This is a genomic window from Paraburkholderia sp., assembly GCF_047605525.1.
Lineage (GTDB): Bacteria > Pseudomonadota > Gammaproteobacteria > Burkholderiales > Burkholderiaceae > Paraburkholderia.
In genome coordinates, this window is sequence record NZ_JASGFN010000012.1 from 1 (window position 1) to 230,686 (window position 230,686).

The window sequence follows — 230,686 nt, forward strand, 5'->3', positions numbered from 1 at the left end:
GTCGGCCGCGCGCGCGGCGCCGCGGCTTGCGCCGGATTTGCTGCCCGAGCGCTTGCCGCGCGCCCGCGTGGTTTCCGCAACCGCGACCCAGCAGCCCGAAATCTCGCTCCATACCGATCGAAATGAGTGATTCACGACATACCCCGCTTTTTTATTTTGAAGTGGCATTCGCCGCCATACGACGAATTCGCATTCCGCAGTGGGGAGATAATCCGAAGGGACGTACGGCGACTACGGCCGGGTTTTGCGCCAATCGTATTTCTTTACACCGAGGATGGAGGGAGTCTACTAATCGCGAGTGAGCGAAATTATCAAGGAATTAAAAATTGTGGCGATAATGACGCATTCGTCCGGTATTTTTGAATTGTGTGGCGAATCGAACTGAAAGCCTTGGTGGGTATGGGTTTGGTGGATTCTATTTGAATCTCGCGCAGTTCGTTGGATCAGTGCGGTAACGCACGGTTCAGGCGAAGATGGTGAGCTATAATGCGGTTTTCGGATTATCCGGATTCGAGACCCGATATTTATTTATTTTGCATATGGGTTATTTTCGCCCGAAAACCAGTTAAATCAAGAGAATGTTTCATGATGCCGGTTCATTGTGCCGGATTGTGGTCTGAATGAGACGGTCTCGGGCGGAACGGAGCGATTTGCGCCGCGGGCGGCGGCCGCCATGCGCAATCGTCATTCGCGCGGGTGGAAGCGGGCGCGGCAGGTGACGCACCGAATTCAGAAATCGATCGCGTCGTCGGAATCGCCGTCGGCGCCGGCCGTGAGCGCTTCGCGCGGTGCGGACGCCGACGCATCCAGCGCCGGATTCCGAAATTTCTCGAGCACGCGCTCGGGCACCGGAATCTGCATGCGCGCGGCGACGTCGCCGCACTGGAACATGATCAGTTCGCCGGGCTCGAACGCGGTCCACACTTCATCGTCGGTGAGCGGCTGCGTCGCGATCACCGCGACGCGATCCTCGGGTGTCGTGTATTTCGCGAAGTCGATCGACAGGTCTTCGTCGACGAGGTGCGCGGTCGAGAACGGCCAGCGCCGCACCAGGTAGCACGGCGGCTGTCGGTTCCTCTCAAGACGTTGGCGAACTGGGTGCGTTCAGCGAGAGTGGGCAAGCTGCAGGTGACCCTGCCTCGTTTCCACGTACAGCAGCTCATGCAGCGGTCAACGCGGCCTCATAGTCGACAGGGGTACGAAAGCCTATCGAGGTGTGCAGGCGCTATCGATTGTAATAGCCCTCGATCCAGTCGACGATATCCAGCCGAGCCTGTGCTCGCGTTTCGTAGTGAGCCTGATAGATTCTCTCGACTTTCAGGGTCTTGAAGAAGCTTTCCATCGGGGCGTTGTCCCACGCATTGGCACGACGACTCATGGAGATCGTTGCCTTGAATCCGGCAGCCAGCTTTCGGTATGCCCGGCTTGCATATTGCGCCCCTCTGTCGGAATGTAACAGCAGTCCCGGTGCCGGTTTGCGTTGCCAGCACGCGCTGCGCAGTGCCTGGCAAACCAGCTCGGCGTCGATGCGTTCAGACATGGACCAGCCCACTACGCGTCGGCTCGCCAGATCGAGTATCGCTGCGAGATACAGCCAGCCTTCCCCGGTCCTGACAAACGTGATGTCGCTGACCCAGGCACGATCAGGCTGCCAGCCGTTGAAACGACGATCGAGCAGGTTCGGCGCTACGGGCATGCTGTGCGCCGAGTCCGTCGTGACCCGCCAGGCACGCCTGTAGACCGGGCGCAAGTCCTGACGCTGCAAACTACGTCGCACACGCTCCTCGCTCGCCGAGCGACCCTGGGCTCGCAATTGCCGCACGATACGCGGGCGGCCATACGTGCCACGATGCTTGCGGTGGATGGCTGCTACTTCTTCATCCAGAGCCGCATTCGCTTGCGCCCTCGCGCTGGGTGGACGAACGCGCCACTAGCAATATCCGCTGCGCGAAACGCCCAGAATCTGGCATAGCCGGGTGACGCTGTACTGGTCGCGGTGATCGTCGATCCAGGCGTACCTCACCGCGACCCCTTCGCGAAGTACGCCGTCGCTTTTCGAAGTATCTCGATATCCAGTTTCGCACTGGCGAGTTCCTTGCGCAGCCGGCTGTTCTCTGCCTCCAGTTCGCTGATCGGGCGCGTCGCACGTGCAGCGATCACCTCTCGACCACTCTTCTCGACATCGTCTTCGGAACTGCGGCTACGCCGACTCCAGTTCCCTAACGTCGCCACCGGCACCCCGAGCCTGCGCGCCGCTTCGTGCTGGCCGACCGTTTCGGCAAGCCTGATAGCCTCAACTTTGAATTCGCTCGTGTATTGCCGTTTCGGCACCGATTTCTCTGACATGCAATCCTCCGTACAAACAGGAAATTAACAAACTTCCTGCTGTACGCGAAATCGAGCCATGGTCATCTATTCCCTGCCCCGCTTACACAGCGGCTCTATCTCGATCGTATCGCTGCTTGACGCGTTCGCCTCCACCGAGTTCGCCCGGCCTCAACCAGGTGCCAACTTCGAAGCTCGTTCGCAGTACAGCGGCGCGCACGATTGATCGCGGTTTCGATCTGCCGGTCGGGCTAGCAGCATGCAGTCCGTCTGAACGACTGCATGCGGTGGGCTGAAGTCGTCAGGAATTGCCTGCCTTATGGGTAGTCGCTGGCGACGAACCACCATCCGGTGCCGCAAATGTTTTAACCTCGCGCAAGCCCCGGAAAATAAAAACCGAAGCTACCGTGACGAGCCCGATACAGAAAAAGGTAATCCGGAAACCCGTCAACGACGTATGCTTGCCGCCCGAGAAAATCCGTACAAGGCTCGAACTGATCGCCACGCCTAAGCCCGTCGCCAGCATCTGAACCATCGAGAAGAGGCTATTGCCACTTGCCGCTTCCCGCCCTTTCAGTCCCATCAGCGTGACGCTGTTCATCACGGCAAACTGCATCGAGTTCGCACCGCCGAACACCAGCACCTGAATCACGTTGACCCAGATCGGCACCTGATGCGAGATCAGGCACAACGAGCCGATGCTTCCACCCACGATCAGCGTATTGATGGAGAGAAAGCGGTAGTAGCCGAGTTTTGCCACGAGCCCTGGAATCCAGCGCTTCGCCAACGTGCCCGCAATCGCCGCAGGCAGCAACACGAGCCCCGACAACAACGGCGACAAGCCGAGTTGCAACTGGAAGACCAGCGGCAGAAGAAACGGCGTGGCATTGCTGCCGATCCGGCAAACGAGATTGCCGAACAGACCCATGCTGAAGCGGTAGTTATCGAAAAGTTTCAGATCGAACAACGGGTCCGTCGCTTTTTTTGCGTGGACATAGTAAGCCAGCGCTGCACCGATACTGATCGCCACGAGGAACAACGACCATTCAAGCCGATGCGACTGGATCGGAAAGTCGAGCGCGATGGAGATCGATACCATGCAGATCGACAGCAAGGCGCAACCGAGCAGATCGAAGGGTTGTCTTTCAGCGGCGCGATCATCCGGGAAATAACGCAGGATCATGGCGATTCCGATTGCGCCTACCGGAATGTTGATCAGAAAGATCCAGTGCCAGCTCAATGCTTCGACCAGCCATCCGCCGGTGACTGGACCGAATATCGGCCCGACCTGCGCAGCAATCGAGATGAACGCAAGCGCCGCGATATATTGCTCGGAAGGCGTCGTACGTAGAACCGTGAGTCGTCCAACCGGAAGCAATATCGATCCGCCGATCCCCTGTATGACCCGCGCAGCGATGATCTGCGGCGCGGACGCCGAACAGGCGCACAGGATCGATCCGATCGTAAAGACGACCACGGCAGCCAGATAAACCCGCCGCGAGCCGAAGCGATCCGTCAGCCATCCGGACGCGGGCGTGAGCGTAGCCATCGTGAGCGTGTAGGCCACGACGACCAGTTGCATCGCGAGTGCAGGTTCGCCAAGGCTTTTTGCAAGACCCGGCAACGCGGTATTCACAATCGTCGTATCCAGCGACTGCATGAAGAAGCCGCCAGCGACAATCCACAACAAGGCACGGTTAGAAGAAGCTGCCTGATTCATTTTATAGTCCGAATATTTTGCGTCTCCGCCGCATCTTCCCGTCAACCGGGCTCTCGCTGTCTCGGCCCGACCTTATCGATCAGAAGCGATGCACGATAGCGACACGCACAGCCACCTGACTGTCTGATCCGTTACCCGACGTGCCGACAAAGCTTGTGCTCGAACCGATCTGTGCCTGCACCGGTACTTCGACGCCATTGATCCGGTTCTCTCCCAACGCCTTCTGATAGCTCACGGCCAGATAAACGTCGGTGCGCTTCGAGAAGTAGTAATCAAGCACGGAATTGGCCTGATGCCATTTGCCGGTCGCGTAGCCATCCAGATGTTCGTAGGTGTAGCCGAGACCCAGAATCAGGTCCGGTGCAAGGAAGTAATTGCCCGACACTTCCAGCGCGTTGAGCGTGGACGAAGCGCCGGTGATCGGCTTGAAGCGCGTATTGGTCCACAATCCCCAACCAGTCAGCGCGCCGACGGTGTAGCGCGCGCCCATGCCGAACGTGCGCAGATCTCGCAGACCGTTCGTGTTCACGTTCGCGACAGCAACCGAATACGAGGTCGGCGAGGCTTGCGCGGGAAAGCTCATATCCGTGTAAGCGGCCGCGGCGGCGAAAGGACCGTGATCGTATTCGACTGCAAAGCTCGATGCGCGTGATGAACCCGCAGTCGTCGTGGTGCCGGTCGTGGTCGAGTTGGCACCGCCGAAGGCACCGGCCTGATTCGAGAACGCGTACATCGCGCCGAATTTCAGACCGCTGAAGCTGCGACTCATGAACTTGACCGAGTTGCTGAGACGGCTGCCCGTCAACTGGTCGAGGTCGTTGATGTGATAGGCGAAGCCACCGGCGATGGTTTGTGCGCCCATCGAAAATCCGTGGCCCAGCACCGAGGTAGACAACGAGTACTGGCGGCCGAAAGTCAGCTCACCGATACCCGTTTTGCTGAAGCCGGCGTAGGCGAGGCGACCGAACATCGCGCTCTGGCCAATCTGTCCCGTTCCGGTATTAAAGCCGTTCTCCAACTGGAAGATCGCCTTCAATCCACCGCCCAGGTCTTCCGAGCCTTTGAAACCCCAACGGCTACCGAGCCCCACGCCATCACCGTACTTCAGTATGCTGGAACTACCGGTTGCCGTGCTCACGTGATTGGCATAAGTAAGACCTGTATCGATAATCCCGTACAGCGTCACGCTGCTTTGCGCGTGCGAAACACTGGCCATGCCGAGGCAAAGCAAACCTGCCGCTCCGATCCAAACCGTTGTCTTCATCGTTTATTCCCCTTTCTAATGTGCCGAATGAAATTGCTCACGTTTTCTTGCTGTCTCCTGATTTGCGTTAATCGTTGTGGTAATCCGTATATCGTCGGCCAAGGCAAAAGCTCGGGCCGCACCACTCCCTTGGCGCCGCGCCAATATGCTGTCGATCGTTCGGAAATAGCCGCCCGGTCTGACTGGCCGGGCGGACTTTGCAGAAAGAGCTAGTTAGAGTGCACGCAAATCAGTTCGCAATCTCAGGCCAACGCTGCGCCCACGGAAAAGCCTTTTCATATTCACCGGCAATATCCAGCAGTAAATCGTCCGCACCAAAATCACCGACCAGTTGAAACCCAATCGGCATGCCCGCGCTGGTCTGTTTAGCCGGCAGCGAAATAGCAGGATGCGCGCAGGCATTCACCCAGTTCGTAAATACCGCGTGTCCGCGCGGACCGACTGGCTTGCCGTCGATCATCGGCGGGAACATCTCCGCCTTCGACCACGGATTGGCTGCCGCCGTCGGCGTCATGATGATGTCGTAGTCGGCGAATGTCTGGCCGACTTCCGAGCGGAAGCGGAATAGCATTTCGATAAAGTCGAGAAACTCCGCGCCGGAAATGCCGTCGCCCAGTTTCGCCTGATCGACAAAAGCCGGCGAAGCCAGCGTGTCGAAGTCCGGTACGCTCCGGCGCAGCATCGAAAGCCCGACGTTGCCGAGGCTCGCCCAGCGTGCGTTGATCGATTCGATCGAAAACGGCAACAAACGTTGTTCGACCGTGTGGCCCATATTGCGCAGAATGTCGGCGGCTTCGCGGCAGCTTGTGGCGATTTCCGGATCGACCGGCGCATCCTCGAAACGCTCGACGAAACAGATCTTCAATGCGCGCGGCGCTTTTGCTTCGACGGAAATCGGCGCGAAATTGCGCGAACGCGAATCGCGGCGATCGGGGGTGGCGAGCACGGACATGGCCAGCCGCACGTCATCGGTGGTGCGGGCAAGCGGGCCAACGACTTCCGCGTCGTAAAGCACTTGAGGCAGGCCAGCCGCACGCGGAATGCGCGACAACGTAGGCTTGAGTCCGACGATACCGCAGTAACCCGCCGGTCGACGGATCGAGCCGCCGCCATCCGTGCCGAGCGACAATGGCACGAGTCCGGCAGCAATCGCCGAGACCGATCCGCCGCTCGAACCGCCCGGCGTGAGATCGGGATTCCATGCATTGCCCGTCACACCATACACCGGATTGCCGGTGAAGCCTCGCAACGTGAATTCCGGCACATTCGTCTTGCCGATCAGCACCGCGCCGGCGTTTCTCAACAACTCGACCGGCAGTTCGTCATGGTTGGACACGTTGTTTTCGTAAGAGCGGCTGCCCCACACGGCCGGCAAACCCTTGACGAGAATATTGTCCTTGATCGCAACCGGAACGCCGTCGAGCGGACCCAGCGGCTCGCCCTTCGCGAATCGCGCGTCGGATTGCGCCGCGGCACTGCGCGCGCCTTCTGCATCCATGAAGATGAACGCATTCAACGCGGGATTGATCCGCCCGATCCGTTCGAGATAGTGATCCAGCAACTGCGAAGGCTTGAGTTTCCCCGAGCGGAAGTGCTCACCCATTTCACGCACAGTCAAACGGTACCAATCCATCATGACGATATCCAGTGACGTAATTCAAGAAGCCTATGAAAGTGAATCTCTGCCTATTCACGGGTCGAAAGCGATTGCTGCAGACCTGCGCCCATCAACGTGATCGCTGAAATCAGCACGAAGATGGCGATCCCAGGAATATTGACGAGCCATGGATCGAAGAACACGAAATCCTTTGCTTCCGCAATCATCAAGCCCCACGACGAGGCGGGCGGACGAATACCCAGCCCGAGAAAGCTGAAGGTCGCTTCGAGCAGAATGGCGTGTGCCATTTCCAGCGTTGCAATCACGACCATCGATGGTGCGAGGTTCGGCAGAACTTCGCCAAACAGGATGCGCAGATTCGAGCAGCCGCTCGCTTTGGCGGCAAGAACGAATTCGGCATCGCGTATGCGGCTCGTCATCGAGCGCGCCACCGAGAGAAAGCGATCCCAGAGAAAACTAGCGAGCACGATCACGAGCAGTCCGAGCGAACTGCCAAGCAATCCCGCAATCGCAATGGCCGCCAGCATGACCGGCATGCTCAGACGAACCGACAGCAGAAACATGACGACCGTATCCACGTAGCTCCCAAAAAATCCCCCGGCAATACCCAGACCAATGCCGACGATGCTCGAAATCAGGATCGCGCCGAATCCGACCATCAGCGAATAGCGCGCGCCGAAAATCAGCCGGCTCAGATAATCGCGGCCCAACTGGTCGGTTCCCAGCGGATGCGCCCACGAGCCGCCCGTCATGAAGACAGGCGGAATCAACCGATGCGCGAGCGATTGCTGCGCAAACGGATAAGGCGCGAGCCACGGCGCAAACACCGCACACACAATCATCACACCGACGATCGCTGCACCGACGAGCAGCTTCCAGTCCCAGTTCTTTTTCGATCTGGCCGGCAGGACCATTCCGCTATTGGGCAAGCGCACTAACTCAAAAGCCATCTCAGCCAACCTTTAGTCGTAACGAATGCGAGGATCGATCCACATGTTCAGAAAATCGCTGAGCAAGGTGAGAACGACGTAAAACATGGATACCGCCAGAACCGATGCCTGCACGACGGGATAATCGTTCTGGGAAATCGCATCCCAAGTCAGATAACCGATGCCGTGCATGGCAAAAATGGTTTCCACCACCACCGATCCGGACAGCACAAAACCGAACTGCACCGAAGCCACGGCCACCAGCGGCACGAGCGTGTTACGCAATGCATGGCCGAAAATCACCTGCCATTCGCGCAGCCCTTTGGCACGCGCGGTCTTCACATAGTCCGAGGTGAGCGCTTCGTCCATGCCGGTACGCACGATGCGGGCAATCGCCGGCATGGCATAGAAAGCGAGTGCCAGGGACGGCATGATGAAATCCGTCCAGTTTCCATCGCCTGAAATCGGCAACCAGGCGAGCTTGATGCCGAACAGCAGCATCAACAGAAACGACAGCCAGAAGATCGGCACCGCCTGCGCAATCACGATCATGAGCAGCACGGTGCGATCGAACCACGAGCCGACCCAGACGCCCGCGCCCACGCCCAGCAGCACGCCGAAGATCAACGCAATGGCGATGGCAAACGCACCGAGCATGAACGTGATCTTCATCGCACCAACGATCAAACTGAACACCGGGCTGTTGTAGTAAAAAGACGTGCCGAGATCGCCTCTGAGCAGACGCCAGAGCCAGTCGATGTACTGCACCGAGAGCGGCCGGTCCCATCCATACATCTTGCGCAGGAAGGCTGCATAATCCGCGCCTGCGCCCTCGCCCGCCAAGGTCACCGACAGATCGCCGGAGGCCTTGAGGAGCAGAAAACTCAGCGTCGAAATGGTCAACAGCACCAGAATCGAAACGAAGACACGACGAATCACGAACTGTCTCATACCACTATTTCCTTCAATGAATTCGGAAGGACGCTTTTCATTGCCACTTCTTGATGCCAGTTCTCAATGCCACTTTGCGCGCCAGAATTCGACGTTCTCATCGCGCGGAATCGGCACCTCGATATTTTTCGACGACACGTAATTGATTGGCATTGTGAACAACGGCACCCAGTACGCCTGCGAAGCGATCAGCTTGATGGCCTTTTCATCGAGCGCCTTGCGTGCGGCAGGATCGGCGGTGGTCGAAGCCTTGTCGATCAGATCCGTGAGCGCCTGATCGCGCGACTGGTCATCCGGCGAATTGTCGAAGAAGAACGGCAGGACGCCTCCCACATCGTTCACACCAGCCGAGCCGAAGTCGTCGATCACGATCGGCGTCTTGTGCGAACGGCGTTGTGCAATGACGGCGGAATACTGCATCCAGTGCAGATTGGCGCGAATGCCGACTGCGTCGAGATAACCGATTATGGCTTCGGCGACCGGACGACTGCGATAAGCGTAGATATCGATAGAAAAGCCCTTCGGATATCCCGCCTCGGCAAGCAGCGACTTCGCTTTAGCCACGTTGTAGTCGTAGTGCGTGACGTCTTCCGTACAACCAAATTGCGACGGCGTACACGCAGCGTCGATCACTTTCGACGAAGGACCGATCAGCATGCTGGCCATTGCAGTCCGGTTCATCGCGTAGGCAATCGCCTGGCGCACGCGCCTGTCTTTCAGCGGACTGTTCGGATCGGAAAGCCCGGCCGCATCCAGCGTCAAGAAGCCAATGCGAAAGGTCTGCGCATTGGTGACATTGAGCGTCGGAATGCGCGCCAGGTTCTGCGCCTGATCGTTGGGAATGTAATACGCCCAGTCGATGCCACCGCTGATCAGATTGGCCACCTGCGTATTGACGTCCGGAATGTTGCGGTAAATAAACGTCTTGATGTACGGCTTGTTCTTGCCGCCGCCGCTGAAATAGTCGTCGTTGCGCTCGAAGATCACGTCACTACCGCGCCGCCCGACGATCTTGTACGGGCCCGTACCAACCGGATGTTCGCCGAAGCCGACATCGCCGACTTTCTCGTGATACTTCTCCGGCATGATCGGCAACTGCATCAGATATTCGAGCGCGAGCGGCGTGACCGCTTTGGCGTGAATACGCACTGTATAGGGATCGACAACGTCCACGCTTTTGATCCAGCCGCCGGTCATGCGGTTGAACACACGATTCTTCGGATCGGCAGCGTAGCGCAGCGTGAATGCCACGTCTTCCGCGGTCATTTCCATGCCGTCGTGGAATTTGACGCCGTGGCGCAGATCGAATTGCCACGTCAGCGGATCGATCTGGTGCCACGACGTGGCGAGCAACGGCTTCACCTCGAAGGTATTCGGATCGCGGTAGATCAGCGCGTCATAAGCGAGCAGGCCGAGCAGGAAGCCCTCACGTCCAGGCGCGTGGTAACGGTCGAGACTTGGCAACTGGGCATCGAAGGCGGCCACCAGCGTATCGTTCGATTTGTTCGCCAGCGCGGCTTGTGTCGCCAGGCCCATGACCAGAGCAAGCGCCAGTTTTCTGCTGAAACCACGTAACATCAATTTCTCTCCTGCCAGGTAGGTGTTGGGTTTGCTTCAGAGTGAGCCTTGTAGCGCCATCGGCGGCGGCACGGTCGGTTTGGTGTGGGAGTTCGTGGTTGCGGCGATGGCTCCGTTAGCACCAATGTGAGCGCCTTGCGTTTGTGCCGCGCCGTTCAGCGGAAAGTGGCAGAGCACGAAGCGGCCTGCGACCGGCGCGCCAATCGGCTCTTCCTTGCGGCAAAGATCGGTCGCGAAGCGGCAGCGTGGCGCGAAAGTGCAGCCTGTGTCCGGCGCGGCGGTGCTCGTGCCAGCCGCTGCGTCCAGATCCGGCAGTTCGGCTTGCGGGTCCAGCGGCAGAACGGCTGACAGCAGCAAGGCGGTGTACGGATGCCCCGGCGCGCGCAACACCTGCGCCATCTCGCCTTCTTCCACGATGCGGCCGCGATACATCACCGCAATCCGATCCGCGATGTACGACACCGCATTGATGTTGTGCGTGACGACCAGATAGGAAGTCGTGCGGTTCGCGCGCAAATCCAGCAGCAGGTTGAGAATCTGCGCCTGCACCGAAACGTCGAGCGCGGAAGTCGGCTCATCGCAGATCAGGACTTTCGGATCGGTAATGAGCGCGCGCGCAATCGCCACGCGTTGCCGTTGCCCGCCGGACAGTTCCGCCGGATAACGCATTGCGAAATCGGCGCCGAGTCCGACTTGCGCGAGCACGTCGTTCACGCGCTTCTGAATCTCTGCCTTGCCATGTTGACCGAGCGCCTTCAACGGCAAAGCGACGATATCGCCAACGCGTTTGGTTGGATTCAGCGAAGCATACGGGTCCTGGAACACGGGCTGCACGAGCCGCGCACGCGCCTTGCGCGAAAGCTTGTTGACCGGCTCTCCGTGGATATAGGCGTCGCCCGAAGAAGGCATCGCGAGCCCCAGCAGCAGGCGCGCCAAAGTGGACTTACCTGAACCCGATTCGCCGACAAGCGCGGTCGTCCTGCCCATCGCCACGCGCAAACTGACGCGATCGACGGCTTTGAGCGTCGCGCGGCCGCGCCGCGACGGATACTGCCGCGTCAATTCCGCGGCTTCGATGGCATAGACCGGCGAATTCATTGCAGGCCCCCATTCAGTTCGTGAGCACGAATGCAACGCGTAGCACGTTGCGCGTCGATTCCGATCATCGGAATGGCCGGCTGCACGCAAGCCGCAGTGGCGTCAACACAGCGCTCACGAAACGAACAGCCCGGAGCGCCCAGTTGATCGAGTGCGGGAACGCGGCCGGGAATCGTGCCGAGACGCGCCGCGCCGTGAGCCGGATCGAGCGAAGGCACACACTGGAATAGCGCACGCGTATAGGGATGAGACGGCGACGCGAAGATCGACTCGACAGGTCCGGTTTCGATCACCTGCCCCGCGTACATGACGGCGACATCGTCGGCCATTGCGGCGACCACGCCCAGATCGTGCGTCACGAAAACAATCGCGATGCCGAGTTCGCGCTGCATCTTCTTGAGCAGCTTGAGCGCCTGGGCCTGAACGGTCACGTCGAGCGCCGTGGTCGGCTCGTCGGCGAGCAGCAGTTTGGGTTCGGCGATCAATGCCATAGCGATCATGGCGCGTTGTCGCAAACCGCCCGACAGTTCGTGCGGATATTGCGCGAGACGCTCGGCGGGCGCGGTCACGCCGATGGTCGCAAGAAGATGGATCGCTTTTTCGCGCGCCTCGGCGCGGTTGCACAGGCCGTGTCGCAGCAGGACTTCCGTGAGCTGGTGACCAATCGTCACAGTCGGGTTGAACGCCGTTAGCGCATCCTGAAACACGAGGCCAATGTCTTTGCCACGCAAGTCCTGCAACTGCTTGCGCGGCAATGTATTCAGGACCTTGCCGTCGAACCCGATCGTTCCACCCGTAATCTTTGCGCCCCTCGGCAGTAGCCCGAGCAAGGCCTGAAGTGTGAGCGATTTACCACAGCCCGACTCCCCGACGACGCATAGCGTTCTACCGGCCTGCGCTGTGAGGTTGACGCCTCGCAACGCTTTCAACGGCACCGCCGACCGCCGGAATTCGACGTCTAAATCTTTGATTTGTAAAAGACTATTCATTCTTTGCACGACTAGGGGATCAGCTAGATGTGAAAAATTGTCTCCGCTCAAAATTAAGTTGAATAATAGAATTGCTGGATATCGTTATAAGTTGAAGGTTATGGCTCTCAGCTGGCGGCAACTCGAAGTTTTCCGCACGTTCGCCTACACGCAGAACGTTTCCGAGGTAGCGCGGCTACTTCATATTTCGCAGCCGGCGGTTAGCCAGATGCTCAAGGACATCGAAGCCGAATTGGGATTTCAGGTGTTCCAGCGCTGGCGCGGGCGCATGAAGGTATCGGACGAAGGCATGCTGCTCGTGCCCGAAGTCGAGCGGCTGATTGCGCAGATGTCCCGTCTGAAAGGGCGCGCCGAGGAGATTAAAGACGCCAACGCCGGCACGCTCTCTATTGCGAGCGTGCCGACGCTGTTCGTCGATCTGTTACCGCGGATTCTGCTGTCGTTCCGCAAGCGGCACGATCTGGTCAAGCTACGCGTGAGCAATCACAGCGCGGACGAAATCGTGAGAATGGTGCGGCAGGATCGCACGGACGTGGGCTTCGCCTTTCTCCCGCTCGATGAATCCAACGTGGCGGTGCTGCCGCTTATCAAGATGCGATTCGTCGTTATCGTTCCCGCCGACGACGAACTGGCCTGCCGTGACGTACTCACCGTTTCCGATCTGAACAACCGGCTGGTCATCGTGCACGGCACGCAGAGTCCGCCGGGTCTCATGCTGCGCGAATCCATCGCACCGCAGGAACACGGCTGGCACGTGCTGGAGACGAACCAGTCAATCCCCGCGCTACATATGGTCCGGCATGGGCTCGGCGTAGCGCTGGTTCATCCCCTCACCCTATCGGACGACATGATGAGGGCGGTCAAATATGTATCGTTCGAGCCCTCCATCTATCTGACGCTGGCGATGGTGTATCCGCGGCATCGATCGGCGACGCGAGTCATCGTGCAGTTCGAAAAGCACGTGCGCGAACAGGTTCATCGGTTCTGCTCGTCGATGAAAGAGAAAGGCCTGGAATGCGAGTCACTGATATGAGTTTGAATTATCGCGAGACGGGTTTCGGGGCATGCCTCTGCCGTCGATCACTATCTGAGCCATGACCGATGTGCTGCAGCGACCTTGAAGGCTTTGGGCTATCCGAGTCGCGGGACGTTTGCCAAATGGATCGAAGAATTGTGCCCCGAGATTGGAAAGCGTATTGTCGGCAGAGCGGCTGGCAGCGTTCCGAAATCGCGCGAGGCCAGGCAGGCGGCGGTCATTGAATTGTGCACCAGAGACGAAAGCGCAAGCATCGTCGCCCAGAGAGCCGGCGTGAGCAGGCCTCTGCTGTACAACTGGAAAAATCAGCTACTCGGTCGAGAGGTCCCAGCATCCATGAGGCGCCAGAAGAAGCCAGCACCGAATCTTGAGCGTGCGGAGCTGGAACAGCAGGTTGAATCACTGCGACGCGACATCCGCAAGCTGGAACTCGAGCGCGACATCCTCAAGAAAGCGAACGAACTGGTAAAAAAAGGGATGGGCATCGACCTGCAGCTCCTGAGCAACCGGGAGAAGACGACGCTGGTTGATGCCCTGAAACAAACCTATCCGTTGCCAGAGCTGTTATCCATTCTGAGGTTGGCCCGCAGCTCCTACTTCTATCACCGTGCACGTCTGCTTGTCGCTGACAGGCATGCTGGCGCGCGCCGCGTTATTGCAGACATCTTCGAATGCAATCACCGCTGCTACGGCTATCGTCGAATCCGGGCGGCATTGGGCAGGCAGCAGGTATTCATCTCGGAGAAGGTCGTGCGACGTTTGATGCGACAGGAGGGTCTGGCCGCTGCCACAATGAGACGACGTCGCTACGGCTCCTATCGGGGAGAAATCAGCCCCGCTCCGGAGAATCTCATCAATCGTGATTTCCGTGCAGCCGCACCGAATCAGAAATGGCTTACCGACATCACCGAATTCCAGATTCCAGCCGGCAAGGTGTATCTGTCGCCGGTAATCGACTGCTTCGACGGTCTCGTTGTGAGCTGGTCAATCGGCACCCGGCCAGATGCTGAACTCGTCAATGCCATGCTGGATTCGGCCATCGAATCAGTGGCTGATAGTGATGTTCGGCCAGTGGTCCACTCCGATCGCGGTGCGCACTATCGTTGGCCGGGATGGCTATCCCGGATGCGCGATGCCGGGCTTGTTCGCTCGATGTCACGCAAAGGATGCTCACCCGATAACGCAGCCTGTGAAGGCTTCTTCGGGCGGCTCAAAACGGAACTGTTCTATCCTCGTGACCGGCGGGCCACGACTGTCGACGAATTCATCGCAACGCTCCACGCTTATATCTGCTGGTACAACGCAACCCGGATCAAGGTCTCGCTCGGCTCTCTCAGCCCACTTGAATACCGGCAAAGTCTTGGAATCGTGGCATAAACCAGTCCAGGATTTTGTCCGCACCCCCTTCGATGAAGCCTGATGCCCAAGATCGACTCTTGTGTCCAACTCACCCAAAACAGAACATCTCTACCTTACGTCAAGTTTTTTGACTAATGTCCCGCATTTCATGTTTCTCCTTGCGTTGAATGCCATCCCTGACCTCTGCCGCTCCGCTCCATGCGTTTATGTTCGGCGTCTCGATCGGCACAATCCACCCATCACGCTCCAGCGTGGGAAACACGCCCCCCCCAACCATCAACGCGAGCAACCGTGGCGGCACCGGTTTGACGGCACACCGCGCGCCCGTATCGAGATTCGTGATGGTCCATGTGTCCAGATCAACGCCCGCCGTATCGCCTTCGGCGAACGCGTCCGTCACGCCGGGACACTCGACAGCGAGCAGCCCGAAGTTCACACAATTGCGCAGGAACAATCCGTTGATCTTCTCCGCTGCCAGACATGCGATACCGAGCCGCACTAGCGAGCGAGCCGCCGGGCGGCTGGACCCCGTGCCGAAGTTCCGCCCAGCGACGATCACATCGCCGGGAGCGACCTGCTTCGAAAAACCAGGGCGCATGTCGGCGAACGTAGCAGCTACCTGGACGGCTTCGGGCTGATCGTAGACACGCCCGGGCATGATCAGGTCGGTGTTAATGTTATCGCCGAAACGCCAGCATTTGCCGGATAAACGTGTCGTCGGTATCGCTGTCATCGGGAACCTCGCAGGAAGTCACGTGGATCGGCAATGCGACCCGCCACTGCCGACGCGGCGACCGTCGCTGGCGACGCCATGTAGATACGCGCGGCAGGATCGCCCATGCGGCCGCGGAAGTTGCGCGTACTTGCGGTGATGCACGTCTCGCCCGCGGCGAGCACACCCATGTGACCACCGAAGCATGCGCCGCAGGTGGCGTTGGTCACGACCGCACCCGCTTCCATCAGCGTTTCGACGTAGCCCGCACGCAGTGCCTCACGATAGACCGCCTGCGAACTGGGTGTGACGATCAGCCGCACGCCGTTGGCCACGCGTCGGCCCCGCAGAATGCGGGCAGCAATCGCCAGGTCCTCGATGCCACCGTTCGCACAAGATCCGATGAACGCCTGGTGCACTGTTTCGCCCGCCACTGCCGCCACGTTCACGACGTTGCCGATGATGGCGTCGGGCCGCGCGACCAGCGGTTCGACCTCATTCAGATCAAGCGTGATTCGCGATATGTAGCGAGCGTCGGCGTCGGGCCAGACCGGCGCGAGCGAATCAGGTATCGCACTGGAGGCGCTCGTACTTTCGGTGCCGGCGGAGAAAAACGCCAGCACCAGTTCGTCGGGCTCGAAGATGGCGAAGTCGGCGCTCAGCTCGGCGGCCATCGTGGATAGCGTTCGGCGCGCCTCTAGGCTGATCTGTGCAAGTCCAGACCCACCGAATTCGACATTCAGATTCGTGTGCGCGCCGAAGCGATCGGCAATCCACAGGAACAGATCCTTCGAAGTAACGCCGCTGGCGAGTGTACCCACCATGTCATAACGCACGGTGCCTGTCACTTCGAACCAGCTGCGACCAGTGGCAACGCTGTAGATCATGTCCGGCTCGCCCACTCCGCGTGCCGCACAATTGAATGCGCCCGCCGCGCAGGTGTGCGAATCGTCGCATACAAGGAGCGAACCGGGACGCGCGTAGCGCTGCTCGGCGACGACCGTGTGCGAGATGCCCATGTCCCGGCCAATGTCGTGCACGCGCCGGATGCCGAAGCGCTCGGCGAAAGCGCGTCCCACGCGGTGGGCGTGGGCGCTGCGCAGATCAGCGGCAGGCGCGCGATGATCAAAGATGATCACAACCCGGTCTGGATCGGCGACTTGCAGGATGTCGCGCCACGCGGCGGGATAAAAATTGGTATCGATCAGCACCGCGGTATCGACCATCACGTCTACGATATCGCCGGGTGCGACGCATGGCAGACCGGCCGCGCGTGCAAGGATTTTCTCTACGATCGTCATACCGCCGTTCGGACTAGCCACGACCAGGGCGCTCGCGTAGGTTGTTGCGGACGGGCTGAGCACCATGAGCGCCGTAACGGGCAATCAGCGCGTCGATCTCATCCAGACCCAGCAACTGGTTAAACGCGCGAAACGGATGCATGCGGCCGCCTTCCGGATAGAAGCCCGTGTCAAGAATCGACCGGTACATATGTGCGCTAGCGGCCGCAGTGCACATCACGATGTCGGGATACGAAACGATCCGGTAGCCAAGCTCGCCAATCTCCGTCAGCGAAGGCAGCGGCGAAAGGCCGTCCCAACTCGCGTTGTAGAAAGTCGGCGCAGCGATGCGCCGGGGGATTTCGCGCATCTGGTAGTCGTCGACCGGAGCCTCAATAAAGATCACGTCCGCGCCCGCCTCGCGGTAGCGCTCGCTGCGCTCGATGGCCGCCTCGAAGCCCTCGACGGCGATCGCATCCGTGCGGGCGATCAACACGAAGTCATCATCAGCGCGTGTGTCGATCATCGCCTTGATCTTGTTCGCCATCTCGCTCGCCGGTACCAGTGACTTGCCTTCCATATGGCCGCAGCGCTTCGGAAAGGTCTGGTCCTCGATATGCACGCCAGCAGCGCCAGCCTTCTCGATCTCGCGCATCAATCGCCGCGCGTTCACGTAGTTACCGTAGCAGGTATCGCCGTCGGCGACTACGGGCACCCGCACCGCGTCGCATACGCGGTTGAGCGTGTCGATCATCTCCGTCTGCGTCAGTAGCCCCACGTCGGGCATTCCGAGTTTCGCCGCGGAAATACCGTATCCCGAGACGTAAACGATCGGAAAGCCCGCGCGTTCAGCGAGCATTGCCGTCAGCGCATCGTAGGTGCCGGCCATCGGCTGCGGCATGTCGCCCTCGATGAGGTGCCGCAAGACAGTGCAAGGTCCAGCGTCAGCGAGTTGATTCATGGTTCATGTCCCTATAAATCAAAGATGCGAGAAGGCGTGCCCAGCCGCTCCCAGATGCCTGCTCACCGGGCACGCATGTAAATACGTTCAGTCCACGGCGTCACGCGTTTCGATAAGTGCTTCGTCGAGTGCCGCGAGAAACGTGTCCGCGTGCGCGCGCGAGAACGGCAACGGTGGACGGATTTTCAACACATGACCGCGCGGACCCGACGCACCGATCAGCACGCGCCGTCTGGCCAACGCATTGACGACACGTGTCGCAAACCCAGGCGCGGGCTCGAGACTGTCACGTGCTTCCACGAGATCCACGCCGATGAAGAACCCGGCGCCCCGCACGGCACCGATCCGCTCGTGCTTGGCAGACATCGATTCGAGAGCATCGCGCATATAACGCCCTACCACGCGTGCATTCTCGACCAGTCCCTCACGTTCGATCACCTCGAGCACCGCCAGTGCGGCAGCGCACGATACCGGATTGCCGCCGAAGGTATTGAAGTAGCGTGACTTCAGGGCAAAGTCGCGCAGCAGTTCGGGCCGGGCGATCAGACCGGCGATAGGCAGGCCGTTTCCCATCGGCTTGCCGAGGATCACCAGATCGGGCACTAGGCCATGCCGCTCGAAACCCCACATCGATTCGCCGAGACGGCCAAAACCGGGCTGTACCTCGTCCGCAATGAACACACCGCCGGCTCGATGAATGATATCGACAGAAGGCGCGAGGAAGCCGGCCGGATCGGCATACACGCCGTCGCTGGAGAAAATGGTGTCGACAAGCAGCGAGGCAACGCCTACGCCATGGCGTTGCAGATCAGCGATCGCCGCTTCGACACTGGCCGCGAACGCCCCCCCGACGTCACCGTCCGGCGAGCGCAACGCGTCGGGCGCGGGCACCGTGCGTACGTGCGCGCCCAGCGGTACGCCCCGGCCGAGCGACGGCGAAACTTCGGAGACGGCGCTGGTGATGCCGTGGTATGCGGTCTCGGTCACGATGACGCCAGTGTTACCCGTAAAGTTTCGCGCGACGCGCAGCGCCAGATCGGACGTCTCGCTGCCGGTACATGTGAACATGATGTTCGACAATGCTGGCGGAAACGTCGCGAGCAACCGCTCGGCATAGGTGAGAATCAGTTCGTGCAGGTAACGTGTATGCGTATTGAGCGTCGCAGCCTGGCGCGCGATAGCCTCGACGACGTGCGGATGACAATGCCCAATCGACGGTACGTTGTTATACACGTCAAGGTACCGATTTCCCTGCGCGTCGTACATATACATGCCCTCCGCTCTCACGAGGTGCAGTGGCACTTCGTAGAAGAGCTTGTACGAAGGCCCGAGCACGCGTTGACGACGCGCCAGCAGCACTTGCGTCGAGGCATCGAGATCTCCTGCCATCGCGGGATCGAACGCGTTGACCATCAGTGGTTGCCGCATGAGTCCCTCTCCATTGGACAGGCTTGATGCAGTCTGGCTTGCGCCTGGGCTCGCGGCAGTTCAAGAAGCAGCGCGAGGCCTTGCCATGATCTGGCATTGTTCCTGAGGATGTATGTGCTGTTCTCCGGATAACGTGCCGCACGCCAGCCTGTGATCACAACAGTGATGACGAAACGCGCCGCGATCAGGTCGTAAAGCAGGTCGATCTCGGCACCCGTCAGCGGTCGCACCGCATGGTAAGCGGCGACGAACTGCACTACGCGCTCCCAGGGGCCGCGCGGCTCTTCGCGTTCGTCGACGAGATGGTACGACGCACCGACCGCAACGTCGCAGACAAGGTAGGTGTCGACCATGTCGCCAAAGTCGAGCACGCCGACGATCGTGTCAGGTGAGTCGGGATGAACGAGGACATTGTGCAAATTCAGATCGTTGTGGACGACCTGCGATCGCAACGTCGGAAAAAAGGGCTGTGCGTGACGTTCGAAGTTGTCGAGAAAATGTCGTGCCAGCGCGCGGCGATCCTCACCATTAACGTGCTCGATTAACGCTGCCATCCTGCTCGCATTCCGGATGTCCCACGCGAGTTCGTGTCGCGCCGCCGGATGCGTGAAGCTCGACAACGCGTCGTCCAGATGCGCGAGCAACGCTCCCAGACGGCCGCGCAGCCGGTCCGTGCGTATCACCGTGCTCATCATCACGCCAGGCAGGAAACGCGTCATCCGCACCGGGCGCGGCGTACCTCCATCGAATGACAGATGCAGCAGCGTTTCGCCGTTCAGCGCATGCACGACGCGTGGTACGGGGAGCGATGGCGCCTCCTTCTCGATGTGGAGCAACGCGCTGGTCTGGAAATCGGCGACGAGCGGATCCTCGGCCGGGTTACCTACCTTCAGCACATAGCCGCGTCCATCATTGGCGACGATCCTGAAGTTCCTGTCGCGCTCGCTTGTCAGCATACTGGCCGTACCGTCAATCCCGTAGTGTTCCGCGACACAGCGCGTCACGTTCTCAAGGCTGATGTCCTCGGCCGCCACACTCAAACTTTCATTGAGCATCCCTATGGCCCTCACCGTGCGGTCACCGCTGCGGATAGCAGTGTTGCCCTGCGTTTGGCACTATTGCTCCCTTTATCGAGCCCGACAAAAATAGTATGGAAGCTCATTCTGGCATGCGCCACGCGTCGGCAAGCCGTTCCAGTGCCTGCAATGCTGTAGTTAGCAGCGTGCTAACGATACAGGCAGACAGCAGCGCGGCAAAAACACCCGAGGCTTCGAACAGGTTGGCCTGATATTTGATCAGATAGCCCAGACCGCGATTGCCCGACAGCATCTCGCCGAAGATCACTGCGGTGAACGCATAACGCCCTGCGATGCGCATTCCAGTCAACGTCCAAGGCGCGGCCGAGCGCAACGTCACGAGAAAAAATACCTGCAGGCGTCCCGCGCCCATTACCCGCATCACATTGACGAGGTCACGATCGACCAGTCGGACACCCGAAACCGCATTCTGGTAGACGATGAAAAACACGGAGATCGACGCGAGAGCGATTTTCGCGCCGAGTCCGATGCCGAACAGAATGATGAACACCGGTGCGATTACTTCTTTCGGCAAGCTGTAGCCGGCCGTCACGAACGGTCGGCTCACCGCGTCAAGTCGATAGGAACTGCCGATCACGACCGCCAGCAGGATTGCCGCAGATGCGCCGATCGAATAGCCCACCGCAGCGGATTCGAGTGTGGCGGCAAGATGCCAGAGCAGATCGCCGTTAGCAATCCAGGCCGCCAATTTCTCGACCACCAGGCTCGGCTGCCCAACCCAGTTCGTGCCGGCCACCGGCGCCAGCACGTACTGCCAGAGCAGCACGATTAGCGCCATCAGCGCAGCCTGCTTGAGCAGCAGAGGCACACGCGCGCTCCAGGTCTGCGAGCGGCGAGTGGCAGACAACGCCAGATCCGATTCCAGCGCGCTCATGCCTCGGTCCCTTTCGCGACTTCGCCTTCGAGCGCTTCCCACAGTTCGCGATGGATGGCTTCGAACTCAGGCTCGAACTGCACGGTCAGCGGATCGCGAGGACGTGAAAACGGAATTCTGCGCTCGTACCGGATCTGCGCGGGACGTGCCGACAACACCACGACGCGGTCCGACAAGGCGATCGCTTCGCGCAGATCGTGGGTGACGAACACGACCGTCTTTCCCGACGATCCAGCCTCCGCTTCCAGAATGCGCGCCAGCTCGCGCTGCAGCATCAGCCTGATCTGTACGTCGAGTGCGCCAAACGGCTCGTCCATCAACAGGCAATCGGGCTGATAGATCAACGTCCGCGCGATCGCCGCTCGCTTGCGCATGCCGCCGGAGAGTTGCGAAGGATAGTGATGTGAGAATTCCGTGAGCCCCATCAGCGACAGATAATGCGCGGTCGTATCACGGATCTCTCCAATACCCGCGCCGCGTATTTTCAGCGGAATCGCGACGTTCTCCGCCGTGGTCTTCCACGGCAGCAGACTGTCCTTCTGCGTCATGTAGCCTACGTCGGAATTGATGCCCACGAGAGGCTTGCCCTTATACGAGATCGTGCCGCGACTCGGCGTGTCGAGACCCGCAGCGATATTGAGCAGAGTCGACTTGCCACAACCGCTTGGACCGACCAGACTCACGAATTCGTTACATTCGATGCTGAGCGTCACACCGTTGACGACGGGCATCAGGCGATGACCGCCGGGCGTCAGGTAGGCCTTGCTGAGTTCGTTCCACTGGATCATCAGGACACTTCCTTTTCAGGTTGCCAACGGCCGAAGTAGCGTTCCACCCACTCGGCAAACGCGTTGAGCAGTACACCCAGTACCATCAACAGAACAACGATGGCGTAAAGCGTATCCATGCGGAGGAACGACGAGGCACGCATGGCCAGATAACCGAGCCCTTCGCTGGAAGCGATCATTTCAGCGACGACAGCGCCCACCAACGAATAGGGAATGCAAAGCCGGATGCCGGAAAAGAACCAGGATGCGATCGATGGCAGGATTACCCAGCACCATTCCTGCTTCCGCGTGCCACCCAGCTGACGTATCGCCGCGATCAGATCGGCATCGACACGCCGCACACCCGACGCGACGTTGAAGAACATCAGCCAGAACACACTGACCGCGACCACAGCGGCCTTCGACATGATGCCCAGACCAAACCACAGGATGAATAGCGGTGTCAGCGCGACGAGCGGGATGCTGTAGATCCCGATCACGAGCGGACCTGCGATTTTTCCGAAGCCCGGCGCCTTGCCGTACGCGAGTCCGGCGAGCGTGCCGAACGGCACGGCCACGCCGAAACCCAGCGCCATTTCGGCGAGCGTGACACCGGTCTGTAGCCAGAAATTCTCCGTCACGAGCACGGCCTGCAGACGCATGAAAACCGCAAGCGGATTGGAAAACCATTGGCTCGGCAACACCGGCCCGGACAAGATCTGCCACGCGCCGACCATGAACACCGCGATGCCCGTCTGCCAGACACGGGTCCTACGCCTTTCGCGCGTTCGCGCGGCACTGATCTCCGCAAACAGGGCATCGACATCGGCCATGCCTGTTTCTCCTGACATTAGGAATCCATCATAAATATCGGAACGGCCACCGCCGGTTTCCGGTGGCGGTGACGGGATGCCGCAACCAATCGGATCAGGCTGAAATCACGGCTGTTGCAATCCGATCGTATCGATCGCGTGAAACGCGAAGCTATTGTCCACGAGCTTGCTGTACGGCACTTTTTCGCGATCCTGCGGTGAGAGCTTCAGCCAGTTCATCACCGTTTGGATTTGCGCCTTCGACGTGATCGGGTACTCGGGAATAGCCGGAATGTTGTTCAGGACCGACTGCCGCAGTACTGTGGGGTCCATATCGGGAAAGCTCTTGCGTGCTACTGCAACAGCTTCCTCGGGATGTTCATGAATGAAAAGTTCGGCGCGATAGATGCCATCGACGAAAGCCTGCACAGCCTCGGGCTTCTCCTTGATCACCTTGCGCGTCGTGAAGTAGCCGGTGTATGGATACCCTGATAGTTGCTTGAGTTCGCCGTTAGCGAGATTGATCATGATTTCGCCCTTGCCCTTTTGCTGCACCAGTTCAGGAAACGGCGAGCTGAATACGAACGCATCGATCTGATTGGTTTCCAGCGCTGCCTGCATCGGTCCGCCGGTGCCGAATGGAATCAGCGTCGCGTCGCGATCGCCGTTCATGCCGTTGAGCGCGAACAGCGCACGCATGATCATGTCGGTACTGCTGCCAGGCGAACTGATACCGATGCGCAAGCCCTTCATCTTGCTGATCACGGTGCTCATCGGATCGCCCTTGTGCATGCCGGTCTTCTTCATCGCCTCGGTCGATACAACCACCATGACAGCGTACTGATCGACCGAGTTCGCCACCAGCACGAAATCGTAGCCCTTCAATTGTCCGCGAATGGCATGGTGGGCGGCGTCAGCAAAATCCGCGCTGCCGCTGACCACTGCAGCCGCGGCTTCCGATCCACCTGGCGTGATAACGAATTTCACGTCGAGGTGCGCGTCCTTGAAGTAACCCTTCTCCCGCGCCACGTATGCGGGAAACCACCCGAGCCCTTCCCCGCCCTGAGCAATCGTGATGCTCATGTTGGTCTGCGCCATGGCAGGCGAGGGCGCCGTATACAAAGCACCGGCCGCGCTCGCAACAATCACAGAACGCACCGCCGTATCTGTCAACCGTTTGATCCACCGATTGAGCATCGAAGCCCTCCAAATAGGGACATTGAAAAAAATGGTGTGCGGCCCGCGGCCCACACACGAGACCAGACAGCTCCTACCGGGGCAACGTGCTACGCCGGTGGCTTACCCTTAAGGACGTTACATGATGCATGTTATAACAAAAAAATATCGCAGAGAACTTTTGACGCGAATTTTTCCAGGATTTGACCGTACAATCACCTTATGTTGGTCTTCGACGCCTACTCGATGCGCTGCCGCATACCAGCTATGTAGGAGTCGATCAGACTTTGGCGTCTTTAGCGCTCCTGATAGGATGTCACATGATGTAACATATTTTCCTAATGCCGATGGATCAGCTATTTTGCCCGCCAGCGCGGGTGGCGCCGCTGGCAAAAGACCACAAAAATGACGATCGCACACAAGACACTTAACGAGCGCGCCTACGACGAGATCCGCCAAGGCTTGGTAACCGGTGACTTCAAGCCAGGCCAGGTGTTGGTGATCCGCACCCTCGCGTCGCTGTACGGTATTTCGATCACGCCAGTACGCGACGCCCTACAGCGGCTTGTTGCAGAACAGCTACTGACGATGCAGTCGAATCGATCAATCGTCGTGCCATTTCTGTCGGACGAGAGCTTGATTGAGCTGGTACGCATTCGCTCCGAACTCGAAGGCTTCGCCGCCGAACTGGCGACGCCGAATATTCGACTGGCAGATCTGGCAAAACTGGAAGATCTCGTCGTCAAAGGCCGGGATGCCATTCAGGCGCGCGATGGTCGCAAGTACGTCGCCATCAACCGGCAATTCCATTTCGCGATTTATGAACGCGCAGGCTCTCCGATGCTGCTGAAAATGATCGTCGATATGTGGACCCGTATCGGTCCTTTTCTGAACCGCCTGTTCGATGATCCGTCCTACGTCGAAATCGCGAACGACGAACACGAGACGATTGTCGCGGCTATCGGCCGAGGAGATGCCGCCGCCGTCCGACGACACATCAGCCTCGACATACAGATTGCAGCGTCCTCACTACGGGATAATCTCCCTTCACTCCGCACGGAGCGAGATAGCTAGGGTCGAATCCGCGTGGAGCTATCGACATCCTGCGCTGCCTCGTCGAGCAGCGCGCACACAACGCGCTGCTCGCGATCCTGCACGACCCGCCAGCCGCGCGTCTCACGCACGAAGCCGGCGTCGGCGCGCGGCTGGCGATCGAGCTGGGCGGCCGCTCGGCGACCGGCGACGACGCGCCCGGCCTGCCGCTTCGCGGCGATTTCGAGGTGCTGTTCCTGAGCGACGGCCGGTTCACCCGCACCGGGCCGATGTGGGGCGGCTCGCCGATCGATCTCGGTCCGGCCGCGCTGCTGCGCGTGGACGGCATGCGCGTGATCGTGAGCTCGCGAAAGATGCAGGCCGCCAACCAGTCGATCATCCATCACGTCGGCATCGATCCGGCTTCGCTCGACATCCTCGTGCTCAAAAGCTCCGTGCACTTTCGCGCCGATTTCGACGCGCTCGCGCGCGAGGTTCTGCTCGTCGAAAGTCCCGGCCGCGTGTACGCGCGGCTCGATGCGCTACATTTCGAGCACGCCGCGCGGATGAATTCCGCCGGCCGCGCGCCGTTTCGCGCTTCCCTGCGTACCGACCACGAAGGCCCTGCCGTGACTGACCGCTACGACGACTACCTCGATGCCGGGCAAGCCTGCTTCATCGACGAACTGACCGGCTTCCTGTCGATCCCAGCGTTTCCTCCGACCCCGAACGCATCGACGATGTCTTCGCCGCGGCGCAATAGGTGCGCGCCCGGCTCTCGTCGGCCGGCGTGCCCGGGGCGCGCGTGCTGCGCGCCGGCCGCTACCCGATGGGTTACAGCGCATGGCTGGAGGCACCCGGCGCGCCGACCGTGCTGATTTACGGCCATTTCGACGTGCAGCCCGCCGAAGGGCAGCCGGGCTGGCTCAGCACGCCGTTCGAGCCCGCCATCCGCGACGGCCGGATCTACGCGCGCGGCGCCACCGACGACAAGGGCAACATGCTCGCGCCGATCATCGCGATCGAAACGCTGCTGCGATGCGACGGCCGGCTGCCGGTCAACGGGAAGTTCCTGTTCGAGGGCGCGGAGGTAATTCTCAGCCCCGATCTGCCGGCGTTCATCGAGACGCACCGCGAGCTGCTCGCGTGCGACTGCGTGCTGAGCGCGGACCGCTGGCAATGGAGCGAATCCGAGGCCGACCTGCGCCTGAGCCTGCGCGGCGTGTGCGCGCTCGATGTGAAGGTGACGGGCGGCGGCCGCGATCTGCATTCCGGTTCCTACGGCGGCGCGGTCGCCAATCCGGTGCGGGGCCTCGTTTCGATTCTCGGCTCGCTTCACGACGCCGATGGCAGGATCGCCGTCCCCGGCTTTCTCGATGCGGTGCGCGAATTTTCCGCCGAGGAGCGGGCGCGGCTCGCGCGAATTCCCGTCGACGATGCCGCGTTCCGGAACCGCGCCGGCGTGCCAGAGTTCGCTGGCGAAGCGCGTTACGGCACGCTCGAACGCATCGGCATGCGGCCGACGGTCGAGTTCAACGGCATTGTCGGCGGACATACGGGTGAAGGCGTGCGCACCATCGTCCCGGCCAGCGCACAGGCAAAACTGACTTGCCGGCTCGTGCCGAATCAGGAACCCGAAGCCATCGCCCGCTTGCTGAAGGGGCACATCGAGGCGCAGTCGTTGCCGGGCCTTACGGTCTGCGCCGAGATTCTGCTTAACGCGGCCTCGCCTTACGCAATCGACTACGATCACCCCGTCAACTTGGCTGCGCGCGGAGTGCTGTGCGAACTATACGGCCGCGAGCCGTACTACACGCGCTCGGGCGGCTCGATTCCCATCCTGTCGCTGTTCAAGCATGCTCGGTATGTCGACCGTCATCCTGGGCTTCGTCTTACCTGACGAAAACATGCACGGGCCGAACGAATATCTTCGCCTGAGCGGTTTTCGTTTGGGCCAACGGGCATACATTGGCGTCCTGCTACGGATTCAAAAGGCATATCGACGTTGTCATGGACGGGATCGAGCTTGACCAAAACTTGACCAAACTCGGCAACAATTGCTCCCAGAAGATCTTAAAGCTCAGTAGATTGATTGATGGCCACCACCACAAGTCATTGATTTAAATGAGCTTATTCTTGATCCATTAGAGGCAGATGGGACTCCCGAGCCGCTCCTTCATGAGCCGAACGAGATAGTCGTCGTGCCACACGGGCTCGGCCACTGCGATCTCGATGTCTGTCGGCTCGATCGCCTGCCGGCCGCGTTCATGTTCGAGACGCAACATGAGGCCGCTCACTGCCAGTTGCCGGGCAGACAGCCAGCCGCACAGCTGCGCCACCAGCCGGCGTGCGGCGAAGAGCACCGCGTCGGCATGCTCGATCCGGTCGGGCAACTCGACACGCGCTGCGAACGTCTCCGGCAGCGCCATCCATTCGTACAGTTCGGGAGCCAGTCCGAATGCGCGGTCCAGCGAATCCAGGACGTCCTGCCCGCACCGGCGCTGCAATCCTGCGCGGGGCAGCCGGCGCACTTCGGCGATCGTCGAACAACCGAGGCCCGTGAACCAGTCGGCGAAGGGACGCAGCTCCGGAACGGCAGCCAGCGACAGCGAAGACAGCGCACGTTCGAGCGACGGCAGCTTGACCAGTCGCCGGTTAAGGTAGCGCGCGAGCAGCCATGCGCCCTGCCCGGTCGGTGCCGTGCTGATCCTAGCCGTGACGCCGATCGTTTCGATCACCGGCGCCAGCGCATGGCACAGTTTCGTCACGCCGCCGAACAGACGCAGGCTCGCGCTGACGTCTACGAGCACGGTCGCTTCACTGCACACGACTACCTCCGGCGAGAAACGCATGAGTGCGACCGCGACGGCCCGCAGGATGTCGTCCTCGCGGGCTGTATCGCGCTCATGAACCGCGATATCCGGCGACAGCGTCAGCACGCCACCTCGTCGCATGCCCGGACGCACGCCAGCCGTCTGCGCCACCCGGTCGGCGAGAATCACGCGGTCTTTCTCCAATACGACACAGCCATGCGTCGGCTCAGGCTGCCACCCCGGACGGAATGCTTCGAGCTGAAGCCGGGGCAGATGGACGGCGAGAAAGACGCGCATGGAAACTGGTCAGAATCGGTGTGGGATGAAGCGCAACGGAGACGGGCTCAGCGCGTAATGGCCCTCGTCGTTTGATGATCTCCACCTCAGCGCCATCGGGCGATGGCCTGAGGGCGAGTCGCAAGACTGCCGGCGATGCGTTCTGTCCAACGGCCATCGGCTGGATAACAAAAAAGAGCGTTTCCGCGCTCTGTGCTGCCAGATGAAGGCGCCGTAGTGACGACGCCTTGACATGCTGCTGCCAGAGCACCAGCGCGCTGCAGGTACCGGCGCGCAGGATCTGCTCCGCTGACCACAGTGCGTCGGCCGTGCGCGGCGCCCGCAGCAGCATCAGCCGGTCATTCGGCAAGCCAATGTGGAACAGGCCGAACGCGTTCGGCGTGAGCGGCGGCTCAAGCAGCGCAACCGGGCGCCTGTCAGGTGTGGCAAGCGCTGGCGCAAGCAACCGCAGTTCGCCAATGCTGGACTGCTGCACCAGCAGGTCGGTCAATGCCCCGAGCGGCCACCCGCCGCCCGGCAATTCGGCGGACAGCGCCGCGTAGCCCGTGTCCACCGCACGCCCGCGCGCTTGCGCGAGCTGAGAGGCGCGCCAAAGGCTTATTCCCCCCGACTCCGAATACATACTTGCCTCGAGGGCAGCGTCAATGGAGCGCGCCCGGTCCTCGGGGGTGCGTAACTGCTGTGCGGTCGCGGCAGTCCGAGTCACGATCTGGCTCCAAAACACTGTATAAATATACAGTTATTGTAGCCCAAGACTTTAAGAAGGTGAGTGGGCAGTGCCGGGAAACGGAATTCGTCGCACTAGCGCACGGTTGGCTATACCTGGAAACACCGAATTGGTTGGACGAGTCGGAAAGGCGGCCCGAAGGATGATCGGGCGGCGTAGCTTGCGTCCGCTCACTTGATGACTAAGGCTTCCAAAGGGCGATGGACGCTTGCCGACCCACAACGGTCCTTCGCCGCCGTCTAAAGCGGACGGTCATGAGCTACGGGCCAGCAGCCACCCCCACCTTGCGACTAAGACCGCAGTGGGACACTTCGAAGAAAAAAGGTCAAAGCGACAGCAACTAGCGAATTAAATACTCAGCAATGACAGTAGCGCCTACGAAGGTTCCCGCATTCGCGCATAGCGATGTAAGTACTATTTTCCAGCCCAAACGTCGAAATGCTGGAAGATCTTTCGCGATCCCAAGGCCTGCGAAAGTCAGCATGGGTGTCGCAACCCCAAGAAAATCAATTTTGCCGCTCCACGCACTTATTTCGCTAGCCCAAGGGCAATATGGCTGCGTTAGCGCCAAGCCAATAAACGATACCCAGCAAACAGCAGGTAAACGTTTTCCAGTGATGTTATAAAGCCAGTTACCCGTTATGACACAAACCAAAATGAAAAAAATTCCGGGAAGCGATGCTAAATAACCCACATGATGCGAAATGAGGTTGCAAATAATAATGAAAACTGCGGTGACTATCCAAGTGCTGAACTTCGCAAACGGTCCAAGCTGGACGACCTCGGGAGATCTTGGCACTGACGAAATCTCATCCGCCTGGTGTTGCGAACGGGCAGATCTTGATAGCCGACCTAGAACTGGTTCCAATAATTCATAAGCTTTGCATGCGATCGGAAGTGAGATGAACAATGTGAAATATGTTCCGATTGTTGTCGTTATTAGATTGCTTGCCGCAGCGAAATCCATAACCTGTTTCGCAATATCCGCGGATTGTAGCGCCGCAATTGAAGATGACGCTGCGGCCATCATGCTGCCAGAACCAACGCCCGCGCCCATTGCTAGAGCCAATGGATTAAAAATCCCAAGACTGGTAATATAGCCAGCAAATAACGTGATAAAAATCGTCCCAAGTATGGTGCCTGTGATGTATTCGGCGAGTACGCCCCTGCCCTCAGCTGAATCCATGCCATATTTCTCTCCAATAATCGCGAGACTGGGCTCCCGTCCTACAGAGAAGGTTGCACCGATCGCTTCGCGCTTGATGCCAAGTAACAGCGCAACCGGGAGAGCGAAAATTATTGTTCCAAGGAAATGACCGACCTCTTGAAAGGCTAAGGCCCAACCGGCATGCGCTAACGATGGAAGCACTCCGCCAACCAATAATCCAAGCTTGGCAACTAGCAGCAATAAGGCCGATTGTAGAACGGCAGATGAAATAGTCTGCGAGGACCGGTCCAACCCCCAAGCGGTGCGCGACTTCCTGCTGATAATTCCAGCCAGGGCCCCCAACAGGAGAGCCCAGACCATTGGCAGCAACACAATTTCTCCCGATCGAAAGTGAAAGCGGATGGGTCCGAGCAACTCGGCAATGGTCAATATTGCGCCCCCATAAATAAAAATCTTTCCGAAAGATCTGGTTTGCTCTTTGGTGCGCGCCACCGAAATTGAATCGCTCATTTGAAATCTCATCAAATTACTACCTGATTAAGTCAAATCAGACTTGTTGCAATGCTTTTGAAGGCATCGACAGACCGATAAAGCTGCGCTAACGCGATATATTCAGTTGGCTTATGAGCACACTCGATGTCACCCGGACCATAAATCAAGCTTGGGGCAAGTTTTGAGTATTCTGACGCCTCTGTTCCCAGCCCGGAAACCTTGGCGCAACATCCGAGAATGCGTTTGGCGGCCGTCACGAGATAATGGTCCTCTTCAAGTTCAGGAGGGGGTGCTTCCATTTTCACGTGAAGGTCAATCCCGTGCGCAATAGAAGATTTTTTAATCTCTTCAACAACGAAACCTGGGTCAAATGATTTCGAATAGCGAAATTTCGCAGTGCACGTTGCCAATCCAACTGTAGTGTTCGGAAAGGCACCGTAATTGTCGATTACGAAGTTCAGGTCGCAAAACGGTGGGTCGTATTGATTGTCCTGAAGTTGCACATCGTCGCGAAGACGGCGATGAAGCGAACTTAAGTCGTTCAGAAAAGGAATGAGCGCGAGATTTGCATTTTTCCCTTTTCCAGTTGAGGAGTGCGCCTGCACGCCTTTTGCATGTGCAACAAATTGAATATCGACCCGATGACCTCGCACCAGATTGAGGCTTGTTGGCTCGGCGACAATAAAACATTGGGGAGTATGCTTTACATTAAGAATTTGACTGCGAGCGACCACTTCGCGGACACCTTGCTTTCCTGCCTCCTCGTCTGCGGTAAAAACCAATGTCGGCCGATCTTCTGGATGAAGGCTCTTAGCGGCAATAATAAATGCTGCAATTGGCCCTTTCATGTCTGATGCCCCGAGACCGTACAGGTTGTCCCCTTCGATTACTGATTCGAACGGTCTACGGACCCAACCGGTGTCCGGAACCGTATCAAGATGCCCCGCAAAAGCTAGTTTCGAGTTGCTCCCTGGGTAGCGGGCAACAATGTTCCTTTTCGCTGTTCCACGATCGTCGATATAATCGATAATTTCCAAATCCCAATCATGCAGCTCACTTTCGATCAAGTCTGCAATGGGCAAGTTGGAAACAAAACTCCGTGAATCGATCGAGATCATGCGTTTTAATAGATCGAGCGTGAGATCGTAATCGGACATTTGCATTTGTATTTTCTCGGTTGAATAAGTACCGCAGTGTTTTTGTGCAAAATTGTTTGGTCAAGCGCAAAAATTAGAACAGAGGAAACTAAAATATGAGATTGTCACAATTCGATGTGTTGTTACTATCTGGCTTTCAGGGAGGCTGCCGTGCAACATATCTCTTCGCGTTTCGCCGATGCTGCAAAGGAGATTCTTTGTAATTTCCAGGCCCGCATGCATCAGTCTGTACAGATGTATGCAGGTTGCAATGTAATGTCCCCTGCGGCGGAGCACGCACTGGCGAATTCGATGGGTATGATCCCTGCGATTGGCGCGCCCCACGCGAAGCTTCAGCCAGGAACTAAGGAAATTTCTGACCTGGAAGAGCTGGTAGAGGGCCAGTTGCAGGACCTTTTTGATGGCGAATGGTCAGAATGCCGCCTGCAAAGCTGCACCTACGCCAATATGGCGGTGTATCTGGCGTTTTCACGGGTTGGTGACAGCATCGCTACCATCTCCGCTCCTGATGGGGGGCACGTCAGTCATCAGGCAACGGGGACGATCGGGATGCTTGGGCGAACTGCTATCCGTTTGCCATTTGACTACTCGAGATGTTCGGTCGACGATCAGGCTGCGGCCGCCCTTATCAAGGTGGCTCGCCCCAGTATCGTCATGCTCGGCGGCAGTGTGATGCTAGCTCCGTATAACACAAGAGAACTTGTAGTAGCGGCGCATGCTGTCGGCGCAGTGGTGGTTTATGATGCGTCGCACGTGGCTGGCCTAATTGCGGGTGGTCGATTTCAGAACCCGATGGCAATGGGTATCGACATCATGACTGCTTCGACCTATAAAACGCTCGGCGGTCCATCGGGTGGCATTCTGGTTGGAAACAAAAAAAGTCAAGGCGACCTGATCAGAAAGCTTGTTACTGGATCAATGGCTTCCAATTACGACGCTGGTCGGCTGCTGGCTTTGTCCACAGCGCTCAGCGAGGCAAAAGCGTTCATGGGAGACTATGCCGACGCTATGCTGAAAAATTCCGCAGTATTGTCTCGGAGTTTGGAGGGTTTTGGCATTCCATTGCATCATGCCCCGATCGACCAGCCAGCACCGACGCATCAGGCGCTAGTACTTTGCAGCAGCCCTGAGTCGGCGAAATCACTGGTCACCCGCGCCGAGGCGATTGGGCTGTTATTTGGCGCAGCCCCCGTACCGGGAAGACCTACGAACGGCGGTGTACGCTTGGGGACGCAAGCGATCACTCGCCTTGGTGTAACAGAAACCGAAATCGCAAAGATTGCTGAGGTCTTCGCTGCCGCGTGGCGAGGGGAAGATGTATATCAGTATCAATCTGATATTGTAAATATCGCTAGTCGCCTTAATCGTGTCTACTATACATATGACAACAATTCCGGAACGTTGTAATTCTTGTATTTTTTCATGTTGAACACAGCCTATCGATATTTTTATGCAATCGCTGAGGAACGCTCTCTTAGGCGAGCGGCGGAGCGCGTACATATCTCTGCGTCAGCACTTAGTCGGCAGGTTCGTCTGCTTGAGGACGAATTCGGGCTGAAACTTATTGAAAATCACGGCCGCTGTATTGTCCTCACAAGTGCCGGTAATATATTGCGCGAGCATATTCGCCAGTTGATGGTGCAGGATGCAAACGTCAAGGAAGAAATCCGAGCTTCCACCGGCGTCCAATTCGGACACGTCAGAGTCGGCTCCGGGTATGGATACGCAAGCGATCTTGCGAATTTGGTAATTCCTGAGTTTTGCAAGTTTCATCCGCAAATGACATTTTCTATAAATATCGGAAATGGTGACTCAATACTGAGAATGGTCATAGACGAAATCGTCGATCTTGGAATAACACTGAATCCGCCACAACATCATCTAATTGATGTTTTACACTCTTCGCCGTCGCCTCTGCTTGTTATTGTTCCCGCTGGGCACCCGTTAGCCGAAATGGAATCTCTTGCCCTTCCGGACTTGCAGCCCTTCCCTATCGCTCTTTTGCCGCCACAACACAGCGTCCGAAGAAGTATCAAACTTGCCGAAGACGCGGAAGGAATCAGACTGCAGGAAAAACTTGAGAGCAATTCATACGAAGTACTCAAATCGTATGTCCGACACGGCTTGGGGATATCGATTCTGCCGGAGTTCGTAGTTAAAGAAGATGGGTGGCAAACAACGTTTGCACTCGTGCCACTGCGACACGTTTTGCTAACTGGTACCCAATCCAGAATTATCGCACGACGCGGAAGAAAATTTCCGGCGGCCGCGTCCGAATTTTTAACTTCCATCCTTGAACGCCATCGCGCATTTTCCAGCGACAGCGGCGAAAACCTGATCTGAGCACGCTACTGATACTATTGGGAAGGCTACGTGGAGCTGAGTGTCTTCGACATTTTTAGAATTGGGATCGGCCCGTCAAGTTCGCACACTGTCGGACCTATGCGAGCGTCCGCAATGTTTATCAATGCGCTTAAAACCAATAATTTGCTTGACTCAACGGTTAGGATGCGTATTGAGCTATATGGCTCGTTAGGCGCAACTGGGAAAGGTCATGGGACTGATAAGGGTGTCACGTTAGGATTGATGGGATACACTCCCGAGACCGTTGCTAGCGACGCGATTGACGACACGATCGAATTGGTTAAGCGTATGAAAAAAATCAGGCTGGCTGACGCGAACTCGATCATTGATTTTTCTTTGGAAAAAGATATTGGTTTTTACAGAAAATCGCTTGGTGACCATCCAAATGGGATCGTTTTCACGGCTTCGGGAATCGACGGTGTCCTGCTGAAACGTACCTATTTTTCGGTTGGTGGTGGTTTTGTTGTAACTCAAGAAAGCGAAGATTCATCTGCATCTGACGATCGTGTCATCCCTACTTTTAAATTCACAACTGGTGCAGAACTGTTGCTGCTCTGTGAACAGGAGAATTTGAATATAGCAGACGTCATGTTTGCTCGGGAGAAAACGTGGCGATCCGAAGATACGATCCGTCAAGACATTCTACAGTTATGGGACGTCATGCGAGCGTGCGTCGAACGGGGATTGTCCGCAGAAGGCGCTTTGCCGGGACCGTACGCGGTCAAACGTCGTGCTGCAGAATTGGTCAGGAAATTGGCAGTCGTATCAGAAAGCAGCAGTTCACAACGCTGTCAGGATTCGACTGACTGGCTGAACATTTTTGCGATGGCGGTAAGTGAAGAAAATGCAAGTGGAGGGCATATCGTCACCGCTCCGACAAATGGCGCGGCAGGCGTTATTCCGGCGGTTTTATACCACTATATGAAGTTCCACCGTGCTGCAACCGACGACGACGCAGTATCATTTATTTTAACCGCCGGTGCTATCGGAATCCTTTACAAAATTAACGCATCGATATCGGGCGCCGAAGTCGGATGCCAGGGAGAGGTAGGCGTTGCGTGTTCAATGGCGGCTGCGGCATTATGTGCCGTAATGGGGGGTAGCCCTGAACAGGTAGAGAATGCTGCCGAGATTGGTATGGAACATAATCTGGGTCTGACTTGTGACCCGGTCGGCGGACAAGTCCAAATACCGTGCATCGAGCGAAACGCCATGGGTGCAGTAAAAGCGGCAAACGCTGCCAAGATAAGTTTGTTGGGAGACGGTAAGCACTATGTGTCTCTTGATGCGGTCATTAAGACCATGATGCAGACCGGATCTGATATGAAAAACAAGTACAAGGAAACTTCTCGGGGAGGCTTAGCCGTGAACATTGTCGAATGCTGATATTTGTTCGCGCCAGGTGAGGTTGGGGAGACCATATCCGGTCGCTATGGGTAAATTTTGAACCGCGTATTCAAGAGCCTTATTATGGCCGATTCTTATTGATTCCCCGCGCCGCATCTGCAACGACGTATCAGTCGTCCCGATCACTTGAAACCCCAGACGTTGGTAAAGGTTTATTGCCCTGTTCCTTTTCAGAACACTTAGCGCGACGGGCCCGCGTGCCCTGTCTGCGTGCGACAAGAGATCTCCGATCACTCGGGTCGCAATGCCTTTGCCTTGATGAGTCGGCGTAATTTGGATTTGCACGGTGGTCCATTCATTTGGAGCGCGCGAAAACTAGAACAATCCGAGTCTTTCGGATCCGTAACAGATAATGTTTGCGTCACCGAAGCGATAGCGGATGAGACGCTCCCAGTGCGCCTGCTCGTCTGCCCGCTCCCCAGCTTGTTCTGGATGTTCGCTCATCGTCGCTATGCGCAGATGAAGAGAAATGTCTCGTCCGCTGACGTCGCCGGGCGTAATGTAAGTTCAATGTGTTTCATCCGTGCCTGACGAGGGTGCAAGTAGCAACGCCCCAATTATTTTAAATCTTGCACACGTTGTCGACCGTCCGCTTTTGGCCGGTCGCGGAAGGTCGCAGGTAAAGTGTCGATCCGGACGCCGCGCCGGGGCGCGAACTTTTCCGTACCCGGACCCACTGGCAACGCTCGCACTGCAGTCTCTCAAGGTTGGCTATCGGAGGCTATGTTCACGCACAAGCCTCAATCAATCGACGAGTGGCAAGCATGAACAGCGCAACAATCGACCACCCGAACATTGTTCTCGACACGCTGCTCGCCAAAGGTGGCCGCGCCCATCGCATCGCCAGACTAACAGCGCTTCACGAGATCTGCCGCAGGCATCAGGAGTCTGGCTCGCGCGATTTTTCTCTCCCGACGATCGGTCGCCTGACTGAGACGGAAGGCATTCTCAAGGGGCGCGTCCTCTACAACATGCAATCGGAGGATTACCGCTTGCTGATACCCGCCTGGGCCACATACGCCGGGCCAGCGACGTCTCAATCAATGAAGCCGCTGGCAAGCCATGAATACCTCATGCGTATTCATGCCCCTCCGATCCGTTCCGTCATGCAGACGATCATCGGGGAGCGAGACAAGCTCCGGGAAGAGGTCAACCTTCTGAAGGCCAGCACGCAAGTCGTCGTGGACGGCGCCCAATCGGTGTCCGTGCACCGGGAGCCGCCATCGTGTTGCCGACAACGACGAGCGGCTTCAACGCGCAGCTCACTCCTTCAGAACGAAAAGCGTTGGAGAAGGCGGTCTCGGCCGACTACCTCGAAAGACATGGCTTACGCGAAGGCAGTCATGGCGAGATCGTGAACGAACGGGGTCGCACTGTGTTCGATGTCGGCTTCGCGCCTGCGATACGCAAGGTCCTTGACCTGAACTGCCAATCAACAAAACGATGTGTTTCGATATATGCATACATCGAAACGAATTATTCCCGGAGACCCCGCCGCAGAACACTTCCGCGCTCTTTGCCCCCCAAACTATGTACTCCGCGGGTATAGGTCCAGAGGCATGGATGGATGCTTTCGGGATGGATGACGGATGCGGACATTGCATTGCGGAGATACCTGTATGGATGTACAGTATCTTACACAGTCATTCGCGGGTGCAAGCTGGCACCTTTTATTTCTCCGAGGAGCGCGCCGTGGACGTGCCCGTGCGCAGGACACATCCGATGCCTAAAGTCGCCGCGTGGGTTTCGAGCCTGCGCGAGGCGTTCGGGGGTGCCGTGATTGACGACGCGATCCGGCGGGGTAGGGCTGGAGAACCGACGTTCTTCGCCAGCGAGAACGGTCGCACAGTGGGTACACCGGCACCCGCGACCACGAACGCCTGGATCGTCGACCGGGCCGTTGCCGATCGCCACTTCTGTGCAGGGTGCGACGGTTCGTGTGTCGGTACCGGGCAGCGCTGCCCGGCACGATAAACTGCCCCGTGTTCGAACGGAGGTTACCTTGTACCGGCTTGCCCTGCCCGTCCTGCTGCTCATTGCTTTGCCGGCGCTCGCCGAAACAGTCGGAGCCGGTTCGAGCCGATATGTCGAGATATGGAACCCGCCCGAGGCCCGGCACAAGCCTAACCCATCAGGTACTGTCGCGCGGAATGTGCACAGACGGGACATGAGTCGATCGCGAGCGAATGCGCGACCGCGGCTGGCGAGAAGTGCGTCGATACCACCCATGGCCAGCGGCGCCGAGGCCGGCGAGGTACCTCGCATTCCGCCAATCATCGGTCCGGACGGTCGGCCGTTCACCGTGTAGGCAAACCGTGGTCAATATCCGGCGGAGATGAGGATGGACATCCTGTGTGGCACGGCCGGCTGGACAGATAAGTCCCTCATCGCCTGCGAGCGTTTTTATCCGCGCGGGTGCAGCACCGCCGAAGCCCGGCTGCGATACTACGCATCACAGTTTCCGCTCGTTGGGGTGGATTCGAGCTTCTACGGGGTGCCATCGGCATCAAACTCTCAGCTATGGGCCGAACGTACACCCGACGGCTTCACGTTCAACATGAAGGCGTTCAGATTGTTGACGGCGCATCAGACGCCACGTGAGTCGCTGTCGATGGACATCGCGGCGGTCATGCCCGACAGCCGCAAGAAGAACCTCTACTACCGTGATGTGCCCGCCGACGTGCTCGATGAACTGTGGCGCCGCTTTCGCGAAGCGCTCGATCCTCTTCGCCGGGCCAACCGGCTTGGCGCCATCCTGTTCCAGTTTCCACCCTGGCTGACCAGCGCACCGGAAGGCATCGCGCATGTCGAAGAGTGCGCACACCGAATGACCGGGTATCTCGTCGCGGTCGAATTCAGGAACAGCTCGTGGCTTGACGAGCGCCATCGCGCATCGACCCTCGATCTGCTCAAGGCGTATGACCTGCTTCACGTCGTCATGAACGCACCTGAAGGCGTCAAGAACCGCGCGCATACCTTATGGGATGTCACCAATCCGGAACTGGCATTGGTGCGACTGCACGGCAGGAACACAGCGACCTGGAATGCCACGGGTGCAACGTCTGCGTCTGTCCGGTTCGACTACGATTACAGTAACGAAGAGCTCGCCGAACTCGCGGGGTCCATCAGCGACATTGCATCGCGTGTCGCCAGAACGCATGTGATTTTCAACAACTGCCTCGAAGATCAGGGACAGCGCAACGCGCGCATGCTCATGAACCTTCTTCTCGGAGATTCCCCAGTAGCAACGACGTAATGAGCGATCAACCCCGGCGAATTGCCCACCTCGACATGGATGCGTTCTACGCGTCCGTCGAGTTGCTACGTTATCCAGAACTTCGCGGCCAGCCGGTGGTAATCGGTGGCGGCCGCAACGCAACGCCGGAAACGCTGCCCGATGGTACGCGACGCTTCAGGCGGCTGCGCGACTATGCGGGCCGTGGCGTCGTGACGACATCCACCTACGAGGCGCGCGCGCTCGGCGTATTCTCGGCGATGGGAATGATGAAGGCGGCGCAACTCGCTCCAGATGCAATCCTGTTGCCGACCGACTTCGACTCTTACCGCCATTACTCGCGGCTCTTCAAGGCAGCGGTCGCGACGTTCACGACGCAGATCCAGGATCGCGGAATTGATGAGATCTACATCGACCTGACCGACGTGCGAGGCGAATCGCGAGAGATCGGCGCAGCGATCAAGCAGGCGGTGCGCGATGCGACCGGGCTAACGTGTTCGATCTGCATCGCACCGAACAAGCTGCTCGCGAAGATCGGCTCAGAGCTCGACAAACCGGACGGACTAACGATCCTGACAGCAGCCGACGTTTCCTCGCGCATCTGGCCGCTGGCCGCGCGCAAAGTGAACGGCATCGGACCGAAAGCCAGCGAGAAGTTCACTTTACTCGGCATTCATACCGTCGGTGACCTTGCAGGCGCGGCACCCGAATTTCTACAGACACACTTCGGGCTGCGCTACGCCACGTGGCTGAAGGAAGTCGCACACGGTATCGACGAGCGGCCAGTCGTCGTGTCGTCGGAACCCAAGTCGATGAGCCGTGAGACCACGTTCGAGCGCGACCTTCACCCGCTCCGTGACCGCCCCTTACTCTCAGAGACCTTCACACGACTCTGCGTCCGCGTCGCAGAGGATCTGCAACGTAAGGGATATATCGGACGCACCGTCGGGATCAAGTTGCGCTTCGATACCTTTGAAACCGTCACACGTGACCTGAGTATCCCGGTAGCAACGGCTGACGCAATCACAATTCGCCGTGCGGCCACTGAATGTCTGAAACGCATCCCCCTGAAGCGCCCCTTGCGGCTACTCGGCGTGCGCGTCAGCGCACTGGAGAGCTCCGCGAATCTTCGTTTCGTTCAGTCCTATCAGCCCGACCTGTTCGAGGCATCGTCAATTGACGAGCCGCCCCTTTAGCCCGCCCAACAAAGCGGTAACAAAGTGTAAATGTGAACTATCACAAGGCACGGTCCATACGATCGGCAAGCTCATTGCTCCACCTGATCCATCACGATGCTGATTCAGTGCGTCCATTGCAGCAAAGCGGCCTCTATGGATAATCGAACATGATCGAAGCATCCCGGAGTCGTGCAAAATGGACCAGGTAATGCGCATGAAGGACGTCGTCAAGAAAATCGGCCTGTGCCGTGCAACCATTTACGCGATGATCAGCCGGGGAGAATTCCCGCGCCCCATCCGCATCGGTGAGCGCGCGACCGGATGGCGTGAGTCCGAACTGGAAGCGTGGCTTGCCAACCGGTCAGCGACGAGAGAGCAAACGGCACGGCCTCTTTCGCAGAGTCACTAATTTTGCTTGCCCGTATCAGGACTCACCCCACTGCCAGCATCGTTCCCCTGCATCCCGCAGCGTCGCACCGGCAGATGTAGCACTGCCTGATCTCATCATCGGCCGGCTCGTCGGTCACTAACTGGTAGTCCAGGAACAGCTCATCGCCAGGCGCGATCGCGACCGACGCATGGATAAAGACGCGATCATCGATTTCGATGGCCTCACAATTTGCATCGCACGAGTGATTGAGCCAGCGCGCGCTGTTTCCCCGTTGCCCGCCGTCAATCACACGTCCATCCGACAGCCCAAAAAAGTAAGTGTGACCCTGCGTGCCTTCATTTTGGTGTTGCCTGACTGCCCTTTGCCATCTGATCAGATCACCCTTGTATTCGAGAATCCGCTCGCCGGGTTCGAGCGCCTGAAGCGCGAATACGCCTTGCCCGTGCACGGGCGAGCGCCGGACCACCACACGTCGCTGCATGACCTGCCTTTCCTCTCGCTCATTGTCGAAGTGAAGTATAGGGTGGCCCTTACTGCCTATGTGTATTTCTTGAAGTACTTGACCATGTTCCATACCGCGAGCAGCATCATCACCGAGACCGGCCAGAAGAGGAGATAGACAGGCAAACGCAGCGGTGCGACGAGCCACACGATGGCCGTCAGCGGTATCACCCCAAATGCAAGCCCATGTTTTGCACGGTGGTAGCGGGTCGCAGATTCGTGGCCGCCCTGCGCCCGCCTGACGTGACGCGCCACCAGCCCATCCGTGAGTGCGACCACAACAGCCAGCACAAACTGCGGGATCGTCATCAGCAACATCGAGACGCGAACGCCGAACAGCTTCATTCCGACCATCGCCACGATCAGCACCTCGCGTGCTGATCCGGTAAATGCGGGCCGGAGCATGGAGCCGAGGCCCTGAGCCGGCAGTGTCCCGGCCTGCCAGGCGCGCGCAGAGGCATCGACGCCCGTCCAGCCAAACCAGCTCCAGTAAGCGAGGTCTGCGGCACGCCTTGCGAGTTCGCGATCTGATGTCTGCTCCAGGTAATAACGGAGCAGCGTCTCAATCCCGCCCACGGGATCGCCCCGCCATAAAAAGTGGGCTGCCGCGATGTCAGCCAGTACCGACAGAAGCGATGCCAGCACCACCCATAGCATCGCATGGATCGCCAGATCGACGATCCAGAAAAACGACTTCACACCGTCCGCGTTGCCATCCCGGCGCGTCGCACTCATGCCCGCTCCTCTCAGAACCCTGCGCCCTTGCCTTCGACCGCCCAGGGTTCGCTGGCCGAGGGCTCGGTGTGACTGACGACTGGCATGAAGCTGCCCACTGCGCCGCCGATAACGTCCGGCGCCACCCCACCTGCATCATCGAACGGCGATACGGCCTGCACATAGGACGTGTATTTCGCGCGCATATCGGCTACCACCTCATCCAGTCCCGGCAGCATGACCGGATCGTTTTTCTCCAGCAGCGGCAGCCGCACCTTCACCAGCTGGCCGCCCTCAATCAGCGCAAAGGCCTGCCCCTTCGGCAACTGCGTGAGCTCGGAGGGCTGCAACATCGGCACCGGGCGTACCGAAATCTGGTCGTGCGTCTGCGCCGTGAAATGTACGCCCTCCCCGCGTCGGACAGCATCCGTCGCCGACGAGGCGAGTGTCAGCGTCTTCACGTCGACCATCGGCAACTGGTCGGTGAGGATCTGCGCGGTCGTCACGTATTTCACACGCAGCATCACGAGCGTGTTGAAGTTGCCGAAGATCTGCTCGGCCTTGGCCCGCGAACCAATCTTCGCTTCCACGTCGGCGCTCGTCTGCGTGTAGGCCGTCACCTGATAACCGGCCCCGCCTGCCTTGTTCACCATCGGCACGAATTCGTCGCCGACCAGTTCGTTGAATTCGTCCGCGTGGATCGATACGCGGCGCCTGCCGCCAGCGGTGCTCTGGCCGTAACCATGCCCGTACTTGTAGATCCGGCCGGCAGTTGACGTGAGATCCGCGAACATCGCGTTGCCGACCACGCCCGCGACCTCGAAGTCGGACAACGCATCGAGCCCGACGTATACGATCCCGCCGCGGTCCATCACCCGGTTCCAGTCGAACACCGGGCGCGGGTCGTCCGGATCGCTGTAGTCGGGCGACAGCAGCTCCGACGTCCGCCCTGTGGTGAGCTTTTCCAGGAGGGGATAGAGGGAGGAGATCAGCTTGTCGAAGTAAGAACGCTCGTTGCTGATCACCGACAGCAAACCGTTCGCGATCGGATCGGTCCAGCCCTGCTGACGGATCAGGTTCGCAACCTGCAGCACTTCCTGGTTGCGCTGCAGGCGCATCGCCTGCTTCGCCTCCTCCTTCTCGAGTGGCTCCAGCCCATCTTCCCAGCCAGGATGGTCACGATCGAGCCAGAAGCGGAAATACCGCAGCGCCAAGCCGTCGATATTCACCGCATTCTGGTAGATCATCTCGTAGGTCGGACGGATACCAAGCGCGCTCATCGCACGGGCCATCACGTTCACGAAGCGCCAGACGAAATCGCGGAACGCTGCCGACTGGCCTTCCTTCGGCAGGTTGCCCGCGATGCGGGTCGCGACTTCCGTGATCCGCGAGTAGGTGCCGATCGGGCTGTAACGTGCGGAGCGGTCCGGGTAGCCCAGATGGAAGAAGGTGAACTCGCCCTCGCGACCGCAACGCTTCGCCTCCGCATACATGCGTAGCAGCAGGTCGACGTCGCCCTTCGGATCGAACACGATCACGACATCGCCACGACGGATATCCTGGGCGACCAGGACCTCGCACAGGCGGGTCTTGCCGACGCGTGTCGTGCCAAGCACCGCCATGTGACCAACACGCTCGCCGAGGTCAAACCAGACATCGCGCTCCTCCGGTTCGACACCGTGCAGGGCGGCATCGCCGCCAACGGGCGGCAGCGGCGCGACCGGATTCCACCAGCCCGTCTGGCACGTGATCCGCGCGAGTCGTGCGTCAGGATGACGCCGCTCATAGTCCCTCGCGTGATCGTAGAGATCGTTACGCGCCAGCAGTCGCCGGTTTTCGGGAAGGTGAACCTGATAGAGGCGCTGCGTGTGAATGCCGCTCCACCGGAAACCACGGCCGAGAAACACCTCCCTGTTCGAGTATGGAATCGTCGCAGCCGGGATCACGTACTGCGGCAGGCGCCGCAGGTTGCGCTGAAAACGGATCAGTTGCCAGCCCTGCCTGGCACGCACCCACGCCAGGGCAAGCAATCCGAGCGTTGTGACACCGTCGGTCGCCGGGGTCACTAAAAACAGTGCGGGATGGGACCAGAGCACGCCCGTTGCGGCGAGTGCGGCAACCGACGACAGCAGTTCGACGGGTCTGCGGAAGCGGTTCTCGACTGGATAGGCCATCGCTCGCCGCCCCGTCCTGGCCCCTACGACTGCGACAGGCCGTCGGCGTCCTGCGCCGGCTTCTGCCTGGACTGGATCATCGCGTTCGGCGACGGAACAGGATTGAAGAACCGCTCGGGCTCGGGCACGAGCATTACCGACAGCTGCCGTCCTCCCGCCCCCTTGATCGTGTAATGAAGCAGGTAGGATCGCGCGGCACCGCCCGAATCCGCCGCCACCGGATAGCCCGACTTCTGGAAATCGCGCTGTAGCTGCTTCCACGGCTCAGGCGCTCTGCCGTTCTCATCGGGCGTCTGTTCGATCGCCTCCAGGTGCGCCTGCGCGAAGTCGCGGAAGACGGCTGGTGTCACGAGCAGCATGCCTTCCGGCACGAAGTGCACCCGCGCCATCGACTCGTTGTATGGCAGTGTGCCGGTTGCAATCCCTTCCTGGACCCAGGCCATGAAACGCTCGGCGTTCGGTCGCGGTTGCCGGCCGCCCGCGTGTGAAGCCACGGACCGTGCCGGCGCCTTCGCTTTCTGCTTCGGGCGCATCGGTGGAGCGACCTGGTCGGGCACAGGTTGGTCTGCCGTATGCGCCTTCCCGTCGCGAACTGCTTCAGCCTGCAACGTCGATGCGCTCTCGAAGTCAGGCAGAAAATCTGGCGAGCCGACGTGGGAAACCGGCTGCGGGACAGTTGCCGTTGGCACCGGGATGGGCTCATCGACTGCTGCGCCAGTCAGATCAGGCATGACGAGCAACATGGGCAACGCTGCGTCGGTTCCCGCCGTGGGCGCGCCCTCATGGACAGCCGTTGCCTCAGCGGGTCCCGGTTGAACCGGCTCGTCCGCGTCCGGCGAAGCGGACTGGACGTCTACCGTATTGCTAGACCCCGGTGATGCATTGTCGGCCGGCGACGCCGCCGCGTCCATTCCAGCCTCGACCACCCGCACCGCACCGGGCGGGAGCGCACGCGGGTACTGACCTGGATCGGCAAACAGCCGGTCAAGCGGAAAACGCAGCACCGTAAAGGTCTGCTTCCAGGTTCCCACCGTCACCTCAACGGTCCAGATCGCGCCGCCTTCCGGTGTGGGAACGAGCGCGCCATACTCCTGCCAGGTGTCGAAGAGCCGGTTGTTGTCAGCCGGGATACCGGCCGCACCAGGCTGCTGCCGTTCGTTTCGGGCCAGCCACGCCCGCACGGCTTCAGCGAGCGTCTTCGCGACACACCACAGGGATTCGCCGTCGCAGTAACCGGTGGCGCCCGCACGGTTCATCGGCAGCTCGCCTTCGGCGAGCAACCGCCGCAACCCGCCCATCAACCGCTCGATCAGCGGAACCGCGCGCGCTGTCGCAAAGCGGGTGCGAGGGCCCGAGAGCAGGTTCAGCGCAACTGAACGCCGGTCCGCTTCCCCCACAATCTTCGCGAGTGCCCCGTCCTTTGCATTGGCGTCGCCGGAGAGATACGCTGCCAGTTCATCGATGACTGGCGGATATTGAGCGAGCCAGGCGAGCGATGCGGAGGGAACGAGGCGCTGGAGCAGCACGATGGACAGCCGCGCGTGCGCGCCGTAGTCGCGCTGTGCCGGTTCCGGGAAATCTACCCGGTACCACTCGCCACCCTGCCCGTTCATGCTGCCCGCCAGCGGCACCCAGGGACGCGCAGTCGCACCAATCACGATTTCAATGTTCAGGTCTGCCAGGGGTTTGCCGATGTCGTGCAGCAGCGCGGCGACCAGCACGGCATAACTATATCGCGCGCCGTGCTGCATCTGGTTTTCGGGACTGGCGCCGAGCGGCAGCCGGTAGCCTTCGCGGAAATGCAGCGCAGACCGTGCCACCTCGAACAGATGGATCAGCAGGCCACCGGGCTGTGCGTGATGATGGGATTCCGATGCGGGCAATAGTTGCACGAATTCGGTGAGTTGCCGGATCAGCGGCTCGACGTCCCTCCGTTCACTTTCCGCCGACAGGCCCAGGCTGCTTCCGATACTGCGCACTGGGCCCTGTATGCCGGTTCGCACAAGGAGCTCACCGGACGCGAGCACTGGCAGATGCTGCGCAGACGGCTGCGAGCGCCGCAGTGTCGGAGCGGCGACGGGTGCAGCAGGCAACGCTGGCTGGGAGAGCCTCGTGGAGGCCGCTGAAGCGCGTCCCAGCCAGGTCAGGGCGGTACTGAGTGCCATGTGGGCTCGCAGGAGATAAGTGCAATTGGGCTGCGCGGCGTGCGCAGTGCCTCGCTCGACTGTCCCCACAGTACGCAGTCGCCCTCACTCCCGGTCCAAAATAACTGCACGGCAAGCAGACGTCGCATGCAGTCATGTCGAACGCGCGGAGACCGGAAATCTCGGTCAGCCAGGCTGTCCCTTCCTAGCCCTTTCCGACCTTTCCCGGCGTGCGCCGTAGCGTTTTTCTCCGTTGCCGCAGCAGCCTTTTTTACCCTTCACCCTTTGCGCCTTTCAGCGGGTGAAGCGACTCATCCCAGGCTTCACCCGTGGCCTTTGGATAAGGCCCTTCCCTTTTGATCGTCCTTTGTTCCCCTTGCCTTTGCAGCCTTCCGCCAACGCCTTTGTATCGCGCTGGACAGTCTGTCCTGGCAACGACCTAGCGACCAGGCAGTCGGCAAAAACCTGCCGGCCCGGGCGCACACACCGGCAGGTATCGGGCCCCTCCGCGCGCCATCGCTGCCTACAGTGAACCCGTCGGTCCGCTCCCCCTGGGCCGACGCGCGCTGTTGGCCTGCCGGGATGCTCCCCGCGTCCGGCAGGCTCTTTTTCTGGTTTTCGTGATCATCGGCGCGACGTGGGGACTGGCAACAACGGATGAGGTCAATGGTGAGGTATGTGTGGATCGTTCTGGTGGGTGCAGTGATGTCCGGACTGGCGCTCCGTTGCCGGGCCGACTGCATCGATGACGCCGCGCGCTTTCATCACGTGAACGTGCGGCTCGTCCGCGCGATTGCCACCGTCGAGTCCGGACAGCACGCGAACGTCGTCCATCTGAATGCTGACGGCAGCACCGATATCGGCCTGATGCAGATCAACAGCCGGTGGCTGGTGACGCTCTCGCGCTTTGGCATCTCGCGTGCCGATCTCCATGACCGCTGCACCAACGCCTATGTCGGCGCATGGATCCTGTCGCAGAACCTTCACCGACTCGGCGTGAACTGGGACGCCGTCGGCGCCTACAACGCCGGGGCGCACGAGAGGCGCATCGCGTACGCACGCCGCGTGTATCGGGCACTCAACACGGCAGCGTCACACCTGCCTTCAGCATCGTCCGATCCGACGGTCGTTCAGCAAGGTGCGCCGGCTTCCGGGCTGATCACAAAGCTGTTCCAGCCTCTCACATGGGGAGGCGTTCGATGAGCCGGCTCACGTACGAATACGCGATCGAGGTACTGAACGACTACCTCGGTCCGCTGCAACCGATGCTCGCGGACCCCGACGTGCAGGAAATCATGGTCAACCGCGCCGACGCGATCTTCGTCGAGCGCAACGGGAGCGTCACATACGTCGCCGGGTGCGAGCTCGATCCCGATGCGCTCGACCGCGCCATCACGATCCTCGCGAACGTCAATGCAAAGGAGCAGACGCCGCTGCTCGACGCGCGCCTGCCTGGCCTGCGCCTCGCTGCTGCCCGGCATCCGGTTGCTGTACACGGCGACATGATGTCGATCAGAAAGCATTCGCGTCGACGTATTGGACTTGCCGACTATGAGCGCAGCGGTGCGTTCGATGTACTTCGAGGTGCGTCACCGCTCACCGCGCGCCGCCGCCATGCCGCGCTGCTGGAGCGTCTGGCTGCGGGTGGCGCTGCGCTGCGCGAGTTCTTCGAATGGGTCATGCGCGAGCGCATCAACGTTGCGTTTTCGGGCGGTACCTCGTCCGGCAAGACCACACTGCTCAACGCGATGATCGATGCCGTACCGCAGGCAGATCGCGTCGTCACCATCGAGGACACGGCCGAGCTGCAGGTGCATACGCCCAATCACGTCGCGTTCGAGACCAGGCTCGGCATTACGATCCGCGACCTCGTGCGCTTCTCGCTGCGGGTACACCCGGACCGGATCATCGTCGGTGAAGTCCGGGGCGCCGAAGCTTTCGACCTGATGGAAGCGCTGAACACCGGACACCCCGGCTCCATCGTCTCGTTCCATGCCGACTCTTCCGACACCGCGCCCGCCCGGCTGGAATCGCTGATCCGGATGAGCGACGAAGGCCGGCTCCTCTCCATCGACGACCTGCGCCAGAAGATCGCCTCCACATTCCGGTTCTTCGTGCACGCCGAGCGCCAGGGTGCAGTGCGTGGCCCGGTCGAAATCCGCGAAGTGCTCGGCGCCGGGAATGGGCGCTACCAGACACGTTGTCTCTTCTCCCGTTTCGCCTCGCATGAGGAGATGGCCCATGCATGATCAGCATCATCGTGCCCGCCTGCCACGCAGCGCCAGCCGGGTCATCTCCGCATGCCGCCAGCACGGCGCGGATCTGCGCGATGCATCGCGCACCCTCGTCGTCCGGCACCCGCGGGCGCTGCGCCTGATTTTCGCGGCCCTCTGGCTCGGCACGATTCCCGCCATCGCGCATGCCGGCATCTGGAACGGTGGCCTGTGCACCGTCTACCAGGACGTGCTCGATAACGAACTGCTGGAGGTCGTCTCGCTCTCCGCGCTCGTCGGCTCGATCGTGCTGTGGCTGCTCGACGACGGCCGCAGCAACATCAAGACGCATGTGCTGCGCGGCGTGCTCGGCACGCTGGCGATCCTGAACATGCCGCTGCTCTGGGCGCAGGTGTTCAACCATGGCGCCGCATGCACGGGCAGCATCTGAGGCGCTGATATGGAAACGCTTCGTTCCCCCGGGCACGACGCATCCGGCGAACCACCCGATCCACAGGATCCGGCGGACCCGCTTGCGACACGCGTCCGCAAGACCATGCTCGAACCCTTCCTGCTGCTCGGGATCGACCGCAAATGGTGCATTGCCGAGTGTGCCATCGTCATCACGTTCGCAGCAGGTCTGCGTAACGGCTGGGTGCTGCTCGCGGTACTGGTCACGCATCCGGTGCTATGGCTCGCTGTACGGCGCGACCCTGACCAGATCCGCTGCTATACGAAATACAGCCGTCAGGGCGACTACTACGAGCCCCGCCAGTTGCTGCGCCAGAAGATCAATGCCCGTCCCAAAGGCTTTGCCCGGGGGATGCCGTGCTGAAGGCATCTGCCGCCCTATCGCCATTCGATGGCGAACGGCTCGCCCGCGTCGCGCAGCGCACGGATGGTGACCGCCGTTCGACCGCCGAGATGGTGCCGTGGCTGTTCCGCTTCAGTGACTCGCTGATCGTCAACAAGGACTCGTCGGTGATGGCGACGTACGAGTTCTCGGGTCCCGATGCCGATGCGCTCTCGACCGGCCACGTGCTCGAACTCATGGACAACCTGATCACGTCGCTGCGTGACATCGCGCGCCGGCCCGTGACGATGTGGTGGACGGTGCACCGCCGCCGCAGTGCCCGGTACCTAAGCGTACCGATGCCCGATCCAGTTTCGCAACGCGTTGACGATGCGCGGCGCGACACGTTCGAGCGCGGTGCGAACTATGCGAACCGCCGCTTCGTCACCTTTGCACTGGCCCCCGAAGTCGGACTCGACCGGTTTGCGGGCAAGGTCACGCACGGCATGACGCATGACAGGCTGTCGATCGCGCAGTCGCTGATTCAGGCGGTGCGCGGCACCTTTTCCGACCAGTACCTGTTTGCCTATACGGCCTCGGAACTGGCTGCCGCCGTCGAGACCTTCGAGAACATCCTGTTCGGCTTCGTCGCCGGCAATCCGCGACTTGCCTGTCACAGGCTTCGGGGTGGCGCACTGGGCGCATTCATGCACGCGTGCTGCTCGCCGCCCAGTGACCACGTCGCTGCCGTGCCGGTACCGGATATTCCCGCACTGGATCTCGCGATGTGCGATACCGAGGTCCGCCCCGGTCACGACTACCTGCACTTCTACTCGCACGGCCGCCAGCGCTTCGCGATCGCGGCCGGCGTCCCGGCCCGGCGTGACTTCTGGCCGGACAGCGTACGACCCACGAGCCTCGACGGCCTGTTGAAGGTGCCCGGGGAACTGACGGTCAGTCACTGCTTCCGGCTCACCACGCCGACGGTCGCGATGCGCTTCATCGACAGCATCCGCCGCTATCACGAAGGGCGACGGCTCGACACGCGCTCGCTGCTGGCCGCTACGCTGCGCGGCGGAGACACCTCGGGCGCCCGCCAGAACCCCTCCCGCTCGACTGCCGCGGACGATGCCAACCGGCGTATCGGCAAGGTCGAGATGGCCGAGGAAATGTATGGGTACTACAACCTGTCAGTCCTTTCCTTCTCGCCCGTTTTCGAGACCACGCCGTTCGATGACGACGTCGCCATCGAAACGGCGTGGACGCAGGCGGTCGCGACGCACAGGGCCGTCGAGGAAGCGCTGCGCGCGGCGCACTTCACGCCGGTACGCGAAACCCTCCATGCCTTCTCCGCCTTCGCAACGACCATCCCGGGCATGTGGCGCGAATGCGCGCGATGGTCGTTCATCGACACAGCGGCATTGGCACGACTGCTGCCACTGCGCGGCGTGTCGGACGGGCACCGGATCAACGCGCATCTGACGAAAGAGACCGGCACCCGCTGTCCCGCGCTGGCCGCCTTTCCGACCGAGTTCGGCACGCCCTACTGGTTCACCGCATTCCTCGCCGACGTCGGGCACATGCTGATTTGCGGGCGCACCGGATTTGGCAAAACGATCTTCATGCTGCTGTGTGCGACGCTGTTCCGCAAGTATCCAGGTGCATGGCTGTACGGGTTCGACAAGGACCTGTCGATGCGTATCCCGACGATCCTCCAGGGCGGACGATACCTGCAGTTCGATCATGACGCAGCCGGCGCTTCCGATGACGAACGTGCACAGATGAACCCGCTCGTGCTGCTCGCGGACCTCCGGCACCGGGAATTCCTCGTCGAATGGATCGTGATGCTCGTCCAGCAGCGCGGCACCTACCGGGTAACGGCGGGAGACCGCCACGAGCTCGAAACCGCGCTCGCCGCGACGCGCAGCCGCAGCGACCAGCGGCTGTGGCGACTGCGTACGGTCCACGCGTCGCTGCCCGCCGGTCCGCTTGCCGACGAACTGGCATTGTGGGTTGGTCCAGCCGTCCACGCGCACTATTTCGACAACGTGCACGACAGCTTCGACCATAGCTCGAACGCCGGCCGCTGGGTGTCGATGGCGACGGACCGGATTCTCGCCAGTCCGGCCATTGCCCGCCCGTTCCTGTCGTACGTGACCTATCGCATCCAGGATTCGCTCGAGCAGCGGCGCGCCGCGGGCGTCATCGGTCCCACGCTCGTGATGCTTCCGGAAATCTGGAACCTGCTGGACGACGATACGTTCGCCGCGCAGATCGGGAACTGGATCGTCACGATGCGCAAGAAGCTCGGCTGCGTATGGATGGATGCCCAGTCGCCCGAGCAGGTCTCGACCTCGAAGATCTGGCCGCAGATCCGCGACAACGTGCTCGTGCGCGTGTTCGTGCCGGTCGAAAATTTCACACCGTCCGCGAAAGCGGCTTACCAGCGCGATTTCGGTCTGTCCGACGCCCAGATCCGCACGATCCAGCAGCTCGTCGCCAAACGCGACTACTTCGTGACCGAACAGGGCGGCGCGTCACGTCGCATCTCGGTGCCACTGGACCCCACGTCGGTCGCCATCCTGCGATCCGAGATGAGCGCCCAGCTCATGTTCGACCGGCACCTGCATTCCGGGCGTCCGGACTGGAAAGATCGCTACATCGAGGAGGCGATGAATCAGTCCAGCGGGAGTGCGATTTCAGCATCGGAACTGGAAGCCCATCATGCTTAAGCCAACGATTCCCGGCGCGGCGCTCGTCGCTGTCCTGTCGATGATGCTGCACGCGGGTGCGGCTCACGCCGGCGGCGGCCTTGACGGGGGCGCCACCGAAATCACGCAGTTGCTGAACCATGCCGAGCTGGCTTCTTCGGTCGCCCAGCAGGCGCAGATGGTCGAGCAGAACGTCCAGGCGCAGATCACCCGCATTCAACAGTACGTGACGATGGTTCAGAACCTGAAGCAGGTTCCCACCTCACTGATCGACCAGACCATCGCTCCCTACCGCACGCAGCTTGCGAGCTTCCAGTCACTGTCCACCGCTGTCACGCAACTGCAGCAGGCGGCCACTGCCACGAACGGGCTCTTCGGTCGCAGCCTCTCCGAGATGAACACGACGGGCATGTCGCCTTCGCAGTGGCTGTCGGCCTACACGTCGCTTGCCTCGACACGTGGCGGTCTGTATCAGCAACAAATGACACAGGACATGCAGAACCTGGACACGCTCGCGCAGCGCGCGCAGAACCTGCAACAGATCCAGTCGCAGATCCCCGGTGTCACGGGCAATGTGCAGGGCCTGCAGATGCTGAACCAGCAGTCGAATGTGCTCGCTGGCGAAATGGTCGACCTGCATGCACTCGTGCAGCGCCAGGTCATGCAGCAGATGCAGGACCGCATCGCGCAATCGCAGGCCCAGGGCAACGCGGCACAGCTTGCTGCCGCCCGTGCGGCCGCGCTCGGCCAGACCAACCAGCAGGAGCAGCAGACGACGCAGGGCGCGCCCGACTTCGATCTGCTGCAGGACCAGTAGGAGAACCAGGGATGCTGCTGCGCTGGCTGATCCGCCATCTCTGTGCGACGCCCGCCGAGTTGCGCGTGGTGCTGCACGCCCTACAGCAGTACCGCCTGCACAGCCGCGTGCCGTTCGAGGAGCGTGATCCGCACTGGTCGTTCGACCGGCGCATCACCCGCAGCGTACGTCTGTCGCTGCTCGTCGGACTGCTGGTCGTGCATATCGAAAGCCCGCAGGTATTCGCGGCAGCCTGGATCGCACTGCCGCTGGCCCTGCTGATCGCGTTGTTGCGGCTCGGCGGCGCCCTGCGGTAGCGAACCGCTCACCACGGTGCAAACAGGTCACAACAGGTCACGACCATGAACGACGTCATTTCCGTGCTCAACGCACTCTTCGCGGCGATGCAGGCAAAGGGGACGAGCCTGCAGACGCTCTTCCTGTCGGACGGCATGGATCTGCTGGCCGCGCTCGGCCTCGTCATGGCGACGTGGCATGTGTTCCTGTGGCTGCTCGAAGGTGACTTCCCCGGCTTCTTCGCGAACATGTTCCGGCATCTGATCCGGTGCGCGGTGATTCTCGTGCTGCTCACGGCCTGGTCCAGCACCGTGCACAGCTACTTCGTCGACAACATGCAGACGATGGCGTCACGCGTATCCGGCGGCGAAGGAAATCCCGGTGACCTTCTGCGCGCGCTCGTCAATGCCGCGTCGACGATCATGCAGGGCGTGCGCACGGAAGCGGCCCAGGTGTGCGAACAGGTGCCCGACATCACGCCCGATGGCGTGGTGATCCCGAACACCGACCATCAGGTGTGCGGGGCCGCGAACGATGCCGGGGCGAACTCCGCAGGACTGGACTCCATCTGGACCCTGGTCAAAAACCTGCCGCTGATCCTGCTCGCATTTCTCGCGAAGGCGCTCGCGGTCATCGCGATCGCATTGATGACGGTGATCTTCGTGGTGGTCGTGCAGTTCGGCTCGTTTCTGCTCGACATTGCCTTCTGTCTTGGACCGGTGCTGATTCCCTGGTATGTCCTGCCGGCGGGCGAATTTCTTTTCAACGGATGGCTTCGCTTCACGATTTCCGCAGGGCTCTTCAAGGTCGTCGCGTGGCTGATGATGGCGATCGTCAACAGCGGTGTACTGCCTGGCATCCAGAGCCTCGTACAGCAGGCTGCCGCACAGAACGGTACGAACAGTGATGCCTACTACGCGACGAACTACCTCGCGATGCTCGCGCTCGCGCTGGTCTGCGGTGTCGGGGCCTTCATGATGTGGCAGGTACCGGATATCGCCAAAGGCCTCGTTTCAGGCGGGGGCGCCGGCAACTTGGGGGGCTTCGGGAAAGGGGCTATCGGAAAACGGATAACCCCGCGCTCCCTGCAATGAGATCAATGGTGGTGACGATGTTTGTCGATCTGGCGAATCGAGTAGTAGGTATTCCAGTCGGAATCTGCCTGCCGTCTACGATTCTCTGCATCGCGCAGAGATTCCGCCATTTCCTTCGGCGTAGTTTTGATCCAAGACCAGCCGATAAAGGCCACTGCCGCCGCGATCATCATAGCGACGCCGAAATGCTGCGCGCCGACCTGATACAGGACGAATGCCGCGAACAGCAGGACCGGCAGCACGAAATAGAGCAGGATGATCTTGAGCTTTGCCATGGCTGCACCTTCGCAGCAGGTGAACTGGATCCCAGTGTAGCACCGCGGGCGTACCCGTGCCGGAGGGGTTAGGCCATGCGCAGACGCGTGCACACCTCTTCCGGCACCAAAATATCGGGCGCCGATCTCGCGCCACCACCGAACACGGGTGAGGCGGTCTCCGCCTGGTTCGCGGCATTCCAGCGTCCCATCTGGGAAAAGCGGCTCGCCATCAAGGTGGCCGTCGCGTTCGCGCTGATTGCCGCCGGTGAATGCGCGGCGCTGATCGTGCAGAGCGCACACAGCGGTCCCCGCCCCTATTTTGTCGAGAACGACGAGAAAAGCGGCGCAGTGTGGGTTTCGGACCGTTATGCGGAAACGTATTCGGTCACCGCGGCGAACAAACGTTACTTTCTCGTGAAGTGGGCCTCGCGCGTGTTCACGATCGAGGCGGACAGCCAGGACACCCTCACCCGTCAGATACCGGCAGCGTTCGGCTGGACGTCGGGTGCCGCGACGCAGGAACTCGAAACGTACATCACCGCAACCGATCCGGTCGCGCAGCGCGTCGTGCAAACGCCGGGTCTCACCCGAGAATTCGTCGAGAACTCGACGTCGTTCTCGCCGGACGGTCAGGTCGCTTACCTGATCTTCACGCTGATCGAGAGCCTTAACGGCAAACCATCCCGACCGAAACAGATGCTGCTCACGGCCAGCTTCCTGCTCGCGCCCGAAACGCTGAAACCCCGCGAAGAAAAGGACAACCCGATCGGGCTGCGCATCACCCACTTCAGCCTCACGCCCTATGCGGGCGTCAATCCGGGAGCCACGCAATGAATCCTGTTGTCTATGCTGCGTTCGCCGCAGCGTTGTTCACCGCAGGTATCTGCCCAGCCTCGGCGCAGGGCACAGCGTCAGAACCAACACCGCTCGCGCCGCTTCCCGCGAGCGCGGTGACGGCGATCGCACCGCAGCCGACTTTGGATACGGGGCACGCGCCGGCGCCGCGTCTACGAGCATCGAGTCCGTCGACTTCCCGCGCGTCCGCGTCCCGAGCCCATATCAACGGCCCGTACCCTGCACCCGACGATTCGTCGCTGGTGGTCTATGATTATGATCCGGATTACCGGTATCCGGTCCTCGTACGAACGAACGAAGAGACCCATCTGGTTTTCGGTCCCGACGAAGAAGTCGTTGGTGTCTACCTGTCCGACACCGGCAAGCGCTGGCTCGAACATACCGCCCTCACGAAGCGTGACGTATTCATCGAGGCGCGCCTGCCCGCACTCGACAACGCAGCGACGGTCATCACGACGCGTCGGCGCTACGAGCTGGACCTCCGTTCGTCGGACCATGACGCCGCGTATCAACGTGTCTCCTGGCATTACCTGGATACCGGCTCGCAGATGACCGCGGGACAGGTCTCGCCCTTCGGCATCGAATACCCGGGCAACGTTCCTGACGCGAATAACGCGGCGCGGCCAGATGTAGGCACACCGACCAACTCATCCGCGTCAGGCGACGCGCGCGCGGCCGGCCCGCGCATCCCCCTCGATCGCGCGAACTTCGACTATCGGGTCGAGGGTAGCGCGCCGTTTGCGCCGGTGACCGTGTTCGACGACGGACGTTTCACGTACCTGCAGTTTCCTCACCACGCCGAACTGCCCGCCATCCTCGTCATGGATGAAAAAGGCCAGGCCGGGATCGCGAGCTTCATCCCGCTCGGGGACGACTTCTTCGAAGTGCAGCAGATCACGACGTACGGTCTGCTGCTCAGACGCGGCAAGGAGGAGGTCCGGGTCTTTAACGGTCGCGGTCACGGGTGTGGCCTGTTCGGCTGTGACTCGCCCCACATAAAGAACGTCTACGGGAAGTCGTGACCATGGCCGCTCCCGAAAACAGCAGCGCCCCGCTCACGCTGGAACCGGCAAAGCTCACGCGCATTCGCCGCAATCTCGCGAAAACGCTGCTGGTTGTCCTGTGCTCGGCGCTGCTCGCAATCGTGCTCGTCCATGCGCTGTCCCATCCCCACGAGACCGCGGCCGAACGGCGCGAGCGTGAACAGATCGAGGCGGACGCCCGGCAGCCCAAGGCTTCGCCCGATGCGATCCGCAAGCGCCTCGAGGACCAGCGCAAGCTGGCACTGGCTCGTGCGGGTGATGCGGCATCGGGCGCGAGCGCCCCGCTGGGCGGCACGCCACTCGACGGCATCCCCAAAGGCGCGCCCGGAGACGATAGCGGTCCACTCCCCCGCAACTACCGGAATGGTGGGGAAGCATCGGGAACGGGCGACGCCGATCGTCTCGCCTTGCAGCGGCAGATCGAAGCCATGCAGAGCCAGTCGCTCGTCGCCTACGAAGACACTGGCAGCGGCTCCGCCAACGCGCCCGCCGGCAACGTCTCGCCGCTCGATCGCGTCGCGGACGACCTGTCGCAACACCTGGACCAGCAGACGGCGGCGGGCCGCGCCGCTACGAGCGGCGGCGAATCGCCCTCATCGGGACCGTCCTCCGTGAGCGTATCCAGTGCGACCGATCATCGGAACGCCGACTGGATCAGGCAGCAGGGCGAAGGAAACGACGACAGTGTCCCGCTGGTCCCGGTTCCTGTCAGTTCGCCCTACATGGTGATGGGGGGCACACCGATCCCCACCGTGATCCTGCAAGGCGCGAAGAGCGACATGCCCGGTACTTTCCGCACGATGGTCGATCGCGACATCTACGACAGCATCGACGGAAGCTGCCTGCTGATTCCGAAGGGCACGCGGATCCTGGGTCGCACGAATAACGATGTGGCGATCGGTCAGGACCTGATGCTGATGGCCGCCACGCGGATGATTTTCCGCCACGCCTCGATGCGGCTCGACGGCCTGACCGGCAACGACCCCGATGGTGATGCCGGTGTCAGCGCCGACGTCAACAATCACTTCTTCAGGATCTTCGGATCGACGTTCCTGATTGCAGGCGTCGCGGCCTGGATCGGCCACAACCAGAGCCAGTCGAACGGCACGACGATCAACATCAACGGCAGCATGTCGACCGATCTGTCGGAGGCAGCCGCGCAATCGCTATCCCAGACCACGCAGACGATCCTTCAACGCAACATGAACATCCAGCCCACGCTGCGGCTGGAGCCGGGTCAGCGCATCACGTTCATCACGCAGCGCGACATGCTGCTGCCGCCCGGTACCACTGACGGGAGTTGCCATCGATGAAACCCTTCACCGCCCTGCTTTCTCCAACCGTGCTGCTCACGGCCTGTCTGCTTCAGTCAGCCTGCGCCGAGCCACCGACCGCAATCGCTCCTGTCTACGATTTCGACTGGGATCTGGGCGGTGACGCCGCAGTCCGGCCATATCAGGTCTTCGACGACGGCCAGCGGATCTATCTGCAGTTTGACGATCCGAAACGCGTGCCCGCCATCTTCGCGGATACGCCGGGTGGCCTTGTCCTGTTACGGTGGCGTCCGGACCCGCCCTATGTGGTTGTCGACCGGCTGGATCCCGCTCTTGTCTTCCGCGCTGCAGGCCTGGAAGCACGTGCGGTGCGGACAACACCCGGCGGTCCGCCCCGGATGGCGCGCTTCGGTCGATAGCCGGACGCTGGTGGTGAGGCGTCGTCGAGCGTCGGCGTCGCGCGCAAGTCCTGTTGGATTCCGGGTTCGAGATGCCCCGGCTCGATCACAAACGGCGGGTTGATGGGCCAACTGAATCAACGAGTCGAGCAGATGCGCTCCTGCCGCGCTCCGCGTAGAATCGACGCAGCTTCCTCAGATCAATGCCTCGTTCGGCCAATGCGACAATCCACCTCCGCCTGCGCAGCATCCAAAGCGATTGTTTCGACGCAAAGGATGGATACGGACGCCTTGCGCGTTCGGGGTGAGCACCGGCCGGCCATAGCACTGGCCTCTCTGTGCCGCCCCCCCAAGATGCTGGGAACCCGGGTCGCCAAGAATCCGCGCCCGTGAGTTCTCCAAGGCCTTCACCGACCCATGCACCTCTGGTAGGCGACCCCGCACGCCAAGCAATCGATTCCCTGCGTGGATACGACTATCAGATCTGGCGCTCGGTCGAGGCCTGGATGCGGCTAACCGACGGACAGACCTTGTATCTCGAATGCGCCGAGGACTTCGACCTGGTTGAGGAACGAGGCGCGGAGACCAGCCAAATCAAGAATTCGCCGAAGGACATCTCGCTGGGGTCGTCGGATGTTCGGGAGGCGATCGAGAATTTCTGGCTTTTGTGCGAACGCAATCGGGACCGTTTCGCGCTTTCGATGCGCTTTTTGACGCGTGGGGGCATCCGATTCGAGAAGTCGAAGCCATTCGGCAAGGAAAAAGGCCTCGAAGTTTGGAGACAGGCCGCCGCGGGCGACGATGACGCAGCGCTAGCCGTCGGCCGATTTTTCAAGTCACCTTTCAAGACGCCTTCGCTCAACACTTTCCTCGCGACGGCAAGCGGCGCCCAACTGCGGGAGCAGTTGTTGGCGCACATTCACTGGATCACCGACGAACCCGACACCGATGCCGTTCGTTTGAGCGTCGAACGGCTTGCTGTCCAGTTGGGAGCCGTTCGAGATATCACAGCCACAGCATCCGTTGCGGCGGTGGATGGCCTATTGGCTCGCTGTCGCGAGACGGCCGCCCAACCGACGCCTGCTCTGCGCAGCCTGACGATCGAAGACAAGCTTGTGGCCTTCGAGGCGAAAACCAGCGTGAGCGTCCCCATGACGCACCTTGCGTTGGCGCAGTTCGGCAATGCGCTGCTTTCACCAACCGGCGTCGCGCCCGCAGGCGACGCCATGACATTCGAGCCCGCAAGTCTCGGAATCGGGCCGCCCCCGCTGCCGGATTCGGCTCTGCCTCGGTCACCGCTCGTCAAAGCCATCGTGCAGTCGTCCCGCGCCGTGTTGATTGTGGGATCTGAAGGCCGGGGGAAGACGACCCTCGCAAACCTTGCGTCCCGAGCTCTGGGCGGAGCCGATTATTGGTTGGATTTGTCATCGCTCGATCGATCTTCTTTGTCCGCTACGTTGGAGCGACTGCTCGTTCAACTTCGAGGCGTCGCCACACGGCAGGTCATCGTTCTTGACGACGTCCCGGTCGCCACCTCTATGGACCAAGCGATCTGGACGCGCCTGAACGCAATCGTAGGCGAGTGTTCAGCCCGCGGTCATGCGCTCCTGCTCACCGCCAAGGGCGTTCACCCCGAGGTGGTTGATCCACGGGTGAGGACGGCGTCGATTGCCTTGCATGCCGTGCCCGATTTGTCGCAAGATGAAACTGAGGAGTTTGTGGCGTCGCTCGGATGCCCAGAACCATTGCGCAAGGGTTGGGCCACGATGATCTTGGCGCAAACTGGGGGTGGGCATCCCAAATTGGTTCATCTTCGCGGTCTTGAACTTCGCGACGAGAGTTGGCCGCCTCTCACGGCGTCGGTATTGGCCACGCCGCCACAAAGTATCGAAGAGGCCAAGCAATACGCACGACAAGAGGCCGCGAGAACGGTGCCTGAGGCCGACCGAGAGTTGCTCTATGCTCTGAGCCTCGCCCTCACCCCACTCGATCGCGAGGCCGTGCTCACCGTTGGCTCTGAACTGGCGGATCTCGCCACGCCCGGTGACGCGTTAGATCGCCTTGCTGGCCGGTGGATTGAACGCCAAGGCTCCCGTGGCTACCGCGTGACGGCGCTGTTGGCCGGGCAAGCGGCTTCCGCGTGGCCGCCCGCGAGAGTCGAACAAGCTCACGCCTGTCTTTTCGACGCGATCATCCGCAGGCGCTCGATCAGCGTGGACCAAGCTTTTCCGATGCTCATGCACGCTTTCCAAAGCGCCGACGACTACCGATTCTCTCACTGTCTGACCGGCCTGGCCATGGAGGACGGCAAGTCGCGCGACATTGTGTATGAACGAATCGCGCCAATTATGTTCGTCGCGCGAGGCAAGGCCGCAGTTGCAGAGTCTCGTTTTAGCGGGAAAAGTCTCGTCCTTCTGAAACTGCTGCAATTTCGCGTCGCTCAACATCAAGATCCCAGCCAAGCGGCCGATATCGCGCGCGAGTGGGGCGAAGAAATTGCCCGACTACCGGATGGGCTGATGCGCGATGGCAGTCGGCTACTGAGGGCGTTCGCGATCGCCTCGGCAACCGAGGGCTATTTCCCGGCGTCGATGCTGATTCAGGCGCTCGACGAGCTGGTCCGCGTTGAACACTTGATTCCGCCGGAGGCCATGTCCCAAGGGCTTCCCGCCGATCTATCCGCGGGAGGCCACGAAGGCGCGGGAGACCTTGTCGCCGCGCTTTTCATGTTCATGCAAGCGCGTTGCGACAGCATTGACTTCCAAGATGAGCTGCTGAGCGCGTTGGAACGCGCCGATCCGATGGCGCGCAGTCGCATGTTGAAGGCCTTCGACATTCCATTCGTCCGCCAGAACCATCTCTTCGTGGATCGGCCATGGCTTGCAGAGGCAAACCGCGACACACCACGTTGGGATTTCGCCATAGCGACGTTGCGAAGAATGATCGAGCTCGCCACCGAATGGAATTGTGCGGGCCTTGGCGCTCCCGCCGCTCGTGTGCTCGCGCTCATTTATGATGAGCACCTGGACAACCACGACGAGGCGATCGCCTGCCTTCGTGATGCTGCCATTCGGTTCGGCCAATCGCCTCTGCTGATCGCGCAGGAGGGGAACGCGCTATTTCAGCGCCAACGCTATAAAGACGCGCTCGAACTTTGGAAAAAGTCGCTTGGGCGCCCCAGCGCTCCCATCGAGAACGGCGTCCGAGATCCCTACTCGCTGCGCAAGGCGGGGATTGCTGCCGGCCTCACTGGTGACTATGAGAGCGCGTCCGCATGGTTCGAAGACGCCGGCAACTTGGCCCGCGAAATGAAAATGCCGGCCACGGCGGGCGGTGCTTGGTTCGACGCGGCTTACTGCGCGTTTAAAAACGGCGCGTGGCCCAGGACCGTGGCGCTGGCGTATGCCGGGCTCGACGCTCTGCGGAACGATTTTGACCCGCGCGATGAATTCGCGCTGTTCGCCGCAAAAAAGCTCGGCGGCCACATTGTGTTCTGGATGCTCGGCCAGCTGCGGCCAGACTTCGGCGAAAACGCAGCCCAGCCGGTGCTCGGTCAGTGCAGTAATCCCGACCGTGACAAAGGGATTGCAGACCTGCCGAGCATTTCGTTCGACCTTTCCGGCGCCATGCTCGCCGAAATCGCAGCGCTGCTCGGGGTGTCCAGCGACGAAACTATCGCCTTACGCGCGCAACTCGAAGCGAGCAGGATTCCGGCGGCGGGGTTTCAATATTGGTCGTTCAGGTGCAACGAGGTGGTCGCGAGCGGGAGGTTCGAGGAACTCGCCGAGACGCTGATGGGTTTGTGCCACGCACATTGGACCACACTTGCCCAACGGCAAAGCGGCGCAAGCGCTCTTGCGCCCTACACCGGCTCGATGGCTGATCTCGACCGGACCACCCCACTGAACCTGGAGGCCGTGTTTGTCGCGGCGCTGTGGCTGCGTGAGCTTAACGGAGGATCGCCTCAATCGCTGGCTGCAGAGTGGGGCGAGAGATTCTCCCAGAGCCCAGACGGGCGGCACTTGCAAGCGGAGTCGGCGCGCGCCCTCCACGCATTCCTGGTCGACGCGCCAAGCGCGCGAGCCGTTTTCTTTGATGTGAACGCGGCGTTTCTGGCCAGGCTTGGCGCCGTGTGCCGCCTACTCGCAGGATCGAGTCGAGAGCCCAGCTTGACGGCACGCGCCCAAAGTGTCGCGTCGCTATGGCTCCTCAAAACCGCCGGGCGGTTGATATTCGACGCAATGCTCGCGCCGATCGCTCGACACTTTGCCGCCATGTGGCGCCAGCATCTGTCCGCACCTGCGTTTCTGATTTCGCCACGCATCTCCATGCCTTCACTCCGGGAGGCGATCGAGAGCCCGGCGAGCGCACCAGAGCAACTGCTCAACCTGTTCGCCGCTGCCGAGGTCGCAACCGGCGTTCGCGTGAACCAGGAGGTTCGCGAAGAGCTGCAAAAAGCCGTAACCACCCATTCGGCTCGCATTCCTTGGTAGCGATCGCATCGAACAATGCGCTGCGCAGTCGCGGCGTCGCCGCGCCATTCGAGTCGCGCTCGACTCCCGAAAGTCGCCAAGCTATGTGTTCGCAGCGTAGAAACTACTCTTTTAGTCCTCGACCGGCGCTGGCAACGCCAGTAGAGCTTGGGATGCCATCTGCATCACCTTCGCCGACAAATCCGCCCCCGAAACGTCTTCGTACCGAGCTGGGATGCGCTCCCTCAGGCGAAACAGTCGCTGGTGCGCTGACCGGGTAATCTGGCCGTAGGTGACCGCCTGAATCCGACCGCGCAAAATACCCTCTTCTTTGAGCTCTTTCTCGCGCGTCGTCTTCGCGGCGATCTCATGCCCCACGACGAAGGCTCTGAACATCGGCGTCCCATCGAGCGCGCCGCTCCCGAGGAAATCCTGCACATAGCCGTCGGCCTGAGTCATCTCCTCGCGGCCGATCGCAAACTTGCCCTTCTTGAGTTCAATGATCAGCACGTTCTGGATGCGCGTAAGCGATGGATCCGCCGGGTCGAATCCTTCGGTGCCAACGATTGAGCAGGTCGCATCGCCCAGCACCACGATGTCTGGGCGCTGTTTGTGGTTGACGAAGGCATTGGTGGACAATCGTTTCTTGAATATCTTCTCGGCGGCTGTGCGCAAGCTGACGTTCGAGGAATATTCGCTGCTGTCAAACTCCGGCCCGAAAAGCCAGCGCGCTTGCGTGACCAACGGGTGCAGCGTGTGCAGCTCGTCAGTGGTCTCGTCGCCGCACAGCTTCTCAATCGCCGCAAGCACGGCCAGGCGATGATCGATCTCATCGAGCACCGACAACGCGTCGCGGACCGTCCACTGACCCAGCAGCCGGTCAAGCCCGTCGATGTCCGACTCGTCGAGCTTGGTGAGTTTTTCAAGCAAAGCGGCCCCGCCGCGTGCCTTCTCCAAATTGATCAAGGCCTGAACCGCAGCAGAGAGCACATCCTGCGAGACCGTCGGCGTGCTCTTCACCAGCTCGCGCGCGAAGGTGGCCACCTCGGCGCGGCCGAGCTGCGAGAGCTCTTTAAACTGCTCGCGATTTCGGACCAGCGCCTCTTCCGAGCTCTCCTCGACCAAGGTGGACGACAACGACGCAAACACGCGTTGCGCGTATTGCCGAACCGCCGCGAACAGCTTCTCCACGTTGGGCCCTTTCGTGAATCGGGACCAGTCCGGCTCGACCTCCGCCATCCAGCCATCGCTGGTCTTGACCACGATCGAGTAGCGCTTGGCAAATCGTGCGCGGCCGTCGAGAACTGCCTCGGAGCCGACCACCCAACCGGGTGTGCCGACTAGACGAGCATTGACCCAGAAGGCAATACCTTGATAGATCGTCGATTTGCCCACCCGCGTGGAGTCCACGACGTACGCCTCCGCCGGCGGGCACCCTTCAATTGAGAGGTCGATGCGCTCGATGAGCCCCGTTTGGTCCGCCAACGCGACGGACTGACCGTTGACGCGCACAACGAACTGCGGGTCGTGCAAGAAACGGGTGGAGAGGATTTCGCGGATCCGGTCCGGGTTGGGCAGATGCCTCTCGATCATCACTGAAAGCCGCGTGCCGTGGCCCACTCGCAAGAAAGAGCCTTCCTTCTCGATCTTAAAGGGCGTCTCCTGGCCCCGGGTGCCGATCTCAAAGCTCGCGCCCTTGTCGTTCCGCCAGGTTTCGACCGAATATTGGTCCGCGAAGCACAACAAGCCATGGCGCCCAACGCCATTGTGCCCATAGGCCCGCCGCCGCCACCCCTCCCGCTCGGGCGGGAACTCCACGGTTGAGCCCTGATGCTTGGTCCGGTCGTAGCCGAGTTTCATCCACCGGCCCTTAAACTGCGCAGCCGTCATGCCATGGCCATCGTCTTGAACGGTCAAAACTAGGCTGCGCGTTGGTGGAATGGTGAGATCGACCAGAGAGGCTCCCGCATCCCAAGCGTTCGCCACCAGCTCGGTGAGCGCCGTCTCAGAATCGTGGGCGATGGGCCCCAGGGTGCGAACAAGATAGTTTTCTTCGAAAAGCGACCCCATCGAGTCGTTGACTTTCCGTTTTGGCCTTGCCATAACGCCCCCGAAGTTGCAAGTTGCTCTTGTGCCTGTGCTCAGAGACCGAACCGCTCCGCCTCTTGCGAAAGCGTGATTATCGCGCAAATTCCAGCGACTCCCGCCCACGCCGGCCCTGCATTGATGGGCGCCCAAGGGCGGACCGTGAGTCGCCCAGAAACAGCCGAGTGCACGCCCTCTCGGCCCGCTAAAATGTGCCACTGCGTAAACCGATAAACCAAGGCCCCGCCGAGGAGAAAACGCGCATGGAACGCCAAGCGCCCAAGCGCTACCGGATCGTCGAAGCCACGCCCGACGGTGGCGTGCAAGTCCATGAGATGAAGAAATGGTGTCGCCTTCACCCGGAGCAGACCCCACCCGGCATGTCCGCCGAGTCGGGCGGCGACAACTCGCAGCGGTTGCGCCGCGGGTTTGAGAAAATGGGGTGGAGCGTCGTCGAGACACCCACAGAAGTGCGCATACAGCGGCCGGGCGCGGCGGGCCAAGCGCAGGAGCTGTTGGGCGACGCAGGGGAAGAAGGTGACGCGTCGCTCGAGTCCAATGAAGATACCGAATCGCTCGCCGACACAGTCTTTCATCTGGAACGGCAACTGCAAGAGTTCATCGCGAGCAACCTCGAATCGATTCGTGTGAACGGAAAGCACTTGCGCCTGTATTCCGACGCGAGCTCGTCCGGTCTCGAATACCCCACCAGCGGCGGCCGGCGCATCGACATTCTCGCGGTCGACGACGAGGGACACTGAGGGACACTTCGTCGTCTTCGAGTTGAAGCGTGGCGAGGCGCCCGACAAGGCCATTGGCCAGATCGCGAGCTACATGGGCTGGGTCTCCCTCAACCTCGCGCGCGGCAAGTCGGTGAGCGGCGTGATCGTCGCTCGCTCGATTAGCGAGACGCTGCGCGAAGCGATAGCCGTCGTGCCGAATGTCTCGCTCTTCGAATATCGGTGGAAATTTGACTTGAACCCAATCGCCGCCGCGCAGCCAGACGTGGCCTGAACGCCCAGCGGATGGCCACGCCGCCCGGCACCACCCAAGTTGGACGAGGTGGCGATCGGGGTGGTGAATCCTTTACTCGTGAGCAGTCTCAGTAGCCTCCTCCATCGCGATCTCCTTCTGCACGCGTCGGCGCTTACGCGTCGCCTTTGGCTTCGCTTTGTCGAAGAGCGTATCGCGATGAAACGCGAGAAACGCCTTCTCCTGGCGCGTGAGTACGCGACGCAACGTCCGCTCGTACCCAATCATCGCCAAGGCATCAGGCGGCACCTCGCGCGCGGCGCGTAGCGACTCGTCGTCATCGAACGTAATAAAACCTCGGTCGACCGGCCACACACCCATCGGAGACCGGCAACGCCATGGTCAAAATCATCGCCTGGCAGGACCGCCACGCGGTCGATCGCAAGGACGCGACCGACCTGCTTTTCCTACTGGCGTGGTACGGCGAGGCAGGAAACCTCGAGAGGCTGTATGCCGATGATGGCTTCGATCTGATTGAACGGCACGATCACGACCCTGACGTGGCTGCGGCCGCCCTCCTGGGCCGGGACATGGCCGCGATCGTCACACCGGAAGTCCGCGACCAGATCCTTGCGGTTCTCGCCCCGGGCGATCCTTCACCGCTGATACTCACACACATGATGGCAAGCCGCACGTGGGTTCCCGGAGGCGACTCGACCGGGCGTGCCGGTCAGCTCTTCGACGTGTTCCGCCAGGAATTTGTCGCTGCTGCTCGACATGAGAGGTGAAGCGCGCGAGAGCACACCTCTTCAATCTTCGGCGCTCATCCCGCGGCAGCCTGCGCCGCCCTTGCCTGGAGTCCAGCCAGTTGGGCAAGTGCGTCCGCCGCACGCTCGACCGGCACAAAAATGTGATCGTGAAACGCGGCGGCCACGACATTGCAACTGATGCTGGCGCGGGTCAGCGCCTCGGCGACCGCCGCGGTGAGCCCAACGGCCTCCAGATCGGAGTGGACCGTCAACGTGATCCAGGCTGCGCGAAAAAGCACCGGCAGGCCTTCACGCAATGCTGTCTGCTCGTCAACGATGACCGTCAACCCCTCTCGCTCGCGGAATGTTGCAACGGGGGCAAGACGCGATACATCCGTATCGGCCTGAACTGACGAAAAGACGTAGGCACCCTCATTCAACTCCGGCTGCATCGACGCCAGCAGCTGCTCAAGATTGGTAACCGGTTGGCTCACCGCGCTCCCCGTCGGGCAAGAAGTTTTGTCGGACTGGAATACCGGCTGTCACGGTCGGTATCCAGCACTCGCTAACACGATATTGTGAACGAATCAGAAAGATACCCGACATTCTGATGAGCTCACGTGACATTACACTGCAGGTTCCCGCCAAAGCCCCCAATCTCACGGATACAAGCCAAAACAGTCCACTCGAACAGACCTCTGACTCAATCCGGAATCCGGCCGGAAGCCACACTCCAGTCTGGCCGGCATTTCAGAATATAACGTATTACACATATTATTATTTTTCAAGTCCTTCTTTGCTTTCGCCTGTCCACGCACACTTGGCGCATTTTCAGGGCGGGAGCGGCAGTGACAAGGCAGCAAGGCGAGCATGAACAACTGGTCAAGGCAATCGGCAAGGCGATTTCAACCCGACGCAAGGCGCTCGGCCTGACCCAGGAACAGCTGTCCGAAGCGGCTGGCCTCGCTCAGGCATCGCTCTCTCACATCGAACGCGGGGTGACGTCCCCCAGCCTCGAACGCCTTGCCCAGCTCGCCGGCATTCTTGAGTGCCGGCTGTCGGATTTTCTGGGGGAAACCGCCACCGGCCCGGCCGACCGCGCAATGCGCATCCATCAGAAGCTCTCGGTACTCACCCCGCTCCAGCAGGATGCACTGGAGCATCTCATGGATGAAGCCATCACCCTGACCACGAATGTCCGGGCCGCGGGCAAGCGTCGCCCGCGCAAACAGAATCCATAACCACACCGACGGTCCAGCGGTGCCCCGTCTCCCTATACGTTCACCGCGCGGGGCAGATCTGGGCATGCACTGAGATCTGCGCGCTGCCCGCGGTACTCGCGTTCACCTGATCTATCGTCTGGATAGATGACCCGCGACGAGCCCGGTACGAATCTGGCGGTGACACAGCGTGGCCTATCGTGAGATTGAATTGAGCTCTGGTATATTCATATGGACTACGAATAATTTTAAATAGAGTTGCCTTGACTTTTTTGCACCGGTGACTAGGATTCACGATTGAAGTTGCCCACTGGAGGCCGTCCAGCATCCTTTGCAGTACCGTCGCTCGCGCGACACCTTTTGCGGTTTATGCTTCGTCCCGTCGTCTGGACCGCCGCAGGTCTTCTGACCGGAAGCTTCCTTGCTGACCCGTCCGGGGAATTGTCACTCCCCGACCCGGGTACTGGCGATTCCCCTTTTTTCGTTCCGGAGAATCGTCATGAACCAGCCTGTCGAATCCCGCAAGTATTTCGATCTTCACCTGCGTGGTCTCGGGTATCTGTCCCGCGTCCGCGATGTCACCGCCCGTGGCAATGGCCGCAGCAAGGCCAGGCCCTTCCTCGCCTGTGCCATCTCGGCATTTCACGGCGATCCGAATGTCGAAAACGGCATCGTCTACCTGCCTCTTGACCTGATCGTCTCCGGCGAGAAGGCGAAGGAGGCAGTCCGCTCCGTCATGGACGACGCCAACGATCCGGACGCGAAGGTGCTCGTTGCCTTCCGCTCCGGTGATCACTACATCCGTACGTTCGAGCGCACCGGCAACCGTGCCGGCGAAACGGGCGCCGTCCTGAAGGGACGTCTTCTCAAGCTCTTCTGGATCAAGGTCGACGGCCAGGAAGTCTGGCGCGACGAAGGCGACGACACCGAAGCGGGTGCCGATACCTCTCGCGAAATCGTCGACGGGCGTGAGCCATCGATGGAACATCGCGATGACCGCGGCGCCCCTGGGGCCGGAGAACCGGTCGACGGGCGCGAGGATGAAGACTCCGATGAAGGCGCACCGGCAACCGACGCAACCGCCAGACGCGCCGCGCAGCGCACCAACCGCTACCCGCCGCTGCGCCGTCAGGGCGGTGGCAACGTCCGTCAGCCTGCTGCCGGCAACCGGTAAGCGGCAACCTCATGGTCCCCGGTCCGCACGGGGACTCCTCTCCACGCCGGGCTGTTCAGCCGGCTTTCCGGAACGACATATTCCGAGCCGCTCCGGAAAGCCGGTATCGTCCCGTCGATTCCCGCCCGGGTCCGCGGCGGCCCCGTCACGCCGCGCCGTTTGTACCGGACAGCTCGTGCCGGTCCAGACAGATGCCTGGCAGCTCACGACCTGCCAGGCGTTATCCGTGATTCACCGCTCCGGTCAATGACGGATAACCACTTCACTGCCGGCCTGCCAGTTGCAGGCCCGTCCGTCGTCACGTGAGGCGACACGTTTCGCAGTCCTGTCCGGCGCCATTGTCTGCGCGGCTGCGTCTGGCGAACCCGCCAGATCCGGATTTTCTTCCCCGTTGGGGCGTTCGCGCCCGACGGGCCGGATGCCCCTTTTTCTTCAAGGAGCATCCGATGTGCATCCTGCAATCCGTCGTTCCATGTCCGGCACGGACACACCTGGCCGTCCACTCCAACCCTTTGGGAGCATGACCATGGGTATGGACGTCATTGGCCGCTCGCCCGTCTCGGAAACGGGCAGATATTTCCGCAACAACATCTGGTGGTGGCGCCCGCTCTGGCAGTACTGCGAACTCGTCGCTCCCGATCTCATCCCCAGGGGGAACCTGGGACACTCGAACGACGGCTGGGGACTCGGTGACCGCGCCTCGGTCGCACTCGCAGCACGCCTCGAATCCGTAATCAGGACACAACACACGGCCGCCTACGAAGAGGTGCGCCAGGAACATCTGTCCTCTCTCCCTCCCGAGCCCTGCGCCATCTGCGGCGCCACGGGCAAGCGGGCAACACCGCCCGCCACTGGACCCGGCGAATTGCCCTGCAATGCCTGCGGCGGAGCGGGCAGCCGGCCCAACTTCGAAACGAATTATCCGTTCAGCGTGGAAAACGTCCGCAACTTCGCGGCATTCCTGCGCGACTGCGGAGGCTTCCGCATCTGCTAGCCATCGCACGACCTGCCTTACCCTCTTCACCCTCGCGGGAACCTTCCCGCGGAAGGCTCCCGCCTCTTACACCGGGAGTTCTCATGGACCTCAATCCCCATCTTGCCCATCTCTCGACGGTCCTGCGCGCCGCTGGTGCAGTGTCCGCCACGGCGGCCTATGCCGGCTACGGCGATTCGGGAGACCATTTTGAAATCACGATACAGTGGCCTGCCAGTCCGCAGGAGAGCATGGACGCCACGACCGGACTGAACCCGACCACCTCCGACTGCCTGGGTGACCCCGACTTCGACCCCCGGTTCGAAAGCCTCGTCTGGAACGCTGTCAGCGCTACCGGTCATGATGGCTGGGAAAACAACGAAGGCGGTGGCGGCACGTTCACGCTACTCCCCGACGGCACCGCCACCCTCGAACACTACGACAACATCGAGGACTCAAACGAGTCCACGCACGAATTCGGCCCGGACAGCGAACTGGCCACCTCACTCGACGCTGTCGGCACCGTCCTGCGCTCCGTCGGCGCCCGTTCCGTGACCGTCGAATACGCGGGATATGGCGATTCAGGTCATGTCGAAACCATCACGCTGCAATGGCCCGGCGTACCGGGCATGCCACCCGCCTCGATCGCGATACCCTGCGCCGGCACAAGGCCCGCCGCATCCGCCACGTCTGGCGGAGAATTGACGACAGACATCGAGGAACGCCCCTTCGACGATGCCATCGAGGACCTGCTTTACGACGCCATCGAACTTGCCGGCCACAGCGGTTGGGAAAACAACGAGGGTGGCAGCGGAACGTTCATCGTTTACGCCGACGCCTGTGCCTGCCTGGTGCATTGCGACAACTTCACCAGAACCATCGACAGTTCGTACACCTTCGGTAGCTGCGCTCACCCTGCGTCCGACGGAGGTACGTCATGAACCCGTCCCATCTTCGGCGGGCCAACGTATCGTTGGCCGCATGGCCTGGACTACGTTTCGAGGAAGCCCTGGAGGCAGCAATCCGCAGGCCGTCACGCGAACCGCTACTGGGTACGCTGGCCCTCGATCACGTTCAACTCTGTCCGCAGAACCAGGGCGTCCTCACGCAGGAACTCGCTGAAAACCTGTGCCGCCAGTTCCCGCAGATCCGCTTCCGCCTTCACGCCAATGTGCGCGTGATGCCTGCACGACGTATTGCGGACTGGGCTGACTGGAGCGAACCCGACCCGTACTGGCAGACACTCGCGGCACGCAGCCGGTCGCTACGCGCGCCGGCCTATACCGCGCATGCGGGACGACGCGACCGCTGCACCCTGTCGAAACTCTTTGAAAACGCACGGCGAGCCACCGCGCTGTTCGGCTGTGTTACCGGCATTGAAGGCCATTATCCGACCCGCAACAACCAGAACCTGATCTCGGACTGGCACGAATACCGGACCCTCTTCGACTCCGGCATCCCCTACGCGCTGGATCTGTCGCACCTGAACATCGTGGCCGCCCGTACACGCCGCTGCGAACTGCCGATGGTCCGCGAGATGCTGGCGTGCGAGCGCTGTATCGAAGTGCATCTGTCCGGCAACAACGGAACAGGCGACGAGCATCGTGTGCTGGAACAGGAACCGTGGTGGTGGTCACTACTCGATTTCATCCATGACCGTGCGGTCATCTTCAGCGAGGGTAACCAGCGACGGTATCTGCGCGAAACGGAATGCAGGGTCGACGCATGACGACGGCCGGATGACGTGGCAGTCCAGTTTAGCTCCCCCCACCTCGCCGATGCACGCAACGCATCGAACCATTTCAACCCTTCAAGGAAGCAGACGATGACACATCCAGTACCGCCCTGCGAACCCTTTCCGGATCGCCGTGACGAGATCCAGCAGGAGCTCGCCCGATACGGCTACCGCATGGAGTACGACGCCGGAGCCATACCGGGCGAAGGCCACAACCTGGTCAGCCTCGACACGGGAGAAGCCGTCAACGACGTGCCCGAATCGATTCTGGAACTGGCCGAGGAGTGGTCGCGGCTAACCGACGATCTCGAAAACCCTTGATAGCGGCGACGTGCCGCGGTCGTTATCACCTCACGAGCCGGTCGACTGCCGACCGACCACCGCACTATTGCAATCGCGCTGTTCAACCCACGCGGGGAATGCTTTCCCCGCCCGGGAAACCGTCCTCCGCATTTTTTCTGGAGGACGTGATGAATCAGACTGCTGAAACCCGTTCCATCGTCGCCACGCTGGTGCCCGAGGAGCGTCGCATGGAAATCCTGCCTCGCTTTTTCGGCAGGTACATGATCTGGGGCGAGAACGCCGTGTACGCTGCGATGGACACCCTGTGTGATACCTACCGCGGCGGATCCTGGGACTATGTCGAGCTCTCCAACGGCGCGTTCTACATGGCGCCGCGCACGGATGGTCCGCTGCCGATCAGTTGCGACGGCAACGGCTATACGGGCGAGATGAGCCCCGATGCGGCGGGCATCGTCGCGACGCTCTTCGCATTCAATGCAATGGCATGATCAACCGAAGACGAGACCTTCACGCGGCTCTATTACGGGCTACTCGATTTCGTATCGACTCACCCGGAGTCGAGCGAGATCTTCGCCGCCATCGACTGACCCCGTCCACTCCTCAACCCTTGCGGAGCGCAGCCCGCAGGGGCGCGTCTCCGCGTTTCTTCCCGGAGACAACCATGTCAACCTGTGCGCTCCTCGCTCCCCGGCCATCCGGCGCGCGATACGCCCTGCCCGAGCCAGGCATTCTGGGCCATGCCGTGAGCTGGTCCGATGAGGATAGCGATTCGCCGCAGCCGGTCTTTGCGTGTCGCGACGGTCGATCGCTGCCGCACTATACGGACCAGAACGTCAATCTTCCCGACGGCCTCTATCTCGGCCTCTTCAATGGACGCGACGAACCGTTCAGCACGTCGCTCGCACCGGGCTTCGACGGTCCCCTGATGGCCGGCTGCGCTACTGCCATGTGGTCGAGGCGCGCGAATTGAAACTCGAATTCCTCGACCCATTCGAAGGCCGCCTGTTCTTTCCCGACATGGAAGTCATCGCAGGGCCTGGCGGTCACGTGCCCACGGGCAGGTTCGCACTACCGGTCCAGCTCGGACTCACATCCGGCGCGCTCTTATTCGATGACCGGTATTTCGCCGACTGGACGGTTTTCATCATCAGCTCGGTACGCACCGTCATCGGTCGCGACCTTCGCTCGCAGCAACGGGTGTAACCGCGCCCCTGCCGCGGCATCGCCGACTCACATCACTCCTTTACCCGCACCGGCACAACGGTGCATTCTCCGCGGGGTATCGCCCCGCTTGGGAACGATGCGCCGCTTCACTTCATGAGGTGCATCATGGGATGGCTCTTTGGTCATGGGCAGACCCGCTCACAACTGATCGAACGTCTGACCCGCTACGAAGAACACAGCGGTACGGCACGCCGCTGCCTGCGGCACTGTACCAGTGGCAACGTGCTCTGGACCGTATGGGAAATTGCGTGGCCGGATGAACCGCCGTTCCGCTACATCGGCTGCGATCTGCTCGCGTGGGATAAAGGCTGCGCAGGCTGGGGCTACAAGGATATGTGCGAGGAAATGGAGCCCTTCTATTACTCGTGTCCTCTGGCCTATCTCGACTTGGTTCCACCTGCCTCACCCGGATGGCGTGATCAGGTCCGTGCATGGCATGCCGCGCGCTCGCGCTCGCTCACTCCGGGCGACGTCCTGACGCTCAGCGGACTGTCGATCGACCAGGCCGTCGTCGTCCGCCGGCAGCGCCGCACGTGGATCGTCGAAAGCGGCGGCCGGCTCTTCCGTTTTCCGCCGCAGCTCTTCCGACACATCACCGGACAGCGGCATGCAGACGGACCTGCTCCGCAAGCCGCCGGGTAGTCATCTTTGCCGTTCCGTTGCGCCTGGCCCCCATGCCAGGCGTCATTCCAGGCGCGTGCGACGCTCGCCCGCCCGGAATGACCGTTTCCTGCTGATCTGCCCGATGCAGATCCGTGCGTCGCCACGTCAGGCGACACCCGCAGCCAACTTCCGGCGCCACTGTCTGCGCGGCAGCCTGCCCACCATCGACATCCGACAGCGGGCAGACGGAATTCGTCCGTACCCCATCTTTCCCAACCGGTGGGACGCCATGCCCGCCAGGGACGCTCCCGCCTCACCTCGTGGAGGCATCATGATTTCCCTTTCCGGCACGCTCGACGTGCGCACCATCAGGGGCAGCAACGGCCCGTTCCAGGTCGGCGAACTCACGACGTCCGTCGGCGAGTTCAAGGTCAAGGACAAGCTCCTCGAACAGTTCGAGCCCGGTGCGTACACCGGCACGTTTCTCATCGACAGGATCTACCCGCACAGCTACGTCTGGTACGGCAAGGTCACCGTCGAGATCCGCGCAAGACTCGCCGACGTCCAGCTCGACAACGACGAACCGTTCAGCGAGACCGGGCAGGTACCCGCCTCGACCGAACCGGATCCGGTGGACGAGGAACGCGTGCCAGACACGGTAGCCAAACCGCGCGCGGATGAAGCAGCCGTCACCGCTCAGGCTGGAAGCGAGTCCGGTGAACTGTATCTGCCCGACTTCTTCGGCACCGAACTGGCCGACGCCATCGTCGCGGGCGACCCTGTGAAGCTCGACCCTACCGTCGACCGGGGCGTGTTCCGTCAGCAGCGCGACCAGCTTCGCGCGTTCGGCTATGCGTTGCAGGCCTCCACCCAGACCTGGCTGAAAACCTGATTTCCCGATTGCGGGCGTACTGCGACTTCCGTCGCAGGCCACACCCATCCGTCTGCACTCCCAAGGAGATTCACATGGCCCTGATCTTTCCCCGCCTCGCCAGAAATTTCATCAGGAACGGCTATTTTCCGACTGACGCCGTCACGCTCGGGCGGATCATTCCCGCCCTTGCACTGGCCGATCCTGATCGTCCGGTGCGGTTACTCGATCCTTGCTGCGGCGAAGGGGCTGCGCTGCATGATCTGAAAGACGCGCTCGGTGCGCTTTCGGATACTCCCGATGCCATCCGGGCGTTCGGCGTCGAATACGACCGCGAGCGGGCCTGGTATGCGAAGGGCGTGCTGGATACCGTGGCGCATACCGACGTCCACGACATGTTCATCACGGCGCGCAGCATGGGCCTGCTGTTCCTCAATCCGCCCTACGGCGACGTCGTGTCCGACAAGGCGCAGACCGGCGAGCGTCAGCCGAACCGGCTCGAGAAGCTCTTCTACCTGAAAACGGTCCCGTGGCTCGCATTCGGTGGCGTGCTCGTGCTGATCGTGCCGTACTACGTCATGGATCGCGAGTTCGCGACCATGATCGCTCGCAACTTCACGCATGTCGAGGTCTTCCTCGCGCCCGACCAGACGTTCAAACAGATCGTCCTCTTCGGTGTCAAACGGCGCGCCGATGGCGTGGACAGCGCGCTGGCGACACGCCTCGCCCGTATCACCGAAGGCGAGTTGCCACCGGAACTACCCGGGCACTGGACGGCAGCCCCGTATTGCATTCCTTCGACCGCCGGCGAGCACGCGTTCATGTCTACCCGGATCGATGCGCCGCAGCTTGAGCACGAACTGGAACGCCTGCAGGGCGCCACACTCTGGCCGCAGTTCGCCACGATGTTCGCTTCTAAGGCAGTCGTGCCGCGCCGGCCGCTACGCGATCTGTCCGACTGGCATCTGGCTCTCGCGCTTGCGGCCGGTCAGATCACCGGTGTGGTGACCGGCACCGACGGCACGCGCCTGCTGATCCGGGGCGACACCATCAAGCAGAAGGAGCAGGAGGTCCAGGTCGAGGAAACCGACAAGGGCGACATCCGGACCACGATCCTGATGCGCGACCGGTTCGTTCCAACGATCGCTGGCATCGACTTCACACCCGGCCCGAATCTTGGGCGCATCGTCACGATCCGCTAGACCGGATCCCTTCTTCAACCCTGCGGGGCCTTGCCCCGCAGGGGCGGGTTCCGTGATGACAGGACATGCACCATGACTGACACACCGCTTACCGCCTTCATGGTGGGCTACAGCCTCGATCGCACCCACCGGATTGTCGTCGGCATCCGGGCGGCGAACTCCGGCGCTGCGTGTGCGATAGCACATGCGGCATACAAGGCCGGTACGCTCTGGGACGACACCCCCGACAGACCGCTGCTCTATGACGACGATGAAGAGATCGACGGGCAAAGCGTGCAGTTCGATGCCACGCCGGTCAACACCTGGCCGCCCGCCCATCAATCGGTCGCCCCCTCGAAGCTGCGGAGCGCTGCTCCATGCCTGCTCGCACTGGCCCGCCTTGTCGACAGCCGCCTGCCTCTCGCAACGTCGATCGGGACGTGGCATCCCGATGCCCTGCTGACGTTGACCCTCACGGTTGGCCAGGCGCGTGAGCTTCGCGCGCTGCTGGAAACGCTGACAGCCTGCTGACCGGCCGGCGCCATTTCAATCCCGCATTTCAATCTCTTCTGCGCCTGTCCAGGGCGCTTTCCCGGGGCGTCACGAGCGACGTTCGGGGAAAGCGATTTCCGTGGTCCTACTCACAGCATGAATACACCGCTGGTCTGCCGGTAGCTGACCCGTCGTCGCCCGTTACGCGACACCTTCCGTTGTCCCTCCGCAGCTTCTTTCCGGCGCCTCCGTCTGCGCGGCTGCGGCTTCTTTCGGGAAGCCCCGGAATTTCCCCTCAACCCGTCCGGGCCAGCACCCGGCAGGTGCTCCGGACATTCATGCTGGAGCACCCCATGCTGTATCCAGTCAAGGAACTGCAGGACATCTTCGTCGATGCCTGCGTGCGTGCCCCCGATGGCGAACTCGCCTTCATTTCCGTATTCGGCCGTGATGGCGCCGTCCAGCAACTCTACGCGTCGCTGCATCTGGGTATCCAGGAAGGCGGTATCCGCCAGCTCACCCTGCTCGATCCCGACACCGGTCAGACACTGGCCACGGTTCCCGTCGGCGATCCACGGCGGCTCGACAAGTACAGCGGCCGCCTGCCGAAGGACAACCTGTTCGGCAATCTCGTTCACACGTGGATCTATGACGAAGCGCTTCTCAACCCGTCGAAGGCCACCGGCTCAGCGTGGTTGCTGATCGACTGCGAAACCCAGGCGCACGACGTCGAGTCACTCGAAGCCCGCACATGGTCCCTGATCGAACAGCTCAGTCCGCTACCGCTACTGCCGCACTGGCGTGCACTGGTCCTCGGCACACTCGGAGAACGGTTGGTCAACAGCCTTGACCAGACACCCCACGCGCCCATCGGGCGTATCCACGCATCCTGGATCGCACTTCCGGACTCGTTTGCCGAAGCGATTTCCGGCTTCGTTCGCAACGGTTCGCTCGGGCTTGACTGACTCGCTCGGGCGTGATCCCAGTGGCCTTCGCCGGCCGATCTTTTTTCTCAACCTGCGAGACGTGCGCGTCTCCAGGGCGAGACGCGTCGCCCGCGCCTTATGGAGCACATCACGGGCCAACAACTATTACGACGGCACGGGCGTCCTCATGCTGGATCATGTCACCCCTGTCATCTCCGCGCTCTTCGGTACCTTCCTGCTCGACCCCGACTGGCCTGGCAACGGCCACGCTTACATCGCCCGGATCTCGGAAACCAGTGATCCGACATGGAGCGACATTCGCAACGGGCTGATGGGTCTCGCTGCGCAGCTCGACCTCCCCTGCCCGGAGGAAGATGACGTCCCCCTGGCCACCCTGCTGCATCTGCTGGCTAGGCATTTCCGCATCGATAACGATGGCGGCCTCAACAACCTCGTCGACCATCATCCATTCGAAGACACAGCAGACCTCGAAGCGCTATTCACGATAGCGCTCTGTTTCGACGATGGCCACGGCCTGCGCGCTATCCAGTTCGAAGGCTGCTGGCACTGCAGCAAGCCTCGCCTGTTCGAATTCGGCGGCGATGGTGCCTTCATCAGCCGGGAGGTCATCCACTACGGCGACAGCCACCAGCCGATCGAATTCGGAAGTGGACTTCGCGAAGCACTGGTTGCCGATGACATCGACGGCGCCACGGCGATGCTCGCCACGATGGTGAGAAAAACGCTTGCCGGTATCAGCGATGGCACAGCGCGAGAAACGCTCACCATCCAGCTGGCCACGTTGCTTCAGGATACCAGTAGCAATCCTGAGTAACTACCACCCAACTTGAGCTTCGCCCTCCATTCCTATCTCAACCCGCGCGGGCAGACATCGCCCCCTCGGGGCGATGTCTGCCCGTGCCTCTTCACCTGATGAGGTCTTCCATGGAAACCCTCCAGTTAGTAACCGAACCGGCCAGCGATTCCGCTGGGACCGATGATGCAGTATCGACCGGTGAAGCATCAACCGGCGAAACGTCCATCATCGCGTTGCCGGATTTCATCTCGAACTTTGGTGCCGGCCTGCTTGACGCTGTACGTCAGCAGAATCCCTCCATCTACGACGGCCAACGCCCCGCACACTGGGACGTCCTGCTCGATGGCCTCTCACGCCAGCCGTTTCCGGCGCAACGCGAGGTCATTCATGCGATCACGACACTGCTCACGCAGCACGCACCGGGTGGTGTCATCAATGCGGAAATGGGAACCGGCAAAACGCTGATGGGTATCGGCGTAGCCGTCCTGCTGCATCACTGCGGCTTTCCGCGCACCCTTGTCATCGCGCCCCCTCATCTTGTCTACAAGTGGCGGCGTGAAATCAGGACCACAGTGCCGGGCGCGCGCGTCTGGATCCTTAACGGCCCGGATACGTTGCGCAAGCTCCTGCAGTTGCGCGTGATGCGTTCGAAACCTTCGGTGCCGGAGTTCTTTATCCTCGGCCGCGTGCGCATGCGTATGGGATTCGACTGGAAGCCTGCCTGCGCGCGCCGTGTTGCCACACTCGATATGGAAACCGACGCGATCACGCGCGTCTTTGCATGCTGCCCTTCATGCGGCGAGTTCGTCTGCGATGAAGACGGCAATCCGCTGACACCCAGCCTCGCCCGTACCGCGCTCAACGAAAAGCGCCGCGCATGCAGTTGCGGCGAGCGACTGTGGACCCTGGCGCCCAAAGGCCAGGGCACACGATCGATGCGCGAGCTCGTGAAAGGCGCCCTGCTGCAGATGCCCACCGTTGGTGAGAGAACCGCCGAACGCCTGCTCTCGCGTTTCGGCGAATCGATGCTCGCTGACATGCTTCAGGACAATGTGTTCGAGTTCATCAACCTGATGGACGACAGCGGAGAACTCGTCTTCTCCGACCGGCAGGCCAGACGCATGGAGCGCGCGCTGGCCCACACTGAAATCTCGTTCGGGCAGGGTGGCTATCAGGCGTCGGAGTTCGTCAAACGCTATCTCCCGCAGGGTTACTTTGGCCTGCTCATCGCCGACGAAGGTCACGAGTACAAGAATGAGAATTCCGCCCAGGGTCAGGCAATGGGCGTCCTCGCCCGCAAGGCATCGAAAACCCTGCTGCTCACCGGCACGCTGATGGGCGGCTACGCTGATGATCTTTTTCATCTTTTGTACCGCCTGAATCCGTCGATGCTGATCGAGGACGGCTTCAACTACAACAGCAATGGCTCGATGGCGGCCGCTACGATGGCTTTCATGCGTGAACATGGCGTGCTTATCGATATTCACAAGCAGGTCGACGAAGGTTCGCACCGCACCGCGAAGGGCGATCGCAAGAGTGTCTCGACGGTCAAGGGCCCCGGCTTCGGACCCAAGGGCATCATGCGGTACGTCGTGCCCTACACGGCATTCCTGAAGCTCTCGCAGATCGGCCAGAATGTCCTGCCGCCTTATGACGAGTCCCTGCTGCCGGTCGCGTTGTCGGAAGAGATGGCCGCAGCGTATCGATCGCTCGAATCGACGCTTACGACGGAACTGCGTGCCGCACTGCGCTGCGGCGACAAGAGCCTGCTCGGTGTCGTGCTCAACGCGCTGCTCGCGTGGCCGGAATGCTGTTTCCGTCCGGAGCTGGTGCGACACCCACGCACGAAGCGGATTCTCGCCAGCGTCCCTGCCCTGCTGCGTGACGATCAACCCGGACCGAAGGAAGCCGAACTGCTGCGGCTCGTTCGCGGCGAACTGCTGAACCGCCGGCGTACGCTGGTCTACACCACCTATACCGGCACCCGCGATACGTCGGTACGGCTGAAGAACCTGCTCGATGCGATCGGTGTCAGGGCTTCGGTGCTTCGCGCGAGCGTTCCCGCCGAGAAACGTGAGGACTGGGTCGCCGATCAGCTCGAGCGTGGTGCAGAGGTCATCATCACGAACCCCGAGCTGGTCAAGACCGGACTCGATCTGCTCGAATTTCCGACCATCGCCTTTCTCCAGTCGAGCTACAACGTCTACACGTTGCAACAGGCGGCACGGCGAAGCTGGCGAATTGGCCAGACCCTCGACGTGACGGTGCGTTTCCTCGGCTACGAAGGCACGGCGCAGATGCGCTGCCTGAAGCTGATGGGCCAGAAGATCGCGGTCTCGCAGTCGACCTCCGGCGACATGCCGGAATCCGGTCTCGACATCCTCAACCAGGGTGGTGAAAGCATTGAAGTCGCCCTCGCCCGTCAGCTCATCAATCAGGAATAGCCGACACCACAGGCTCCGCGGGCTCTCATCGTTCCATATGGCGCGGTGACCCGGCAGCCCTCCCTTTGTCTGCACGCGGGTCCGACGACCCGCTTCGACTTCACCAACTTCTGGAGGTCATCATCATGATCTGTTTCAACGCTTCCGATCTGCGTCCTGTGCTCATCGAAGCCAGATCCCACGGTTGTCGCGTGGTTCTCATCAAGAATCAGGGCGTATGCATGCTGTCTAAAAACAGTAAGGCTTCTGGTAACGTGATGCCGCGACCGATCGCGTATGCCGTTGGATGCAACCCCGACACGGTGCCGTTTCGTGAGTGGCGGTGCCGTGCTCACGAGGGATTCGGCGGTGACGATTTCGCGGAGTACCTTGGTCAGGACGACGCGGTCTTTGACCGGGTGATCCATGACGGGTGCACTCTGGAGATTCGCGTCGACGTTAAGCACCTTTATCTGTATGCGGTCAAACCGGGAGCATGACGACCTTGTTCCCTGCTGCCGTCAAACAATCTACGCTGCCCCTGTTCTCGAAAGAGACAGGGGCATTACTTTTTCCATGCGTGACGCAAGCACGCTCAGGCTGATTGCGGATGTCATAAGATGGGGTTGCAAACTACAACGATATGGGATGCTGACGATCGCTTCAGCTGATCGGTCACGCCAGCAGCGCGACTCGGGACTGCGGCAGCACCTGTCGCCGCTTCATCACGCCGCGAGCTGACCGTCATGCAGAAGATTCCGTTGTTGTCACGGGTTCAGGCCGTAGTCGTACAGCAAGCCGGAATCCCGCTTTCGCATTGCGGGTTCGCCGCCGCCATTGGAGTCATCGTTGCGGTATTCGCCTGGTATCCAGGGCATGATGCCCTCGTGCTGCTCGCACTGCCCGCCGCCTGGACGAAGTTGCGCGGCCGTCTTGCCTGCTTCACGCTCTGGGCCGCCTACTACCTCACAGGCGCGCGTGATATTCCGGTTGTATGCGAGCGATTCTTCGGGGGCTACCAGGAGCTCACAGCGCCCGTTGCGTTCACACTCGGCATCGCCTGCTGGTTACTGCAGGCCCTCGTGCTGGCACTTCCGTGGACCATACTGAAACCCGGTCCGGCCGCTTCAGCAATGAACCATGCGTGGCGCGTGGCGCTCGCAGCACTGGCGGTCACCGTCCCCCCCATTGGCATCATCGGGTGGCTCTCTCCGCTCCATGTGGCGAGTACGCTGTATCCAGGCTGGCGGCTCACTGGAATGGTCCTCGGTATGGCTGCGCTCGGCGTAGCAGGCATACCGCGATGGACCCGCAAAGTGTGGCTCGCAGGCGCGCTGCTCGCTGCGCTGTCCATGTGTGCCCACTGGCAGTGGACGTCACCCGACTCACCTGTCCGATGGACCGCTGTGAATACAGCGCTCGGTCGCTTCGACCAGTCCACCTTTCCGTCTCTCTACGCGCGAACGCTGCGGTTGCGGGCCGTCGTTGAGCGTGCATTCGCGGACGGCGCCCGCGTGGTGATCCTGCCCGAAGAAATCGCAGGCCTGTGGCGTCCGGCCATGACGTTATGGTGGCGCCCAGATATCGAACGCATGCGCGCGGCCGGGCAGACGCTCGTGATCGGAATGGATATTGGCGTGAACACGACGCCCTTCCGTTACACCGACAGCGCGGTGGTCACGGGTGCTGGACGCGGCCGGAGGGACAGCCGGCAACCTGTCCCGGTCGCGTTATGGCGGCCCGGCGGACAGATCAGCGCAATCAGAGGCGACATCACCCAGCCCTTTCTGACGATCGCGGGCCGGCGTGCTGCGATGTCGCTCTGCTATGAGGACCTGCTCTGGTGGCCACACTGGCGAACGCTGCTGGACCGGCCCGACATCGTGATCAGCCAGTCGAACGGATGGTTCGACGCCGGTCTGGCGCTCCCGGAAATCCAGCAGCAGGGTATCGCGTCGGTGGCGCGTCTCGCAGGCGCCCCACTCCTGCGCGCCACGAACCGGTGAACGATCCGCTAAAGGGATCGCCAGGCGCACCGCTTATTTGCGGGCGCCGTTCACCGCATCCTTGAACGCCTTGCCCGCGGTGAACTTCACAGTCTTCGCGGCGGCGATGCTGATCTCCTCGCCAGTCGACGGATTGCGCCCCGTGCGTGCTGCGCGGCTGCCCTGGCTGAACGAGCCGAAACCAACCAGTTGTACGGTGTCGCCCTTGACCACTGCGTTCGTGATCGCCCCGATCACCGCATCGATCGCCTCGCCCGTGACGGCCTTGCTCGCGCCCGTCGACGACGCGACGGCATCAATGAGTTCCTGCTTGTTCATGTCCTGCTTCCTCTGACGATGAATAATGACCGGTCGTGATCCCACGGACGGTTACCTGAAGGGTGACGGGTTTTCCTGCAAGCGCGTACCGTACCGCGAAGCGGGCTGGCTGCGCAAGCCCCGGTCGAACGCTGTGAGGCGAACCGGAATGGCGCCTGTCCGGCGCGGGCTCGCTTCGGCTTTCAGGAACGGCAATATCGGACTGGCGTAAAATTGCACATGCCGCGAAGCACATTACGCTCCCAGTCCCTCTCGCATGTCCCGCGCGTCCAGATCCATTCCCCATCGAAACGGCAGTCGGCGTCGCCATTCGCGCGCGTTGCTGCTTCCTCTGCCGGGTGAAGCGGCGCGTGCCCGTTCGCTGAGGTTTCACGCCGCCCTGGCGGCGGTCCGTCTCGGCGTGGGACGCCGGGAGAACCTTGTCGATCTGGCGCGTGCGATGTACGTCACGTGGTTTCTTCGGCGTGCCGGATATGGCGAGCTGCCGCTGGCACAGTTTCATGCGGCCGAGCAGCACATGGAAGCCGCAAATCGCCGCGGCGTCGATACCGACGCCTGGCATCTTGATGAAAATGGGTATCCGTTCTTCGAGCGGATTCTCGTGCTGCACGACCGGCAACTGGATACCGCGCCCGCCCACGCCATCATTGAGGCCGACGATGCGCTGATGCGCTTCGTCCGCGGTACGAAGCCGTCGCCATTACCACCACGCCCGCCGTCTGAAAACGAGCAGACCGATAGTCTGCAGGTGGCTGCAGGGTAGCAGGCAAAAGCCATTGCTCAGGCCTTGCCACCGTTAATCTCCCGTACCCATGTCTTTGTGTCCCGTGCTACCGGCACACCATCCGCATCGGGCAACACGGGACGGCATCCCGCACGAAACGTCGTGTCCCCTAAATAGCCGCACGGGCTCTTGATCCGGCGCATGGGCGCGCCACGGGCAGAACACACCACATCAGGGCTTGATGTCCCGACCGGAACGCCGTCGACGATGGGGCTGCGCTGTTCGCGGATATGCCCAACGAGTTGCTTTCGGAGGACCGACAGCAGTCGTGAATGAAATCCCGCCAAATAACCCATACATTTTCCCTGCTGCAACAGGGAAAATGTCTGAAGCAAGTTCATTCATGAGCGCTGTTTATACCGGCTTTCACGATTCATCACCTACTCAACGGTACGTAAATTAACGAAGATTCAGATTTCGTCCAGGAAGTGTCGGACGGCAATGTGGAGTGACCGCAACGCGCCGCCTGCCGAAGGAGCCTGACCAGGCCCCCGCGCGGTTTACCACTTTGCAACCAGGAAAGGAGAGATTTTTCATGCGCCCGTCCCTGACACTCGCGCTGCTCGCCGCCACCCTGCAGGCGTCCTTGGCCTTCTCTACCGAGCCGCAGACCGGCAAGCGCGCTGACGCGCAGCAAATCACACGCGCCGGGGAACAGCCATCGGCCCCCGGCCCGGCCGACTACTTCACCAGCCGCGTGCGGATCGATCCGGTCTGGCCCGCCGACCAGCACATCAACGCCTCCGGCGGCCTGGTGACCTTCGAGCCCGGCGCTCGGTCCGCATGGCACACGCATCCGGCAGGCCAGCGGCTGGTGGTGATCTCCGGCGTGGGCCTGACGCAGGAATGGGGCAAGCCCGTACAGGTCATCCGCCCCGGCGACGTGGTCTGGTGCCCGCCTGGTGTCAAGCACTGGCACGGCGCCGCGCCCGGCACCGCCATGACGCATCTGGCCGTGACCGGCACGGTGGATGGCAAGAACGTCACCTGGATGGAGAAAGTGACCGATGAGCAATACAACGCCCGCTAAGACCCGCTGCACGCAGCTTCATGCCGGTGCACTGGCCGTGGCCCTGAGCCTGGTCACAGCACTGGGACACGCAGCCAACGACAAGGAAACCCAGCCCATGACCCAATCCCAATCGACGCCCAGCGCTTCCGAAACCCTGAACGCCCGCCAGCAGGCCATCGTGCCTGTCGCGGCTTTTGCCGCTGCGGGCGACATCGCCAAGCTGAACCCCGCGCTGAACCAGGGGCTGGATGCCGGTCTGACGATAAGCGACGCCAAGGAAGTCCTGATCCAGCTCTACGCCTACGCGGGCTTTCCGCGCAGCCTCAACGCCCTGGGCGAGCTGATGAAGGTCGTGGAGGCGCGCAAGCAGCGTGGCATCCAGGACGCCCCCGGCAGCGCGCCCAGCCGCCCGATCCCGAAGGGTGACGCGCTGATGGCAGCCGGAACGGCCAACCAGACCAGGCTGTCGGGCGGCCCGGTGGGTGGTCCACTGTTCGATTTCGCGCCGACCGCCAACGAATACCTCCGGGCGCACCTGTTCGGCGACATCTTCGAGCGCGACAACCTCGATTGGCAAAACCGCGAACTGGCCACCGTGAGCATGCTCTCGGCGCTGCCGGGCGCGGAACCGCAGTTGCTCGCACACATGCGCATCAGCATGAACGTGGGCCTCACCGAAGGCCAGTTGCGCCAGCTCACCCAGGTATTGGCCGACCGCGTGGACGCGAGCATGGCCGCCCGTGCACGTGAAGCGCTGGCCCGGCAAGTGGCAAGCCTGTCTGGCAAGAAACAGTAATCCACTACGATGGACGCCGCCGCACCGGCTCGCGTCTGCGTGAACAAGGCTGGCGTGTGCGCCGGCCCTTACAAACTCCACCGCGATGCCCAATCCCCCGGATTCGCCGGGCGACCGCACGCTGCTGTCCTTGATGTCCTGCGTCTTCGCCGTGTTTCTCGTCACCGGCGCAGCACTGCCGGCGCTGCCGCTGCACATCCATGACGATCTGGGCTTCGGCACCTTCGCGGTCGGGCTGGTTTCCGGCGCACAGTTCGCCGCCGCGCTGCTGTGCCGCCTGTGGTCGGGGACGGTTTCCGACCGGCATGGGCCGAAGTTCGCCGTGACGACGGGCCTCCTGCTGGCGGCGCTCGCCGGGGGTGCTTTATCTCGTCTCGCTGCTGGCGGTCGGCCAGCCCTTGCTGTCGATCTCCATCCTGATCGTTGGGCGCGTGCTCCTCGGAGGTGCGGAGAGCTTCATCATGATCGGCGCGCAGAGCTGGTGCCTGTCGCTCGGCGGCGCCGGCAACGTCGGCAAGATGATCGCCTGGATCGGCACGGCCATGTTCATGGCACTCGCCCTGGGCGCACCCCTGGGGAGTGCTCTGCTCGTCCATTTTGGCTTTGCGTCGATTGGCTGGGCAACGCTGATCGGCGCGGTGGGCACGTGGCTGCTCGTCGTGTCCATTCCAGCCACCCACCCCGCACCGCAAAGCCGCAAGGCGACCGGGCACGTCCTCAAAGCGGTCTGGATACCTGGCCTCGCGATGGCTTTTTCCAGTGTGGGCTACGGCATCATGACGGCGTTTGGCGTGCTGCTCTTCGTTGAGCAGGGCTGGCAACCCGCGTGGCTGTCGTTCACCGCATTCGCCGTGGCGCTGATGACGGCACGGGTGTTCTTCGGCCCATTGCCGGACCGCCTCGGGGGTGCGCGCACCGCGATGGTTTTCGTCGTCATCCAGAGTGCAGGCCTGGCCCTGATCTGGCTGTCTCCCTACGCATGGCTTGCCTTTGCAGGCTCGGCCATGGCGGGCTTCGGCTATGCGCTCGTGTACCCGGGTCTGGGCATCGAAGCGGTGGCACGGGCACCCGCGGATGCGCGAGGGCTTGCCATGGGGGTCTATACCGCCTTCATCGATCTTGCGCTCGGCCTGCTTGCACCTCTGCTGGGACTGCTGGCCAGCGGGATCGGGCTGTCCCGGATCTTCCTCATCACGGCGCTTCTCGCGCTTTGCACCGTGCCCATCGCGACGTGGTTGCGGACCCATCCCGCACGCGCACTGGCGACCGCCCAGTGAGGCAGTGCCGGGCTTGCCCGGTCATTCAACAGGCACGCCGTTTTTAGACGTGTGCTTTGAGATCGAATATTGATGAGCTGATTTTATATGGGCTTGTACCATTCATTAGCTACTCAATGGGACTGAAATTGACGAACATATCGGCTTTGAATCAGTCAATCCCACTGCCGCCGCCCATTGGGCGCATCTGGGAGCCGCCGCGGTCATGACGCACGGAGCGCGTATCTCCTGAAGCAGTGGACATCGTTCCGAACACTCAGGAAAGGTCACACACATGAATCCAACATATGACTTCAAGGGGCAAGTTGCCTTTGTAACCGGCGCCGCGATGGGGATGGGCCTGGCCGCTGCCCGTGCCTTTGCACAAAGCGGTGCGTCCGTGATGCTGGCCGATCTCGATGGAGCGCTGGCGGCCAGGGAAGCGCAGAAGATCGTCGATGAAGGCGGCATCGCAATCGGCGTGGCCTGCGATGTCACCGACGAAGCGCAGATTAAAGCCGCGGTCGACCGGACCGTTGCCGAATACGGCCGGCTCGACATGGCCTTCAACAACGCCGGCATCCAGGTGCCGCCGAGCGACGCAGCAGACGAGCCGGTCGAGAGCTTCCAGCGCGTGGTCGCGGTCAACCAGTTCGGCGTATGGGCCTGCATGAAGCACGAATTGCGCGTGATGCGCGCCCAAGGCTCCGGCGCGATCGTCAACAACTCCTCGCTGGGCGGCCTGGTCGGCCTTCCCGAGCGCGCGGCCTATCACGGATCGAAACACGCCGTACTTGGCATGACCAAGAGTGCGGGCGTGGAGTACGCGCCCCGTGGCATCCGCATCAACGCCATCTGCCCCGGCACCATCGACACCCCGATGGTGCAGGACATGCTCAAGGGTCAGGCGGACGCGATGAAGGTGATCCTGAAGGAGCAGTCCATTGGCCGCCTGGGGCGGGCCGATGAAGCGGCCGCCGCCGTGCTGTGGCTGTGCAGCCCGGGCGCGAGCTTCGTGGTCGGCGTCGGCCTGCCAGTCGACGGCGGGTTCACGGCGCACTGATCCTCGGCACGCCCCAGTGGGCAGCGTTTGCCTGCCTCTGGGCCGACAGACTTCAATCAGACAAGGACACCTGCCATGCCTCACCTCATCGTCAAGATGGCCGCAGGCCGCAGTGAAGCCACCAAGCGGGAACTGGCCGACCGCCTGACCGCCGCCATGATGGATGTCCTGGCACTTGACGCTGGCGCCGTCTCCGTCGCGGTGGAGGACGTGCCAGCGCAGCAGTGGATGCAGCAGGTCTATGGCCCCGATATTGAAGGCGCCGGTCAGCGCCTCGTTAAGCGGCCGGGCTATGGCCCGCTCGCCGAGTCGACGACCGGCGACGACCAATGAAGCGGCCCAGGGCGGGACGATCCCGCCCTGGGCTATTCAGGAGTACCACGCAATGAACTACAGCCACCTGGGCCGCACCGGCCTCAAAGTCAGCCCGATCGCGCTGGGCGCCCTGAACTTCGGCGAACTGACCGACGAGGCAACCAGCTTCGCGATCGTGAACGAAGCCCTGGACGCGGGCGTCAACTTCTTCGACACCGCCGACGTGTACGGCGGGCCGCAGTCGCCGGACATGGAGAAGGGCTTCGGCATCTCCGAGGAAATCGTCGGCCGCTGGCTGGCCCAGGACCGCAGCCGACGCGACAGGATCGTGCTGGCGACCAAGGTCTATCAGCCGATGGGCACCGGGCCGAACGACAAATACCTGTCGGCGTATCACATTCGCCGCGCCTGCGAGGCCAGCCTCAAGCGCCTGCAGACCGACCATATCGACCTCTACCAGATGCACCACGTCGACCGGGCCACGCCCTGGGAGGAAATCTGGCAGGCGATGGAGCAACTGATCCGTGAAGGCAAGATCACCTACGTCGGCTCCAGCAACTTCGCCGGCTGGGACATCGCCACGGCACAGAGCGCGGCGACCTCCCGCCACCTGCTGGGGTTGGCGTCCGAGCAGAGCCTGTACAACCTCGCCCAGCGCACCATCGAGCTGGAGGTGATTCCGGCCCTGCGCCACTTCGGCATCGGCCTGATCCCCTGGAGCCCGGTCGGCAAGGGGCTGCTGGGCGGCGTGCTGAACCAGACTTTCACGGAAGGACGCCGTGCCAGCCCGCGGCTAAAAGCGCAGATCGAGAAGTTCCGCCCGCAACTGGAGGCCTATGAGGCGTTGTGCGCCGAGTTGGGCGAGGCGCCTGCCGTCGTGGCGCTCGCCTGGCTGCTGCACAACCCGGTCGTGACCGCTGCGATCAATGGCCCGCGCACGCTGGAACAGTGGCGCCTGAGCCTCAAGGCACCGTCGGTGAAGCTCCCGGCCGAGACGCTGGCCCGGCTCGACGAGATCTGGCCGGGGCCAGGTGGCGAAGCCCCCCAGGCCTACGCCTGGTAGGCCCGCCACCCGGAGTTGGCCCCGCGGCCGCCCAAGGACACCCGGTTCGAGAACCTGTTGCTGGCCGAACTCGCGGGTGCCAACAGTACAAGACTGGCGTGATAGCCACAAGGTTGGCGTCGGCGTTGCCGTTCTGGACGGTAGCGGCGACGTTGCAGCATGCAGTTATAGTCCCTCCGACTCTCCTGGCGAACCAGGAACGGTTACCTTTCCATCCGCAATCAGCGCCTGGATCGCCTCGTACACCGCCTCCAGGCTTGTATAACGGGGGGTGTAGCCGAGACGCTGGCGGCTCTTTTCGATCGAATGGCATGAACTGCGGATGATGTGCCCACGAGTGTTTTCCGCGTATTCTCCAAGCCCTGAAATCCACTCATCGAAAGGCTGATAAGCGATGCGCGGCTCCTTGCCGAACCACTGATAAACAGCTTCCGCATAGCCCCGCAACGTCACAGCCTGGTTAGACACGGTATTGAACACTTCACCGATTGAAGCCGTCCGATTGTCGATGGCGCAGATAATCCACTGTGCGACATCGCTCGCGTGGACATGGTGAACCATCTCAAGTCCGAGATTTGGCAACACCAGCTCATCGCCACGAGCTATGCGCGAGAAAGTCTCCGGGTTCGCATTGCCTTGGGGAGTGATGGGATTCCAGCCCTCGCCGACGATATGGCCGGGGCGAAAGCATGTTGAGGGGAACCCCGAAATGCGCGCCTCGCGCATAAGCCAGGCTTCGCTTTCGGCTTTCCCCTTTCCGTAAGCATCGATGGGATTGGGTGGATCAATCTCGGTCGACGGGATCGTGACGAGACCGCCATAAACCCAGATCGAACTGCAAAACAGGTAGTGCTCTATCTTTCCACGAAGGGACTCAACGATTTGCTGCGTGCTGGGACGGTCGAAAGAAATCATGTCCACGACAATATCGGGTCGTAGATCGGCAACCCTTCTCCCAAACCTCCCGCTTCTCTCTTCGGCCGCACGATCAAGCAACACGTTCTCGACTTCGTTCCACGCCGAATGCGGACGATACGGCTTCGCCAGCCCCCGGCTTACATTCACCACATTATGGCCACGCTGAACGAGCGCAGGAACCAGGTAGCTCCCGACATGGCCGCTCCCGCCGATTACTATTACTCGTGCCATATATTTCCCTGAATATTTTCACGGGACAGGGGTTGCCCCCTGCGGTATCAGAACTCCTGCCGCGTAGGCCGCAGGGTGATCTCGTTGACGGATAGGTCCGCCGGTTGCTCGATCGCGTAGGCCACCGCACGGGCCACCGAGTCGGACGGGATTTCGTTGGCTTCATAGAACGCCTTCATCCCGGCAGCGGCATCGGCGTCGCTGCTGCCGTTCACGAGTTCACTGGCAACCGCGCCAGGATACAGCGTGGTCACGCGGATGCCCTCGGGGCCGACCTCGGCACGCAGGCCTTCGCTGATGGCTTTCACCGCGAACTTGGTGGCGCTGTACACCGTGCCCACGCCCGCCGACACGCGCAAACCCGCCACGGACGACAGGTTGATGATGTGCCCGCTCCCGTTGGCACGCATGCCCGGCAGCGCCGCGGCGATGCCGTAGAGCACACCCTTGATGTTCACGTCGATCATGCGATCCCATTCATCGACCTTGAGCTTCGACATCGCCGCCATGGGCATGATGCCGGCGTTGTTGACCAGCACATCGACGCGGCCAAACCTGTCCTGTCCCGCCTTGATCAGGTTCTCCACGTCGGCACGCCTGGCAACGTCGGTAGCAACCGCAATGGCTTCACCACCTGCGGCAATGATGTCGGCGGCGAGTTTTTCCAGCCGGTCCAGACGGCGCGCGCCCAGCACGAGCTTCGCGCCGCGCCCGGCAAGCAGACGCGCCGTGGCTTCGCCGAGGCCGCTGGATGCGCCCGTGATGACAACGACTTTATTGGCAATGGCATTCATCTCAGTACTCCTGTGATTGCATGGATGGATAAACGCAAGCGTCCATCAAGCGCTTGCCCCCGGTCCAGGGGCTCAGACAGAGCTTGCCGTGCGCCACGCGGCTTTCCATGTCGCGGTGGGCATGCTCAACGATGAGACGCCTGTCATCGGCTTCAAGAGAGTCTACGGCCCTCCACGGGATAGCCCGGATCGGTGTAGCCTGGCGTCGAGGCGTGTCCGGGCGGCACGAGCGCGTCGATGAACTGTTCGTCTTCCGGCGTGAGCGACAGCGACAGCGCATCGAGGTAGCTGTCCCATTGCGCTTCCGTGCGGGGTCCGGCGATCGTGGAACTGATCAGGCGGTTGTTGAGCACCCAGGCCAGTGCGAAGGCGATGGATGTGGTGCCGCGCTCGGCGGCGCGCTGGGCAATGGCCTGGGCGATTTTCAGCGACTCGGGCCGCCATTCGGTCTGCTGCAGGCGTTTGTCGCCACGGCCCGCCCGGCTGTCGACAGGTGGCGGCGCATCCACCGCGTACTTGCCCGACAGCACACCGCGCGCAAGCGGACTATAGGAGACGACGCCGAGGCCGTAGTGCGCAGCGGCGGGTAACTGCTCGACCTCCGCGGTGCGGTCCACGATGTTGTAGAGCGGCTCGCTGGCCACCGGCCGGTCGATGCCGAGCTGGTCGGCGATGCGGGACACCTCCGCGATCCGCCAGCCCTTGAAGTTCGACACACCGAAGTAGCGCACCTTGCCCTGCCGGATCAGGTCGCCGACGGCGCGCACGCCCTCTTCGAGCGGCAGGCCGGCAATCGCGCGGTGGAAATAAAGCAGATCGATGTAGTCCGTGCCGAGCCGTTTCAGGCTGGCCTCCACCGACTGGGTGATCCACTTGCGCGACTGCCCCTGCTGGTTCGGTCCCGCATCGGCCGTCGCGGGAAAGCCGAACTTCGTCGCCACTACCCAGCGGTCCCGGTCTGCCGCGATCTCCCGGCCGACGATCTCTTCGGAGCGGCCCGCGTGATAGACGTCGGCCGTGTCGATGAAGTTGACGCCCTGACCAGCGGCCTTGGCGATGATGCGCTGCGAGGTGGCTTCGTCTGCCTCGCCGCCGAACATCATCGCGCCCAGACACAAGGGCGACACCTGCAGGGCGCTACGGCCGAGATAACGATGGTTCATGGAATGTCTCTCCTTTGCGGGAGCTTGGGACGCCCCCGCGGTTGATGGTTTATGGCCGGCGCCTCGTTTACCTCGCGGTGGATGAACGAAGCGCCTGGTGATCCCGGCAGCGTGCTGGCCGGGACGTGCAGCAGTCTTCGGGGCGCTTTGCCGCCTCGACGACAACATTCAAACGCGCAGGCCCAGGCGGTGCGTCGCGGTAACGATTTAGCGCTCTCGAGCGCAGTGTCCACCGTCTCGAACAGCTGCCCGATCGAAGCGGCCAGTTGTTCCCCCGCGGCAGTCAGCGTGACGCTCCTGGTGGTTCGGTTCAACAGGCGAACCCCGAGGCGGGATTTCAATCCTTGAGAGCATGGCTCAGAGCCGATGCGCTGACACCTAGATCGACTGCGGCACGGCTGAAGCTTCTGTGGCGTGCAATAGCAAGAAAGTAGATCAGATCGGCTACCGCGGTGCGGGGGATTTGCATGTCACGACTCCATGATGTTCCTGTGCCTGCCCTCGATGGCCGCCTCCCAGCCGCCTGCTACATCACAAAATGGCGCCGCCGGTCTGGCGGCACGAAACCCACCAGGCACCAGCCCTCCAGCCAAAGGCTGGCGGGGCACGTTCAGTCGCGAGGCGGCGTAATCGTCGGCGGCTGCGCTGGCAGCGGCGGCACGATTCCGTCCACCGGATGCGGGACATACGGCGCTTCGAGCGCGGCGATTTCATCGGCCGTCAGCGAAAAGTCGAGCGCGCTGATGGCAGTGGCAAGATGCTCCGGCCTGGTCGCCCCGACGATCGGCGCCGTGACGCCGGGCTTCGATAGCAGCCACGCCAGCGCGACGTGCGCGCGCGGCACGTGGCGTTCTTCGGCGATGCGCGCCACGACCTCGACCACCTTCTGGTCCTCGATTTCCGCGTTCTGGTACATCTTGAGCGCGAAGGCATCGTTCTGCGTGCGGTTGGTGGTTTCGCTCCAATCGCGCGTCAGCCTGCCACGGGCCATCGGACTCCACGGGATGACCCCGACGCCCTGATCGGCGCAAAGGGGCAGCATCTCGCGCTCCTCTTCCCGATACAGCAGGTTGTATTGCGGCTGCATGGAGACGAAACGTGTCCATCCGTTGCGCTCGGCGATGTGCTGCATCTTGGCAAAGCGCCAGGCCTCCATCGACGACGCGCCGATGTAGCGGGCCTTCCCCGCTTTCACGATGTCGTGCAGCGCCTCCATGGTTTCCTCGATCGGCGTGCCGTGGTCGAAGCGGTGAATCTGGTAGAGATCGACGTAATCCATGCCGAGCCGGGTCAGGCTGTCGTCGATCGACTGCAGCAGCGCCTTGCGCGAGAGAAAGCCCGTATTGGGCGAGTTGCGCCAGGGGAAGAAGGCCTTGGTGGCGACGACGATCTCTTCGCGCCGCGCCATGTCGTTGAGCGCCCGGCCGGTGATTTCCTCGGAACTTCCCCCCGAATAGATATTGGCGGTGTCGAAGAAATTGATGCCTGCTTCAAGCGCCTGACGAAAGAACGGACGGGACGCTTCTTCATCCAAGGACCATGGCTGAGGCAGGCGGCTCGGCTCGCCATAGCTCATGCAGCCCAGGCAAAGGCGCGACACTTTCAGGCCAGTTCGGCCAAGGTTGACATATTCCATATTTCATCTCCTGATGAGGCGCGACGATAAGACGCCAGATAAAAAGCGGCTGGGCGCGGAGAGCTTCTACTGCCCGAATTGAGCATGCCCAACCTCACCAGCCTGGATCATGATTCACTCGACGCTGGACAAAGGGTCAAGCCGCGCCTTGTCAGCAATGCGATAGACCTTGGCTGCGGTGCCATGGAAGAGCTTCGCCTTGTCCTCGGCCGAGGCCGACCGGACGATGTACTTGAGCGCATTCCAGAGCGGGACAAAGCCCGCTGACCGACCATCGGGGGGATAGTTGCTTTCCATCATGCTGCGATCGACGCCGAAAGCCTCGATAGTCGTTTCCACATAGGGGCGCCAGGCCACGGCCAGTTCGCGGTACCCGATCGGGTCCTTGCGCTCCTCGAACCTGAAGCCCCAGAACGGCATCCCCAGTCCGCCCACCTTGCAGTAGATGTTCGGCCGCCGCCCCGCTTCGATCATCAGTTCGCGGTACCGGCGAAACATCTGTTCGCGCTGCGCCTCGTCCATGTCCATGGCCATGGGCTGGCCGCAGTGATTCAGCACGATGGTCGTGTCGGGAAACGCATCCGCCAGCTCGATCACCTCCGGCAACTGCTCGTGGAAGACGGCGGCATCGAAGCTCAACCGCCGCTTGGCAAGGTGTGCAAACGCGGGGCGAAAGCCGGGGCTTTTCATCACGCCGCTGGGCGGCCGGGTGGCGATGAAGCGGTAGGGAGCTTCCGACGGGTGCTCCAGCGTGACCTGCCGCACCCCACGGAACCGCTCTGGCGCGCGCTCCATGGCCTGATCCAGCAACCCCGCCACCTCGTCACCCAGTCGCAGGTCGGCGTGGCCAACAATCGCGGCGCAGGCGCGGCAGCCATATCGGCCGCTGTCGCACATCGCGCCGACGCCGTTGGCGAACTCGATTTCGCCGAGCGGCCGCAGCACCTCCGGCCCCTGCGTCCACGCAAAAGCCATCGTTTCCACGTATACCGATGCAACCACCCGATGCCCCGCATGGGTATCGGCCAGATAGTCCTCGATCATGTAGCGCACGTCCGCCCGGTCAACCAGGTGATGGTGTGTATCGATGATGGGAAGCTCGGGGTCCAGAATAGGCTCATCGCGGCCGACGTCCATCTGGCTGTAGCGCCGTGGTTGTTGTGCCTGACTGTGCGCTGTAGAGAGTGCCATAGGTGTACCTCGTGCGAGCGAGAGCATGTCTCTTCGTTTCATGCTTTAGGCACCGATGAAGGCCGCTCCGAATATTGAAGAAACTGCCAAACGCTCATGGCCTGGGTTCGAGCGGAACGACCCTCACTGTCGCGGCACGCGATCGCTCGCTGATCATCGGCTGCAGATAGGCGCTACCGGCATACCTGGCGCGATAGGCGTCATCGATGCGTTCGTTGATCGGCTCTTCGACCGGTTCGAACGTGACTTCCCTCGTCATGCCGGCAGCGGTGATCCGGCCTGCTTTCTGTCGCATGGCGGCTTGATGCCAGCGGGACTTGCGGCCGTAGTAGGCGCGCACATACAGTTCACCATCGACAGCAACGCACCAGATCCAGGTCGGGGTGCCGGTGGTCACGCCGTCATCACGGAACGGTGCAATATGCAGATCGTCGGCTTCGACGATCCTGGTCAGTTCTTCATTCGCCCACTTCATCTTCGTTCCTCCTGAAACCTGCTCTACGGCGGCGCTTGAAAGGCGAGACTCTTCCATCCTCAGCTTTCGACCTGCTTTTGCAACGAAGCCGGATACCGATCACCCACGATCCGAATCCGGGAGACGGCGGCCTCCAGCTCCTGAATGTCGGCCGGAGTCAGCGTCACGTCAGCGGCGCGCAGGTTCTCGTCCAGGTGAGCCAGCTTGGTGGTGCCAGGAATAGGCACGATCCATGGGGCCTTCGCCATCATCCAGGCCAGCGCAACCTGTGCGGAAGTGAGGCCTCGGGTCTTGCCGAACGAGTTCAGCACCTCGACTATCGTCAGATTCGCCCGAATGGCGTCCGGCGCAAAACGCGGCAACGTGGCCCGGTTGTCGTTGCCGGCATCGAAGCGGGTGTATTCGGTGATCCCGCCGCCAAGGAAGCCACGGTTGAGCGGGCTATAGGGCACGAAGCCGATACCGAGTTCCTGGAGCACCGGGAACACTTCCTTTTCCTGCTCGCGCCACATCAGGTGGTACTCGCTCTGCACTGCCGTCACCGGCTGAACGGCATGCGCGCGCCGGATCGTCCGGGCACTGACCTCGCACAAGCCGAAGCGCCTGACCTTGCCTTCGCGGATCAGGTCCTTGACCGTGCCCGCCACGTCTTCAATCGGCACGGCCGGGTCGAGGCGATGCAGATAGAACAGCTCGATGGCTTCGACCCGCAGGCGCCTGAGCGATTCTTCCGCCATCCGACGGATATTCTGCGGGGTGCTGTCCAGCTCGCCGTCAATGTATTTGCCATTGACGATGCGGTGACCGAACTTTGTCGTGATGTTGACCGTGTGCCGGTAGGGGTGCAGGGCCTCGCCCGCCAGTTCTTCGTTGATGAGCGGCCCATAGACCTGGGCGGTATCGAACAGCGTAACGCCACGCTCCGCTGCCTGGTGGAGCAGCTCGATCATGGCCTTGCGATCGGGGTGAACGCCACGGTTGTAGCTCATGCCCATGACGCCGAAGCCCAGCGCCGACACCTCCATGCGAAGGCTTCCCGAACCCAGGACCCGCTGCCTGGTGACGACGGGCAGGTTCATCGCACTACTCGAGGTTGAGGTTGACGGCGTGAATGCCGACTGCGCTTGCACTGGTGCAGACATGGCACTCGCCAGCGGCGCGGCGGCCAGGCTGGCTCCTGTCATTCGCAGAACTTTCCTGCGACCCGGCTCGGTGAGCCCACGTTCGCTGTTCTCATCGCTGCTTTGCTCGTGCACTTGAACCTCCATGGCTAAAACAGAGGGACAAGTACGCCGACAGGTGACCGTATTGCCGGGCAGTTCTACGTGGAACACGGATACGCCCCAGGTTCAACGCGCCAAGGCCGGCGACCATCCTTCTGATACTGGATATAAGAAATCTAAGGTGCCGCCGCGATTTCAACTAGACGGCTAGCTTTGGATGCTGATATAAGTGAAATTCATGAATCGTGCTCGTGATCGTGTCGAATCCCCCAGGGTTGGTAAAATGCATGCAGTCGCATAAAGATCACTCATTAATGCCACGAGACAGTTTTGGCGACCTGCACGCCTTCATCGCCGTCGCGAGAGCCCGCAGCTTCACACGTGCGGCGGCCCAGCTTCGCGTGTCTCAGCCGGCACTGAGCTACACCATCCGCGAACTGGAGGAAAAGCTCGGTGTGCGCCTGCTCATGCGCAGCACGCGCGGCGTCTCTCCTACCGAGGCCGGACAGCGCCTGCTGGATCGCCTCGCCCCTGAGTTCGATGGAATCGAGGAGGAAATCCAGGCACTGAGCGAATTACGCGATGAGCCGATGGGAACCATCCGGATCACGGCCATCGACTATGCGATCAGGAGCACGCTCTGGCCGAAGCTGGCGAAGTTCCTTCCCCAATACCCGGACATCAAGGTCGAACTGATCAACGAATATGCGAGCGTGGACATTGTGGCAAGCGGCTATGACGCGGGCGTGCGTTTCGGCCAGGAGTTGGCACAGGACATGATCTCGGTGCGAATCGGTCCCGATATTCGCATCATGGTTGTTGGCGCGAAGTCTTATTTCGCGAGTCGCAGCTTCCCCAGGACGCCGCGGGACCTGATGGAACACGCCTGCATCAACCTGCGCACTACGACCTACGGCAACCTTTACGAGTGGGAGTTCGTCAAGGGCAACAGGGCGTTGAGCGCGCGCGTGGATGGCCCTCTCGCGTTCAACAACGCATACGACATCTTCGAGGCGGCGAAGGCGGGCTTCGGGCTGGCCTACCTGCCGGAAGACCTCGTTCGCCCGCTCATTACGAAGGGGCATCTGGTTTCAGTGCTCGAAGACTGGTGCCCCACGTGGTCCGGACTCCACCTTTACTACCCGAATCGTCGGCAGCCCTCCCGGGCCATGACCTTACTGGTGGATGCGCTTCGCTACAACCCCTAGAGATTCCAGTACACCCATGTCAGGTGAAAACCTCCGGGACATCTACGCGTTTCTTATCGTGGCACGCGAACGCAGCTTCACGCGCGCTGCAGTCCAGCTTGGTGTTTCGCAGTCCGCCCTGAGCCATACCATTCGCGGCCTGGAAACGAGACTTGGATTGCGGCTGCTGACCCGTACGACGCGCAGTGTCGCGCCGACGGAGGCCGGCGAGCGCCTGATCCAGAACGTCGCCTCCCGGTTCGACGTGATCCAGCAAGAGCTGGCCGCGTTCGACGAACTTCGCGACAAGCCCGCCGGGACAGTCCGCATCACGACCTCGGACTTTGCCGCCAACACGGTGCTGTGGCCAAAGCTGTCGAAGCTCCAACCCCAATACCCGGACGTGAAGATCGAGATCGCGATCGATCCCGGCCTGACCGACATCGTGGCCGAGCGCTATGACGCAGGTGTGCGCTTCGGCGACCAGATTGCCAGGGACATGACTGCCGTCCGGATTTCGCCGGATATTCGCATGGCCATCGTCGGCGCGCCGTCATACCTGGAAAAACGCCCTTTACCGAAGACGCCTGCAGATCTGACCCAGCATGACTGCATCAACATGCGTTTCTCGATTCGGGGCGGAGTGTATGCGTGGGAGCTGAAGAAGGGCAAGCGCAACCTGCAGGTACGGGTCGATGGGCCATGGACCTTCAACTGTATCTACCCCGCGCTCGATGCGGCCCTGGCCGGTTTTGGCCTGGCGTATATGCCGGAAGAACTGGCCTGGCCTCACATCGAAAGCGGGCGCCTGCTACCCGTCCTCAAGGACTGGTGCCCCACCTTCCCCGGCCTGCACATCTTTTATGCCAGTCGCCGGCAATCCTCGCCCGCGCTGTCGTTGATCGTGGAAACGCTGCGCTATCGCCGCCAGCGCAGTAGTTGAGGCCCGGACGTTAGAATTCTGCTCGTGTTTTAACTCCCCTCCCGGCATGCTGTGTAGATTCACAGGGCAAAATCCGGCACATCTGGAGAAGCTCGGACAAGAGGCAGCGTCCCGCTCGCTTCATCATGTCTTAGACGCTTCGAGCAGATCCCGGCGTGGTTGTAGGCCGAACTCCCTTTGAATTCGTTCCACGTGCATGATGGAAAACCATATAACTTAACCACGATGCTGTTGGGCGTTGATCGGTATCAGTGCGTTGTCCGCGGCTTCGGCAAAGTTCGCCGCAGCGGCGACGAAGTGCGCCAACACCTCGCCGTCACGGGAACGAATGTCGACATGGACCGCATTCTGGACAGCGTCGTTACACCGCCAGACCCGTATGCGCCAGCCATGAAACTGAACCGCATACGGCCCGTGCCGGGCCGCAGCCATACGGGCTACGCCCTCGCGCACCAGCGCCCGCAACATCCTGACTTCCTGCGCGTCCGGCCAGACCGGCCACGCCACGTTCGTGTGCTCCACGTCATCCTCCTGCGGGGTAGCCGCGCACGCAGCGTTTAGCCGCCGTGCGCGCAATGACAACGAATAGCCACGTGGACTACCGCGTCGAGGCACTGGACGCGCGACGCGACCGCCGGCCAGCAGACTGGCCGGATGCGTTCGCTTCTTCGCCTGTTGCATCGCCCTGTGAAGGATCGGGTTCCGGGGGGTGGGCGTTTTCGGCGGAATCGTCGTCCTGGTTGCCCGATGCATCACCATCATGAGACTGCTCGCCAGTTTCCCGGGGTTGACGCGCCCGGTACACCACCTGATCGATGCGTACGAGGTTCAGCGAGATGGATTCCGCGTCGATATGAGCGCCGGCATCGGCCTCATTCTCACGGTTGACCCACGGGCTCACATAGAAATCGCCACGCACGACGACACTCGCGCCGGTGCGGATATGCTGCAGGACGCGCTCGGTGAGACGTTCGTTCCAGATTGTTACGTCGACAGGAAAGGTGCGCCCGTCACGCTGTTCCAGCGTGCCATCCTCGAGGCGCCGGTAGCTCGCCGACATGACGCGCAACTCGACGATGCGCTTTGCGCCGCCAGCGGTGTTAACCTGTTTCATCGTCGGCGATGCGAGTACGTTGCCGACCAGTTCTGCGTAGATGCCCATTGCGGACTCCGTTCATCATGGGTAGCCCCAGTGAATCGAACGCGCTGTCCACTGCCTGCTGTTGTCAACGGCTGCTCTGCGTCAGCCTGAACGTCCTGCGGTTATTCCATCGGCGAATGCCGCCGTACGGGTCAGGTGTCATCCGTCCTGCGAACCTTGACCGTGCCGTGCTCCAGATACATTGCGAGCTGGCTGGCCGCATAACGGAACACCGATTCGAGCGCATTGAGTTCCTTTGCGCGCGAATGGCACCGCTGCAGGTAGGCGCGCAGCGGCGCCGGTATCCGGTTGAAACAGGACTGCACTCGCGAATACGCCACCGCATGCGGCTCGCCGCGCATGAACCAGTCGAGACGATGACGCGTCGCTCCGCTCGGCAGTGCTACGCGAACGCAGCGCAGCGACACATCAAGCCCCGCCATCACGCTTTCCTGCGCGAGCGCATCCATCTCGGTCACCGTCTCGTCGAGCCAGTGTTCGTACGAGCGCAGCAGCACGCGAAAACCGGTTCGCCCGGCAACGCGCGAGACGTGGGATGGAGGCAGCTCGGCCAGCGGGTCCCCCTTACCCTTAAAGGCCTTTGTACGTCGATCCAGATGGGAAAGCCGGTATGTCATTGCCGCAGTCCTCCTGTCATTGCACCAGGGTATCTGCCGCAGCTTTCGCGTCGGCACTGTCACCGGACAGCGGCACGCTGTCGAGCAGGCGCAGCTCCGCTTCCGACAGCCGGCTCACACGCCGACGGCTGTGGCGGGGTTCGCGCTCGCCCGTGAAGACGTCCCGGGGCATCACGCCGAGCAGCACTCTTGCCGCTTCAACCCGCCGGGTTGCGGCAGCATCCGCATTGGGCAGGAAATCGACGCGCGAAAGCGGCAGCAGCTCGGGGCGCGTGAGCACGCGCTGGCAGTGCACCGCGAAATGAAACACCGACAGGCAGCGGTGTTTCGCAGACCCGACCCGCCGCACGCCCTCACTGGAGGCCATCAGGTCCCGCAGCACGGCCGATCGCACAAGCCGCACCAGCCAGTCGATCTCGACCAGCAGCATGACGACCATGTAACCGTAGGGGGAGCCAAACCCCAGCGACACCTGGGCGGGTTCGCGCGACTGCAACACCGCGAAATCGAGCCCCTTCTCGCGCGCGGCATCCAGCAGTTGTCGTGCGTGCTGCTGTTCCAGCTCGTTGGCGCGCCGGATGCCGGTGATCCGTTCGGCAATCTCGACGAGCTTCCAGTCGGCATAGGGATTGTCGTTGCCCGAGAGAGACCAGAGCGCGCGCAGCGCCGCCGCCACGCGCCGCCCGCCTGCCATGGCATGACCGGACTCACCCGGAGCGACGGCGCGCCCCAGGAACAGGCGCATCGCATCGCGCGTATGCAGATGCATCCGGTCGCCGCCCTCGCTCGTGAGCTGACCGATCCGGTTGATCTCGCTGGCCTCGTGTGGCCTCACAAGGGGATCGCCACCCTGACGCAGCGCATGCACCTGCTGCTGGTGATCGAGTGACTCCTCGCGTTCGAAGAAGAGCTGGTAGCGCCCGAAGAGCGGATCGGCCGGGTCAGGGTCATCTGAAGCAATCAGATGGGCGAGCGCGGCGCGCTCGGATTGCAGGTCGTAGCCATCAGCAAACGGCGACGACGGTGAACGGGCAAAGGCGTCAACGGACGGATCGACTGACGGGTCGACGCCGGCTGGCTGCGTGTCCATAAACACACTCCTCATGAGCAGAATCAGGATCGACGGAACAGGTTTCGCCATCGGGCTGTTACCCCGGGTAACAGGCATTCCTCCCGTACGGCAGTCGCGAATCGCACAACGACTGTTACCCGGGGCAACAGCGTCCATTGCCGGGCTCGGCGGGGAACGACGGGGCAATGCGTGCGCTTCGCGCATCCCGGCCGAAAGCCCCCTTTCGCAGGGTCGGCGGATAGAAGGCGGGACTGCGGAGTGTTACCCGGGGTAACAGGGGCACTGGAGGCCGTCCGCGACAGGCGCGAGAGACACACGTCACGCATGGCCGGCTCCGACCTGCCCGAACCGCCCCTGCTTCAGCCCGGCGCGGATCGCGGCCAGATGCAGTCGCGCCGTCTCGGGCGTCGAGGCATGTGGCCGTCCAGGCTCGATCCCGGAACCGTCGTGGTCGAAGCTGGCAGTCACCGCGCCCTCGTCTGCGTGCGCACGCTCACGCGCGGCGCGTTCGAGATGGGCTCGTGCCGGCACGAAGTCGCCTGCCAGACAGCGACGTGCCAGCCCGGCGATGTACGCCACCGGCGATTGCACAGGACGGTGCCGGTGGCAGGCTGCCATTTCGTCGAGAAGCACCTGACGGTCCCGAAGAGGAACGCGTTCGAGGTGCGCTGCAACCAGCGGGCGCTCCGCCGCGTGCAGCATGTTGGGCCAGACGAGGCGGTCGCCGCTGGCGTCGTCCGCAGCAACATGGGCATATCGCTTCGTCCCCACAACGACCGGGCATGCGCAGCCGCGCTCGGAGGCAAACCCAGTGGTTGTCGTAGTCGAATATGTAATCCTCGTATACGCGCGCGCGTTGGAACCGTACGTTTGTCGCCATTGGTAACGCACGAAACTCTCCGACCGTAACGGCATTCCCGATTCGTAACCCGGTTGGAGACTTCCGGTTGGCGGGTTTCGAAACGCGACGACGGGACCGATAACGGGCATGTGCAGTGCCTCCGCCGGGCTGTTACCCGGGGTAACAGCCCCTCCGGATGTCACCGGACAAACCGGACTGCCGCTGTTACCCCGGGTAACAGCAATGAGTGCCTCCGCGCCCGGCGTCGCGCTCTCTTCGAGTCTGCTGCGCGCGATCAGCGCCTTGCGGGTCGCGAGCCGGTCACGGACATCGATGCGGCAGACGAGCCGCTCGAGCTGATGCCGCAGCTCCGTCGCGTTGACCTGCGTGAACACCCGTTTGCCGGTGTGCGGGCGCGTCAGCTCACGGATCAGGCCCTGCCGGACCAGCCGGCGCCTGGCATTCTCCTGCTGCACCCGGTTCAGCCCGAGCGTGCGCTGCCATTCGAGCCCGCTCTGGGTGAACCATGTAGCCTGCTGGTCCGCTTCCCGACGCTGAAGCTGCACCATGCGCGAAAGCAGCAGCGCCGTGTTGACGTTCCCCACGAGATCGACGAAGACCCGCCGGAAGGCCACCGTCGGCCCAAGCAATTCCTGCATCGCCCCCTCGTCCGTACGGATCGCCTCGATCGAGGCGGGCAGCGGTCCGACCATCCGGCAACTGGTCCGCACCGCCATCGACATCGCCTGGACATCCAGGCGGTAATGCAGGCACGCCGGGCGCCCGCCCCGCCATTCCATGACCAGGTTCCTGTCGCGCAGACGGCGCCGCGCATTCTCCTGCTCCTCGCGCGACAGCCCCGTTTCGGCAAACCAGTGTTCCCGCGTCTTGTGGACCCAGCCGCCGTTGCTACCGACGTCACGCCCACGCCGCGTCCAGTAGACGAGCTGCGAGAGCAGCATGGCATCCTTCGGATGACCGGTGATACGCGCAAGACGTGTCCCGAACGCGATGGGCCGGTACGGCTTGAGGGCAAACCACAGGTCCTCGAAGTCCTCGATATAGGGCAACGATCCCTGCATCATGGCTGCACTCCTTCCGGCCGCCGCGGCGGCCATGCGACGTGCGCCGTGCGCTCGGCGGCCTTCTGCCGCAGCAGGGTCATGATGGCCGGCCAGAGCAGGCGGTATTCGTCTGCACGCGTGGGTCCCGCTCTCCGGTGTCCAATGAGGCCCTTCGCACGCAGCACTCGACGCGCAGCCCGCTGCTGACGGTCGGACAGTGCGAGGCGCCGTTCGAGTTCGCCGGGCGTGACGGCCAGCCACTGGTCGCGACAGCCTGTCTCACTCTCGATCGTCGACAGCTCGGTCAGCACGGCTGCTGCTGGCATGTCGCCACAGATCTCGACGAAGCAGCGGTCGATCGTGACGGGCACGTCGAGCATCGACAGCATCAGTTCCGTTTCCTCGGGCGGCGGTCCCGGCGGATCATCCCAGCTTTTGCCCGGCAACAGGTTGCCCTCCGGGTCGAGGCGCATGTCGTACATGGTGAGACTCCCTTGAGTTCGGGAAAGGACGGATGCGGACTGATGAGGCCGCGTCCGGGTTGGTCGCGCTCTCCAGTGCGGCAAAGAGCGAGGCAAGCGACCACGCTCCGTCGCACGCGCGATGCAAGGCCAGATAACGCTCGCGAACATCGGCAATGTCCTGCATGCTGTGCCAGCGCGACAGCAACGTGTCGGTCTCGCGGGCTGCCGGCATGCGTGGTTTGGCGGGTGCAGGTACATTCAGCTCCGTGCGCAGGCGGGAGATGGAGGAACGTGTCGCGGTACGAAAGAACCGCCGGATCATCGGAGCGCTCGCCTGCGCCCGGACAAACGCATGGAGCAGGCGCTCGTCGTGCCACTGCCGCGCAATCAGTTCACAGCGTCGCTGCAGAACATCGAGGTCGACCAATACGCGCAGGGCACCGGAAGCAACCAGTGCATCGATCAGTGCCCCGGTACGTGCGTCGGCAAGCACGCGCCGGATGGAGACAGGCAGACCATTTCCAGCCTTCCTTTCTCCACCGTTCGATGTTTCACATGAAACTTTGCAGTCCATATCAATGCAATGAAATCGATTGCTGTCCATGCGTGACAACCGTATCAGTTCCAGTAACACGATGTGCCCGATGGCGGTATCCGGCACGGGCAAGAACCCCGGCTTCATGCGCCCTCTCCACGCAGGAGCCGCTCGATCGCATCAAGCTCGTTCCATCGAGGTGGGCGGAAGCGCTCGGGACAGGCAACCCGGAACGCACGGGCGGCGTGCACGAGTTCGGACCACCACAGCCCGATGGGTCTGTCAGGGTTGAGCATGGCGGCGAACATCACATCCATGCGGTCACCCAGCAGGGGCTCCCCGACGCTGGCGTCACAGATGCGCGCCCAGTAATCTTCATCTCGCGCCATGCGCGCATACACGCTTTGCTTCGGTACGTGGTCAATACCGGACGCCGTATTCTGCCGCGACAGGCTGACCAGCCACCACCAGCCGAGATACCGGTTCAACCCGTCAGCATCAAGGCGCGCCCGATTATCCAGCGATGGCTGCGGAGGTTCCGGTGCCGGGGGTTCGACCATGAAACCATAAGGCAGGCCGGGCGCATCCCGCACACATCCTTCGAGCCTGCACGTGCGCGCAAATGCGTTCAATGCCTCGCGAAAGGCCGCGGTGGCAAGCCCAGCGCCCCCCGGTGAAGCAGCTGACAAAGACAATGGCTGGTAAATCGATTCGCTGGCCAGCCGTTCATCGTTCAGCGAAGCACGCTGCTCACTGGCCTGAACAACGACACCGGGCGTGGCAATCTGGTCTGCACGCGGCTCAACTGGAATGCGCGGCGAAGACACGGGTTCCGGCTTCGCATTCGCGCACAGCGAATGTTGGGTCGATCGCTCCGCTTCGCCCTTCACCTCGCTGCCGTCAATTGCGGGCTGTTCCCCGGCTCGCCGCAGCTCATCCGCGTCGACATCGGGAGCATGGTCAAGAAGATGGCTCATGCGGGCCAGACCCTCCATAGAAACTCCCAGCGCACCCGCGCACCGCACCCGAAACGCATGAACCAGTTTCGCCGCATCCAGCGACGATGGATGGTGATCCTGCACGGTATCCGCCGTAAAACCTGCCGCAACGCGAAGCAATTCCGGATCGATCACATGCTGCTGGAGCCATGCATCATCGAATTCCAGCCTGCGCGTGAGCCGTATCAGTGCGCCCATCGCCGGCTGGATGAGGTCGACGAGTCCGCGCCGGCTCAGACCTTCCGTCGCCGGGCCGAGCGCGGAAAGTCGATCGACCGCGAACTGGAACAGTGAGAGCAGGACGTGACTGACGGGCGTACCCTCTTCGTCGAGCAATCGCGAAAACTCACGCAATGACAGCGCGGCCCCCCGCTCCTTTTCCATATCGGCCTTGAGCGCCAGATAACCATTCGCCTTGTCCCAGAAACACAGGTCCGCGCGCTGGTCGTTCTCGCGCAGGTGCGCGGCAAGCAGTCTGGCTTCGCCGGGATACGGAACGCAGACGAAATCGTAGTGGAGGAACCGCTCGTCGTTCGTCTCGTCGTAGAGTGCCGTCGCCGCCGTCACCCGTGAGTTCCCTCCTTTCGCGACGACGTACCGGGTTTCGCCGGGTCGGCGCGTCACGGTTACGATCTGCTCGATGCCGTTGGCGCGGATCGACTCCTTCAGCTCAACGATGCGCTCATTAGAAACGCGCCGCGGGTTGCGCTCATAGACCATCACTTCGGTGATCCGCAACCGGATGACCGACGCAAGCTCCGGTTCGCGTGCTTGGGGACCTGGAGCAGGCACATCTAGCCGTCGCGCAGCGGCGAACTCCCGCGCCGGATCGATTGCAGTCCCTGACACGTTCATGCCACCGCCCCGCACGAGTCCCGGGCAATGGCGACACCATCCGCGATCGGTCCCTGTGACCCCGCATAGACATTGGCCAGCGACGGGAACAGTTCCCAGGCCAGACGATGCATGACGTTCCAGGCTGAATTGCCGAACCGCCTGCGACGGTCGAAATCATGAACAGGAACGCGCGCTGTCGCGGCTGCGGCGTACGCTGCAGCCGACGGCACCACCGTGTCCAGCACCCGGACTTTGCGATGGTCCGAGAAGCGTTGCCGCAGCACGCCCGCCAGCACCCTTGCATTGACGGTCCGTTCATGCGCATTGATCAGCGCGAGCAGATTACCTGAGCGGAATGACTCACCGAAATCGGCCAGCCGGTTCAGGTCATCGAGCATAGCGAGCGTGCCGGTGGCGAACTCGCCCGCGCTAAGCGCGTCCGGCTTCACCGGCGACACCATGAAGTCGGCCGCCATCGCTGCGGACTTCTGCAGTTCGCCCACCGCGCCCTGCGTATCGATCAGCACAACATCATAGGTCTCCAGCAGCGGGCTTCGCATCGCGCGACGCATGATCATCAGCCGGTCCTCACGCCGGTTGAGCCACGACTGCAACTCCGCGTCTGGCGTGTCCGAGTAGATGAGGTCGAGATTCGAGAAGATGGTCCGGCTGATACAGTCTGCGGAAGGATTACCGCCTGACGTCACGACAGCACTCAGACCACGTGGTGAACGATAATGGACGGGAAAAAACTTACTTAGACTCGGCTGGACATCTGCGTCGATCTCGAGGACCTTCATGCCGAAGGCTGCGAGCAGGCCGCCCAGGTTGGCGGCAACGGTCGTCTTACCGACGCCGCCCTTGGTGGAGACGAAGCAGATAACAAGCGGCACGATAGAGGTTCCAGTACAACATCATGACGTGAACTCAGGACTCTCGTGTTGAAGTACAGCGTGCTACGGAAATGCCTGGCGCTCGTAGTTCTTCTGCGCGCTGCGTTTCGCCCGCATCCGAGCGGGTCATTTGCGACGCGATCCAACTCTCGAATCCGTCGACCGGAAAGAGGCGCCTCCGTCCGATGCGGATGGACGGAGGCATCGGTTGCCCCAGCGTAAGCCGGTTGCGCACGGTCGCTGGCGCGATATGCAACTCGCGCGCGATCTCCTCCAGCGTATAGAAGCGCGTCACCGTCGATGCCTCCTGGCAGTACAACAGATGCCCAACCTGTCCATTACTTTGCTTGCTGATCCAGGCACGTCCAGACTAGTCCACTACTCAATGATGCCTATAATCAAGGCACGGATTCACTCTAGAAACGCAGGGCGGACATGTCAAGCGCCGTTGAACCCACCGACTACCATCAACGCCTCGCGCACGTGCGCGAGTACCTCGAACTGTCCCAGGAAAAGATGGCCGGACGTCTCGGTATATCACTGCGTGCCTACGCGAACTACGAGCGGGGCGAGCGCGCCATCCCCATCGACGTCGTCCGTACCCTGTACGAAAAGTGTGCCGTCGATCCTGTGTGGCTGCTCACTGGTGAAGGCAACATGCTGCTCGACCGCGACATTCGGTACCGTCTTGACCCGCGGACACTCGAGGCCGTCACCGCGACGGTCGAAAGAATCGAAAAGAAACTCAATTCACCGCTCGCAACCAAAAAGAAGGCCCGCCTTATCGGACTGCTGTACGAACAATGTCAGCTTCTCGGCGAGAACGCCGACGACATTCTCGGTGATGCGCGGATCGACCGACTGACGCGTTCGTCACGTTGACGTGAGCGACGCGCAAAAATACTAAACAGCGGTCAGAAAGCTACCATGGCGGGCTAATCTTCAGACGCGATGGTTCTATTGCATATGCGATGGCTTCGGCCGCATCGCATACCCGCAGTGAGGAAGATCATGGGTCGTCTGAACGAGGTGCGAAAGGAAATCAAACAGCTCTGCGAAGACATCGAGCGGGACGCGCGGCGCGCGCGACACCACCCCGCAATCGGCGCCGAGGTCACGTCTGCTCCGCAAGTCTGTATCCATATGGTCGTGTCCGGAGACCTATCCCGCATGCGCTTCAAGATCTCACTTCAGCGGGACAAAAGCCAAAAGCACCGTTAGCATCACATATCTCATGCACACACGCGGATATCTTGTGACGCAAAACCGACCAGCGAAACTTCGCAAGCAATTCTCGCGCATTGGTGAGTCTCAGGGGACGGTTCGACCGATCCAGACATCGTAGAGCCGCCACATGGATCCCCGGGGCACGATAATTCTGGATTCCAAATTCGGTAGTATGACTGCTCATATATATAGATATACTAATCAATTTATTAAAAACCACGTCGTGCTTGAAGCCAGCGTTTTCGGTCCGCATTGACTACCGGACCTTCAAGTTACAGTTCAAGTTCGACTGACCGAGATGAAAGTCCGCCGCACCGCTGACGTCCCTTCCTGCTTTCCAGTTGCCGAAGTATGAACATCATGCAAATTTTCTGAACATACTGTACGACCGCTCCTGGTTTCCTAAGATGAAAGTCCCGTTGCTGCCAGTGGTGCGGGTGAAAAGACGCACGCTTTAGCTGGGGTTTTCACGATTGATTCTCAGGCGAGGCCATTCATGACGAATCGCGCCATCATCCACGACCAGAACCTCATTCGCTCCGCGTTTCCTGGGTGGGATGCGGTACATCAGGCCATGACCGCCGCGAACCCATTGCGGGTGGTCGCAGATATTGCCTTCGACTGGTTGAGCATAGCTGGTGCGATACTGCTCTTCCATCGCTTCGGATGGTATTCCGCTCCCGCGGCCATCGCGTGGATCGGCAACCGGCAGCGTGCACTCGGCAATCTTCTTCACGACGCCGCGCACCGGAATCTTGCGAGCTCGCGTCAATTCAACGATGCAGTCGCCACGCTCTTAATTGCGCCGCCGCTTTTCAACAGTCTGACCGCCTATCGTGAATCCCACGCTCGTCACCACGCATGGCTCGGTGACCCACAGGCCGACCCCGACTACATTGACGTTCGTCCTGCGCCCGGCGATAGCTGGTGGCACCCCTACCTCGCAGTCCTGGTGACGCCTCGCACATGGGCCGCCTCAATCTTCGGACACCTTCACGCCCGACAGGCCACATTCTCGCGGAAAGCCGCTATCGTCGTCTGGTGGATCGCTGTACTGGGCGCCGTGACGCTTCTCGCAGGACTCCACTTTGCGGCCGCTTTCATCGGCCTGTGGATACTGGCCAGGGCCACCGTGTTCCATGCGATTACCACCTTTCGGGAATTCTGCGACCATTTCGGCCGACAAGCCGGTGGCGTGTTCAATTACACGCGCGACGTTTCCTCGCGCAGCATCTGGCACTGGATCCTTCACCCGCACAACAATGGCTACCACCTCACCCACCATTTGATGCCCTCGGTTCCCTATCACCGCCTGCCCAAGGCACAGGAAAGGCTGCTCGCGCTACCGGACTTCGCCCGCACCGCACGCGTATCCCACGCTTATTTTTCCGGTCCTGATGCGGTGGTGCGGGAATGGGAAATTTTCAAAGGGGAACAGCCATGACGCGTCACAATTTGGGTGCTATTCATGTCGCGGCCCTACTTGTCTCGGCAAGCTGCGGAATCGCATTCCTGCTGGGCTCTGGCGAAATGGCCGTTCGGTCCGGCATGGCGGGCAGCCTCTACGCGATCGTGACCGCGTTTGGCATGTTCGCACTCGGGCTCATCGCACGAAAGCTGTGGCATGTCGGCGAACCAATCTGGGATATCCTTGGAAACCCGTATGGTCCAGCCGTACGAAAGGGCGTCGCGCTTCTCTCGCTTGTATGGATGTCGGGCGTACTCGCAGCGCAGATCCACGGCAGCGTCGCCGTCCTCGCAACTGTGGGATTCAAGACACTTCACTCAGCACTGGCGACTTCCGCTGCCCTGCTGGCACTTTCGTCCGTCGACCTCGGCGTCGCGGCTTTGCTCTTCACGCTTGGCCTGCTCGCGAGCAATCTGATATTGCTGCATGCTCTCGTCCTGTCGGGAGGACTGCCGGTCTACCTTCATTCGTGGCCATCGTTCTTCCGGGAAGTGCAGACCGCACCTCCCGTTGAAACGGTTACCACGGTGGTGACCATCGGATTCCTGGTACTCACTGGATCGGACTATCAGCAGTTCGTCATCGCCGCACGTCGACCGGTCGATGCATGGATCGGCTGCAGCCTCGCGGGCATTTTCCTTATTGTTGCCGGATTTTTGCCAGCCGCTACGGTTGTGGCAGCACTACATGGCGGACAACTGTCTGGCCTGACTGACTACGCCAGTGCAATCCCCTGGATCATGCTCCACACCAGCGGACGTGCAGGCCCGATCTGCCTCGGCATTATCGTGCTGGCTGCGCTCGGGTCGGGAACGGCCATCACGCGCGCGATGAGCAGTGCATTGATGGATTTCCATCCCCTTATCCGCCGCCACGAACTCACCTCGAAATGTCTCATCGTCGCGACCTGCTGTGTTATCGCTGTCGACGGGCAGTCGATCGTCTCAACCATTGTTTCCCTGAATGCTATTTATATTTCTGCAGTCGGAGTACTGTTTGTATTGAATCAGACCGGACACCCTGCTACGCCACGCTGCACTTTCACGATGATAGTCTCTGGAGGCGTGTCTTCCCTGTTCACTACGATACTGTCCTGGGCGCACATCGCCGACTTGCCAGACTGGATGTCCCTGACAACAGGACTGCTCGCATCCATCGCTCCGCTGCTCACCTGGTACTTCACCTCCACCCAACGTGGTGTTCATTCGTGACCATGCTCAGACGTTTCAACTTGCGCGGTGAATTTCCTGGACAAGACTGCGGCGGGCGTAATCCATGATCAGTGCAGTGATCTTCGCAAGCGGCTCAGGCTCCGATTCCCAGTGGTGCCAGTAGAGCTCGAGCAGAAGACTGTGTCCCGGCGTGAGCTCCACAAGCGCACCCGATTCCAGCAGCGCCCCGATCTGCATCTCGGGAACCAGCCCGTAACCAAGTCCGTTTAGGATCGCGTTAAGCAATGCGGTTGGTGACGGAAAATAATGCTTCCGGTACCTGTCAACATTCACCCGGAAGAATGTGGAAAGGAATCTGTCGTGAATCGCATCCTTGCGATCAAACAGAATCGCCGGAACATCCAGTATCGCTGGCAGCGTCATGCCCTTGGGCAAATGCGCTCCAACGAACCCAGGCGTCGCGACACAGCGGTAGCGCATCCCTCCAGCAAAATCGGCCTGGAATCCAAGACTCGGCTCGCGTTGTGTCGAGATGCAACCCTTGACGTCACCACGGACCAGGGAAGTCACCGTATGGTCCTGATCGTCGACGATGATTTCAAGCCCGATGTGCTGCGCTGCAAGTTGCCACGAAGCAGGCTCAAACCAGGTCGCCAGTGAATCAGCATTGACAGCGACAGCAACGTTGACAGGTGGGAATTCGCCCGGCTTGATGACCCGGAACGCCTCCTCCTCAAAAAGGCGCACGGCCATGACGTGTCGTAGAATCACTTCACCCGCGTGAGTCGGCGTTACGGTGGGGTCTCGCAACAGCAGCGTTACGCCGACCGCGGCTTCCAAGCTCTTTACCCGCGCAGTCACGGCTCCAGGCGATATATGTAGTATTTCCGCTGCCTTCCTGAAATGCTGGCACTCCAGGACTGTGGCGAATGTTTCCAATTGCTGTCGGTCCAGCATAACGATTTCCTGAATATTAGCTTATCGAAAACTACAACGCTAAGCCGGCTCATCAGGGATTGAAGCATAACGTCGATCACTCGTCATACGTCCATGACGAGGTATCGTTCATCCGCATCGGAAAGCCGCTGTGCCAGATCGAATACCATGCAGCCCGCCCTCGCGGAAACGCGCAGAGATAAGGGGTCACGGTCGAAGACTACAGCCCGTGCGCAGAAAGGCCCGGCTTCAATGCGTAACGAATTGGACTGCCGCTGTCAAATCAGGTCTAGCTAACGGGAACTGAGCCGAAATGTCAGCACATGTTCATCGCCAGCCGTCTCCTGCGAAAGGTTCGACAGAAGCAGGGTCGCACGTTTTCCCAAGATGGTGCAAGCCGTACAAAGTTAAGATTATTTGGGCTCGCAACATCACGTCTAGTCGATTTTTGTACCGTCGCTGGTAAGTTGCAGCGACCGACAGAGCGGACGGTCCAATGTATTTCAGCTAGCACCAAGTCGCCGATTACAAACTTCACGCACGCATCAGAAGTCTGTCTGTGCAATCACCGGTGGCAGTCTGTTCCACGTGAACTGATTGAAATCCGTCAACGGTGGTAGCTGCGGGGAATGCTACTGACGTAGAGTAGAAACAGCAATAGTTCGGTCCGCAGAAACTGACATCGGGTCCTATAAGGTCATTAGGAACAGCACCAAAACAGGATACGGGTGCTCACCGGGACGTCGGCAGCGTAATGCCCGCAAAATCTTGACGACCGCAGAATCGTACTCGCGTCCGTAGCCGGCACTCGATGCACTCTTGAACATCCGACGCGCGGCAGCCGACAACGGGAGCGGGAAGCGCGTACGGTTTGCCGTATCGAGGACGAGCCCGAGACTCTTCACAAAGACGTCGACTGCGGAAAGCGCCCTGTAGTCGCCATTCAGTATGTGCGGCACGCGGTTCTCGAACATCCACGAGTTGCCAGCGCTGTGGGTAATCACCTCATAAAGCACAGCAGGGTCCGCGCCCTCCCGCAAGCCCAGTGCCACTGCCTCGGCCGCTGCTGCAATATGAACGCCGGCGAGTAGCTGGTTGATGACTTTCACCTTCGAGCCGACGCCATGCGCATCGTCAAGCCGATAGACTTTCGTGGCGATCGCCGCGAGTATGCCCTCACACGTCGCATACGCCGCTGCAGGGCCAGATGTCATCATCGTCAACTCGCCTGACGCCGCCCGCGCTGCACCACCTGAGACCGGCGCATCAAGCATTTGCAGCCCCGCGGCTTCGATCCGCTGTGCCAATGCGACTACGAAGTCAGGCGCAACTGTTGCGCTGGCAATCACCACTCCGCCCGGCTTCATCGTGGCGACCGCGCCCTCCTCTCCAAAGAGTACCGCGTCGGTCTGGGTAGCGTTGACAACCAACGTCGCGACAACGTCGCGCTGCGCACCTACAATGGCGGGCGTAGCGCAAGCCTGCCACCTTCAGCCGAAAAATCCATCAGAGCACTGTCACGCACATCGCAACCGTACACCCGAAAACGCGCCCGCAGCAACGAACTGCGACGCCCCGAGCCATTGCACAGACCGATTACACCTACGTTTTTCAGCATGGCCAGTCCTTTTGATTCCGCCAGACAGCAGCGGAGGGTCGCGTGCCGCCGTGTCGAAAGCGAATCATCACGTATGGTTACTCAGCACAATGGCACCCTCCATTCAATGCTGTAACGCTGACTTTGCACTCCCGATGAATTCAATTCGCGATTCTTCAAAGTCTGACATATGTCTCAACCTTGCCGGGTTGAACATTGTGCCGCAACTCACTGCATAGTATGTGACTGATGCGCTTGTGCAACATATGCCGGTCCGCCGTCCGGCAATGGAACGGTAGCCATCCCGGTAGATGAGTCCTGGCTAAACCAACGCAGATGACCGTCTTTTGCCATCTGGCCCATGCAGCCGGCATCTAGACGGATGGAATACACGCCGTCTGGCCCCCATCGACTGAGACAACTGCGCCCGTCATAAAACTGGCGTCATCCGTAAGCAGAAATGTTGCTACTGCTGCGATCTCCTCCGGCTGACCTTCTCGCCCAATGGCATGGGCGGCACGAATGCGTCTGGCTTTTTCCGGATCCTCAAACATATACGCCGTAAAGGGAGTCCGGACCATCCCGGGCGCAATCGCATTAACACGAATTCCGTAAGGTCCAAGCTCCGCCCCCATCGTCCGGGTGACGCCCGAGACGGCGAACTTCGAAGCTACGTATGGCAGCCGGTTCGGGACACCCATAATGCCAGCGCCAGATGAGATATTGACGATGGCGCGCGATGTCCTGTCATGCTGCACCGCCCGCGCAAACGCCTGGCACATGAGAAAGGTTCCATCGAGATTGACGGACATCACCTTTTTCCAGTTTTCGGGCTCGCAATCGAGCACGTTACCAACGCCCTTTATACCGGCGCAATTGATCAGGCCGTGCAGATGTCCGAACTTGCCCTTCGCTGCGGCAACAAATGATTGCACCTGCGCGCTATCAGACACATCCAACCGGCCACCGAAGATTCGCGGGTTATCGTTCGTTTCGCTGAACTCCGATATCAGCTTTTCCAGGCCAGTCTGATCCTGATCTGCCAGGGCGACCGAAGCCCCTTCTTCCCACAGCCGCCGGACACACGCCGCGCCGATGCCGCTCGCAGCACCGGTAACCAACACCGTCTTTTGTTCGAATCGCTTCATGGAGACTTCCCCTGTCTTGACGAATACATTCACGAGATATCCGGCCCATCCAAGTCATCCGGAACCTGGGGCACTTCATCAGCCCATCCACTACTCCATTTCTGTTACGCAAATGTCTGCAGGAACACGCCCACGTCGTCAAGAGACTCAAGATCGCGCAGCAGTTCTATCGCCCTGTCCGCTTTCTCAATGGACATCGGAACCGCAGCTACTGCCGCGCAATCCCGGAACTTCGCAGCGATCTGTTCCCATGACATGGGAGCTTCTGGGCTACCGGGCACGTTGTTTCCTTCGCGTGCGAAGCTCCGGCCATCCCGGGTTGAGATCTCCATGCGCCCATCCGGGATCTTCACCTTCCAGTCGAGACTGCTGTCCTCCACGGGTACCACCTTTTGCGCAATAGCAAGCACCTGCGGGTCACGTAGCGATTCGGCACTGAAATCGGAGATCCGGATCTGTCCGTGTGTGGCAGCCAGTGCGACACAGAATGGAAGACTGAACTTTGCGTCGAGGAGAGTCGCTGGAGCCCGGCGAATATCCAGCGGATAACACATGCGCTGGTGAAAATCGCCGACGAACACCCTGATCTGCTCGATGTCGCCCGATTTCAGTCCGTGTTCTTTCATTAACCCGATCGTCGCGTGGATGTAGGTGTGTACGTTCCCGACCGCCGGCCACGCCTTGTAGAGCATGGAGGCACCCAGGTAATCCTTCCCCAGCCGGTCAACCATCGTGTCGCGGTCGTATTTCCCCGCGAAGTAAACATTGAAGATGCCCGCCCTGGCCTCGAAGAGGTTTGCAATGCCAGTAATCCCCTTCTGTGCCAGGAGCACAGCCAGTACAGCGCATTGCGCCGTGAACCCGGCATACATCCCCCTAAGATCACTACCGATTCCGAAAATGACCTCCATCGTCCCGCTTGACTGCATGCTGGCAATCCCGAATGCATGTGCAATCTGCTCGTGAGTCAGACCCTGCAGCCGCGCGGCCGCAGCTGTCGCGGAGAATGCCCCAACCACTGACGAGAGATTCCAGTCCTGGCGCCAGCCGACGTTGCAGCGCAACCGGACAAAGAGGTCCTGTCCAATCGCTACGCTGGTGATCAGGTCCCGGCCAGATACCTTTCCCTTACGCTCCGCGAGCGCGAGCACCGCCGGAACGACAGAACTGTCGGGATGTGCCCCCCAAGGTGTCTGATCATCAAAGTCAAGACAGTGCGCCATGACGCCATTTGCAAAGGCCGCCGACTGCGCGGGAACCCTGCCGCCAAATCCCAGTACCGAGGACTCTTCGCGCCCCCCTGCATCCAGTACGACATCGGCCACACCTCGAACCGCCGGCTCCATGCCGCTGCCGGCAAGGGTTACGCCGATGATGTCGAGCAGTGACTTCTTCGCGGCTTCGACTGCTTCTTTCGAAAGCTCTTCGAAGCGCGTCTGCTCAATGTAGTTCGAAAATACATGGCACAGGTCTGGGTTAGAGGACATGGTGAATCCGGATATGGAATTGAGAAATGGTCTTGTGACGCGAGGCTGACGTTCACATCTGAAGGCACTGTCGAGCAGTGTGATAGGACATGTACCGATGAACAAGCGATGATTCGTGAAGTATCGTTAAGAACCGCTTGATAATTCGATCTATCTTTTTCGCCATGGCTTTTCCTCGCTTCACACCAAGACAGCTCTGCGCATTCGTTGCCGTCGCGGACGTAGGAAGCTTCGCGAAAGCAGGTGAGCGGATGAGCCTGTCCGCATCTGCTGTCAGTCAACTTGTCAGCGAACTAGAGGTATCGACCGGATTTCGACTTTTTGACCGGACGACGCGGAGTGTCGCTGTTTCACCAGCCGGTCGGGAATTCTACTCATCCGTCAAAAGCGTTCTGGCACATATGGAACTGGCCGAGGCCACGGCAGATGACATCCGGAATCGGGCGGCCGGAATTGTCCGTGTTGCAGCACCCTTGATCCTGGCCAGTACTGTTCTGCCGGCGGCAATCAGGGCATACCGGGCCTGCCAGCCCAAGGTTCTTGTCCGTATTCGCGATGCCACGGTGGAAAATCTTGTCGATCTGGTGAAGAGTGCTACTGTCGACCTCGCCGTTGGACCAGATCAGGCGGTGATTGCGGACATTGCCCGCTTCGACCTGTTCCAGAGCGCATGGGTACTGTGGTTTCCCCCCAGCAGTCCGCTTGCCGACTATCGCGAGATTTCATGGGTCCAGTTGAGGCAGTACCCTCTCGTGGTGGCTGGACGCGACTACGAACGCACAATATCCCTGACGCAGGCTGAATATGTCGAGACCGGACAGATCACGCCGATCGACATCGTCGACAACATCAGCACAGCCTTCGGCATGGCCGCCGAGGATCTCGCCCTGACGATCGCACCAGCGTATGTCGGAGTTCTCGGTCGGCGTTTCGGCCTGGTGTCGCGGCCAATAGTCAGGCCGGAAGTTCAGCGTCAGGTATGCCTGTACCATTCATCACGTCGCGGTATCTCCCCTGCGGCAGAGGGCTTCCGTGAGCATCTGATCAGGTGGCTGACCCGAAACGGGTTCCCCCCTGAATAAGCAATCCACCGCTACTTTCAATATCCGAGTGCACTTCGGGCGTGCGCGGAAGATGTTCGAGCTAAGCGGTACGTCTTTGATACTCGCATCCCCGAATCCGAGTCATCACGTCGTTAAGCAAAACTTAGGCGGAACTTCAAAAGATTAACCAATCCTGGTTGAATCATCAGATACGCTAACATCTGAAGCGGGACATAGCCGAAGGCCGTACAGGCAGCAGATCTCCTCCGGCTTGCAGCGACAATGAAGTCGAACCGGGACAGGATCGCCTGCCCTCGCCACAGAATTAACACGTCCTGTCCTCCCAGGATCTACCGGTCACCTTCGAATGATTGATTTTCCTGTCGTCGACTCCCACATTCACCTGCTCGACAGGGAGCAATTCAGCTACTCCTGGTCCCATGGTTCCTCGTGGGCGACTGGTGCCACGAAACTCAATCGTAGCTGGCATATCGACGATCTCTCTGGCCGTTCCGCGCCATGCAATGTCGAAGGATTTGTCTTCGTTGAAGCCGATGTAGATATGCCGCAGTACCTCGATGAAGCGGGTTGGGCAGATCGCATCGCGTCGACTGACCCACGAATCCTTGCCTGCGTCGCCTGCCTGCCGCTTGAGACAGGCTATTCCATCGAACCGGAAGTCGCTCGCGTCGCCAGCCTGCCGGCCGTGCGGGGAGTGCGGCGCCTCATCCAGAACATGCCCGATTCGTCAGTCATACTGCGGCGTCCCTTTATAGACGCCATCAATCTGCTGCCCGGACACAACCTCTCCTTCGACCTCTGTATCGATCCACACCAGTTCTTACACACTCTCGAACTGGTAAAACGATGTCCGGGGGTAAACTTTGTACTGGATCATATGGGTAAGCCAGAAGTGAAGGAAAACCGCCTGCCGTTATGGTACGAGCAGATACGGCAGATAGCGGCCTTCCCGAACGTTGTCTGCAAGATCTCTGGTCTGGTGACTCAAGCCGACCATATGAACTGGAAAGCATCACAGATAATTCCGCTAATTGACCACGTCATCGGCTGTTTCGGCATCGACAGGGTCCTTTTTGGCAGTGACTGGCCGGTACTCGAACTGGCCGCATCGTACCGGGAATGGATGGATATCGTCGACCATGCAACACGACATATGTCACAAGCGGACCGGATGAAGATTTTCCGGGAAAACGCAATCAGGACCTATCGCCTCGACCTCTGCGCCAGTCAGTAGCAGGAGCAACGAGCGAGCGCTCATTGAATCGGGAAAGGCATGCGTCAGGCCCCATGCGGTGACGATCGGTGCCTGCCGACACGCCTTACCATTGCGGCACGCAACTCGCAACATTGGACTTTGTGACCGGAGGGGTAACAACCTCGATGAATTGCCCCTTCTGTGTGTCCGACTTCGTTACCGCGGCATACAGGGCCTTGAACGCGAGTTGTCCCATTTTCTCGGGTTCGACACAAACCGTACCATCGACGTCGCCGGCCTTGATCGCGGCTATTCCCAGACGAGAACCGCCCCATCCGACCAGCCTGGCATGTGAACCCGCTGCATGTACGGCCTTCGCACAACCGATGACCAGGTCATCCGCCTGGTTATAGAAGAGATCGACATCCGGATGAGCGGTCAAAATGTTCTGACACACAGACTCCCCCTGCTCCGGTGTCAGGTCCGTCGGCTGCGAAGCAACGATCTGGTATTTCATCCCGGTTTTGTCCAGACCCTCCTTGAATCCCTTTGTTCGTTGCCAGTTCTGAGCCATACCGGGTGCGCCCTCGAGAATCGCGATCCTGGCCACGCGTTTCCTGGGAAGGAGCGTCGCTGCGATTTCACCGGAGATCTCGCCCGTGTGTATTTCGTCACTGGAGACAAGCGCTGTCACGTTCGGATAGACGTCCCTGATTGGTCGCTTTTGCGGGTCACCAATTTCGGTCGCCACGGATACGAACGGCAGACCGTGCGCCGAGACGCGATCGGCCCAACTCTTCGCGACTGCTCCGTCGATCGGAAGGACCGCGACACCATCGACTTTCTGCGCAATCAGGTCATCGATCCCATTACCCTGGGTCTCCACGTTGGATTTCCCGTCAAGCACGATGATGTTCACTCCCACCTTTCTGGCTTCTTCCGTGAATCCCTTCACCACCGACACATTGAAGGGAAACTGCATCCCGGCAGCCACGTAGCCTAACGTGATGGTCCTGGCTTGTACACCCGGAACATACAGCGCACATGCGATGCAGAGCGAGCATCCGAGCTTGAACATTCGCTTCATATCTTCCCTATTCATCTGACTCTGGAAATTATGGACAGAGGATAAAACGCTTTCGGCCGCGCCAAAGCTTCATTGCGGCATCCTTTCTCTTACCAGTGACACTCGTGGGTTGCTTCCCCTTAAGTCTCGACTTCCGGGCACCGTATCAGAGCCGTACGGTCAACGAACAAGCCGAGGTCTCCTTCTTTGTGTTCGAGGCCAGAAACATCCGGTGACCCTGCCAGCGACGCGGCCACAAACGTTGTCGGAGAGCCGGCACATCTCGCAAACATTATCTGGACTCTTCAGCGATGCCGAACTCGCTGCCCGGAGCATCCAAACCCGCGGAGGTACGGAGCCGCACGCCCTTCGTCTCCGGCACAAACTGTGTCAGTACGAGACAGGCAACTGCAACGAATGTCACATAGTACGCAGGCGCGATCGGCGAGCCGGACGCATGTACCAGAAGCGTCGCAACGAGAGGCGTCGTACCCCCGAAGACGGCCACACTCAGTTGATACGAAATGGCGTGACCTGTTGCACGAAACGAAGTGGGAAAGAATTCCGGCGCGGCAACAAAACAGGCTCCGCCATACAAGCCGACGCCGACCACCAGCAGCAACTGGCCCAGGAGTGCACCCATCATCGTACCCGTTGCGGCCAGGTACACGCCGGGATATGCGGCGAAAGCGAGCCACAATGCGCCGAGTGAAAGAATGCGTTTGCGGCCGAATCGATCACTCAGCATCCCCCCCAACGGGATCATGAACGACAGGACAACGATGGCAGCGCCGTTTGCAAGCAGCGCGGATGTCGGGTCCAGTCTCGCCACCCGGACGAGAAACGTATACATGAACCCCAGGACAAGGTACGAACCGACGGTCTGAATCGGCTGGATCATGGCGACATTCAGCATGCCGCGAAGGCCTCCTGCCCGAAGGGCAGCCCCGAGCGGGCTTTTCGCCGACGTCCTGCGCGTGGCCTGCCTGAATTCCTCCGGTTCGTCCAGGTCACGTCGAAGCCAGAACCCGAAGATTCCGATCAGTCCACCGGCCAGGAACGGTACACGCCAGACCCAGGCGGCATATGTACTCGCCCCAGCGGACCATTCAAGAGCAATCAGCAATCCGGCTACCAGCGCATTGGGCAGATGCGAAAAGATCAGGGTGAGACCAATCCACCCGCCCCGGCGGTCGTTGGGCGCCGACTCGAGGATGAAACTGGTGGTCCCCGTCGTCTCCCCACCCAGTGCAAGACCTTGGCCGATCCGGCACACGACAAGCAGCACAGGGGCCGCGATACCAACCTGAGCGTAGGTGGGTAGAAGCCCGATTACGGCCGTGCCCAGCGCCATCAGCCAGACCGTCATTGCCATGACTTTCACGCGTCCGACCTTGTCTGCCATTACCCCGAACAGCAATCCGCCAAGCGGACGAGCGAAGAAGGCGACGGCATAGACGGCGAAAGTGCTGAGCAATGCGGCGGTGCGATCGCTTCCAGGAAAAAAGTGAGTCGAGAGAATCGGAACCGAAAAGCCAAATACAGCAAAGTCGTAGATTTCGCCGAAGTTGCCAATCGAACCGGCCGAAAGCGTCCGGATTGCACTTTGCTTTGCCACACCTCCTCCAAACAAATTGCGCATTTTCGGCGCAACGGGCAATTGGCCCCTGGAACACTGCAGAAGTCAGTATCGATACCGCTTACGTCGCGTAGTCATGTCCGCCGCGCACTACAGGTTGCAGTGGCTCGCACACACGGCACGGCAATCCTCCTGGATCGTGCGGCTCAGACGAAGGATGTCGGGGATGCCAAAGTCAGCGACGTCGGGCCTCGGGACGCCGTGGGAGATCGCAACCCGCTCGGCAATCTCGTAAGCCACCGATCGTTCCCGTAACAGTGCGCCCAGTCCTTCGGAGAGCAACTGCTTTTCCGTAGCGGTGAAATGGTCCGTGAGGCTGAGTTCAGTCGTGTTCACAAATGGCTCCTGAAACGGAACGCGGTCGAATTTGCGCGCGACGGGCTCCCGAACTTCAAAACCATGCCGCTCCCACAAGCCGCCAAAGATCAGACTCCGAACGTCGAGTTGCAGGAACGGGGAAAATCCATGCCGGGATATCTGCACATGCCATAAACGCATGCAGCTTGCAAACCGCCGACGTATAGGCGAGGCCCTATCTCCGCTTTCTGCGGGCACCACCAACGGTGTAGATAGCGGCGGCTGCGACAACCACGGTGCCTTCGATGACGCCCTGGTAATTCGCTCCCAGATTGAGAATGTTGAAGCCGTTTGTCAGTGTGAACAGGAGCAGCGCGCCCGCCAGTGTCTTGATCACCGAGCCCGCTCCGCCGAACAGGGACGTTCCGCCCAGAATCGCCGACGCGATGACAGTCAGTTCAGCCCCCTGCATAGCGGTCGGATTCACCGCGCCAAGCCGGCTGCCGAACAGAACCCCGCCAAAGCCTGCTGCCGCGCTGCACAGGATGAACCCTGCCATCTTGTATCGCTTCACATTGATCCCGGATAAACGCGCTGCCTCGGGATTGCCCCCGACCGCGTAGACGCGGCGCCCGATGGTCGTCAAATTCAGGATGAACCAGACAATCATCGTGAAAACGCCCATGTACACGACAGGTTTGGGCATTGAAAGCGACAGTCCACCCGCCCACACAAGGGCGAGGCAACATACTCCGCCAGCAACCATGCCGAACGATGTGACTGACCGATGGCGCCCGTGACGTCTTGCCTGCACGAGGAACCAGACTCCCGCCAACAGCAGGGCTGCTCCGATAAGAATAAGTGGAATGGCAATCGGAAAGCGACCTGATTCAAATGCCCTCATCGCCTGCAACGCTTCGGGGGTCTGCACCGACAGGGATTGCCCGTCGGTGTAGATCTGGACGACCCCACGGATTGCGGTCAGCGTTCCCAGAGTCACGATGAATGCATTGATGCCTAGATACTGGACGATCGCACCGTTAAGCAGCCCGGCCAGCACTGCGACAAGCATCGCAACGAGCGCCGCCGGCCAGAACCCGAGCGAATCCGCCAGGCTCACCAGCACCGCGGCAGAAAGCGCCGCCACCGACGCGACTGAAAGATCGAAGTTACCCGTGATCAGGATCACAGTCATCGCGACTGCAATGATCGCAACCAGCGACGACTGGTACAGCACGTTCGAAATGTTCGCCAGGCTCAGATAGTTGGGCCTGCCCGTATAGACGGTCACAAACGAGATCGCGGATACCAGCAGGATGAGCGCATAGTAAACGCCCATTTCGCGCAAACTGAACAGCCGACGCCAATCAGTCATTTGTGCATGCACCTTTACAGAACTGCCGTCCAGTTGATTAGCCGGTGTCGCGTTACCGCCGCGAGAGGCGCTGGATTGCGTCGAAGTTGTGAAATTCATGATTGCTCGCTCTACAAAGATTGCGCATTGGCTTGCTGCGCACCATCGGAACTCGCGCTATGGCCGCCAGCCAACAAAACCAGTTCCTGCTCCGAGGTCTCGTGGCCGGTGCGCTCGGCGATGCAACGTCCGTCACGCATGACGAGTATGCGACTGCTGACTGCGAGGATTTCTTCGAATTCGGATGAAACCATGATGACTGCCTTCCCGGCGGCAGCCAGTTCCCTGACGAGCAGCAGGATGTCCGTTTTTGCTCCGATGTCGATCCCTGCGGTGGGCTCGTCCAGGAGAAACACTTTCACGTCGCTGAACAGCCACTTCGCGATAGTCACCTTCTGCGCATTGCCACCGCTGAGTTCGGTCACAACAATGTCGGTCGAGCTTGCCTTGATCGAGAGCCGCTGGATGGCCTCGCTTCCCCGCCGCCGCTCGAGCGCCCTGTCCGGAAACCATCGTCCCCGGGCAACGCTACCGAGTGCCGGAAGGGTCGTATTGCGCCAGATCTCGAACCCGGGGACGAGACCTTGTGCCATACGGTCTTCCGGAACCAGCCCGAGCCCTGCCCTCACTGCCGACGCAGTCGATTTCCGGATCTGCCGGTCTTCGACCAGCACTGCGCCGGTAGCGTCCGGATCTGCACCAAAAATCGCATGCAGCAGTTCGCTGCGCCCTGATCCGAGCAGCCCCGCGATTCCAATCACTTCTCCTGCCCGCACCTTCAGGGAGACCGGCTCAAGCTTGCCTGCAGAGGCAACGTCTTTGAGTTCGAGCAGCACGGGGGCCTCGACATTGACCGGTTGCGGCGCAACTCTCTCAAGCGCAACGATCTGCCGACCCACGATCGCTTCAGCGATGCGAGCTTCATCGAGGTCCCGGGTATCAGCATCAACGACGGCTTGCCCATCGCGCAGGATGGTCACCCTGTCGGTGAGTGCCATTACCTCATCCAGGAAGTGCGACACAAACAGGATGGCCTTGTTTTCGCCCCGCGCAAGTTGCCGTACGATCTGGTACACAACCTCGCGCTCACTCGCCGCGAGTGAAGCCGTCGGCTCGTCCATCACAATGAGATCCGCTCCCGTGCCGAGCGCCTGGAGAATTGCGACCATCTGGCGTTGACCGATGGACAGGTCGCCGACGAGGCCGTCGGGGTCGAGCCAGTATCCAATCCTCTCGCACAAATCGGAGAAGCGTGCCCGTATCGCAGGATTGCGGCGCCACCGCCCTTCCTCGCCAAGGAAAATATTCTCAAGCACCGACAGCGTCGGAACCAGGGGAATATGCTGGTGAATTGTCGCTATCCCCATGTCGTTCGCCGCTTTCGGACTTGCGTACTCGACGGCGGCGCCCTTCCAGACGATCTTCCCCCCCGAGGCCGGCAACGATCCGGAGAGAATCTTGATCAGGGTAGACTTGCCGGCGCCATTGGCGCCGAGTAGCCCGTGAACCGTGCCGCGCGATACCTCCAGGTTCACGCCGCGCAGCGCAACAAGACCGTTCGGGAACGTCTTCGTCACTCCCTGCAACTGCAGGATAGGGGTTTCATCTGCCATTTCGTTGCCTCCTGCTACCTCGATAGACATTGTTCCTGCTTACCACTCAGGCACGCAACTGGAGAGCGTCGCCTTCGTCACCTCGGGGGTATCCACATCGACGAACTTGCCCTTCGGTGCATCCTTTTGGGTCACCGCGGCATAGAGCGTCTTGAAGGCGAGTTCGCCCATCTTTCCGGGTTGAATGCAAACCGTACCGTCCACGTCGCCAATCTTGACGGCATTGATGCCCAGCTTCGATCCACCACGACTGACCAGCTTGGCATGAGAGCCGGCGGCACGCACGGCCCGGGCGCAGCCAATGACCATGTCATCCGCCTGGTTGAAGAAGAGATCGACATCCGGGTGAGCCGTCAGAATGTTCTGGCAGACGGACTCACCCTGCTCGGGCGTCCAGTCGGTGGGCTGCGCAGCGACGATCTGATATTTGATACCAGCCTTGTCAAGACCGTCCTTGAAACCCTTCGTCGTCTGCCACACCGTCGGATAGCCCGGGGCTCCCTCGACGATCGCGATCTTCGCGGTCCGGTTCTTCGGTAGCAACGTGGCCGCGATCTGCGCCGCGTCGTAACCGACGTGCACCTCGTCACTCGCGACCAGCGCCGTCAGCTTCGGATAAACATCGCTGATCGCATGCTTCTGCGGGTCACCAATCTGCGTCGCAACCGCCACAAACGGGATGTTGTGCGATGCGGCCCGGTCGACCCATGACTGGGCAACCACGGCATCAATGGGCAGCACAGCGATACCATCGACTTTCTGGGCGATAAGATCGTCGACTGCGTTTCCCTGTTTTTCGACACTCGTCTTTGCGTCAAGCACAATCGTCTTGACACCCGCTGCCTTTGCGGCCTGTTCGAAACCCCTTGCCGCTGCGACATTGAATGGATACTGCATCCCTGCGGCAACATAGCCCAGCGTGATGTCTTTTGCCATGGCAATATTGGCAAGAAGCGCTGTTGTGCCAGCCAGTCCGACGAAGGCCAACGTCTTTAAACATTTTTTCATTACTGTCTCCACTTGGTTTGTCCTGGGCTACTTACCCCATTACTTCTTCTCTGAATTGCTTTGGCAGTCCTCTATTCGTCAGCCCCGATGCTGCGTCAGACCGCACTGGCAAAGGTTACGCTCACGATTACCTGCCCCGATTACCACTGTGGGATACAACTCGAAACGTTCTCCTTCGTCACGCCAGGGGTCGGAATTTCGATGAACTTCGCCTTTGGCGTATCAGGTTTCGTCACGGCGGCATAAAGCGCCTTGAACGCCTGCTGTCCCATCTCTTCAGGCGATACGCAAACCGTGCCGTCGACTTCACCTGCCTTGATGGCATCGATTCCAAGGCGTGAGCCGCCCCAACCGACGAGTTTCGCTTTCGAACCGGCCGCATGGACCGCGCGCGCGCAACCGATGACCATATCGTCCGCCTGGTTATAGAAAAGATCGACGTCCGGATGCGCGGTCAGGATGTTCTGGCAGACTGATTCGCCCTTTTCAGCCGTCCAGTCGGTAGGCTGCGAGGCGACGATGCGATACTTGACCCCTGCCTTGTCGAGGCCTTCCCTGAAACCTTTGGTGCGTTGCCAGACCTGCGGGTAGCCCGGTGCGCCTTCCACGATAGCGATGTTGGCGACGCGATCCTTCGAGAGTAGCTTCGCGGCGATCTCTCCCGCGTTAAAGCCGGTATGGATCTCGTCGCTCGCTACCAGCGCAGCCAGTTTCGGATAAACGTCCTTGATGGGACGCTTCTGGGGATCGCCCAATTCCGTTGCAACGGCCACCAGTGGAATCCCGTGCGCGGCCACGCGGTCCGCCCAACCTTGAGCGACGACGCCATCCAGCGGGAGAAAAGCAATACCGTCGACCTTCTGCGACACGAGGTCATCGATGGCATTGGCCTGTCTTTCAACGCTGGTCTTGGGGTCCAGGATAATTGCCTTCACGCCAGCAGCTTTCGCAGCGTCTCCGAACCCCTTGGCTACAGCAACATTGAAGGGATACTGCAGACCAGCGGCCACGTAACCCACCGTAATCTGTCTCGACTCCGCCATCGCCGGTGCCGAAGTCAACAGGCAAGTCGCTACCAGACCGAAAACACACTCTCCAAACCTGCTCATCGTTTGTCTCCAATATGAATTATTTTTGTCCAGCAACTGCTACCCGCTTCTGTGCGAATCCGCCTCTTTTTCGCCCTTCCTCAGACCCTAGTGGTCTTCTGCAATACCGTCTTGGTCACCATATACGCGTCCAGCGTCGAGGGACCGCCCTCACGCCCAACACCACTGTCTTTCACCCCGCCAAAGGGTGTATCCGCGTCCGGCGTCCCAAAATGATTGATGGAGAGCACGCCACATTCGAGTTCCCGGCCAATGCGTTCAGCATCCTGTAGCGAATTGGTAAACGCATATGCCGCCAGACCGACCGACAGGCTGTTCGCCAACGTGATGGCTTCGCCAAGGTCATTGACCGATACGCAGGCGCACAAGGGGCCGAACGGCTCGGTGGTCATCGCAGCCGCATCGGCAGGAACATCCGCGAGCACGGTCGGCTCGAAGAAGTACCCGACACTCCCGATACGGTTGCCCCCCGCCGCGATTCGCGCGCCGCGCTGTCTGGCGTCGTCCACGAGGGCCTGCATCGCCGTCAGCCGGCGTGCGCTCGCGACCGGGCCCATCTGGACATCCTTGCGGAAACCATCGCCAACCCGAACGCTATTCACTGCCTCTGCGAACGACGAGACGAAGTCCTGGTACACGCTGCGGTGTACGATGAAACGCGAAGGCGATGCGCAGATCTGACCGCTGGCGTTCGTCTTGCCTCGCGCGGCGAGCCGACCGATAGCCGTACCGTCAACCCCTTCGCAGACAAGCACGGGAGCATGACCACCCAACTCCATCAGCACAGGCTTCATGGCAGCCGCAGCCAGCTGGGTCAGATGCTTGCCCACCTGCACGGACCCGGTAAAGGTCACCAGCCGTATCACCGGCGATGCAATCAGCGTTGACGAGATTTCCGCCGGGTTCCCGAAGACGAGGTTCAGAACACCCGCAGGCAACCCGGCGTCTTCGAATGCCTTCACCACGAGGCACGCCGCTCCAGGCGTTTCCTCGGCAGCTTTCAGGATGACGGAGCAGCCCGCCGATAATGCGGCGCTCACCTTGCGCGCTGCGGAACTGATGGGCACGTTCCATGGGGTAAACGCTGCGACCGGACCAATCGGCTGGCGCAGAATGAACTTCTGCATCTGTGCCTCACCCGGGACGATCAACCCGTAGTCACGCAGCGACTGCGCTGCGTTCCAGTCGAAGAAATTAAGCGAGCGGTCGGCCTCGGCATACGCATCCGAGTACAGCTTGCCGTTTTCCAGCGTGATTGCCGCCGCAATCGAACCAAGCCGTTCCCTCATCAATGCGGCGGCCGCCTGTATGACCTTCACCCGTTGCTGCGGTGGCGTATCGCGCCACGCCGCAAACCCACGGGCAGCAGCCTGCAAGGCACGTGTGAGATCATCCGGAGTCGCCTTTGGAACAGCGCCCAGCACTTCTTCCGTGCTCGGGTTTTTGACTTCGACCGCCGTCTGCCGGTCGTAAATCCACTCGCCGTCGATGTACAGCCCGATCCGCGGATATTCACGTTGTACTTCGTTATCGGTGGTCTGAAGGCTTGCGGTTGACATTACTGAATTCCTCTTTTCAAGATTTGAGGCGCATCCATTTCCCTTTTGCGTACGCCGTCACAACGTCCTCATCGGCTATGAGGTCGAACGCTGCACGCAGAAATCTGGCATTCCGGCCAGATCCCGCTCAAGCGGCAACGACCTCTTTCATAAAACGTCGCGGCACAGCGTCCTTCAGGATCATGTCTGCCGCCTTTACCCCGATCATGATTGAAGGGGCATTCGTATTTCCCGACGTGAGATGCGGCATGATCGACGCGTCGGCCACGCGAAGCCGCTCCACACCGCGCACGCGCAAACGCTCATCCACGACTGCGAGGCGATCACGTCCCATCTTGCAGGTGCCAGCCTGATGGTGTGCCGAGTTTCCTGTTGCCTCCATCCAGTGGAGAATCTGCTCGTCGGTTTTCACCGCGGGTCCTGGAATCTGCTCTTCGATGATGCGCGATGCCATTGGCTCGGTCGACATGATCTCCCGGATCTTCCTGACGCCGAAGATCATGGCCCGGTTGTCGTCTTCGTTCGTCAGGAAGTTCGGCTTGAACACCGCCGGATCGGCAGGACTCGCCGAGCGCAGCGTCACCGTCCCGGTAGCGCGCGGACGTAACAGATATACGGAAACGCCCATACCGGGCTCGCGATCTACCTCGCACTCGCCACCGGCGTGGTAGGTGAACGTCATCGGTCTGAAGCTGATCTGCAGGTCGGCGTACTGCTCTTCAGCGCGGCTCTTCACGAACGCCCCAACCTGCGACGACCCAAGCGCGAGGTAGCCTTTATGCGTGAGCAGGTAACGAGCACCTTCGAGGTATTTTCTCAGCCCTGCGAGGTCGGTGTTGTAAGAGCTGTCGGGCGTCGATCTGTAGCTTCCGTGCACATAAAAGTGATCCTGAAGGTTAAGCCCGACGCCTAGAGAATCGACACACGTGCTGATCCCATGTCGCTGCAGTTCTGCGCCAGGCCCGATACCCGACAGCATGAGTACCTGGGGCGAATTGAGAGAACCCGCCGACAGGATCACTTCCCGCGCTGCGCCGAATGTCCTCTTCTCTCCGTTGCAGAGAACCTCCACGCCGGTAGCGACATTTCCTTCAAGGACAATCCGCTGAACTGCGCAGCCAGTGAGAACGGTCAGGTTCGGTCGACTGCGTACGGGCTCGATGAAAGCCGTGTAGGCCGAATAGCGCTTTCCGTCGCGGATCGTATGCTGCATGAAGCCAACGCCATCGTGCACTGCGCCATTGAAGTCTTCGGTACGGGGAATGCCCAGACGCTCCGCCGACTCAATGAAGTCGTAGGAACTCCCCATTTTCTTGACCGGGTCACTGACCCACAACGGGCCGCCCACCCCGCGGTACTCGTCTGAGCCGCGCTCGTTATGCTCCATCTTCCTGAAGTAAGGAAGCAGATCGTCGTAGCTCCAGCCCGGATTGCCAAGGTCCCGCCAGCTATCGAAATCGCTCCTATGTCCGCGGATGAAAATCATCCCGTTGATCGAACTCGAGCCGCCCAAAGTCTTGCCGCGAGGCCAGTACATCTTCCGGTTACGGAGCGTGGGCATCGGGTCCGTGAAGTAGTTCCAGTTCAATTCCTTGTGGAAGTACAGCTTCGCCATGCCCGCAGGTGTATTCACCCAGAAGCGATCGGCAGGAGGGCCCGCTTCGAGGAGCAGCACCCTGTTGTCCGGATTGTCGCTGAGGCCGCGTGCGAGCGGACAACCTGACGATCCGGCTCCGATGACGATGTAGTCGTATGTATCCATGCCGATGAGCTGCTTTGTGAAGGTGTCTCCGTTTGCTGAAGGTTATTTCCGGCTGGGCGGTTAGGTCTAGTTCGATTTTCTGCGTATCCTGGTAAGCAAGGCTAAACTTGCTTTAGCGCTCTTTTTCCAATCACCCGGAAACGCCCGAGCCGGCGCATTGGGTCCACCAGTAGCGGTTCGGCATACCCATTCCAGCCGTTCCCTGTTAAGGGTAAAACCCGATCCCGACGGGCCACTCTCCTTTGCGCAGCAGGCATATCGAACCTGATAACGGCGCGAGACCGCTTCCTTTGTCCAGTGTGGCCGTATATCCTCGCCTCTCCTTTTTCTTTTATTTAAAGGAGGACGGTATGGCCGAGGTATCCGCAATTGCCATCTCTGTGGCAAAGCCAGGATGCGAGGAAAAGCTGGCAGAGGCTCTTGAAGGGCTGCTCGCACCCACTCATCAGGAGGAGGGGATGCTTCAGTACGAGATGTATCGCGATACACAGGATCCGCGTTGCTTCGTCTTCATCGAGCGATGGGAAAGCAGGGAGACGTTCGATGCGCACTGTAATTCCGCGCACGTCCGTGCATACCTGAAAAAAGTCGATGGCTGGGTCGAAAGCAACAAGATCCATGTTCTGACCAAAGGCCGATAGCCCGGAACAGGTGGGGCCCACGGCTGACAGCCGATATGCGCCCGTGACCGCATGCGCAAAACTGTCGTACGAGTCGCGGGCGCAGCGCCGGACCCTCTTCCGGCGCGTCACACTCTGCTCAAGCCCTGTCCGTCAGACTAGCTTACCGTCGAGGCAATGAAAACGAACTGGACCTGTCGATGTAACGAGCCATAATCTGAATCCAGGGAGACACCGCAGCTTTACTTCCGTCAGAAGAGATATTCATGAAAGAACACCAGGCGACGCTTTTGGCGGACGGCTTCGTTTTTCTTGAGGCGCCACGATGGCATGACAATCGCCTATGGGTATCGGACGTCTTTGATTGCAAGTTATATACAGTTCTGGACGACGGCACACGCCAGATGGTTTGTAAGGTCCCGGGACGCCCGGCCGGAATCGGATTTCTGCCGGACAACACCCCAATCGTTGTGTCCTGCGCCCAGAAAAGGCTGATGCGGGTGTCGGACGGGACCCTGTCTGTCTACGCCGACCTGACGGAGGTGGCAGCGGGCGATCTCAATGATCTCGTTATAGATGAGACAGGACGTATATACGTCGGCAATTTCGGATACGACCTCTTTGGCGGCGCGCCGAAAGAACTCACCGAAATGCACGTCGTCCACCCCGACGGCTCTGTTCGTGTTGCCGCCTCGGAACTCGAATTCCCGAACGGAGCGGTAATCAAGGATCAGGGACGCACGCTCGTTGTAGCCGAGACCTGGCGCGGGAAACTCACGGCCTACGAGCGCTTCGGCAACGGCGAGCTGCACAGCCGGAGGGTGTTCGCAGACCTGGATCACCGGCAACCCGATGGAATCTGCGCGGATGAACAGGGAGCCATTTGGGCGGCTTGCTATAACACCGGCGAGTTCATCCGTGTCCTCGATGGCGGCGAGATCACCGATCGCGTCAAATTTGAAGGCAACGCCGTTTCGTGTGTCATCGGCGGCCTTCAGGCAAACACACTGTACTGCTGCGTGTACCTCGGCACTGACGAACAACTACAGGCCCGACAGCCTCTGAGCGCTATCTACAAGGTTCAGCTTGTTTAACAGGATTCAGCGCACAGCGCAGATACGATACGAACGGCTATGCACTCATCGTGCCATCTGGAGGTACATCGGATCCTGGACATTTACCGGTTTCTCAAAGGTCCCGCTATTGCACCGCTGAACCAGCCGATATGGCGACATCCGCAATCTCTCTCTGGTTCAGCGTAAATATTGCCCGCTTTCGACGCGGGCAGCTTAATGGAGATAGGAATCAATGACGAATCATCGCAAGTGGAATTACGAAGGGAAAGTAGCTTTCGTCACAGGTGCTGCAAACGGCATTGGGCAGACCACGGCGTTAGCGTTTGCCCAGGAGGGTGCAGCCGTGGTCGTGGCGGACCTTCTCGAAGATGGCGCGAAGGCGACCGCACGGATGATTGAGGACCAGGGTGGGCGTGCCCTCGCTGTGCGATGTGACGTCTCCAGGCCGGAAGATGTTCAGGCGGCGCTAACCGCTGCCACGGACAAGTTCGGTCGCCTCGATTTCGCATTCAACAATGCCGGTATCGAACAACCTCTCGCCTACACGGCGGACATCAGCGATGAGACGTTCGAGCGGAATCTGCGCGTGAACCTTGGTGGCATCTTCTATTGCATGAAGTATGAGATTCCGATCATGCTCAAAAATGGCGGCGGCGCAATCGTGAACACGTCCTCCGGCGCTGGGGTCGTGGGAATTCGTGGCCAGGGGGCCTATTGTGCCGCCAAACACGGTGTCATCGGTCTGACGAAGTCAGCAGCTCTCGAATACGCGAAGGACGGCGTACGCATCAATGCGGTGTGTCCCGGCATTATCGATACACCGATGATCGGACGCTTTACCCAAGGTACAGAGGAGAACCGCAAGCGGATGATTGCACAGGAGCCCATCGGTCGTCTCGGAAGGCCCGAAGAGATCGCCAATACGGTTCTCTGGCTTTGCTCCGACGTTGCCGGATTTGCGATTGGTCACGCCGTGGTGGTTGATGGTGGGCAAACTGCCGGCCTTTGATCATCATCGGTCGTACCTGTCCTGCACGGGCGGGCGTCGTGAGTGCCCTCCCGGCCGATATGACAGGGTATTGCCTCACGGCGCGTCATTGAACCGGCGAACGTGTTCCCAGGCTCCTCCTACTACTTTTTGTAGTCCGGCTTGCACGTCAGCCTCGTACCGTCGCCTGTGCTCCTTCATTGACCAGTCCTGCGTCATGACGCAATGCATCGCGCGCCGCCGACCCTTCGTTGGTAAGGCGAGCTTCCCGTTCGACAGGCAAATCCGACGCAACACTCCTGGCGCGCCTGAACAAAATCCCAAAAATGAGGCCCCTCAAGGTTCGTCTCACGTGCGTGCCGCACGAATACACTGAAAGCCCGAATGTGGCCCGGCTCTCGCGCATGCGCACCAACTGACCTTCGAAGGCAAGCAGTGCCCGGGCTCGAACCAGACGCCGCACGGTGCCCTACCCGATAGCAGACCAGTGGAGGTACACGGATGAAGCAATATCAGCTCTGGATCGACGGCGAATTCAAAGCCCCGATCACCGGCCAGTGGATTGACACAGTCAATCCCTATACCGGCGAGGCCTGGGCAAGGATTCCACGCGGCACGAGCGAAGACTCCAGGCTCGCTGTGGAAGCGGCAAAGCGAGCGATGACCGTCGGTCCATGGAGCAGGATGACTGCCACAGAACGCGGCAAGATCATGCGCCGTATCGGCGATCTCGTTGCCGACAGTGCCAAGCATCTGGCCGAAACTGAAACCCGCGACAACGGCAAGGTTCTCTCAGAGATGACGGGACAGTTGAAAACGATCCCCGAGTACTGGTACTACTACGGCGGACTGGCAGACAAGATTGAAGGTTCGGTCATGCCAGTCGAAAAGGCCGACGTTTTCGCTTTTACTACCCATGAGCCCGTCGGGATCGTCGCCGCGCTCACGGCGTGGAATTCACCACTTCAGTTCCTGTCGTTGAAGTGCGCCCCTGCACTGGCGGCCGGGTGCGCGGTCGTGGTCAAACCTTCGGAATTTGCATCTGCCAGCTCTCTGGAATTCGCATCGCTCACGAAGGAGGCCGGCCTGCCCGACGGCGTCCTGAACGTCGTCACGGGCTACGGCAACGAAGTCGGCGCAGCTCTCGTCGAGCATGAGGATGTCGCCAAAATCACCTTTACTGGATCAGACGTCACGGGCGCGCGGATTTATCAGACCGCAGCCCGCGGAATGAAGCGCGTCGCGATGGAACTGGGAGGCAAGTCGCCAAATATCGTTTTCGCAGATGCAGATCTCGATGCGGCGGCCATTGGCGTCGTGTCCGGCATCTTCGGGGCCGCTGGTCAGATGTGTATTGCCGGTTCCAGACTCCTCGTCCAGGAGTCGATCCGACAGAGTTTCACTGAACGATTGATAGCGCTGGCCCGTGACGTCAAACTCGGTGATCCGATGCAGGCGACGACAAACGTTGGACCGATCGCCACGCCCCCACAGTACGCCAAGGTACTGGAGTACATTGAGATCGCCCGGGCAGACGGCGCACGTTGCATCCTCGGGGGAAAACCTGCCGTTGGCCTGGGATTGACAGGCGGCCAGTTTGTCGAACCCACCATTTTCACCGACGTGACCAATGACATGCGCATCGCCCAGGAGGAAGTCTTTGGGCCCGTGCTCTCCATTATTGGCTTTGAAGATGAACAGGACGCAATACAGCTGGGTAACAGCGTCATATACGGACTGGTAGCAGGTGTATGGACGCAGGATATCGGCCGGGCAATGCGCATGACAAAGGCACTTAAGGCGGGCACCGTCTGGGTCAATACGTACCGTGCGTACAGCTTCATGATGCCGTTTGGCGGAATGAAAATGTCCGGGCTCGGGCGCGAGAACGGGATTGAGGCCGTTCACGAGTTTATGGAGACCAAGAGCGTATTCCTCTCCACTTCGTCGAACCCGCCAGCGAATCCCTTCGTTCAGCGCTAGATGAGTGTGCCGGTCGCGGGCGCTCGCAAGCCCCGCGGCCGCATCTTTGCTGCCGCAGAGGTCGAAGCTCATCACGAAGGTTCTCCAGGTTTTGGCCGCATCACCGCGGCCACTTTTTTCTGTGCCTTGCCCTCGTGCCTTCACTCGCGGCAATCAGGGCAGGTCACTGCGCCCGTGTCCGCTGGCATAAATTTGGAGAGGTAAGCGTGGCTTACCTGAAGGCGGAGAAAAAACCACTCGACCTGAACCGCCTCAAAGCGCACGATAACGTCATGCCGCATCGAGCGGCGGTCCGCCGGGGACAGCATCGGCAGTGAAACAGAAGTCAGGAGGAGATAAATGCGCATCGGGTATATCGGGCTAGGCGCCATGGGTGGTGCGCTCGCCCGTCATCTGATCGGCAAGTTTCCATTAAGCGTGTTCGACCTGAATCAGAAGGCCGTGGATTCTTTCGTCGGGCTCGGCGCGACGGCAGCAGCAACGCCTGCAGAACTCGCGCGCAACAGTGACGTAGTGTTACTTTGTCTGCCCCGCAGCTCAGACGTTAAAGCGGTCATCTTCGGCCAGGATGGTCTCGCCGCAGGACTGTCCGCCGAAAAGATTGTCGTCGACCAGACCAGTGGCGTGCCAGCCGAAACGAGAGAGTTTGCCTGCCAGCTCGAGAAAGTGGGCGTCGCCCTGTTTGACGCTCCGGTTTCGGGCGCAATGGCCACGGCCATCGCGGGGACCATCTCGATTATTGCCTCCGGCCCACACGCGGCGTACGAGAAAGCTTTGCCGGTCCTGCGTTCGATCAGTCCAAACGTTTTCCACTGCGGTGAACGCGTCGGTAACGGCCAGACGATGAAGACCGTCAACAACATGATGAATGTCAGTTGCCGTCTCGCCACCCTTGAGGTGGTCGCGATGGGACGCAAGTTCGGCCTTCCCCTTGAAATCATGACGGAGGCGATCAACGCTACGACGGCACGGAATTACACCTCTACGGGCATGCTGCCCGCAATCGCCGCGGGACGCCAGTCAACGAAGTTCTGGCTTGCGCTGCAGGTTAAGGATATCCACCAGGCAATCACCCTCGCGGCGGAGCAGAAAGTTCCGATGCCGATTGGAGGCACAGCACGATCCATCCTGCAGATCGGATTGAATTCGCTGGGTAAGGATGCCGAGCTCGAACAGATGATCGGTGTCATTGAGTCCATGGCCGACACCAGATTTGTCGAGCCGCCGACAAACGCAGAGCACGGAGAACCGAAGTGAGCACGATAGGACTTGCAGGAAGCGGTCAGATTGCTGCATTTGTGGGTCGTCAACTGGCGAACAGACACACCGTTAACTTTTTCGCCGTGGGTGACGGGTCTCTCCACTGTGAAGGTGCAGAAAAGGTCGACAGTGCCGTCAGTCTGGCGAAGAGCACAAAAGTTGTCGTTCTGTGCACTGATTCGGATGTCGCCAGGAACACCCTCCTTCAGCAGGTGGATTGGCTCAATGCCTCCCAGGCAAAAGAGCACGTCGTAATCGACATGAGCCAGGGCGACCCCGATGAAACCAGATCGTTCGCCAAAGAGCTGTGCGCCCGGGGAATCACGTTCGTCGACGCGCCGCTTCATACCGAAGACACTACCGCAATCGAGGAGGCATCCGCTATTTTTTTTGGCGGTCCGGCCGCTGTTTTCGAATCGGTGCGTGGCGTTCTCGAGGCTATCTGTCCAAACGTCATTCACTGTGGCGAAGTCGGATCTGGTCAGGCTACCCGGCTCGTCGTCGCTGCGATTGCCGCGTGCAATCGCCTCATCACCTATGAATGCGTCGCGATGGGTGCCAGAAACGGACTTGCGATGAACGACATGGCGACCGTGCTGAACAGGAGCTCCGGCTTCAACAGCGCATCGGCACGGGTACTTCCCGCTTTGGCAGCCAACAAGCGAACGGCCGACGTTACGCTGGGTCAATGCGCGAACGACCTGAGAAAAGCGTCGGCTCTTGGAATGCGGTATGGGGCGCCGATGCTGATCGCGACGATGGCTCGCTCAACGCTCGATGCAGCTTCGAACCGGTTAGGCGAATCCGGCACTATCGACAGGCTGGCCGAAATCTGGGAGGTTGACTCGGGCTTGCCCGGCCCCGGCGCCGGTTGAGCAGCAATCCAGAAGGCTTGATACGGCATCAGCACGACTACGCCCGCTGGCGGGTTCATCAACGTCTTGCGACCAGTGATGGCGGGCCTCCCGAAGTAACGGTTCGCCAGCCCCCTCACCCGTCGCCCGGTCGGAAACACCATGAGCGGCGACGGGATCTGGCGAGGCCTCGAGTGTGTGGCTGAAGCCGACCGCATCTTGTGAAGTACTGGCTCTTGGGGAAGCGCGACGCCACCTGTCAAGGATCGCCCGCCGTGCAATGCGCGTAGCGTGCCCCGTGGCGGACCGTTGACGCTCCTGATGGGAGCCGCGCTCATCCTGCGGGCGGCAGCTACGCGCTTCCTGCTTCTAACGGTAAAAATAGCGCGAATCACCTGCGGGGGCACACATATGCGGGAATTTCCCAATCATTCAAAAACGGAAGGGAGCGAAGTAATGGCCCACGCACTGCTCGGCTGTATCGCTGATGATTTTACCGGCGCGACCGATCTCGCCAACATGCTTGTACGCGGAGGCATGCGCACAGTGCAGACCATCGGTGTACCTGCCGAAGGAACGCATATCGAAGCGGACGCGATTGTCGTTGCGCTAAAGTCCCGGACGGCGCCACCGGCAGAAGCGGTGCGTCAATCGCTCGAGGCCCTCGCCTGGCTCCGCTCACAAGGCTGTGGCCAGTTCTACTTCAAATACTGCTCGACGTTCGATTCCACCGACAAGGGCAATATCGGTCCGGTCGCGGATGCACTACTGGACGCACTTGAGGAGAACTTCACAATCGCGTGTCCCGCCTTCCCCGAGAACGGCCGCACGATCTATCGCGGCAATCTGTTTGTCGGAGACGTCCTGTTGAGCGAGTCCGGGATGGAGAACCATCCGCTCACGCCCATGACGGACCCGAACCTCGTGCGCGTTCTGCAGCGGCAAACCAGATCGAAGGTCGGACTGATCCACTACAACACGGTTGCGAAAGGCGCCGACCCAATCCGCGTACGCATCGACGAGCTGAAGGAGGAAGGCGTTCGACTCGCCATTGCCGATGCGGTGTCTGACGCGGATCTCTACGCGCTCGGAAAAGCATGCCGCCATCTCAGACTGGTCACTGGCGGCTCGGGCATCGCACTCGGTCTGCCGCAGAACTTTCACTCGGCCGATCTGCTCGTCTATTCCGGAGACGCTGCCGATCTGCCGAAAATCGACGGTAAGGCTGTCGTTCTCGCCGGCAGCGCTTCCCGGGCTACCAACGCACAGGTAACCGAGTGGCGCTTATCCAGGCCAAGTTTCCGGCTCGACCCGCTGGCGCTGGCGCGAGGCGAAGCGATCGTTGACAGTGCCGTTGAATTTGCCGAAAGCCACTTTAAGGGTGGCGAAACTGTGCTGATCTACGCTACGTCACCGCCGGAGGAAATCAGGGTGGTACAGAAGGAACTTGGCGTCACAAAGGCCGGGCAACTGGTCGAACACGCACTCGCGTCTATTGCGCGCCGCTTGCGCGATGCCGGCGTGCGCAAGTTCGTCGTCGCGGGAGGTGAAACGTCCGGGGCGGTTGTACAGGCCCTTGATGTGCAATCGCTGCGCATCGGGCCGCAAATCGACCCAGGCGTACCGGCGACACAATCTATCGGCGCCAGCGACGAAGCCCCGATCGCGCTTGCGCTGAAGTCGGGCAACTTCGGCACGACTGACTTCTTCGCAAAGGCATTGAGGGTACTTTAATGGCATCAATCTCAACCAGCGAAAACCGTATCCGTGAGGAAATCTGCGTCAACGGCCAAAGCCTGTACGCGCGTCGATACACGGTGGGGACTGCCGGCAATATCAGCGCCCGTCTCGAAGACGGCTGGCTCATCACGCCAACCGACGCGTGCCTCGGACGCCTTGATCCCAACGACATCGCGAAGGTGGATTTACAGGGTAACCACATTTCCGGTAGTCGGCCATCGAAAACGCTCGCGTTGCATCGCCGGATATACGAGAACAATCCGGACGCGCACGGAGTGGTGCACACACATTCCACGCATCTCGTCGCCTTGACGCTCGCGGGAGTGTGGAATACAAACGACGTCCTGCCGCCTGTCACACCGTACTACGTAATGAAGGTCGGTCATGTGCCTCTGATCCCCTATCGTCGCCCAGGCGATCCGGCTGTCGCCGAAGAAGTAGCAGCGTTGGCGTCCAAAGTACGCGCGGTACTGCTGGAACGCCTCGGACCAGTGGTATGGGACAAGTCCGTTTCCCAGGCAAGCTACGCGCTCGAGGAACTGGAAGAAACGGCAGCACTTTACCTTTCCGCGATGCCGCGCCCCGAGCCGCTCGCGGAATCAGCCGTCGAAGAATTGCGAACGACGTTCGGCGCACGCTGGTAAGCACAGCCCCACACTTCAATCAGGAGATCAGGGACATGCCTAAATTCGCTGCCAATCTGACGATGATGTACACCGAGCACGCATTCCTGGACCGATTCGCCGCCGCAGCCAAAGACGGTTTCGAGGCCGTGGAGTTCCTGTTTCCGTATGAGTTCCCGGCCGCCGAGATCAAGGCACGCCTGACCGACAACGGTTTGACACAAGCGCTCTTCAATGCTCCCCCGGGTGACTGGGCAGCCGGGGAACGAGGGATAGCCTCGCTGCCGGGGCGGGAGGAGGAGTTCAGGCAAAGCGTCCGGAAAGCGCTCGAGTATGCGGCCATCCTAGGGAACAGCAAACTGCATGTGATGGCGGGACTCATTGCCCCCGGTCAGCCGCGCGACAGGCATCTCGCCGTGTATCAGCGGAATCTCGAATACGCTGCGAAAGCGGCGCTGCCACACGACATCACAATTGTGATCGAGCCGATCAACACACGAGATATCCCGGGGTTCTTCCTGAATCGCCAGGATGACGCACAAACCATCTGTGGCGAGATCGGCGCGCCGAACCTGCGGGTTCAGTTCGACATCTACCACTGCCAGATCGTCGAAGGCGACATCTCGACAAAACTCGAACGTGACATGGTGCGCCCAGGTGCAGGCATTGGTCACATCCAAATCGCCGGCGTGCCCGAACGCCACGAACCGGACCTCGGCGAGCTGAACTATCCACACCTTTTCGAGCTGATCGACTCGCTAGGCTATAGCGGTTGGATAGGTTGTGAATATCGCCCGAAAGCCGATACGTCCGAAGGTCTCGACTGGCTCCGCCCATACCTGTAAGCGAGGCCACGCAGCAGACGAACGCCCGAATTCCGCCTGTATGGCGATTGCGCTTCGGGCTTCTGCAAAGTCCCCCACCCCTTCTGCCAATAGATTCCACAGCGACAGATCGTCCGGCCACCGGGTGGCCGGTATCGGCCTATATACCCTTCTCAAAAGGCTGTACACCGCACGTGCTCGCAGCCAGCGCACCGCCCGAACTGCCGCCCCGCCCACGTGAACGCCGCGTTCAACGTCGAGCGGACCGGGTCACGTGTTGCGGGTCAGTGCAAAGGACCAGCTACTAACCGCGAGTTCTAGTCGAACCCGATCATCGCCTTCACCTCGAGATATTCCTCCAGACCGAAAACACCCATTTCACGGCCATTTCCGGAACGTCTGTATCCGCCCATCGGCGCCTCGGTGTTGCTTGTTGCACCGTTCAGGAAAACCCGGCCCGCGCGCAGTTGGCGGCCCACGGCCGTGCCCCGTTGCCGGTCTGACGAAAAAACGTAGCCGCCCAGGCCGTACGGCGTTCCATTTGCGATTTCAATGGCTTCTTCTTCGCTCGCGTAGGGAATGACTGCGAGTACAGGCCCGAAGATTTCCTCCTGCGCGATCCGCATACCCGGTGTCACATTCGAGAAGATCGTGGGCTTCACGAAGTAGCCACGCTCAAGTCCTTCGGGCCGACCAGGACCGCCTACGCGGACTGTGGCCCCCTCTTCAATGCCGATTCTGATGTAGTCCTGCACGCGGTCAAATTGCAGCCTGTTCACGACAGGCCCCATGCTGACCTCAGGATCCAGTGGATTTCCGACCTTGACAGCCCTCGCCTCACTCTCAAGCAAATCGAGCAGGGTCTCCGTCTGGGTCTCGTGCACCAGAATTCTTGCCGGAGCGTGACACGATTGGCCGGTGTTCGAGAAGGCACGGGCCACATTCCATTTCGCTGCCGCCTTAAGGTCACCATCGTCGAGGATGACGTTGGCCGATTTGCCACCAAGTTCCTGGGCAACGCGTTTGACAGAAGGTGCGGCTGCCTCCGCAATCAGCACACCTGCCCGGGTCGACCCGGTGAACGACACCATATCGATGTCCATGTGCTTGCTGATTGCATTACCCACAGTCGGGCCGTCACCGAGGACCAGGTTGAACACGCCCTTCGGCACGCCTGCCTCGTGGAGCACCTCGGTCAGATGGATTGCGCTGAGCGGAGTAAACTCGCTGGGTTTCAGGACCACCGTGCAGCCGACAGCCAAAGCATACGCAAGCTTGGTTGCGAGAAGTTGGAGTGGCCAGTTCCACGCAGTGATCAGTCCGCAGACGCCGATCGGCTCACGTCTGACAGTGTTTGGCCCGAGGCGATATTCGAACTCATAACTCCGTAGCGTCGCCAATGCCTGCCTGAACGACGCGAGGGCTGCAGGGGCATGAATTCTCTGTGAAACCGGGGTGCCGAGCTCGAGCGTCACGACATCCGCAAGCTCCTGCTCATGCCGAATGAAACAACCGATGATCGACTCAAGCAGATCGACGCGCTCGGACCTCGAAGTATTGCTATAAGACGGGAAGGCAGCCCGTGCCGCCCTCACGGCTACGTCAACGTCCTCGGCACCCGCCAGCGCGACAGTCGCGAACGGCTCCTCAGTAGCCGGGTTCACAAGCGTCCAGTCCTTGCTGGTGAGAGGAGAGACCCACTCTCCGTTGATGTAACACTTGCCATACGACCGCATATCAGTCTCCTATTAATTCGACTGCCAATGTTTTACCCGGCAACAGCGTCTAACCGGGAAAACGCGACTCACACTCCCTGGCGAAACTGCGGGATCAGCGATCCTTCGGCATAGCCAGAAAAGTAATACCCCTGTCCGGGCTGCATGCGACATACCGCGGCGCCCAGCTCCCGAATTTGATGAACCACCGCAATGCGGTTTCCCGGGTGCGTATCCCGCAATGCGCACAACAGCTGGAAACGCAACCCATCTGCCTGTCCAGGCTGTCAGTGGTGACTTCAACATGAAGCTTCACGCGTAGCCGTGGATACTCATGGCGGGCCGTCTACCCTCGGGGGGAAAACACACCAGTTGCCGCCAGCGTGACGAAAGAAGACCAGCGCGATACCAGGATTCGATACACCTTCGACACGTACGAACCTGAAATGGCTTTCGAGACCATGGTGAAAGTGGGTAATACGTACCCCGCCCGTCAAGCCGATCCATCTGTCCACAAGAGCACGCAGCGATCTTCCAGAAACACTCACGGACCTACTCCCCGCTCTCATCAGTTGCCCACTTGCTGAGTACCGTCTCTATCCCCTGGAAATCCGTGCACATCCGGCAGGCTTTTCCTCAGGTCGACACGATGCCCCACTCGCGAACCAGTCCGGCCCCTGTTCCAACGCATGGAGCACGTGTTCGTAATGACCATTGTCGAAGTTTGAAATCACACCGACGAAGGGTCAAGTCAGCTATTATGGTGTATTGGTAAGCGGCGCTAACCAGAGGTGGGAGATCAGTGAAAAGGCGCCGTAACAAGCTGGCAACCAGGCGTTTTCGCCTGGATTGCGACAGATACGGAGGAGACACCAGAAAAATGGAACTTCGACATCTTCGTTACTTCATAGCCGCGGCAGAGGAAGAACACTTCGGTCGCGCGGCTGTGCGTCTGCACATCACCCGGCCTGCTGTTTCCCAGATCATTGCGGATCTGGAGAGCGAACTGGGAACACCGCTGTTTGAGCGGATCGCCCACTCCGTCAAACTGACTGCAGCCGGGCGTACACTGCTTGCCCGGCTCGTGAACGTAATCGACGATCTCAACGAAGCGATCGTGCTCACCAAGCGCGTAGGTCAAGGTATGACAGGAACACTTCGGATCGGCTACGGTTCCTTGACGCTGATGCATTCAATCTTCCGTGCGGCTGTCAAACAGTTCCGCGAAACGTACCCGGAGATCAGTCTTTCTCTTGTCGAAATGTCAACGTCGGTGCAGCCAAAGGCTCTTGCGGAAGGAAAGATTGATGCCGGCTTCATGCATCTGGCTCCCGGTCCGCACCCGGGAAAAAGGCGCACCGAAATCAACATGGAGCGTGAGGGAATCGTGCTGGATTCGATCTGCATCCAGACCGGCAACCTCGGCGTTGCGCTGCCGAAGGATCATCGGTTAGCGCGCAGAAAATCGCTTACGCTCGAGGATCTGGCCAACGAATGGTTTGTGGTGGTACCGAGGTCCAGCACCAGCCTGAGCTATGGACAGCTTTACTCCTACTGCCAGGCCGCGGGCTTCGAACCGAACATCGTGCAGGAGGTCAGCACCATCACATCCCAGCTCAATCTGATCTCGGTGGGTATGGGTATTGGCCTGGCCGTCATGGGCAAGAATTTCACATACCCGGCTGACCTGACGATTGTTCCACTGATGAATCTCGACTATTCGACCCGCTTCATCTTTGGATGGGTACGCAGACAGAACGATCCTGTCCTCGAAAGAATGATTGGAATCGTGCAGAAGTTGTCAAAGTAGAACGACGTACAGCCTCTGGGTATCGTTCCACACCCAGAGGCTGCTACCGATACGGGGCATGCCCTGTGTGCGCTATCGCTTCAGCGCTTCTGGGTTCACCATGTTTGCGCTCAGGCTGCCATTTAGCGCATTGATGAGGTTTTCCGCGGCATTTTTGTTCATCGCCTGGCGAGTCTCGTGAGTCGCCGAACCGATATGAGGCAGCGTCACGACGTTATCCAGTTTCAGCAAAGGCGAATCTGCCGGAAGTGGTTCCTCCCAGTACACATCGAGGCCGGCGCCCGCAATGGTGCCATCTTTCAACGCTTCAATGAGTGCCGGCTCATCGACGATCGGCCCACGCGACGCATTGATGAGAAACGCGCTGCGCTTCATCGACCTGAGTTGCGCCGTGCTGATGAGATTACGTGTCTCCTTGGTCAACGGTGCCTGCAGCAGGACGAAGTCCGACGACTTCAGAAGTTCCTCCAGGTCGACTTTCTTCGCTCCGTACACGCGTTCAGCGAGCGCGTTGGGGCCCTGATCAACGTACAGCACGTTCATCCGAAATCCCAGAGCCGCACGGCGGGCCACGGACGTTCCTATGCGTCCCATCCCAACGATCCCCAGCGTCTTGTGGTGAACGTCCACACCAAACCTGTCCTCGCCAATCTTCTTTGTCCATTTGCCGTCCTTCACATACGCCGCGAGCTCGGCCAGGCGACGTGCCGTAAGCAGAACCAGGGAGAACGCGGTGTCGGCAGTGGATTCGGTGAGGACGTCGGGCGTATTGGTCAGCAGGATTCCACGGCGATTCAGATAGTCGACGTCGAAAGCATCAAAGCCAACCGAGACAGTGGACAGCACCTTAAGACGGCTAGCGCCATCAAGTGTCTCCGCATTCATTTTGACGCCCGTTCCAATCGCACCATCAGCGTCCTTGAGTGCTTCAATCAACGCGCCGGGCTGCTTCGGATTCACGATCGTGACCTGCGCGTAAGCGCGCAGGTGCTGAATCGTTTCCTCCGGCAGCGGCTTGTAGACTACGATCTTGTACATTCTGAAAATCCTCCTGGTGTACAGCAACGCCGCTGTTTATCCGGCTGTAACGCAGCTCAGAGGTCACGCATCATCGCTGCCTTGGCACTCGCGCCGCTCAGCAGGAACGAAATGTCCGTCCCCGTGGAAACATACCGGGCGCCCATTTCGACAAATTGGGCAACGAGCTTGGGATGTGCGTTGAGACCGCCGACACCGAGATGCTTGCCATGCTTCCGGCAGGCAGCGATCCCCTTCGCGTAGGCCTCCCGAATCATCTCGTGGTCAAACTGGCCTGCGATGCCAAGCGACGCACACAGATCGTTGGTGCCGATGAAAAGCAGATCAACGCCTTCGATCGCCGCAATCTCGTCGATTGCAGCAAGCGCTTCCCTGGTCTCGATCATGATGACAACCATGGTCGCATCGTTCACCGCCTCACCGACCTCCGAACCTGGGAGCGAGCGAAAGCCCATATGCGGCAGCACGCCACCGTGAGAACGCTCCCCCAAAGGCGGGAACTTCGCCGCGCGAACGACCTGCCTTGCCTGCTCCGCGGACTCGACATGCGGCGCAATCACACCAAGCGCGCCACCGTCCAGAATCCGTGCAATGACATCCGGAGCAAGATTCGGCAAACGAACGAATGGAGCGATCCCCGCATTCATGGCAGCCATACAGATCTGACCGGTCGTTTCAATCGACAAGGTGCTGTGCTCCAGGTCGATGTAGAAGGTGTCAAAACCTGCCGTCTTTGCGATTGTGACAATCTCTGCTGTGCGTACGAGGCGCACTGTCATCGAGAGTGCTACCTCATCGCGTGCCAGCTTTTCCTTGACGACGTTGCGAACCAGGTCCCGCGCGACTACTTTCATGTTGTCCCCTCAATATCAGACGCGGGAAAAATCGACTGTCAACAGGACGGCTTCAGACTGAACGCAGCCAGAAACTGCGTGGACTAACCGCTACCCTGCCGAACTTCCTCACGTCCGAGAACTTCAATTGCACTTTCTGGCGCCCCAAGCCAACGATGGCATGAAGATCAGTTCCAATAGCCCGTATCGACTGTTAACCGCGAAGTACTGCGGCGCCAGCGGCCTAACGGACGTTCGCGAGCGCGCGCTTGAGCGCGGCAACACCGCTACGCGGGCTGGACAACACCGGAACGCGAATCCCATCGAGTTGCGGAACCAGTCGCGCCATCGAAACCTGTGCCAGCACAACGACATCGACCTCCTGTGCCAGGGCCGAGATGGTGCTTTTCAGGATCTCGTCGTGCTGCGCGGCATTTCCGCCCAGCAACGCCTCAAAGGCACCCTCGGCGATCCGTTCCATGACCTCGATAGTGCGGCCGAGTTCGTCGGCCTTCTTCCTGATCAGTCGGACGGTGGGTTCGAGTGTCGTCGATACCGTCGCGACCACGCCGATGCGCCGGCCGACCGCGCTCGCTTCCTCCGCCATTGCTTCATCGATTTTCAGAATGGGCGTGCTAACAAAGTTGCGCACCGAATCGACGGCTTCGCCCACCGACGAACAGGCGTTCAGAATGATGTCGACGCCCATCGCCTGCGCATTGGCCATATACGACTGGATCCGGCTAGCCACGGCCGGCGTCAGATGGCCGGCCGCACGAACGTCATTGAGCAGACTGTCGTCCATAATGTTGATAACACGCGCATCAGGGATCTGCTCGCTGATTTGCTCCTTGATCGGCTGGACTGTCACCGGCCCAGTGTGAACCACAGCAATAGTAGTCATGACTCGATCCTGCTCCCGCAATATACGGATTGATTGGACACGCCTCGAGGTATTACCAGCTACGCGGCCTCGCCGCGCCGAAAAGCGGCCTTAGAACGTAGGAAGCACCAGGCGGAAGAACTCCGTCTCCTCGACGGCCTTCAGCGGCACCGGGCCCTCGTTCGCCTCGAACTCGAACGCGGTGTGAAGACCGTATTCCTTCCCTTCAAAGCTCACTTTCCCCTTGCTCAGGAACAGGAGTTCGATCGACGACTGCATGCCAGCGGCGAATGTCGCACCCGCCTCGATGTTCACAAAGCCAAGCCGGGTGTTACGCTCCGTAAAGGAACCCAGCCACTTCGAGAAGACGCCCTTCGTTTCTTCGGGAATCCACTGAAAACTGGCCGGATTCATCAGCACGAGGTCCTCGTAGCGAGGCTTCGCATATTCCAGCTTGTGACCCGTCACTTTTTCGAAACAGGCCTCAAAGCCATCCTGATTGTGCTTTTTCCCCGACTCGTCGTACCAGGTAAAGATGCCATCCTTGAATTCACCCTTGCTCTTCAGCTCCTGGTTTGCTGCCTCACGCTCTTCCACGCTTACGAATCCGTAGCCCGAAGCACCGCCAAACTGGACGACCATCATTTCCAGACCTTCGGGGCGAGCCTGCGGTCCGTAGTACACGCTCTCGGGAAAATAGCCAACCCAGCCTTCCGGCATGCTCTTCCCTTCTCCGTACGGAAAGCTGCCCTTGATCACGTAACGAACCTGGTCAAAGTTGTGGCGGTGGCTCGGGGCCGCCCACCCGCCTGCGCCCGTGCGCCCAACGTTGATGAGGTAGTTGTTTGGCGAACCGGTCTTACCCTGCAGCAGGAATTTTTGCTCGAGAACACCTTCCCGCATGTTGCTGCCAATTCTGCCGTAGTCTGTCGTCGAGGCCTCTGAAACTCGCATTTGACCCTCCTTATGGTCTAGATCTGACCGCCTTAATGCGGCTACGCCTGACGGTGCAATTTGAAGCATCCGTAGGCCGATAAGATTCGTTATCCTACATATTTACCAAGATCTTTCAGCGATCTCGCTGGCCGTATCTCACACTTACACCATTTCTCGAGGACGCACGGATCAACCGTCTTTCCGAACTTCTCATTGAATGGCCGGAAACCCTCTATACGAGCGCCTTGATCACCTCGGTAACGTCGTCAACTCCCTCCAGCGCCTGCACCATCTCCGGAACCCTTCTGATCCCGCTTTCCGAGGGCGGAACTGCTGCAACTGAAACGCAGCTTACAAATTTATCCACAAGTCGCGACCAGTCGAGCGGCGCTTCCTGACTACCGGGGATGTTGTTTCCAAGGCGTTCAAAAAACTGCCCATTTCGCGTCACGATTTCGATTCGTCCATCAGGAAGCTTGAACGTCCAGTTCTGGTCAGGGTCCTGAACCGGTACGACCTTCGCTGCCATCGCCAGAACCTCGGGATCCCTTAGCGCTGCCTCGCTGAAATCGGCGATGTCGACCTTGCCTTTGCTTGCCGCGACACCAACAATGAAAGGCAGACTCATCTTTGCGTCGACGAGCGTCTTCGGCGCACGGCGGACTTCCAGCGGCGTGCACATGGTGTACGTGAAATCACCGACAAACGTCCGGATCGTCTCAATATCCTTTGCAGCGATACCCTGTTCCTTCATCAGTTCGATAACTGCATGGATATACGTGTGCGAATTCCCAACCGCGGGCCAGGCCTTGTACAACGTCGTTCCCCCAAGAAATTGCTCGCCCAGTCCGTCGAGCATCTTCTCGCGGTCGTACTTTCCGCCAAAATAGACGTTGAAAATTCCTGCCTTCCCTTCGAACAGGGTGTTGATTCCGGTGATACCCTTTTGCGCAAGCAACGCAGCAATCACGACGCCCTTCGCCGTGAATCCGGCGTACATTCCACGCAAGTCGCTGCCAGTGGCGAAAATCACTTCCATCGTCCCGCAGGATTGCTGGCTCGCAATGCCAAGCGCGTGAGCCGTCTGCCCGGCAGAAAGTCCAAGCACGTGGGCGGCAGATGCAGTTGCCGAGAAGGCGCCCACCATCGACGACAGATTCCAGTTCTGATTCCATCCGACGTTACAACGCAGCCGCGCGAAGAGGTCCTGCCCAATCGCTACCGCGGTAAGCAGTCTTTTCCCAGAAACGCCGCCCATACGCTCGGCGAGCGCAAAAACGGACGGCACAATGGAACTGGCCGCGTGCGCGCCCCATGGAGTCTGGTCATCGAAGTCCAGGCAGTGCGCCATGGCGCCATTCGCAAAAGCCGCTGAAATTGCCGGCAGCTTCCCGCCGAATCCGAGAACCGTACTTTCCGGACTTCCACCGCCCTCCTGCAGCAAATCCACCAGCGACCGCACCGCCGGTTCCATGCCACTCGCAGCTAATGTCACACCCAGAGTATCGAGAATCGTTTTCTTCGCGCCCTCAATGGCATCTGGGGATAAATCTTCGTAGCGAGCGCCGGCTACGAAATCAGCGAAATGATGGCAGAGATCCAGGTCGTCGTTCATGAAGATATTGCTCAGATAATCCGGTACAGCGAATGTATTCGCGACTCAGCGCGCCACCGTCATCGGCCATCACGCATGGGGGTTTCATTTGCGTCCTGTCGAACGACCGAACGCCCGTTTCTGTTGCACACCGTGCTCCCGCTGGCGGTCTGATCGTGCAGTTGATTTTGCGCGTAGGAGTTGTTCAAGTACAGTTCGTTTTCTTCTATGGCCTGGTAAGCTTCGCTAACGCAGACGACCACGAGGAGACGTTCCACCGATCCCTTTGCCTGAACAGTTACTCCGTTCAATGCCCGAGACTGAGTCCCCCCGGGTTGCGAACCTGTCTCGCCTTGAAAGAGGACCTGCGTCGCACACGGACTCGCGGCGTCATCGGAAACGCAAAGCCATCAAGATAGCGATACATACTTGACGTTCTGGAATGCGCGCAGTCCTTCGATGCCGCCCTCGGAGAACATCCCACTTTCCTTGTGTCCGCCAAATGGTGTTTCGGGATAGGTCGCTCTCCACCCATTGCAAATGACATTGCCAGCCTCGAGATCAACTGTAGCCCGATGAAGCGTTTTGAAGTCGCGAGCATGGACGTATGCTCCAAGGCCATATGGCAGGCGGTTAGCCAGAGTTATTGCTTCCTCGTACGTGTCGAATGGTGTCAACGCCGCGATTGGGCCAAACGGTTCGATGTTCGAAAGCTTCGCTTCGATAGTCGCATCGGCCACGATCGTCGGTTCATAGAAGAACCCGGGGCGGTCAAGGCGCCTGCCCCCCGCCGTGACACGAAGGCCGCATCGCCTCGCATCATTAACGAGGTCTTCTACCGCCCTGACACGTCTTTCACTCTTCAGAGGCCCCATCCGGGTCGCAGGGTCAAAGCCACATCCAACCACTACCTTTTTCGCCTCAGCAGTCATCGCCTCAACAACATCTGCGTAGGTGGAACGTTGAATATAGAACCTCGTTGGTGCGAAACAGACCTGCCCGGAATTGGCGAATTTTGCAGCGACCGCCCGCGTGACAACAGTCTGCACGTCAACCCCATCAAAGACCAGGACTGGTGCGTGCCCACCCAGCTCCATGATCGGGCGCTTCATGTGTGCAACGGCTTGCTGTGCCAGCAGCTTACCGACCTGCGTCGAACCCGTGAAAGTCACGGCCCGGGTCACCGGGCTTTCGAGCCACTTGCTCGAAAGCATTACGGGATCGCCTGACAGGACAGAGAGAACGCCAGCGGGGAGCCCGCACTCATACACGATCTGTCCCAGTGCGAACGCGCACGCAGGCACCTCTTCAGACGCTCGGAGCAATATCGAGCAGCCCGCAGCGAGCGCGCCGGACATCTTGCGCGACGGCGTAACCAGTGGTCCGTTCCACGTCACAAAGGCTGCCACAGGCCCGACCGGCTCGACGAGTACCAGTTGTCGCGCATTGCTCTCTCGCGACGGAATCACCCTGCCATACGCGCGCCGCCCCTCCTCAGCTGCCCATTCCCACATTCCCGCGGCCACTTCAATCTCGCCAAGGGCCTCATTCCACGGTTTGCCAAGTTCAAGTACCAGCAGTTCGGCGAGTGCTTCGGCGCTTTCGCGTATCCGGTCCGCGACCCTGCTTAACAGTTTGCTGCGCTCAAACACAGCCATCTTTCGCCAGACATCGAAACCGGCGCTCGCTGCAGCGAGCGCTTCGTCCGCGTCAGCTTCGGTTGCCATCGACACAGGGCCAAGAGTGGTGCCGGTCGTTGGATCAATGACGTCCAGGGTTGATCGACCATCACCGTATTTCATCTCACCGGTAACAAGCTGACCCAGCTTCGGATAGCGTTTGATCGCCTCCGCCCTTGTAGTAGTCATCTGCTTTCCTGTATTCCGTTTCATGAGCAACGATTTTCTGCATGGCTAAAGCATGCTCTACATCAGGAACACGCCCTTGCCCCCGCTTTGACGGTTGAAGGACTGATACGCCTCTTCGGCCTGATCGAGTCTCCATCGATCCGTGAACAGCCTGTCAAGATCGATTCCCCGCTCGACTACAAAATCGGCACAGGCTTGCTGACCCGGGATTGACATCGTCCAGGACGTCAGGATGCGCAGTTGTGTCCGAAGGTACTTTGCCAGTAAAAAGCTGAACTCGGCGCCAATGCCGACAAGGCATACGGTGCCCCATGGGCTTACGGAGTCGAGAGCATCCCGGCTCGCCGCGGCTGCGCCTGAAGTCTCCAGCGCGACACCTGCTCCCTTTCCGTCGGTCAGTTCGTGGATCGCGTCAACAACCCGACCGTCCTGGGGGTTTATCACTGCGTCTGCGCCGAATGTTCTGGACGTGCGGCGTCGACTTTCATCGATGTCGAGTGCGATCACCATGGCACCCTGAGCCTTTGCAAGTAATGTCGCTGAAAGTCCGACGGGGCCCTGACCGAATATCGCCACGGTATCGCGACCGGTTAGCCCAATGCGTTCGAACGCACCCCATGCCGTACCCGTTCCACACGAGATGGCCGCACCGGCCTCAAAACTCAGTCGTTCATCCAGCGGCACCAACGTGCTGGCTGGCACCTTCATATAGGGTGCATGTGCGCCATGTGCATCCGTGCCATATACCGTGACCGGCACTGTTCTGCACATCTGTGGCCAGCCCGAGCGGCAGTCAGGGCAGCCCCTACAGCCACTGTAATGATGGACCATAACGCGTGCACCCACGCGCGCATGAGGTTCAATGACGCCAGGGCCGACCGCAACCACGACTCCGCATGGCTCGTGTCCCGCGATGACAGACCTTCCGGGTATGGTTTGCGGCTGGCGGTAAAAATGCAGATCACTTCCACACATTCCGGAAGCCTTGATTTCCAGAACGACTTCGCCAACGTCCGGCGTCGGGTCCGGGAACGTTGCGAGCTCAAGAGTACAGTTGCCACGAAAGACAATGCCGCGCATATTCCGATTCCCTCCTTTTTCTGGTTCCAAGATGTGCGATTCACCGCAGGCCGACCGGTAGCCGCGTGAGGCCGTTCGTGGAACGCTCGCGACATCCTTGCCTTCCCCGACCTGGCAAGCCGTTTCCTCTACGACTAGCGTCGGTAGGCGCGATGCGTCAGCACATCGGGAGGCTCGGCGTTCTCTTCCTCGGGTTCCAGCGCCTCAAGAGACTGCTGGTTGGTTTCAATTCCCGCAAACAGCATGAGCGCAGCAACGAAGAGATAAGCCCCTGCAATTGCGCCTACTACACCGGTGATGCCGAATCGATTAAAAAGCGCCAGCACAATGAAGGGCGAACCAATCAACCCCAGTCGACCGATCATCTGAGCAACGCCACCGCCACGGAAGCGGTATTCGGTCGGGAACAGTTCCGGTGTCGTACCAAGACCCAGCGTCAGGAAAATTGCAACCGCCGACACGAGCAGAAAGCCGCAAAGTACGATCAGAATGGAGGAACTCAGGAACGGATAGATTGCGCCGAGAACCGCGCAGACAGCACCGAAGAGCATGATTGCAGAACGGCGTCCAATGCGGTCCGAGATGTACGCAAGGAAAAGAGGTCCAGCGATCCAGCCCCCCATCATGGCAGCGTTGAAGCCGAGCGAATGGGTAACGCTCATGCCCTGCTTGACGAAGAAGGTCGGCATCCATCCGGTAAGGCTGTACGAACCAAACAGACAGATGACGTTGACGATAATCGCGAGTATCGTCCGCCGGAGGATCTTCCTGGAGAAAAGCGCAGAAATCGGTACCCAATGTGGTTCTTTCGCCGGCGTCTGCTGGCCGCCGGGCAGCGGTTGGGTGATACCCGCCTCTTTCTCAATGGCGTGCAGGATCTCTTCTGCTTCAGCGTTGCGGCCAACGCGCTCCAGCCAGCGGGGTGACTCAGGCAGGTGGCGACGCATCCACCAGACCCACAGCGTACCAACGCCACCAATCACAAACATCGGGCGCCAACCCAACCAGGGAATCACGATCGCAGCGACTACCGAAGTAATAAACACCCCTGACCCACCAATCAACGCAAGCAGACCCAGATATCTTCCACGGTAAGCAGGAGGCACGAACTCGATGATCAGCCCATATCCCATCACGTACTCGGCGCCCATCCCGAGCCCCATCACAAATCGGCATGCGATGAGCCAGGACATGGATGGCACAAACGCCGAGAGAATCGCCAGTCCGCCGAAGATGGCAAGATTGAACTGATACGCAAACCGCCGCCCGAAGCGGTCACTCAACCATCCGGCAAGTCCCGCACCGATTGTGAGCCCGAAGAAGGTGGCGGACATGAACAATGAATTCATCTGCAGCGTCGACCAGCCACTGTGCAGCATCGACGCCAGGACCGAACTCGACAGCGTATTGTCGAATGAATCAAAAAACATGCCCATGCCGACCAGCCACAGGACACGTGTATGGAAAGATCCGAGCGGGAGCCGGTCAAGTCGTGCGCCGGCGTTCACATTCCAGGACATTGAAAGCTCTCCTCAGAAGCACATTACTTGCGGCATTACCTACGTATTGCGTCGCAACAAAAAGTGCGGCACACTGAACCCATGCAGGCATCCGCTGCATTGAGTCAAAGTGAATGAACCGTGATCTACGGAGATAAGAGCCTGCGGCGATCCCATCTCCGCGTTGCAGAGATGAGCAATCCTGCCGATCCGGACCGTCTGCCTGACACAGTTAGGCAGTAGAGCCGCGGTGAGTCGGATGTGGGTTTGCTGGCAGCTCCAGCGCCCATACTCGAGACCTTGTCGTAGCGCAAGAGTGCGGCGGGCTTCGGGTGCAAATCGTCTCCGTATTGAGGTAACCTAGGGTCGCCAACGTTATATATTTAGTTTGCGCCGTCACCGCCATCGCCGTACAGTTTGTTTTTCTCTGTTCGACGGTAAGCTTTGCTGACCATAAGCGCTGCGGACAGACAGAGCTTCGTAATCTCCTGTGCGTACTGGCTGCCACGTCGGCAACCAGCCACCGCACTGATTTCTCGAAGCAAGGAAGACCACTCTACCTGAGTAGTGCTTCGGTCCTTGGCAGGCACACGTCCGAGGCCCCGGCTGTCGTAAATCGGGCGTACACCCACAATGCCCTTTGCCCTGACCACCCTAATGTGACGCGACTGCGTCGGTACGGGGCTGGCTCGCTCGTCAGCCCCTGGAAGCGCGCTGAATCAGCCCTGAACTTTGCTGACCAGTGCGCAAACGGCGGCAGTTACCTGCGCGGTGGTTGCCTTGCCGCCGAGGTCGCTTGTATGAAGGGATGGATCGGCAGTAACCGCTTCGATCGCTCGCATGACGATCGCCGCGCCCTCAGATTCGCCGAGGTGGTCGAGCAGCATCACGACCGACCAGAATGTCCCGATGGGATTAGCGACTCCCTTGCCCATAATCTCGAAGGCCGATCCATGGATAGGCTCGAACATCGACGGATAGCGCCCTTCGGGATCGATGTTGCCGGTCGGAGCAATGCCCAGACTGCCAGCGAGCGCGGCGGCCAGATCACTCAGAATGTCGGCGTGCAGATTGGTCGCGACGATCGTGTCCAGAGTCTCGGGACGGTTGATCATGCGGGCCGTCGATGCGTCGACGAGTTCCTTGTCCCATTTAACGTCAGGGAACTCTCTTGAGATTTGCAGTGCAATTTCGTCCCACATCACCATCCCATGGCGCTGGGCGTTGCTCTTGGTAACGACAGTCAGCAGCTTTCGCGGGCGTGACTGGGCAAGACGAAATGCGAAGCGCATGATGCGCTCAACGCCGGCACGCGTGAGGATCGATACATCGGTTGCCGTTTCGATCGCGTGTCCCTGGTGAACACGTCCTCCCACGCCGGAGTATTCCCCTTCCGAATTCTCCCGGACGATGACCCAGTCCAGTTCTTCCGGCTTGCATCGCTTCAGAGGAGCATCGATGCCGGGCAGAATGCGTGTCGGGCGCACGTTTGCATACTGGTCAAGCCCCTGACAGATCTTAAGGCGCAAACCCCACAGCGTGATGTGGTCTGGCACGCCGGGATCGCCTGCAGAGCCAAACAGGATCGCATCCTTCTTACGGATTGCGTCAAGGCCATTCTCAGGCATCATTACGCCGTGCTCGCGATAGTAGTCGGCACCCCAGCCGAAATTCTCGAACTCGAAACCGAAGCAGTTCGTAGTGCTTGCTACGGCTTCGAGGACTTGGCGGCCAGCGGGAACCACTTCCTTGCCAATTCCGTCCCCCGGTATCGTCGCGATGCGATAGCTTTTCATATCACCATTCTCAAATTAAAAACGCCGCAAATCATACGCTTCTCCATCTGGAAGAGTGTGCGCTATGCATTGCAGACAGCCTGGACGAAGAAGGCTGCTGACCCAAGGTAGGTCATGGCCCAGAACACACCCGACGCATGGGTGATAATTCTGCCGTCTCACGGTTATACATAAGTCGTCACTCCCGCCCCCCAAGACAGCCCGTGGGATTACGAGGCGGTTACCCGCAATCCCTTGCCTATGCTGGCACTAATATCTCGGTCTACATACCCGGAATACATACTACAGATACTGTCGACATCGTTATCGTGATTTCCGGAGAGATCCGAGCGGTGGTTGAGACGACGCTAGCAATGGTCTTTTTCCCAATGAAGTCTGATACGAGCGGAATGCCGCAGCTCTTACCATGAGCGCTTCTATGAGCAAATTGTGAAAGCGGTGAATCGCTCATTGGCCTCGCTGCGTACCGATATCTTTGATGTCCTACTTCTGCACCGCGCCGATGTACCGGGCGAACCGGACGAGGTCACGCGAGTGTTCGACGAATTCACGGTTACCGCCAAGATACACGCGTTCGATCTTAGTCACCATCGCAGACACCCCATGCATCTGGGCGGCCTTGATCGTCGGTGAGTGTGCCGCGTTCTCGTCAATACCGGCCGCCAACACCTGTACCGTGATGGATTCGCTCGCGTGAAGGTTTCACGCGTCCGCTACCCTTTCACCAGGGCTGGCTGGCTGGTCCAACCGTGAACTCATTGATCGTCGTGTCTTCAGGCTGATCTATTGCGAACGCAACGACGCTGGCGATCCGATCCGGCGAAATTCCGTACATGTCATATATACCCTGCATCTGGCTGAGCGTCTCCTTCTGACTGATCGTCGCCAGGAGCTCCGTATTGACGGCCGCGGGATAAATCGTTGCAGTGCGAATGTTTGTTCCTTCCATTGCAGATTCCATACGGAGAACTTCCATGAAGTCGCGCAGGAACCATTTCGTCCCGCCATAGACGGCGCCACCCGGATAAGCCTTGAGTCCTGCAACCGAAGATGTAGCAATAACATGTCCGGATTTCTGTTTAACGAAGATCGGTAGTACCGCTGCGACACCGTTCAGAACACCCTTGACGTTGACATCAACCATTCGATGCCAGTCATCGGTTTTCAGAGCAGATAGCGGCGAATTTGGCATAAGACCAGCATTGAGAAATATGGCATCAACGCGGCCAAAGGTACTCCTGGCAAGCTCAACGACGTTGTCATTCGCAGATTGCTGAGTGACATCCAGCGCTTGCCAGACCGCGCGACCACCGTCCTGCTCAATCTCGTCCGCGATGCGCTTCAGTTTGTCCTCACGTCGTGCACCGAGCACAACATGGGCTCCTTTGCTGGCCAGCAACTTCGCAGTCGCCTCTCCGATTCCAGATGATGCGCCGGTGATGATTACAACCTTATCCTCGATCATGATTGCCCTCTTCTATTACTGATATGGTTTGAAGGAACGCACTGCCAGGCATCAGTATCCGCGACTGCAACCGATTAATCTGTATTGTGCCTGGCCTCGACGACAGTTCACCGCAGGAAATCCAATGCGATGCAGCAGATCCGGAGCGTTCAGATCGGCAGTACGCGTGGCCACCATTGCTAGGGGCCAATAGTTGGCGCCGGACGTCCAAGAACGATTGAATCGCATCGCATGCGCACAAGCTCCGCCGTCACGTGTATCGCTCAAGCATCAACATTTGCTTGAGGCATGCGAATCCTGTTACGGTTCCGGGTATCTCCCCTCAGGGTCATACAACTTGCGGCTGCAGCGTAGGCCGTCACCTATGCGTAGCGCCGATTGCGTTGCACCTAAACCTGGTCACGAGCCGCTCTCGTAGATGGGCTATTCCAGATTCCTAAGTCTGCTACTCGCTCAATCATGGCTTTCGGCGGAAAAAAATGGTCGCGCACCAACCCTTGGCATGCCGCCACATCTTCAGGTAACGCATCTACGAGCCCGACGGATGCTTCAGTCAGCAGAACATCGGAACACAGTCATCGCCTTTCACTTCAGGCTGACATCGGATGGTGCCAGTTGCTGCTCGTCGACTTCTCCTAGCCGATGATGGTCTCCCACAGGTCAGCACTTTACTACCTGATGAATTCTTAAAGGCCTTATAAGATTTGCTAATCAATGTTCCATGAGATACTCCACCAATGGTTAGACGGAACCTCAATGACCTTCTGTATTTCGTAATGGTCGCGCGCGAGGGCAGCTTCACCCGTGCAGCTGCGATACTGGGCGTGACGCAATCGGCGTTAAGTCAGGCCATTAGCGGCCTTGAAGCACGGCTCGATATCCGGCTGCTCACGCGCACCACCCGCAGCGTCTCGCCCACTGCCGCGGGCGAGCGCCTGTTGAAAACCATCGGCCATCGCCTCGACGAAATCGACGCCGAGCTGGATGAACTAACCGAGATGCGCGATAAGCCCGCCGGCACGGTGCGAATCACCTGCGGCGAGCATGTTCTCCGGACGACGCTCCTACCCAAACTTACGCCGCTGGCACGCGAATATCCCGACATCAAGGTCGAATTCGACGTCAACTACGGCTTCAGGGATATCGTCGCGGACCGCTTCGATGCAGGCGTTCGCCTCGGTGCCACTATCGACAAAGACATGATCGCCGTTCCCGTCGGGCCACCGTTGCGCATGGCGGTCGCGGCCTCGCCAACGTACTTCGAGACCCATCCTGTTCCCAGAAACCCACGTGACCTGCTCAATCACAACTGCATCAATCATCGCATGCAGACGGGGGGAGGACTTTTCGTCTGGGATTTCGAGCGCCGTGGCCAGAAATTGAACGTGCGGGTAGATGGTCAAATCATCTTCAACACATCTCCCAGCATGGTGGATGCAGCACTCGCTGGCCTCGGTATTGCATTTCTTCCGGAGGCGGAGTTCGCGCCGCACATCGAGGACGGCCGCCTTACTCGCGTTCTCGAAGACTGGTGTGCGCCATTCCCCGGGTATCACCTTTATTACCCAAGCCGCAGACAACCTTCGCCTGCGTTCGCACTGGTCGTCGACGCACTGCGCGCGGCTGGCCCGACAGATTCAAAGCGGCGATAACACCTGTTCGGCCTCGTCGAATGATACATCGCCCTCGTCTTATCAAGGTGACCACAGGCGTTGGGTATTGATTTCAGCACCCGTACCGGATGAGGCAACCCCACCGCGCTCTTCCGCAACCATCTCGCGTAAAGGGCAATACCATGCATCGTGTCGCCACGAAACCGATAACGCACAAAGGCATCCTGCTTGTCCTGCTGGTTACCTGCAGCGCGTTCGCCAGTTCCGTACACGCGGCATCGAACGCGACCGAAGCAGGTATTGCCGGCAGCGAAGCCGTGTCCGCACCGGAAGGAGCCCATGACGTGAATATCCGTATCGACATAGGGGCAAAGGTCATGACGGCGACGCTGGACGACAACCCGACTGCACGGGATTTTGCGTCGCTGTTGCCGCTTACCATGACACTGCGGGATTTGAGCGACGCCGAGAAAGTCAGCGGCGCCCTGCCTAGGGGCCTTTCGGAAGCGGGCGCCCCTCCAACCGATGCGGGCACCGTGGGTGACATCGCCTACTACGCGCCGTGGAAGAACATCGCGTTCTATCGCGGCCATGGGCCAGATGCATCGGGTGTCATCAGGATCGCCAGGATTACTTCCGGTATGGAGGCGCTTAACCGGTCAGGTCAGGTCCGCGTGACGATCTCGCGCGCTGGCAAGTAAGGAGCAGCACATGCACGCAGTGGGACTGAACAGCTACGGTGGCCCGGAAGTTCTGCATCTGGTGGCTCTTCCCGACCCGCATCCGGGACCGGGCCAGGTGCGCGTGAAAGTGCGCGCTGCCGGCATCAACCCGGTCGACGTCATGGTGCGCGATGGTTCTCTCGCAGGGTGGTTTGCCGAAGCGCAACCACCTTTTGTGCCAGGCATGGACATCGCCGGCACCATTGACGAGCTGGGTGAAGGCATCGATCCGCAGTCCGGCGTCGCCGTTGGCGATGATGTGGTCGGGGTGGTGGACAATTTCGGCGGCTACGGTGGCTACAGCCAGTATGTATGCCTGCCTGCTGCGTCCGTCATCGCGGTGCCGGCGAGCCTGACCTTTTCTGCCGCCGCATCGTTCCTGATGAATGCGCTGACCGCCCGAAACGCGCTGGACACCCTTCGTCTGCCGCGACGTTCTACGGTGCTGGTCACGGGCGCCGCGGACGCGGTCGGTGCCTATACCCTCGCTCTGGGTAACGACGAGGGGCTACGAATGGTCGCGATCGCGGCGCCGCAAGACGAGGCATTCCTGGGCTCCGCCGGCGCCGCCGATGTCATCGTTCGCGGGGAGAACGTGGCCGCGCGGGTACGTCATGCGTATCCCACAGGCGTCAATGCCGTGGTGGACGCCGCGGGCCTGGGCAAGCAGATTGTATCTGCCATTCTCGACAACGGAACGGTAATCACTCTGCGGCGTGGGACCGACGACAGCTTCGAGCGTGGCATCAAGGGCGTGTTTGTCAATGTGCGTGAGCGCATCACCGATCACGTTGCCATGGCCCGCCTCGGCCAGCAGGTCACCAGCGGTCTGCTGGCCGTGCGGGTCGCTGCGGTCTTTCCGGCAACCGAGGCGGTAGCGGCCCATCGTCGCCTCAACGAAGGTGGCCTGCGCGGACGCATTGTCCTTGATTTCGATGGTCTGGGAGATCGGCGGTGAATAGCAGCACCATCCGTATTCCGCCCGGAAAAACGCAACGCATCGGCCGGCTTTAGCGACGTCCATGCGGCCTTCGCGCCTGTCGCATCGTGTCCGCAGGCCTGCTCTGGCCAGATGCTGCGAGTCCCATCAATGATGGTCTCCCACCGTCATGCCGCATTGGAAAGAGCGGGCCTCGTGGCATTGTGCTTCCGCTCTCCGGGCAGAGGAGGTACGGTAGTCGAGCCATTCCTCAGGATGTCGGAGTTCGCGAACAGGCAGGGTGTTGCTGGCAGCCAGATTGCAACGTCAAGCACAGGATGAGAGAGAGCTATGGAACTTCAGATCAACGGCAAGACCTACGGCGTCGAAGCTGATGCCGATACGCCCCTGTTGTGGGTGATCCGCGACGAACTCGGCCTGACAGGCACGAAATACGGCTGTGGCATCGCGCAATGTGGCGCCTGTTCCGTCCTGGTGGATGGCACGGTCATGCGCTCCTGTGTCACGCCGGTGGAAAGCGTGGCAGGCCGCAAGATCACCACGATCGAGGCAATCGAGACAGACGATCTGGGCAAGCGCGTTGTCGAGGCCTGGGTGAAGCATCAGGTGCCTCAGTGCGGCTACTGTCAATCCGGCCAGGTGATGGCGGCGACTTCGCTGCTCCGGCAAACGCCCCACCCCACTGACGAAGAGATTGCTGCGGCGATGGTCAACCTGTGCCGCTGCGGCACCTACAACGCGATCAATGCTGCCGTGCATGAGCTGGCCGGTGGGCATGGCGGCCAGATCGCCGCGGCCGGATCTGCCAGCGAGTTTCCGGTCCACGTGACACGCGGGACCGTGGTGACAGCAACGACTGCTTTTGCAGGCGTCGGATCATCAGGCATGGTCAGCACAAATTCGCCCGACACAACCGGCAACGGGAGAGACGCATCATGACGAAGGTAACGGACATGTCTGTTCAGGTTAAAGCGTTCCCGACTGCAGAGGTCCCGACGAACGTTTCCCGGCGACGCTTCCTGCAGGCATCGGCAGGTACCGTGGCCGGCGCTTTCGTTCTCGGTTTTGGCTTGCCGGTTGGTACGGCACGGGCCCAGGCCCGCGCGACGCCCGAGGTGCGGGGCACGCGGGTACCAGCTTTCCTCGAGATCCGACCGGACAACACGATCCGCCTGCAGAGCCCCTTTATTGAAGGTGGGCAAGGCACCTTTACCGCGATGGCCCAGATCGTCGGCGAGGAGCTTGATGCCGATCCGGCAACCTTCATCGTCGAGAATGCTCCTCCCGGCCCCGCGTATGTCGTCATGGATAACGGTATGCGGATCACCGGCGGCAGCATGTCGGTCCGTTTTGGCTCGCCGGCGATGCACCGGCTCGGCGCGCTGGCGCGATCGATGTTGTTGCAGGCAGGCTCCCAGCGTCTGGGTGTTCCTGTCGGCGAACTGACCACCCAGCCGGGACGCGTCGTCCACGTGGCCTCGGGCCGTGCGCTAGCCTATGGTCAGCTCGCGCCCCTGGCGATGGATCTGCCGGTACCGGATCCGGCCAGCGTGAAACTCAGAGATCCGGGTCAGTACCGCTGGATTGGAAAGCCAGTCAAGCGGCTCGATGTCTACGAAAAGTCGACTGGCAAGGCCGTGTATACCATCGATATCCGCGTTGACGACATGTTGCACGCGGCCGTGCAGCACGCGCCGCGGCTGGGCATGACGGTCGGCGCCATCCGTAACGAGAACCAGATCAAGGCGATGAAAGGCGTGCATTCCGTCCACCGTCTGCCCGGTGCGGTTGCAGTCGTCGCCGAGCGGTGGTGGAACGCGAAGCGCGCGGCCGAAGCTGCGCAGGTGGACTGGCAGGAACCGGCAGCGGGCTCCACGTTGCGCGCCATGCCAGCTGACTTCTCGACAAAGGCCTTCCGTGAGCGGCTCGCCGGTGAGCCGGGTTCCGGTGAAGACGCGGAGACACATGGCCACGTCGCTGATACGTTAAACAACGCACACACCGTCGTCAGCGCGACCTACTCGAGCCAGTACCTCAACCACGCGCAACTCGAGCCACCTTCGACACTGGCGCGTTTTAACCCGAACGGTACGCTGGACCTTTGGCTGCCCAACCAGGCACCGGACCTGTTTCTGGCAGACATCGCCAAACGCACGGGACTCAACCCGGCAAAAATCAACATTCATTCGCCGCTGCTCGGCGGTTTTTTCGGACGCCACTTCCTCTACAACACCGCGAACCCCTATCCCCAGGCAATTCAACTGGCGAAGGAAACCGGTCGCCCGGTCAAGGTCATCTGGAGCCGCGAAGAAGAATTTCTGCGTGACGTGCTGCGTCCAATGGCAGTAGTGCGCTTTCGCGGCGGGCTCGATGGGAATGGCATGCCCGTGGCCCTGGAAGCCGTGAGCGCCACGGAAGGCCCGACCGAGAACGTCAACAACAAACGGGGCGCGAAACTCGACGACAGCGCCCTGGAGGGGCTGACTGGTAAGTCCTATGCGATTGCCGATCGCCGGATCGCCCAGCTCTACGTGAAGACGCCGGTGATGTGCGGTTACTGGCGCTCAGTAGGCAACTCCATGAACGACTTTCTCTATGAAACGTTCCTCGACGAACTCGCCGATAAGGGCAGCCAGGACCCCTACGAGTTGAGGATGCGACTCCTTGAAGGTAACCCTCGGCTAACCAACCTGCTGCGTGCCGTGGGCGACCTGTCTGGCGGCTGGCAGCGCGGCCCTTTTACGGCGCAGGACGGGACACGCCGGGCGCGCGGTGTCGCCATGGCGTCGCCGTTCGGCTCGCAGACTGCTGTGATCGCGGAAGTGTCGATCAAGGACGGCCGGGTTCAGGTGCATGATGTCTGGGAGGCCATCGACCCAGGCAGTATTGTGAATCCCGCGATTGTCGAGGCACAGGTCAATGGAGCCGTGGCACTCGGACTTTCGCAGGTGCTGCTCGAAGAGGCAGTGTATGAAAACGGCGTGCCAGTGGCGCGCAACTACGATATGTATCCGATCCTGCCGCCAGATCGCATGGCACGTGTGCACGTTCGTATCATCGAGAGCGGCGCAAAAATGGGTGGGGTTGGCGAACCGCCACTGCCAGCTGTCCCTCCCGCTGTCGCCAATGCTGTTTCCCACCTGACTGGCCAGCGCATCCGCTCCATGCCGCTTTCACGCTACAGCTTCGCGTAGGTCAAGCGCCACTTCCAGAGACAGTGACAACACATGACGAAACGCCGTTTCAGAAAAGTCCTGGCCTGCCTCCTGCTGGTCTGCCTCGTCGTAGCAACCTTAGTGGCGTGGTTCGTGAGGCGCACGCCCTCGTCCCCTTTCGACGGCGCGGCGAGCACGGAAGTTCCGTCGGCGGCATTGGTCCAGCGCGGCCAATACCTTGCGCGCCTCAGCGACTGCGTCGCGTGCCACAGCACGCCGTCCAGCAAACCGTTTGCCGGTGGGCTGGAAATGGCCACGCCAATGGGTTCGATCTTCACCACGAACATCACGCCCGACAGGGAAACCGGGATCGGCCTGTACAGCCTGGCGGACTTCGACCGGGCTCTGCGCCATGGCGTGGCACGCGACGGACATCGGCTTTATCCGGCGATGCCCTATCCGTCCTATGCGAAGCTCAGCGACGATGATCTCCGTGCGCTCTATGCCTACTTCATGCACGAGATCAGTCCCGTTCATCAGGAGAACATGCCCGGTGGAATTCCCTGGCCGCCGAACACGCGCTGGCCGCTGGCGCTGTGGAACGCGGTTTTCCTTCAATCCGGTTCCTATGAGTCAAAAGCTGTCAGCGCTGCTGATGTGCAGTTGTGGAACCGCGGTGCCTATATCGTTCAGGGTGCAGGTCACTGCGGCAGTTGCCACACGCCGCGCGGCGCAGCGATGAACGAAAAGGCGCTCGACGAAAGCAGTCCGCTCTATCTTTCGGGTGCGTTGCTGGATGGCTGGTATGCGCCCAGCCTGCGCGGCGATCCGAATACGGGTCTGGGCCGCTGGAGCGAGGCAGACGTCGTCCAGTTCCTCAAAACGGGACGAAACGCGCATGCCGTCGTTTTCGGTTCGATGACGGATGCATTCAACAACTCGACGCAGTTCATGACGGACAACGACCTCAGGGCCATCGCACGCTATCTCAAGTCGCTGCCAGGTGATCCTGGGCGTGACGGCCCCCCCTGGCATTACAACGCAGCTTCCAATACGGCCCTCGCCCTCGACCAGCGAATGAAATTCCCCAGGGCGCAGACCTTCATGGCGAGGTGCAGCTATTGCCACGGAGCGGACGGGCGCGGGCAGGGACAGTGGATTCCTCCGCTCGCAGGGAGCGCATCGTCCATGGCCATGGAGAACGCTTCTTCGATCAATGTAACGTTAAATGGCTCGGGGCGCATTGTCACCAACGGCGTTCCTGATGCTTATCGCATGCCGCCTTTCCGCAACCAGCTCTCCGATCAGGAAATTGCTGATGTCCTTACTTTCGTCAGGACCTCTTGGGGCAACAAGGGCGGTGCGGTCAACCCTGATGAAGTGAAAGCCATCCGTGAGCGAACGAATCCTTCGATCAGCAACGTCATCATCCTGCAGATGCGTTGATCGAGATAACAGGCGAAAGAGTCGAGTGCGCATCGATGACTACGCGCCTGCAATCGCGATCGTGGCGGGCGAATTGAACCTGGTCCGGCAGCATTGTTCGCACATGAACAGGGCCTTTTGTGCCTTGCCGCCCCGCGCTTCACCACATGGGCCGAAGCGCGGGCAATGCATGTTCCACCTCAATAAGTACTGGGAATCAGAGACTTATAGACCAAGGTAGGGGAGACAGAGATATTTGCTCCTTTGCCGGCGGCGCATGGTAACAAGACTTCGCACGCGTGAATGTTGCGTTTCAACGACAATTCGAAAGAAAACAGCACATCTCAACTGAGTACACTAGCGAGTACACCGATGAGACAGCCAGATTGAAATTTCCTTTGTTATCAATGCACTAAATATTAAATGAGAGTTCTCTCCTGCGCTCCACAACTGCGTACTGAGTCTGCCTGCCATCTCATGATGGCATCTTGGCCGACACGCTGCCCCCTGTTTTGCGGGCCTATGGCGCTGCTTATATGCAGTCTGTTGCTGCGCATAGACGAGCCTCGTCAGGTGGAGGCTCGGTATGTACCAAGGTTCGGTTTGGGGGCAGCGAAGCTGAGCGGAGACAAGATTTTCGGTTGTCGAATAGTTGAAGCGCAGAGTAGTACATTTATCGACCTCGAACTTTCAATGTACTCTTGAATGTACTTGCCTATGCCCGGATTGGCTTGTATCTAAATGGGCGGCAGCAGATCAAAAATCTAACGCGCTTCATTGAGTGATCACTTCGCTTGGACTCCTATGTACTTCGCTGCTCAATTGTTCGATGCCCAGCAATTCTCCACTAGTCATCGGCACATCGACGGACAAAGTCCCTTGCGGTGCGGGCGTATTCAGCCATACGCGATCGCTCTGACCTTCCTGGCTTGCTAGCCGGTCCAAATAATCGGCCCAGTCCTGGCTCATCTTTCGTCGCTGATCGAAAAATTGGGCCCGATCGTATGCGTCTCCGAGTTCCTCATCGCTGCCATGCGCCAGATGGCGCTCAACAACTTCCTTGTCGTAGCCCAGGCGCTCGCGAATGAGGGTTCGGCCAGTAGCACGGAAACCATGCCCAGTCATTTCGTGGCCTGAATATCCGATAGTCCGCAGTGCTGCATTGATAGTACCGTCCGACATCGGCAGGCCTGCCTTGCGACTTGGAAACACGTAGCCTTCCGGCCCAGTCAGTGAATACAAATCCCGTAGTACCGCGACGGCTTGGCGCGACAGCGGCACGAGATGAGGCGGCCCACTGCTCTTACGTGCCAGCTTTCCCTTCATCATTGTGGCTGGGCATACCCAGACCGCCTTGTCCAGATCGAACTGCTCCCATCGAGCAGCTCTTATCTGACCGGGCCTCTGAAAGACCAGCGGCACAAACTGCAGGGCGGCTCGAACAATCGGTGTGCCCTTATACGAGCGAATCGCCCGCATCAACTGGCCGAGCGATTCCGGATCAACAATGGCAGCGTAGTGCTGCACCGGAGGCGTTCTGACGCCACCGACCTTTGGATCGATCGCCGGATTTTCGGACGACTTGATAAGCCCGTTCTCGACAGCATGGCGGAACACGCAATTGCAGGTCTCTCTCACCCTTCTCGCCGTGTCGAGGACCCCGCGGTCGCGCGCGCGATGAATGATCTGCTCCACATATTCGGGCGTGGTGATCTCGGCGATCGGCCGCTTGCCGAGCCACGGATAGACGTTTTTGGCAAGCCGCCGTTCAATCTTGTCCAGATAGTCAGCGGACCAGTGTGCTTTCTGCGAGACGATCCACGACTTCGCGACAGCCTCAAAGGTCGCATTCACGCTGAATCTTGAACGACGCTTGTCTTCGCGCCGCCTTTGCATGGGATCAATGCCCTGCCGCAACAGCTCCCGCGCGGCTGCATGGGCGGCGCGCGCTTCCCGCTCCGAGACCTCCGGCCAGCTGCCAAAGGCCATCGTCCTGGTCTTTCCAGAGAAGTCGTAGTTCCAGCGCCACAGCTTGGCGCCGTCGGGCTTGACCAGCACGTAGAGCCGTCCGCCATCCGACAGCGTGTAGGGTTTGACTGCCGGCCTCGCGTTAACAATTTCGAGCCGGGTGAGCTGGTGAAGAGGAGATCGGGCCATCGTTGTATACCGTGCCTAGTGCTGACGACGGATACAACATACATCGGAAAATACAACGATAAAAGTCCGGATTCTAACAGCCGACCGTGGACGTTTCTGGACCGTCCGCAGGCAACAAAAAACCCGCGGAGCCAATAGCTACGCGGGTTTCAGAGACTGCAAGCAACTTTTTCAGACTACTTTGGACAACAGCGAATTTCGAAACTGGTGGGTGCTGAGAGGCTCGAACTCCCGACCTACGCCTTGTAAGGGCGCCGCTCTACCAACTGAGCTAAGCACCCGTTTCGTGATTCGGTGCTTCTGTTGCCGCCATCCCCGGACAAGCCGATTCAAGCAATTCCTCAAGCAGGAAGCTCGCTAGTTTAGCGCATCCTTCAGAGCTTTGCCAGGCCTAAATTTAGGAACTTTCGCCGCCTTGATTTTGATCGCGGCGCCGGTACGCGGATTACGTCCGGTACGTGCGGTGCGCTTGCCAACCGCGAACGTGCCGAAACCGACCAGCGTGACCGAGTCGCCCTTCTTCAGCGTATTTTTGACGCCCGCGATCACTGCATCGAGTGCACGGCCGGCCGCGGCCTTCGAGATATCTGCTTGCTGTGCGATGTGATCGATCAATTCCGTCTTGTTCATTCCAACCCCCGAGAATGTTTATGGCAATTGTGATAGTGCTTTCCAGCGCCTCGCTCCATGCGGCCGGCAGGAATGCCGGGCCGCCTCATTAGATGTGGCCGAAACCCTTGTGTCAAGCGGGGTTGAGCCTGATCCGGGAGATTTTTAGTGGGACTTTTTGATTACCAGATACCTTTTCTCGTCCACTGCGAAGTCTTGCGGGCAATAAAAAACCCGCGGCCGTGACCGCGGGTTTTTCTGGTTCAGAGCAAGCAATAGCGTTGCTGCTCGATGCTTGAGCGCGCCCTTATGGGTCGAGCGCGCTTTCACGCTTCATGCTTCAGTGCTTCACGACCTCCGTTGCACCGTCCTTGCTCGGCTCGGCCGCCACAGGCGCCGCCGGCTTCGGCTCTTCTTCCGGCAATGGCTGCGGCACACGTTCGAGCGCCAGTTCGAGCACCTTGTCGATCCAACGGACCGGCACGATCTCAATAGCGTTCTTCACGTTGTCCGGAATCTCCGTCAGATCCTTGACGTTTTCTTCCGGAATCAGCACGAGCTTGATGCCTCCGCGATGCGCCGCAAGCAGCTTCTCTTTCAGGCCGCCAATCGGCAGGACTTCACCACGCAATGTGATTTCGCCCGTCATCGCAACATCGGCGCGCACCGGAATACCGGTCAACACCGACACCAGCGCGGTCGTCATCGCGATACCGGCCGAAGGACCGTCTTTCGGCGTCGCACCTTCCGGCACGTGGATGTGGATGTCCTGTTTCTCGAACGCTTCGTCCTTGATGCCAAGACGACGCGAACGCGAACGAACGACCGAGCGCGCCGCTTCGACGGATTCCTTCATCACGTCGCCAAGCGAACCGGTGCGGATCACATTGCCCTTGCCCGGCATCACCGCGGCTTCGATGGTCAGCAGATCGCCGCCCACTTCCGTCCACGCGAGACCCGTGACCTGGCCAACCTGATTTTCCTTCGCGGCCAGACCGAAGTCGTACTTGCGCACACCAAGGAACGTGTCGAGGTTGCTGCCGTCCACCTTCACCGCGCCTTCCGCCTTCTTCAGCAGAAGCATCTTCACGACCTTACGGCAGATCTTCGACACTTCACGCTCGAGCGAACGCACACCCGCTTCGCGCGTGTAGTAACGGATGATGTCGCGGATCGCGCTTTCCGTCACATCGACTTCGCCATCCTTGAGACCGTTGTTCTTCTTCTGCTTCGGCAACAGATAACGCTGCGCGATGCTGACCTTTTCGTCTTCCGTATAGCCCGACAGACGGATCACTTCCATCCGGTCGAGCAGCGGCGGCGGAATGTTCAGCGAATTCGACGTCGCGACGAACATCACATCCGACAGGTCGAAGTCGACTTCGACGTAGTGATCGGCGAACGTATGGTTCTGTTCCGGATCGAGCACTTCGAGCAGCGCCGACGACGGATCACCGCGGAAATCCTGACCCATCTTGTCGACTTCGTCGAGCAGGAAGAGCGGATTGCGCACGCCGACCTTGGTCAGGCTCTGCAGGATCTTGCCCGGCATCGAACCGATATACGTACGACGGTGACCGCGAATCTCGGCTTCGTCACGCACACCGCCCAACGCCATACGCACGAACTTGCGGTTCGTCGCGCGCGCGATCGACTGGCCGAGCGAGGTCTTGCCGACACCCGGAGGCCCAACGAGGCACAGGATCGGCGCCTTGACCTTGTCGACACGTTGCTGGACCGCGAGATACTCGAGAATGCGTTCCTTCACCTTCTCGAGACCGAAATGGTCTTCGTCGAGCACGCGCTCGGCATTCGACAGGTCGTTGTTGACCTTGCTCTTCTTGCGCCACGGCAAGCCGATCAGCGTGTCGATGTAGTTGCGCACGACCGTCGCTTCCGCCGACATCGGCGACATCAGCTTGAGCTTCTTCAGCTCGGCGTCGGCCTTCTTCTTCGCTTCCTTCGGCATACGCGCAGCCGTGATGCGCTTCTCGAGCTCCTCGAGGTCCGCACCCTCTTCGCCTTCGCCGAGTTCCTTCTGGATCGCCTTGACCTGTTCGTTCAGGTAGTACTCACGCTGGCTCTTCTCCATCTGACGCTTGACGCGCCCGCGGATTCGCTTTTCGACCTGCAGGATGTCGATCTCGGCCTCGAGTTGCGCGAGCAGATGCTCGAGTCGCTCGATCACCGGGAACATTTCGAGAATGTGCTGCTTCTGGTCGAGCTTGAGCGGCAGATGCGCCGCGATCGTGTCGGCCAGACGCCCGGCTTCGTCGATGCCCGACAGCGACGTCAGGATCTCCGGCGGGATCTTCTTGTTCAGCTTCACATACTGGTCGAACTGCGACACGATCGCGCGACGCAGCGCTTCGGTTTCAGCGCTGTCGGCGTGGTCGGGTTCGAGCGGCATGACTTCGCACGAGAACTGCGTTTCCTGTTCTTCGATGGAAAGCGTCTTCGCGCGCTGCAAGCCCTCGACGAGCACCTTCACGGTGCCGTCGGGCAGCTTCAGCATTTGCAGGATATTGGCAACACACCCTACTTCGTACATGTCCTTTTCGGTCGGCTCATCTTTCGCAGCCGTTTTCTGGGCGACGAGCATGATGTGCTTGCCGCCTTCCATCGCTACTTCGAGAGCCTTGATCGACTTCGGGCGGCCTACGAAGAGCGGAATCACCATGTGCGGGAAAACGACTACGTCGCGCAGCGGGAGCAGCGGCAGCGTAATGCGTTCCGGCGGAAGGAGTTGGGTTCCTGACATTTCATTTCCCCATGAGTGGAATCAGTTCGTTCGATAGGTAAGGCCAGCAGAAAATATTGCAAGCCTTCGCGTGTGGGAAAAGTTCAGTGACTCCGAAGGTTCAGTGACTCCATAGTGAAAACAACCAGCCTGACCACACGATAAACGAAAAAGCCGTTCACGTCGCCATGAACGGCCCTTTTGCAGAATCCGGAAGCCGATCAGTTCGAACCCGCGACCTTCGGCGCGTCTTCGTAGATCAGTAGCGGTTTGCCGTCGCCGTCGATGACGTTGTCGTCGATGATGACCTTGCTAACACCTTTCATTTGCGGCAGGTCGTACATCACATCGAGCAGCGCCTGTTCCAGAATCGAGCGCAAACCTCGCGCGCCCGTCTTGCGGCGAATCGCCTTGCGCGCCACGGCCTGCAACGCGGCCGGACGGATTTCGAGTTCGACACGCTCCATGCTGAACAGTTTGTGATACTGCTTGACGAGCGCATTCTTTGGTTCGACGAGAATCTTCATCAGCGCCGCTTCGTCGAGCTTGCCGAGCGTGGCGACCACCGGCAAACGGCCGATCAGTTCAGGAATCAGGCCGAACTTGATCAGATCTTCCGGCTCCACTTCACGCAGCACTTCGCCCGCGTCGCGGTCCTGCTTGCTCTTTACGCTCGCCCCGAAGCCGATGCCGGTCTTCTCGGTACGATCGACGATGACCTTCTCGAGACCGTCGAACGCGCCGCCGCAGATGAACAGGATGTTCGTCGTGTCGACCTGAATGAAGTCCTGGTTCGGATGCTTACGGCCACCTTGCGGCGGCACCGACGCCATCGTGCCCTCGACCAGCTTCAGCAGAGCCTGCTGCACGCCCTCGCCCGACACATCGCGCGTAATAGACGGGTTGTCGGACTTACGGCTGATCTTGTCGATTTCGTCGATGTAGACAATGCCGCGCTGGGCCTTATCCACTTCGTAATTACAATTCTGGAGCAGCTTCTGAATAATGTTCTCGACGTCTTCACCGACGTAGCCGGCTTCCGTCAACGTGGTTGCATCGGCAATCACGAACGGGACGTTCAAAAGGCGCGCCAGCGTTTGCGCGAGCAGCGTCTTGCCGGAGCCAGTCGGGCCGATCAGCAGAATGTTGCTCTTCGACAGCTCGATCTCGTCTTTCTTGTCGAGATGCTTGAGGCGTTTGTAGTGGTTGTAGACAGCGACGGCGAGGATCTTCTTCGCGCGTTCCTGACCGATCACGTACTGGTCGAGAATTTCGCGGATTTCCTGCGGAGTCGGCAGATCGGACTTGGACAAGCCCGCCTCGATACCCGCACCCGCAGCCTCGTCGCGAATGATTTCGTTGCACAGATCGATACATTCATCGCAGATGAACACCGACGGCCCAGCAATCAGTTTCTTGACCTCATGCTGGCTCTTGCCGCAAAACGAGCAATACAACAGCTTTTCGCTGTTAGAACCTTTTTTGTCCGCCATAAATGTGTGAGCCTCCGGACACCGGATTACATAATACGCCGTTTGCCCCCGCCTCGCAGTTTGGGCACGACAGGACTAGTGAGCAGAATGACGGCGCTTGCCGCAGACGCCCGGACGGATGTTGGATCATTTCACAACCGGCCCGATGACGGTTTTGCCCTGCTTCTGGAAAAAACAGCGAGACAAAACCGTACCAGTTCAAGGACGCTTATGCGCCACCTGGTCGACGAGGCCGTATGCTTGCGCATCATCGCCGGACATGAAATTGTCGCGATCCGTGTCGCGTGCAATACGCTCGACGGGCTGACCGGTGTGGTGTGCGAGCAGATGATTCAGCCGCTCCTTCAGGTACAGAATTTCGCGCGCCTGGATCTCGATGTCCGATGCCTGGCCGCGCGCGCCGCCGAGCGGCTGGTGAATCATCACGCGCGAATTCGGCAACGCGAAACGCTTGCCCTTCGCGCCGGCCGCCAGCAGGAACGCGCCCATGCTCGCCGCGAGCCCCATGCACAGCGTCGAGACGTCCGGCTTGATGAACTGCATCGTATCGTAGATCGCCATACCCGCCGACACCGAGCCACCCGGGCTGTTGATGTAGAAGTAGATATCCTTGTCCGGGTTCTCGCTCTCGAGAAACAGCATCTGCGCGACAACGAGATTGGCCGTCTGATCGTTCACTTCGCCCACGAGGAACACGATGCGCTCCTTCAGCAGACGCGAATAAATATCATACGAACGCTCGCCCCGGCCGCTCGTTTCCACGACGATCGGCACCAGACCGAGTGCCTGCGCTTCGAGATCCCGGGACGACTGGGAGGTCAACGTGTCCAGCATTTGGGCGCGAAAGGTCATGCAATGGATCCTTGTCTGGAAATATTCTGAATATTAGATGCTGGACAAAGGTTGGTGCGGCGAAGCTGTATTCAAGTGCCTTGAGTGCCGTGAAGTACGTCCGCGCTACGCGACCACATGCAGCGCGCAACACATCTTCGTGGCACAAAAAAACGGCGTGCGGGCTGTCGGTCGCTCCGACAGCCGGCACGCCGTTGCAGCGACGCGTTACGCTTGCGCCGTTGCGCTTGCCAGTTCTTCGAAGCTCACTTCCTTGTCCGTCACCTTGGCCTTACTGAGGACGAAATCGACGACGTTGGCTTCAACGACGTACGCTTCCATTTCGGCAAGGCGTTGCTGGTTGGAATAATACCAGCGGACGACTTCCTTCGGGTCTTCGTAGCTTTTCGCGAATTCGTCGACTTCGGCACGAATCTGCTCCGGCTTCGCCTGCAGTTCGTTCGCCTTCACGAGCTCGGCCAGCACGAGGCCCAGCTTGACGCGTCGCTCGGCCTGCTCCTTGAACATCGCGGCCGGAATCGGCGCGTCCTTCGCGTTCGGCACGCCGCGCTGTTCCAGATCCTGGCGCGCCATTGCGACGAGGCGTTCCTGATCCTGTTCGATCAGTGCGTTCGGCACGTCGAGTTCCGAAATCTTCAGCAGCGCGTCCATCACCTGATTCTTGACGATGGCTTGCGTGCGGCGCTTCGCTTCGCGCTCGAGGTTGTCCTTGATTTCGGCGCGCATCTTGGTCAGGTCGCCGTCTTCGATGCCGAGCGATTTCGCGAATTCCGCGTCGACTTCCGGCAGATGCGGCCATTCGATCTTCTTCATCGTGATCGTGAATTGCGCGGTCTTGCCCGCCACTTCCTTGCCGTGGTAGTCGTCCGGGAACTTCAGGTCGAATTCCTTCTTTTCACCGTCCTTCAGACCGCGCGCCGCGTTTTCGAATTCCGGCAGCATGCGGCCTTCGCCGAGCACGAACGCGAAGTCTTCCGCGCTGCCGCCCTGGAATGCTTCACCGTCGATCTTGCCGACGAAGTCGACCGTCACGCGGTCGCCGTCCTTTGCAGCCGTATCCGCGCCGCCGTCACCATGCTCGCCGGCTTCGCCGCGAGCGTGGAAGTGCACGCGCTGCTTGCGCAGGATGTCCAGCGTGCGGTCGATTTCCGCTTCGCTGATGGTGGTCGTGGTGCGCTCGATTTCAGCCGTGGCGACGTCGCCCAGCTTCACTTCCGGATACACCTCGAAGGTCGCGTCGAACGCATAGCTGTCTTCAACGGCGTCGGTCTTCGGCGCGAAGCTCGGCTGACCCGCGACGCGCAGATTTTCGGCGCGGCTGATGTCGAAGAATTCCTTGCCGACCTTGTCACTCAGCACTTCAGCTTCCACCTGACCCGAATACTGTTGCGTCACCATTTTGAGCGGCACCTTGCCCGGGCGGAAACCCGGCATGCGCACGTTCTTCGCGAGTTGACGGATACGCGAATCCACTTCCTTCTGCACGGCATCCTTCGGCAGGGAAATCGTCACGCGGCGTTCGAGCTTGCCGAGGTTTTCAACAACGTTAGCCATGGCTTCAATCGTCCTAAAATTATTCGAGCGAATCAGTTATCTTCTCCGTGCCGCCTTTCGATGTCGCTTCGCACCGATTGCATCGATCATGCGCCTGCGCCGCGGGCTTGCAGGCCGCCGCGAGCACGGTTGAGTCCAAAGAGCCGAATATTTTAGCAAACAATTTGCGCGCCTAACCGGGATTCGATGATTCCATCGACTTTTGCGCGCATTCCGGCCGCTTTGGGGGCCATTTCGAGGCAGTTTTCGCATGTCCGGCGCTGTTTTTCGCCCCGCCGCAACCCATCCCGCAGTGCCGTTTTCTGCCACTTTCCTCATACGACTTGTGCCTCACGCACGCGCTGGCGGCAATCCGTGGCCAGCACGTCTGCTCCGACGATTCCGCCTATGCCGTTCGACATATTCAGCCGACGCGCCCATGCTGATAAGCTAACGAACTCGCTCGGGCCCCGCCCGCGTCCGGTCGCTTCTTCCGCCTTCGGACCCGCTCACAACGACTCAAATTTCTCAGAGACACCATGCCGAATTCGTCGCCCTCGCCTGTCGTCGTCATCGCTCCCGATTCATTCAAAGGCTCGCTCAGCGCAGAACAGGTCGCGCAGGCGATCGCGTCCGGCATCCAGCGCGCCTGCCCCGGCGCCAGCGTGCGTATCTGCCCGATGGCGGATGGCGGTGAAGGCACGCTCGACGCGATGCTCACGAGCGGCGGCGAGCGCCGCACGCTCAGCGTGCGCGGTGCGGCCGGTCCTACGCGCGAAGCGCTTACAGGCCTGCTCGCGGACGGCAGCGCCATCGTCGAGACGGCTGAGATCGTCGGCATCACCGACCCCGTCGGCATGGGCGTGCCGGTCGAGGCGCGCAGTACCCGCGGCATGGGTGAGGCGATTCGCGCGCTGCTCGATGCCGGCGTACGGCGCTTTTTCGTCGCGCTCGGTGGCAGCAGCACGAACGATGGCGGCGCCGGCCTGCTGGCCGGGCTCGGCCTGAAACTGTTCGACGCGCAAGGCAACGAGCTCGAAGGCACGCCCGAACAGCTCGCGCGGGCGGCGCGGGTCGACGCTTCGCAGCTCGATGCGCGGCTCGCCGAAGCGCAATTCGTCGGCATGTCCGACGTCGACAATCCGCTGACCGGCGATCACGGCGCGACCGCGATCTTCGGCCCGCAAAAAGGTGTCAAGCCGGAGCAGGTCGCATCGATCGACGCGGCGCTCGCGCGCTTCGCCGATCTGCTCGAGGCCGCGCTCGGGCGTGCCGCGCGCGACCAGCCGGGCGCCGGGGCGGCCGGTGGTCTCGGCTTCGCGCTGCACATGCTCGGCGCGCAGTTCGAGCCGGGCGCGGAAACGGTCGCAAGGCAAATCGGGCTCGACGCGGCGCTTGCCGGCGCCGACTGGCTGATCACGGGCGAAGGACGCTCGGACGTGCAAACGCTGCATGGCAAGGCGCCCTTTATCGCCTGCGCGCATGCGCGGGCCGCGGGCGTGCCCGCCACGCTGCTGTCCGGCGCGGTCGATCCCGCCGCGTTGCCACGTCTCGCCGAATATTTCAGCGGCTGCTTTTCGCCAGCGCCTGGGCCGATCACGCTCGACGTCGCGATTCGCGACGCCGCGCGCCTGCTCGCCAACGAGGCGGAACAACTGACGCGCCTGAAGTACGGGGTGCGTTGACCGGCAAAACGGCTGCGGCAACAATCACGGCGCCACGACCGCTCCATTACTACAGGATGACCATGAAGGACTCCGTTAAAGCCGGGCTCGAGCAGTTCCTCACGTACCGTCTGCATGTGCTGAACAAACTGGCCGAGCGCGGCATCAGCGAGCGCTATCAGACGAAGCTCGGTGTAACGTTACCTGAGGCGCGCGTGATTGCGGCGGTGGGGTCGTTCGGGCCATTCTCGATCATGGAGCTCGCGCGCCACGCCAATCTCGACAAGAGTCAGGCGAGCCGCGCGGCCGAGGCGCTGATCCGGCAGGGACTCGTGCAGCGCCAGCCGAGCGCCGAAGACGGCCGCGTGGTGCTGGTTTCGCTCACGCCGGAAGGCCGCGCGCTATACCGGAAGGTGATGCCGATCGCGCGCAAATGGAACGGCGATATGTTCGACTGTCTCGACGATGCAGAAAGGGCCGCGTTCGGCGCCGCGCTCGACAAAGTCATCGGCACGATGAGCGAGCGCGAGTAACGAGGCGGACCGGCCGCACATGTTCGAGGTACCGGACAGACCGTTTCGCCGCAACGCGCCGCGCATGTCAGAATCGTGGATCGGCCAACGCGCCTTCATTCTTCTTTTCATCCAGGGAAGTCTCAGTGGACATCAATAAACAGGTCGCGGCACTCACCGCTTCGGAACTCCAGACCGCCGGCGCGAGCCAGGCAACGGCGATCGCGGTCAGCGTCGTGCTGCGTCATCTTCGTTCGCCCGAACTCGCGAAACTACTGTCGTCGGCATTCGAAAACCATCAGGCGGTGATGTTGCAGACGCCGTGGCCCGATCAGATGTTGCAGGCGTTCGAATCCACGCGCCGTTTTCTCGAAGGCGCCGCGCAGGCGGAATTGCCGGGTTCGCAGGAGCAGACGGGAACGCCTGGCGCCTGATCGACGACGGCTCGTGGAACGTGAAGACGTCGACGGCGAGCTGATGTCCGGCAGCAGCGACACGCCCAGCCGCGCCCCGAATGCAAAAAGGGCCGCCCACGTTGCCGTAGGCGGCCCTTTCTTCTTTCATGGTGCGTGAGGCCGGACTCGAACCGGCACACCCTTGCGGGCGTCAGGACCTAAACCTGGTGCGTCTACCAATTTCGCCACTCACGCGAATTCCGTGCGCTCACGATCGCGCAATCAGCATGCGCCCAAAAGCGTAAGCGCGAGATTCTAACCGATTGATTCGCGCTTGTCTGCACCCGCCGGGCTCTGCGCGGCAGCGCCGATGCTACAATTTTCGGCTCGGCGCAAAGGCGCAGAATATGCATCAAATACATGCACATGGCGCCCTCGTCGCCAGTCCTTCCCCACACACCCAATCCCGTGAATTTCGACGAATATTGCCAGCAGAAAGCGGCACCGCCAGGATCGAGCACCTACTATGCGCTGCGCCAGGCGCGCGCGGCCAGCCAGCCATTGTTGACGGCGCTCTTCGCATTGCGTCGCGAGTTCGAGGAAACAGTCAAGGAAACCAGCGACCCGGCTGTCGGCCGCACCAAGCTCGCGTGGTGGCAAAAGGAGATTGCCTCGCTTGCCGCCGGCTCGCCATCGCATCCGGTATCTAAAGCGCTCGCGGCCCATCTTCCCGATGTGCAGGCCGAATATCCGGCATTGCAGGCATTGCTCGGAGGTTTCGAAATGGATCTCGACCAGGCGCGCTATCTCGACTATCCGAATCTGCAGCGCTACGTGCGCGGTGTCGGCGGCAACTTCGCGTCGCTCATTTCACGCGCCGCGGCGCCTCGTGCCGCGAACGGCGCGGCGCAAGCGACGGATTGGGCCGTGCCGCTCGGCGAGGCGCTGATGCTCGCGCAATTCGTCGCCGAGACCGGCAACGACGCGCGCCACGGCCGCATCTATATTCCCATCGACGAGATGCAGCGCTATAACGTCACCGCCGCCGATCTGATCAACCGCAAATACACCGATGCGTTCACCGAGCTGATGCGCTTCGAGACCCGGCGTGCGCGCGACGCGGTGCAGACCGCTCTCGCCGCGGTGCCCGCGAAGGCGCGACGCGCGCAGCGCACGCTGGTCGCGCTCGCGGCGCTCGCGTTGGCGCTGCTCGAGGAAATCGAACGGGACGATTATCACGTGCTGCATCAACGCATCGCGTTGACGCCGATCCGCAAGCTGTGGATCGCGTGGCGCGCGAAATAAACACGAAGAAACACGCAGCAGTCACGACACTATGAATACGCGACGGATCCGCCATGGCTCGCGCGACACACCGAACCGGCACGCACCACGCGCTTGATATAACGCCCGCTCAAGCGCGCAACAACGGCAGCGGCTCGAACCGCTGCCGCAGAATCGCCGGCGCATCGAGCCTCCACCACGGCCCCAGCACCGTCGCATAGAGCTGGCGGAAATCCACGCCGACCGGCAGATTGCCATTCCCATCGAGCCGCGCAAGCACCGGCGGCACACCGTACAAACCGCCTTGCACGCGGCCGCCCGCGACGAAGTGCGGCGCCACGGTGCCGTGATCGGTGCCGTTGCTCTGGTTTTCTCGCGGACGCCGGCCGAACTCGGCGTAGGTCATCACGAGCGTATCGTTCCAGCGGCCCAGTTCGACGAGCGCCGAGCGCATCGCCGCCAGTCCCTGCGCAAACTGTCCGAGCAACGCGGCCTGCTGGCCCGGCTGGTTCTGATGCGTATCGAAACCGTTCAGCGTCAGGCGGATCACCGCCATGCCCTGCCCGCTCACGGGCTGCCCTTGCGGCGTATCGCAGGCGGCCAGCACCTGCATCGCCGTTTTGATCGAGCTGCCGAACGCCCCGCCCGGAAACGCGGTTTTCAGGCGCGGCTGCCCTTGCTTCGGACGCGGATGGTCGGCCGCTTTCACGATGTCGTTCTCGACGTCGAGGATATGCGCGAGCTCCGGATTGCGCTCGTGCAACGACACCGGCATCGCGAGCCGCGACGCCGCGACGAACTGCGCGGGATTGACGAGCGCGATCGCCCGCGCGCCGTTAGCGAGCGGCCCCATTTCGGCGCTGCCGATCACGATGCCATCGGCCGCGAAACCGGCCGGTACCGGATGCGCCGCGAACGCGCGCGTGAGCCAGCCTTCGCGCAAGTACTCATCGGAGCGCGACGCGGTATCCAAGATCTCGATCGAGCGGAAATGCGACAGGTTCGGCTGCGCGTAGCCGAGGCCCTGCACGATTGCCAACTGGCGGTCGCGCCACAGCGGCATCAGCGGCTGCAGCGCAGGATGCAGCGCGGTGCGCTCGTCGAGTGGGATCGCCTGCTCGCGCCTGATACCGATGTTTTTACGCAGCGTGTAATAGGCAGGATCGGCGAACGGGATCACGGTGTTCAAACCGTCGTTGCCGCCCTTCAGTTCGATGAGGATCAGCAGGTTGTCATAGCCGCGGCCCGAAGAAGCAGATCCAGACTCGATCCGCGCATCGGGCGAACCGGGGCTCCACGCGGACGTCCCGTTCCGCGCGCCGAACGCGCGAGGCAACCACAGCGACGCGCCGACGGCCGCGCTCATCGAAAGAAAGCTGCGTCGTTTCATCCTGTACCTCGTCGTGATCGTGCCGGCTCGTAGTTGTTGTTGTGCGCGGCGCGGCGTGCCGTTGTCGACGGCCTCACTTCAACGCTTTCAATTACTTCAACCGATAAGCCGGGTCCATCAGCAGCGCTTCGAGATAGGCGCTATCGAACGCGCGCAGCGTGCCCACGACGAACTCGACAGGCGACTTCACGAGCACGCCGCGGTTGTCGTCGCTCCAGAATGCATCGCTCAGGAAGAGCCCACGCAGCGCAATCTTGATGTCGTAGCCTTGCTCTGCGCAAACTGCACCTTGTCCTGCCCCGAGGTGAAGTGGTTGTGCCAGAAAAGCGTCATGCGCTCAATGAGCGGCGACGGGGTGTTCAGCATCTCGCGCACTCACCACGCTCGTAATAGTTCGTAACGCTGGGATCGACTCGAATACCCAGTCGGGCGGAGGTACGACAGCTTCGGTGCGCGTCGTCGCGAGCATGGTGTCGACCGCCCGCTCGCGCGTGAGTCCCGCATATTGCGCAAGTTCGGCGTTCGCTGGCGCGAAGCCCACATGCGTCAGGAAAAAGCGCGCGTCGTCGAGGCCGAGAATGTTCTGCGCGTTCTCCGGCGCGGCCGCAGCCCGGCAAGACGTTGACGCTGAAGATGCAACAGGAGTTTTCACGCGACGAAAATGCGTGACAACGCACGCAGAGAGACCTAGCGCTTGTACAGTTCACGCACGGCGTCTTCAATGTGCTGGCGCAACAGACGCCGCTCTTCGGGTGTCATATGACCGTCGCGGCGGCGTTGATCGAGATCGGGAGGAACCGCAGTGCGCAGCATCGCGTCAGAAGCAGGGTGATCGGTGCTGGGGTTGTGACGAGTGGCACGGCTACTGCTGGGGTGAGGCGCATGCTCGTTCGCAACTCTGTCGGCGGCCGGCTGCGCATGGGCGGACGTCGGGCTCAGTGAGCCTGCGAGCGTACTGGCAACCGCCAGTGCAATCACGCTCAGGCGCACATTTGGCCAAACCCCTCCCTTCATGTTGTTCCCTTCGTGGCGCGGCAACCGGCTACCTCAGATGCGTGTACAAACCCCGGTAACAGCCGGGTACGAAAGTTTTTTCGAGTGAAGTATCCACCGAACAGCCGCCTTCAGTAAAGGAGTCTAAACGTGCATACTTTACGTCGCGCCACAGCGCGGGTAAATTTTGTAACTGACTGTAACCCCCGAAATGGTGTAACCGCGCACCACTTTCTAATCGCGCTAAGATGCCGACCATGGAAACCAAAAACCCTTCGAAAATCCTCGTCGTCGACGACGATCCCCGCCTGCGCGATCTGCTGCGCCGCTATCTCGGTGAACAGGGCTTCAATGTCTATGTCGCCGAAAATGCACCGTCAATGAACAAGCTGTGGGTGCGCGAGCGCTTCGATCTGCTGGTGCTCGATCTGATGCTGCCCGGCGAGGACGGCCTGTCGATCTGCCGCCGCCTGCGCGGCAGCAACGACCGCACGCCGATCATCATGCTGACGGCCAAGGGTGAGGATGTCGATCGCATCGTCGGCCTCGAAATGGGCGCCGACGACTATCTGCCCAAGCCGTTCAATCCCCGCGAGCTGGTCGCGCGCATTCACGCGGTGCTGCGCCGTCAGTCGCCGTCCGAATTGCCGGGCGCGCCGTCCGAAACCACCGAGGTGTTCGAATTCGGTGAATTCGCGCTGAATCTCGCCACCCGCACGCTGACCAAGGCCGGCCAGGAAATTCCGCTCACCACGGGCGAATTCTCGGTGCTCAAGGTGTTCGCGCGTCATCCGCGCCAGCCGCTGTCGCGCGAAAAGCTGATGGAGCTCGCACGCGGGCGCGAATACGAAGTCTTCGACCGCAGTCTCGACGTGCAGATCTCGCGTCTGCGCAAGCTGATCGAACCCGATCCGGGCAGCCCGCGTTTCATTCAGACCGTGTGGGGTCTGGGCTACGTGTTCATCCCCGACGGTGCAGCCTGAGTTTGTGCCCCACCCCTAGTCCCATGCGATTTATCGCGGTCCACCGGAGTTGGCGCTTTGGCTGTCGATCGGAGTTCGCGCTTCGGCGCGTGACTCCGGTCCATTGCCAGGCACCGGCTCTGGTCCCATGCAAAACAGTTGCTGTCTTTGATTTCTCATAAGAAGGGCCCATGCGGATCGACCGGCGCCTCCTGACGCTCGCGTTCGGCGGCCTTTTCTGGCGGACCTTCCTGCTGATCGCGCTATTGATCGCAGTCAGTCTCGCGGCGTGGTTCCAGAGCTTTCGCGTGATCGAGCGCGAGCCGCGCGCGCAGCGCGTGGCTCTGCAGCTCGTCGCGATCGTCAAGCTCACGCGCACCGCGCTCCTCTATTCCGATCCCGACCTACGGCGCGCGCTGCTGCAGGATCTGGAGAGCAATGAAGGGGTGCGCGTGTATCCGCGCGAAGCCACCGACAAATACAAACTCCAGCCCGACGAATCGCTGAACCGCCTGATCGAGCACGACATCCGCGGACGCCTCGGCGACGATACCGTGATCGCGCAGAGCGTGAACGACATCAACGGCGTGTGGATCAGCTTCAAGATCGACGACGACGATTACTGGGTCGCGCTCGACCGCGATCAGCTCGACAACGCGACCGGCCTGCAATGGGCCGGCTGGGGCGTGTTCGCGCTGGCGCTGTCGCTGTTCGGCGCGGCGTTCATCACGAGTCTCGTGAACCGGCCGTTCGCGCGTCTTGCGATGGCCGCGCGCAAGGTCGGCTCGGGGCAGTCGCCCGAGTCCCTGCCCGAGCGCGGCATGGGCGTCGCCGCCGAAACCAATCGCAGTTTCAACCAGATGGTGCGCGATCTCGAACAGCTCGAGGCCGACCGCGCGCTGATGCTCGCGGGCATCTCGCACGATCTGCGCACCCCGCTCGCGCGGCTGCGGCTCGAAACCGAAATGAGCCCATCCGATCAGGCCACGAAAGACGCGATGGTCGACGACATCGAACAGATGGACATGATCATCGGCCGCTTCCTCGATTACGCGCGGCCGGTGCAGCGCGTGCCGGAGCCGGTCGATCTGTCCGTGATCGCGGGCGAGCTCGCCGCGCGCATGCAAAGCGAGGACAGCATGCGGCTGATTACCCGGCTGGCGCCTTCGGCGGTGATCGAGGCCGACGAAACCGATATGCGCCGCGTGGTCGGCAATCTGCTCGAGAACGCGCGCAAATACGGACTCAGCGACGGCGACGGCGTGCCGCGCGTGATTCTCGAAACGCGCGTATCGCATTCGCGCGTCGAGCTCTCGGTGGTCGACGAAGGCCCCGGCATTCCCGAAGATCAGCTCGCGCTCGTCACGCGGCCGTTCTATCGCGTCAATTCGGCGCGCACCCAGGCCAACGGCACCGGCCTCGGCATGGCGATCGTGCAGCGGCTCGTCGCGCGTTATCGCGGCGCGCTGCGCCTGCGCAACCGCTCGCCGGGACCGGGGCTGGAAGTCACGATCGAGTTTCCGCTTGCTAAAGGCGCGTGAGAATAGAACCACGGTGAATCTGCGCAACGCGCCCGCCACGACGGGCGGCTGGCCCCGACCATGCTGTTTTTCCGACTGATCAAGGAGCACCTGCATGAAAACCGTTGGCGATAAACTCGAAGCGTTCACCGTCACCGCCGCCAAGCCAGGCTTCAATCACCCGGAAGAACACGGTGCCTCGGCGTTCGTCGATATCACCGAGCAGTCGTTTCCGGGCAAGTGGAAAATCATCTACTTCTACCCGAAGGATTTCTCCTTTATCTGCCCGACGGAAATCGTCGAGTTCAGCAGACTCGTCAAGGACTTCGAGGACCGCGAGGCGGTGCTGCTCGGCGGCAGCGTCGACAACGAATTCGTGAAGCTCGCGTGGCGCCGCGAGCACAAGGACCTCGACAGGCTGAACCACTACTCGTTCGGCGACGTGAAAGGCGAACTGATCGACCAGCTCGGCGTGCGCGACAAGGAGGCGGGCGTCGCGCTGCGCGCGACCTACATCATCGATCCGGACAACACGATCCAGCACGTGTCGGTCAACAACCTGAACGTCGGCCGCAATCCGGAGGAAGTGCTGCGTATTCTCGACGCGCTGCAAACGGATGAACTGTGTCCGTCCAACCGTGCAATCGGGGGCGCGACGCTGTAGGCGGCGGCGTCGAACACCCGCGAGCTTGCAGGAGCCGTAGGCAACGGCTCAGTTCCTGACGAGCAGCACCGCGGCCTGCGCCTCGATCCCCTCGCCCCGGCCGAGATAACCAAGCTTCTCGTTCGTCTTCGCCTTGACGTTGACGCGCTCGATCGGCAGACCGAGGTCGGCCGCGATATTCGCGCGCATCCCCTCGATATGCGGCGCGAGCTTCGGCGCCTGCGCGACTATGCTGCTGTCGACGTTGCCAATCGAAAAGCCCGCCGCCTTCACGCGCGCGACGCACTCGCGCAGCAGCACGCGGCTGTCCGCGCCGGCGAACCGCGCGTCGGTGTCGGAGAAGTGGCGGCCGATATCACCCAGCGCGGCGGCGCCGAACAGCGCGTCGGTGATCGCATGCAGCAGCACGTCCGCGTCCGAGTGGCCAAGCAGCCCGCGCTCGTACGGAATCGTCACGCCACCGATGATCAACGCGCGTCCCGGCACCAGCGCATGCACGTCGTAGCCCTGCCCGATTCTGAAATCCATTTGCGTCACGTCCTTAAGTCCTGAAGCCTTTAAAGCCATTAAAGCCTTGAATCAGCACGGCGGATTCGCGCACTGACACCGAAATCGCCAGATTGCCGACTCGCGCGGCCGCGCCCGCGGCATTACGCAACATCACGAAGCCGCCGGCCGGCTCAGAATCGCCTCGGCCAGTTCGAAATCTTCCGGGTACGTCACCTTGAAGTTGCGCAGGCTGCCTTGCACGAGCCTCGGCGCATGACCAGACCATTCGATCGCGCTCGCCTCGTCGGTCAGATCGTGACCGTCGGCCTGCGCGCGCAGGATCGCCTCGCGCAGCATGCCGATGCGGAACATCTGCGGCGTCTGCGCCTGCCACAAGCCATCGCGCGCCTCGGTGCGGGCGATGCGGCCATCGGCGGAAGTCGCGTCGATCCGCTTCAAGGTATCCGCGACCGGCAGCGCCATGATGCCGCCGATCGCGTCGTCCTTGAGCGAGCCGATCAGCGTGCGGATCAGCGCGGGCGTGATGCCGGGGCGCGCCGCGTCGTGCACGAGCACCCAGTCGTCGTCGCGCGCGCCGAACTCGGCGAGCGCATGCAGACCGTTCAACACCGACGCCTGGCGCGACGCGCCGCCGACGCGGCGCACCGCGAAACGCAGGCCGCCGAAGCGGCGCGCGTCGAAGTGCTGGTCATCGGGAGCGATCACGACGAGGGTCTGCGCGAATTCCGAGCAGGCGTCGAACGCGGCGAGCGAGTAATGCAGCATGTCGCGGCCGGCGACAGTGCGATATTGTTTGGGCATCGCGGCGCCGGAACGGCTGCCGGTGCCCGCGCACGGAATCAGGGCGAATAGACGGGAAGTCACGAGTGCGGATGCCGCGAAGTCAAAGTAAAGGACGGATTTTATAATAGGTGCTTCGCCATCCACGCCCGCACCCGCGTAAACTTGGCCGTCACGTGTGAGCTTGAGCCGCTTTTTCTCCTTTATGCCCGATATCGCCGCATCCTCGCAGTCCTCCCCACCCGTCGCGCTCGTCAAGGCCGGCCAGCGTTTCGCCTTCGACGGCACGCGCGGTTCGTCCGACGCGCTGCTGATCGCCCGCTACCACCTTGCCTATCGCGAAAAGATGCCGCTGCTCGCGGTCGTCTGCGAGAACGCGGTCGACGCGCAGCGTCTGTCGCAGGAGATCGGCTACTTTGCGCCCGACGCGCGCGTGCGTCTGCTGCCCGACTGGGAGACGCTGCCTTACGACACGTTCTCGCCGCACCAGGACCTCGTGTCCGAGCGCCTCGCGACGCTGCACGATCTCGGCGAGGGCCGCTGCGACATCCTGCTGGTGCCGGCCACCACCGCGTTGTACCGGATGCCGCCCGCGTCGTTTCTGGCCGCCTATACGTTCTCGTTCTCGCAGGGCGAACGGCTCGACGAAGCGAAGCTCAAGGCGCAACTGACGCTCGCCGGCTACGAGCATGTGAGCCAGGTCGTGCGTCCCGGCGAATACTGCGTGCGCGGCTCGCTGCTCGATCTGTTTCCGATGGGCTCGCCGCTGCCGTACCGGATCGATCTGTTCGACGACCAGGTCGACTCGATCCGCGCGTTCGATCCCGACACGCAGCGCAGCCTCTACCCGGTCAAGGACGTGCGCCTGCTGCCGGGCCGCGAATTCCCGTTCGACGAAGCCGCGCGCACCGCGTTTCGCAGCCGCTGGCGCGAGACCTTCGAGGGCGACCCGAGCCGCGCGTCGATCTACAAGGACATCGGCAACGGCGTGCCGTCGGCGGGCATCGAATACTATCTGCCGCTGTTCTTCGAGGAGACCGCCACCCTCTTCCATTACCTGCCGCAAGGCTCGCAACTCGCGTTCGCCGGCGATCTGGACGCGGCGATCCGGCGCTTCACCAACGACACGAAGCAGCGCTTCAACTTCTTGTCGCACGATCGCGACCGGCCGATTCTCGAACCGCGGCGGCTGTTCCTCTCGGATGAGGATTTCCACGTCCTCGCGAAGCCGTTCGCGCGGCTCGTGTTGCCCAGCGACGGCGGCGGCGCGTGGTCGCTCGCGCTGCCGGACCTCGCGATCGACCGTCACGCCGACGACCCGGTCGCCGCGTTGCGCGCGTATCTCGCGACCACGCCGAACCGCGTGCTGTTCGCCGCCGAATCGGCGGGCCGCCGCGAGACGCTGCTGCAACTGCTCGCCGATAACCACCTGAAACCCGCGTCGGCGGACAGCTTCGCGGACTGGCTGAAGAGCGACGCGCGTTTTTCGCTCGGCGTCGCGCCGCTCGCGAACGGCTTCGCGATACCGGAAGACGGCATCGCGATCGTCACCGAGACCGAGCTGTACGGGCCGCTCGCGCGCCGCGCGGGGCGCCGCCGCCAGGAGCAGGCGAGCAACGTCGACTCGATGGTGCGCGATCTGTCCGAACTGAAGGTAGGCGACCCGGTCGTGCATTCGCAGCACGGCATCGGCCGTTACATGGGTCTCGTGACGATGGATCTCGGCGAAGGCGAAACCGAGTTCCTGCACCTCGAATACGCGGGCGACAGCAAGCTCTACGTGCCGGTCGCGCAACTCCACGTAATCTCGCGCTATAGCGGCGCCGATCCGGACAGCGCGCCGCTGCATTCGCTCGGCTCGGGCCAGTGGGAAAAAGCCAAGCGCAAGGCCGCGCAGCAGATCCGCGACACCGCGGCCGAACTGCTCAATCTGTACGCTCGCCGCGCGGCCCGCTCGGGCCACGCGTTCACGCTCGAACCGAAGGATTACGTGAAGTTCGCCGAGAGCTTCGGCTTCGAGGAAACGCCGGACCAGGCGGCCGCGATCGCGGCCGTGATCGGCGACATGACGAGCGGTAAGCCGATGGACCGGCTCGTATGCGGCGACGTCGGCTTCGGCAAGACCGAGGTCGCATTGCGAGCCGCGTTCATCGCGGTGATGGGCGGCAAGCAGGTCGCGCTGCTCTCTCCCACCACGCTGCTCGCCGAACAGCACACGCAGACCTTCACCGACCGCTTCTCCGACTGGCCGGTGCGCATCGCCGAGCTGTCGCGTTTCAAGTCGACCAAGGAAGTCAACGCGGGCATCCAGCAGATCAACGAAGGCTCGGTCGACATCGTGATCGGCACGCACAAGCTGCTGTCGTCGGACGTGCAGTTCAAGCGGCTCGGGCTCGTGATCATCGACGAGGAACACCGCTTCGGCGTGCGCCAGAAAGAGGCGCTGAAGGCGCTGCGCGCCGAGGTCGACGTGCTCACGCTGACCGCCACGCCGATTCCGCGTACGCTCGGCATGGCGCTCGAAGGCCTGCGCGATTTCTCGGTGATCGCCACCGCGCCGCAGAAGCGCCTCGCGATCAAGACCTTCGTGCGGCGCGAGGAAGACGGCGTGATTCGCGAGGCGATGCTGCGCGAGCTGAAGCGCGGCGGCCAGGTGTACTTTCTGCACAACGAGGTCGAGACGATCGAGAACCGCCGCCAGATGCTCGAGGCGCTGGTGCCCGAGGCGCGCATCGCGGTCGCGCACGGCCAGATGCACGAGCGCGAGCTGGAGCGCGTGATGCGCGACTTCGTCGCGCAGCGCGCGAACGTGCTGCTGTGCACGACGATCATCGAAACCGGTATCGACGTGCCGAGCGCAAACACGATCCTGATCCATCGCGCCGACAAGTTCGGTCTCGCGCAGCTGCACCAGTTGCGCGGCCGGGTCGGACGCTCGCATCACCAGGCGTACTCGTATCTGCTCGTGCACGATCCGCAAGGGCTGACGAAGCAGGCGCAGCGGCGGCTCGAGGCGATCCAGCAGATGGAAGAACTCGGCTCGGGCTTCTATCTGGCGATGCACGACCTCGAAATCCGCGGCACCGGCGAAGTGCTCGGCGACAAGCAGTCGGGCGAGATTCAGGAGATCGGCTTCCAGCTTTACACCGACATGCTCAGCGACGCGGTGACGGCGCTGCGGAACGGCAAGGAGCCGGACCTCACGGCGCCGCTCGCCGCGACCACCGAGATCAACCTGCACACGCCGGCGATCCTGCCGTCCGACTATTGCGGCGACGTGCAGGAGCGTCTGTCGCTGTACAAGCGGCTCGCGAACTGCGAACACAACGATTCGATCGACGGCATTCAGGAAGAGCTGATCGACCGTTTCGGCAAGTTGCCGCCGCAGGCGCATGCGCTGGTGGAAACGCATCGTCTGCGGCTCGCCGCGAAGCCGCTCGGCATTTCGAAGATCGACGCGGGCGAAGCGGTCATCGGCCTGCAGTTCATCCCGAATCCGCCGGTCGACGCGATGCGGATCATCGAGATGGTGCAGAAGCACAAGCACATCAAGCTCGCGGGTCAGGACAGGCTGCGCATCGAAACGCGCAGCCCCGATTTCGCGGTGCGTGTCGCGACCGTCAAGGAGACGCTGCGCGCACTCGGAACGCCCAGCCGCGGCACGGCGGCGACCGCGGCCGCGCGTTGAGCGGCGGGGCGTGCATCGCACTTCCCGCTCCACACATGAAGAAAAACGGAAGACGTCCCCGCGTTTTCCGTGCCGATGCTGCGCCGCGCCAATTCCGGCGCGGCTTACGAACGCCCTTATCGGGCTTCGTTTGGGATATGATCGATAGACTCAATGCAGGAGTCCAGTCATGTCTCACGTCGCTGAAACAGCGCAATCTTCGCAGTCGCCGTCGCCCTCCTCCGCTTCGCCCGCTTCGCCCGCTTCCCCCGTTTCTCTCCCCTGGGTCACCCGCCTCGTGTCGATGGACACGGTGAGCCGCAACCCGAATCTCGGCCTGATCGAAACCGTGCGCGACGAGTTGCGCGCGGCCGGTATCGACGCGACGCTCACGCACGGCAAAGGCGGCAAGTGGGCGAACCTGTTCGCCACGGTCCCCGCGCACGACGGCGAAACGAACGGCGGCGTCGTGCTGTCGGGTCACACGGACGTCGTGCCGGTCGACGGCCAGCAGTGGGACAGCGATCCGTTCAAGCCGGAAATCCGCGGCGACAAGCTGTACGGCCGCGGCACCTGCGACATGAAAGGCTTCATCGGCGCGGCGCTCGCACTGTTGCCGGAGATGCAGCGCACGAAGCTCGCGAAGCCGATCCACTTCGCGCTGTCGTTCGACGAGGAAGTCGGCTGCGTCGGCGCGCCGCTCATGATCGCCGATCTGATGAAGCGCGGCGTGAAGCCGGATGGCTGCATCGTCGGCGAGCCGACCAGCATGCGCCCGATCGTCGCGCACAAGGGAATCAACGCATACCAGTGCTGCGTGCGCGGCCAGGCCGCGCATTCGTCGCTGACGCCGAAGGGCCTGAACGCGATCGAATACGCGGCGCGCCTGATCTGCTACATCCGCGACATGGCCGATCAGTTCCGCGAGCAAGGCCCGTTCGACGAACAGTACGACGTGCCCTTCAGCACCGCGCAAACCAGCACGATCATGGGCGGCAACGCGTTGAACACCGTGCCGGCCGAATGCCAGTTCCAGTTCGAATTCCGCAATCTGCCGACGCTCGATCCCGAGCAGATCTTCGCGCGCATCGAGACCTACGCGCGCGACACGCTGCTGCCGAAAATGTTGCGCGAGCATCCGTCGGCCGCGATCGAGATCACGAAGATCGCCGCGGCGCCCGGACTCGATGCATCGGAGCAGGCCGCGATCACGCAGCTCGTGCGCGCGCTCACCGCCGATCAGGACAAGCGCAAGGTCGCGTACGGCACCGAGGCCGGGCTCTTTTCGAACGCGGGCATTCCGAGCGTCGTCTGCGGTCCCGGCGACATCCAGCAGGCGCACAAGGCGAACGAATTCGTCGAGCTCGGGCAGCTCGCCGCCTGCGAGCGCTTTTTGCGCAAGTTCATCCACAGCATGTCGGTCGAGGCCGCGCAGTAACACCGTTCGCGGCGCGCAGCCGCACTGCAACTGCGCGCCGCGCAACGGGTCTCAACCATATCGACGACTCGGGGGCCATGCCATGTCAACCGCCACCCCGCAGCATACGGACCACACGATCGACGCCGAGCCGATTCCCACGCTCGACGACATCGCCGCGCAGCATTTTGCGTTGACGCCGTGGGTCGTGCGAACGCCGGTGTTCGACCGGCTCGATTTTTCGTCGCTGCACGGCACGGTGGTCAATTTCAAGTTCGAACTGCTGCAGGCGGGCGGCAGCTTCAAGGCGCGCGGCGCGTTCACGAACCTGCTCGCGCTCGACGACACGCAAAAGAGCGCGGGTGTCACCTGCGTATCGGGCGGCAATCACGCGGTGGCGGTTGCGTATGCGGCAATGCGGCTTGGCGCGAGCGCGAAGGTCGTGCTGTTCAGGAAGGCAAACCCGGCACGCGTCGCGCTGTGCCGCGAGTACGGCGCCGATATCGTGTATGCGGAAGATCTCGCCGAAGCGTTCGAGCTGGTGCGCCGCATCGAGGCCGAGGAAGGCCGCTATTTCGTGCATCCGTTCAACGGCTATCGCACGGTGCTCGGCTCGGCCACGCTCGGCTACGAATGGGCGACGCAAACACCGGATCTCGAAGCAGCGATCGTGCCGGTCGGCGGCGGCGGTCTCGCCGCCGGTGTCGCCACCGCGCTGCGGCTCGCGAATCCGAACGTGCACGTGTACGGCGTCGAACCCGAAGGCTCGGATGTGATGAACAGGAGTTTTGCCGCCAACCATACGGTCAGGATGGGCCATATGCACAGCATCGCCGATTCGCTGATGGCGCCGCACACCGAGCAATACAGCTATGAGCTGTGCCGCCGCCATATCGATCAGCTCGTGACCGTTTCCGACGATCAGTTGCGCGCGGCGATGCTGATCCTGTTCGAACAGTTGAAGCTCGCCGTCGAACCGGCTTGCGCGGCCGCCACGGCGGCTCTCCTCGGGCCGTTGCGCGAGCGGTTGAACGGCAAACGCGTGGGTGTCCTGCTGTGCGGCACCAATACCGACCCGGTCAGTTTTGCCACGCATCTCGAGCGCGCGCGCCATAGCGAGTCGCAGTTTCCCCATTAACGAGAGGCGATTACGGCTAAAACACTAGCCTATCCGCCTCAGATTGGTATGATTCGGCTATTCATATCTGGGGAGGTACTTCTATGAGCATGGTCAAGGAATTTAAAGAATTTGCTCTCAAGGGCAACGTGATGGATCTCGCGGTCGGTGTGATTATCGGCGGCGCATTTTCCAGCATTGTCAATTCAGTGGTTAAAGACCTTATCATGCCGATCGTCGGACTCGCGACCGGCGGCCTTGATTTCTCCAATATGTTCATTCGTCTCGGCGAGATTCCGGCCACTTACAAAGGCAGCCCCGGCTCGTACAAAGACCTGCAGACCGCGGGCGTCGCAGTGATCGGCTACGGTTCGTTCATTACCGTGCTGATCAACTTCATCATTCTCGCGTTCATCATTTTCCTGATGGTCAAGTTCATCAACAATCTGCGCAAGCCGGCCGAAGCCGCGCCGGCCGAGCCGCCGCCCACGCCGGAAGACGTGCTGCTGCTGCGCGAGATTCGCGATACGTTGAAGTCGCAGCGTTGAGCATGCATTGTTAAATGTTAAATAAGGCTCCGGTTTTAAGCGGAGCTGCTCAGATAAAAAGGCCTGTTGCGATTGCCGTCGCAACAGGCCTTTATCTTTTCACCCTTTTTTGGTGCACTCACCGGATTCGCCTTCACCAGTGCTGAACGTGCAATCGGCACTGTCGGCACGTTCCGCACTTTCGGCATCGAAGCATGCGAAAAGCGCCACGCCTATAGAAGCATCAGGCGCCCTTGCGCGCCTTCAACTGCGCCGCGCTTTCGATCACCGTTTCCAGCTGGCCGAAATTGACGGGTTTCGTCAGATGCGACGTGAAACCCGCGCTCAGGCAGCGGCGCACGTCCTCGTCGGTGCCGAAGCCGGTCAGCGCGACGGCCGGCGCGTCCGAATGCTCGCGGAACGCCTTGATGAAATCGAGACCGGTGCCGTCCGGCAAACCAACATCGCTCACGACCAGATCGAAGGTCTGCAACTGCGTCGCGGCAAGCGCGTCATCGACGCGGCCGACCGCCGTCACGTCGTGGCCGAGGCTGTGGATCAGTTGCGCCATCACCTCGGCGGTGTCCGCGTGGTCCTCGATCAGCAGCACGGTCAGCGAACTCGCCGGCTGCGCCGCGCTCGGCACGACGACCGGCTGCGCCGCGGCCGGCGCGGCGGCGGTCGACAGCGTGATCGTGAAGGTCGCGCCGCAGTGCGGACCCGGGCTTTGCGCGGTCACCGTGCCGCCATGCACGTCGGTCAGCGCCTTCGTGATCGCAAGACCGAGGCCCAGCCCGCCGAATTGCCGTGTCATGTTCTGGTCGCCCTGCTCGAACGCATTGAACAGCTTGCCGATCTGTTCCGGCTCGATGCCGATGCCGGTGTCTTCGACCGAGATCTGCACCTGCATGCGTTCGTCGCGCGTGCGCACGTAGATATGGCCGCCGTCCGGCGTGAACTTCGCGGCGTTGCGGATCAGGTTCCACAGCATCTGCTGCAGGCGCGCGCGATCGGCCAGCACGTAGTGATGCGTCGCGTGCTTTTCGACGTGCACGTCCTGCTGCTTGACCTGGATCTCGCTGCGAAAGAGTTCGAGCACACTGTCGATCACATCGTGCACGTCGACCGTTTCGAGCGACAGCCGCAGCTTGCCGTTCGCAACGCGCGTCAAGTCGAGCAGATCGTCGATCAGGCGCGCCTCGAGTTCGACGTTGCGGCGAATCATCCGTATGCTCGCGCGTGCCTGATCGGGCAGATCGGGGATCATCTCGAGCACGCTCGCACCGGCCAGCACCGGCGTGAGCGGCGTACGCAATTCGTGCGACAGCATCGCGAGAAAACGGTCCTTCGCACGGTTCGCCTCCTCGGCGGCCTGGCGCGCGGCCTGCTCCGACGCGAGCAGCCGCTCGCGCTCCTCGATCGCCTCGCGCTGCGAATGAATGTCCGTGCAACTGCCGAACCATTTGCTGACGTTGTTTTCGGCGTCGCGCACCGCGACCACGCGCACGTCGAACCAGCGATATTCGCCGTCGCGCCGCCGGATCCGCATCTCGTGCCGGTAGTCGCCGCTCTGGCCCGCCACGGCTTTCAGCCAGCTACGGCGGATCTCCTCGCGGTCGTCGGGATGCACCGCGTCGAGCCACGCGAGACCGTACGAACAATGCTCGGAGAGCCCCGTGTAGTCGCACCACTGCTTCGACAGGAAATCGCAGTCGCCCGCCGCGTTGCAGGTCAGCACGAGGTGCGGCAGCGCCTCGGACAGCGTGCGGTAGTGCAGCTCGCGGTCGCGCAGCAGCAGCGCCTCGTCCGACGCGCGTTGCAGACGCACCTGCGACAGCACGCGCTCGACCGCTTCGGGCAGATAGTCGAGATAGTCGCCGGACTTCGGCACCACGTCCGACACGCCCGCGCGCAACGCTTCGATCACGCGCGATTCGTCGGTGAAGCCGGTCACGAGGATCGCCGGAATCCGGATGCCTTCCGCGCGCAGGCGGCGGAAGAAATCGAGCCCGGTCTCCGGTCCGCTCAACTGATAGTCGAGCACCAGCAGATCGGGGCCGCCACGCGCAAGCCGCTCGCGAGCCGCCTCGATGCTGGCGCAGATCGCCACCCGGCAGCCGGCGCGTTCGAGCGACTTGCGCGCGAGCCGCAGGATGCCTTCGTCGTCGTCGACGACAAGGACATACGCGGCATGCGGCGTGGACACTTCTTCGGTCATGCAGGTGTTCTCTGGCTGGTTCGGTCGTTTATCTTGTCATGCATGGCTTTCGGACAGCTTCATGCGGGCCCGCTCATTGCTTGCGGCGCTTGCCCGCCAACCCGGCGGCCGTCGCCGCGAGCCGCGCGCCGCGCCGTTCAGGGCGGTGCCAACCGATGCCCCGGCGGCAGCTTGACCACTTGCAGGAAAAAGCCGAGCCGGCGCACGGCCTCGATGAACGCATCGTATTCGACCGGTTTGCAGATATAGACGTTGCACCCGAGTTCATAGCAGCGGGTGATTTCGCGCGGATCGTCGGTGGTGGTCAGCACGATCACCGGCACCGCGGCGGTCTCGGGCGCTTCCTTCAGACGCCGCAGCACCTCGAAGCCGTCGACGCGCGGCATCTTCAGATCGAGCAGAACGACGAAATTCTCGAGATTCTCGCGCGACGGATACGGATGGCCGCCAGCATCGGTGAAAGGCTGGGCCGGCGCCGGGCCGAAAAAGTAATCGAGCGCCTGCTGACCGTCGCGAAAGCGCACGAAGCCGTTCGAAATGCCGGCGCGGCGCAGATTACGCTCGACGAGCGTCGCGTGCCCGTCGTCATCCTCGATCAGGACGATGCTGACCGTTTGCGCGTGACTCATATGCTCTCCGTGCTGACAATTCGTCGTATGCGTGCCGCTGGCCGACGCGCGCCCGTGCTTATATCGATTTTAATGTCGATAGCCGCGCCCGCACTCAGAAGCGCACCGGCCGCTCGGGCAGCACCACGAAAAAGGTCGACCCCGCGCCTTCGGCCGATTCGACCCAGATGCGCCCGCCGTGCCGCTCGACCGTGCGCCGCACCACCGCGAGGCCGATGCCGTCGCCTTCCGCGACGTCGCCGTGCAGACGCTGGAACGCGCGAAACACCTTCGACAGATACGCGGCCGGAATCCCGAGACCATTGTCGCGGACATAATACGTGCGCATGCGCACCGCGCGCGGCTCGGTTTCGCTGACGGGTTCCGGATCGAGCGCGCCGACCTCGATGCGTCCGCGGCGCGCCGGATCGAGAAAATTCAGCGCATTGCCGATCAGGTTGCTGAAGATCTGCTCGACGGCCGCCGGGTCGCCCCACGCGGGTGGCAGCTCGCGCACCGTGACGACCGCCGCGCGCTGGCTGATCGCCCCCTGCATCGCGTCGACGACCCGCCCCACGACGCGCCCGACGCTCACGCGCTGCCATTGATATTCGAGCCGGCCCGCGCGCGAGATCCGCAGCAGCGCGTCGATGATCGCCGCCGCCCGCGCGACCGCGGTGCGCAGATAATGCAGCGACTCGCGCACGTCGCCATCGAGAATATGCGTCATGCGGCGGTGCTCGTGATTGGGCAGCCCCGCCTCGCCGACGATGTGATCGAGTTCGTTGCACGACACGTGCAGTTCCTTCGAAAAACCCTGCAGATTCACGAGCGGCGAGCGCAGATCGTGCGACACGCTGTAGATGAACATCTCGTTATCCTGCGTTTCCTGGCGCAATTCCTCATTGACGGCGGCCAGCTCCTGCGCTCGTGCCTCGAGTTGCGTCTTCAACGCGGCCTGCCCGGTTTCCGCCTCGCGCAGACGCGCATCGGTCTGGTGCAGCACGGTGTCGAGCGCGGCGATTTCGTCGCTGCCCGACAGTGGCGCCGCGAGCGGCCTGCCGCTGCCGAGCCGCTCGGCGTTATCGGTCAGCACTTCGAGGCGCCGGCCGATGCTGCGCGCGAACACCACCGCAGTGGCCGCCCAGATCAGCATCGAGCCGACCACGGCGGCGATCAGCGCGTACTGCTGACGCTCGCGCCGCCGCGCGAGCGCGATCGAACGTTCGGCGTCGAGTTGCGACGCGGCGGCGCCGAAGTCAGCGAGTTCGTCGCGAAACACCGCGATCTGTCGCGGCAACGGCCCGGTTTCGAGTGCGATGTAGGGAGTCAGGCTATGGCCTTCATGCAGCGCCTGCGAGATCGCGACGCTCTGCTCCCGATACGCGTCGATCGCGCGTCGCATGTTGCGCACGCGCTCGGCCTGCCGCGGCGTTTCGGCGACGAGCGTATCGAGTTTTGCAAGCCGGTCGTTCAGATCGACCCACACCGTGTGGCGGTCGATCAGCGACGCGTCGCGCGTCACCATGGCCGTGCGCACGCGCGCCGCCTGGCGCAGCAGCGGATCGACGATGGCCGACGACTGATAGAGGATCTGCTGGCTGTTGTCGACCCACTGCGCGGCCTGCGCGGTCTGCTCCTGCGTATCGAAGACGACGCCGAGCAGCGCGAGCTCGACCATGCTCGGCACCGCGATCAGCAGCAGACCCTTGGTGAATAGTTTCATGTTCCCATCAGGGTGTTCAGGCTGTCATTCGCCCAGCGGCTCACGCACCCCGGCGCGCCCTTCGATGCGGGCGCGGCGCGGCCGGACGGGCCATTATCGACGTGAATCGGAGATATTTCAACGTAGCGCCAGCAAGCGCCCGCGCACACAAAAATGACTTTTTTATTGGGAGAGGATGTTTTTTCGGCGCCGCGTGAGTCTATGATGGAGACAAGGTGTGCTGGGATGCGAATGCGCGCGGCGAGGCGGTTCGGCATGATTCGTGCGGGAAGCGGTGGGGTGGCGCAGGCGTCGAATCACCGTGAATCCGGCCTTGTCGTATGCTATAAAAGATCGACGTGCGGCGCGCGAAAGCCGGGAGTGGTCGCATGAGGACGCAGCGTTTCTTGCAATTCTTTTTCAGGCGAATTTTTATGTCCTTCCCGAAAAAGCGTAGACGCGCGAAGGTGGACGGCGACGAGTCGTTCCTCGCGGTTCTGCGGCATTTCAAGCCGTTCGGTCAACTCGACACCAAGATCGCGCGCGCCCGCGCGCAGGACGAGCCGGTGCTCTATGCGCACGTACTGCCCGGACTCGACGTGCTCCTGTGCAGCGTGCGCGGCGCGCAGCCCCCCTATCCCGCGCCGGCCGAATTGCGGCGGCGCTGCATCGAATCGATCACCAACGCATTGGAGCAGCCGCTCGACGGTCTCGAGAACGGCGGCTACTGGTACGAAGCGGATGGTTTCGGCTTCCTCGTGTTCGCGAGCCGCGCGCGCGGCAAGATTCTGACGGAGTTCGGCGCGACGCGCATCGGCACCCGTCGCGGCGTGCGCCGCCAGGACGCGGCTGGAGACGCGACGCCGCGCTCGCTGAGGTAGTCCCGGGCAGGCAAACTATCCAGGCAACGCCGTCGTCCCGACTCGGGCAGCGCGAGCTTTCTCCTTCCTTTCGTCGTCCCCCTGACTTCCCGCGCATGCTCGTGCGTGCCGTGCCTTTCATCCGGCGATCGCATCAGCGACGCGACCGCGCGCGGGCAAATCCGCCAACATCAGCTGCCCTTGTACTCGGCCGCGCTCGCCGGCGACAGCACGGCGGGCTTGCGGCCCGTCGCGGCCGGCGACGCCGCGCCACCCGACGACTTGTTGAGCGGCGCGCCATCGATGGAAAGCGGTGCCTTCGGCGGCTGCCTGACGCCCGGCGGCGGCGCCTTCGGCAACTGCCTGACCTGCGCGAGCAGTTCCGAGCAGGGCAACGACTTGGTGTTGCTCGGCGCGAGCAGCGGCAGCAGCGCCGCGAACGGATTGATCAGCCCGAGCCCGACCGCCGCGCCGCCGCGCAACGCGAGCGCCGCCGCATTCACGCCGACGTGCGGGTCCTTGAACGTGCCCTTCACGTAGAGCGGCGAGCGCAGCGAAAAGACCCGGAAGCCCTTCGTATGCGGATGCACGCCGAGGTCCATCGTCTCGTCGCGCAGATTTACGTGACCATCGATGTTGATCACCGCGTCGTCGGTATCGAGCGCGAACACGCGCGCTTCGAGCAGGCCGTTGGTCGCGACGAAATCAGCGGCCGCGCAGTTGATATTCACGTCGCGATTGCCGAACAGCTTTTCATACACGACGTTCGCGACGTTCAGCCCCGCCGCTTCCATCAGCAGACGGCTCACCGTGCCCTGCGTGACGAGCGCCTTCACCTCGCCGTTCGAAGTCGCCGCCAGCGCGGCCGGCGAATTGCCGGTCGCGGAGAGCGACGCATCGCCGTTGATCTCGCCGAGCGCGTTCTGCATCGTCTTGAAGTTCGGGAACAGTTGCTTCAGCTTCAGGTGCCGCGCCTGCGCCGCGAAGCGTCCCTTCAACGGCGCGCTGGCGCCGTCGAGGTGAATGTCCGACGAGAGCGAGCCGCCCGCGACGCCGAACTTCAGCGGCTCGAGCGACAGCACGCCGTCCGTCATCACGACGTGCGTGTACAGATCGGTGATCGGCAGACTCGAGTTCTTGATGATGCGCCGGCCGGTGAATTTGACGTCGGCGTCGATCGCCTTCCAGCGATCGGTGTGGAACTCCTCGACCGGCAGCACGCGGCCGCTCGGCTGCGCGGTCGCGTCGCCGCGGCGCGCCTTGCTCGCCGTCGAATCGGCACCGATCACCGGTGCGAGATCGGAGAACTGCAGCAGATGCGATACGAGTTCGCCCTGCAGCAGCGGACGCGGCTCGCGCGCGGTATAGGTCAGCGAACCGTTGAGGTCGCTGCCGCCGACCCGGCCTGTAAAATTTTCATACGTGAATACGTTGCCGCCGGACTTGAAATGGCCAATCAGACGGCCTTCGGTCGCATACGGCGGCGTCTCGGGCAAGGTCACGCCGGTCAGCGAATAGAGACGCGCCATGCTGTTGCCTTGCAGCCAGAGCCGCAGATCGAGCGCGGCGAGATGCGCGGGATCGGTGATCGTGCCGACGAACGCGATGTGCAGGTCGCCCGCCTTCACGTCGGCCTGCACCGGGAACGGCCGGTTCGCGTCCTGTAACGCGAGCACGCCGCCCACCTTTCCGCTGCCCGATACCGGCGTGCGGTTGTAGGTGCCCTTGACGGTCCACGCGATCGCGTAGAGCGGCGTCGCGCGCGCGGTGCCCGCGGAGCCGGAGGCGGTGGTGGGCGCGCTAGCGGCCGCGGCACCGCTCGTCGCGGGCGCGCCTGACGTCGCGGAGACACCCGCCGCCGCGGAAGGCACTCCGGACGCATTAGCCCTGGCCGCCGATGCCGCCGCCTCGGACGCCGCCTTCGCCTCCGATGCCGCCTGCGCCTCGGCCTGCGCGGCCAGCCGGTTCGCGCCCGCCTTGCCGATCGCCTGGGCCGACTCGCTGCGCGAGGCCGCTTCCTGCTGCTTCATCGCCTCACCGATCGGAATCGGCTGACCGAGCGTATCGATCGCCATCGTCAGCTCGACCTTTTTCTGCTGATCCGACAGCGCGATGTTGCCCTTCGCGAACGCGATGTCGTGCAGATCGAGTTTCCATTCGGACGGCCCGCTCGAGGACGGCAGCTTGAAGGTCCAGTTGTTGCGCCCGTCGAGCAGGCGCTCGAGATCGACCGACGGGTTCACGAGGTTGATCGCCGGAATCACGATGTCGTGCGCGAGCAGCGGCAGCACCTCGACCTCGAAGTCGATTTCGTCGAGTGTCGCGAACTGCGGCTGTTTGGCCCAGTCGGGATTGCCCACCGTGATATTGGCCGCCGAGAAGCGCGGCCAGGGCACCCAGCCGCGCCAGCCCGTTTCGCCGACCGGATGCCGCCAGCCCACCTTCAGATCGCCGTTGATCGCGAAGGGCCGGCCGATCGCCTGCGTAACCTTGTCGTTGACGTAAGGCCGGGCGCGGTTCCAGTCGAAGGTCAGAATGAAGATCGCGAGCGCGACGATCAGGACGACGAGCGTCCCCAACAGCCATGCGATGATTTTTCCGATCCGTCTTCCGACGCTGTTCGACCCTGCCATTGAGACGCTCCGCATTTTGTTCTACGTTGTGGATCGCGCAGCAGTTATCGTGCCCACGGGTGAGCGACGAGCCGCCGCGCGGGGGTTGTGCCGTTGCCACGCCTTTGTCGCGCTTTTGCCACGCCTTTGTTGCGCCTTTGTCGTTCTATCATGGCGCACGGCCCGGCGGCGAATTGATCCGCGGATTGGCGCATCTTCGCCGGAACGCCTCCCCACGACGACCCAACCATGACCGATGTTCCCCTCGTACTCGCCGAGCACATCGCGCGGCGCGATGCGCTGCGCGGCCAGACGCTGCTGCGGCCGACTACTTTCGCATTGCGCGCCGGCGAGCGCGTCGCGATCACCGGACCGTCCGGCTCGGGCAAAAGCGTGTTTCTGCGCGCGCTCGCGCTGCTCGATCCGATCGATGCTGGACGCATCGTCTGGCAAGGCACGCGCATCGCGCGCGCCACGATTCCGCGCTACCGGCGCAATGTCGCCTATATCCGCCAGCGGCCCGCGTTGATCGACGGCAGCGTCGAGGACAATCTGCGCTATCCGTTCGAGTTGCGCGCGTATCGCGACCTGCGGTTCGATCGCGCGCGAGCCGCCGGACTCGCCGCGCAGGCCGGCCGCGGCAGCGATTTTCTCGGCAGGCGCGCAAGCGAGCTGTCGGGCGGCGAAGCGCAGATCGCCGCGCTGATCCGCGTGTTGCAGCTCGCGCCCGACGTGCTGCTGCTCGACGAGCCGACCGCGTCGCTCGATCCGGCGTCCTCGCGTGCGATCGAAGAGCTGGTGCGGGCGTGGTTCGATGCCGCGCGCGACCGCCGTGCGTCGATATGGGTGTCGCACGATCTGGAGCAGGCCGCGCGGATGAGCGAACGGCATCTGACGATGCACGCGGGCGTGCTCGAAGAGGTTGTGGCTCAGGAAGCCGCCGCGGGCGCAACCAGGGACGCCACCTGCGATGCACGTGAGCTTGCGCCAGAGGATGCAACCCGGGAGTCGCGCCAATGAACCTGCAGAATCTGGGCTTGTGGGACGTCGCGATCGCGGCGCTGCTGATCGTCGTGAACGGCGCGATATCGGTCGCGCTGAAACTCGATCTCGAGCGCAAGCTCGCATGGGCCGCGGCGCGCACGGTCGTGCAATTGCTTGCGATCGGCTACGTGCTCGGCTGGGTGTTCCAGTTCAACCGCTGGTACGTCGTGCTGCCGCTGATGATCGTGATGACGCTGATCGCCGGTTTTGCCGGTGCGCAGCGCGGCAGCCGCGGCTATGCCGGGCAACGCGCCGACAGCGTGCTGTCGATCTGGGTCAGTTCATGGCTCGTCGCCGCGGTGGGGCTGTTCGTCGTGATCCGCATTCACCCGTGGTACGAGCCGCAGTATGCGATTCCGATTCTCGGGATGATTCTCGGCAACACGCTGACCGGCGTCTCGCTCGGCATCGAACGGATGACCGACGAACTGACCGCGCGGCGCGACCGCGTCGACATGGCGCTCGCGCTCGGCGCGACGCGCTGGGAAGCGGCGCAGGCGCCCGCGCGCCAGGCGGTGCGCGCCGGCATGATGCCGACCCTGAACCAGATGGCGGTGGTCGGCGTCGTGAGTCTGCCCGGCATGATGACCGGCCAGGTGCTGGCCGGCCAGTCGCCGTTGCAGGCGGTGCGCTATCAGATCGTCATCATGTTTCTGATCGCCGCGGCGTCGGCGCTCGGGACGGTGGTCGCGGTGCTGCTCACGTATCGGCGGCTCTTTTCGGCGGAGCACCAGTTCTTGCCGGCGCGGCTCGTGGAGCGGGCCGAAAAGGGATGAACCACGGATGAGCTGCGGATGAGCCGCGAGTGGCGTGGCGCATCCGCAAGCAGGCACGTCCACGCGCACGCGTGCGCCCGACGTCATCGCTTCGCGGTGACCGCCACCTCGGTGCCGTCGCTGAGCGTCAGCGTTTTCGTGGTGCCGTTGACCGGCATCGTGAAACGCACGATCTGGCTCATGCTGACGTCATTCGGACACTTGAGCGTCTTGCCGCCGCTCGTCACGGTCTTCACGCCGCGCGGCGTCTGCGCCTGAAAACTCAGTTGCACGTTCGCGGTGCCGTCCTTCGACACGACCGGCGCAAAGCGGATCTGCGTCTGACGGATCATCGCGCCATTGGCGTCGAGCGGCAGCGACGAATAGTTCGGGCACGCGTCCGTGCCGGGGACCGGGCCGCCCGGCGGCACGGTCTTCCACGTGTAGTCGTCCGATTCGCCGGAGCGGATCGTGCGGGTTTCCTGGGAATTGCCGAACTGTTTCGACGTGACGCGAACGGTGTAACGGATGGGACCGTCGAGCGCGGCCTGGGAGGTCACCGTGATCGGCGTGGCTGCATGAGCAGCCGGCACGAGCGCGCAAGCGAGAGAAGCGACAACGGAAACGGCGGAGAGTTTGAAGCGAAAGCCCATACTGTCACCTCGTTGTTGTGCCGCTGCGCGCTTGCGTCCGCGCGACTGCCCGCGCACTGCCGGCTCGGGCCGGTTCGCACCGGCCGGCCTGGCCGCAAGACACGCAACCGTTTTAGCATGCTGCCCTGCCAGTCTAACGCCAAGCAACGCACTGCGCGTGTCCTGCCAGGTTGGGTGTTAACCCGCTTGCGGGAACGCGGTTTCTGCGCACCGGTTTCATCTCGAAACGTCCCGCGAACACATGACCGGCGCCCGGCGTCAACGGCCCCGCTCTACCCGCCATGGGACTAGAAACCCGTCAACACCAGCTTGCCGATCGCGCGGCCCTGCTCGAGCAACCGATGCGCGCGGCGCAGATTCTCCGCGTTGATCCTGCCGAAGTCCTGGCCGAGCGTGGTGCGCAACGTGCCCGCGTCGACGAGGCGCGCGACCTCGGTCAGCAGCTTGTGCTGTTCGATCATGTCGGGCGTGCCGAACATCGAGCGCGTGAACATGAACTCCCAATGAAACGCGGCGCTCTTCGCCTTCAGCAGTTCGACCGGCAACGGAGCGCTGTTTTCGACGATCGTGCAGATACCGCCCTGCGGTTTGACCAGTCGCGCCGCGGCCGGGAAGTTCCTGTCGGTGTCGTTGAAGATCAGCACGTAGTCGACCTGCTCGATGCCGATCTGCTTCAACTGCGCGGGCAAATCGCCGAAATGATTGACGACATGATCCGCGCCGAGCTCCTCGGCCCATTTCGCCGATTCGGGCCGCGACGCGGTCGCGATCACCTTCAGCTTCGCAAGCTGCTTCGCGAGCTGGATGCCGATCGAGCCGACGCCGCCCGCGCCGCCGAAAATCAGCACCGTGCAGCCTTCGTCCGCGCCCTGCGGCGACACGCGAAGGCGGTCGAACAGCGCTTCCCACGCGGTAATCGCGGTGAGCGGCAGCGCGGCCGCGTGCGTGAAATCGAGCGAAGCCGGCTTATGACCGACGATCCGCTCATCGACCAGATGAAACTCGCTGTTCGCGCCCGGCCGCGTGATGCTGCCCGCATAGAACACCGGATCGCCGACCTTGAACAGCGTGACGTCCGGCCCCACCGCGACGACCGTGCCGGCGGCATCCCAGCCGAGCACGCGCGGCGCTTTCTCGACCGTGTCCTTCGGCGCGCGCACCTTGGTATCGACCGGGTTCACGGAAATGGCTTCGACCTTCACCAGCAGATCGCGCCCGGTGGCTTCGGGTTTCGGGATCTCGACGTCGACGAGCGCTTCGGCGTGATCGATCGGCAGATAACGGTAGAGTCCGACGGCTTTCATGGCTGCTCCCTGTTCGTTCAATTGAGATCCGGCTGAGGTTCGGATGCGACTTCAGCGACACGAAAAATCGCCGGCCCGCGCGGCGTTCGTGTCGCGTCGTCCGCGCTCGCGGGCCATAGCATGAACGTCATCGTAGAAGGATGGCTATTCTTTTAAAACAGTCATAATGACTGAAACATTTGTTTGGTTTTCAGAATAATGGCCCTTCAGGATCCTGCCCGCCGCACATGGCCCAGCGAGCGCGAACGCCTCGATCTGCTCGACGTCGCGCTGTTCGTGCGCGCCGCGCTGCTCGCCAATGTGTCCGCGGCCGGGCGCGAGTTCGGTTTGTCGGCGGCGGTCGCGAGTTCGCGGATCGCGCAACTGGAAAAGCGGCTCGGCGCGCGGCTGTTGCATCGGACCACCCGCCGCATCAGCCTCACGCAGGACGGTGAAGTGTTCATGACACGCGCCGAGGCGCTGCTCGACGCGGCCGCCGCCGCGCGCGCGTCGGTCGGCCGCGCGCAAGCCGAACCGCAGGGCCGGCTGCGGGTGTCGATGTCGTCGTCGTTCGGGCGCCAGCATGTGTCGCCGGTGATCAGCGAGTTCCTGCGCCGCTACCCGGGTGTCAGCGTCGATCTGCGGCTGACCGATCAACTGGTCGATCTCGTCGATGCGGGCATCGACGTCGCGATTCGGGTCGGCGCGCTGAAAGATTCGTCGCTGGTCGCGCGGCGCCTCGCGGTGAACCGCCGCGTGCTGTGCGCGGCGCCCGCCTATCTCGCGGCGCACGGCACGCCGCATCATCCGTCGGATCTCGCGCGGCACGAGTGCATCATCCTGTCGGGTCAGCGCGACTGGCGCTTCGTGACGCCGGCTGGCGCACTCGACGTGCGCGTGAGCGGCCGGCTCGTCACCGACAACGGCGAGGTGATCCGCGACGCGCTGCTCGCCGGTTTCGGCATCGCGCTCAAATCGACGTGGGACGTGGCGCCCTACCTGCGCGACGGCGCACTGGTGAGCGTGCTCGACAGCTATCCGCTCGCCGACGACGTCGCGATCTGGGCGGTGTATCCGAGCCGCGCGTTCGTGCCGCCGAAGACGCTCGCGTTCATCGACTTTCTCGCCGCGCATTTCGGCGATCCGCCGTATTGGGATCGGGAGCCGGCTGAGCGGGATTAGCGGAATTAGCAGGCAGCCCCTGAGCGCCGCGCACGCGGTAGGCGTCGATCAGCGCTTGCCGCGCTTCGCTTCCGACTGCTTGCGATCCGAGTTGACGTCGGTGTGCGCATCGTTCTGCGTGCGCTGCTGATACTCGTCTCCGCCGCGGCGGTCGGTGTCCCGCAACCCGCGCTCGAGGTCCTGATGCGCCTGCCTGCCGACGTGGCGCGGATCGTCCTCGTGCTGCGACTCCGGATCCTGATCGGCTTCATGCGGCAGCGGCGCGGCGGCTTCCTGCAACGAGCGCGGCTTCTTTTCCGCGGTCGGATCGCCGTCTGACGATTGCGGCGAGGTCTTCATGGGATGCTCCTTCGTTGATTGAATTCGCTTGCTGAACCGGACGCACGCTCACCGCGCTTCGTCCAGACGTTTCTTCATCGCCGCCGTGATGCGCTGGCGCGTCTTCGCATAGTCCGCCCACGGATCGCCGCTAAGGCCGGCCAGGCGCTCGTGCACGTTGGCGATGTTCCATTGATCGCCGCCCGTGGTGTTCGCGACTTCATCCCACGCGAGCGGCATCGATACGCCGAGCCCCGGCCGCGCGCGCGTCGAGAAAGCGGCCACCGTGCTCGAGCCCCGGTTGTTGCGCAGATAGTCGATGAAAATCTTCTTCTTGCGGTTCTGCGCGCCCATCTTCGCGCTGAACTGCCGCGGCAGCGTCGCCGCCATGTGCTGCGCGACCGCCTGCGAGAAGTCTTTCACTTCGTCCCAACCGGCCTGCTTCGCGAGCGGCACGACCACGTGCAGCCCCTTGCCGCCGCTCGTCTTGCAGAACGACTGGAGACCCAGCTCGTCGAGCAGCGCGCGCGTCAGTTGCGCGGCCTCGATCATGCGCTCCCAGCCGAGCGACGCATCCGGGTCGAGGTCGAACACCATGCGGTCGGGCTTTTCGATATTCGACGCGAGCGCATTCCATGTATGAAATTCGACGGTGCCCATCTGCGCGGCGCCGATCAGCGCGGCGAGCGTTTCGACGGTGATCAGCGGCGGATGACCGGGATCGAGTCCCGGATGCTGCGTGACGTTCGGAATCGACAGCTTCTGGCTGTGCTTCTGGAAAAACAGCTCGCCGCCGATATCCTCGGGCGCGCGCACGAGTGCGAGCGGCCGGTCGCGCAGATGCGGCAGCATCCATTTAGCGACCGATTCGTAGTACCGCACCAGCTCGATCTTGCGCGTGCCGGTGCTGTTGTCGATCACGCGATCCGGGTGCGAGACGCGCACGCCGGCGACCTCGGTCTGCGCGCGCGAGCGCTTCGTGGTGGTTCGGGCGGGCGCGCCATCCGCGGCGGCGGTCTGTTGCGCGGCGCGTTGGCTCGCCGCGTTTTTCTTCGACACGCTTTGGCGCGGCGCGTCCCCGGATACGGTATCGGTTTGCTGTTGCACGTCGGCTCCTTGTCGGGCGGTTTCCCTGACGATCTGGCGCGCCGGTTTATCGTCGCGCAGGCTCACGAACGACGCCTGGCGCACGATGCCGTCGCTCGTCCATTCGGCGAAGTTGCACTCGGCGACGAGCGCCGGCTCGACCCAGTGCACCGGTGTGCGGCTGCGCTCGCGCGGCGCGCTTGCGAACGGCATGCGCCGGCTCGCGTGCGCGTCGAGTGCTTTTTTTACCGAGCGCAGCAACGCGGCGTCGAAGCCGGTGCCGACGCGCCCCGCGTATTGCAGCCGGCCCGCGCCGTCGTACACGCCGAGCAGCAGCGCGCCGAATGCCGCGCGGCTGCCGCTCGGCTCCGAATAGCCGCCGATCACGAACTCCTGACGGCGCCGGCACTTGAGCTTGATCCACGACGACGAGCGGCCCGACACATAGCCGCTGTCGCGCCGTTTGCCGATGATGCCTTCGAGCGCCATGTCGCAGGCGCTTTTCAGCAATTCGTCCGCGCCGAACGCGAAGTCGTTCGAGAAACGCAGCACGTGGTCGTCGACGCCTTCGAGCAGCGCGCGCAGGATCGCGCGGCGCTGTTCGAGCGGCACGCCGCGCAGGTCGTAGCCGTTCAGAAACGGAATGTCGAACAGATAGATCACGATGTCTTGCGGACGGTTCTCGTCGAACGCGTTTTGCAGCGCCTGGAAATCCGGCACGCCGCGTTCGTCGAGCACGACCGCTTCGCCGTCGAGCCACGCGCTTTGCACGTCGAGCCGAGCGAAGGCCTGCACCTGTTTGCTGAACTTCGCGGTCCAGTCGTTGCCGGCGCGCGTGAGCAGCCTGACCGCGCCGCTTCGGGTGCTTTTCGTGCTTCTCGCGCTTTTCGCCTGGGCTGCGTGGTCGATGCGCGTGAGCACCCGGTAGCCGTCGAACTTGATCTCGTAGAGCCAGTCGTCGCCGGGGGGCGCGGCGTTGACGAGCGTCGCCAGTTGCGGTTTGAAGGTCGCGGGCAAGCGGGCTTTGACGGCGCCTTCTATCGATGGCGATGCCGCGAGTTCGCGCAGCGATTGCGTGCTGCGGGTCGCGACGATGTCGGGGCGTTTGGGATCGGCGCGACGCGAGGAAGCGCCTTTTGCGACGGTTTTTGCACTGCTGCCGGTGGTTTCGTCGACGGCGAGTTTCATATCAGCGGCGAGTTTCGTCGACGCTTTGTGCGAGGTCTTGGCCGCCGTTTTAGCTGGTGCTTTATCTGTCGTTCTGCCTGCCGCGCTGCCGCGCGCTCCTTTCGCTCCCCTGCCCGTCGCTGCGCCGTCGCCGAGCACGCTGCCCGGGCGCTTTTGCAGCACGTCGTACTCGCTTGCGTCGCGCGCCGCTTCGTCGCGCTCCTTGATCAGCAGCCATTGCTCCTTGTCGCCGCTGCCGCGCATATGGCTGCGCACGAGCGTCCAGCCGCCGTGCAGCTTCTCGCCGTGCAGCCGGAACTTGAGCTTGCCGGCCGCATAGGCGCGCGCCGCTTCGGCCGCGCCGCCCACCGGCTCCCACGTGCCGCGGTCCCATACGATCACGGTGCCCGCGCCGTAATTGCCGGGCGGAATTTCGCCCTCGAACGAGCCGTATTCGACCGGATGATCTTCGACATGCACCGCGAGCCGTTTGACCGACGGATCGAGGCTCGGCCCCTTCGGCACCGCCCACGACAGCAGCGCGCCGTTCAGTTCGAGCCGGAAGTCGTAATGCAGACGCCGCGCGTCGTGCTCCTGGATCACGTACGAGAGCGTGTCGCGCGCCTCGCGTGCCGCGCTTTTCCGGCCGGCGCGCTTGCGGGCGGTCGCGCCGGCGGGTTCAGGCGTGTCGTCGAAGCGGCGCTTGCGATGATAGAGATCGAGTCGGTCGTTCATGGCAATGAGGTTCGTGCGATGTACGAATGACGTTGCTGTGTTGATGGCCGGTGACGGATGGGTATGAACTCCGGTTGCTTGCGCGCGTGGCCGCGCGTGGCGTTACCGTGTCGAGGAGCGGTGGCGGGTCCTGGCGCGGGCTCAGGCCGCCGCGCGTCGTTTGCGGGCGGTCGATGCAGTTTTGGGCGCGGCGCGGCCACTGCTGCCGCCATTGCCGCTGCGGCTGCGGGTTGGGCTCGCCGCACGCGATTTCCTGCGCGCCGGCGCGGCGGCCTGTTCGTCGGCGTCGGCGTCAGACTGCTCATCGTCCTCGTCGGCCGCGCGCTTGCGGCCCGCCGCCTGCTTGCCCTTGCCGCGGCCAAGGCTGCGCCTGAGCAGATCGGACAGGTCGAGAATGTCGGCGGACTTGCGCGACTCGCGTGGCGTTTCGACCTCGGTGATCTCCTCGGTCTTGCCCGCGCGAATCTTGCGCTCGACGAGCGCCATGATGTCGTCCCGAAACGTATCGTGATATTGCGCCGGGTTCCACGCGTCGCTCATGTCGTCGATGAGCTTCTTCGCCATGTCGAGTTCGCGTGCCGACACGCCGGCGGCTTTCATGCCGTCGGGCGGCAACTTGAATTCGTCGAGGCTGCGCACCTCGTCGGCCCAGCGCAAGGTGTTCAGCGCGAGCACGGGGCCGAGCGGAATCAGCGCGGCCAGATGCTGCTTGTTGTGCAGCACGACGTTCGCCACGCCGATCTTGCCCGATGCCTTCATCGCCTCGCGCAGCAGCGCATACACTTTCTCGCCCTTGCGGTCCGGGGTCAGGAAATACGGCGTGTCGAGATAAAGGAACGAGATGTCGGGGGCATCGACGAACGCGAGGATATCGACCGTCTGAGTCGACTCGGGATTCGCCGAACGGATTTCGTCGTCCGACAGCACGACGTACCGGTCCTTCTCGTACTCGAAGCCGCGCACGATGTTGTCACGGGTCACGTCCTTGCCGGTGCGCTTGTTGATCTGCTTGTAGCCGATCGGATCGATCGTGCGCCTGTCGAGCAGATTGAAGCCGATCTTCTCCGACTGCGTCGCCGGATACAACTGCACCGGGACGTGGACGAGCCCGAAACTGATTGCGCCCTTCCAGATCATGTGTGCCATCGCGCGCTCCCGTGGGCTTGAGATATCACGCGAAGCAGCAAGCGTGCCACGGGTCGGGTGCCGGGAAGCGGCGCGGAACCGGGCACACGGCGCGGCGCGGGGCGTCGCGCGCGGGTGGTGGGTGGCCCGGCGGCGAGCCGTCAGCGGACGGTAAGTCTTGCGATGAAGCGGCAAAAGATGCGGGTGGAAGATGCGGTGGACGTTCAAGGCTCCAGCACGACCGGTACTGCCGCAAACCCTCGAAACCGCACCCGGCCGCCGCGTGTCGGCTCACCATCGAGACGGTATGCCGGAAAGCGCTGCACGAACCGCCCGATCGCAATCCGCGCCTCCAGCCGCGCGAGCGACAGGCCCGCGCACTGATGAATCCCGAAGCCGAAGGCGAGATGCCGGTTCGGATCGCGGCGAATATCGAAGCGGTCCGGCTCCGCAAACTGCTCGGGGTCGCGATTGGCCGCGCCGATGCACAGGGTGACCGGCGTGCCGCGCGCCACCGCGACGCCGTCGATTTCGGTATCGACGGTGGTCATCCGGTTGCCGAGCTGGTTCGAGCTCTCGAAGCGCAGGCACTCCTCGACCGCCGTGCCGATCAGCGCCGGCTCGCGCAGCAGCGCATCGCGTTGCTCGGGCCATTCGGTCAGCGTGACGAGGCCGTTGCCAATCAGATTCGTGGTCGTCTCATGCCCGGCGTTCAGAATGAAAATGCAGTTTTGCAGCAGCTCCGCCTCCGACAACTGTTCGTCCGGCCCCTCGCCCTGAATCAGCCGCGTCAGCACGTCATGCTGCGGATCGCCCGGCTCGCGGCGGCGCCGCGCGACGAGGCCTCGCAGGTAATCGACGAATTCGCTGACCGCGCGATTGCCGCGTTCGAACTGCGCGTCGGTCAGCGACGGCTCGAGCGCGCCGAGTATCGCGAGCGACCAGTCGCGCAGCGGCGCGCGTTCGTCGTGCGGCACATCGAGCAGATTGCCGATGATCTCGACCGGAATCGCCGATGCGAATTCGCCGATCAGATCGATGCGCCCGCGCCGCGCGGCCGCTTCGAGCAGGCTGTCGACGAGCCGGATCAGCCCCGGCTCCATCGCCGCGATCGCGCGCGCGGTCAATGCGCCGGCAATCAGCTTGCGCACCCGCGTGTGGCGCGGCGGATCGTTGAAGACGAGGCTCGTCGTGTGATGCGCATAGAGCGGCGAGTCGCCGTATTTTGGGCGGAATTCGACGGTCTTGTCGGAGCTGAACGTCTTCGGATCGCGGTAGACCGCCTGTACGTCGCGAAAGCGCGTCAGAAAAAGCGAGCCGTCCGCCATGCGCTTGACCGGCTCGTATGTGCGCAGCGCGTGATAGACCGGGTATGGATCGGCATGGAACGCCGGGCTCAGATGACGCAGATCGAAATCGCGGGCAACAGAGGATGCGTCGTTGGCGGTCGCCGGGGTCATGCGTTGTCTCCTTTGGGCGTCTTGTTGCGCCTGGGTTGGTGCGGCTCGTGACGGTGTGGCGATGGATTGCGAGCGGTCGCGGCCTGGGTCTGTCTGTGTTGCCCGGTATTGCGGCGCTCCGCCAATACAAGGGCTGCGATGCATGATTCGATGCATCAGTATGAACCGCGCGTCGCCGGATTGCACGGCAGCCGCGGGACAGCCGCATGCGACGGCGCGGCCCGCGGAACCGATACAATAGCGGGATTTTCCGCGCGCACCGCGCGTTCCTTTCTTCCCGCGTCACCGGTCGTCCATGAACCTCGTCATTCAAAGCATCGCGCCCCTTTCCGCCGACCATCACAAAACGCTCGTCGCGCTCGCGCGCGGCTCGCAAGCCGCCGTCGTCGATGCGAACACGCTTCGCATTGCCGATGCGAACGTCGCGCAGCGTGCCGACGTCGAGGTGTATTGCCACACGCATCAGCTCGACTACGCATTTGTCGAAACCGGCCGCCGGTTGCGCGACTTCGGCCTCGTCGCGATGGACATGGATTCGACGCTGATCACGATCGAGTGCATCGACGAAATCGCCGACTTTTGCGGACTGAAAGCGGAAGTGGCGGCGATCACCGAAGCGTCGATGCGCGGCGAGATCAAGAACTTCAACGAGAGCCTGACGCGCCGCGTCGCGCTGCTGAAGGGGCTCGACGCCGGCGCGCTCGAACGCGTTTACGAAGAGCGGCTGCAACTGTCGCCGGGTGCCGAACGGATGCTCGCCGGCGCAAAACAGGCCGGCCTGAAAACACTGCTCGTGTCAGGCGGCTTCACGTTCTTCACCGAGAAACTGAAGGCGCGCCTCGGCCTCGATTTCACGCGCGCAAATACGCTTGAGATCGTGGACGGCAAGCTGACCGGCAATGTGATCGGCGAGATCGTCAACGCCGATGTGAAAGCGCGTACGCTGCGCGAGACCTGCGCGACGCTGGGCATTGAACCGTCTCGCGCGATTGCGATGGGCGATGGCTCGAACGACCTGAAAATGATGGCCGAAGCGGGACTGTCCGTCGCTTTCCGCGCGAAGCCGGTGGTGCGCGAAGCTGCGAGTGTGTCGTTCAACTACGTTGGACTGGATGGGTTGTTGCGGCTGTTTTGAGCCTGGCGAGCGGCGGCGTTATCTGTTGAAAATGCCGGGCAGAAACATCGCGAACATGCCGATGGATATCAACGTGCTGACGATCATTGCCCCCTTTAGTATGCGGTCGTGATTTTTTGGTGATCCCAAAGACAAAAGAAATTGCTTCATAAGTCCCTCCACAAGAGCGAACCAGTATAAAGGCTGCACTATCTTGAAAAACTAATTCACGTGAATGTGAAGAGCCGCGAATGAAGAGGCCACCAGACAGGTAATGAAAATCGATAGGCCTATCGACACACGCGAGAACGTTCCAACCGCAAATTCTGTCTGTATCTCACCGATAGCTGCGCCTGATTCGCCGTGCCGGACGTTAAGCAGACTTGTTGTAACGACGATGAAGCAGACGAACGCCAGTCCGCAGAATCCGACAATGCCAAACGCGAGCATCGACGCTTCCGGACCACCCTGTTCCAACGCCGTTACCGCTTCATAGATCGCCGCGGCACACAGCCCGATAGCGCACCAGAACAACTGCCCGTCTTTCACCGGATGCCGCAATCAACGTCTTTGCGACACGCCACCCATGCGCGGGTACAACGAGCGCAAGCGTGAAAACCGGACCCGCAATGGGCACACCGAGATTCAGCAACATCCAGAAAAAAGATTCATCGCAGGCCACCCCGCGCGGCAACCTGTAGTCGGAATGCGCACCATCGTAGCGTGGCAGGAAAGCTTCGACCATTCGACCAAATGGTTGGGTTGACTGCCTGAAGCCTGCCTGAATTCAGGCGATCAGCGAACAATAAAAATGCCCGCCGGGAACGTATCCGGGCGGGCTTCTCGAACGCAGCGGCGAATAAGACTGAAGCGCGTCAAGCCAGCGTCGCCAGACTCTGCTCGATATCCGCGCGCAAATCCGCCTCTTCCTCGAGCCCGATATAGAAACGCACCAGCGTGCCGCGATGCGGCCACTGCGCGGCGGTGCGCATCGACGCGACGTCGTACGGCATCGCGAGGCTATGCGCGCCGCCCCAGCTCCAGCCGAGCGAAAAGAGTTCGAGCGATTCGCAGAACGTGTCGATCTGCGCCGCGCTGTAACGCTCGTCGAACACGACCGAGAACAGCCCGCCCGCGCCCGTGAAGTCGCGCTTGAACACCTCATGCCCCGGACAGTCGGCGAACGCCGGATGCAGCACCGCCGCGATTTCCGGCCGGCTCTTCAGCCACATCGCGAGCGAGAACGCCGCGCGGTCGTGCTGCGCGAAGCGCAATTGCATGCTCGGCAGGCTGCGCAGGATCAGCGAGCAGTCGTCCGACGAAACCCCGATCCCCATGCGCATGCGCGCCGCCTTCAGCTTCAGATGCAGTTCGCGGTCGACCGTGATCGTCGCGCCCATCAGCACGTCGCCGCCGCCCGACTGATACTTGGTCAGCGCCTGCACCGAGATGTCGACGCCGTGGTCGAACGGCCGGAACGCAAGGCCCGCGGACCACGTGTTGTCGATCGCGGTGACGACGTTGCGCGCGCGCGCCGCGGCCGTGATGGCCGGCACGTCGGGCACTTCCATCGTCACCGAGCCGGGCGCCTCGAGCCAGATCAGCCGCGTGTTCGGCTGGATCATGGCGGCGATGCCCGCGCCGATCAGCGGATCGTAGTAGCGCACCGTGACGCCGAAATCGCGCGCGAGCCAGTCGCCGTGATCGCGATTCGGCGAGTACACGTTATCGGGAATCAACACGTCGTCGGCCGCCTTCACGAGGCCGAAGTACACATTCGAAATCGACGACAGCCCGGACGGTTGCAGCAACGCATGATTGCCGCCCTCGATCGCGGCGAGGCGCTGTGCGAGCGCGATGGAGGTCGGCGTCGCGTGCAGGCCGTAGCGCCATTGCGCATCGTTTTTCCAGTCGAGCGCGCGCATCGTCGCGAGATCGGGGAACACGACCGTCGAGGCTCGCGTAACCGGCGTCGAGAACGACTCGAAGCCCGGGGTGATCCGGTCCTCGGCACGCACGATGCGGGTTTGCAAACCGCCTTTGAGTTTGGATTGGGTCATGGTGAAGTTCGCTGAAAAACAGGAAGAAGCGTGATGGAAGCAGCGGCCGTGACGATTCGGTGAGTACGCTGCCTGTCCAACAAGCGCGAACAGGCCCGCACGGTTGTCCCGGTGGCGCGGCGCGAGCCGCCCATGCCGCGTGATTGGCGAAGCGCGCTCGACGCCCGCATCAGTCGCCGGTTTGCAGGTTGCTGACGCCGCCGACCGCATGACCGCCGGCAGCGGGCTCCGGTGCCGCGCCGTTCGCGGCGGGCGGCTGCGGGGCCGGAGCGGCCTTCGTCACGCCGGCCGCCGGCACCGCCTGCCCCGCCGCCAGGGGCTTCAGATCGAACGGCTGCGGATCGGAGTCGTCGACGTTCATCCGGTCGCCTGCCAGCGAGCCGTCCGCCGCGAACTTGCCGACCCAGTTGCCGGTGATATGGGTGCCGTCGTTCGATTCCTCGACTTCGAGCGTATCGTCGACGCGATCGCCGGCGATCAGGATTACCTCGCCGGTGTCGGTGTACTGATACTCGCCATGCACACCGGATGGGTCGTCGGTCTTGCGGCCAAGCCGCAGCACGATGGGACGCGTGCCGAGCGTGCCGGTGTAACGCGGGAATTTCGCGAATTCCGGGCTCGGTTTCAGCGGCAACTGGATCGGCGGCGGCGCCGCCAGCTCCTTGACCGCAGCGCTTTCCGCCCATGCCTGCGACGGCATCCACAGCGCCGCGCCGGCGCACAGCAGCGCGGCCGCGCCGGCCACCGCACGAGCATGCAGCCGCAAACCACGTGTTGCCGCGCGCGGTGCCGAACCCTTCATCGCTTTCGATTCCCGCATCCTTTCCATCCTTGTTGCCTGATTCCGCTTTATTCCCGCTCTGCATGCCTGCCCGATACCGGCACCCGGCATCAGATGCGCTCGAACACCGCCGCGATCCCCTGCCCGCCGCCGATGCACATCGTGACGAGCGCATAGCGTCCGCCGATGCGTTGCAATTCGTACAGCGCCTTGACCGTGATCAGTGCGCCGGTCGCACCGATCGGATGGCCGAGCGAAATACCCGAGCCGTTCGGATTGACCCGGGCCGGATCGAACCCGAGCTCCTTGCTGACCGCGCAGGCCTGCGCGGCGAACGCTTCGTTGGCCTCGATCACGTCGAGATCGGCGACCGTCAGGCCAGCCCGCTCGAGCGCCTTGCGGCTCGCCGGCACGGGCCCGATGCCCATGTATGCCGGATCGACGCCCGCATGCGCGTACGACACGAGCCGCGCGAGCGGCTTCACGCCGCGCCGCTCGGCGACGCCGCGTTCCATCAGCACGACCGCCGCGGCCGCGTCGTTGATGCCCGACGCGTTGCCGGCTGTCACCGTGCCGTTCTCCTTCACGAACACCGGCTTCAGTTTCGCGAAGTCTTCCGCCGATGCGTTCATCCGCGCGTGCTCGTCCGTGTCGAACACGACGTCGCCCTTCTTCGACGCAATCGTGATCGGCAGGATCTGCTCCTTGAAGTAGCCGCTCGTGATCGCATGGGCCGCGCGCCGGTGCGATTCGAGCGCGAGCGCATCCTGCGCGTCGCGCGAGATGTCGTACTTGCGCGCGACGTTCTCGGCGGTCACGCCCATATGGATCGACTGGAACGGATCGTTGAGCGCGCCGACCATCATGTCGACGAGCCGCGCATCGCCCATGCGCTGGCCGAAACGCGCGGCAGGCATCGAGTACGGCGCGCGGCTCATGTTTTCCGCGCCGCCGCCGATCGCGATATCGGCGTCGCCGAGCAGCACGCTTTGCGCGGCCGACACGATCGCCTGCAAGCCCGAGCCGCACAGCCGGTTCACGGTCAGCGCGGGCGTGTGCTGCGCGACGCCGCCGTTGATTGCCGCGACGCGCGCGAGATACATGTCCTTCGGTTCGGTATGCACGACATTGCCGAACACGACGTGACCGACTTCATCGCCCGACACGTTCGCGCGCGCAAGCACTTCGCGCACGACACGCGCGCCGAGATCGGTCGGCGCGAAGTCTTTCAGGCTGCCGCCGAACGTACCGATTGCGGTGCGCACACCGCTTACCACCACCACGTCTCGTTGCATCGCTCGCTCCTCTTCTGGTCTCTCTGAATGTCCTGCCGCGTCGCGTCTATCGAATCCCGCGCGTCATGCTCAGCCTGCCAGCACGCGCTCGACGGTCTCGCGCGACGGAATCGGCGCGACCGCGCCGTAACCTTGCGTCGACAACGCCGCGGCGACGTTCGCATAACGCGCCGCGGCAAACGGATCGTCGCCCGCGACGAGCCGCGCGATGAACGCGCCGCCGAAGCAGTCGCCCGCGCCGGTCGCATCGACCGCGTTGACGACGTGGCCCGACACGACGCGCCGCTCGTTCGGCGTCGCGATATACGAGCCGTCCTTGCCGAGCTTCAGCGCGACCACGCTCGGGCCGTGCGACAGCAGAAAATCGACGATCTCGTCGCGGCCGGTCAGCCCCGTGAGATCGGTCACGTCGTCCCAGCTCGGCAGACAGATGTCGGTCTGGCGGATCGCCTCGAGCATCACCGCGCGCGCCCGCGCGAGCGGCCACAGCTTCAGACGCAGATTGGTGTCGAAGCTCACGCGCGCGCCGTTCGCGCGCGCATGCGCGATCGCCTCGAGCGCGGCATCGCAGGCGCTCACGCTGATCGCGAGACTGATGCCGGACAGATGAATTACCTTCGCCGCCGCGAGTGCGTCGCGCGGCAGATCGGCAGGCGCATAGCGGCTCGCGGCCGAACCCGCGCGCAGATAGTCGAACGCGTGGCCGTTGGGACCGTGGGACACGAAATAGACGCCGGTCGACGCAAGCGGATCGATGCGCACGAACGACGTGTCGACCTGCTCGCGCTCCCACAGATCGATCAGCAGACGCCCGAAATGATCGGAGCCGACCGCCGACACGAAGCCGGTCTTCGCGCCCTGGCGCGCGGCCGCGATGCAGAAGTTCGACGTGTCGCCGCCGAAGCCTTGCAGATAGTTCGGCTGATCCTTCGCCGACTGGTTGAATTCGATCATCGCCTCGCCGAGCGCGAGGATCTCCGGTGCTGGATTTTCAGGCCGTGCGGCCGTGCTCTCCGTCATCGCTCAGACCTCGCCCCATAGATCGTGGCCGTCCGCGCCGCTGATTTTCACCGACACGAAATCACCCACCTTGTAGCGCTTCGACGCCTTCGTCGCCGGCGCGATATAGACGACGCCGTCGATCTCCGGCGCATCCGCCGCGGTACGGCCGATGCCGCCGTCGGCGTTGATCTCGTCGACCAGCACCTTCAGCGTCTTGCCGACCTTCTTCGCGATGCGTTTCGCCGATACCTGCTCGGCCACTTCCATGAAGCGCGCGCGACGCTCTTCACGGACTTCGTCGGGCAGCGCGCCGTCGAGTTCGTTGGCGCTCGCGCCTTCGACCGGCGAATACGCGAAGCAACCGACCCGGTCCAGCTCCGCCTCGCGGATGAAATCGAGCAGCGTCTCGAACTGCGCTTCGGTCTCGCCCGGAAAGCCGGCGATGAACGTGCTGCGGATCGTCAGATCCGGGCACATCTCGCGCCATGCCTTCACGCGCTCCATCACCTTCTCCGCGTTAGCCGGACGCTTCATGCGCTTGAGTACGTCCGGATGCGCATGCTGGAACGGCACATCGAGATACGGCAGCACGTGGCCCTTGTACGGACCTTCGGCCATCATCGGAATCACTTCATCGACGCTCGGGTACGGATACACGTAATGCAGACGCACCCACGCGCCATATTGCGCGGCGAGTTCGCCGAGCGCGCCGACCAGATCGGTCATGCGTGTCTTGACCGGCTTGCCGTTCCAGAAACCGGTGCGGTATTTGACGTCGACGCCATACGCGCTCGTGTCCTGCGAAATGACGAGCAGCTCCTTCACACCGGATTTGAACAGGTTCTCCGCTTCGAGCATCACTTCGGCGACCGGGCGCGACACGAGATCGCCGCGCATCGACGGGATGATGCAGAACGTGCAACGGTGATTGCAGCCTTCGGAAATTTTCAGATATGCATAGTGGCGCGGCGTGAGCTTCACGCCCGCGGCGGGTACCAGATCGACGAACGGATCGTGCGGCTTCGGCAGATGATTGTGCACCGCCTGCATCACCTCGCCGACCGCGTGTGGACCGGTCACGGCGAGCACCTTCGGATGTACTTCCTCGATCAGCCCCGAACCGCTCGCGCTCTTCTTCGCGCCGAGGCAACCGGTCACGATCACCTTGCCGTTCTCGTTGAGCGCTTCGCCGATCGCGTCGAGGCTTTCCTGCACGGCTTCGTCGATGAAGCCGCAGGTGTTGACGACCACGAGGTCCGCGCCGTCATAAGTGCCGGAGATTTCGTAACCTTCGGCGCGCAACTGCGTGATGATCTGTTCGGAGTCGACGAGGGCCTTCGGGCACCCGAGGGAAACCATGCCGATTCGCGGGCCCTGACCCGCCTTACTCTTTGATTCTGAAGGATTTTTCACTAAAACATCCGAATGTGGGGTGGAAACGGCACCCTGGGAAACAAAACCGTTGTTTGGCGGCATTTTACCCGTTCCAATCCATGCCAACCCCACGCGTCATCCCGTTAACCTCATCATAAAAAACGGCGCCTTCACGGCGCCGTTGTCAGGTTACAGATCGAGAAACATCCGAATGCCGAATCTGATCGCTTCCCTTTCTTCATTCGTAGCGCGCTCGCCATTGAACTTGAATTCGCGTGCTTTGAACGAGAGAGTCTGGATTTGATCGATGAGTGCCACGCCCGGCCGCGCAAGACTCGAAATCGGAACATTCGCCGGCCTGCCGCATCCGCGCCGCCCCACCACCCGCCAACGCCTGCCCGATCACCGCGAGGATTTCATCCGAGTCCTGCACGCGCCGGATCGCCGCGTGCAGTTCGGCGGCCTGCGGCCAGGTCCGCTGCAGATAGCTGAGCCACTTCTTCACGCGGCCGTGCTCGTGGCTCAACGTGCCGCGCGCCCGCAGCTTCTTCATATAGCCAATGATCGAAAACAGCACCTGCTGCCATTCCCCAGCCGATGGGGACGGATCCAGGAGGCCGCGGATTCGCTGCGCGAGGAACGGGTCCGACACGGCGCCGCGTCCGATCATCACGTCCGTGCAACCGCTGACCGCCCTGCACCGCTCCCAGTCGGCCACGCTCCAGACTTCGCCGTTCGCGATGACGGGCACGTCGACGGCGTCGTCGATGCGCGCGATCCATTCCCAGTGCGCGGGTGGCCGATAGCCGTCGTCGCGCGTGCGCGCATGCACGACGAGCGACGCCGCGCCGCCTTCCGCGAGCGCCTGCGCGCATTCGATCGCCCGTGACGTATCGGAGACACCGAGGCGCATTTTTGCCGTCACGGCGATATCGGCCGGCACCGCGGCGCGCACGGCGGTCACGATCCGGTTCAACTGCTTCGGCTCCTTGAGCAGCATCGCGCCACCGCCATGCTGATTGACGACTTTGGCGGGACAGCCGAAGTTCAGATCGATGCCGTACGGCGACAATGTGGCCGCATGCGCGGCATTACGCGCCATCCATTCCGGATCGCTGCCGAGCAACTGGATCACCATCGGCGTGCCACCCGCGGTCACGTTCTGGTGCAGGATTTCGGGCGCTTCACGCTCGTAGACGCGCGTGGGCAACAACGAACCCGTCACGCGGATGAATTCGGACACGCAGCCGTCGAAACCACCCGCGCTCGTCAATACGTCGCGCAATACGTAGTCCGCAAGCCCTTCCATGGGGGCGAGAAACAGCCGGCTCATGAGGAAATCTTGACGAAACGCGATTCAGTCGAGGCTGACCGCTGCGGCCTTCACAACGGAAGGCACTAACGACGGCGCTGACGCGATGCGGGAAACGATATGAAACATGAGACGGGTGTGGTGAAAAGCGGTGACGAGGGTGGTAGCGGCACGCTGTGGTGCGTACCGTATGCACGACGATTGTATCGTGCCGGCGGCCGCGCGCTCCCACAAGGAGCGGCATCTGCCCCGGTCAATCGCGAGTGATCGTCGGGCAACCGGCATGCCGGGAAACACCCCGCTGCCGCCCGACCCAGTCCCGATTCTTGCGCGATTACTTCGCGCCGTTACTTCTTCTCCGCTTCCGGATTGTCCTGCGGCGTAGCAGGCGTGTTGCTCGCATTCACCCCGCCGGCCGGCGTGAACGGGAAAGTGGCGAACATCGTTTTCGCCTGGTTCTGCATCTGCTCCTGCATCTGCACGAACATGTTCTTCGACTGCTCGATATAGCTGGTCATCATGCCCTGCATCATCGGGGCCTGCATGTTCATGAATTGCGACCAGACTTCGGGGTTCATCGCCTTGCCTTCATAGAGATTCTTCGACTGATCGGCGAGCTTCGCCTGAATGTCGATGAAGGCCTGGATGTTCTTTTCCAGGTAGGTGCCCATCATGCCCTGCATCGCATGACCGTAGAACCGGATGATCTGCGAGAGCATCGACGACGAGAACATCGGCAAGCCGCCGCTCTCCTCCTCGAGAATGATCTGCAACAGGATCGCGCGCGTCAGGTCCTCGTTGCTTTTGGCATCGATGACCTTGAAGTCCTCCTGATCCAGCACGAGTTGCTTTACATCAGTCAGCGTGATGTACGTGCTCGTCTCGGTATCGTAGAGCCGACGATTCGGATATTTCTTTATCAGTCGTTCGGCCGTTTTCTTTGTAGTAGTAGTCATGTAACGCCTTTAAGCTCGAGTTAAGCAAGCGCGGAAACGGCGTTCCGGCCGCGCAATTGGATCCTTGCGCGGCCGGAACGCCGGCGAAAACCATCTGAGCCGAAGCGCGCCGCCTTATGAGCAGCACACCGGGGGCTCAACCCATATGCAAACCGCCGTTCAGCGAAAAATCGGCGCCCGTCGAGAAGCCCGATTCGTCCGATGCGAGCCACGCGACGATCGAGCCGATTTCGTCCGGCCGACCGAGACGGCGCACCGGAATCGTCGCCACGATTTTTTCCAGCACGTCCGGGCGGATCGCCTTGACCATGTCGGTGCCGATATAGCCCGGCGACACCGTGTTGACCGTCACGCCCTTGGTCGCCACTTCCTGCGCGAGCGACATCGTGAAGCCGTGAATGCCGGCCTTCGCGGTCGAATAGTTGGTCTGACCGAACTGGCCCTTCTGGCCGTTCACCGACGAGATGTTGATCACACGACCCCAGCCGCGCTCGACCATGCCGTCGATCACCTGCTTGGTGACGTTGAACAGGCTGGTCAGGTTGGTGTCGATCACCGCCGTCCAGTCTTCGTGCGTCATCTTGCGGAACACGACGTCGCGCGTAATGCCGGCGTTGTTGACCAGCACGTCGATCTCGCCGACTTCGGCCTTGACCTTGTCGAACGCGGCCTTGGTCGACTCCCAGTCGCCGACGTTACCTTCGGACGCGACGAAGTCGTAGCCGAGCGCTTTCTGCTCGTCGAGCCACTTCACGCGGCGCGGCGAATTCGGCCCGCAACCGGCGATCACCTTGAAGCCCTCCTTGTGCAGACGCTGGCAGATGCTCGTGCCGATGCCACCCATGCCGCCTGTTACGTATGCAATTCGCTGTGTCATAAACCATACTCCGTTATCGTTTTCGAGGCGCCGACCGGCGGCCTCTTGCCTCTCTTGCCTCGCCTGACGCGGGTTCAGCAGTGCCGCCGCGCGACCGGACGGCAACGCACTGCCGGCGCGAGCCGGCCGCCACGGCACGCAGCCGTCCGGCGTGCCGCGCGACCAGACGGCCGCCGCCAGCCCAGCTACGTCAGTGAGCGCGCCGCGCGGCGCGGCATACCCCCCAGCTACCTTAAATGCGCTCGACCGCCAGCGCGACACCCATGCCGCCGCCGATGCACAGCGACGCCAGACCCTTCTTCGCATCGCGCTTCTGCATTTCGTGCAGCAGCGTGACGAGAATCCGGCAGCCGGACGCGCCGATCGGATGGCCGATCGCAATCGCGCCGCCGTTCACGTTGATCTTCGACGTGTCCCAGCCCATCTGCTTGTGCACCGCGAGCGCCTGCGCGGCGAACGCTTCGTTGATTTCCATCAGGTCGAGGTCGGCCGGCGTCCAGCCCGCGCGCTCGAGACAGCGGCGCGAGGCCGGCACCGGACCCATGCCCATCACCTTCGGATCGATGCCCGCATTCGCGTACGCCTTGATGCGCGCGAGCGGCGTGAGACCGAGCGCCTCGGCCTTCTTCAGCGACATCACGAGCACCGCGGCCGCGCCGTCGTTCAGGCCCGACGCGTTCGCCGCCGTGACCGTGCCTTCCTTCGAGAACGCCGGCTTCAGGCCCGCGAGCGATTCGGCCGTCACGCCGTGACGCACGAACTCGTCGGTCGCGAAGCGCAGCGGCTCGCCCTTGCGTTGCGGAATCTCCACCGGCACGATTTCATCGTTGAAACGGCCCGCCTTCTGCGCGGCTTCCGCCTTGTTCTGCGACAGCGCCGCGAATGCGTCCTGCTCCTGGCGCGTGATGCCGTATTCCTTCGCGACGTTTTCCGCCGTCACACCCATGTGGTACTGGTTGTACACGTCCCACAGGCCATCGACGATCATCGAGTCGACCAGCTTCGCATCACCCATGCGGAAGCCGTCGCGCGAGCCCGGCAGCACGTGCGGCGCGGCGCTCATGTTCTCCTGGCCGCCGGCGACGACGATGTCCGCGTCGCCCGCGATGATCGCGTTGGCCGCGAGCATCACGGCCTTCAGACCCGAGCCGCACACCTTGTTGATCGTCATGCCCGGCACCGACGACGGCAGACCGGCCTTGATCAGCGACTGACGCGCGGGGTTCTGACCGGAGCCCGCCGTCAGCACCTGGCCGAGAATCACCTCGCTCACCTGTTCCGGCTTCACGCCGGCACGTTCGAGGACAGCGCGCACTGCCACCGCGCCAAGTTCAGGAGCGGCAACCTTGGCCAGCGAACCACCAAATTTGCCCACTCCAGTACGAGCGGCCGATACGATCACAACATCAGTCATTTCCATATCCTCCGGGCACCTCGGCCAACTGCGCCGCAGCCCGTTACGTTAAAAAATTCCGTTGCCCTGGCGCGTTGGCTTGCGCCTTCCGTTGGCCTGCGCCTTCTTTACGCCTTCATCAGCCAGACACTCATTTCCCGCCATACAGCCACGGCGCGCCGTAGCGCGCCGCGTAGTACCGCTTACTCCCGTTGCCGCACATAGCGGCCCGGCGCCGGTTCGATCACCGGGAATTCGTCCGAGCCAGCCGTGGCGCGTGGCTTCACCTTCTTGCCGCCGTACTGATCGAGCCACGTGATCCATTCGGGCCACCAGCTTCCGGGCACTTCGGTCGACGCGTCGAACCATTCGTTCGCGCTTTCCGGCAGCGCTTTCTCTTCGGTGTCGAGCTTCCAGAAGCTGCGCTTCTTTTTCGCCGGCGGATTGATCACACCCGCGATATGGCCCGACGCGCCGAGCACGAACTTCAGTGGCCCGGACAGCAGCGGTACCGACGCATACGCGGTTTGCCACGGCACGATATGGTCTTCGCGCGAACCGTAGATGAAGGTGGGCACGTCGATCTTCGACAGATCGACCGGCTCGCCGCAGGTGGTGAGCGCACCCGGCTCGCGCAGCTTGTTCTCGAGGTACGTGTTGCGCAGATACCAGCAATACATCGGACCCGGCAGGCTGGTCGAGTCGCTGTTCCAGTACAGCAGGTCGAACGGCACCGGCGTGCGGCCCTTCAGGTAGTTGTCGACGACGTAGTTCCACACGAGGTCGTTCGGGCGCAGGAACGAGAACGTGTTCGCGAACTCGATGCCGCGCATCAGCCCCGGCGGCGCGCCGTTCTTGCCGCCGATGGTCTGCTCGCGCATCTGCACGTGCGCTTCGTCGACGAACACGTCGAGCACGCCCGTGTCGGAGAAGTCGAGCATCGCGGTGAGCAGCGTCATCGACGCGGCCGGATGTTCGCCGCGCGCCGCGGCCACCGCCAGCGCGGTGGCGAGCATCGTGCCGCCGACGCAGAAGCCGAGCGTATTGATCTGCTCGCGGCCGCTGATCTTGCGCACGGTGTCGATCGCGGTGAGCACGCCCTCGCCGATGTAGTCGTCCCACGTCTTGTGCGCGATGGATTGATCCGCGTTGCGCCACGAAATCAGGAATACCTGGTGGCCCGAATCGAGCCCGTGCGCGACCAGCGAGTTCTCGGGTTGCAGGTCGAGAATGTAGAACTTGTTGATGCACGGCGGCACGATCAGCAGCGGCCGCTCGCGCACGGTCGGCGTGCGCGGCTTGTACTGGATCAGTTGCAGCAGATCGTTTTCGAACACCACCGAGCCTTCGGTGTTCGCGAGATTTTCGCCGACCGCGAAACGCGATTCGTCGGTCTGGGAAATCTTGCCGCGCTGCATGTCGCCGAGCAGATTCATCACACCCTGACGCAAGCTCTCGCCCTTGCTGTCGAGCAGGGTTTTCTGCGCTTCGGGATTCAGCGCGAAGAAGTTGCTGGGCGATGCCGCCGCGGTCCACTGCTGGACCGCGAAGCGGATGCGCTCGCGCATCTTCGGTTCGGTGTCGAGCGCGTCGACCATCTCCTGCAAATAGCGCGCGTTCAGCAGATACCACGCGGCGGTAAACGCGTAAGCCGGCGTCTCGCTCCATGCTTCCGCGCTAAAGCGCCGGTCCTTGAGCTCGGGCGCCTTGCTGGCCGACGTGGTGGCCTGCTGGATCAGCTCCATCGCCTCGCGCGAGTAGTCGGTTTGCAGCTTCTGCAAACGCTCCGGAGGAATCGCGGCGGCGGGAATGTTCAACGCCGGGAAGGACGGCAGCGACGGTACCGCGCCGGCGGCCAGCTTGCTGAAGTCGGGCATGCCGGGAAACGACGGCATCTGCGGGAATCCCGCCGGTGGCGTGAACGGCATTTGCGCCAGCGGCGGCATGCCGGGTATCTGCGGCATTGAAGGAACCTGGAACGGCGTACCCGCGGGCGGCACGCCGAACGAACGCCATGCGTTCACCCAGGCGTCGAAAAATTGCTGCATGCCTGCGGCTGACGACGCGCCGCTCGTACCGGCCTGCTGCGTTTGCTCCTTCGAGGAGTCCGTGCTGGGGGAAGCTGAGGAATGAGATGCTGACATACCTGCTTTTGACCGGTAAGTCCTTACGGACGGGTTGAGAGGCAGGTTCGTGCGCACGTGGCGATCGCTCACGACTTCGTCACGCCCTGTCCCATGTACGACGAGGAGCTTGGGACGAACATTCTTGCTCCCCATCACAAGGCATGTCAATGCTTGTTCCCGATTTTGCCGCAGTGCGACAGTTTTTTAATTATCGTTTTCCCTGTAGATAAAACGCGATTCAACGAGCCGAATGATCGACGCCGTGGGCAGATGAAAAAAACTCTCGGAACGCATGGTTTTTAAGGATTTTCATACGTGGGCCCCGCACACCTGCGGGCATTAGTTTGCGCGGACGGCGGCCCTCCGGCAGCGCAGCAAAAATGCCCGGCGTGGCCGGCTGAGCGCGCGGGTTCGTGGATGCGCACGCGCGCGCGCTCGTGAAGTCCCGTGAAGTCCCGCAAACGGCGGCGTTTTCGACCGAAACCGCGCACGAAACTTCATGCGCGTTTTTCCATGGAACGGAAAACCCACATCGTTCGATTTGCAATCAATCGTATGAAGATGCGAGCACGCGCTGCGCCCGTCAATCGGCGAGCGTCTGCGCCTGATCGTCGAGCCAGATCAGCGCGGCCATGCGGCCGGTGTCGCGATCGCGGCGATACGAATAGAAACGCTCGCGCAGCGTGACCGTGCACAGATCGCCGCCGCTCACGCGCGTCACGCCGAGCCGTTGCAGGCGCAAGCGCGCGAGTGCCGGCAGATCGGCGAGATATTTACCGGGATTCGACGGGTGCGCGACGAAGGCATGCGCGGTCGCGTCGCGTTGCGCGCCCTCGACGCCGTCCATAAACGCGTCGAGCACGTCAGAGCCGACTTCGAATGCGCCGGGCCCGATCGACGGTCCGAGATACGCATGCAGCGCGCTCGCCTCCACGCCCGCGAGCGCGGCGACACGCTGCGCGGTCTGCTCGACGATGCCCGCCGCAAGGCCCCGCCAACCGGCATGCGCGGCGCCGACCGCGCGGCCCGCTTCGTCGCACAACAGCACCGGCATGCAATCGGCGACCATCACGACGCACGCGATGCCCGCGCGATCGGTGACACTCGCATCGGCGCGCGTCGGCCTGCCCTGTTCGCGCAAATGCGCGAGCGCGTCCTCCGCCCGCACGATGCCGGCGCCGTGAATCTGCTCGAGCCATGCGGCGTCGCGAACGCCGGCCAGCCCGAGCAGCCGCGCGCGGTTGCTCGCGACGACGGCCGGATCGTCACCGGTTTTCATACCCAGATTGAGGCCGCCGGGATGATCCACGCCATCGTGCCAGCGGCCGAACGGCGCGTCGCTGACGCCGCCGTTGCGCGTGGTCACGAGCGCGTGCACGCGCGGCGACACGTTCCATGCGGGTTGCACGACATCGGCAAAATTCAGCTCCGGCAAATTCGTGCTCATGCGTGATCCTCGTCTTCGTGACCGGCGAGGGTGTCGTCGTCGGTGTCGTCGGCTTCATCGTAATCAGCGTCGTCGAGCGATGCGTCGTAGTTCTCGTCTTCGTACTCGTCGTACGCGTCGCCGAACTCGCCCGCATCGTCATGCGCGAGACCGAGCGCCACCGACAGCGCCTCGATATCGGCCGGCACGTCGGCGCGCCATTGCATCGAGCGGCCGGTTTCCGGATGAATCAGCCCGAGCCGCCACGCGTGCAGCGCTTGCCGCGCGAAGCCGCCCGGCAGCGGCGTGACCGAGCGCTTGCCGCGCGCGCGTCCGTAGACAGGGTCGCCGAGCAGCGGATGCCCGATGTGCGCGCAGTGCACGCGAATCTGATGGGTGCGGCCGGTCTCGAGATCGCAGTGGATTGCCGTGACCGGCTGACGCTGCCAGATCGCCGCCCTGACACGCCGGAAATGCGTGCGCGCCGGCTTGCCTGCCGCGCCCGTCACCACCGCCATGCGGGTACGCTCGCGCGGATCGCGGCCGATCGGCGCGTCGATCGTGCCTTCGTCGGGCATATTGCCCCACACGAGCGCGAGATAACGCCGCTTCACCGTACGCGCCTGCAACTGGCGCACGAGATCGGTCTGTGCTTCGAGGGTGCGCGCGACCACCATGAGCCCGGAGGTTTCCTTGTCGAGCCGGTGCACGATGCCCGCGCGCGGCAGCCCTGCCGCGGCCTCGCCATAACGATGCAGCAGACCGTTCAGCACGGTGCCGCTCCAGTTGCCGGCTGCCGGATGCACGACCATGCCGGCCGGCTTGTTGATGACGACGAGCGTGTCGTCTTCGTAGACGACGTCGAGCGGCACCGGCTCGGGCGTAAACGCAAGCTGCTCGGGCAGCAGGTCGGGCACGAGCTCGATGGTCGCGCCGAGCGGCACCGGCTGGCGGATCTTCGCCGGCTTGCCGTCGACGCGCACCCGTTGCGCCTCGATCCAGCTTTGCAGACGGCTGCGCGAGAACTCCGGGAATACCTTCGCAAGCACCTTGTCGAGCCGCTCGCCCGCCAGCTCGTCGGGCACGACGACGCTGCGCGGCGCCTCGTAGGCCGCCCTCCCCGGCACGGTCGCCGGCGTGGCCGCGGCGCGTTGCGCGCCGCTTTCGGCAAGCGCGTCGCCGCCGAAATCGTCGTCGAGGGAATCGACGCCCAACGCGTCGGCGGGCTCGGCGCTTACGCTATAATCTTCGTTGCTATTCCGGGCGCCTGCGGTGCCTGGAGTATTTGAGCGGGTCATTGAGTCTGGGTCACCTGGACGTAAAGCTAGACTGGAAAATGCGAGCCTTGAACACCATCACTGAAGCGGCGATCAATTTGGCGGCCATCAAGAAGGCGGCCCGGAAAGTGGCCGGATACATCGCGTGCGCCGCGGCCATCGTCGCTGTCGCGGCTTGCCACGGCCTGCCGGAGAAGACCGACGAAACGGCAACGTGGAATAACAACAAATTATATACGGAGGCGAACGACGCCCTGAGCGGTGGTGACTTCGGCAAGTGCGCGAAATATTTCGAAATGCTCGAAGGCCGCGACCCGTTCGGCCACTTCGCTCAGCAGGCCCAGATCAACGTCGCGTACTGCAACTGGAAAGACAACGAAAACGCCGCCGCCGACCAGGCAGTCGACCGCTTCATCCAGTTGCATCCGGATCACCCGGACATCGCCTACGCGTACTACCTGAAGGGCATGATCCACTTCAACGACGACCTCGGCCTGTTCGGCCGCTTTTCCGGTCAGGACATGAGCGAGCGCGATCCGAAGTCGCTGCGCGAGTCGTATGACGCGTTCAAGGTCGTGGTGGACCGCTTCCCGAACAGCAAGTACGCGCCGGACGCCGCGCAACGCATGCGCTACATCGTCAACGCGCTCGCGTCGCACGAAGTCCACGCGGCGGACTACTACTATCGCCGCGGCGCCTATGTCGCCGCGATCAACCGCGCCCAACTGGCGTTGCGTGAATACAAGAACGCGCCGGCGATCGAAGACGCGCTGCACATCATGATCCTGTCGTACGAAAAGCTGAACAACCAGCAGCTCGCCGACGACACGCGCCGCGTGCTGGCCGGCACCTTCCCCGACAGCCCGTACGTCACTGGCCACGCACGGCCCGGCACGGCCAAATCCTGGTGGCAGTTCTGATGCACCGCTGCTCATCGGCTGAGCGCTGAGACAACCCGCTGAAAACGAAAACGCCACGACCCCGGTCGTGGCGTTTTCGTTTGTGCGCAATTTGTCAGCCGCGCACCGGACTCAATCCCGCTCGAACAACGCGATCGACTCCACGTGCGACGTATGCGGGAACATGTTGACGACGCCCGCGCCCACCAGCCGGTAGCCGGCCTCGTGCACGAGCAGGCCCGCGTCGCGCGCGAGCGTCGCCGGCGCGCACGACACGTAGACGATGCGCTTCGGCAGCGCGCCGTTGCCGCTCTGCGCGATCTCCGCGAGCGCCTTCGCGACGGCAAGCGCGCCTTCGCGCGGCGGATCGATCAGGAACCTGTCGAAGTGGCCGAGCGCGCGCAGGTCGTCGGCGCTGACTTCGAACAGATTGCGGCACGCGAACGACGTATGCCCCGCGACACCGTTCAACTGCGCATTGGCGAGCGCGCGCTGGGTCAACACCTCGCTGCCCTCGATGCCGACCACTTCCCGCGCGATCCGCGCGAGCGGCAGCGTGAAATTGCCGATCCCGCAGAACAGATCGAGCACGCGGTCCGTACGCGCCGGCGCAAGCAGCCGCAATGCGCGACTCACCAGCACACGGTTGATCGCGTGATTGACCTGCGTGAAATCGGTCGGCTTGAACGGCATGCGAATGCCGTATTCGGGCAGCGTGTAATCGAGCTGCGCGTCGAGCGGATAAAGCGGCGTGACCGTGTCCGGGCCGCCTGGCTGGACCCAGAACTGCACCTTGTGCTCGTCGGCGAACTCGCGCAGCACCTGTTCGTCCGCGGCGGTGAGCGGCTCGAGATTGCGTACCACGAGCGCCGTGACCGACGAGCCGACCGCGAGCTCGAGCTGCGGCATGCGATCGTAGATCGACAGCTTGCGGACCATGAAGCGCAGCGGCATCAGCATCGCCGATACATGCGGCGGCAGCACCTCGCAGGTTTTCATGTCGGCGATATAGCTGCTCTTCTTCTCGTGAAAGCCGATGCGCATGCCGCCCCGCTCCGGCAGATAGCGCACCGCGAGGCGCGCGCGATAGCGATAGCCCCAGGACGGCCCGTGAATCGGCCGGAACACCGTTTCAGGGCGCAGCTTCGCGAGATGCCGCAGATTGTCTTCGAGCACGCGCTGCTTGACGGCGACCTGCGCGCGCATCTCGAGGTGCTGCATCGAGCAGCCGCCGCAGATATTGAAATAGCTGCACTTCGGCGTCGTGCGGAGCACGCTTTCGCGGAACACCTGAACGACTTCGGCCTGCTCGAATTTCGGCTTGCTGCGATGCGTCGAATAGCTGACACGCTCGCCCGGCAGCGCGCCTTCGACGAAAACCACCTTGCCTGGCGTACCGTCCTCGCTCTCCGTGCGGCCCACGCCGCGCGCTTCCATATCGAGCGAAACGATTTCGATGACCGGCTCGTTGCCGGTGATGACGAGCGCCGGCGCCGGAGCGGGCTTATGACGCTTCGGCGAGCGACGATGGGGGGCGGTTCGGGACACCTGCGACTTCCTGACAGACCGTGGGGGAAAGGCGAGATTGTAGACGAAGCACCGGGCTTGCCCGCGATCGGGCGCGGACCGGTTGCACCCGCCTCGGAGATCAGCGCTCGAATGACCGCGCGAACTCAGTACTCAGTATTCAGCGTGCGGACTCACTGCGCGAACGCCGCCAGATACTCGGCCCATTGCGGCGCGGTTTCGAGCGCGAGCGCGTTCTTCACCAGATTGATCTCGTCAGCATACTCCGACGGCGAAAACCCGCCGCGCATCAACTGGAAGCGGCAATACAGCAGGTACGTATTGACGACGTCGGTCTCGCAGTAGTTGCGGATTTCCTCGATGCGCCCTTGCTGGAACGCCTGCCACACCTGGCTGCCGTCCATGCCCATCTTGCCCGGAAAGCCGCACATCTTCGCGAGCGCGTCGAGCGGCGCGTTGGCGCGCGCCTGGTACATCGCGAGCACGTCCATCAGGTCGGTGTGGCGCGCGTGGTAGCGGCTGATGTAGTTGTTCCACTTGAAATCGCGGTCGTCCTCGCCGAGGTCCCAGAAACGGTACGCGGGAATGCCGTTGACGAGCGCGCGGTAGTTGAGCACCGGCAGATCGAAGCCGCCGCCGTTCCACGACACGAGCTGCGGCGTGTACTTCTCGATCACGCGGTAGAACGACTGAATGAGTGCTGCCTCGCCGTCCTCGGGCGTGCCGAGCGAGCGCACGCGAAAGCCGTTGTTGTCGCGGAACACGCAGGAAATTGCCGCGACCCGTTGCAGATGATGCGGCAGAAAATCGCCGCCGGTTTTTTCGCGGCGCGCGGCGAACGCGTGCTCGGCGACTTCGGCGTCGCTCATCGACGTGGGCAAATCCTCAAGACGGCGGATGCCGGCAACATCGGGAATCGTCTCGATGTCGAATACAAGAATCGGTGTCATCGGGTTATAGAACGGCGTCCTTGCGAACACCGTTCGAGGCGAAGAAGCGCTTGAGCCGCACGAGTGCTTCCTGTTGGATCTGGCGCACCCGCTCGCGCGTGAGGCCCATTTCGTCGGCCAGCTCCTCGAGCGTGGCGGGCTCGATGTGGTTGAGCCCGAAGCGGCGCTCGATCACATGGCGGTGCTTGTCCGACAGACGCGCGAGCCATGCGCGTGTCAGCGTTTCGAGCTCGCGGTGCTGCACTTCGGCGTCGGGCGACTGGCTCTGGTCGTCGGACAGCAGATCGAGAAGGCTGCTCGCCGGATCGAGATCGAGCGGCGCATCGAGCGACGCGGTGTGCTCGTTCAGCGCGAGGATGTCGGTGACTTCGTCGGTAGTCTTACCGGTCAGATAGGCGATGTCGTCGATGCTCGCATCGCGGCGCTCGGCCGCTTCGCCGGAATTCATCGAGTTCTTCTCGAGATGGCGTTTCGCGCGCAGCACCTGGTTGAGCTCGCGGATCACGTGCACGGGCAGGCGCACGGTACGCGCCTGATTCATGATCGCGCGCTCGATGCTCTGGCGAATCCACCACGTCGCGTAAGTCGAAAAACGGAAGCCGCGCGTCGGATCGAATTTCTCGATGGCATGCATGAGGCCGAGGTTGCCCTCCTCGATCAGATCGAGCAGCGGCACGCCGCGATTCAGATAACCCTTCGCGATGCTGACGACGAGCCGCAGGTTGCGCTCGATCATCACCTGGCGCGCTTCGAACTCGCCGGCCTTGGCAAGACGCGAATATTTCTGCTCTTCCTCGACGGTGAGCAGCGGCTTCACGCTGATACGGTTCAGATAGTGCTGGATTGTGTCGGCCGTGAGCTCGGCCTGCAGCAGCGCGCGAAAATCGTCGGCGTCGGGCACCGCGTCGCCGCCGCTTTCGCGCGCCTCGGCGGCATCGCCCTCTTCGAGGCTGCCCTGGCGTTCGTCGAGATCGCGCTCCTCCACGATCTCTTCTTCCACTTCCGAAGCGCCGCTTTCGTCCACTGCGGCGGACGTGGCTTCG

200 protein-coding genes, 2 tRNA genes and 10 pseudogenes (1 of these 212 cut by a window edge) are annotated in these 230,686 nt (G+C 61.6%); 95 read left to right on the plus strand and 117 right to left on the minus strand.

Annotated features, from left to right (window positions below; genetic code table 11):
- The 11 genes and pseudogenes from QM685_RS18045 to QM685_RS18095 form a co-directional block, all read right to left on the minus strand.
- Positions 1-135, minus strand: a 135-nt coding sequence (locus QM685_RS18045) for an ESPR domain-containing protein (protein WP_415118186.1), incomplete at its 3' end; no start/stop codon positions are given.
- 594 nt (positions 136-729) lie between these two features.
- Positions 730-1,056: pseudogene (locus QM685_RS18050) on the minus strand (class II glutamine amidotransferase); the annotation flags it as partial.
- A gap of 103 nt (positions 1,057-1,159) precedes the next feature.
- Positions 1,160-2,346, minus strand: a pseudogene (locus QM685_RS18055) (IS3 family transposase).
- Positions 2,347-2,626: 280 nt separating this feature from the next.
- Positions 2,627-4,045 (minus strand): DHA2 family efflux MFS transporter permease subunit, encoded by a 1,419-nt coding sequence (locus QM685_RS18060; RefSeq protein WP_415117784.1) that lies wholly within the window; start codon positions 4,043-4,045, stop codon positions 2,627-2,629.
- A gap of 79 nt (positions 4,046-4,124) precedes the next feature.
- Positions 4,125-5,309 carry a porin gene (locus tag QM685_RS18065; RefSeq protein WP_415117786.1) on the minus strand — a complete coding sequence of 395 codons (1,185 nt, stop codon included), beginning with the start codon at positions 5,307-5,309 and terminating at the stop codon, positions 4,125-4,127.
- 229 nt (positions 5,310-5,538) lie between these two features.
- Entirely contained in the window at positions 5,539-6,945 is a 1,407-nt protein-coding gene (locus QM685_RS18070; protein WP_415117788.1) for an amidase, read from the minus strand.
- A 50-nt stretch (positions 6,946-6,995) separates the two neighbouring features.
- Positions 6,996-7,877 (minus strand): ABC transporter permease, encoded by an 882-nt coding sequence (locus QM685_RS18075; RefSeq protein ID WP_415117790.1) that lies wholly within the window; start codon positions 7,875-7,877, stop codon positions 6,996-6,998.
- Positions 7,878-7,889: 12 nt separating this feature from the next.
- The gene (locus QM685_RS18080; RefSeq protein ID WP_415117792.1) at positions 7,890-8,807 is read right to left on the minus strand and encodes an ABC transporter permease; all 918 of its coding nucleotides are present in this window, start codon (positions 8,805-8,807) and stop codon (positions 7,890-7,892) included.
- Between the two features lie 63 nt (positions 8,808-8,870).
- Entirely contained in the window at positions 8,871-10,385 is a 1,515-nt protein-coding gene (locus QM685_RS18085; RefSeq protein WP_415117794.1) for an ABC transporter substrate-binding protein, read from the minus strand.
- 36 nt (positions 10,386-10,421) lie between these two features.
- Positions 10,422-11,483 (minus strand): oligopeptide/dipeptide ABC transporter ATP-binding protein, encoded by a 1,062-nt coding sequence (locus QM685_RS18090; RefSeq protein WP_415117796.1) that lies wholly within the window; start codon positions 11,481-11,483, stop codon positions 10,422-10,424.
- Positions 11,480-12,523 carry an ABC transporter ATP-binding protein gene (locus QM685_RS18095; protein ID WP_415117798.1) on the minus strand — a complete coding sequence of 348 codons (1,044 nt, stop codon included), beginning with the start codon at positions 12,521-12,523 and terminating at the stop codon, positions 11,480-11,482. Before QM685_RS18095 ends, QM685_RS18090 begins: the two co-directional genes overlap by 4 nt.
- Here QM685_RS18095 and QM685_RS18100 point away from each other — a divergent pair.
- A complete protein-coding gene (locus QM685_RS18100; RefSeq protein WP_415117800.1) occupies positions 12,510-13,505 on the plus strand; it encodes a LysR family transcriptional regulator in 996 nt (331 codons plus the stop codon). The two genes, QM685_RS18095 and QM685_RS18100, sit on opposite strands and share 14 nt — an antisense overlap.
- Before the next feature lie 36 nt (positions 13,506-13,541).
- Positions 13,542-14,885 (plus strand): annotated as a pseudogene (locus QM685_RS18105) (IS3 family transposase); the annotation flags it as partial.
- A 100-nt stretch (positions 14,886-14,985) separates the two neighbouring features.
- On the opposite strand, the gene QM685_RS18110 reads toward QM685_RS18105, so the two are convergent.
- From QM685_RS18110 to QM685_RS18150, 9 genes are all read right to left on the minus strand, one after another.
- Positions 14,986-15,600, minus strand: coding sequence for a 3-isopropylmalate dehydratase (locus QM685_RS18110; protein WP_415117802.1), 615 nt, complete (start codon positions 15,598-15,600; stop codon positions 14,986-14,988).
- Positions 15,597-16,946, minus strand: coding sequence for a 3-isopropylmalate dehydratase large subunit (locus tag QM685_RS18115; protein WP_415117804.1), 1,350 nt, complete (start codon positions 16,944-16,946; stop codon positions 15,597-15,599). Before QM685_RS18115 ends, QM685_RS18110 begins: the two co-directional genes overlap by 4 nt.
- On the minus strand, positions 16,894-17,820 hold the full coding sequence (locus QM685_RS18120; RefSeq protein WP_415117806.1) for an isocitrate lyase/PEP mutase family protein: 927 nt from the start codon (positions 17,818-17,820) through the stop codon (positions 16,894-16,896). The genes QM685_RS18115 and QM685_RS18120 overlap by 53 nt, the downstream gene beginning before the upstream one ends.
- 87 nt (positions 17,821-17,907) lie before the next feature.
- Positions 17,908-19,248, minus strand: a complete 1,341-nt coding sequence (locus QM685_RS18125) for an aspartate aminotransferase family protein (protein ID WP_415117808.1) — start codon at positions 19,246-19,248, stop codon at positions 17,908-17,910.
- Complete coding sequence (locus tag QM685_RS18130; protein ID WP_415117810.1) at positions 19,233-20,303, minus strand: phosphotransferase; 1,071 nt, start codon at positions 20,301-20,303, stop codon at positions 19,233-19,235. Before QM685_RS18130 ends, QM685_RS18125 begins: the two co-directional genes overlap by 16 nt.
- Positions 20,304-20,406: 103 nt before the next feature.
- On the minus strand, positions 20,407-21,219 hold the full coding sequence (locus tag QM685_RS18135; protein WP_415117812.1) for an ABC transporter permease: 813 nt from the start codon (positions 21,217-21,219) through the stop codon (positions 20,407-20,409).
- The gene (locus QM685_RS18140; RefSeq protein ID WP_415117814.1) at positions 21,216-22,007 is read right to left on the minus strand and encodes an ABC transporter ATP-binding protein; all 792 of its coding nucleotides are present in this window, start codon (positions 22,005-22,007) and stop codon (positions 21,216-21,218) included. The genes QM685_RS18135 and QM685_RS18140 overlap by 4 nt, the downstream gene beginning before the upstream one ends.
- Positions 22,007-22,819, minus strand: a complete 813-nt coding sequence (locus tag QM685_RS18145) for an ABC transporter permease (RefSeq protein ID WP_415117816.1) — start codon at positions 22,817-22,819, stop codon at positions 22,007-22,009. Before QM685_RS18145 ends, QM685_RS18140 begins: the two co-directional genes overlap by 1 nt.
- A 105-nt stretch (positions 22,820-22,924) precedes the next feature.
- Positions 22,925-23,995, minus strand: a complete 1,071-nt coding sequence (locus QM685_RS18150) for an ABC transporter substrate-binding protein (protein WP_415117818.1) — start codon at positions 23,993-23,995, stop codon at positions 22,925-22,927.
- A 384-nt stretch (positions 23,996-24,379) separates the two neighbouring features.
- Between QM685_RS18150 and QM685_RS18155 the strand changes: the two genes are divergently transcribed.
- From QM685_RS18155 to QM685_RS18165, 3 genes are read left to right on the plus strand one after another with little or no spacing between them, the layout of a single operon-like run.
- Entirely contained in the window at positions 24,380-25,048 is a 669-nt protein-coding gene (locus tag QM685_RS18155; RefSeq protein WP_415117820.1) for a GntR family transcriptional regulator, read from the plus strand.
- A 29-nt stretch (positions 25,049-25,077) separates the two neighbouring features.
- Entirely contained in the window at positions 25,078-25,884 is an 807-nt protein-coding gene (locus tag QM685_RS18160; protein WP_415118188.1) for an MlrC C-terminal domain-containing protein, read from the plus strand.
- Complete coding sequence (locus QM685_RS18165) at positions 25,770-26,906, plus strand: M20/M25/M40 family metallo-hydrolase (RefSeq protein WP_415117822.1); 1,137 nt, start codon at positions 25,770-25,772, stop codon at positions 26,904-26,906. Before QM685_RS18160 ends, QM685_RS18165 begins: the two co-directional genes overlap by 115 nt.
- A 265-nt stretch (positions 26,907-27,171) precedes the next feature.
- Here the strand turns inward: QM685_RS18165 and QM685_RS18170 are convergent.
- The 4 genes and pseudogenes from QM685_RS18170 to QM685_RS18185 all read right to left on the minus strand — a co-directional run.
- Positions 27,172-28,116: pseudogene (locus tag QM685_RS18170) on the minus strand (Y-family DNA polymerase); the annotation flags it as partial.
- Entirely contained in the window at positions 28,046-28,822 is a 777-nt protein-coding gene (imuA, locus tag QM685_RS18175; protein WP_415117824.1) for a translesion DNA synthesis-associated protein ImuA, read from the minus strand. The pseudogene QM685_RS18170 and the gene imuA, both read right to left, overlap by 71 nt.
- A gap of 361 nt (positions 28,823-29,183) precedes the next feature.
- A complete protein-coding gene (locus QM685_RS18180) occupies positions 29,184-30,521 on the minus strand; it encodes a DUF3100 domain-containing protein (RefSeq protein WP_415117826.1) in 1,338 nt (445 codons plus the stop codon).
- A gap of 32 nt (positions 30,522-30,553) precedes the next feature.
- Positions 30,554-31,666, minus strand: coding sequence for a M20/M25/M40 family metallo-hydrolase (locus QM685_RS18185; protein WP_415117828.1), 1,113 nt, complete (start codon positions 31,664-31,666; stop codon positions 30,554-30,556).
- 144 nt (positions 31,667-31,810) lie between these two features.
- Between QM685_RS18185 and QM685_RS18190 the strand changes: the two genes are divergently transcribed.
- Genes QM685_RS18190 through QM685_RS18200 form a run of 3 tightly spaced genes read left to right on the plus strand, consistent with a single transcriptional unit; the run spans position 31,811 to position 35,410 of the window.
- Positions 31,811-33,067, plus strand: a complete 1,257-nt coding sequence (locus tag QM685_RS18190) for a hypothetical protein (protein ID WP_415117830.1) — start codon at positions 31,811-31,813, stop codon at positions 33,065-33,067.
- Positions 33,068-33,082: 15 nt separating this feature from the next.
- Entirely contained in the window at positions 33,083-34,003 is a 921-nt protein-coding gene (locus QM685_RS18195; RefSeq protein WP_415117832.1) for a LysR family transcriptional regulator, read from the plus strand.
- Between the two features lie 30 nt (positions 34,004-34,033).
- A complete protein-coding gene (locus QM685_RS18200) occupies positions 34,034-35,410 on the plus strand; it encodes an L-serine ammonia-lyase (RefSeq protein ID WP_415117834.1) in 1,377 nt (458 codons plus the stop codon).
- Here QM685_RS18200 and QM685_RS18205 read toward each other — a convergent pair.
- Positions 35,384-35,716, minus strand: coding sequence for a GNAT family N-acetyltransferase (locus QM685_RS18205; RefSeq protein ID WP_415117836.1), 333 nt, complete (start codon positions 35,714-35,716; stop codon positions 35,384-35,386). The genes QM685_RS18200 and QM685_RS18205 overlap by 27 nt on opposite strands.
- Positions 35,717-36,195: 479 nt before the next feature.
- Between QM685_RS18205 and gmtX the strand changes: the two are divergent.
- The 5 genes and pseudogenes from gmtX (at position 36,196) to QM685_RS18230 (ending at position 40,253) form a co-directional block, all read left to right on the plus strand.
- Positions 36,196-36,980, plus strand: a pseudogene (gmtX, locus tag QM685_RS18210) (gamma-mobile-trio protein GmtX).
- Positions 36,981-37,153: 173 nt separating this feature from the next.
- The gene (locus QM685_RS18215; RefSeq protein WP_415118190.1) at positions 37,154-37,405 is read left to right on the plus strand and encodes a hypothetical protein; all 252 of its coding nucleotides are present in this window, start codon (positions 37,154-37,156) and stop codon (positions 37,403-37,405) included.
- A 367-nt stretch (positions 37,406-37,772) separates the two neighbouring features.
- Complete coding sequence (locus tag QM685_RS18220) at positions 37,773-38,687, plus strand: DUF72 domain-containing protein (RefSeq protein WP_415117838.1); 915 nt, start codon at positions 37,773-37,775, stop codon at positions 38,685-38,687.
- Positions 38,687-39,862, plus strand: coding sequence for a DNA polymerase IV (gene dinB / locus QM685_RS18225; protein ID WP_415117840.1), 1,176 nt, complete (start codon positions 38,687-38,689; stop codon positions 39,860-39,862). The genes QM685_RS18220 and dinB overlap by 1 nt, the downstream gene beginning before the upstream one ends.
- Before the next feature lie 178 nt (positions 39,863-40,040).
- Positions 40,041-40,253 (plus strand): helix-turn-helix transcriptional regulator, encoded by a 213-nt coding sequence (locus tag QM685_RS18230; RefSeq protein ID WP_415117842.1) that lies wholly within the window; start codon positions 40,041-40,043, stop codon positions 40,251-40,253.
- A 22-nt stretch (positions 40,254-40,275) separates the two neighbouring features.
- Here QM685_RS18230 and QM685_RS18235 read toward each other — a convergent pair whose 3' ends face one another.
- From QM685_RS18235 to mobH, 4 genes are read right to left on the minus strand one after another with little or no spacing between them, the layout of a single operon-like run.
- A complete protein-coding gene (locus QM685_RS18235; RefSeq protein ID WP_415117844.1) occupies positions 40,276-40,716 on the minus strand; it encodes an SET domain-containing protein in 441 nt (146 codons plus the stop codon).
- 56 nt (positions 40,717-40,772) lie between these two features.
- Positions 40,773-41,471: a DUF4400 domain-containing protein gene (locus QM685_RS18240; RefSeq protein ID WP_415117846.1), complete on the minus strand. Its 699-nt coding sequence runs from the start codon at positions 41,469-41,471 to the stop codon at positions 40,773-40,775.
- 11 nt (positions 41,472-41,482) lie between these two features.
- On the minus strand, positions 41,483-43,624 hold the full coding sequence (gene traD, locus QM685_RS18245) for a type IV conjugative transfer system coupling protein TraD (protein WP_415117848.1): 2,142 nt from the start codon (positions 43,622-43,624) through the stop codon (positions 41,483-41,485).
- 23 nt (positions 43,625-43,647) lie between these two features.
- Entirely contained in the window at positions 43,648-45,789 is a 2,142-nt protein-coding gene (gene mobH / locus QM685_RS18250; RefSeq protein ID WP_415117850.1) for a MobH family relaxase, read from the minus strand.
- 645 nt (positions 45,790-46,434) lie between these two features.
- Here mobH and QM685_RS18255 point away from each other — a divergent pair.
- From QM685_RS18255 to QM685_RS18290, 8 genes are all read left to right on the plus strand, one after another.
- Positions 46,435-46,971 (plus strand): lytic transglycosylase domain-containing protein, encoded by a 537-nt coding sequence (locus QM685_RS18255; protein ID WP_415117852.1) that lies wholly within the window; start codon positions 46,435-46,437, stop codon positions 46,969-46,971.
- A complete protein-coding gene (locus QM685_RS18260; RefSeq protein ID WP_415117854.1) occupies positions 46,968-48,017 on the plus strand; it encodes a CpaF family protein in 1,050 nt (349 codons plus the stop codon). Before QM685_RS18255 ends, QM685_RS18260 begins: the two co-directional genes overlap by 4 nt.
- Positions 48,010-48,432, plus strand: a complete 423-nt coding sequence (locus QM685_RS18265; RefSeq protein ID WP_415117856.1) for a hypothetical protein — start codon at positions 48,010-48,012, stop codon at positions 48,430-48,432. The genes QM685_RS18260 and QM685_RS18265 overlap by 8 nt, the downstream gene beginning before the upstream one ends.
- A gap of 9 nt (positions 48,433-48,441) precedes the next feature.
- Positions 48,442-48,816: a VirB3 family type IV secretion system protein gene (locus QM685_RS18270; protein WP_415117858.1), complete on the plus strand. Its 375-nt coding sequence runs from the start codon at positions 48,442-48,444 to the stop codon at positions 48,814-48,816.
- 89 nt (positions 48,817-48,905) lie between these two features.
- On the plus strand, positions 48,906-51,506 hold the full coding sequence (locus QM685_RS18275) for a VirB4 family type IV secretion system protein (protein WP_415118192.1): 2,601 nt from the start codon (positions 48,906-48,908) through the stop codon (positions 51,504-51,506).
- Positions 51,499-52,302: a conjugal transfer protein TrbJ gene (locus QM685_RS18280; protein ID WP_415117860.1), complete on the plus strand. Its 804-nt coding sequence runs from the start codon at positions 51,499-51,501 to the stop codon at positions 52,300-52,302. The genes QM685_RS18275 and QM685_RS18280 overlap by 8 nt, the downstream gene beginning before the upstream one ends.
- 11 nt (positions 52,303-52,313) lie before the next feature.
- Positions 52,314-52,598: a hypothetical protein gene (locus tag QM685_RS18285; protein ID WP_415117862.1), complete on the plus strand. Its 285-nt coding sequence runs from the start codon at positions 52,314-52,316 to the stop codon at positions 52,596-52,598.
- 45 nt (positions 52,599-52,643) lie between these two features.
- Positions 52,644-53,672 carry a type IV secretion system protein gene (locus QM685_RS18290; protein ID WP_415117864.1) on the plus strand — a complete coding sequence of 343 codons (1,029 nt, stop codon included), beginning with the start codon at positions 52,644-52,646 and terminating at the stop codon, positions 53,670-53,672.
- Between the two features lie 2 nt (positions 53,673-53,674).
- On the opposite strand, the gene QM685_RS18295 is transcribed toward QM685_RS18290, so the two are convergent.
- The gene (locus QM685_RS18295; protein WP_415117866.1) at positions 53,675-53,947 is read right to left on the minus strand and encodes a hypothetical protein; all 273 of its coding nucleotides are present in this window, start codon (positions 53,945-53,947) and stop codon (positions 53,675-53,677) included.
- Between the two features lie 75 nt (positions 53,948-54,022).
- Between QM685_RS18295 and QM685_RS18300 the strand changes: the two genes are divergently transcribed.
- The 5 genes from QM685_RS18300 (at position 54,023) to QM685_RS18320 (ending at position 61,992) form a co-directional block, all read left to right on the plus strand.
- Entirely contained in the window at positions 54,023-54,763 is a 741-nt protein-coding gene (locus QM685_RS18300; RefSeq protein ID WP_415117868.1) for a VirB8/TrbF family protein, read from the plus strand.
- Positions 54,760-55,806: a TrbG/VirB9 family P-type conjugative transfer protein gene (locus QM685_RS18305; protein ID WP_415117870.1), complete on the plus strand. Its 1,047-nt coding sequence runs from the start codon at positions 54,760-54,762 to the stop codon at positions 55,804-55,806. The genes QM685_RS18300 and QM685_RS18305 overlap by 4 nt, the downstream gene beginning before the upstream one ends.
- 2 nt (positions 55,807-55,808) lie before the next feature.
- The gene (locus tag QM685_RS18310) at positions 55,809-57,140 is read left to right on the plus strand and encodes a TrbI/VirB10 family protein (protein ID WP_415117872.1); all 1,332 of its coding nucleotides are present in this window, start codon (positions 55,809-55,811) and stop codon (positions 57,138-57,140) included.
- Complete coding sequence (locus QM685_RS18315; protein WP_415117874.1) at positions 57,137-57,520, plus strand: TrbG/VirB9 family P-type conjugative transfer protein; 384 nt, start codon at positions 57,137-57,139, stop codon at positions 57,518-57,520. The genes QM685_RS18310 and QM685_RS18315 overlap by 4 nt, the downstream gene beginning before the upstream one ends.
- A gap of 485 nt (positions 57,521-58,005) precedes the next feature.
- On the plus strand, positions 58,006-61,992 hold the full coding sequence (locus QM685_RS18320) for a hypothetical protein (RefSeq protein ID WP_415117876.1): 3,987 nt from the start codon (positions 58,006-58,008) through the stop codon (positions 61,990-61,992).
- A 111-nt stretch (positions 61,993-62,103) separates the two neighbouring features.
- Here the strand turns inward: QM685_RS18320 and QM685_RS18325 are convergent, their stop codons facing one another.
- On the minus strand, positions 62,104-64,041 hold the full coding sequence (locus tag QM685_RS18325) for an ATP-binding protein (protein WP_415117878.1): 1,938 nt from the start codon (positions 64,039-64,041) through the stop codon (positions 62,104-62,106).
- 278 nt (positions 64,042-64,319) lie between these two features.
- Here QM685_RS18325 and QM685_RS18330 point away from each other — a divergent pair, with 278 nt between their 5' ends.
- Both QM685_RS18330 and QM685_RS18335 read left to right on the plus strand, forming a co-directional pair.
- A complete protein-coding gene (locus QM685_RS18330) occupies positions 64,320-64,817 on the plus strand; it encodes a hypothetical protein (RefSeq protein ID WP_415117880.1) in 498 nt (165 codons plus the stop codon).
- Between the two features lie 22 nt (positions 64,818-64,839).
- On the plus strand, positions 64,840-65,070 hold the full coding sequence (locus QM685_RS18335) for a hypothetical protein (RefSeq protein WP_415117882.1): 231 nt from the start codon (positions 64,840-64,842) through the stop codon (positions 65,068-65,070).
- A 72-nt stretch (positions 65,071-65,142) separates the two neighbouring features.
- Here QM685_RS18335 and QM685_RS18340 read toward each other — a convergent pair whose 3' ends face one another.
- On the minus strand, positions 65,143-65,409 hold the full coding sequence (locus QM685_RS18340; RefSeq protein ID WP_415117884.1) for a hypothetical protein: 267 nt from the start codon (positions 65,407-65,409) through the stop codon (positions 65,143-65,145).
- A gap of 14 nt (positions 65,410-65,423) precedes the next feature.
- On the opposite strand from QM685_RS18340, the pseudogene QM685_RS18345 reads away from it, so the two are divergent.
- Positions 65,424-65,816: pseudogene (locus QM685_RS18345) on the plus strand (hypothetical protein); the annotation flags it as partial.
- Between the two features lie 35 nt (positions 65,817-65,851).
- Here the strand turns inward: QM685_RS18345 and QM685_RS18350 are convergent.
- Complete coding sequence (locus tag QM685_RS18350; protein ID WP_415117886.1) at positions 65,852-66,271, minus strand: ACT domain-containing protein; 420 nt, start codon at positions 66,269-66,271, stop codon at positions 65,852-65,854.
- A 354-nt stretch (positions 66,272-66,625) separates the two neighbouring features.
- Here QM685_RS18350 and QM685_RS18355 point away from each other — a divergent pair, with 354 nt between their 5' ends.
- The 18 genes and pseudogenes from QM685_RS18355 to QM685_RS18440 all read left to right on the plus strand — a co-directional run bounded on the left by QM685_RS18355 (position 66,626) and on the right by QM685_RS18440 (position 81,725).
- On the plus strand, positions 66,626-67,018 hold the full coding sequence (locus tag QM685_RS18355) for a helix-turn-helix domain-containing protein (RefSeq protein ID WP_212173990.1): 393 nt from the start codon (positions 66,626-66,628) through the stop codon (positions 67,016-67,018).
- 478 nt (positions 67,019-67,496) lie between these two features.
- Positions 67,497-68,171, plus strand: coding sequence for a DUF3577 domain-containing protein (locus QM685_RS18360; RefSeq protein WP_415117889.1), 675 nt, complete (start codon positions 67,497-67,499; stop codon positions 68,169-68,171).
- A 526-nt stretch (positions 68,172-68,697) separates the two neighbouring features.
- The gene (locus QM685_RS18365) at positions 68,698-69,165 is read left to right on the plus strand and encodes a hypothetical protein (RefSeq protein ID WP_415117891.1); all 468 of its coding nucleotides are present in this window, start codon (positions 68,698-68,700) and stop codon (positions 69,163-69,165) included.
- An 83-nt stretch (positions 69,166-69,248) separates the two neighbouring features.
- Complete coding sequence (locus QM685_RS18370; RefSeq protein ID WP_415117893.1) at positions 69,249-70,085, plus strand: DUF6878 family protein; 837 nt, start codon at positions 69,249-69,251, stop codon at positions 70,083-70,085.
- Positions 70,082-70,873: a hypothetical protein gene (locus QM685_RS18375; protein WP_415117895.1), complete on the plus strand. Its 792-nt coding sequence runs from the start codon at positions 70,082-70,084 to the stop codon at positions 70,871-70,873. The genes QM685_RS18370 and QM685_RS18375 overlap by 4 nt, the downstream gene beginning before the upstream one ends.
- A 96-nt stretch (positions 70,874-70,969) precedes the next feature.
- The gene (locus QM685_RS18380) at positions 70,970-71,200 is read left to right on the plus strand and encodes a hypothetical protein (protein ID WP_415117897.1); all 231 of its coding nucleotides are present in this window, start codon (positions 70,970-70,972) and stop codon (positions 71,198-71,200) included.
- Between the two features lie 149 nt (positions 71,201-71,349).
- A pseudogene (locus tag QM685_RS18385) lies at positions 71,350-71,769 on the plus strand (antirestriction protein).
- A 74-nt stretch (positions 71,770-71,843) separates the two neighbouring features.
- Positions 71,844-72,152, plus strand: coding sequence for a hypothetical protein (locus QM685_RS18390; RefSeq protein ID WP_415117899.1), 309 nt, complete (start codon positions 71,844-71,846; stop codon positions 72,150-72,152).
- Entirely contained in the window at positions 72,149-72,385 is a 237-nt protein-coding gene (locus tag QM685_RS18395; protein ID WP_415117901.1) for a hypothetical protein, read from the plus strand. Before QM685_RS18390 ends, QM685_RS18395 begins: the two co-directional genes overlap by 4 nt.
- Before the next feature lie 126 nt (positions 72,386-72,511).
- Positions 72,512-73,048 (plus strand): hypothetical protein, encoded by a 537-nt coding sequence (locus QM685_RS18400; protein WP_415117903.1) that lies wholly within the window; start codon positions 72,512-72,514, stop codon positions 73,046-73,048.
- 292 nt (positions 73,049-73,340) lie between these two features.
- The gene (locus QM685_RS18405; RefSeq protein WP_415117905.1) at positions 73,341-73,901 is read left to right on the plus strand and encodes a DUF3275 family protein; all 561 of its coding nucleotides are present in this window, start codon (positions 73,341-73,343) and stop codon (positions 73,899-73,901) included.
- A gap of 74 nt (positions 73,902-73,975) precedes the next feature.
- Positions 73,976-75,082, plus strand: coding sequence for a DUF6094 domain-containing protein (locus QM685_RS18410; protein WP_415117907.1), 1,107 nt, complete (start codon positions 73,976-73,978; stop codon positions 75,080-75,082).
- Between the two features lie 72 nt (positions 75,083-75,154).
- Positions 75,155-75,592 (plus strand): hypothetical protein, encoded by a 438-nt coding sequence (locus tag QM685_RS18415; protein ID WP_415117909.1) that lies wholly within the window; start codon positions 75,155-75,157, stop codon positions 75,590-75,592.
- 314 nt (positions 75,593-75,906) lie between these two features.
- Positions 75,907-76,518 (plus strand): hypothetical protein, encoded by a 612-nt coding sequence (locus QM685_RS18420; protein ID WP_415117911.1) that lies wholly within the window; start codon positions 75,907-75,909, stop codon positions 76,516-76,518.
- Positions 76,519-76,666: 148 nt separating this feature from the next.
- Positions 76,667-77,314, plus strand: a complete 648-nt coding sequence (locus QM685_RS18425) for a hypothetical protein (protein WP_415118194.1) — start codon at positions 76,667-76,669, stop codon at positions 77,312-77,314.
- Between the two features lie 110 nt (positions 77,315-77,424).
- Positions 77,425-79,740 carry an SNF2-related protein gene (locus tag QM685_RS18430; protein WP_415117913.1) on the plus strand — a complete coding sequence of 772 codons (2,316 nt, stop codon included), beginning with the start codon at positions 77,425-77,427 and terminating at the stop codon, positions 79,738-79,740.
- Between the two features lie 125 nt (positions 79,741-79,865).
- On the plus strand, positions 79,866-80,219 hold the full coding sequence (locus QM685_RS18435) for a DUF3085 domain-containing protein (protein WP_415117915.1): 354 nt from the start codon (positions 79,866-79,868) through the stop codon (positions 80,217-80,219).
- 246 nt (positions 80,220-80,465) lie between these two features.
- Entirely contained in the window at positions 80,466-81,725 is a 1,260-nt protein-coding gene (locus QM685_RS18440; RefSeq protein ID WP_415117917.1) for a conjugal transfer protein TraB, read from the plus strand.
- A gap of 33 nt (positions 81,726-81,758) precedes the next feature.
- Here QM685_RS18440 and QM685_RS18445 read toward each other — a convergent pair whose 3' ends face one another.
- Positions 81,759-82,067 (minus strand): HU family DNA-binding protein, encoded by a 309-nt coding sequence (locus QM685_RS18445; RefSeq protein ID WP_415118196.1) that lies wholly within the window; start codon positions 82,065-82,067, stop codon positions 81,759-81,761.
- Positions 82,068-82,362: 295 nt separating this feature from the next.
- On the opposite strand from QM685_RS18445, the gene QM685_RS18450 reads away from it, so the two are divergent.
- From QM685_RS18450 to QM685_RS18485, 8 genes and pseudogenes are all read left to right on the plus strand, one after another.
- Positions 82,363-82,806: a hypothetical protein gene (locus tag QM685_RS18450; protein ID WP_415117919.1), complete on the plus strand. Its 444-nt coding sequence runs from the start codon at positions 82,363-82,365 to the stop codon at positions 82,804-82,806.
- A 556-nt stretch (positions 82,807-83,362) separates the two neighbouring features.
- Positions 83,363-83,857 (plus strand): cupin domain-containing protein, encoded by a 495-nt coding sequence (locus tag QM685_RS18455; protein WP_415117921.1) that lies wholly within the window; start codon positions 83,363-83,365, stop codon positions 83,855-83,857.
- Positions 83,835-84,635 carry a carboxymuconolactone decarboxylase family protein gene (locus tag QM685_RS18460; RefSeq protein WP_415117923.1) on the plus strand — a complete coding sequence of 267 codons (801 nt, stop codon included), beginning with the start codon at positions 83,835-83,837 and terminating at the stop codon, positions 84,633-84,635. Before QM685_RS18455 ends, QM685_RS18460 begins: the two co-directional genes overlap by 23 nt.
- Before the next feature lie 133 nt (positions 84,636-84,768).
- Positions 84,769-84,942: pseudogene (locus QM685_RS18465) on the plus strand (arabinose transporter); the annotation flags it as partial.
- Between the two features lie 52 nt (positions 84,943-84,994).
- Positions 84,995-85,912, plus strand: coding sequence for an MFS transporter (locus QM685_RS18470; protein WP_415117925.1), 918 nt, complete (start codon positions 84,995-84,997; stop codon positions 85,910-85,912).
- A 274-nt stretch (positions 85,913-86,186) separates the two neighbouring features.
- Positions 86,187-86,954 carry an SDR family oxidoreductase gene (locus tag QM685_RS18475; RefSeq protein ID WP_415117927.1) on the plus strand — a complete coding sequence of 256 codons (768 nt, stop codon included), beginning with the start codon at positions 86,187-86,189 and terminating at the stop codon, positions 86,952-86,954.
- 75 nt (positions 86,955-87,029) lie between these two features.
- Positions 87,030-87,287, plus strand: coding sequence for a tautomerase family protein (locus QM685_RS18480; RefSeq protein ID WP_415117929.1), 258 nt, complete (start codon positions 87,030-87,032; stop codon positions 87,285-87,287).
- Between the two features lie 52 nt (positions 87,288-87,339).
- Positions 87,340-88,332, plus strand: a complete 993-nt coding sequence (locus QM685_RS18485) for an aldo/keto reductase (RefSeq protein ID WP_415117931.1) — start codon at positions 87,340-87,342, stop codon at positions 88,330-88,332.
- Between the two features lie 165 nt (positions 88,333-88,497).
- Here QM685_RS18485 and QM685_RS18490 read toward each other — a convergent pair whose 3' ends face one another.
- From QM685_RS18490 to QM685_RS18525, 8 genes are all read right to left on the minus strand, one after another.
- Positions 88,498-89,481: an NAD-dependent epimerase/dehydratase family protein gene (locus tag QM685_RS18490; RefSeq protein WP_415117933.1), complete on the minus strand. Its 984-nt coding sequence runs from the start codon at positions 89,479-89,481 to the stop codon at positions 88,498-88,500.
- 47 nt (positions 89,482-89,528) lie between these two features.
- Positions 89,529-90,275: an SDR family oxidoreductase gene (locus QM685_RS18495; RefSeq protein ID WP_415117935.1), complete on the minus strand. Its 747-nt coding sequence runs from the start codon at positions 90,273-90,275 to the stop codon at positions 89,529-89,531.
- A gap of 152 nt (positions 90,276-90,427) precedes the next feature.
- On the minus strand, positions 90,428-91,438 hold the full coding sequence (locus QM685_RS18500; RefSeq protein ID WP_415117937.1) for an aldo/keto reductase: 1,011 nt from the start codon (positions 91,436-91,438) through the stop codon (positions 90,428-90,430).
- Between the two features lie 337 nt (positions 91,439-91,775).
- A complete protein-coding gene (locus QM685_RS18505; protein WP_415117939.1) occupies positions 91,776-91,907 on the minus strand; it encodes a helix-turn-helix domain-containing protein in 132 nt (43 codons plus the stop codon).
- 141 nt (positions 91,908-92,048) lie between these two features.
- Complete coding sequence (locus QM685_RS18510; RefSeq protein ID WP_415117941.1) at positions 92,049-93,074, minus strand: aldo/keto reductase; 1,026 nt, start codon at positions 93,072-93,074, stop codon at positions 92,049-92,051.
- A gap of 114 nt (positions 93,075-93,188) precedes the next feature.
- The gene (locus tag QM685_RS18515; protein ID WP_415117943.1) at positions 93,189-94,265 is read right to left on the minus strand and encodes an amidohydrolase family protein; all 1,077 of its coding nucleotides are present in this window, start codon (positions 94,263-94,265) and stop codon (positions 93,189-93,191) included.
- A 94-nt stretch (positions 94,266-94,359) separates the two neighbouring features.
- Entirely contained in the window at positions 94,360-94,740 is a 381-nt protein-coding gene (locus tag QM685_RS18520) for a DUF2255 family protein (RefSeq protein ID WP_415117945.1), read from the minus strand.
- Positions 94,741-94,799: 59 nt separating this feature from the next.
- Entirely contained in the window at positions 94,800-95,819 is a 1,020-nt protein-coding gene (locus tag QM685_RS18525) for an aldo/keto reductase (RefSeq protein WP_415117947.1), read from the minus strand.
- Between the two features lie 458 nt (positions 95,820-96,277).
- Here QM685_RS18525 and QM685_RS18530 point away from each other — a divergent pair, with 458 nt between their 5' ends.
- On the plus strand, positions 96,278-97,171 hold the full coding sequence (locus QM685_RS18530; RefSeq protein ID WP_415118198.1) for a LysR family transcriptional regulator: 894 nt from the start codon (positions 96,278-96,280) through the stop codon (positions 97,169-97,171).
- 16 nt (positions 97,172-97,187) lie between these two features.
- Positions 97,188-98,093: a LysR family transcriptional regulator gene (locus tag QM685_RS18535; RefSeq protein ID WP_415117949.1), complete on the plus strand. Its 906-nt coding sequence runs from the start codon at positions 97,188-97,190 to the stop codon at positions 98,091-98,093.
- A 216-nt stretch (positions 98,094-98,309) separates the two neighbouring features.
- On the opposite strand, the gene QM685_RS18540 is transcribed toward QM685_RS18535, so the two are convergent.
- The 10 genes from QM685_RS18540 to QM685_RS18585 all read right to left on the minus strand — a co-directional run bounded on the left by QM685_RS18540 (position 98,310) and on the right by QM685_RS18585 (position 106,871).
- On the minus strand, positions 98,310-98,615 hold the full coding sequence (locus tag QM685_RS18540; protein ID WP_415117951.1) for a hypothetical protein: 306 nt from the start codon (positions 98,613-98,615) through the stop codon (positions 98,310-98,312).
- A 76-nt stretch (positions 98,616-98,691) separates the two neighbouring features.
- Positions 98,692-99,255 carry a single-stranded DNA-binding protein gene (locus tag QM685_RS18545; RefSeq protein ID WP_415117953.1) on the minus strand — a complete coding sequence of 188 codons (564 nt, stop codon included), beginning with the start codon at positions 99,253-99,255 and terminating at the stop codon, positions 98,692-98,694.
- 131 nt (positions 99,256-99,386) lie between these two features.
- Complete coding sequence (locus QM685_RS18550; protein WP_415117955.1) at positions 99,387-99,872, minus strand: hypothetical protein; 486 nt, start codon at positions 99,870-99,872, stop codon at positions 99,387-99,389.
- A 16-nt stretch (positions 99,873-99,888) separates the two neighbouring features.
- Positions 99,889-100,962 carry a PFL_4669 family integrating conjugative element protein gene (locus QM685_RS18555; protein ID WP_415117957.1) on the minus strand — a complete coding sequence of 358 codons (1,074 nt, stop codon included), beginning with the start codon at positions 100,960-100,962 and terminating at the stop codon, positions 99,889-99,891.
- A 300-nt stretch (positions 100,963-101,262) separates the two neighbouring features.
- Complete coding sequence (locus QM685_RS18560; RefSeq protein ID WP_415117959.1) at positions 101,263-102,870, minus strand: hypothetical protein; 1,608 nt, start codon at positions 102,868-102,870, stop codon at positions 101,263-101,265.
- Complete coding sequence (locus QM685_RS18565) at positions 102,867-103,331, minus strand: hypothetical protein (protein WP_415117961.1); 465 nt, start codon at positions 103,329-103,331, stop codon at positions 102,867-102,869. Before QM685_RS18565 ends, QM685_RS18560 begins: the two co-directional genes overlap by 4 nt.
- The gene (locus QM685_RS18570) at positions 103,273-103,995 is read right to left on the minus strand and encodes a hypothetical protein (RefSeq protein WP_415117963.1); all 723 of its coding nucleotides are present in this window, start codon (positions 103,993-103,995) and stop codon (positions 103,273-103,275) included. Before QM685_RS18570 ends, QM685_RS18565 begins: the two co-directional genes overlap by 59 nt.
- Positions 103,992-105,701 (minus strand): ParB family protein, encoded by a 1,710-nt coding sequence (locus QM685_RS18575; RefSeq protein ID WP_415117965.1) that lies wholly within the window; start codon positions 105,699-105,701, stop codon positions 103,992-103,994. The genes QM685_RS18570 and QM685_RS18575 overlap by 4 nt, the downstream gene beginning before the upstream one ends.
- Positions 105,698-106,576 carry a ParA family protein gene (locus QM685_RS18580; protein ID WP_415117967.1) on the minus strand — a complete coding sequence of 293 codons (879 nt, stop codon included), beginning with the start codon at positions 106,574-106,576 and terminating at the stop codon, positions 105,698-105,700. The genes QM685_RS18575 and QM685_RS18580 overlap by 4 nt, the downstream gene beginning before the upstream one ends.
- A 34-nt stretch (positions 106,577-106,610) precedes the next feature.
- Entirely contained in the window at positions 106,611-106,871 is a 261-nt protein-coding gene (locus QM685_RS18585) for a helix-turn-helix transcriptional regulator (RefSeq protein ID WP_415117969.1), read from the minus strand.
- Positions 106,872-107,011: 140 nt separating this feature from the next.
- On the opposite strand from QM685_RS18585, the gene QM685_RS18590 reads away from it, so the two are divergent.
- The 3 genes from QM685_RS18590 (at position 107,012) to QM685_RS18600 (ending at position 110,482) form a co-directional block, all read left to right on the plus strand.
- Complete coding sequence (locus QM685_RS18590; protein ID WP_415117971.1) at positions 107,012-107,458, plus strand: helix-turn-helix domain-containing protein; 447 nt, start codon at positions 107,012-107,014, stop codon at positions 107,456-107,458.
- Positions 107,459-108,299: 841 nt separating this feature from the next.
- Positions 108,300-109,247 carry a fatty acid desaturase family protein gene (locus tag QM685_RS18595; protein WP_415117973.1) on the plus strand — a complete coding sequence of 316 codons (948 nt, stop codon included), beginning with the start codon at positions 108,300-108,302 and terminating at the stop codon, positions 109,245-109,247.
- Positions 109,244-110,482, plus strand: coding sequence for a sodium:solute symporter (locus QM685_RS18600; protein ID WP_415117975.1), 1,239 nt, complete (start codon positions 109,244-109,246; stop codon positions 110,480-110,482). Before QM685_RS18595 ends, QM685_RS18600 begins: the two co-directional genes overlap by 4 nt.
- Positions 110,483-110,497: 15 nt before the next feature.
- On the opposite strand, the gene argP is transcribed toward QM685_RS18600, so the two are convergent.
- The 4 genes and pseudogenes from argP to QM685_RS18620 form a co-directional block, all read right to left on the minus strand.
- Positions 110,498-111,400: an HTH-type transcriptional regulator ArgP gene (argP, locus tag QM685_RS18605; protein WP_415117977.1), complete on the minus strand. Its 903-nt coding sequence runs from the start codon at positions 111,398-111,400 to the stop codon at positions 110,498-110,500.
- Between the two features lie 711 nt (positions 111,401-112,111).
- A pseudogene (gene ltnD / locus QM685_RS18610) lies at positions 112,112-112,997 on the minus strand (L-threonate dehydrogenase).
- A 353-nt stretch (positions 112,998-113,350) separates the two neighbouring features.
- Positions 113,351-114,124, minus strand: coding sequence for an SDR family NAD(P)-dependent oxidoreductase (locus tag QM685_RS18615; protein WP_415117979.1), 774 nt, complete (start codon positions 114,122-114,124; stop codon positions 113,351-113,353).
- Positions 114,125-114,228: 104 nt separating this feature from the next.
- A complete protein-coding gene (locus QM685_RS18620; RefSeq protein WP_415117981.1) occupies positions 114,229-115,611 on the minus strand; it encodes an MmgE/PrpD family protein in 1,383 nt (460 codons plus the stop codon).
- 164 nt (positions 115,612-115,775) lie between these two features.
- Between QM685_RS18620 and QM685_RS18625 the strand changes: the two genes are divergently transcribed.
- Together QM685_RS18625 and QM685_RS18630 are read left to right on the plus strand one after the other, a co-directional pair.
- Positions 115,776-116,693, plus strand: a complete 918-nt coding sequence (locus tag QM685_RS18625; protein WP_415117983.1) for a LysR family transcriptional regulator — start codon at positions 115,776-115,778, stop codon at positions 116,691-116,693.
- Between the two features lie 328 nt (positions 116,694-117,021).
- The gene (locus tag QM685_RS18630; protein ID WP_415117985.1) at positions 117,022-117,909 is read left to right on the plus strand and encodes an amidohydrolase family protein; all 888 of its coding nucleotides are present in this window, start codon (positions 117,022-117,024) and stop codon (positions 117,907-117,909) included.
- 85 nt (positions 117,910-117,994) lie between these two features.
- Here QM685_RS18630 and QM685_RS18635 read toward each other — a convergent pair whose 3' ends face one another.
- The 9 genes from QM685_RS18635 to QM685_RS18675 all read right to left on the minus strand — a co-directional run bounded on the left by QM685_RS18635 (position 117,995) and on the right by QM685_RS18675 (position 129,337).
- The gene (locus tag QM685_RS18635; RefSeq protein WP_415118200.1) at positions 117,995-118,948 is read right to left on the minus strand and encodes a sugar ABC transporter substrate-binding protein; all 954 of its coding nucleotides are present in this window, start codon (positions 118,946-118,948) and stop codon (positions 117,995-117,997) included.
- A 280-nt stretch (positions 118,949-119,228) separates the two neighbouring features.
- Complete coding sequence (locus QM685_RS18640; protein WP_415117987.1) at positions 119,229-120,554, minus strand: MFS transporter; 1,326 nt, start codon at positions 120,552-120,554, stop codon at positions 119,229-119,231.
- Between the two features lie 111 nt (positions 120,555-120,665).
- Entirely contained in the window at positions 120,666-121,073 is a 408-nt protein-coding gene (locus QM685_RS18645; RefSeq protein ID WP_415117989.1) for a hypothetical protein, read from the minus strand.
- Positions 121,074-121,107: 34 nt separating this feature from the next.
- Positions 121,108-122,346: an ABC transporter permease gene (locus QM685_RS18650; protein ID WP_415117991.1), complete on the minus strand. Its 1,239-nt coding sequence runs from the start codon at positions 122,344-122,346 to the stop codon at positions 121,108-121,110.
- An 11-nt stretch (positions 122,347-122,357) separates the two neighbouring features.
- Positions 122,358-123,899, minus strand: a complete 1,542-nt coding sequence (locus QM685_RS18655; RefSeq protein WP_415117993.1) for a sugar ABC transporter ATP-binding protein — start codon at positions 123,897-123,899, stop codon at positions 122,358-122,360.
- A 39-nt stretch (positions 123,900-123,938) separates the two neighbouring features.
- Complete coding sequence (locus QM685_RS18660; protein WP_415117995.1) at positions 123,939-124,907, minus strand: sugar ABC transporter substrate-binding protein; 969 nt, start codon at positions 124,905-124,907, stop codon at positions 123,939-123,941.
- A 140-nt stretch (positions 124,908-125,047) separates the two neighbouring features.
- Positions 125,048-125,950 (minus strand): sugar ABC transporter substrate-binding protein, encoded by a 903-nt coding sequence (locus QM685_RS18665; protein WP_415118202.1) that lies wholly within the window; start codon positions 125,948-125,950, stop codon positions 125,048-125,050.
- 146 nt (positions 125,951-126,096) lie between these two features.
- Entirely contained in the window at positions 126,097-127,575 is a 1,479-nt protein-coding gene (locus QM685_RS18670) for an NAD-dependent succinate-semialdehyde dehydrogenase (RefSeq protein WP_415117997.1), read from the minus strand.
- Positions 127,576-127,702: 127 nt separating this feature from the next.
- Positions 127,703-129,337: a GMC family oxidoreductase gene (locus tag QM685_RS18675; protein WP_415117999.1), complete on the minus strand. Its 1,635-nt coding sequence runs from the start codon at positions 129,335-129,337 to the stop codon at positions 127,703-127,705.
- Positions 129,338-129,687: 350 nt separating this feature from the next.
- On the opposite strand from QM685_RS18675, the gene QM685_RS18680 reads away from it, so the two are divergent.
- The 9 genes from QM685_RS18680 (at position 129,688) to otnI (ending at position 139,326) form a co-directional block, all read left to right on the plus strand.
- Positions 129,688-129,978, plus strand: coding sequence for a putative quinol monooxygenase (locus QM685_RS18680; protein WP_415118001.1), 291 nt, complete (start codon positions 129,688-129,690; stop codon positions 129,976-129,978).
- 245 nt (positions 129,979-130,223) lie between these two features.
- Complete coding sequence (locus QM685_RS18685) at positions 130,224-131,051, plus strand: SMP-30/gluconolactonase/LRE family protein (protein WP_415118003.1); 828 nt, start codon at positions 130,224-130,226, stop codon at positions 131,049-131,051.
- Between the two features lie 214 nt (positions 131,052-131,265).
- Positions 131,266-132,042, plus strand: coding sequence for a glucose 1-dehydrogenase (locus tag QM685_RS18690; RefSeq protein ID WP_415118005.1), 777 nt, complete (start codon positions 131,266-131,268; stop codon positions 132,040-132,042).
- A gap of 480 nt (positions 132,043-132,522) precedes the next feature.
- Positions 132,523-134,004, plus strand: coding sequence for an aldehyde dehydrogenase (locus tag QM685_RS18695; RefSeq protein WP_415118007.1), 1,482 nt, complete (start codon positions 132,523-132,525; stop codon positions 134,002-134,004).
- Between the two features lie 339 nt (positions 134,005-134,343).
- Complete coding sequence (locus tag QM685_RS18700; protein ID WP_415118009.1) at positions 134,344-135,261, plus strand: NAD(P)-dependent oxidoreductase; 918 nt, start codon at positions 134,344-134,346, stop codon at positions 135,259-135,261.
- Positions 135,258-136,139, plus strand: coding sequence for an NAD(P)-dependent oxidoreductase (locus QM685_RS18705; protein WP_415118011.1), 882 nt, complete (start codon positions 135,258-135,260; stop codon positions 136,137-136,139). The genes QM685_RS18700 and QM685_RS18705 overlap by 4 nt, the downstream gene beginning before the upstream one ends.
- A gap of 435 nt (positions 136,140-136,574) precedes the next feature.
- The gene (otnK, locus tag QM685_RS18710) at positions 136,575-137,852 is read left to right on the plus strand and encodes a 3-oxo-tetronate kinase (protein WP_415118204.1); all 1,278 of its coding nucleotides are present in this window, start codon (positions 136,575-136,577) and stop codon (positions 137,850-137,852) included.
- The gene (locus QM685_RS18715) at positions 137,852-138,502 is read left to right on the plus strand and encodes an aldolase (RefSeq protein WP_415118013.1); all 651 of its coding nucleotides are present in this window, start codon (positions 137,852-137,854) and stop codon (positions 138,500-138,502) included. Before otnK ends, QM685_RS18715 begins: the two co-directional genes overlap by 1 nt.
- Positions 138,503-138,537: 35 nt before the next feature.
- Positions 138,538-139,326, plus strand: a complete 789-nt coding sequence (otnI, locus tag QM685_RS18720; protein WP_415118015.1) for a 2-oxo-tetronate isomerase — start codon at positions 138,538-138,540, stop codon at positions 139,324-139,326.
- Positions 139,327-139,622: 296 nt separating this feature from the next.
- Here otnI and QM685_RS18725 read toward each other — a convergent pair whose 3' ends face one another.
- Entirely contained in the window at positions 139,623-141,041 is a 1,419-nt protein-coding gene (locus QM685_RS18725) for an aldehyde dehydrogenase family protein (protein ID WP_415118017.1), read from the minus strand.
- A gap of 859 nt (positions 141,042-141,900) precedes the next feature.
- Here QM685_RS18725 and QM685_RS18730 point away from each other — a divergent pair.
- Positions 141,901-142,830, plus strand: coding sequence for a LysR substrate-binding domain-containing protein (locus QM685_RS18730; RefSeq protein WP_415118019.1), 930 nt, complete (start codon positions 141,901-141,903; stop codon positions 142,828-142,830).
- A 72-nt stretch (positions 142,831-142,902) separates the two neighbouring features.
- On the opposite strand, the gene QM685_RS18735 is transcribed toward QM685_RS18730, so the two are convergent.
- The 10 genes from QM685_RS18735 to QM685_RS18780 all read right to left on the minus strand — a co-directional run bounded on the left by QM685_RS18735 (position 142,903) and on the right by QM685_RS18780 (position 155,822).
- Positions 142,903-143,868, minus strand: coding sequence for a 2-hydroxyacid dehydrogenase (locus tag QM685_RS18735; RefSeq protein ID WP_415118021.1), 966 nt, complete (start codon positions 143,866-143,868; stop codon positions 142,903-142,905).
- Between the two features lie 56 nt (positions 143,869-143,924).
- The gene (locus QM685_RS18740; RefSeq protein WP_415118023.1) at positions 143,925-144,722 is read right to left on the minus strand and encodes an HpcH/HpaI aldolase family protein; all 798 of its coding nucleotides are present in this window, start codon (positions 144,720-144,722) and stop codon (positions 143,925-143,927) included.
- 223 nt (positions 144,723-144,945) lie between these two features.
- Entirely contained in the window at positions 144,946-145,605 is a 660-nt protein-coding gene (locus QM685_RS18745; protein WP_415118025.1) for an aspartate/glutamate racemase family protein, read from the minus strand.
- Between the two features lie 90 nt (positions 145,606-145,695).
- Positions 145,696-146,538 carry a hypothetical protein gene (locus QM685_RS18750; protein ID WP_415118027.1) on the minus strand — a complete coding sequence of 281 codons (843 nt, stop codon included), beginning with the start codon at positions 146,536-146,538 and terminating at the stop codon, positions 145,696-145,698.
- A gap of 214 nt (positions 146,539-146,752) precedes the next feature.
- Positions 146,753-148,135 carry an MmgE/PrpD family protein gene (locus QM685_RS18755; protein ID WP_415118029.1) on the minus strand — a complete coding sequence of 461 codons (1,383 nt, stop codon included), beginning with the start codon at positions 148,133-148,135 and terminating at the stop codon, positions 146,753-146,755.
- A 389-nt stretch (positions 148,136-148,524) separates the two neighbouring features.
- Positions 148,525-150,006, minus strand: coding sequence for an NAD-dependent succinate-semialdehyde dehydrogenase (locus QM685_RS18760; RefSeq protein WP_415118031.1), 1,482 nt, complete (start codon positions 150,004-150,006; stop codon positions 148,525-148,527).
- A gap of 33 nt (positions 150,007-150,039) precedes the next feature.
- Positions 150,040-151,062, minus strand: a complete 1,023-nt coding sequence (locus QM685_RS18765) for a zinc-dependent alcohol dehydrogenase family protein (RefSeq protein ID WP_415118033.1) — start codon at positions 151,060-151,062, stop codon at positions 150,040-150,042.
- 134 nt (positions 151,063-151,196) lie between these two features.
- Positions 151,197-152,582 carry an MFS transporter gene (locus QM685_RS18770; RefSeq protein WP_415118035.1) on the minus strand — a complete coding sequence of 462 codons (1,386 nt, stop codon included), beginning with the start codon at positions 152,580-152,582 and terminating at the stop codon, positions 151,197-151,199.
- Positions 152,583-153,280: 698 nt separating this feature from the next.
- Positions 153,281-154,357, minus strand: a complete 1,077-nt coding sequence (locus QM685_RS18775) for a tartrate dehydrogenase (protein WP_415118037.1) — start codon at positions 154,355-154,357, stop codon at positions 153,281-153,283.
- A gap of 721 nt (positions 154,358-155,078) precedes the next feature.
- Positions 155,079-155,822 carry an SDR family oxidoreductase gene (locus QM685_RS18780; protein WP_415118039.1) on the minus strand — a complete coding sequence of 248 codons (744 nt, stop codon included), beginning with the start codon at positions 155,820-155,822 and terminating at the stop codon, positions 155,079-155,081.
- A 737-nt stretch (positions 155,823-156,559) separates the two neighbouring features.
- On the opposite strand from QM685_RS18780, the gene QM685_RS18785 reads away from it, so the two are divergent.
- The 6 genes from QM685_RS18785 (at position 156,560) to QM685_RS18810 (ending at position 163,698) form a co-directional block, all read left to right on the plus strand.
- The gene (locus tag QM685_RS18785) at positions 156,560-157,474 is read left to right on the plus strand and encodes a LysR family transcriptional regulator (protein WP_415118041.1); all 915 of its coding nucleotides are present in this window, start codon (positions 156,560-156,562) and stop codon (positions 157,472-157,474) included.
- Positions 157,475-157,617: 143 nt separating this feature from the next.
- Positions 157,618-158,136: a cyclophilin-like fold protein gene (locus QM685_RS18790; RefSeq protein ID WP_415118043.1), complete on the plus strand. Its 519-nt coding sequence runs from the start codon at positions 157,618-157,620 to the stop codon at positions 158,134-158,136.
- 10 nt (positions 158,137-158,146) lie between these two features.
- Positions 158,147-159,115, plus strand: coding sequence for an NADP-dependent oxidoreductase (locus QM685_RS18795; RefSeq protein ID WP_415118045.1), 969 nt, complete (start codon positions 158,147-158,149; stop codon positions 159,113-159,115).
- 312 nt (positions 159,116-159,427) lie between these two features.
- Positions 159,428-160,036: a (2Fe-2S)-binding protein gene (locus QM685_RS18800; protein WP_415118047.1), complete on the plus strand. Its 609-nt coding sequence runs from the start codon at positions 159,428-159,430 to the stop codon at positions 160,034-160,036.
- Positions 160,033-162,291, plus strand: coding sequence for a molybdopterin cofactor-binding domain-containing protein (locus QM685_RS18805; protein ID WP_415118049.1), 2,259 nt, complete (start codon positions 160,033-160,035; stop codon positions 162,289-162,291). The genes QM685_RS18800 and QM685_RS18805 overlap by 4 nt, the downstream gene beginning before the upstream one ends.
- Before the next feature lie 33 nt (positions 162,292-162,324).
- Positions 162,325-163,698 (plus strand): c-type cytochrome, encoded by a 1,374-nt coding sequence (locus tag QM685_RS18810; RefSeq protein WP_415118051.1) that lies wholly within the window; start codon positions 162,325-162,327, stop codon positions 163,696-163,698.
- A 753-nt stretch (positions 163,699-164,451) separates the two neighbouring features.
- Here the strand turns inward: QM685_RS18810 and QM685_RS18815 are convergent.
- The 7 genes from QM685_RS18815 to tig form a co-directional block, all read right to left on the minus strand.
- A complete protein-coding gene (locus QM685_RS18815; protein WP_415118053.1) occupies positions 164,452-165,834 on the minus strand; it encodes a tyrosine-type recombinase/integrase in 1,383 nt (460 codons plus the stop codon).
- 205 nt (positions 165,835-166,039) lie between these two features.
- Positions 166,040-166,115: transfer RNA gene (locus QM685_RS18820), tRNA-Val, on the minus strand.
- Positions 166,116-166,191: 76 nt separating this feature from the next.
- A complete protein-coding gene (locus tag QM685_RS18825; RefSeq protein ID WP_129957302.1) occupies positions 166,192-166,464 on the minus strand; it encodes an HU family DNA-binding protein in 273 nt (90 codons plus the stop codon).
- 319 nt (positions 166,465-166,783) lie between these two features.
- Entirely contained in the window at positions 166,784-169,204 is a 2,421-nt protein-coding gene (gene lon, locus QM685_RS18830) for an endopeptidase La (RefSeq protein ID WP_415118056.1), read from the minus strand.
- A 200-nt stretch (positions 169,205-169,404) separates the two neighbouring features.
- A complete protein-coding gene (gene clpX / locus QM685_RS18835; protein ID WP_013089402.1) occupies positions 169,405-170,676 on the minus strand; it encodes an ATP-dependent Clp protease ATP-binding subunit ClpX in 1,272 nt (423 codons plus the stop codon).
- A gap of 198 nt (positions 170,677-170,874) precedes the next feature.
- A complete protein-coding gene (gene clpP / locus QM685_RS18840; RefSeq protein WP_006048927.1) occupies positions 170,875-171,528 on the minus strand; it encodes an ATP-dependent Clp endopeptidase proteolytic subunit ClpP in 654 nt (217 codons plus the stop codon).
- Between the two features lie 207 nt (positions 171,529-171,735).
- Positions 171,736-173,082, minus strand: a complete 1,347-nt coding sequence (gene tig, locus QM685_RS18845; protein ID WP_415118060.1) for a trigger factor — start codon at positions 173,080-173,082, stop codon at positions 171,736-171,738.
- Positions 173,083-173,600: 518 nt separating this feature from the next.
- On the opposite strand from tig, the gene QM685_RS18850 reads away from it, so the two are divergent.
- The 3 genes from QM685_RS18850 to QM685_RS18860 all read left to right on the plus strand — a co-directional run bounded on the left by QM685_RS18850 (position 173,601) and on the right by QM685_RS18860 (position 175,671).
- Complete coding sequence (locus QM685_RS18850; RefSeq protein WP_415118062.1) at positions 173,601-174,746, plus strand: glycerate kinase; 1,146 nt, start codon at positions 173,601-173,603, stop codon at positions 174,744-174,746.
- A gap of 62 nt (positions 174,747-174,808) precedes the next feature.
- Positions 174,809-175,258 carry a MarR family winged helix-turn-helix transcriptional regulator gene (locus QM685_RS18855; RefSeq protein ID WP_415118064.1) on the plus strand — a complete coding sequence of 150 codons (450 nt, stop codon included), beginning with the start codon at positions 174,809-174,811 and terminating at the stop codon, positions 175,256-175,258.
- Between the two features lie 125 nt (positions 175,259-175,383).
- A complete protein-coding gene (locus QM685_RS18860; RefSeq protein WP_415118066.1) occupies positions 175,384-175,671 on the plus strand; it encodes a hypothetical protein in 288 nt (95 codons plus the stop codon).
- 129 nt (positions 175,672-175,800) lie between these two features.
- On the opposite strand, the gene QM685_RS18865 is transcribed toward QM685_RS18860, so the two are convergent.
- Positions 175,801-175,887: transfer RNA gene (locus QM685_RS18865), tRNA-Leu, on the minus strand.
- A gap of 213 nt (positions 175,888-176,100) precedes the next feature.
- Between QM685_RS18865 and QM685_RS18870 the strand changes: the two genes are divergently transcribed.
- The gene (locus tag QM685_RS18870) at positions 176,101-176,937 is read left to right on the plus strand and encodes a squalene/phytoene synthase family protein (RefSeq protein WP_415118068.1); all 837 of its coding nucleotides are present in this window, start codon (positions 176,101-176,103) and stop codon (positions 176,935-176,937) included.
- 109 nt (positions 176,938-177,046) lie between these two features.
- Here the strand turns inward: QM685_RS18870 and QM685_RS18875 are convergent, their stop codons facing one another.
- The 4 genes and pseudogenes from QM685_RS18875 to QM685_RS18890 all read right to left on the minus strand — a co-directional run bounded on the left by QM685_RS18875 (position 177,047) and on the right by QM685_RS18890 (position 179,320).
- Positions 177,047-178,306 (minus strand): DUF1501 domain-containing protein, encoded by a 1,260-nt coding sequence (locus tag QM685_RS18875; RefSeq protein ID WP_415118070.1) that lies wholly within the window; start codon positions 178,304-178,306, stop codon positions 177,047-177,049.
- 199 nt (positions 178,307-178,505) lie between these two features.
- Positions 178,506-178,559: pseudogene (locus QM685_RS18880) on the minus strand (hypothetical protein); the annotation flags it as partial.
- Positions 178,535-178,672 carry a DUF1800 family protein gene (locus tag QM685_RS18885; protein WP_415118206.1) on the minus strand — a complete coding sequence of 46 codons (138 nt, stop codon included), beginning with the start codon at positions 178,670-178,672 and terminating at the stop codon, positions 178,535-178,537. The pseudogene QM685_RS18880 and the gene QM685_RS18885, both read right to left, overlap by 25 nt.
- Before the next feature lie 321 nt (positions 178,673-178,993).
- A complete protein-coding gene (locus tag QM685_RS18890; protein ID WP_415118071.1) occupies positions 178,994-179,320 on the minus strand; it encodes a hypothetical protein in 327 nt (108 codons plus the stop codon).
- A 227-nt stretch (positions 179,321-179,547) separates the two neighbouring features.
- Between QM685_RS18890 and ompR the strand changes: the two genes are divergently transcribed.
- From ompR to QM685_RS18905, 3 genes are all read left to right on the plus strand, one after another.
- Positions 179,548-180,282, plus strand: coding sequence for a two-component system response regulator OmpR (ompR, locus tag QM685_RS18895; RefSeq protein ID WP_006048917.1), 735 nt, complete (start codon positions 179,548-179,550; stop codon positions 180,280-180,282).
- A gap of 170 nt (positions 180,283-180,452) precedes the next feature.
- Positions 180,453-181,802 carry an ATP-binding protein gene (locus QM685_RS18900; protein WP_415118075.1) on the plus strand — a complete coding sequence of 450 codons (1,350 nt, stop codon included), beginning with the start codon at positions 180,453-180,455 and terminating at the stop codon, positions 181,800-181,802.
- Positions 181,803-181,896: 94 nt separating this feature from the next.
- Positions 181,897-182,445 carry a peroxiredoxin gene (locus QM685_RS18905; RefSeq protein WP_415118077.1) on the plus strand — a complete coding sequence of 183 codons (549 nt, stop codon included), beginning with the start codon at positions 181,897-181,899 and terminating at the stop codon, positions 182,443-182,445.
- A gap of 48 nt (positions 182,446-182,493) precedes the next feature.
- Here the strand turns inward: QM685_RS18905 and ispF are convergent, their stop codons facing one another.
- Positions 182,494-182,973 (minus strand): 2-C-methyl-D-erythritol 2,4-cyclodiphosphate synthase, encoded by a 480-nt coding sequence (ispF, locus tag QM685_RS18910; RefSeq protein WP_415118079.1) that lies wholly within the window; start codon positions 182,971-182,973, stop codon positions 182,494-182,496.
- Between the two features lie 132 nt (positions 182,974-183,105).
- Positions 183,106-183,819: a 2-C-methyl-D-erythritol 4-phosphate cytidylyltransferase gene (gene ispD, locus QM685_RS18915; RefSeq protein ID WP_415118081.1), complete on the minus strand. Its 714-nt coding sequence runs from the start codon at positions 183,817-183,819 to the stop codon at positions 183,106-183,108.
- 121 nt (positions 183,820-183,940) lie between these two features.
- Between ispD and mfd the strand changes: the two genes are divergently transcribed.
- From mfd to mscL, 4 genes are all read left to right on the plus strand, one after another.
- Complete coding sequence (gene mfd / locus QM685_RS18920; RefSeq protein WP_415118083.1) at positions 183,941-187,423, plus strand: transcription-repair coupling factor; 3,483 nt, start codon at positions 183,941-183,943, stop codon at positions 187,421-187,423.
- Between the two features lie 169 nt (positions 187,424-187,592).
- On the plus strand, positions 187,593-188,840 hold the full coding sequence (gene argE, locus QM685_RS18925; protein WP_415118085.1) for an acetylornithine deacetylase: 1,248 nt from the start codon (positions 187,593-187,595) through the stop codon (positions 188,838-188,840).
- An 82-nt stretch (positions 188,841-188,922) separates the two neighbouring features.
- Positions 188,923-189,957 carry a threonine/serine dehydratase gene (locus QM685_RS18930; RefSeq protein ID WP_415118087.1) on the plus strand — a complete coding sequence of 345 codons (1,035 nt, stop codon included), beginning with the start codon at positions 188,923-188,925 and terminating at the stop codon, positions 189,955-189,957.
- An 83-nt stretch (positions 189,958-190,040) separates the two neighbouring features.
- The gene (gene mscL, locus QM685_RS18935) at positions 190,041-190,484 is read left to right on the plus strand and encodes a large conductance mechanosensitive channel protein MscL (RefSeq protein ID WP_415118089.1); all 444 of its coding nucleotides are present in this window, start codon (positions 190,041-190,043) and stop codon (positions 190,482-190,484) included.
- A gap of 223 nt (positions 190,485-190,707) precedes the next feature.
- On the opposite strand, the gene QM685_RS18940 is transcribed toward mscL, so the two are convergent.
- From QM685_RS18940 to QM685_RS18955, 4 genes are all read right to left on the minus strand, one after another.
- A complete protein-coding gene (locus QM685_RS18940) occupies positions 190,708-192,681 on the minus strand; it encodes a response regulator (protein ID WP_415118091.1) in 1,974 nt (657 codons plus the stop codon).
- Positions 192,682-192,818: 137 nt separating this feature from the next.
- On the minus strand, positions 192,819-193,310 hold the full coding sequence (locus QM685_RS18945; protein ID WP_415118093.1) for a response regulator: 492 nt from the start codon (positions 193,308-193,310) through the stop codon (positions 192,819-192,821).
- 94 nt (positions 193,311-193,404) lie between these two features.
- Complete coding sequence (locus QM685_RS18950; protein ID WP_415118095.1) at positions 193,405-195,015, minus strand: sensor histidine kinase; 1,611 nt, start codon at positions 195,013-195,015, stop codon at positions 193,405-193,407.
- Entirely contained in the window at positions 195,012-195,272 is a 261-nt protein-coding gene (locus tag QM685_RS18955; RefSeq protein ID WP_415118097.1) for a hypothetical protein, read from the minus strand. The genes QM685_RS18950 and QM685_RS18955 overlap by 4 nt, the downstream gene beginning before the upstream one ends.
- Before the next feature lie 111 nt (positions 195,273-195,383).
- On the opposite strand from QM685_RS18955, the gene QM685_RS18960 reads away from it, so the two are divergent.
- A complete protein-coding gene (locus QM685_RS18960; protein ID WP_415118099.1) occupies positions 195,384-195,875 on the plus strand; it encodes a hypothetical protein in 492 nt (163 codons plus the stop codon).
- Positions 195,876-196,045: 170 nt separating this feature from the next.
- Here the strand turns inward: QM685_RS18960 and QM685_RS18965 are convergent, their stop codons facing one another.
- Positions 196,046-198,487 carry an AsmA family protein gene (locus QM685_RS18965; protein ID WP_415118101.1) on the minus strand — a complete coding sequence of 814 codons (2,442 nt, stop codon included), beginning with the start codon at positions 198,485-198,487 and terminating at the stop codon, positions 196,046-196,048.
- Positions 198,488-198,715: 228 nt separating this feature from the next.
- On the opposite strand from QM685_RS18965, the gene QM685_RS18970 reads away from it, so the two are divergent.
- Positions 198,716-199,486: an ATP-binding cassette domain-containing protein gene (locus tag QM685_RS18970; protein WP_415118103.1), complete on the plus strand. Its 771-nt coding sequence runs from the start codon at positions 198,716-198,718 to the stop codon at positions 199,484-199,486.
- On the plus strand, positions 199,483-200,286 hold the full coding sequence (locus QM685_RS18975; RefSeq protein ID WP_415118105.1) for an ABC transporter permease: 804 nt from the start codon (positions 199,483-199,485) through the stop codon (positions 200,284-200,286). The genes QM685_RS18970 and QM685_RS18975 overlap by 4 nt, the downstream gene beginning before the upstream one ends.
- Before the next feature lie 83 nt (positions 200,287-200,369).
- On the opposite strand, the gene QM685_RS18980 is transcribed toward QM685_RS18975, so the two are convergent.
- Together QM685_RS18980 and QM685_RS18985 are read right to left on the minus strand one after the other, a co-directional pair.
- On the minus strand, positions 200,370-200,918 hold the full coding sequence (locus QM685_RS18980; RefSeq protein ID WP_415118107.1) for a DUF6013 family protein: 549 nt from the start codon (positions 200,916-200,918) through the stop codon (positions 200,370-200,372).
- Between the two features lie 287 nt (positions 200,919-201,205).
- On the minus strand, positions 201,206-202,222 hold the full coding sequence (locus QM685_RS18985; protein ID WP_415118108.1) for a zinc-binding alcohol dehydrogenase family protein: 1,017 nt from the start codon (positions 202,220-202,222) through the stop codon (positions 201,206-201,208).
- A 198-nt stretch (positions 202,223-202,420) separates the two neighbouring features.
- On the opposite strand from QM685_RS18985, the gene QM685_RS18990 reads away from it, so the two are divergent.
- Positions 202,421-203,383, plus strand: coding sequence for a LysR family transcriptional regulator (locus QM685_RS18990; protein WP_415118109.1), 963 nt, complete (start codon positions 202,421-202,423; stop codon positions 203,381-203,383).
- Between the two features lie 48 nt (positions 203,384-203,431).
- Here QM685_RS18990 and QM685_RS18995 read toward each other — a convergent pair whose 3' ends face one another.
- The 4 genes from QM685_RS18995 to QM685_RS19010 form a co-directional block, all read right to left on the minus strand.
- Positions 203,432-203,722 carry a hypothetical protein gene (locus tag QM685_RS18995; RefSeq protein WP_415118110.1) on the minus strand — a complete coding sequence of 97 codons (291 nt, stop codon included), beginning with the start codon at positions 203,720-203,722 and terminating at the stop codon, positions 203,432-203,434.
- Positions 203,723-203,770: 48 nt separating this feature from the next.
- Positions 203,771-206,689: a DNA ligase D gene (gene ligD / locus QM685_RS19000; protein WP_415118111.1), complete on the minus strand. Its 2,919-nt coding sequence runs from the start codon at positions 206,687-206,689 to the stop codon at positions 203,771-203,773.
- 141 nt (positions 206,690-206,830) lie between these two features.
- Entirely contained in the window at positions 206,831-207,835 is a 1,005-nt protein-coding gene (locus QM685_RS19005; RefSeq protein WP_415118112.1) for a Ku protein, read from the minus strand.
- 203 nt (positions 207,836-208,038) lie between these two features.
- Positions 208,039-209,274 (minus strand): cytochrome P450, encoded by a 1,236-nt coding sequence (locus QM685_RS19010; RefSeq protein ID WP_415118113.1) that lies wholly within the window; start codon positions 209,272-209,274, stop codon positions 208,039-208,041.
- Between the two features lie 295 nt (positions 209,275-209,569).
- On the opposite strand from QM685_RS19010, the gene serB reads away from it, so the two are divergent.
- Positions 209,570-210,409 carry a phosphoserine phosphatase SerB gene (gene serB, locus QM685_RS19015; protein ID WP_415118114.1) on the plus strand — a complete coding sequence of 280 codons (840 nt, stop codon included), beginning with the start codon at positions 209,570-209,572 and terminating at the stop codon, positions 210,407-210,409.
- 201 nt (positions 210,410-210,610) lie between these two features.
- Here the strand turns inward: serB and QM685_RS19020 are convergent, their stop codons facing one another.
- The 13 genes from QM685_RS19020 to QM685_RS19080 all read right to left on the minus strand — a co-directional run bounded on the left by QM685_RS19020 (position 210,611) and on the right by QM685_RS19080 (position 226,288).
- Entirely contained in the window at positions 210,611-210,937 is a 327-nt protein-coding gene (locus QM685_RS19020; RefSeq protein WP_415118115.1) for a hypothetical protein, read from the minus strand.
- Between the two features lie 326 nt (positions 210,938-211,263).
- Positions 211,264-212,448 carry a cystathionine beta-lyase gene (locus QM685_RS19025; protein ID WP_415118116.1) on the minus strand — a complete coding sequence of 395 codons (1,185 nt, stop codon included), beginning with the start codon at positions 212,446-212,448 and terminating at the stop codon, positions 211,264-211,266.
- A 169-nt stretch (positions 212,449-212,617) separates the two neighbouring features.
- Positions 212,618-213,268 (minus strand): hypothetical protein, encoded by a 651-nt coding sequence (locus tag QM685_RS19030; protein ID WP_415118117.1) that lies wholly within the window; start codon positions 213,266-213,268, stop codon positions 212,618-212,620.
- 71 nt (positions 213,269-213,339) lie between these two features.
- Positions 213,340-214,524, minus strand: a complete 1,185-nt coding sequence (gene bktB, locus QM685_RS19035) for a beta-ketothiolase BktB (RefSeq protein WP_415118119.1) — start codon at positions 214,522-214,524, stop codon at positions 213,340-213,342.
- Positions 214,525-214,593: 69 nt separating this feature from the next.
- On the minus strand, positions 214,594-215,544 hold the full coding sequence (locus QM685_RS19040) for a sugar kinase (RefSeq protein WP_415118120.1): 951 nt from the start codon (positions 215,542-215,544) through the stop codon (positions 214,594-214,596).
- 3 nt (positions 215,545-215,547) lie between these two features.
- Positions 215,548-216,885, minus strand: coding sequence for a 30S ribosomal protein S12 methylthiotransferase RimO (rimO, locus tag QM685_RS19045; protein ID WP_415118121.1), 1,338 nt, complete (start codon positions 216,883-216,885; stop codon positions 215,548-215,550).
- A 253-nt stretch (positions 216,886-217,138) separates the two neighbouring features.
- Positions 217,139-218,233, minus strand: a complete 1,095-nt coding sequence (locus QM685_RS19050) for a tRNA dihydrouridine synthase (RefSeq protein WP_415118123.1) — start codon at positions 218,231-218,233, stop codon at positions 217,139-217,141.
- 326 nt (positions 218,234-218,559) lie between these two features.
- Positions 218,560-219,168, minus strand: coding sequence for a polyhydroxyalkanoate synthesis repressor PhaR (gene phaR / locus QM685_RS19055; protein WP_415118125.1), 609 nt, complete (start codon positions 219,166-219,168; stop codon positions 218,560-218,562).
- A 136-nt stretch (positions 219,169-219,304) separates the two neighbouring features.
- Positions 219,305-220,045, minus strand: coding sequence for a 3-ketoacyl-ACP reductase (locus QM685_RS19060; RefSeq protein WP_415118127.1), 741 nt, complete (start codon positions 220,043-220,045; stop codon positions 219,305-219,307).
- 232 nt (positions 220,046-220,277) lie between these two features.
- A complete protein-coding gene (locus tag QM685_RS19065) occupies positions 220,278-221,459 on the minus strand; it encodes an acetyl-CoA C-acetyltransferase (RefSeq protein WP_415118129.1) in 1,182 nt (393 codons plus the stop codon).
- 182 nt (positions 221,460-221,641) lie between these two features.
- Positions 221,642-223,486, minus strand: coding sequence for a class I poly(R)-hydroxyalkanoic acid synthase (gene phaC / locus QM685_RS19070; RefSeq protein WP_415118131.1), 1,845 nt, complete (start codon positions 223,484-223,486; stop codon positions 221,642-221,644).
- 661 nt (positions 223,487-224,147) lie between these two features.
- Complete coding sequence (gene pgeF / locus QM685_RS19075) at positions 224,148-225,011, minus strand: peptidoglycan editing factor PgeF (protein WP_415118133.1); 864 nt, start codon at positions 225,009-225,011, stop codon at positions 224,148-224,150.
- Positions 225,008-226,288, minus strand: a complete 1,281-nt coding sequence (locus tag QM685_RS19080; protein ID WP_415118135.1) for an RluA family pseudouridine synthase — start codon at positions 226,286-226,288, stop codon at positions 225,008-225,010. Before QM685_RS19080 ends, pgeF begins: the two co-directional genes overlap by 4 nt.
- 38 nt (positions 226,289-226,326) lie before the next feature.
- On the opposite strand from QM685_RS19080, the gene QM685_RS19085 reads away from it, so the two are divergent.
- The gene (locus tag QM685_RS19085; protein ID WP_415118137.1) at positions 226,327-227,187 is read left to right on the plus strand and encodes an outer membrane protein assembly factor BamD; all 861 of its coding nucleotides are present in this window, start codon (positions 226,327-226,329) and stop codon (positions 227,185-227,187) included.
- Between the two features lie 111 nt (positions 227,188-227,298).
- Here the strand turns inward: QM685_RS19085 and rlmD are convergent, their stop codons facing one another.
- The 3 genes from rlmD to rpoS form a co-directional block, all read right to left on the minus strand.
- Entirely contained in the window at positions 227,299-228,714 is a 1,416-nt protein-coding gene (gene rlmD / locus QM685_RS19090) for a 23S rRNA (uracil(1939)-C(5))-methyltransferase RlmD (RefSeq protein WP_415118139.1), read from the minus strand.
- A gap of 152 nt (positions 228,715-228,866) precedes the next feature.
- Positions 228,867-229,643 carry a 3'-5' exonuclease gene (locus tag QM685_RS19095; RefSeq protein ID WP_415118141.1) on the minus strand — a complete coding sequence of 259 codons (777 nt, stop codon included), beginning with the start codon at positions 229,641-229,643 and terminating at the stop codon, positions 228,867-228,869.
- Positions 229,644-229,647: 4 nt separating this feature from the next.
- Positions 229,648-230,686, minus strand: partial view of an RNA polymerase sigma factor RpoS gene (gene rpoS, locus QM685_RS19100; RefSeq protein ID WP_415118143.1) — the 3' portion only. The gene runs 50 nt beyond the window's last position; the window shows 1,039 of its 1,089 coding nt (coding positions 51-1,089); the start codon falls outside the window, past its right edge; its stop codon occupies positions 229,648-229,650.

Excerpts from the sequence above, each read along its gene's own strand:
- QM685_RS18060 (WP_415117784.1), bottom strand. The coding sequence starts at position 4,045 with ATGAATCAGGCAGCTTCTTCTAACCGTGCCTTGTTGTGGATTGTCGCT.
- QM685_RS18065 (WP_415117786.1), bottom strand. The coding sequence starts at position 5,309 with ATGAAGACAACGGTTTGGATCGGAGCGGCAGGTTTGCTTTGCCTCGGC.
- QM685_RS18070 (WP_415117788.1), bottom strand. The coding sequence starts at position 6,945 with ATGATGGATTGGTACCGTTTGACTGTGCGTGAAATGGGTGAGCACTTC.
- QM685_RS18075 (WP_415117790.1), bottom strand. The coding sequence starts at position 7,877 with ATGGCTTTTGAGTTAGTGCGCTTGCCCAATAGCGGAATGGTCCTGCCG.
- QM685_RS18080 (WP_415117792.1), bottom strand. The coding sequence starts at position 8,807 with ATGAGACAGTTCGTGATTCGTCGTGTCTTCGTTTCGATTCTGGTGCTG.
- QM685_RS18085 (WP_415117794.1), bottom strand. The coding sequence starts at position 10,385 with ATGTTACGTGGTTTCAGCAGAAAACTGGCGCTTGCTCTGGTCATGGGC.
- QM685_RS18090 (WP_415117796.1), bottom strand. The coding sequence starts at position 11,483 with ATGAATTCGCCGGTCTATGCCATCGAAGCCGCGGAATTGACGCGGCAG.
- QM685_RS18110 (WP_415117802.1), bottom strand. The coding sequence starts at position 15,600 with ATGACAGCGATACCGACGACACGTTTATCCGGCAAATGCTGGCGTTTC.
- QM685_RS18115 (WP_415117804.1), bottom strand. The coding sequence starts at position 16,946 with ATGGTGCTCAGCCCGTCCGCAACAACCTACGCGAGCGCCCTGGTCGTG.
- QM685_RS18120 (WP_415117806.1), bottom strand. The coding sequence starts at position 17,820 with ATGAATCAACTCGCTGACGCTGGACCTTGCACTGTCTTGCGGCACCTC.
- QM685_RS18125 (WP_415117808.1), bottom strand. The coding sequence starts at position 19,248 with ATGCGGCAACCACTGATGGTCAACGCGTTCGATCCCGCGATGGCAGGA.
- QM685_RS18130 (WP_415117810.1), bottom strand. The coding sequence starts at position 20,303 with ATGCTCAATGAAAGTTTGAGTGTGGCGGCCGAGGACATCAGCCTTGAG.
- QM685_RS18135 (WP_415117812.1), bottom strand. The coding sequence starts at position 21,219 with ATGAGCGCGCTGGAATCGGATCTGGCGTTGTCTGCCACTCGCCGCTCG.
- QM685_RS18140 (WP_415117814.1), bottom strand. The coding sequence starts at position 22,007 with ATGATCCAGTGGAACGAACTCAGCAAGGCCTACCTGACGCCCGGCGGT.
- QM685_RS18145 (WP_415117816.1), bottom strand. The coding sequence starts at position 22,819 with ATGGCCGATGTCGATGCCCTGTTTGCGGAGATCAGTGCCGCGCGAACG.
- QM685_RS18150 (WP_415117818.1), bottom strand. The coding sequence starts at position 23,995 with ATGCTCAATCGGTGGATCAAACGGTTGACAGATACGGCGGTGCGTTCT.
- QM685_RS18155 (WP_415117820.1), top strand. The coding sequence starts at position 24,380 with ATGACGATCGCACACAAGACACTTAACGAGCGCGCCTACGACGAGATC.
- QM685_RS18180 (WP_415117826.1), bottom strand. The coding sequence starts at position 30,521 with ATGAGCGATTCAATTTCGGTGGCGCGCACCAAAGAGCAAACCAGATCT.
- QM685_RS18185 (WP_415117828.1), bottom strand. The coding sequence starts at position 31,666 with ATGCAAATGTCCGATTACGATCTCACGCTCGATCTATTAAAACGCATG.
- QM685_RS18195 (WP_415117832.1), top strand. The coding sequence starts at position 33,083 with ATGTTGAACACAGCCTATCGATATTTTTATGCAATCGCTGAGGAACGC.
- QM685_RS18215 (WP_415118190.1), top strand. The coding sequence starts at position 37,154 with ATGCCTAAAGTCGCCGCGTGGGTTTCGAGCCTGCGCGAGGCGTTCGGG.
- QM685_RS18220 (WP_415117838.1), top strand. The coding sequence starts at position 37,773 with ATGGACATCCTGTGTGGCACGGCCGGCTGGACAGATAAGTCCCTCATC.
- dinB (WP_415117840.1), top strand. The coding sequence starts at position 38,687 with ATGAGCGATCAACCCCGGCGAATTGCCCACCTCGACATGGATGCGTTC.
- QM685_RS18230 (WP_415117842.1), top strand. The coding sequence starts at position 40,041 with ATGGACCAGGTAATGCGCATGAAGGACGTCGTCAAGAAAATCGGCCTG.
- QM685_RS18235 (WP_415117844.1), bottom strand. The coding sequence starts at position 40,716 with ATGCAGCGACGTGTGGTGGTCCGGCGCTCGCCCGTGCACGGGCAAGGC.
- QM685_RS18240 (WP_415117846.1), bottom strand. The coding sequence starts at position 41,471 with ATGAGTGCGACGCGCCGGGATGGCAACGCGGACGGTGTGAAGTCGTTT.
- traD (WP_415117848.1), bottom strand. The coding sequence starts at position 43,624 with ATGGCCTATCCAGTCGAGAACCGCTTCCGCAGACCCGTCGAACTGCTG.
- mobH (WP_415117850.1), bottom strand. The coding sequence starts at position 45,789 with ATGGCACTCAGTACCGCCCTGACCTGGCTGGGACGCGCTTCAGCGGCC.
- QM685_RS18255 (WP_415117852.1), top strand. The coding sequence starts at position 46,435 with ATGGTGAGGTATGTGTGGATCGTTCTGGTGGGTGCAGTGATGTCCGGA.
- QM685_RS18260 (WP_415117854.1), top strand. The coding sequence starts at position 46,968 with ATGAGCCGGCTCACGTACGAATACGCGATCGAGGTACTGAACGACTAC.
- QM685_RS18265 (WP_415117856.1), top strand. The coding sequence starts at position 48,010 with ATGCATGATCAGCATCATCGTGCCCGCCTGCCACGCAGCGCCAGCCGG.
- QM685_RS18270 (WP_415117858.1), top strand. The coding sequence starts at position 48,442 with ATGGAAACGCTTCGTTCCCCCGGGCACGACGCATCCGGCGAACCACCC.
- QM685_RS18275 (WP_415118192.1), top strand. The coding sequence starts at position 48,906 with ATGGTGCCGTGGCTGTTCCGCTTCAGTGACTCGCTGATCGTCAACAAG.
- QM685_RS18280 (WP_415117860.1), top strand. The coding sequence starts at position 51,499 with ATGCTTAAGCCAACGATTCCCGGCGCGGCGCTCGTCGCTGTCCTGTCG.
- QM685_RS18285 (WP_415117862.1), top strand. The coding sequence starts at position 52,314 with ATGCTGCTGCGCTGGCTGATCCGCCATCTCTGTGCGACGCCCGCCGAG.
- QM685_RS18290 (WP_415117864.1), top strand. The coding sequence starts at position 52,644 with ATGAACGACGTCATTTCCGTGCTCAACGCACTCTTCGCGGCGATGCAG.
- QM685_RS18295 (WP_415117866.1), bottom strand. The coding sequence starts at position 53,947 with ATGGCAAAGCTCAAGATCATCCTGCTCTATTTCGTGCTGCCGGTCCTG.
- QM685_RS18300 (WP_415117868.1), top strand. The coding sequence starts at position 54,023 with ATGCGCAGACGCGTGCACACCTCTTCCGGCACCAAAATATCGGGCGCC.
- QM685_RS18305 (WP_415117870.1), top strand. The coding sequence starts at position 54,760 with ATGAATCCTGTTGTCTATGCTGCGTTCGCCGCAGCGTTGTTCACCGCA.
- QM685_RS18310 (WP_415117872.1), top strand. The coding sequence starts at position 55,809 with ATGGCCGCTCCCGAAAACAGCAGCGCCCCGCTCACGCTGGAACCGGCA.
- QM685_RS18315 (WP_415117874.1), top strand. The coding sequence starts at position 57,137 with ATGAAACCCTTCACCGCCCTGCTTTCTCCAACCGTGCTGCTCACGGCC.
- QM685_RS18320 (WP_415117876.1), top strand. The coding sequence starts at position 58,006 with ATGCGGCTAACCGACGGACAGACCTTGTATCTCGAATGCGCCGAGGAC.
- QM685_RS18325 (WP_415117878.1), bottom strand. The coding sequence starts at position 64,041 with ATGGGGTCGCTTTTCGAAGAAAACTATCTTGTTCGCACCCTGGGGCCC.
- QM685_RS18330 (WP_415117880.1), top strand. The coding sequence starts at position 64,320 with ATGGAACGCCAAGCGCCCAAGCGCTACCGGATCGTCGAAGCCACGCCC.
- QM685_RS18340 (WP_415117884.1), bottom strand. The coding sequence starts at position 65,409 with ATGGGTGTGTGGCCGGTCGACCGAGGTTTTATTACGTTCGATGACGAC.
- QM685_RS18360 (WP_415117889.1), top strand. The coding sequence starts at position 67,497 with ATGAACCAGCCTGTCGAATCCCGCAAGTATTTCGATCTTCACCTGCGT.
- QM685_RS18365 (WP_415117891.1), top strand. The coding sequence starts at position 68,698 with ATGGGTATGGACGTCATTGGCCGCTCGCCCGTCTCGGAAACGGGCAGA.
- QM685_RS18370 (WP_415117893.1), top strand. The coding sequence starts at position 69,249 with ATGGACCTCAATCCCCATCTTGCCCATCTCTCGACGGTCCTGCGCGCC.
- QM685_RS18375 (WP_415117895.1), top strand. The coding sequence starts at position 70,082 with ATGAACCCGTCCCATCTTCGGCGGGCCAACGTATCGTTGGCCGCATGG.
- QM685_RS18380 (WP_415117897.1), top strand. The coding sequence starts at position 70,970 with ATGACACATCCAGTACCGCCCTGCGAACCCTTTCCGGATCGCCGTGAC.
- QM685_RS18390 (WP_415117899.1), top strand. The coding sequence starts at position 71,844 with ATGTCAACCTGTGCGCTCCTCGCTCCCCGGCCATCCGGCGCGCGATAC.
- QM685_RS18400 (WP_415117903.1), top strand. The coding sequence starts at position 72,512 with ATGGGATGGCTCTTTGGTCATGGGCAGACCCGCTCACAACTGATCGAA.
- QM685_RS18405 (WP_415117905.1), top strand. The coding sequence starts at position 73,341 with ATGATTTCCCTTTCCGGCACGCTCGACGTGCGCACCATCAGGGGCAGC.
- QM685_RS18410 (WP_415117907.1), top strand. The coding sequence starts at position 73,976 with ATGGCCCTGATCTTTCCCCGCCTCGCCAGAAATTTCATCAGGAACGGC.
- QM685_RS18415 (WP_415117909.1), top strand. The coding sequence starts at position 75,155 with ATGACTGACACACCGCTTACCGCCTTCATGGTGGGCTACAGCCTCGAT.
- QM685_RS18420 (WP_415117911.1), top strand. The coding sequence starts at position 75,907 with ATGCTGTATCCAGTCAAGGAACTGCAGGACATCTTCGTCGATGCCTGC.
- QM685_RS18425 (WP_415118194.1), top strand. The coding sequence starts at position 76,667 with ATGCTGGATCATGTCACCCCTGTCATCTCCGCGCTCTTCGGTACCTTC.
- QM685_RS18430 (WP_415117913.1), top strand. The coding sequence starts at position 77,425 with ATGGAAACCCTCCAGTTAGTAACCGAACCGGCCAGCGATTCCGCTGGG.
- QM685_RS18435 (WP_415117915.1), top strand. The coding sequence starts at position 79,866 with ATGATCTGTTTCAACGCTTCCGATCTGCGTCCTGTGCTCATCGAAGCC.
- QM685_RS18440 (WP_415117917.1), top strand. The coding sequence starts at position 80,466 with ATGCAGAAGATTCCGTTGTTGTCACGGGTTCAGGCCGTAGTCGTACAG.
- QM685_RS18455 (WP_415117921.1), top strand. The coding sequence starts at position 83,363 with ATGCGCCCGTCCCTGACACTCGCGCTGCTCGCCGCCACCCTGCAGGCG.
- QM685_RS18460 (WP_415117923.1), top strand. The coding sequence starts at position 83,835 with ATGAGCAATACAACGCCCGCTAAGACCCGCTGCACGCAGCTTCATGCC.
- QM685_RS18475 (WP_415117927.1), top strand. The coding sequence starts at position 86,187 with ATGAATCCAACATATGACTTCAAGGGGCAAGTTGCCTTTGTAACCGGC.
- QM685_RS18480 (WP_415117929.1), top strand. The coding sequence starts at position 87,030 with ATGCCTCACCTCATCGTCAAGATGGCCGCAGGCCGCAGTGAAGCCACC.
- QM685_RS18485 (WP_415117931.1), top strand. The coding sequence starts at position 87,340 with ATGAACTACAGCCACCTGGGCCGCACCGGCCTCAAAGTCAGCCCGATC.
- QM685_RS18490 (WP_415117933.1), bottom strand. The coding sequence starts at position 89,481 with ATGGCACGAGTAATAGTAATCGGCGGGAGCGGCCATGTCGGGAGCTAC.
- QM685_RS18495 (WP_415117935.1), bottom strand. The coding sequence starts at position 90,275 with ATGAATGCCATTGCCAATAAAGTCGTTGTCATCACGGGCGCATCCAGC.
- QM685_RS18500 (WP_415117937.1), bottom strand. The coding sequence starts at position 91,438 with ATGAACCATCGTTATCTCGGCCGTAGCGCCCTGCAGGTGTCGCCCTTG.
- QM685_RS18505 (WP_415117939.1), bottom strand. The coding sequence starts at position 91,907 with ATGCAAATCCCCCGCACCGCGGTAGCCGATCTGATCTACTTTCTTGCT.
- QM685_RS18510 (WP_415117941.1), bottom strand. The coding sequence starts at position 93,074 with ATGGAATATGTCAACCTTGGCCGAACTGGCCTGAAAGTGTCGCGCCTT.
- QM685_RS18515 (WP_415117943.1), bottom strand. The coding sequence starts at position 94,265 with ATGGCACTCTCTACAGCGCACAGTCAGGCACAACAACCACGGCGCTAC.
- QM685_RS18520 (WP_415117945.1), bottom strand. The coding sequence starts at position 94,740 with ATGAAGTGGGCGAATGAAGAACTGACCAGGATCGTCGAAGCCGACGAT.
- QM685_RS18525 (WP_415117947.1), bottom strand. The coding sequence starts at position 95,819 with ATGAACCTGCCCGTCGTCACCAGGCAGCGGGTCCTGGGTTCGGGAAGC.
- QM685_RS18530 (WP_415118198.1), top strand. The coding sequence starts at position 96,278 with ATGCCACGAGACAGTTTTGGCGACCTGCACGCCTTCATCGCCGTCGCG.
- QM685_RS18535 (WP_415117949.1), top strand. The coding sequence starts at position 97,188 with ATGTCAGGTGAAAACCTCCGGGACATCTACGCGTTTCTTATCGTGGCA.
- QM685_RS18545 (WP_415117953.1), bottom strand. The coding sequence starts at position 99,255 with ATGGGCATCTACGCAGAACTGGTCGGCAACGTACTCGCATCGCCGACG.
- QM685_RS18550 (WP_415117955.1), bottom strand. The coding sequence starts at position 99,872 with ATGACATACCGGCTTTCCCATCTGGATCGACGTACAAAGGCCTTTAAG.
- QM685_RS18555 (WP_415117957.1), bottom strand. The coding sequence starts at position 100,962 with ATGGACACGCAGCCAGCCGGCGTCGACCCGTCAGTCGATCCGTCCGTT.
- QM685_RS18560 (WP_415117959.1), bottom strand. The coding sequence starts at position 102,870 with ATGATGCAGGGATCGTTGCCCTATATCGAGGACTTCGAGGACCTGTGG.
- QM685_RS18565 (WP_415117961.1), bottom strand. The coding sequence starts at position 103,331 with ATGTACGACATGCGCCTCGACCCGGAGGGCAACCTGTTGCCGGGCAAA.
- QM685_RS18570 (WP_415117963.1), bottom strand. The coding sequence starts at position 103,995 with ATGAAGCCGGGGTTCTTGCCCGTGCCGGATACCGCCATCGGGCACATC.
- QM685_RS18575 (WP_415117965.1), bottom strand. The coding sequence starts at position 105,701 with ATGAACGTGTCAGGGACTGCAATCGATCCGGCGCGGGAGTTCGCCGCT.
- QM685_RS18590 (WP_415117971.1), top strand. The coding sequence starts at position 107,012 with ATGTCAAGCGCCGTTGAACCCACCGACTACCATCAACGCCTCGCGCAC.
- QM685_RS18595 (WP_415117973.1), top strand. The coding sequence starts at position 108,300 with ATGACGAATCGCGCCATCATCCACGACCAGAACCTCATTCGCTCCGCG.
- QM685_RS18600 (WP_415117975.1), top strand. The coding sequence starts at position 109,244 with ATGACGCGTCACAATTTGGGTGCTATTCATGTCGCGGCCCTACTTGTC.
- argP (WP_415117977.1), bottom strand. The coding sequence starts at position 111,400 with ATGCTGGACCGACAGCAATTGGAAACATTCGCCACAGTCCTGGAGTGC.
- QM685_RS18615 (WP_415117979.1), bottom strand. The coding sequence starts at position 114,124 with ATGAAGCGATTCGAACAAAAGACGGTGTTGGTTACCGGTGCTGCGAGC.
- QM685_RS18620 (WP_415117981.1), bottom strand. The coding sequence starts at position 115,611 with ATGTCCTCTAACCCAGACCTGTGCCATGTATTTTCGAACTACATTGAG.
- QM685_RS18625 (WP_415117983.1), top strand. The coding sequence starts at position 115,776 with ATGGCTTTTCCTCGCTTCACACCAAGACAGCTCTGCGCATTCGTTGCC.
- QM685_RS18630 (WP_415117985.1), top strand. The coding sequence starts at position 117,022 with ATGATTGATTTTCCTGTCGTCGACTCCCACATTCACCTGCTCGACAGG.
- QM685_RS18635 (WP_415118200.1), bottom strand. The coding sequence starts at position 118,948 with ATGTTCAAGCTCGGATGCTCGCTCTGCATCGCATGTGCGCTGTATGTT.
- QM685_RS18645 (WP_415117989.1), bottom strand. The coding sequence starts at position 121,073 with ATGCGTTTATGGCATGTGCAGATATCCCGGCATGGATTTTCCCCGTTC.
- QM685_RS18650 (WP_415117991.1), bottom strand. The coding sequence starts at position 122,346 with ATGAATTTCACAACTTCGACGCAATCCAGCGCCTCTCGCGGCGGTAAC.
- QM685_RS18655 (WP_415117993.1), bottom strand. The coding sequence starts at position 123,899 with ATGGCAGATGAAACCCCTATCCTGCAGTTGCAGGGAGTGACGAAGACG.
- QM685_RS18660 (WP_415117995.1), bottom strand. The coding sequence starts at position 124,907 with ATGAAAAAATGTTTAAAGACGTTGGCCTTCGTCGGACTGGCTGGCACA.
- QM685_RS18665 (WP_415118202.1), bottom strand. The coding sequence starts at position 125,950 with ATGGCGGAGTCGAGACAGATTACGGTGGGTTACGTGGCCGCTGGTCTG.
- QM685_RS18670 (WP_415117997.1), bottom strand. The coding sequence starts at position 127,575 with ATGTCAACCGCAAGCCTTCAGACCACCGATAACGAAGTACAACGTGAA.
- QM685_RS18675 (WP_415117999.1), bottom strand. The coding sequence starts at position 129,337 with ATGGATACATACGACTACATCGTCATCGGAGCCGGATCGTCAGGTTGT.
- QM685_RS18680 (WP_415118001.1), top strand. The coding sequence starts at position 129,688 with ATGGCCGAGGTATCCGCAATTGCCATCTCTGTGGCAAAGCCAGGATGC.
- QM685_RS18685 (WP_415118003.1), top strand. The coding sequence starts at position 130,224 with ATGAAAGAACACCAGGCGACGCTTTTGGCGGACGGCTTCGTTTTTCTT.
- QM685_RS18690 (WP_415118005.1), top strand. The coding sequence starts at position 131,266 with ATGACGAATCATCGCAAGTGGAATTACGAAGGGAAAGTAGCTTTCGTC.
- QM685_RS18695 (WP_415118007.1), top strand. The coding sequence starts at position 132,523 with ATGAAGCAATATCAGCTCTGGATCGACGGCGAATTCAAAGCCCCGATC.
- QM685_RS18700 (WP_415118009.1), top strand. The coding sequence starts at position 134,344 with ATGCGCATCGGGTATATCGGGCTAGGCGCCATGGGTGGTGCGCTCGCC.
- otnK (WP_415118204.1), top strand. The coding sequence starts at position 136,575 with ATGGCCCACGCACTGCTCGGCTGTATCGCTGATGATTTTACCGGCGCG.
- QM685_RS18715 (WP_415118013.1), top strand. The coding sequence starts at position 137,852 with ATGGCATCAATCTCAACCAGCGAAAACCGTATCCGTGAGGAAATCTGC.
- otnI (WP_415118015.1), top strand. The coding sequence starts at position 138,538 with ATGCCTAAATTCGCTGCCAATCTGACGATGATGTACACCGAGCACGCA.
- QM685_RS18725 (WP_415118017.1), bottom strand. The coding sequence starts at position 141,041 with ATGCGGTCGTATGGCAAGTGTTACATCAACGGAGAGTGGGTCTCTCCT.
- QM685_RS18730 (WP_415118019.1), top strand. The coding sequence starts at position 141,901 with ATGGAACTTCGACATCTTCGTTACTTCATAGCCGCGGCAGAGGAAGAA.
- QM685_RS18735 (WP_415118021.1), bottom strand. The coding sequence starts at position 143,868 with ATGTACAAGATCGTAGTCTACAAGCCGCTGCCGGAGGAAACGATTCAG.
- QM685_RS18740 (WP_415118023.1), bottom strand. The coding sequence starts at position 144,722 with ATGAAAGTAGTCGCGCGGGACCTGGTTCGCAACGTCGTCAAGGAAAAG.
- QM685_RS18745 (WP_415118025.1), bottom strand. The coding sequence starts at position 145,605 with ATGACTACTATTGCTGTGGTTCACACTGGGCCGGTGACAGTCCAGCCG.
- QM685_RS18750 (WP_415118027.1), bottom strand. The coding sequence starts at position 146,538 with ATGCGAGTTTCAGAGGCCTCGACGACAGACTACGGCAGAATTGGCAGC.
- QM685_RS18755 (WP_415118029.1), bottom strand. The coding sequence starts at position 148,135 with ATGAACGACGACCTGGATCTCTGCCATCATTTCGCTGATTTCGTAGCC.
- QM685_RS18760 (WP_415118031.1), bottom strand. The coding sequence starts at position 150,006 with ATGAAACGGAATACAGGAAAGCAGATGACTACTACAAGGGCGGAGGCG.
- QM685_RS18765 (WP_415118033.1), bottom strand. The coding sequence starts at position 151,062 with ATGCGCGGCATTGTCTTTCGTGGCAACTGTACTCTTGAGCTCGCAACG.
- QM685_RS18770 (WP_415118035.1), bottom strand. The coding sequence starts at position 152,582 with ATGTCCTGGAATGTGAACGCCGGCGCACGACTTGACCGGCTCCCGCTC.
- QM685_RS18775 (WP_415118037.1), bottom strand. The coding sequence starts at position 154,357 with ATGAAAAGCTATCGCATCGCGACGATACCGGGGGACGGAATTGGCAAG.
- QM685_RS18780 (WP_415118039.1), bottom strand. The coding sequence starts at position 155,822 with ATGATCGAGGATAAGGTTGTAATCATCACCGGCGCATCATCTGGAATC.
- QM685_RS18785 (WP_415118041.1), top strand. The coding sequence starts at position 156,560 with ATGGTTAGACGGAACCTCAATGACCTTCTGTATTTCGTAATGGTCGCG.
- QM685_RS18790 (WP_415118043.1), top strand. The coding sequence starts at position 157,618 with ATGCATCGTGTCGCCACGAAACCGATAACGCACAAAGGCATCCTGCTT.
- QM685_RS18795 (WP_415118045.1), top strand. The coding sequence starts at position 158,147 with ATGCACGCAGTGGGACTGAACAGCTACGGTGGCCCGGAAGTTCTGCAT.
- QM685_RS18800 (WP_415118047.1), top strand. The coding sequence starts at position 159,428 with ATGGAACTTCAGATCAACGGCAAGACCTACGGCGTCGAAGCTGATGCC.
- QM685_RS18805 (WP_415118049.1), top strand. The coding sequence starts at position 160,033 with ATGACGAAGGTAACGGACATGTCTGTTCAGGTTAAAGCGTTCCCGACT.
- QM685_RS18810 (WP_415118051.1), top strand. The coding sequence starts at position 162,325 with ATGACGAAACGCCGTTTCAGAAAAGTCCTGGCCTGCCTCCTGCTGGTC.
- QM685_RS18815 (WP_415118053.1), bottom strand. The coding sequence starts at position 165,834 with ATGGCCCGATCTCCTCTTCACCAGCTCACCCGGCTCGAAATTGTTAAC.
- QM685_RS18825 (WP_129957302.1), bottom strand. The coding sequence starts at position 166,464 with ATGAACAAGACGGAATTGATCGATCACATCGCACAGCAAGCAGATATC.
- lon (WP_415118056.1), bottom strand. The coding sequence starts at position 169,204 with ATGTCAGGAACCCAACTCCTTCCGCCGGAACGCATTACGCTGCCGCTG.
- clpX (WP_013089402.1), bottom strand. The coding sequence starts at position 170,676 with ATGGCGGACAAAAAAGGTTCTAACAGCGAAAAGCTGTTGTATTGCTCG.
- clpP (WP_006048927.1), bottom strand. The coding sequence starts at position 171,528 with ATGACCTTTCGCGCCCAAATGCTGGACACGTTGACCTCCCAGTCGTCC.
- tig (WP_415118060.1), bottom strand. The coding sequence starts at position 173,082 with ATGGCTAACGTTGTTGAAAACCTCGGCAAGCTCGAACGCCGCGTGACG.
- QM685_RS18850 (WP_415118062.1), top strand. The coding sequence starts at position 173,601 with ATGCCGAATTCGTCGCCCTCGCCTGTCGTCGTCATCGCTCCCGATTCA.
- QM685_RS18855 (WP_415118064.1), top strand. The coding sequence starts at position 174,809 with ATGAAGGACTCCGTTAAAGCCGGGCTCGAGCAGTTCCTCACGTACCGT.
- QM685_RS18875 (WP_415118070.1), bottom strand. The coding sequence starts at position 178,306 with ATGAAACGACGCAGCTTTCTTTCGATGAGCGCGGCCGTCGGCGCGTCG.
- QM685_RS18885 (WP_415118206.1), bottom strand. The coding sequence starts at position 178,672 with ATGCTGAACACCCCGTCGCCGCTCATTGAGCGCATGACGCTTTTCTGG.
- QM685_RS18890 (WP_415118071.1), bottom strand. The coding sequence starts at position 179,320 with ATGAAGGGAGGGGTTTGGCCAAATGTGCGCCTGAGCGTGATTGCACTG.
- ompR (WP_006048917.1), top strand. The coding sequence starts at position 179,548 with ATGCCGACCATGGAAACCAAAAACCCTTCGAAAATCCTCGTCGTCGAC.
- QM685_RS18900 (WP_415118075.1), top strand. The coding sequence starts at position 180,453 with ATGCGGATCGACCGGCGCCTCCTGACGCTCGCGTTCGGCGGCCTTTTC.
- QM685_RS18905 (WP_415118077.1), top strand. The coding sequence starts at position 181,897 with ATGAAAACCGTTGGCGATAAACTCGAAGCGTTCACCGTCACCGCCGCC.
- ispF (WP_415118079.1), bottom strand. The coding sequence starts at position 182,973 with ATGGATTTCAGAATCGGGCAGGGCTACGACGTGCATGCGCTGGTGCCG.
- mfd (WP_415118083.1), top strand. The coding sequence starts at position 183,941 with ATGCCCGATATCGCCGCATCCTCGCAGTCCTCCCCACCCGTCGCGCTC.
- argE (WP_415118085.1), top strand. The coding sequence starts at position 187,593 with ATGTCTCACGTCGCTGAAACAGCGCAATCTTCGCAGTCGCCGTCGCCC.
- QM685_RS18930 (WP_415118087.1), top strand. The coding sequence starts at position 188,923 with ATGTCAACCGCCACCCCGCAGCATACGGACCACACGATCGACGCCGAG.
- mscL (WP_415118089.1), top strand. The coding sequence starts at position 190,041 with ATGAGCATGGTCAAGGAATTTAAAGAATTTGCTCTCAAGGGCAACGTG.
- QM685_RS18940 (WP_415118091.1), bottom strand. The coding sequence starts at position 192,681 with ATGACCGAAGAAGTGTCCACGCCGCATGCCGCGTATGTCCTTGTCGTC.
- QM685_RS18945 (WP_415118093.1), bottom strand. The coding sequence starts at position 193,310 with ATGAGTCACGCGCAAACGGTCAGCATCGTCCTGATCGAGGATGACGAC.
- QM685_RS18950 (WP_415118095.1), bottom strand. The coding sequence starts at position 195,015 with ATGAAACTATTCACCAAGGGTCTGCTGCTGATCGCGGTGCCGAGCATG.
- QM685_RS18955 (WP_415118097.1), bottom strand. The coding sequence starts at position 195,272 with ATGCCGAACCGCCTCGCCGCGCGCATTCGCATCCCAGCACACCTTGTC.
- QM685_RS18960 (WP_415118099.1), top strand. The coding sequence starts at position 195,384 with ATGAGGACGCAGCGTTTCTTGCAATTCTTTTTCAGGCGAATTTTTATG.
- QM685_RS18965 (WP_415118101.1), bottom strand. The coding sequence starts at position 198,487 with ATGGCAGGGTCGAACAGCGTCGGAAGACGGATCGGAAAAATCATCGCA.
- QM685_RS18970 (WP_415118103.1), top strand. The coding sequence starts at position 198,716 with ATGACCGATGTTCCCCTCGTACTCGCCGAGCACATCGCGCGGCGCGAT.
- QM685_RS18975 (WP_415118105.1), top strand. The coding sequence starts at position 199,483 with ATGAACCTGCAGAATCTGGGCTTGTGGGACGTCGCGATCGCGGCGCTG.
- QM685_RS18980 (WP_415118107.1), bottom strand. The coding sequence starts at position 200,918 with ATGGGCTTTCGCTTCAAACTCTCCGCCGTTTCCGTTGTCGCTTCTCTC.
- QM685_RS18985 (WP_415118108.1), bottom strand. The coding sequence starts at position 202,222 with ATGAAAGCCGTCGGACTCTACCGTTATCTGCCGATCGATCACGCCGAA.
- QM685_RS18990 (WP_415118109.1), top strand. The coding sequence starts at position 202,421 with ATGGCCCTTCAGGATCCTGCCCGCCGCACATGGCCCAGCGAGCGCGAA.
- QM685_RS18995 (WP_415118110.1), bottom strand. The coding sequence starts at position 203,722 with ATGAAGACCTCGCCGCAATCGTCAGACGGCGATCCGACCGCGGAAAAG.
- ligD (WP_415118111.1), bottom strand. The coding sequence starts at position 206,689 with ATGAACGACCGACTCGATCTCTATCATCGCAAGCGCCGCTTCGACGAC.
- QM685_RS19005 (WP_415118112.1), bottom strand. The coding sequence starts at position 207,835 with ATGGCACACATGATCTGGAAGGGCGCAATCAGTTTCGGGCTCGTCCAC.
- QM685_RS19010 (WP_415118113.1), bottom strand. The coding sequence starts at position 209,274 with ATGACCCCGGCGACCGCCAACGACGCATCCTCTGTTGCCCGCGATTTC.
- serB (WP_415118114.1), top strand. The coding sequence starts at position 209,570 with ATGAACCTCGTCATTCAAAGCATCGCGCCCCTTTCCGCCGACCATCAC.
- QM685_RS19025 (WP_415118116.1), bottom strand. The coding sequence starts at position 212,448 with ATGACCCAATCCAAACTCAAAGGCGGTTTGCAAACCCGCATCGTGCGT.
- QM685_RS19030 (WP_415118117.1), bottom strand. The coding sequence starts at position 213,268 with ATGCGGGAATCGAAAGCGATGAAGGGTTCGGCACCGCGCGCGGCAACA.
- bktB (WP_415118119.1), bottom strand. The coding sequence starts at position 214,524 with ATGCAACGAGACGTGGTGGTGGTAAGCGGTGTGCGCACCGCAATCGGT.
- QM685_RS19040 (WP_415118120.1), bottom strand. The coding sequence starts at position 215,544 with ATGACGGAGAGCACGGCCGCACGGCCTGAAAATCCAGCACCGGAGATC.
- rimO (WP_415118121.1), bottom strand. The coding sequence starts at position 216,885 with ATGGTTTCCCTCGGGTGCCCGAAGGCCCTCGTCGACTCCGAACAGATC.
- QM685_RS19050 (WP_415118123.1), bottom strand. The coding sequence starts at position 218,233 with ATGAGCCGGCTGTTTCTCGCCCCCATGGAAGGGCTTGCGGACTACGTA.
- phaR (WP_415118125.1), bottom strand. The coding sequence starts at position 219,168 with ATGACTACTACTACAAAGAAAACGGCCGAACGACTGATAAAGAAATAT.
- QM685_RS19060 (WP_415118127.1), bottom strand. The coding sequence starts at position 220,045 with ATGACACAGCGAATTGCATACGTAACAGGCGGCATGGGTGGCATCGGC.
- QM685_RS19065 (WP_415118129.1), bottom strand. The coding sequence starts at position 221,459 with ATGACTGATGTTGTGATCGTATCGGCCGCTCGTACTGGAGTGGGCAAA.
- phaC (WP_415118131.1), bottom strand. The coding sequence starts at position 223,486 with ATGCAGCAATTTTTCGACGCCTGGGTGAACGCATGGCGTTCGTTCGGC.
- pgeF (WP_415118133.1), bottom strand. The coding sequence starts at position 225,011 with ATGAGCACGAATTTGCCGGAGCTGAATTTTGCCGATGTCGTGCAACCC.
- QM685_RS19080 (WP_415118135.1), bottom strand. The coding sequence starts at position 226,288 with ATGACCCGCTCAAATACTCCAGGCACCGCAGGCGCCCGGAATAGCAAC.
- QM685_RS19085 (WP_415118137.1), top strand. The coding sequence starts at position 226,327 with ATGCGAGCCTTGAACACCATCACTGAAGCGGCGATCAATTTGGCGGCC.
- QM685_RS19095 (WP_415118141.1), bottom strand. The coding sequence starts at position 229,643 with ATGACACCGATTCTTGTATTCGACATCGAGACGATTCCCGATGTTGCC.